Below are 223809 nucleotides of genomic sequence, written 5' to 3'. Positions count from 1 at the left end.
TTCTGCGCGATCGTCGCCAGCCGGTAGGGCTCCCGGGTGCCGGCGTCGATGCCCCACCGGACACCGGAGCGGGCGACCCAGTCCCGCACCCGTTCCAGCTCCTCGTCGGTGAACCCGAACCGGCGGCGCACCCCGGGGGTGGCGGCGAGGTCGAGCACCTGGCTGGCGGTGACCCGCCCCTGCGCCAGGTCGAGCAGCGCGGCGACCGTGTCGAGCAGCGGGTTCGTGCGGCGCAGGCTGCGGTCGGCCAGGCGCACCCGCAGCGCGCCGCCGGGGTGCGGCAGGCCGGGCCCGAGCCCGAACGCGGCCGAGATGAGCGGGGCGAAGGTCTCGACGTCGGGGCACATGACCAGCACGTCGCGCGGCTCGAGGGTCGGGTCGTCCTCGAAGAGGCGGAGCAGCAGCTCGCGCAGCACCTCGACCTGGCGCGCCGGACCGTGGCAGGCGTGCACCTGGACGCTGTCGTCGAGCGCGGCAGGCCCGGGGACGACGTCGTCGCGCAGGTCGGCCTGCAGCCGACCGAGCAGCGTCGCGGGCCGGGCGGCGTCCTGGAGGTGCTCGTCGGTGTGCGCCGGGAGCCGGAGCTGCAGCTCGCGCACGTCGCGCGCCAGGCTGCGCAGCAGCGGGTGGCGGGGCAGCGTCGCGGTGCCGTCGAGCCGGCGGCGGCCGGCGCTCCGCTCGGTCAGCCGGCCCCACAGCGCCGGGCTCGGGTGCGGCAGCCAGAGGTGGACGTCGCGGTGCGCGGCCAGCGCGTCGAGCACCGCCAGCGCGTCGGCGTGCAGCCGGGTCGGCCCGAAGACGCTGATCCGCTCCGGGAGCGCGGACAGCGCCGGATCGGCGCGCAGCGCCGCGCAGTCGGCCTCGAGCCGTTCGGCGGGGCTGGGGCCGAGCCGCTCGCGCAGCCGGCGCCACAGCTCGGCCTGCCACGCCAGGTCGGCCGGGAGCGGATCGCTGCCGTCGGTGTCCCGCCCCTGCGCCCAGTCGCGCAGCATCTGCGGGCGGTGCGCGCCGTAGGAGCGGTAGAGCCCGGCCAGCCGCGCGGCGGCCGCCCAGCGGCGACCGCGGCGGTGGTCGTCCGCGCCGGCGCCGAGGTGCCGGCCGAGGACCCCGCACCACGCCTCGCCGGCGCAGGCGTCGATGACCTCGAGCAGCGGCCAGACCGGCTCGGTCCAGGGGTCGTCGCGGAGCTCGGTGCCCCGCGCCGCGGACAGCGCCTCGGCCACCACCCGCCCGGCCGAGGGGAACACCACCCCGGAGCAGATGCCGTCGCCCGCGGCCGTGGCGCCCAGCGCCGTCGACAGCCGCTGGGCCAGCCAGCGCTCCACGCCCTTGGCCGGCACCGCGACCACCTCCGCGGCGAACGGATCGGCCAGCGGCGTGGCCAGCACGCCCGCCAGGCCCTCGGCCAGGCGCGCGGTCCGTTCGGCCCGGTGGACGTGCAGCATGCGGCCTGTCTACCGGACGGCCCCGACAGAACCGGTCAGCCGAGACCGCTGCGGCTCAGATCCAGCCGCGCCGCTTGAAGACCGCGTACAACGCCAGGCTCACCCCGACCATCGCCAGCAGCGCGAACGGGTAGCCGAGCGACCAGTGCAGCTCGGGCATGTCGTCGAAGTTCATCCCGTAGACGGTGCCGACGAGGGTGGGCGCGAAGAGGATGGCCGCCCACGCGGAGATCTTCTTGACCTCCTCGCCCTGCGCGATCGAGGCCTCGGTCAGCTCGCGGATCTCCTCGTTCTGCCGCTGCGCGACGAGGGTGGCGTTGACGGTGAGGATGTCGCGCAGCTGCTGGCGGAAGCCCTCGACCCGTTCGATCACCTGGGTCACGTGGTCGGCGACGTCCCGCAGGTAGCTGCGCAGCTCCTCGTCCACGCCGTACTTGTCGAAGCCGGCGGTGATCGCGGCGAGGATGCCGGTGAGCGGCTGCGCGGCGCGCTGGAACTCCAGCACCTCCTGCGACAGCTCGTAGATGCGCCGCGAGACGCCGGGGTCCCCGCGGAAGACCTCGGTCTCGATCTCGTCGATGTCGGTCGCCAGGCCGTCGACCACAGGCCGGTACCCGTCGACGACGGCGTCCAGCGTCGCGTACAGCACCGCCTCGCTGCCCTTGGCCAGCAGCGCCGGCTCGCTCTCCAGCCGGCGGCGCACCCGCGAGAGGTCGGGCGACTCGCTGTGCCGCACGGTGACGGCGAAGTCGGCGCCGAGGAACAGGTGCACCTCGCCGAACTCGACCTGCTCGGTGGAGTCCTCGTACCGCGCCGCCTTCAGGACGACGAACAGCGTGCCCCCGTACCGCTCGAACTTCGGCCGCTGGTGGGCCTTGATCGCGTCCTCGACGGCCAGCTCGGGCAGGTCGAACAGCTCCGCGAGCTCGCCGAGCTCCTGGGGCTCGGGCCGGTACAGGCCCAGCCAGGCCAGCCGCTCCTCGCCCAGGTCCAGCTCGGCGCGGCTGTCGGCGGCGGAGTCCGGCGTCGCGACCCGCCGACCGGCGGAGTAGACGGCGTTGTCCACGACCCGCGATCGGGCGGCGTCGGCCTCGGTCCCCGCCGGGACGGGCGGGACCGGCCGCAGCTCGGGCCGGGGACGGCGGGTCAGGGTGGTGAGCGCGCTCAGCGGCGCGCGGCGGCGGTCGGCCATGGGGGGCTCCCGGGACGGGGACGACGGTGGGCGCTCGGAGACCCGGCGCCGGCCCGCATCGCTCCCGGGGGAACGGCGTCAGCCGGCGATCCGGACCTCGCTGCCGGTACTGGGGGGCTCGCCGGGCATGCGTGCTCCTCCTCCCGCTCGGGCGCCCGTCCACCGCGGGGCCGTCGTCCATGGTCCCACGCCGCACCGGGCAGGGCAGCGCCGCTGCCCCCTCCTGGGGAGGGTCAGCCCACGCTGCCGAGGACCAGGTCGACCATCACCGGCAGCAGGATGACGATGAGGATCGCCCCGAGGACGTCGAAGGAGATGCCGCTGCGGATCATCTTGGTGATCGGCACGACGCCCGAGCCGTACGCGATGGCGTTCTGCGGCGTCGACACCGGCAGCATGAACCCGAACGAGGCGGCGAAGGTGGCCGCCAGCGCCGGCACGAACGGGTTGATCCCCGCCGCCATCGCCACCGGGATGATGATCGGGACGACGACCGCCGCCGACGCCGTGTTCGACGTCGTCTCGCTGATGATGATCGCCAGGATCACCGCGAAGACCGTGATGGCGAAGGTGCTGGTCAGCCCCAGCCGGTCCGCCGAGGCCTCGCCGATCGTCTCGGCCAGCCCGGTGCTGGCCAGCAGCGAGCCGAAGATGATCCCGGTGCCGAACAGCAGGATCGTGCCCCAGTCGATCTTGGCGGCGTCGCTCCAGTTGAGCGTGAACTCGCGCGCCTTCCAGTCGGTGGGCAGCAGGAACAGCAGCGAGGCGCCGAGGACGGCGATGATGCCCTCGTCCATCCGGTCGCTGATCGTCGTGTACAGGTCGGACTCGGTGCCGGCCGTCAGCGCGATGACGCCGGGGAAGATCCAGCACGCGACGGTCACCCCGAACGCGATGAGCGTGTTCCGCTCGGCCTGCGAGAACTTCCCGAGGCTGCTCCGCTCCTCCCGCACGTACTCGCTGACGCCTTCGATCCGCCGGATCTCGGGCTTGTTGAGCAGCAGCAGGACGACGGTCAGGGCGGCGAACATCAGCACGCAGATCGGCAGCGCCATGAGCATCCAGTCGAGGAAGCCGATCCGCTCCCCCGTCGCCTCCTCGATCAGCCCGCGGCCGATCAGGTTCGGCGGCGTGCCCACCGGGGTGAGCAGCCCGCCCACGCTCGCGCCGTACGCGAGCATCAGCATCAGCGCGGCGCCCACCCGCAGCCGCAGCGGGTCGAAGTCGGGCTTCACCAGCTCCTTGTCCTGGAGGAGCTTGGCGATGACCGAGAGGATGCCCAGCGCCGTCGGCAGCAGCATCGCGACGGTGGCGGTGTTGGAGACGAACGCCGAGAGCAGCGCGGTGATCGCGCCGAAGGCGATGACCACCCGGTAGGTCGACGTCCCGACCCACGACAGCGACAGCACCCACATGGCGAACCGCCGCGCGAGGCCGTGCTTGAGCATCGCCATCGCGAGGATGAACGCCCCGATGAAGGTGAACACCGTCGTCGAGCCGAACGGGGCCAGCGCGTCGTCGGCCGGGACCACCCCGAGGGTGACGATCGCGCCGATCCCGATGAGGCCGCCGACCGGGATCGGCACCGGCTCGGTGATCCACAGGACGATGACGCCCAGCAGGATCGCCGCGAGCAGGTGCTGGTCGCGGGGCAGGTCGACGGGCAGGAGCGCGAAGACGATCGTGACCACGGGGGCCAGGAACAGCCCGATCGTCCGGCGGCCCTTCTCGAACCGTTCCTCGGCCGGGCTGAGCTCCTGCTCGCCCAGGCTCCGGTAGGTCGCGCTGCCGCGGAACGCGGCGTCGACGTCGGTGCGCTTGCCCTGCTGCCGCTCCGTCGCGGTCATTCCGCCCCCCGGGTCAGATGAGTGATCAGACCCTAGGCAGCGCGGGGCCGGGCGGCGACCCGACGACGATCAGCTCCTGGCCAGGCCCGATGCGCTCAGCGCGCCATTGGTGACCAGCTGCCGCGAGAACCCCTTGGCGAGCTCGACGACGCGCGCGGTGCGCTCGGGCCCGAGGAGCAGCCACGGGTCGGCCGACAGCGCGTCCGTGTGCACCTCGAGGCGCGCCCGGAGCTCCACGCCCTCCTCGGTCAGGCCGGCGTCGTCGACCAGGCCGCGGTCGGCCAGCGCCTGCGCGGCGTCGGCCCACTCCTGCTCGCTCCAGCCGCGGGTGGCCTTGGCCGCCTCCGGGGTGAAGCCGCGGCCCATGGCGGTGTGCGTCACCAGCGCCTCGATGCCGGACAGCCCCGAGTGCAGCAGCGCGGCCACGTGGCCGTCGCCGCGGTGCTCGCGCAGCAGGGTGGCGCCGTGCCAGAGCACCAGGATCGGCTCCTCCGGCCACGGCAGGTCGGCGTGCCCGGCGTAGAGCGCGCGACCCTCGGGCGACAGCGCCGTGGTGGCCTCGCGCAGCAGCTCGCCCAGCTCGACGACCTCGTCGGAGCCGGCCAGGTCGCCCAGCAGGCGGGTGAGCGAGGCGCGGGCGGCGTCGAACCGCGCGGCGAGCACCTGCGCCGGCGTCGCCAGCTCCCAGGCCGCCGGGATCGTCCTCGCCACCAGGGCGGGCGAGAAGTTGTAGAAGGTGCCGACGACGGCGCCCGCGCCGACCGCCCCCATCGCCGCCGACCGCCCGGCGAAGTAGCACATCCGGCCCGGCTTCAGCCCGGCCGCGGTGAGGTGCTGCTCGGTCTCGGGCGCGAAGTACACGTGCGAGTGCAGCAGCTCGACGGCGCGGTGCGCGCGGGCGACCTGCCGGGGGTCGAGGACGGCGGGGGACGACGGATCGGCGCTAACCATGGCCGCACCCTAGTCATCCCCCGGGGCGGGCAGGCCCCGGCCGGGCCGCTTTCAGCGGCGCACGAACAGGCAGAACGGGTGACCGGCCGGGTCGCGGTAGACGCGGACGACCTCGTGAGGGTCCTCGTGGCCGCCGATCGGCTGCGCCCCCGCCTCCTCGGCGTGCGCGCCGGCCGCCTCCAGGTCGTCGACGAGGAAGTCCAGGTGCAGCTGCATCTGCTGGGTGCCCGGCGCCGGCGGCCACACCGGCGGCACGTGGTCGCGCTCGAGCTGGAAGGACAGCCCCGTGCCGCCGTCGGCCGGCCGGACGGTGGCCCAGTCGTCGGTGTCGTCGCGGATCGGCCAGCCGAGCAGCCGCTCGTAGAAGCGGGCCAGCCCGCGTGGGTCCGGCGTCCCCAGGACGGTCGCGGTGAACGTGAAGCTCGCCATCATGCCTCCAGCCCGAACATCCGTGCGCCGTTCCCCCACAGGACGGCGCGCAGCCACTCCTCCCCCAGGCCCAGCCGGTGCAGCGCCTCCAGCTGGTGGGCGTAGGCGTACGGGATCGAGGGGAAGTCGCTGCCGAGCAGCACCTTTCCCCGCAGGTCCGACAACCGGGGCAGCAGGGCCGGGTCGAAGGCGTTGCTGCCGCGCTGGGTGAAGTCGGTGGCGAACATCGTGGTGTCCAGGTGCACCCGCTCGTACCGCTCGGCGAGCTCGAGGAACTCGGCGTACTCCGGCATGCCGAGGTGGGCGATGACCAGCTGCAGCCGGGGGAAGCGCTCCAGCAGCCCGGCCATCGGCGCCGGGCCGGTGTGCTCGCCGCGCAGCGGGCCGGAGCCGCAGTGGATGACCACCGGCGTCCCGGTCTCCTCCAGGCGCGCCCACACCTCGTCGAGCAGCCGGTCCCGCGGGTCGAAGGCGCCGACCTGCACGTGCACCTTGAAGACCCGGGCACCCTCGTCCAGCGCGGCCGCGACGTAGGCCGCGGCCTCCGGCTCGGGGTAGAAGGTGGCCGACTGCAGCACCTGCGGCCGGCCCTCGGCGAACCCGGCCGACCACTCGTTCAGCCAGGCGGCCATGCCCGGCTTGTGCGGGTAGGGCAGCGTCGAGAAGGCCCGGACACCGAGCCCCTCGAGGACGGCGAGGCGCTCCTCCACCGGCAGCCGGTAGGTGATCGGCCACGACGCCGTGCCGTAGTTGTCCCGGGCCGCGCCGAAGAAGTCCCACACCTTCGCCTGCACCCGCTCGGGCAGGAAGTGCACGTGCACGTCGACCAGGCCCGGCAGGCCCAGCTCGCGCCAGAAGCGGGGGACGTCGGCGTCGTCGGCAGGGGGCGCGAGCGTCTCCATGGCCCGACCGTATCGGCCCGCGGGCGCGACGCATCGCCGTCTGCTGGCGGTCACCTCCACCGAGCCCCGCGAGCGGGCCCGCGCCTCCGGGTCAGAGGGTGACGACGACCTTGCCGCGCACGTGGCCCTCGCTGACCAGCCGGTGCGCGGCGACCAGGTCGGCCAGCGGGAACGCCTTCGCGATCGGCACCCGCAGCTGCCCGGCGTCGGCCATGCGGCCTAGCTCCTCGAGGTCGTGCTGCTCGGGCCGGACGAACACGTAGCGGCCGCCCAGGTCGTTCACCGACGGGTCGACCACCGAGGCGATGCGGGAGACGTCGCGCACCTGCTTCGGGGCGTCGGCCAGCGTGTCGCCGCCGACCAGGTCGAGGACGGCGTCCACCGGCTCGGACAGCTGCTCGCTGATCGGGCCGGCGTTGTAGTCGAGCACCTCGGCGGCGCCGGCGTCCTTCAGGAAGCCGTGGTTGCGCGGGCTCGCCGTCCCGATGACGTGCGCGCCCAGGGCGACGGCGATCTGGACGGCGTTGAACCCGACCCCGCCGGCCGCGCGGTGGACCAGCACCCGGTCGCCCTCGCCGACGTCGAGCGCCTCGGTCAGCGCCTGGTACGCGGTCAGGCCGGCAAGCGGCAGGGCCCCGGCCTCGGCGAAGGAGAGCGACTGCGGCTTGTGCGCGAGGCAGCGCTGCGGTGCGGGCACCAGCTCCGCCGCCGTCCCCCACTGGACGTCGTCCCGGCGGACGTAGCCGAACACCTCGTCTCCCGGTGCGAACGCGACCACCGCGGGGCCGACCGCCTCGACGACGCCCGCGACGTCCCAGCCCGGGACGATCGGGAAGTGGTGCGGGAAGAAGTTCGCCAGCCCGCCGGCGCGGATGCCCATGTCGACGGGGTTCACCCCCGAGGCCGTGACCCGCACGAGCACCACGTCCGGGCCGACCGGCGGCTCCGGGAGGTCGTCGCGCAACGTCAGGACGTCGTCGTCCCCGAACCGGTCGTAGGCCATTCCTCGCATGCGGTCCACCGTAGGCGGGCGCCGGCGGCCGGGCCCGGGCAGCACGGGTACCGCGGTGGCCGGCCCGGTACCGCGTTGTGCGGCGGTACCGGGGCCGGTGACGCGGTAGCGGTCAGCGGCGGCGCCCGGCGGCCCGCGGCGCGACCCACTCCACCACCCACCGCTCCCCCACCGGCAGCGCGGCCCACCGGCGGGCGGCGTCCCGCACGGCGTCCACGGCCGCGTCGATGCGCGGCTCCGGGATGCCGACGACGGCGCCGGGCGGCACCTGCTCGCCCCGGGCCCGCCGGGCGACGACGTCGGCGATGGCCTCGGCCCGCATCACCGCGTCCCGCCGCTCGCGCTTGAGCCGCTCGGACCGCTCCGCCGAGTGCGGCGGACGGCGGCCCGACACGTGCCGCATGCTGCCCCACACCACGCCGTCGGCGACGCAGCCCCAGATGCCGTCGGGCAGCGGCAGCGCGGTCTCGACGACGGCGTGCACGAGGTCGTGCGGCAGCTCCGCGCCCCCGCCGGCACCGCGCATCGCGAACACCACGCCGTCGTCCCGCTCGACCAGGGTCTCGACCGGACGGCGGTCGCCCATCCGCTGGAACGTCATGCGCACGGTGTCGATGATGAGCCGGGGCTCAACCCGATTTCGCGGTCAGCGCCGGCCCTTCACGTACCGCCCGAACGCCTTCTGGATCTCGCGGCGGGAGTCGCGCTCGGCCATGTCGTGCCGCTTGTCGTAGGACTTCTTGCCCTTCGCCAGCGCGAGGGTGGCCTTGACCTTGCCGTCCTTGAAGTACAGGTCCAGCGGGACGAGCGTCAGCCCGCCCTCCTTGATCTTGCCGATCAGCTTGTCGATCTCGCTGCGGTGCATGAGCACCTTGCGCTTGCGGCGCGGCGTGTGGTTGGTCCAGGTGCCGGCCACGTACTCGGGGATGTGGACGTGCTGGAGCCACACCTCGCCGTCGTCGATCGAGGCGAACCCGTCGACCAGCGAGGCGCGGCCGGCACGCAGGCTCTTGACCTCGGTGCCGGTGAGCACGAGGCCCACCTCGTACGTGTCGAAGATCGAGTAGTCGTGCCGCGCCTTCTTGTTCTGGGCGATGAGCTTGCGCCCCTGTTCCCGCGGCATGTCTCCACCCTACGTCGGTGGGTGATCCACCCCCGAACGCCCAGATCGGCGATCTGGGGCCATACGCGGCGCGTAGGCCACCAGATCGCCGATCTGGGGAGGGTGCGGTTGACGCGAGTGGGGCTACAGCCGGACGTACAGCCGCAGCGTCACGTACGCGGCGACGCCGGCCAGGCCCACGCCGGCGCCGGCGATGATCGGGCTGATCAGCGCGATCTGGCCCCAGTCGACCGGCGGGATGATGCCGGCCTTGATCGGCCCGGACAGGGTGCGGTCGACGAACAGCACCTTGGTGAGCACCAGCCCGCCGACGGCGAGCAGCGCACCGATGAGCCCGGCGAGCGCGGCCTCGAGGATGAACGGCAGCTGGGTGTACCAACGCGAGGCGCCGACCAGCCGCATGATGTTCGTCTCGTTGCGGCGGTTGAACGCGGCGAGCTGGATCGTGTTCGAGATCCAGCAGCAGCGCCGCCAGCGCCTGGACCACCGCCACGGCGATCGTCGCGTTGCGGGCGCCGTTGAGCAGGCTGAACAGGCGGTCGAGGAAGTCGCCCTCGTCGCGCACCTGGTCGACGCCGTCCTGCCCGTTCGGGAACTGCTCGGCGATGACCGGGTACCGCTCGGGGTTGACCAGCTCGACGCGGAAGCTCTCCGGCAGCGCGTCCGGCGGGGTGTTCTGGACCAGCTCGGGCTGCTGGCTGAACTGCTGCTGGAAGCGCTCGTACGCCTCGTCCTTGTTCTCGTAGATGAAGCTCTTCACCTCCGACGACTCGGAGAGCTTCGCCTCGATGGCGCCGCGCTGCTCCTCGGTCACGTCGTCGGCGAGGAAGATGGAGACCTGGACCTTGTCGTAGTAGATCTCCTTCATGTCGGAGATCATCCCGGCGATCAGCAGGCCGGTGCCCATGAGGCCGAGCGAGATGGCCGTCGTCAGGATCATCGCGACCGTCATGGTCAGGTTGCGACGGAGCCCGGTGGCCACCTCGGAGAGCACGAAGTTGACGCGCATGGAAGTCCTGTCGTGTTCGGAGGTAGTCGGTCAGCGGCGGGCGAGGCCGCTCAACGGCCCACGCCGTACACACCGCGCGACTGGTCGCGCGTGAGCACTCCCCCGTTGAGCTCGATCACGCGACGGCGCATCGAGTCCACGATGTGGTAGTCGTGCGTCGCCATGATCACCGTGGTGCCGGTCCGGTTGATCCGCTCGAGGAGCAGCATGATGCCCTCGCTGGTGTCCGGGTCGAGGTTGCCGGTGGGCTCGTCGGCCAGCAGCACCAGCGGCCGGTTGACGAACGCGCGGGCGATCGCGACCCGCTGCTGCTCACCACCGGAGAGCTCGCCGGGCAGCCGCTGGGCCTTGCCCTCCAGGCCGACCATCTCCAGCACCTCGGGCACCACCTTGCGGATGGTGCGGTGCGGCTTGTTGATGACCTCGAGCGCGAAGGCGACGTTCTGCGCCACGGTGCGGTCGCGCAGCAGGCGGAAGTCCTGGAAGACGCAGCCGATCGTGCGGCGCAGCTTCGGCACGTTCCACTTGCTCATGGTGTTGAGCGTCTTGCCGTTCACGACGATCGTGCCCGAGGTCGGGTCCTCCTCCTTCAGCAGCAGCCGCAGGAAGGTGGACTTGCCCGACCCGGAGGAGCCGATGAGGAAGACGAACTCGCCCTTGTCGATCTCCGTCGACACGTCGTCCAGGGCCGGCCGGCCGCTCGCCGGGTAGAGCTTGGTGACGTGTTGCATTTCGATCACGAGGCGCAACGGTACTAGCACCGAGGCCCTCGACCCGTCGTTCGCCACGGAACGCGCGGGGCTCGTTCGGGGCCCGCGGGGTGACCTCCCCGACAGGCCGGTCAGGCGGCGGGCGTGGTCTCCTGCTGGCGCCGCCAGCGGATGCCGGCCTCGATGAAGGCGTCGATCCCGCCGTCGAGCACGTCGCCGGGGTTGCCGCTCTCCTGCTCGGTGCGCAGGTCCTTGACCATCTGGTACGGGTGCAGCACGTAGGAGCGCATCTGGTTGCCCCAGCTGCTGCCGCCGTCGCCCTTCAGCGCGTCCATCTCCGCGCGCTGCTCGGCCTGCCGGACGACGAGCAACCGCGCCTGGAGCACGCGCAGCGCGGCGGCGCGGTTCTGGATCTGCGACTTCTCGTTCTGGCAGGACACCACGATGCCGGTGGGGATGTGGGTCATGCGGACGGCGGAGTCGGTCGTGTTGACGCTCTGCCCGCCGGGGCCCGAGGAGCGGAAGACGTCGACCCGGATCTCGTTCTCGGGGATGTCCACGTGGTCGGTCTGCTCGACGACGGGCAGCACCTCGACGCCGGCGAAGGAGGTCTGCCGGCGGCCCTGGTTGTCGAACGGCGAGATGCGGACCAGCCGGTGGGTGCCCTGCTCGACCGAGAGGGTGCCGTAGGCGTAGGGCACCTTGACCGCGAAGGTGGCCGACTTGATGCCGGCCTCCTCGGCGTAGCTGACGTCGTAGACCTCGGTGGGGTACTTGTGCCGCTCGGCCCAGCGCAGGTACATGCGCATGAGCATCTCGGCGAAGTCGGCGGCGTCCACGCCTCCGGCCTCCGAGCGGATGGTCACCAGCGCCTCGCGGGAGTCGTACTCGCCGTTGAGCAGGGTGCGGACCTCGAGCTCGTCGATGACCGCGCGGATGCTCTCCAGCTCCCGCTCGGTCTCGGCGAGGGTGGCCTCGTCGCCCTCGTCGGCGGCCATCTCGTGCATGAGGCCGACGTCGTCGAGCCGGCCGCGCAGCTCCTCGACCCGGCGCAGCGTGCCCTGGAGGTAGGACAGCCGGGAGGTGACCGCCTGAGCGGCCTCGACGTCGTTCCACAGGTCGGGTGCGGCGGCCTGCTGCTCGAGGTCGGCGACTTCCTGGCGCATGTCGTCGACGTCGAGCACGGCCTCGATCGACGCCAGGGTCGTGGTCAGTTCGTCGAGTACGACGGAGAAGTCAGCGGCCACGTCGACCCAGGGTAGTCAGCTCTCGGCCCGGGCAGGCAGCCGCGGCACGGGCGGGGCCGGGAAACCCGCTCAGTGCGCGACGGCGGCCGGGACGGCCGAGGCGTGCTGGGCCGCGATCCACCCGGGGACGGCGTCCGCGGGCAGCGGCCGGGAGATGTGGAAGCCCTGCGCGAAGCTGCAGCCGAGCTCGACCGCGAGCGCCAGCTGCCCCTCGGTCTCCACGCCTTCGGCCAGGCTGCGGATGCCGCAGGCCTGCCCGAGCGCGACGACGGCGGCGATCGCGGCGGCGGCCCGGTCGCGGTGGCCCTCGGTGTAGTTGACGAGGCTGCGGTCGATCTTGAGGATCCCGGCCGGCAGCGTGACCAGCTGGCCGAGCGAGGAGAAGCCGCTGCCGAAGTCGTCGATGGAGACCTCGACGCCGCGGCGGCGCAGCTCGGCCATCTGCCGGGCGGCGCCCTCGGGGTCCTCCGCGACGGAGGTCTCGGTGAGCTCGATGACCAGCTGTTCCGGGGGGACGCCGGCCGCCGCGAGCGCGGAGAGGACGTCGTCCACCAGGGTGCCGCCGGCGAACTGGTCGGCGCTGATGTTCACGCCGACCACCGTGTCCAGGCCCTGCCGCCGCCACGCGGCGATCTGCCGGGTGGCCGCGGTCAGCACCCAGCGGGACAGCGGGGTCATGAGGTCGTGGGTCTCGGCGATGGGCAGGAACTCCGCCGGGGCCAGCAGGCCGCGCTCGGGGTGCTGCCAGCGGACCAGCGCCTCCACGCCGGTGCAGCGGCCCGAGGCCAGGTGCAGCACCGGCTGGTAGTGCAGCACCAGCTCGTCGCGGACGAGGGCGTCGCGCAGCTCGCCGGCCAGCGTCGCGCGCCGCTCGGCCGCGGTGCGCAGGTCGGGGTGGAACACGTGCACCCGGTTCCGGCCGGCGGCCTTCGCCGCGTACATGGCGAGGTCGGCGTCGCGGACCAGGTCGGTGGAGCGCAGGTAGCGGTGACACCCGAGGTGCCGGCGATGCCGATGCTGGCCCCGAGCCGGACGACGCGGCCGCCGAGCTCGAAGGGCCGCGCGAGGGTGCGGCGCAGCCGCTCCGCCAGCGCCTCCGCCTCGTCGGGTGCGCAGTCCCGCGTGAGGACGACGAACTCGTCGCCGCCGAGCCGCCCCACGGTGTCGCCCTCGCGGACGGCGGCGGTCAGCCGGGCGGCGATCTCGCGGAGCAGGTCGTCGCCGGTGTCGTGCCCGAGCGAGTCGTTGACCTCCTTGAACCCGTCGACGTCCAGGAAGAGCGCGGCGACCGGACGGCGCGGCGCGGACAGGTCGGCGTCGATGAGCTCGTGCAGGTGGGAGCGGTTGGGCAGGCCGGTGAGCGCGTCGTGCCGCGCCTGCCAGGCCGAGGTCCGTTCGGCGCGCACCCGGGAGGTCACGTCGGTGTGGGTCAGCACGATGTTGCCCGCCTCGTCGACCCGCGAGGCCTGCATGTGGAACCACCGGGTGCCCGACGCGAGCCGCACCGGGAGGTCGGCGGTGGCGCTGTCGCGCAGGCCCATGGAGAGCTCGCGGACGCCGGCCAGCAGCGCGCGGCTGTGCTCGTCGTCGCGCACCCGGAGGGCGAAGGCGAAGTAGTCGCCGCCGACGGGGACGCGGAAGCGGTCGTCGTCGAGGTCCTCGGCGGCCTGGGTCCAGGCGGAGTTCGCCAGCAGGATCCGCCCGTGCGCGTCGATCAGCAGCGTCGGCGAGGGCAGCGCGTCGAGGACGGCCTCCACCAGCAGCGGTGCGCCGGGGCGGTCGCCGCCGCGGTGCCGCACGTCGGCGGGCAGGGCCCGGCCGGTCCGTCGTCGCACTGCTTCCCACCCCCGTCGTCGTGGACGCCGGTGACGTCCTCCGCTTCTCCATCGGCACACGCGCTCGGCGGAACACCTCCGGACGGAATGGCTCGCCCCAAGGGGTGAGCGCCGTCACCCCTCCCGCGTCTGGTCGGCGATCCAGCGCAGGTAGGCCGGGGTTGCCGCCCAGCACCGGCAGCGCCAGCACGCACGGGACGTCGTAGCCGTGCAGCTCGACCACGCGGGCGACGACGGCGTCGACCAGCGCCCGCCGGGTGTGCAGCGCGACCCGGGCCTCGGGCTCGTCGTGCACCTCGCCGGCCCAGCGGTACACCGACCGGACCGCGGTGACGTGCTGCCCGCAGGCGACCAGCCGCTCCTCGACCAGGGTGCGGGTCAGCGCGACCAGCCGCTCGGGGTCCGCGTCGGTGACGACGATCTCGCAGCACTCCACGTCCACGGAGCCGATCCTGGCGCACGGCGGCCGGAGCGCGACGTCGGCGGGTTGAGCACTCGCGGTCCGGGGGTAGGGGGCTCCCCATGACCGACGAGAAGACGATCGACATCGACGGCGAGACCTACGTGCTGCGTCACGACGGCGAGGGCCTGCAGGTGGGCCGCCGCATCGACGGCGACGTGACCTGGCTCGACACCGTCGCCGACAGCCTGCTGCCCGAGGCCGCCCGCTCGGCGCTGTCGTCCGGCGACACCTCGGACGAGGCCCTGCAGACCGCCGTGCGCGGCGTGCTCGAGGCCGAGGTCAAGCGCGGCGGCTGAGCCGACCGGCACGAGAGCACGGGGTGGTCGCGGGGAACCGCGACCACCCCGTGCTGCGTCTCAGCGGTGCCCGCGCCCGGGGCCGTGCCCGCTACCGGGACCGGCGCCGGGACCGTTGCCGCCGGCCGGGCCGGGGGCGGCGCGCTCGCGGTCCTGCTGGCGGGCCCGCTCCTCCGCGACGGCCCGCTCCCAGGCATCGGCCAGCTCGCGCAGCCGCTGCGCGGTGCGGTCCTGCAGCTCCTGCCAGGTCGGCAGCCGGGGCTGCCGGGGGGCGGGGGCCGCGGCCGGCGGCGGTGCGGGGGCGGGTGCTGCCGCCGGGGCGGGAACGGGCGCGGGAGCCGGGGCGGCCGCCGGCGGCGCGGCCGCGGCGGGCGCCCGGACGACCTGGGGCGCCGGCGCGGGGTCCGCGGCGGGGGCCGGCTCGACCTCCGGTGCCGGCTCGGCCGGGGGCGGGTCCGGCACCGGGGTGGTCCCGAGCTGGCCCAGGGTCACCGGGGCGCCGGCGGGCCAGGCCGCGTCGAGCGCCGACCACCGCGCCCACGACTCCGGATCGAGCAGCGAGGGCAGCAGCGCGGCGACGGCTCCCCGGTCGAGGTGGTCCGCCGCGGCCGCGGCGAGGGCGAGCGCGGCGTCGACGTCGCAGGCCGCCGTCGTCAGGAAGTTCTGCCCCTCGGCGCAGCCGGCCCGGTCGGCCAGCACCCCGCCCAGCTGAGCGACCAGCGCGGCCGCGCTGTCGGCGTCGTCAGCGGTCAGCTCACCCGGCAGCAGCTCGGCCAGCTCCGGAGCCGCGGGAACGGGCAGCGACTGCACGGTGAGGAAGGCCGGGCCGGCGCCGATCGGCCACCGGGCCACCTCGCCGGCGAGCAGCACCTCGCCGTCACCGGCCGACCCGGCGCGCCGGAGGACCGCCGCGACCTCGCTGTTCTCGCTGCGCACCCGCACCGGCGCGGCGACGTCGCCCATCGGAGTCACCAGCACCGGCCGGTCGCGGTCGTTGCGCAGGGTGATCGCGGTGCCGTCCACGCAGGCCTCGACCGGGAACCGCTCGGGCACGCCACCGCGGACCTCGTCGGAGCTGCACAGCGCCGGCGCGCGGTCGGCGGCGGGAGCCGCCGCGGCCGAGGGGGTGTGCAGCAGCGGCAGCACCAGCAGGAGCGCCAGTGCGCGGCGCCTCACGTCGGGAACCCGCAGATCGGCTGCGCCAGCGCGCCCACCTGCCGGAGCGCGGCGGAGACGTCGGCGCCGGCCGGCTCGTCCCGCGAGCCGTCGGCGACTCCGCCGAGCGCGCCGACCAGGTCGTCCAGCGCCGCATCCAGCTCGGCCGGTCCGTCCTGGTCCCGCACGTCGGCGAGCACATCGCGCAGGTCGCGGGCGACCTGGCTGACCTGGGTGCGGGCCTCGACGTCCGGGCCACCGAGCAGCGCGCCCAGCGAGACCGGCAACCGGTCCAGCCCTCCGACGCCGGCGAGCCGGGTGCAGAACTCCGGCGCGTCCTCGGGTGCCTCGTAGGACGGCAGCGCGGCGTCCGCGGGCCGCACGTCGTCGTCCGGTCCGCAGGCCACCGCGGCGGCGAGCACCAGCAGCGCCGCGCCGAGACGACGGGGACCGAGGAGCTGCACCCGGGCACGGTAGGTCGGCGCGAACGCTGCGTGGTCGCCGCCGGCCCGGCGTCACCCGGTCGGGCGACCGCCGATCGGGTCGCCGGCGCAGGGGTGGACCGGCAGGGCAGACATGGCCATTTCTGCCCCTGAGGGGTGCGGCCTCACCCCGAGGGGTGAGGCGCGTTCACCGGGCGGCTCCACGTCCCGATGGGACGACGTGACGATCCCTCCGCGCGCCCGCCGCCTCCGGGCTGCCGCCGTCGTCGCCTGCTCCGCGCTGCTGCTGCTCGCCGGCTGCGAGGCGGGCCCGCACGCGGCGACGCCGGTGGCCGGGAAGGCTCCGGCGACGTCGGAACCCGTCGCGACCCGGGTGGACTGGAAGACCGCCGCCTACGCCGCCCTGGACTGCGCTCCGCGCGACGCGTGGGTGGCCGGTGGGCTACCCGGCGAGCTGTGGGACGCCGAGACCGTGCGGCGCAGCGTCGCGGACGTGACCGGCGACGGCGCCGACGAGGTGCTCGTGCAGCTCGGCTGCCCGTCGGCGGTCTCGACCCCGGCCGAGCGCGTCGCCGTCTTCGACGTCCGCGGCTCCGCGCCGCGGCTGATCGGCGTCCTGGGTGAGGAGCTGTTCCTGACCCGGGCGGCCGTCACCGCCGACGGGACGACGGTGGAACTCACCGGGCCGACCGTCGCGGGCACGGACCCGTACTGCTGCCCCGGCCACACGGGCTCGGTGACCTACGCGTGGGACGGCGCCCTCTTCGTCGTCCGGTCGCTGACCGAGACCCCGGCGGCACCGGACGTGCGCGCCGCGTCCTGAGCGGCTCTCCGTCACTCTCTTTGTAGCAGTTCTGGTCAAGGCTCATGAGGCCGATTTTTTCGTTCTACGGTCGCGGGCCTCACGAACGGAGCTGACGCCGTGGACCCGCTGACCACCGCAACCTTCGCCCTGCCCGACACCCTGGCTGCCAAGGCCGATCCGGCGCTGATCGCCGCCGACGAGGCGCACCTCGCGGCCATCGCCGCGAGCCTCGCGCGGTCCGTCGCGGAGCTCACCGAGCGCCTCGACGCCGAGCGCCGCGCACCCGGCGGGGACGGCCAGGCCGCGCTCGACCGCGACCTGGAGATCCACCGGCTGACCGCCCGGCTGCGCACCCTGCGCCGGTTCGGCCTCGACCTCTGCCTCGGCCGGATCGTCGCTGCCGACGTCGAGCCGGTCTACGTGGGGCGGCTGGGGCTCACCGACACCACCGGCCGGCGGCTGCTGGTCGACTGGCGCTCCCCCGCCGCCGGGCCGTTCTTCGCCGCGACGCACGCCTCCCCGATGGGGCTGGTGAGCCGGCGCCGGTACCGGTGGACGCGCGGGCGGATCACCGACTACTGGGACGAGGTGTTCACCCCCGAGGGGCTCGAGGGGCACGCGGCGCTGGACGACCAGTCCGCGTTCATCGCCAGCCTCGGCAGCACGCGCTCGCCGCGGATGCGGGACGTGCTGGGCACGATCCAGGCCGACCAGGACGCGATCATCCGCGCGGGCTCGGCCGGTGCGCTCGTCGTCGACGGCGGTCCGGGCACCGGGAAGACCGTCGTCGCCCTGCACCGCACCGCCTACCTGCTGTACGCCGACGCGGCGGTCGGTCACGACCGGGGCGGGGTGCTGGTCGTCGGGCCGCACGAGCCGTACCTGGCCTACGTGTCCGACGTGCTGCCGAGCCTCGGCGAGGAGGGCGTGCGGACGGCGACGCTGCGCGACCTGGTGCCGGAGGGCGCCGCCGCGGTTCCCGAGCCCGACGACGAGGTGGCTCGGCTCAAGGCGACCGCGCGGGTGGGCGAGGCGATCGAGGCGGCCGTGCGCTTCTACGAGGAGCCGCCGTCGGCCGGGCTGACCGTGGAGACGCCGTGGTCGGACCTGCGGCTGAGCGCCGCCGACTGGGCCGAGGCGTTCGAGGTCGCCGATCCCGGCACCCCGCACAACGAGGCGCGCGAGCAGGTGTGGGCCGAGCTGCTGGACCTGCTGCTCGAGCGGGGCGAGGACGCCGACGTCTCCCCCGACGAGCTGCGCACCCTGCTGGAGCAGGACCGCGAGCTGCGGGCGGCGTTCGACCGGGCGTGGCCGCTGCTCGAGGCGACCGACGTCGTCGGGGACCTGTGGTCGGTGCCGGCCTACCTGCGGCGGTGCGCGCCGTGGCTGACGGCCGACGAGGTGCGGGTGCTGCAGCGGGCCGATGCCGGCGCGTGGACCCTGGCCGACCTGCCGTGGCTGGACGCGGCGCGCCGGCGGCTGGGCGATCCCGGCATCGAGCGGCGGCGGCGCGCGCAGGCGGCGGTCACCGCGCGGGAGCGGGAGCGGATGGCCGGGGTCATCGACGAGCTGATCGCCGCCGACGACTCCGAGCTGCTGCTGATGACCTCGCTGCGGCACGGCGACCTGCGGGACGCGCTGCTCGACGAGGCGGCACTGCCCACCGCCGAGCGCGATCCGCTGGCCGGGCCGTTCGCGCACGTCGTGGTGGACGAGGCGCAGGAGCTGACCGACGCGGAGTGGCAGATGCTCCTGCTCCGCTGCCCGTCCGGGAGCGTCACCATCGTCGGCGACCGGGCGCAGGCGCGGCACGGGTTCGCCGAGCCGTGGGAGGAGCGGCTGGCGCGCGTCGGGGTGCGCGACGTGCGCCTGGCCTCGCTGACCGTCAACTACCGGACGCCGGCCGAGGTGATGGCCGAGGCCGAGACGGTCATCCGGGCCGCGCTGCCGGACGCGAACGTGCCGACGTCGATCCGCAGCAGCGGGGTGCCGGTCCGGTACGGGTCGGTGGGGTCGCGGGACGCGGTGCTGGCGGACTGGCTGGCCGAGCACCCCGAGGGCATCGGCTGCGTCATCGGCGACCCGTCGTTCCCCGGCACCGAGCGGGTCCGCTCGCTCACGCCGGTGCTGGCGAAGGGGCTGGAGTTCGACCTCGTCGTCCTCGTCCGGCCCGAGTCGTGGGGTGGTGGCATCGAGGGCGCGGTGGACCGCTACGTCGCGATGACCCGCGCGACGCAGCGGCTCGTCGTCCTCAGCTGATCACTCGAAGTACCGCCGCGGCGCCTCGACCAGCATCAGCCGGACCTGCTCCTCGGTGACGCCTCGCTCCCGCAGCATCGGCAGCACGTCCTTGCTGATGTGGGTGAAGTTCCAGTTCGGCGCGATCTGCTCCTTGGCGGCCTGCGCCTCGACCCCGGGGAAGTAGTCGATGTAGCAGCTCGCGTCGTGCGCCAGCACCATCCGGTCGGCGTAGCCGCGCTCGGCCAGCGCGACGATCGTGTCCACCCGCGAGGACGTCGGGTTGTAGATGTCCAGGCCGAAGCGGTCCATCCCGAGCAGGCAGCCGGCCTCGGCGAGCTCGCTGAGGTAGTCCAGGTCGTTGGTGTCGCCGGCGTGCCCGATGACCACCTTGGTGAGGTCGACGCCCTCGTCGCGGAACACCTGCAGCGCCATCCGCCCGGCCTGGTTGGCGACCGAGGTGTGCACGGTGATCGGGGCGCCGGTGGCGCGGTGGGTAGCGGCGACGGCGCGCAGGTTCCGCTCGACCCCGGGGGTCAGCCCCTTGGCCTCGACCACGCACTTGAGGAACGCGGCCTTCACCCCGGTGCGGGCGATGCCGTTCGTGATGTCGGAGGTGAAGTCGTCCACCATCGGGTCGCGCGGCAGGTCGAGGAGCAGCCCGGGGCCGCGGTGCTCGTACTGGTGCGGCAGCTCGTCGTAGGTGTAGAGGCCGGTGGCCACGATGATGTTGAGGTCGGTCTGCTCGGCGACCCGCTGCACCCGCGGGATGTAGCGGCCCAGCCCCCACACCGTCGGGTCGAGGATCGTGTCGATGCCGAGCGCCTTGAGCTCGTTCAGCTGGGTGACCGCGTCGGCCACCCGCTCGTCCTCGTCCCACCAGTCGCCGTCGCCGTAGTTCTGCACGTGCTCGGTGGAGAGCACGAACACGTGCTCGTGCATGAGGGTCGCCCCCATGTCTGCGGTGTCGATGGGGCCACGGACGGTCTCGACGGTGGGCATGGCTTTCCCCTCGGGTGGTGGGCGTGCGGCTCAGCGCACCGGCTGCCAGTCGGTCGCTTCGCGCAGGGCGGGCTTGAGCACCTTGCCGCCGGGGTTGCGGGGCAGCGGCTCGGTGCGGACGTCGAGGAACTGCGGCACCTTGAAGTCGGCGAGGTGCTCGCGGGCGAAGGCGAGCAGCTCGGCCGGGTCGAGCGTGCGCCCGGGCAGCGGGACGACGACAGCGCCGACCTTCTCGCCCATCATCGAGTCGGTGACGCCGATGACGGCGACCTCGCCGACCGCCGGGTGCGCGGCCAGGGCGTTCTCCACCTCGACGCAGTACACGTTCTCGCCGCCGCGGTTGATCATGTCCTTCTTGCGGTCGACGACGTAGACGCGGCCGTCGTCGTCGATGCGGGCCAGGTCGCCGCTGTGCAGCCACCCGTCGACGAAGGTCTCCGCGGTCTGCTCGGGCTTGCGCCAGTAGCCGGCCACGACGTGCGGGCCGCGGATGAGCAGCTCCCCCACCCCGGTGTCCGGGTCGGGCCGGTCGAGCCGGACGTCGACCACCGGGGCCGGGTAGCCGACGGAGTCGGCGTGCTCGGCGGCGTCCTCGTGCGGCAGGTAGGTGGACACCGACGAGGTCTCGGTGAGCCCGAAGCCGTTGCCGACGCGGGCGGTCGGGAACGCCTGCTGGATGCGGTGCACCAGGTCGGGCGCGATCGGCGCGCCGCCGTAGCTCAGCGAGATGACCGAGGAGGTGTCGACGTCGGCGAAGCCGGGCTGCTGGAGCGCCAGCCAGTAGATGGCCGGCACGGTGGTGAGGACGTCGACCCGCTCGTCCTGGATCGCGCGGAGGAACGCACCCACCTCGAACGTCGGCATGACCACCGACGTCCCGGCGAGCGCGGTCACGACCAGCAGCTGGGAGTTGCAGCCGGTGACGTGGAACAGCGGCACCGAGATCAGCGTGGTGCGGGGCTCGCGGCCGAGGTCCAGGCAGCGCAGGCAGGTCTCGATGTTGGACAGGAAGTTCTCGTGGGTGGTCATCGCACCCTTGGGGAAGCCGGTCGTCCCGCTCGTGTAGAAGATCCCGGCCAGATCGGTGTGCTGCGGGTCGGCCGGCTCCACCGGCTCGCCGTCCGGGAGCGGGGCGCCGGGCTCGACGACGAAGGCGGCGCCGGAGTCCTCGACGACGTAGCGGACCTCGGGCTCGGCGAAGCGGGTGTTCACCGGGACGACGACGCCGCCGGCGAGCAGCGTGCCCCAGAACGCGTAGACCCAGTCGTTGCCGTTGGGCAGCCGGTTGGCGACCCGGTCCTCCGGCTGCACCCCGGCCGCGCGGAGGCCGCCGGCGACACGGGCGGCGCGGTCCCAGAGCTGCCGGTAGGTGACCCGCTCACCGCCGAGCTCGACCAGGGCCTCGCCGTCGGGATGGCGGTCGACGGCGGCGCGGAGCAGCCGGATCAGGTTCTGCGGCAGGTCGCGGTAGCGGCGGATGCCGTCGGGGCCCACGTCGGTGCCCTCGCGGTCGAACGGGTAGGCCATGCCGACCTCGAGACGTCGTCGTCCGGTGCTGGTGCCCGGAGTCTGTCCGGACCGGCGCCGCGCGTCCAGACGATCGCGTCGCGGGTCAGGCGTTCCCGCGGCGCCGCCGCACGGCCCGGACGCCGAGCACGACGGAGGCCACGATGAGGAAGCCGCCGATGCCCTGCAGCCCCGGGGAGTCGTCGGCGCCGCCGAGGACGACGGCCAGGACGCCGAGGACGAACAGCGCCTCGACCCCGACGGTGGTGAGCAGCGACCTCATGCCGCCATCGTGCACGCCCGCGGGAACGCCGTCCCCACCCGCATGCGCCTGCGCGTGGTCTCCCCGCCCCGGGAGACCACGCTCGTGCGCATCCGGGCGGTCAGCGGCGGCGCTTGCGGGTGCCGAACAGCCCGCGGGTGATCTCCCGCCCGAGCGACGACGCCGCCGAGCGGGCGAAGGACCGGAACGCCGAGGAGCCGAGGATCTGCGTGACGACGCTCTCCTCCTCCGGTTCCGGACGGCGGGGCCGGCGCGGCTCGGGGTCGGCGTCGGGGAGCCGCACCTCGGGCGCGGGCTCCGCGGGGGCCGGCGGCGGGGCGAGCCGGGCGGCCAGCCGCTCGTAGGCCGAGTCGCGGTCGACCGGCCGGCCGTAGCGGGCCTGCAGCGGCGAGGCGTCGACGGCCTGCTGCAGCGCGGCGGGGTCGGCCGGTGCCATGAGCGAGCGCGGGGAGCGCATCATCGTCCAGGCGACGGGGGTGGGCGTGCCCCGCTCGGAGAGCACGGTGACCGCGGCCTCGCCGGTGCCGAGCGAGGTGAGCATGCCCTCGACGTCGTAGTCGTCGGACTTGGGGAACGTCTTCACCGTCTTGCGCAGCGCGGTGGCGTCCTCGGGGGTGAAGACGCGCAGCGCGTGCTGCACCCGGTTGCCGAGCTGGCCGAGCACCGCCGAGGGCACGTCGCCGGGGTTCTGCGTCACGAAGAAGACGCCGACGCCCTTGGAGCGGATCAGCCGCACCGTCTGGGTCACGGACTCGAGGAACGCCTTGCTCGCCCCGGAGAACAGCAGGTGCGCCTCGTCGAAGAAGAAGACCAGCTTCGGCTTGTCCACGTCGCCGACCTCGGGCAGCTCCTCGAACAGCTCGGCGAGCAGCCACATGAGGAAGGTGGAGAACAGCGCCGGCCGGTCCTGCACCGCGGCCAGCTCGACGGCGCTGATGACGCCGCGCCCGTCGGCGGCGGTGCGGATCAGGTCGGCCGGTTCGAAGGCGGGCTCGCCGAAGAAGACGTCGCCGCCGAGCTGCTCCAGGCCGATCAGCTCGCGGAGCAGCACGCCGGCGGTGCTCGCCGACAGCCCGCCGAGCCGCTTGAGCTCGGGCTTGCCCTCGTCGCTGACCAACCAGCTGATGACGGAGCGGAGGTCCTTGAGGTCCAGCAGCGGCAGCCCGGCCTCGTCGGCGTAGTGGAAGACCAGCCCGAGCGAGCTCTCCTGCGTGGCGTTGAGGTCGAGCACCTTGGCGAGCAGCACGGGGCCGAAGTCGGTCATCGTCGCGCGCAGCGGCACGCCGGGGCCGATGCCGCCGAGCGACAGGTACTCGACGGGGAAGCCGGTGGCCGCCCAGTCGTCGCCGGTGACGGCGATGCGCTGGGTGACGCGGTCGCCGCCCTCGCCGGGGTGCGCGAGCCCGCTCAGGTCGCCCTTGATGTCGGCGACCACGACCGGCACCCCGGCGGCGGAGAGCTGCTCGGCCATCAGCTGCAGCGACTTGGTCTTGCCGGTGCCGGTCGCGCCGGCGACGAGGCCGTGCCGGTTGAGCATCGCCAGCGGCAGCCGCACCTGGGCGTCGGGGTGCGCCGTCCCCTCGTGGACCACCGAGCCCAGCGCGAGCGCCGGGCCGGGTGCTGCGTAACCGGTGGCGATCCGGGCGGCGACGTCGTCGCCGGGGGCCGGGGTCTGGTCGGGCGTCGTCACGGCTCGGACGCTAGCGGCCGGGAGGCCGTGGGGCAGGCCGAGCTGCGCGGTTGCCGGAACGGCAACGGCGGTGGCGGGCGCGGGCCCCGCCCGGCGAGAGTGGTCCGGTGACCGACGCCCGACCGCCCGCCCCCGAGACCTTCCCGACCGAGGGATACGCCGGCGACCCGGCCGTGGCCGCGGAGTGGGACGAGCGCTACGGCGCCGACCCCGACCGGTTGTGGAGCGGCCGTCCCAACGGTGCGCTCGTGGCGGAGGTCGCCGACCTGCCGCCGGGGCGGGTGCTCGACGTCGGCTGCGGCGAGGGGGCCGATGCCGTGTGGCTGGCCGGCCGCGGCTGGGACGTCACGGCGCTCGAGGTGTCCGGGGTCGCCCTGGAGCGCGCGGCCCGGCACGCGCGGGACGCCGGGGTCGCCGTCCGCTGGGTGCACGCCGGCCTGGTCGAGGCCGCGCTGCCGCCGGGGTCGTTCGAGCTCGTCTCGGCGATGTACCCGGCGCTGCTGCGCACCCCGGACGCCGCCGCCGAGCGGGCGCTGCTGGCAGCGGTCGCCCCCGGCGGGGTGCTGCTGCTGGTGCACCACGCGGGGATGGAGTCGCACGTGCCGGAGGAGGGCCGGCCCGACCCGGCCGACTACGTGTGGCCGTCGATGGTGGCCGCGCTGCTCGACGAGGACTGGCAGGTGGAGGTCGACGAGGTGCGGCCGCGGGTGGTGCCCGAGGGCGGCGCCGGCGCGCACCACGCGGACGACGTCGTGCTGCGGGCCCGCCGGCTGCGCTGAGCGCCGCTGCGGCCGGGGGCGGCCGAGCGCGGGACGTGATCGACTGCGCCTGTGGCTCTCGTGGACCGGCTGGACCGCCTGCAGCGCCGCCACCGGGCGGCCGGCTTCCCGATCGCCGTCGTCTACAAGTACGTCGACGACTCCGGCCCGTTCCTGGCCGCGCTGATCACCTACTACGCGTTCGTCTCGCTGTTCCCGCTGCTGCTGCTGTCGACGACCATCCTCGGGTTCGTCCTGGCCGGGAACCCGGAGCTGCAGGAGCGGCTCATCGACTCCGCGCTCAGCCAGCTGCCCGTGGTCGGCGAGCAGCTGGGCGAGCCGCAGAGCCTGAGCGGCGGCACCACCGCCGTCGTCATCGGTGTGCTGGGCGCGCTGTACGGCGGGCTCGGCGTCGCCCAGGCGCTGCAGCACGCCATGAACACCGCGTGGAACGTGCCGCGCAACGACCGGCCCAACCCGTTCCTGGCCCGCGGCAAGAGCCTGGTCCTGCTGGCCACGGCCGGCGTCGCGGTGATCGGGACGACGGCGCTGTCCACCATCGGTGCGGCGGACGCGGGATCGTTCGGCGGGGTCGTGCGGACCCTGGTGCTCATCGCCTCGGTGCTGATCAACGGGGTCATCTTCACGTTCGCGTTCCGGCTGGGGACGAGCCGCTCGGTGAGCGTGCGCGACGTGCTGCCGGGAGCGCTGCTCGCCGCGGTGGTGTGGCAGCTGCTGCAGACCTTCGGGGTCACCTACGTGAGCCGGGTGGTGGCCAACGCCAGTGCGGTCAACGGGGTGTTCGCCCTGGTGCTCGGGCTGCTGGCGTTCCTGTACCTGGCGGCGGTGTTCGCGGTGCTGTGCGTCGAGGTCAATGTGGTGCGCGTCGACAAGCTCTACCCGCGGGCGCTCCTCACGCCGTTCACCGACGCCGTCGACCTCACCCCCGGCGACCGGCGCAGCTACACCGGCAAGGCGAAGGCCGAGCGGCACAAGGGGTTCGAGACGGTGCACGTCACCTTCGACCCGCCGGACCGGCCGGGCGGCTGAGCGCGGCTCACCAGTGCCGCATGTCGACCGGCCAGCAGTCGACGACCTCCTCGCCGTCGACGACCCACATCCGCTCGTGCTGGGAGACCGTCGGGTCGATGTGCGCGGGCACCAGGCGCACCCGGTCGCCGAGCGCGGGCAGGGTGCCGCCGTCGGCCGCGGCGACGATGGTGTGCTCGTCGGAGCAGTAGAGGACGGCGGCGCCGGGCAGGGTCGGGTCGCCGTGGTCCATGCCGAAGGCCTTGAGCCCGGCGTCGGCGACCGCCCAGCCGCCGGCCGCGTTCACCGAGACGACGGTGGCGAGGACGGTGAGCGCCTGCTCGAAGGGGACGTCGTCCTGCGCGGCGTAGGCGGTGTCCATGAGCGCGTAGGAGCCGGCCTGGAGCTCGGTGACGACGGCGTTGGTGCGCCAGGTGCCGGTGCCGCCGCCGGAGAGGACGTCGCCGCCGACGTCGGCATGCGCCGTCGTCAGCAGGTCCATGGCCTTCGCCGTCTTGCGGACGCGGTCGTCGCGGTCGGGGACGAGCATCAGGTGGCCCTCGTAGCCCATGACGCCGCGGACCTCGAGGCCCGCGGCGCGCGCGGCGTCGGCGAGGCGGCCGGCGTCCTCGGGGGCGCAGCCGCAGCGGGGCAGGCCGACGTTGACGTCGATGAGCACCTCCCGGACGCCGCCGTCGACCGCTGCCCGCAGGACGGCGTCGGAGTCGACGGCGACGGTCACCCGGGCGCCGGCCTCGACCACGGCGCCGAGCCGGCGCATGTCGAGCACCTCGTTGGCCAGCAGCAGGTCCTCCCCCAGGCCGGCGGCGGCCATGACCTCGACCTCGCGGATGGTGGCGCAGGTGAAGCCGGTGTGCCCGAGCTCGGCCTGGCGGCGGGCCAGGCCGCTGGTCTTGTGCGCCTTGACGTGCGGCCGGAGCCGCCGCCCCGGCCAGACCTCGGCCATCGTGGCGAGGTTCCGCTCGAGCGCGCCCTGGTCGACGACGAGGGCGGGGGTGGGGAGTTCGTCGAGCCGCATGCCCGCGACCCTGTCAGAAGACGATCACGCTCGGCCAGCCCCGCCTCGATCCGGCGGCGGGCCGTTCCGACAGGCACGGGTACGGAGGAGCGCATGGGCGAGGAGCCGCAGCTGCGGTGGCGCACCGCTTCTGCGGTGGACCTGCCGCTCGTCGAGGCGGCGGAGCTCGACTACATCCGCCAGCGGGAGCCCGACCAGGAGGCGGCGTGGCTGGCCGCGCTCGACCGCAACCGGCGGCTGTGGGGCGAGAACCTGGAGCGGACCACCGTCGTCGAGCTGGACGGAGCGCCCGTCGGCTACGGGATGTGGACCGTGCTGGACGGCGTCGCCACGGTGGTCACCCTGCACGTCTCGCCGGCGCACCGGCGCCTCGGCCTGGGCCGCCGGCTGCTGGACGCCGTCGCCGACCATGTCCGGCGCGGCGGGCACGCCGCTCTGGCTCTGGGGGTGCACCGGGAGAACCCGGCCCGCCGGCTCTACGAGGCGGCCGGCTTCCGGTGCACCGGTGAGGACGGCGAGTACGTGCTGTTCCGCCGCGACCTGGCCGGCTGATCCGGGGCGCGACGCTCCCGCGGAAGCGCGCGACGTTCCCGCGGGAACGTGCATCAGGCGCGATCCGCCGTTCCGCGGAAGCGCAGAGCGGAGGGGTCAGCCGGCGTCGGCCACCCGCTGCGCGAGCCAGTCGGGCATCGCCGGGGACGGCCGCGGGAACCGCCGCAGCTCCTCGACGTAGGCCTCGACCGGCAGCGGATCCCCGGCCGGCTCGAGGTTGTAGTTGAACCCCGGGCTCAGCTGCCCGGCGGCGCGGTCGACGGTGAACTGCAGCTCCAGCCAGGTACCGCGGTCCGGCGTCCACATCAGCTGCTTGAGCTCCTCGACCGCCGCACGCACCTCGGCGGGCGCGCCCTGCAGGTCGACCGACCCCTCCTCCGTGGTGGCGGTGAGCCGGTCGCGACGCCGGTCGCCGATGAGCAGCGCGGCGTAGCTGAGGTGGGTCCACTCCTCCGGAGCGGCGTCGATCAGGCCCCCGGCGATCTCGCGGACGACGTCCGTCTGGTCCCGCTCCGGGGGGATGCTGTCGGCGAGCTGCCAGGCGACGGTCACGCCGTCCGCCGCGAGCAGATGCCCGGCCGCCTTGAGGACGTCGAGCACCACCTTCGGCGGCTCGTCGACCGTGTGGAGCAGGACGACGGCCGGCTCGTCGCCCTCGCGCTCGGCGATCTGGCGGGTCTTCACCGCGTAGATGTAGGCGTTGAGCTTGGCCCGCAGCTCCTCGGCCAGCGCCGTTGCGGTGTCGGGCGTGTAGGGCCGGTCCTCGGTGACGAGGAGGGTGAGCAGCCCGTCGGAGGCCCGGGCGATGGAGTCGATCGTCTGCGCGTCACGTACGGCCACGCAGCCATCCTCACACCGGCTCCCGCCGACCCCAAGGGCGGAGCGGGACGGCTAGCGGTCGGCGCGGCGCTGGTAGCGGGCGGCGCGCTTGGTGGCGGCGGCGCGCTTGCGCTCGCTCTCCAACCGCTGGCGCTCGATGCCGGCGCGGTCGCGCAGCGCCAGGGCGGTGCCCACGGGGTAGCCGGCCTTCTTCACCCGCGTCTCGGTCGACTCGGCGATGTAGGCGGTCGAGTAGATGAGCGCCAGGAAGATCCCGAGCAGGCACATGCCGACGCGCAGCCCGAAGCTGCCCGGCACGAAGACCATGATGAGCGCGATCGGGATGACGAGCTGGACCATGCTGCGCGTGGTGTGCCGCAGCCACCAGGTGCTCGTGGTGGTGTCGAACAGGACCCAGCCGCGGTGCTTGCGGGGCAGCCGACCACCCAGGGCGTACCAGAACCAGCGGTGCGGAGCGGGCCGGACGATCGGCTCCTCGGCGATGCTGTCGATCGGGCCGGTCATGACTGGTCACCCCGAGCACTGGCGGCGTCGCGGGACCGGGCGAGCGCGTCCTGGCGACGTCGTGATGACGCGAGTCAGCACCTCGTGCAGGTGGACGAGCTCCTCGACGGGCATGCCGAGCCGCTCGACGATACCGGCCGGGATCTTCTCCGCCTCCGCGCGCAGCGCCTTGCCCTCGTCGGTCAGCGCGAGCGCGAGGTTGCGCTGGTCCTCGGGGTCCCGCTCGCGGCGCAGCAGACCGGCCGCTTCGAGCCGCTTGAGCAGCGGCGAGAGCGTGCCCGGGTCGAGCTGGAGCAACTGCGAGAGCTTCTTGACCGACGACGTGCCGTACTGCCAGAGCGCCAGCATCACCAGGTACTGCGGGTGGGTGAGCCCCAGCGGCTCGAGCACCGGCCGGTAGATCGCCACCACGTTGCGGGCGGCCACGGACAGCGCGAAGCACACCTGGCGGTCGAGCGCGAGGACGTCCTCCGCCTCGAGGGCGGTCGGCACCTCGGCCACGTCGGACTTCATGGCTCCAGCGTAACACCGGGTGCACCAATGATTGGTGCACCATGCGTCACACCGGCGGTTCACCCGTCGACGTACCGCTCCCGCTCCACCACGAACTGGCCGGTGGCCGTGTTCGCGTCGACGAACTCCGGCAGCAGCGGGATCCGCACCGTCACCGTCACGCACACCGAGAACCGCTCCCCCGGCACCAGCACCGGCGTGTACGAGCCGGCGGCATCGCAGTCCGAGCCGGCCGGCGCGTAGGCAACCCGCACGTCGGTCGCGTCCACCGACTGGTCCTCCACCGCCAGCTCCGCTGCCCGCAGGGCCTGCGCCTGGCCGGTCACCGGGTCGGCGGCCGTCGCGAGTGCCCGGCCCGCCTCGCGCGCGGCAGCATTCGCGGCGAACACCCCGCGTTGCACCGCCGAGAACCCGGCCACGATGTAGACCAGCGGCACCAGGGCGACCAGAGCGATGAACACGAACTCCACCAGCGCCGATCCGCGCTCGCCCTCCAGCTGCCCGAGCCGGGCGCGCAGCCACCTCACGCGCCCTCCTTCACCGCGCGGCCGGTGACCTCCAGCGGCAGCAGGTCGCCCAGCGCCGACAGCAGCGAGGGCACCGCCCCCGAGCAGCGCACCACCACCAGCGTCATGCCGCTCGGGTCGGCCTCCTCCTCCGAGGTGCACACCAGCCCCGCCGCGGTCCGGTCGGTCGTCGCCCGCCCGACCACCTCGAGCGTGCGGGCGGCGCCCACCGCCGAGTCGACGTCGGCGTTCGCCGCGAACCGGGCGCCCTCCTGCGCGCTCGCCGTCACCACGTTCCGGACGTGCGCGTAGACCGCCACCTGCAGGATCGCCAGCAGCAGCCCGACGACGAGCAGCGAGACCAGCACGAAGTCGACGACGGCGCTCCCCCGCTCGCCGCCGTCGTCGGCAGGAGACGCGTCAGCCACTGCTCGTGACGGAGGTGAGCGCGTTGGTCACCGCGTCGACGATCGCCGTCCGGAACGGCACGAGGATGGCCAGCACGAGCGCCGCCGTCATCACCGTGATCATGACCCAGCCGGGCACGTCCCCCCGCTCCGGATCGTCGGCCTCGAGCCGGGCGGTCAGGGCGGCCAGAGCCGCCGTCAGGAATGCGAACGGGCGCATGGCGCGTCCTTTCTCCGTGTCCGCCGGCATCACTGCGCCAGCGAGACGATGCTGATCAGTCCCGGGAAGAGGGCGAAGAGGACAGTCACCGGCAGCACGAGGAAGACGACCGGCACCATCATGGCGATCTCCTTCCGGCCACCGGCCTCGAGCAGCCGCCGCTTGCCGGCCTCCCGGACGTCGGCCGCCTGGGCGCGCAGCACCTCGGCGAGCCGGGTGCCGCGCTCGATCGCCACCAGGAGCCCGTCGATGAAGCGGGCCAGCGGATCCAGCGAGGTCCGGTCGGCGACCTGCTGCAGCGCCTCGGTCAGCGGTACCCCGGCACGCGCCCGGCCCAGCGCACCGCCGAGCTCGCGGGCCAGCTCGCCACCGGAGAGGCGGGTGACCCGCGCGATCGCCGCGGCCGGGCTCTCCCCCGCCGTCACCGCCAGCGCGAGCAGCTCGGCGACCACCGGGAACTCCGCGAGCAGCAGCTCCTCGCGCCGGTTCACCTGCTGCGTCAGCCACCAGTCGCGGCCGAGCACGCCGCCGACCAGCCCGGCCACGCAGAGCAGGCCCGCGCTCAGCACGTTCAGGCTCCCGGCCGCCGCCGAGCCGACCCCGGCGACGACGACGCCGCCCAGCAGGCCGAGACCGCCCCACACCACCTGCTCGACGCGGAAGTCCTCGACGGTCATCTCGCCGCCCAGCGCCTCCAGCCGACGGCGCACCGCCGCTCGCCCACCGAGGAAGCGGTCCACCAGCCGGGCGCCGTCCCCGATGGCCGGACCGAACACCCGACGGACGGCGACCAGCAGCCCCGGCTCGGTCGGCGTGCCCAGCAGCCGGGACGGCGGCGGGGTGTCGTGCACGTACGGCGCCAGCCGGTCGACCAGCCGCACCGCGCGGAACGGCGGCGCGTACCGCACCGCGAGGATCAGCCCGCCCGCGGCGACCAGCCCGAGCAGCATCCCGGTGAGGGCCGGGCTCACTGGAGCACCCGCACGTCCTGGGGCAGCCGGCCGATCCGCAGCATGAGCCGGTAGGCGACGAGGCAGACCGCGCCGCCCCCGACCAGGATCACCGTGCCGAGCGGGGTGTCGTAGGCCGACAACGTCGTCGACTGGGTGGCCAGCAGGAGCAGCACCACCCACGGCGCGGCCACGGCCAGGCGCGCGGCGGAGACGACCCAGCCCTGCCGGGTCTCCAGCTCGGCGCGGGCGCGGGCGTCCTCGCGCAGGAACGTCGCGAGCGTGCGCAGCACCCGACCCAGATCGGTGCCGCCCACCTCGCGCGCGACGCGCAGCGTCTCGACGATCCGGTCGCCGACCGGGTCGGCGAGCTCGGCCTTGAGCCGGTCGAGCCCCGGCCCGAAGCGTCCGGTGGAGCGGTAGTCGGCGGCGAAGCGGGCGAACGGCGGCCGCAGCACCTCGGGTCCGCGAGTGCCCAGCGCGGCCAGAGCCTCGGGCAGCGACATGCCCGCCCGCACCGCCGAGGACAGGTTGTCGACGACCTCCGGCCACACCTCGCGCAGGTCGGCCTGCCGCTTGGCCGCGAGCCGGCGCACCTGCGCGTACGGCACCGCGAAGCCGAACAGCCCGAACGCCAGGCTCACCGTCACCGTTCCGGTGGTCACCAGGACGACGACGAGCACCAGCAGCCCGAGCCCGACCTGCAGCGCGAGCAGCTGGGCGGGGTTGATGCCGGTCAGCCCGGCCGCGCCGAGCAGCTGCTGCGTGCGACCCGGCCGCCGCGGGGTCGTCGGCCGCTGCGGCGCCCGCGGACCGCTGCGCCAGATGAGCAGCGCGCCCAGGCCGAACAGCAGGCCGAGCAGCGCCCCGGACTGCGTCATGCCGACAGCCCGGTCATGCCAGCAGCCCGGCGAGGTCGACGCCGCGGGCGGCGAACCGGTCGGCGTGCGGCGGGTAGCCGTCGGCCCGCACCAGCCGGCCGTCGCGGGTGGTGAAGACGTCGGCGGTCTCGATGACGCCGCCCTCGGCCCGCCCGGGCAGAGCCACGATCTCCCGCACCCGCCGCTGCCCCGACGGGTCGGTGCCCACGTGCACGACGAGGTCGACGCTGGAGGCCACGGTGGGGACGACGAACGCCGTCCCGATGTTCTCGCCGGCCAGCAGCGGCAGCGTGCACATCTTCACGACGGCCTCGCGGGCGCTGTTCGCGTGCAGCGTGCACATGCCGGGAAGTCCGCTGTTCAGAGCAATCAGCAGGTCGAGGCACTCCTCCTGCCGCACCTCGCCGACGACGATCCGCGAGGGCCGCATGCGCAGCGCCTCCTTGACCAGCCGGCGCAGCGGGATCTCCCCGGCGCCCTCGAGGTTGGGCTGGCGGGTCTGCATGGCGACGACGTCGGGCAGCGGCACCCGCAGCTCGAAGACCTCTTCACAGGTGATCACCCGCTCCTGCGCCGGGATCGCGGCCGCCAGGCAGTTCAGAAGCGTGGTCTTCCCGGCCTGCGTGCCGCCGGACACCAGCACGTTGAGCCCGGCCGCGACCGACGCCTCCAGGAACCGCGCCGCCTGCACCGTGATCGTGCCGAGCGCGATCAGCTCGTCCAGCGAGTGCGCCTGCAGCACGAACTTGCGGATGTTCACCGCCATGTGCCGGCGGGTGATGTCCGGGATGACGACGTGCAGCCGCGACCCGTCGGGCAGAGTCGCGTCGACGAACGGGGTCGACATGTCGATCCGTCGACCCGAGGTGCGCAGCATCCGCTCGACCAGGTCGGCCAGCTCGCCGGGCGCGAGGATCGTCGTCGTCAGCTCCGAACGGCCGCGGCGGGCGATGAACACCCGGCCCGGCTCGTTCACCCAGATCTCCTCCACCTCAGGGTCGTCGAGATAGCGCTGCAGCGGCCCGAACCCGGCCACCCGGTCCAGCACGTCGCGGACGACGGAGTCGGCGTCCCCGATCGGGGGAAGCGCTGAGGTGAGCGCCCGCTCCGAGTAGTCGGCGACGACGTCGCGCACCAGCAGCCGCACCGGCCCGGGGTCGGTGAACGGGTCCAGCCCGCGGCGGCGGATGAGCTCGCGGACCTCCCCGTCCACCACGTCCAGAGCGCTCGCCACGGCCGGACTGTAGGAGAACGGGAGGGTCCGCGACCGGCCGCGATCACGATCTGTGGACGACGGACGGGCAGCTCCACCCACCCGGGTGAACGGTGGACGGCGGCCCGCTCCGACAACCGAGACAGCGACGCCTCGTTTCGGGTTGAGGTCGCGGCGCCCGGGCCGATGTCAGAGCGTCGGCACTACCGGGGAGGGGTCAGCGTGGGTCTGGGCGTCGCCACGAACGTCGCCGCGATGGGCACCCACCGCGCGCTGGCCCGCAACGACGAGGCGATGACCGTCTCCCTGCGCCGGCTCTCCACCGGGCTGCGGATCAACTCCGCCGCCGACGACGCGGCAGGGCTCAGCATCGCCGAGGGCCTACGCGCCCAGATCCGCGGCGGCACGGTCGCCATGCGCAACATCCAGGACGGCATCAACTTGCTGCGCACCGCCGAGGGCGCGCTCGCCGAGACCTCGGCGCTCCTGCAGCGGCTGAGCGACCTGACCGTCCAGCGCCACAACGTCGGCGCCCTCGACAGCACCGCGCTCGCGGCCATCCAGACCGAGACGAGCGGAGTGCGTGCGGAGATCGACCGCATCGCCCGGAGCACCACCTTCAACGGCATCCCGCTGCTCGACGGCACCTTCGAGCGCGACTTCCAGGTGGGCGGGGCCGCCGGCGACACCGTGCGCGTGACCATCCCGGAGGACGGCCGGCCGCTGAATCTGGCCGGCATCCTGCTCTCCGTCGGCAGCGGCCTGGAGGCACCGGCCACCTCGGTCTGGGCGGAATCCGCCGCGCCGGGGCCGGCGCAAGCCGGCCGGCTCCGGCTGACCGGCGGCTTCGGTTCGCCCACCGACGCACCGGGCGAGTTCCGCACACTGGCCGGCACCCTCCACTACGGCGGGCAGGCCTTCGACTTCGGCTCGGTCGACTACACCGGCGCGGTCACCCCGCAGGACCACCTCGACCGGCTCAACGCCGCCGTCACGGGCGCCCTCGGCACCGGCTTCACCACGACGGCGACCGGCCTGCTCTTCACCGGCGCGGTCCCGGGCCCGGCGACGACCGCCGCCGACGAGGCCGCCCTCACCCCGCTCTACGCACCACCGGCCAAGGTCGCCACCACCGGCGAGCTCATCGACCGGATCTCCTCCGTGCGCGCCGCCCTGGGCGCGATGGAGAACCGGTTCGAGCACACCGCCGCAGGACTGTCGGTCTCGCTGGCGAACCTGACGGCGTCGGAGTCCCGCATCCGGGACGCCGACATGGCCCTGGAGATGGCGGCTTTCTCCCGCAACCAGGTGCTCAGCCAGGCCGGGACGGCGATGCTCAGCCAGGCGCAGTCGACGGCGAAGGGCGTGCTCGCGCTGCTCGGCTGACCCGGGGCGTTCAGTCCATCAGCGGGTCGGCGTCCTCGTCCGCGGTGAACGCCTCCCACAGCGCGGCGTACGCACCACCCGCGGCCAGCAGCTCGTCGTGCGTCCCGATCTCCACCAGCCGGCCGTGCACGAGCACCGCCACCCGGTCGGCGCGGGCCGCCGTCGTCAGCCGGTGCGCGACGACCAGCGTCGTCCGCCGCCGGGCCACCGCGTCCGCCGCCCGGGTGACCGCGGCCTCGGTGGCCAGGTCCAGCGAGGCGGTCGCCTCGTCGAACAGCAGCACGTCGGGGTCGACCAGCTCCGCGCGGGCCAGCGCCAGCAGCTGCCGCTGCCCGGCCGACAGCGAGCGCCCGCGCTCCCCCACCCGCGTCCGGTAGCCCTTCGGCAGCCCGGCCACCATGTCGTGCGCGCCGACGGCCCGGGCGGCGGCCTCCACCTCGGCGTCGGTCGCGTCGGGCCGGCCGTAGGCGATCGCGTCACGCACGGTGCCCTCGAACAGGTAGGCCTCCTGCGGCACGACGCCCAGCCGGTGCCGGTACTGCAGCAGGTCCAGCGAGCGCAGGTCCGCGCCGTCCACGCACACCGCCCCCGACGTCGGGTCGTAGAACCGCGCCACCAGCTTCACCACCGTCGACTTGCCCGCACCGGTCTCCCCGACCAGCGCCAGCGTCTCCCCCGGCGCGACGGTCATCGTCACGTTCCGCAGCGCCGCCTCCGGCGCGCCCGTGTAGGCGAACGTGACGTCGTCCAGGTGCACCTCGCCGCGCAGCGGGCCCACCGGGGCGGCGTCGGGCACGGCCGGCGTCGACGTCGGCGTCCGCAGCAGGTCGCGCAGCCGGCGCAGGCCGACCGAGGCCTGCTGGTAGCTGTCGAACACCTGCGAGAGCTGCTGCACCGGCGCGAAGAACGTGTCGACGTAGAGCACGAAGGCGATCAGCACGCCGGTCGTGATGCTGCCCGAGGTGAGCCGCGCGGCCCCGACCGCCAGCACCGCGGCCGCCGCCACCTCGGACAGGAACTCGACGAACGGGAAGTAGGTGGCGATGTACCGCTGTGCCCGCAGCCGCACGTCGCGGTAGCTGCGCGCGTAGCCCTCGAACACCGCGGTCGAGCGCTCGGTCCGGTTGAACGCCTGGGTGACCCGCAGCCCGGCGACGTCCTCCTGCAGCCGGGCGTTGACCGCGCTCACCCGCTCGCGCGCCTCGGTGTACGCCGGCACCGACCGCGACCGGAACCAGACGGTGGCGACCACCAGCACCGGCAGCACGGCCACCAGCACCAGCGCGAGCGCGGCGTCGAAGAGGAACAGCGCGACCAGCACCCCGGTCAGGGTGAGCAGGCTGACCAGCGCGGTCGTCAAGCCTGTCTGCAGGAACGTCGACAGCGCGTCGACGTCCGTCGTCATCCGCGTCATGATCCGGCCGCCGAGCTCGCGCTCGTAGAAGTCCAGCCCGAGCCGCTGCAGCTGGGCGAAGGTCTTCACCCGCAGCGTGTAGAGCAGCCGCTCGCCGGTGCGCCCGGTCAGCCAGGCCGCGCCCCGGGCCAGCGCCCAGTCCGCGACCACGACGCCCAGCGCGACCGCCGCGACGGTCAGCAGCAGCGGCAGCGACTGCGCGGCCACGCCGTCGTCCACGCCCTTCCGCACCAGGGCGGGGATCGCCAGCTGCGCGGCGGTGTCCCCGGCCACCAGCACGATCGCCGCGGCCAGCGGCCAGCGGAACGGCCGCAGCAGCCGCCGCAGCGTGAAGTCCGGATCGGCGGCGCGGGCGCGTTCGGCCGGCACGTCCGGGAGCGCGTCCGCGGGCGGCAGCCGGTCGACCAGCGCGCGGAGGGCAGCCGTGGGCGCGGCCGCCGCCGCCATGCCCGCGCCACCGCCACCGCCACCACCGGGCGCGCCGATGGACGCGGTCGCGGCCCGCGACGGGCCGCCGTCCTCCACCGGGGCCTCGGGCTCGGGCCACGCCTCCGGGGTGGTGCCCCCGGCCGGGGGCACCTCGGCCAGGGGCGGGACGTCGCCCTCGGCGCCCGACAGCAGCAGCCGGTACAGCGGCGAGCGCGCCTCGAGCTCCGCGGCGGTGCCGACATCGACCACCCGGCCCGCGTCCAGGACGGCGACCCGGTCGGCCAGCGCGAGCGTCGACCGCCGGTGCGCGACCAGCAGCACCGTCCGGCCGCGCATCTCCCCGCGCAGCGCCTCGTGGATGCGGGCCTCCACCGCGGCGTCGACGGCGGAGGTCGCGTCGTCCAGCACCAGCACACGCGGCGCGACCAGCAGCGCCCGGGCCAGGGCGACCCGCTGCCGCTGCCCACCGGACAGGGTCAGCCCCTGCTCGCCGACGACGGTGTCATAGCCGTGCGGCAGCTCGGAGATGAACCCGTCGGCCTGCGCGGCGCGGGCGGCGGCGCGCACCTCGTCGTCCGTCGCGTCCGGCCGCCCGAAGGCGATGTTCGACCGCACCGAGTCGGAGAACAGGAACAGCTGTCCTCGAAGACGACGCCCATCGCCGACCGCAGGTCGTCGGTGTCCAGGTCGCGGACGTCGACCCCGCCGATCCGCACGCTGCCCGAGGCGACGTCGTAGAAGCGCGGCAGCAGGTTGACCACGCTGGACTTGCCGGAGCCCGCGGTGCCGATCAGCGCGAGGGTCTCCCCCGGCTCGATCCGCAGCGAGACCCCCGAGAGCACCGGCCGGTCGTCGTCGTGGCCGAAGGTGACGTCGTCGAGCTGGACGGTCAGCGGCCCGTCCGGCAGCCGGCCGGTGCCGGGCAGCACCGTCGGCCGGCTGTCCACGATCTCCAGCACCCGCTCCACCCCGGCGCGGGCCTGCTGCCCGATGGTGAGCAGCGCGGCGAGCTGCCGGACCGGCGCGACCAGCGCGGCCAGGTAGGTGGCGAAGGCCAGGAAGGTGCCCAGGCTGATCGAGCCGCGCAGCGCCAGCCAGCCGCCCAGCGCCAGCACGCCGACCTGCCCGAGCGCCGGCACGGCCTGCAGCAGCGGGTTGTAGAGCGCCGTGAACCGGACCACCCGCAGCCGGGCGCCGTAGAGCCGGCGGGCGCCGGATTCGATCCGGTCGAGCTCGCGGTCCTCCTGGCCGAAGCCCTTGACCACGCGGACGCCGGTGACCGCGGCCTCGACGTCGCCGACGACGGCGCCGGCCTGCTGCTGCGCGGCCCAGTTCGCCGGGAAGAGGTCCCGCCGCGAGCGCAGCGCCAGGAACCACAGCGCCGGGCCGACGGCGAGCGCGACCAGCGTCAGCAGCGGCGAGAGCCACGCCATGACGCCCAGCGAGACGAGGAACAGCAGCGCGTTGCCGGTCAGGTTGGGCAGGAACGCCAGCAGCCCCTGGACCAGGGTCACGTCGCTGATCGCCCGGCTGACCGTCTGCCCGGTCTGCAGGTGGTCCTGGCCGGGGCCGTCGACCCGCGCCAGCGCCGCGTGGACGTCGTTGCGCAGGTCCATCTGGACGTCGAGCGAGAGCCGGCCGGCGAGGTACCGGCGGACGAACCCGGCCGCGAACCGCAGCGCCCCGGCCCCGATCAGCGCGACCACGAACGGGGTGATGTCGACCGACCGGCCCGTCTCCGTGCCCTCGACCACCCGGTCGACGACCTCCCGCACCAGCAGCGGCGCCAGCCCGGCCACCACCGAGGCGACCAGCGCCGCGGCGAACGCGCCGTACAGGTCGGCCCGGTGGCGGAGGCAGTAGCCGATGAGCCGCTTGAGCCAGCCGCCCTCCGGCGGCGGTGGTGCGGGCCGCCCACGGGTGCCGGGGAGCTGGAGCTCGGTGGCCGTCACTGGGGAGCCGCCGCCCGCGACGGGACGGCGGAGAGGTCCGACACGCCCCCAGTCTGCGACGGACCCGCGCGCCCCGCCCGGCCCGGGCCTGCGTGTCGCCCGCCCGGGTGCCGGCCCACCTTCCAGTGCGGCTCAGCCGGCGGGCTGCAGCTTCCCGCCGGGCGCGCGGGCCACCAGCTCCACGAGCGTCCGGACGACCCGGGGCTCGAGGCCCTCGGTGTGCCCCTTGTCCCGCCGCAGCACGTCGGCGACCACCCGGTCCCCCTCCAGCTCCGGGTAGACGTAGACCTCTGCTGTGCCCGGTGCCGGCGGCCCGCCCCACGCGCGCGTCGGCGTGCCGGGCCGCGTGTCGTGCACCCGCCCGGGCTGCTCGTCGACGACGTCGTCCAGCCGGACGCGGGTGCCGCCGCCGAACCGTTCCGCCCACGGCGAGGTCTCGGGCAGCGCGACGATCTCGTGCTCCCCGACCGCGTAGACGAAGGAGAACTCCCCCTCCGGCAGGCCCCGCGCGACGCCGAACATCCGGGCCCGCGCCTCCGGCGGGAGCGCCGCCAGCGAGGGCTGCCCCGGCTGCGCCGGCGGGCCGAAACCCTCGACGACGGTCACCTGCCCCAGGCGCACACCGGAAAGGCTCAGCCAGCCGTCGACCCGGTCGGCCCACCAGTCGGTGCGCAGCAGCCATGGTTCGACGTGATGCTGCCCTGCGAGTGCCCGGCCAGCCAGAACGACCGGACCCGCCCCGGATACCGGGCGAGGACGTCCTCGACGACGGCCTGCAGGTACGCGTCGTCGGCCTCGGCGACCCACCTGCGGAAGGGCGACGTCGTCCGCGCGGTCGGGGTGGCGACCACCAGCCCGAACTCGTCGACGTGGTCGTGCACCGGGAAGTACTCGCGCTGCCACGGGCCCAGCGATCCGGCGCCGTGCAGGTTGAGCACGAACACGACGCCGTCCTCCGGCGGGGAGTCGGGCCGGTCGAGGGTGAACGGGCGGCCGTCGAGGTCGACCTTCTCGGTGATCACGGCGCGACGCTAGAGGCGACGGCCCGCCGGCGGAAGGGTGCCGGCTCGACGCGGTAGGAGTCGGCGTCGTCCCGGATCCGGGTCGGTGCCGCCTCCCCTCCCAGCCGGAAGGGTCGACCGCACCGCGCGGGGACGGACAGGGCCGATCGGCCGGATCCGCCGACGGACGACGGACCCGGCACCCGGGACCTCCGGCCCCGTCCCCGAGCACGCGACAGCGCTAGCGTGGTCGTCGGGCGCCGGGCCGCCGGCGTCCGGACGCCGGTCTCCGCGGCCGGCTTCCCCCGGGAGTCGTCATGACCCGTCCCGTGAACCGGCCCCCCGCCGTGGCCGGGCAGCACCGCCCTCCCGACGAGCACCCGGCCCGCCCGGATCGGAAGAAGCCTCCCGAGAAGCCCGGCATCGAGGACCACATGCTGCTGCTGCTGGCCCTCGCGGCGGTGGTCGTCGTCCTCGCCTTCACCGCCATGATCGTCCTCACCGCGCTGGGCGGTGGGACCGACTACGTCCCCTGGAACGGCTGACCCCAGGGGCGTAGCCGGCGAAGGCCCCGCGCGGGCTACCGCAGGGTGGCGACGACGACGTGCGGGCCGGGCTCGGCCAGCGCGTGCCGGACCTGCTCGGCCAGCTCCTCGGCGGTGGTCGCCCGCGAGGCCGGCACCCCCATGCCCTGCGCGATGGAGACGAAGTCCAGCGCCGGGCCGCCCAGGTCGAGGAGCTGGCGCGCCCGCTTCCCGTCCGTCGCCGCGCCGACGTTGACCAGCTCGTGCTGCAGGATCGCGTAGGAGCTGTTGTCGCAGATGATCGTGGTGATGTCGGCCTGCTCGCGGGCGAAGCTCCACAGCGCCGAGATGGTGTACATCGCGCTGCCGTCGCCCTGGATGCCGATGACCGGCCGGTCGGGGCAGGCCACCGCGGCACCCAGCGACATGGGCAGCCCGTCGCCGATCGCACCGCCGGTGAGCGAGAGCCAGTCGTGCCGCGGCCCGGCCGAGGTCATCTCCGTCAGGCCGACGCCCGAGGTGAGCGCCTCGTCGACGATGATCGCGTCCTCCGGCAGCAGGGCGCCGATGACCGCTGACATAGCCCGCGGGTTCAGCGGGCCGCTGGGCAGCTCCGGGCGCTCCAGCTCCTGCCGCGCCGGCTCGGCCCCGGGGGCGGCCAGCTCGGCCAGCGCCTCGATCGCCGCGACGCCGTCCTCACCGGGCTGGCTGAGCACGTGCACCGTGCAGTCCTCGGGCACCGGGTGGCCGGGCAGCCCGGGGTAGCCGAAGAAGTGCACTGGCGCGGTGGCGCCGGCGAGCACCAGGTGCTTGGTCCCGGCCAGTGCCGGGATGGCCAGCTGCGGCGGGTACGGCAGCCGGTTCAGGTGCGGCAGGCCCCCGCCTCGCGCGGTGCGGGCGGTGAAGGTCTCGGCGAGCAGCCGCACGCCGGTGCCGGCGGCGACCCGCGCCGCGGCCAGCTGCCCCTCGGGCGAGGCCAGGACGTCGCCGCCGAGGAAGAGCACCGTCTCCTCGCCGGTGGCCACGACCTCGGCGATGCGCTCGATCAGCGCCGGCGCGGCGTGCGGCCGCGGCCGCACGTTCAGCGGCACGGCGGGCTCGGCGCCCTCCTCCCACGACACGTCGGCGGGGAGGATCAGCGTGGCGATGCCGGTCTTTCTTGGCCATCGCCACGGCCTCCGCGGCGTCACCGGCGACGTCGGCCGGCGACAGCGAGCGGCGGACCCAGCCCGAGACGGTGCCGGCGATCGCGTCGATGTCGGACTCGAGCGGGGCGTCCAAGCGCTTGTGCGAACGGGCGTGGTCACCGACGACGTTGACCAGCGGCGCCCTGCCGCGCCGGGCGTTGTGCAGGTTCGCCAGGCCGTTGCCGAGGCCCGGGCCCAGGTGCAGCAGCGTGGCCGCCGGGCCCCCGGTCATCCGCGCGTACCCGTCGGCGGCGCCGGTCGCGACGCCCTCGAAGAGGGTCAGCACCCCGCGCATCTCGGGCACGTCGTCCAGCGCCGCGACGAAGTGCATCTCGGAGGTGCCCGGGTTCGAGAAGCAGACGTCCACGCCCGCGTCGACCAGGGTCCGGATCAGTGCCTGTGCGCCGTTCACCCGGCGACCATGGCACGGCTCACACCCGGGGTCCACACCGGGGTTCAGGTGCCGGGCTCCTCCGCGGCGCGGCCGCGCACCCACAGCAGGCTGCCCACCGCCAGCGCGGCCAGCAGCACGCCGGCGACGACGAGGCTGGCCCGCGAGGTCTGCCCGATGCGGATCAGCAGGTGGATCATCAGCGGGACGACGACGGGCAGCAGCATCCGCGCCCGCTGCCGCAGGCCGGGCACCGATGGCGCGCCGGGCGTCGGGGAGTCGGGCACGGCGGTCATCCTCGCACCGGCAGACTGCCCGTGATCACCCCCGACCGAGGAGCACCACCATGGCCGACGCCACGACCACCGCCGCCCCCGCCCGCCGCGCCCACCCGGCGCACAGCGCGCTGGTCGGGCTGACCACCCTCGGCGTGCTCCTCCAGGGCCTCTGGGCAGGCCTCTTCCTCGGCGGGACCGATGACCCGGGCACCTGGTACGACGTGCACAAGCACGGCGCGGAGGCCACCGTCGCGCTCGCCGCCCTGGCCACGGTCGCGGCGTTCGTCTGGCTGCGGCACCGGACACCCGTCGTCGTCGCGACGGCCCTGCTGTTCGTGCTCCTGGTCGTCGAGATGCTGCTCGGGCTCGCGGACTCCTCCGCGGCCGTCGCCGTGCACGTGCCCCTGGCGATGCTGATCATGGGCCTGGCCGTCTGGCTCCCCGTCCAGGCCCGCCGCGGCTGACCCCCGCGGCTAGAAGGTCAGCACCAGCCGGCCGCGGACGCCACCGGCCTCGAGCATCCGGTGCGCGTCTGCGGCCCGCTCCGCCGGGAAGGTCTGCGCCACCCGCAGGGTGAGCACGCCCTCCTCCACCTGCTCGCGCAGCCGGTCCAGGGCCGCGCGGTCCTCGGCCACCTTGCGCACCAGCGTCGGGAAGAAGCGGAGGTCCTCGCGGCCGCCGCCGTCGCCCCGGTACCCGCGGACGGTCGCCACCGCGCCACCCTGCTTGACCGCCGGCAGCACGAGCGCGTCCTGCACCGAGCCGTCGGCCAGCCCGTCGACGCCCTCGGGGAAGTGCTCGCGGATGCGCTCGGCGACGTCGTCCCCACGCCGGACGACGACGTCGGCACCGAACCCGCGCACCAGCTCCTCGTCGGCCTCGGAGGCGTCGGCGACGACGGTGAGCCCGTCGGCCTTCGCCAGCTGGACGACGTAGCCGCCGTACGCGCCCGCCGCACCGGTCACCGCCAGCACCTGGCCCGGCTGCAGCCCCAAGAGGTCCAGCGACAGGCGGGCGGTCAGCCCGTTCATCGGCAGCGTGGACGCCTCCACGGCGGTCGCCCCCTTCGGTGCGCGCACCACCGAGTTCCCCGGCAGCACCTTGTCCTCCCGGTAGGCGCCGTACGGCCCGAAGGGGACGACGACGCCCATCGCGAGGTCACCGACCGCGAGGTGGTCGACGCCCTCGCCCAGCTCGGTGACCACGCCGGCGAGGTCCATGCCCGGCACGTACGGCGGGCTCTTCACCGGGTCGCGCCCGGCGTAGGCGCCGGAGCGGGCGTGGGTGTCGGTCGGGCTGACCGCCGCGGCCTCCACCTTCAGGCGGACCTGGCCGGGGCCGAGCGGCTCCGGCTCCACCTCGACGATGTGCAGGGCCTCGGGCCCGCCGAACTCGGTCACTCCAGCTGCGCGCATGCCTCCTGACTACACCACCGCCGGACGCAGCGCGGCCCCCGTCTGGGTGATCGGGACGGGGGCCGCGAGGCGGCTAGGTCAGCCCTTGAGCTTGTACTCCTTGAGCAGACCACGGCTGATGATTGTCTTCTGGATCTCGCTGGTGCCCTCGCCGATGAGCAGGAACGGCGCCTCGCGCATGAGCCGCTCGATCTCGTACTCCTTCGAGTAGCCGTAGCCGCCGTGGATGCGGAACGACTGCGTGGTCACCTCGGCGCAGTACTCGCTGGCCAGGGTCTTGGCCATGCCCGACTCGACGTCGCTGCGCTTGCCGGCGTCCTTGAGCCGGGCGGCGTTGACCATCATCAGGTGGGCGGCCTCGACCTTGATCGCCATCTCGGCGAGCTGGAAGGCGATCGCCTGGTGCTGGGCGATCGGCTTGCCGAAGGTCTCCCGCTGCTGGGCGTAGGCGATGGCGAGCTCGAAGGCGCGGATCGAGATGCCGCAGGCGCGGGCGGCGACGTTGACGCGGCCGACCTCGACGCCGTCCATCATGTGCGAGAAGCCCTTGCCGGGGACCCCGCCGAGGATGTCGGAGGCCTGGGCCTCGTAGCCGTCGAACACCAGCTCGGTGGTGTCGACGCCCTTGTAGCCCATCTTGTCGATCTTGCCGGGGATGGTGATCCCGGGCTTGACCTCGCCGAAGCCGGCCGGCTTCTCGACCAGGAAGGTCGTGAGGTTCTCGTGGGCGCGCTCGGCGCCCTCGTCGGTGCGGACCAGCGCGGCGACCAGGGTGGAGCTGCCACCGTTGGTCAGCCACATCTTCTGGCCGTTGATCGTGTAGTTGCCGTCGGCGTTCTTGGTCGCCTTGGTGCGGATGGCCGCGACGTCGGAGCCCAGGCCCGGCTCGGACATGGAGAACGCGCCGCGCACCTCGCCGGTGGCCATGCGCGGGAGGTAGTGGTCCTTCTGCTCCTGCGTGCCGTGCTGGCGCAGCAGGTAGGCCACGATGAAGTGGGTGTTGATGACGCCGGAGACGCTCATCCAGCCGCGGGCGATCTCCTCGACCACCAGCGCGTAGGTGAGCAGCGACTCGCCGAGGCCGCCGTACTCCTCGGGGATCATCAGGCCGAAGATCCCGAGCTCCTTGAGCCCGTCGACGATCTCCTGCGGGTAGGTGTCGCCGTGCTCGAGCTCCTGCGCGTTCGGGATGATCTCCCGGTCGACGAAGCTGCGCACCGTCGACAGGATCTCGCGCTGGATGTCGGTCAGGTCCGCGGTCTGGGCCAGGCGGGTCATCGGTCTCCTCCGGGGACTCCGGTGTCCATGGTCAGCGGAAAGTATGGGCTAGCCCGCCAGGCCCCCGCCCACGAGGGCAGAAATGGCCATGTCTGCCCTTCCGGGGGGCCGGCGCGTGGTGGAGTAGCCGCACCGGCCACCCCCGCCCGCACCGTGAGCAGGAGACGAACCGATGAGCACCCCCGACGACGGCCCGCGGACCGCGCCCGGCCCCCACCCGGGTCCGCCGCCGTACGGGCAGCAGCCGTTCGCGCAGCCCGGGTACGGGCAGCCGCCGCACGGGCAGCCGCAGTACGCACCGCCGCAGTACGGCCCGCCGGTGTACGGCTCGCCCTACCCGCCCGGCTACGGCTACGGCCGCCCGACGAACTCGCTGGCGATCCTGTCGCTGGTGCTGGCGTTCGTCTTCGCACCGGCCGGGCTGATCACCGGGATCATCGCCCGCCGGCAGATCCGCGAGACGCACGAGGGCGGCGACGGCCTGGCGCTGGCCGGGATCATCGTCGGCGGCATCGCGACCGCGCTGTTCGCGCTGGTGATCGTCTTCTGGGTCATCGCCTTCGCCTCGCTGACCAGCACCGGGTTCTCCTGATCCACCGACGAGTTCCCGGCGTCCCGCCGGTCTGACGGGGCGACGACCACGACGGGAGATCCGATGGACCAGCTGCTCAGGGTGCAGAACTTCACCGTCTCGCGGGACGGCTTCGGGGCGGGCGAGGGCCAGAGCCTGGAGCGGCCCTTCGGCTCCGCCGACCCGGGGCAGCTGATGTCCTGGCTCCTCGCCACGGCCGGCTTCCCGAACCGCAGCGAGCCCGGGGGGAGCCGCGGTCTCGACGACGTCCTCGCCCGGGACTTCGCGAACAACATCGGCGCCGAGATCATGGGCGCCCACAAGTTCAGCCCGCACCGCGGTCCGTGGCGGGACCTCGAGTGGCGGGGCTGGTGGGGCGACGAGCCGCCTTTCCACACGCCGGTCTTCGTGCTGACCCACCACCTGCGGCCGTCGTTCACCCTGTCGGATACGACGTTCCACTTCACCGACGAGGACCCGGCCACCGTCCTCGCCCGGGCCCGCGACGCGGCCGACGGCCGGGACGTCCGGCTCGGCGGCGGGGCGACGACGATCCGCGAGTTCCTCGACGCCGACCTGGTCGACACCCTGCACGTCGCGGTGGCACCGCTCGAGATCGGCGCGGGCGCCCGGCTCTGGACGTCGCCCGACGAGCTGCTCGACCGCTTCCACTGCGACGTCGTCCCGAGCCCGAGCGGCGTCACGCACCACCTGTTCTGGCGGCGGTAGGACGACGACGGCCGCCCGGGGAGGACCCCCCGGGCGGCCGTCGGCACAGCCGGTGTCAGCTCTCCGGCGGGGTGAACGTCGAGGTGCGGGACATGCCGGCGGCGCGGCCCTTGCCCGCGATGACCAGCGCCATCTTGCGGCTGGCCTCGTCGATCATCTCGTCGCCGAGCATCGCCGAGCCCTTCTTGCCACCGGCCTCCGAGGTGGACCAGTCGTAGGCGTCGAGGATCAGCTCGGCGTGGTCGTAGTCCTCCTGCGACGGCGCGTAGATCTCGTTGGCGGCGTCGATCTGGCCCGGGTGCAGGACCCACTTGCCGTCGAAGCCGAGCATCGCCGAGCGCTTGGCGACCTCCTCGAACGCGGGCACGTCGCGCACCTGCAGGAAGGGGCCGTCGATGGCCTGCACGCCGCGGGCGCGGGCGGCCATGAGGATCTGCATGAGGATGTAGTGGAACGGGTCGCCGGGGTAGTCCGGGTGCAGCGCACCGACGACCAGCGACTTCATGTTGATCGAGGCCATGAAGTCGGCGGGGCCGAAGATGATCGTCTCGATGCGGTCGCTGGCGAACGCGATGTCGTTGACGTTGATCAGGCCCTGCGCGGTCTCGATCTGCGCCTCGATGCCGATCTTGCCGATCTCCAGGCCGTTGGCCTTCTCGATCTGGGTGAGCAGCATGTCCAGCGCCTTGACCTGCGCGGCGTCCTGCACCTTCGGCAGCATGATCGCGTCGAGGTTCGCGCCGGCGCCGCCGACGACCTCGAGCACGTCCTGGAAGGTCCACTCCGTCGTCCAGTCGTTGACGCGGACGGTGCGGATCTTGTCGCCCCAGCCGCCCTCGTTCAGGGCCGCGACGATGTTCTTGCGGGCTCCGGGCTTGGCCAGCGGCGCGCACGCGTCCTCGAGGTCGAGGAACACCTGGTCCGCGGGGAGGCCCTTGGCCTTCTCGAGGAACCGGGGGTTGCTGCCGGGAACGGCCAGGTTGGAACGGCGGGATCGGAGCTCGGCCACAGTGCCTCCGCGGGTAGGAGTGGACAGGATTCGGTTGCACGGAGCGTAGCGACGGGCGTCGCCGCACGCGCTGGCGCGGTGATCACCCGGGGAGCGCGGCGAGCCACTGGTCGAAGGTCTGCGTGCCCAGATCGGCCCCGGGGCCCGCGGTGAGGCTGCCGTCGCGGAAGGCCCGTCCCTGCCGGCCGGGCAGCGGCACGGGGACGACGACGCCCCGCGCGCCGGTGGCCCGGGCGTAGCGCCGGACCATGTCGGGCACGCGCAGCACCTCCGGCCCGGCGAGGTCGGGGACCCGCCCCCGAGGGCCCCGCCTCGACCAGCGCGACCAGCCGCTCGGCCACCTCGCGGGCCGCGACCGGCTGCGAGCGCATGACCGGCACCGGGTGCAGGGGGCCGACCTGAAGCCGGGCGTGCATCTGCGCCGCGAACTCGTGGAACTGGGTGGCGCGCAGCAGGCTCCAGGGCACCGGACCCGCCGTCACCAGTTCCTCCTGGAGGGCCTTACCCGCGTAGTAGCCGTCGGGCGCGCGGTCCATGCCGACGATGGAGAGCGCGACGTGGTGCCCCACGCCGACCCGCGCCCCGGCGTCGAGCAGGTGGGTGGTGACCGCCCCGAAGAAGCGCCGCGACCCCCTGCCGGACTGGGTGGACACCGAGGTGACGTCGACGACGGCCTCGCTCCCCCGCAGCGCCTCGTCCAGGCCCGTGCCGTCGACGAGGTCCACGCCCCTGCTCCGCGCCAGGACGACGACGTCGTGCCCGCGCCCCCCGGCCACGTCCACGACGTGCCGCCCCACGACGCCGGTCCCGCCCGCGACTGCGATCTTCGATGTCATGCACCTGGGACGACGCAGCGCCGCGGGATGTGACATCCCGGTCAGGTGGCGGGCTCGACCAGCGTCGTCGGCCGGCTGCCACGCACCACGAGGCCGACACCCACGACGACGGCGACCATCCCCGGCAGCGCGAGCAGCGGCGGCGCCTGCTGCAGCAGCGCCAGCGCGACCAGCGTCGCCCCCGGCACCTCGAGCAGGATCACCAGGCTGACCATCGTCGGGCCGACCGTGGAGAGCACCAGGTTGAGCAGCGTGTGCCCGAGCAGCTGGGCGCAGACCGTGATGCCGGCGATGAGCAGCCAGTCCCGCCCGCTCATGCCGAGCAGGGGGACGTCGAACACCAGCGCCCCGACGGCGACGGCGGCCGCGCACACCGAGTACGCGACCACGGCGTAGGCCGAGGTGGACAGCCGCTCACGCGCGCGGGCGCCGGCCAGCACGTAGCCCCCGGCGAAGATCGCGCCGAGCAGCGCCAGCACGTCGCCGGCCAGCGCCTCCAGGCTCACCGAGACGTCCACGCCCGCGATCAGCGCGGCGCCCAGGACCGACAGCCACAGCCCCCACCAGACCGCGGCCGGCAGGCGCACCCCGGCGTACCGGGCGGCCAGCGCCGTCCAGATCGGGGTGGTCGTGACCAGCGCGGTGGACGCGGCGACCGTCGTCATCGTCAGGCTGGGCAGCCAGGCGGCGAAGTGCGCGGCGAGGAACAGCCCGGCGACGACGGAGCTGCGCAGGTCCCGCAGCGCCAGCCCCCGCAGCGAGGCGCGCTCGCGGGTGAGCAGCACCGGCAGCAGCAGCGCGGCGCCCGCGGCGTTGCGCCAGAAGGCCACGGCCAGCACCGGCGCGACGACCAGCGCGGTGAGCGGCCCGGACATCGAGACGCCCAGCACGGCCACGCCCATGAGCGCGACGTCCCGACCGCCGGGCCGCTGGACCGCCCACGAGGACGACGCGGTGGACGCGCGTCAGCGGCGCACCCGGATCCGGCCGCTCGCCACGGGCACGACCGCGCCGCGCACCGTGGCGGCCACCGCGCGGTCGGCCGCCGCGGTCACCGTGCACTCCAGCACCGACGGGCGGCCCATCGCCTCGCCCTGCCGCACCGTGTACGACGACGTCCCGTCGGCGGCGAGCAGGCCGGTCTCGACCAGCCACACCCCGGTGCCGAGCGCGGCGGAGCCGGTCGCCGGGTCCTCGCCCCAGGAGAGGTCGGCGGCGAACACGCGGGCGTAGGCGGTGGCGGTGGCGGCGTCCCAGGACAGCACCGAGACGCCTTCCCCCACGGAGAAGGCGCGCAGCGCGGCCGGGTCCGGAACGGCGCGGTCGACGGCGTCGGGGCGCACGGACAGGTAGGCGAACGGCAGCCCGCAGCCGGCCACCTCGACCGGGACGCCGGTGACGTCGCCGGCGGTCAGGCCCATCGCCCGCGCCAGCTCCTCGGCGGCCGGGCCGTCCTGCAGCGTCGGCGTCCCACCGGACAGCGTCGCGCCGTCCCCGTCGACGACGACGTCGAGCACGCCGGCGCCGCACTCCTGGCGCAGCGTGCCCGCGGGCAGCCGCCCGGCGCGGACCAGCGTGTGCGCCGCCCCGACGCTGGGGTGCCCGGCGAACGGCAGCTCGGCGTAGGGCGTGAAGATCCGCACCTTGTAGTCCGCGCCGGGCTCGGTGGGCGCGCTCAGGAACGAGGTCTCGGAGAGGTGGAACTCGTTGGCCAGCGCCTGGCACTGCTCGGTGCTCAGCGCGTCCGCGTCGAGGACGACGGCCAGCGGGTTGCCCGCGAAGGCCCGCGGCGCGAACACGTCGACGATCTCATAGTCCAGCAGCTCCGGGCCGTTCACGGCGCCGACGGTAGCCTCAGCCCCGTGACGACGGTGAGCAGGGCGTACGTCTCGCGGCTCGCCGGGTTGACGGTGTTCGACCCCAACGGCGACCGCGTGGGCAAGGTGCGCGACGTCGTCGTCGCCCTGCGGGTGGGGACGGCCTGCCCCCGGGTGCTCGGCCTGGTCGTGGAGGTCGTCGCACGCCGGCGGATCTTCGTGCCGATGGGCCGGGTGACCGGCATCGACCAGGGCGCGGTGCTGCTGGCCTCGGGCACGATCAACCTCAAGCGCTTCGAGCAGCGGGCCGGCGAGACGCTGGTCCTGGGCGAGCTGCTGGACCGGTCGGTGCAGATCGTGGAGAGCGGCCGGCCGGCGACCGTCGTCGACGCGGGCATCGAGCAGACCCGCACCGGCGACTGGCAGATGTCGCGGCTCGCGGTGCAGGAGCCGGGCCGGCTGGGCCGCCGCGGGCAGCTGCACACCCTCGCCTGGGACGAGGTCTCGGGGCTCGCGCTGGCGCAGACCGGGCAGGGCGCGGAGACGCTGATCGCGACCTACCGCGAGCTCAACGCCGCCGACATGGCGCACGCGCTGCAGGAGCTGCCGATCAAGCGGCGGCACGAGGTCGCCGAGGCCATGGACGACGAGCGCCTGGCCGACGTCCTGGGCGAGCTGCCCGAGGCCGACCAGGTGGTCATCCTCGGCACGCTCGAGGAGCGCCGCGCCGCCGACGTCCTCGAGGAGATGGACCCCGACGACGCCGCGGACCTGCTGGCGGAGCTGTCCAACGTCGACCGCAACCGGCTGCTGGAGCTCATGGAGCCCGACGAGGCCGAGCCGGTCCGCCAGCTGCTCAAGTACTCCGAGGACACCGCCGGCGGGATCATGACCAGCGAGCCGGTGATCCTGGCGCCGGACGCCACCGTCGCCGAGGCGCTGGCGCGGGTCCGGGAGCCGGAGCTGACCCCGGCGCTGGCCAGCCAGGTGTACGTCTGCCGCCCGCCGTCGGCCACGCCCACCGGCCGCTACCTGGGCCTGGCGCACATCCAGCGGCTGCTGCGCGAACCCCCCTCGAACCTGGTGAGCGGCGTCCTCGACGACCTCGACCCGCTGCGCCCCGAGGCGCCGCTGGCCGAGGTGACCCACTACTTCGCCACCTACAACCTGGTCGCCGCCCCCGTGGTCGACGCGCAGGGCCGGCTCGTGGGCGCGGTGAGCGTGGACGACGTCCTCGACCACCTGCTGCCCGAGGACTGGCGCGAGCGGGCCCGTCGTGGCTGAGACCCCGCGGCTCGACGTCCCCAGCGGCGGGCCCCGGCGGCTGGCCTCCTGGCTGCCCCGGCTCAACCCCGACGCGGTGGGCGCGGGCGCCGAGGCGGTCGCGCGCTTCCTGGGCACCGGCCGCTACCTGGCCTGGCAGACGATCTTCGTCATCGTCTGGATCGCGCTGAACGTCGTCGCGGTGGCCTGGCGGTGGGACCCCTACCCGTTCATCCTGCTCAACCTGGCGTTCTCCACCCAGGCCGCGTACGCCGCGCCGCTGATCCTGCTGGCCCAGAACCGGCAGGCCGACCGGGACCGCGTGCAGGCCGAGGAGGACCGCTCCCGCGCCGCGCAGACCCGCGCCGACACCGAGTACCTGGCCCGCGAGCTGGCCTCGCTGCGCGTGGCGGTCGGCGAGCTGGCCACCCGCGACTTCATCCGCGGCGAGCTGAGCCGGCTGCTCGAGGACAGCGCCGAGGAGCAGGAGAAGCGCGAGAAGAAGCGCCGCAAGCGGGAGCGCGAGCAGGCCGAGGCGGCCGGCGGCGCCCAGGCCTAGCGCGGCCCGTGTCCGGTCAGCCGGTCAGCACGTGCACGCCGGCGCCGGTGGCCCCGGCCAGCACGATCACCACGATGAACGGCGCGCGCAGCGCCAGCGCCAGCGCGGCGACCGCCAGCCCGGCCAGCCGGCCGTCGACCACGAGCCGGTCGTCGCTGGTCAGGCCCTGCACCGCGACCAGGGCGGCCAGCAGCGCAGCGGGCACGAAGTCCACGACGCGGGCCACCCAGGGCTGCTCCACCCACGCCGCGGGCACCGACATCCCGGCCAGCTTGAGCAGGTAGCAGCCGACCGAGGCGACGACGACGGCCAGCCAGAGCGTGTCGGGGCTCATGCCGGCAGCTCCGCCGTCCGGGGCCGGCCGGCCAGCGCGACGGCGACCACCGCCACGATCACCTGCACGCCCGCCGGCACGAACGGCGTCAGCGCCAGCGCCACCACCGCGCCCCCGAGCGCGACCCGCCGCTGCGCGCCCGGCTCGGCCGAGCCGCGCGCGGTCAGCCGCGGCCACAGCAGCGCCAGGAAGGCGGCCGGGACGACGGAGTCCAGGGCCGCCTCGGCGGTGCCGCCCAGGCCGGAGGCGCCGAGCGCGCCGACCAGGGTCATGGCGTTCCAGCCGAGGTAGACCGTGCCGCCGGTGACCCAGAACGCCAGCCGGCCGAGCTCGCGGTCCGGCGCGGCGACGGCCATCGCCGTCGACTCGTCGATGACCAGGTGCGCCGCAGCCGCCCGCCCGGCCGCGCCGCGCGGGGCCAGCAGCGGTGCCATCCGCACGCCGTAGACGGTGTTGCGGGTGCCCAGCAGCAGCGCGCTGCCCACCGCCGCCGGCGCGCTGCCCCCGGCGCCGAGCACGCCGACCAGCGCGAACTGCGAGGCACCGGTGAACATCAGCAGCGACAGGGTCATCGCCTGCCAGGCGTCCAGTCCCGCGGCGTCGGCGGCCGCGCCGAACGCGATGCCGTAGAGGCCGACGGCGACGCCGAGCCCGACGGCGTCGCGCAGGGTGCGGGAGCGGTCGGGCGGGGCCACGGGGCCCCAGGTTAGGCGGCGCGCGTCCGGCGCCGGCGCACCGTCCGGTCGAGGATGCCGAGGGTCCCCTTGAGCGCGCTCTCCGGGACGATCGGGAAGGTGAGCAGCGACCGGTAGTCCTCCCGCAGGTTCGACCAGTCGCAGTAGGAGACGACCCGGGTGCCGCCGTCGGCGGGCTCCAGCCGGTAGCCGTAGACGTGCTGCAGCGGCGGCCGGATCGTGCCGAGGATGGTCCAGGCGATCTCCCGGTCCGGCTCGTAGGCGGTGATGACCACCTCGACGTCGTACCGCCCCCATCGGCAGGTCGCCGAGGGCCTCCCGGTCCATGTGGACGACGAACCGGTCGCCGACTGCCGAGACCGGCTCGCCCTCGGCGTCCATGAGCATCCCGGAGGCGTCGATGTCGACGTGGCCCTGCGGATCGCGCAGCACCGCGAACACCTCCGCGGGCGTCGCCGGGATCAGGCGGGCCGCCTCGATCCGCTCCGCGGCGGGCTCGTCGGGGGCGGGGACTGCGCTCGCGCTGGTCATGCGCCGCAGCATGGCACCGACCTGAGCAGCAGATCACCCCCGCGCGCGACGGCGCGCCCTCCGGGCCGCCGTACAGTGGCGACGTCCCGAGTGCGCAGGCCCCGCTCCTGTCGCGGCAGGCCACCCTCGGGCCCCCGTCGAAGGAGACAGACGCACCGATGTCCGACACCCTGACCGGCAGCCCGGCGCTCGACGCCATCACCGCCGCTCTGGCCACCGTCCAGGACCCCGAGATCAACCGCCCGCTCACCGAGCTGGGCATGGTCAAGGATGTCCAGATCGCCGAGGACGGCGCGGTCCGCGTCGAGGTCTACCTGACCGTCGCCGGCTGCCCGATGCGCGAGACGATCACCAACCGGGTCACCACCGCCGTCGGCGCCGTCCCCGGCGTGACCTCGGTGCAGGTCGGCCTGGACGTCATGAACGACGAGCAGCGTGCCGAGCTGCGCAAGACCGTCCGCGGCACCGACGTCGCCGACCCGGTCATCCCCTTCGCCCAGCCCGGCTCGCTGACCCGCGTCTACGCGGTCGCCTCCGGCAAGGGCGGCGTCGGCAAGTCCTCGGTGACGGTGAACCTCGCCGCGGCCCTGGCCAAGCGCGGGTTGTCCGTGGGCGTCGTCGACGCCGACATCTACGGCCACTCCGTGCCCCGGATGCTCGGCACCGACGAGAAGCCGACCCAGGTCGACAGCATGATCATGCCGCCGCAGGCGATGGGCGTGAAGCTCATCTCGATCGGCATGTTCACCCCCGGGAACACCCCGGTCGTGTGGCGCGGGCCGATGCTGCACCGCGCGCTGCAGCAGTTCCTCGCCGACGTGTGGTGGGGCGACCTGGACGTCCTGCTGCTGGACCTCCCCCCGGGCACCGGCGACGTCGCGATCTCCATCGCGCAGCTGCTGCCGAACGCCGAGATCCTCATCGTGACCACCCCGCAGCTGGCCGCCGCCGAGGTGGCCGAGCGCGCCGGCGCGATCGCGACGCAGACCCACCAGCAGGTCGTCGGCGTCATCGAGAACATGTCGTGGCTGGACCTGCCCGACGGCTCCCGCATGGAGGTCTTCGGCGCCGGCGGCGGCGAGGCGGTCTCCGATGCGCTCACCAAGACCCTCGGTGCCCGCGTGCCGGTGCTCGGGCAGATCCCGCTCGACACCCGCCTGCGCGAGGCCGGCGACGCCGGTGCCCCGATCGTCCTCGCCGAGCCGGAGTCCCCGGCCGCGGTGGCGCTCCAGAAGATCGCCGACGGGCTGGCCAGCCGGCAGCGCGGCCTGCAGGGCATGTCGCTGGGGCTCACCCCCGTCCGGAAGTAGCCGGCACCGGGGTGACCGAGAAGCTGATCTCCGAGAGCACGACCGTCGACGCCCCGCCGGAGGTCGTCTTCGCGATCCTCGCCGACCCCCGCCAGCACTCACGGATCGACGGCTCCGGCTCGGTCGGCGCGGTCCTCAGCGCCCCGGAGCGGCTCACCGGCACCGGCCAGACGTTCACCGTGCGGATGAAGCTCTTCGGCGTCCCCTACGTCATCCCCAACCGGGTCGTCGAGTTCGAGGAGGGCCGGCTCATCGCCTGGCGGCACTTCACCGCCAACCGCTGGCGCTACGAGCTCGCCCCCACCTCCGACGGCGGGACGACGGTCACCGAGACCTTCGACGCCTCGCGGGCCGACGGCCTCACCGACGCGATCGTCCGCGCCGCGAAGTTCCCCGAGCGCAACCGCGCCGGCATCCTCGGCACGCTGCAGCGGCTCAAGCAGGCCGCGGAGACCGACGCCGCGGTCCGCTAGCCGGGTGGACGCCCGGCCCGCCCGTTCGCGCGGTGTCCTGCGCGGCTTCGCGAACTCCGCCGATCTCGGCGGTCTGCCCGCCCCCCGAGGCTCGGAGGTTCCGACGGGCCGCGTGATCCGCGCGAACACCCCCGCAAGGCTGAGCGAGGAGGACCTGGCCGCCGCACACGCGGTCCGGTTCGCTGTGGTCCTCGACCTCCGCTCGTCCGAGGAGCTGGTGGCCTGCCCGCACCCGTTGGCCAATTCACCGGCGTACCGCTGGCTTCCGCTCATCGACCCCGCCGCCGAGGCAGGGGAAGACTTCAGCCGGTATCGCACGCTCGGGGAGATCTACAGCAGCAGCCTGCAGCGCAACGCCGCACACATCGCGGCCATCTTCGGCGCAGTGGCCAGCGCGCCGCCCGGACCGGTCCTCATCTCGTGCCGGGCGGGCCGTGACCGCACCGGGATGATCGCAGCCCTGCTGCTCGACCTGGCCGGGGTCGACCGACAGGCGATCGCCGCCGACCACGCTCTCCCCCCGGCCGGCACCTGCGGGACGAACGCGGCAGATCCAGCCTCCGGGGACGACATCCTGGAAATGCTCGACCACGTGAGCGCTGCCTACGGCTCAACGGCGCAGTACCTCCGCTGGCTCGGCCTCGACGGCGGCACCGTCGACTCGCTGAGTCGACGGCTGGCAGCGTGACCTCTGACCGCGAGGTCGGAGATCACCGCGCACTCAGGGTTGTCGACGCCGGTCGGCGAGCAACCCTGGGTGTGAACTGATCACCGGGCGGCCGGGCTAGGTCGCGTCGGGGTCGAACGGGGGCGGCACGTTCCGGTCCCGCGGCCGGGCGGCGGCCGGCGCGGCGGCGGCCGCGGTCGCCGTGGCCCCCCGGCCGACCGCCTCGTCGTCCTCGAACAGCTGGCTGCGGATGAACGTCCGCGGGTGGTACTTGCGCAGGTCCAGGTCGCGCAGCTCGGGCAGGTCGTCGCCGAGGGTCTCGTTCACCTGGGCGCGCACGCCGCTGATCGCCGTCCGCAGCTTCTTGATCCCGGCCGCGGCGTCCTTGGCCAGGTGCGGCAGCCGCTCGGGACCGAAGATGAACAGCGCGGCGAGCGCCAGGACGATGAGCTCGCCCCAGCCGATCGAGTCGAACACCGCCGCTCCCGTTCCTCACCGGCCCGGACGGGCCGACTCCAGAGTAGGCGGCGTCAGGCCGCGTCCAGCGTGGCCCGCAGCTCCTGCGAGCTCCCGTCGCGCACGACCTCGACGGTGACCTCCTCGCCGGGGGCGTACCGGTCGACGGCGACGACGAGCTCCTCCGAGCTGCCCACCGGGTTCCCGGCGATCGCGATGATCACGTCCCGCTCGCGCAGGCCCGCGTCCGCCGCGGCGCTGCCCGGCTCGACGTTGAGCACCAGGGCGCCGTCGCGGGCGCCGTCGGTGACCGAGCGGGCGTTCACGCCCAGCGAGGAGTGCACCGCGCTACCGGTGGAGATGAGCTGCTCGGCGATGTCCTTCACGGTGTCGACCGGGATGGCGAAGCCCAGCCCGATCGAGCCGCCGGTGGTGCCGTTGCCCCCGAGCGAGGCGATCGCGGTGTTGATGCCCACCAGCGCGCCGGTCTCGTCGACCAGCGCGCCGCCGGAGTTGCCCGGGTTGATCGGGGCGTCGGTCTGCACCGCGCTGATGACGGCGTTGGTGTCGCTGCCCTCGCCGGCCAGCCGGACCGGGCGCTCCAGCGCGCTGACGATGCCGCTGGTGACCGTGCCGGCCAGCCCGAGCGGCGAGCCGATGGCGACCACGGGCTCGCCGACGACGACGCTCTCCGAGGTCCCCAGCGCGATCTCGACCAGGCCGGGCTTCTCGACCTTGATGACGGCGAGATCGCTGGCCGGGTCGCGGCCGACGATCCGCGCCGCCGAGCCGCTGCCGTCGGAGAAGACCGCGCGGATCTCGGCGCCGTCGACGTCCTGGGCACCGGAGACGACGTGGTTGTTGGTGACGATGTAGCCCTCGTCGCCGTCGATGACGACGCCGGAACCGGTCGCGCCGGACTCGCCGACGCGCACCTCGATGGACACCACCGCGGGGGTCACCGCGGCGGCGATCGCGGAGACCGACCCGGGCTCGCCAGGACTGCCCGGATCGACCTGGGCCAGCGTCGTGCCCGGCGAGAGCAGGGGCGACTCGGGGGTGGCGCGGGTGAGGAACCAGCCGACCCCGCCGCCCACGGCGCCCACCAGCAGGACGGCGAGCAGGACCAGCGCGGACAGCCGCACGGAGACGTCCCGCAGCCGGACCTTCTTCCGGCCCTTCGCGTCGACGACGATCGGGCCGGGCTGCTCCTCGGGCTCCGCCGGGAAGACCGCGGGCGCGCCGAGGCCGGCGGGCGCGTACGGATCGCGCCAGGGGTCGCTGCGGGCGTCGGACTTCCACCACGGCCCGGCCGCGGTGCGCCGGCGGCCGGGGCGGCCCGCCGGGGGGTCCTGCAGGCCGCGGCGGCCCGGCGCGGGCGGCCCGAACGCGCGGATCAGCGCCTCGGGGGGCGGCGGAGGGACGGGACGGGCCGGCGGCTGCGGGCGGTCCCCGGCGAAGCTGCCGGCCACGCTGCCGGGCCGGCCGAACGCCGCCTGCTGGTCGGGACCGGGCTCGGGCGCGGTCACCCGGCGCGGCGCGAGCCGGTCGGGTGCGGCGCCGAAGGAGCCGTCGGTGCCGGGCGGCCGCGCGAAGGCGGCCTCCTCCGGGGCGGCGTCCGGCGGGGTGCCGGAGTCGTCGGAACCGGTCAGGGGGTGCCGCCCGGCTCGACGAACGGGAGCGTCGCCCCGGTGTTCAACGTCCGCACCACCGGCGGGACGACGTCGGTGTGCTCGCGGACGGCGGAGTCGGCGCTGCCACCCGGGGCCACCGGGACGTCGGGCGGCAGGTTGAGGGCCAGCGCGGTGACGCCTGCCCCGAGGCCGGCGAGCGTGCCGACCAGCCCGCGGCGCAGCCAGCGGGCGTGGTCGGGGCGGTGCGGGCGCTCCTCGGGGGCGAGGTCGACCTCGAAGGCGCCGCCGTCGCGCACGGTGAACCGGCCGGCATCGCCGCCGAGGGACATCGGGCCGGGCCCGGAGCCGGGGACGTCGGCGGTGAACGGGATGGCGCACAGCCGCGACACCAGGTCACCGGGGACGGCGACCTCCTGCGAACCGTGCAGGGCGTCCTTGGCCTCGCGCTGCGCCTGGACGGCCATCCGGCACTGCAGGCACCCGGCGAGGTGCCGGGCGGCGCGGGCGGCCGGGCCGGCGGTCAGCTCGCCGTCCACGAGGGCGGCGATCGCCTCCTGCGCCAGGTGGCTCTCCGGCAGGCTCATCGGGCACCTCCCCCGAGGACGACGTCGTCGTCGCTGATCACGCGGCCGGGCGCCAGGTGGGCCAGGGCCTGCCGCAGCTGCACGCGGCCGCGGTGGATGCGGCTGCGCACGGTGCCGAGCTTGATGCCCAGGGTCGCCGTCGATCTCCTCGTAGGTCAGCCCCTCGATGTCGCAGAGGACGACGGCGACGCGGAACTCGGGCGACAGCGCGTCGAGCGCGGCCTGGATCTGCGGGTCGAGGTGGGTGTCGGCGTAGACCTGCTCGGGGCTGGGCGCCCGGCCGGGCAGCCGCTCGGTGTCCTCGGGCAGCGCGTCGAAGCGAATCCGCTGCCGGCGCCGGACCATGTCGAGGAAGAGGTTGGTGGTGATGCGGTGCAGCCAGCCCTCGAAGGTGCCGGGCGAGAAGTCGGCCAGGGAGCGGAAGACCCGGACGAACGTCTCCTGGGTGAGGTCCTCGGCGTCCTGCGGGTTGCCCGAGAGGCGGTAGGCCAGCCGGTACACGCGGGCCGAGTGCTCGCGCACGACCTGCTCCCAGGTGGGCGCGACCCAGACCTCGGCCTCGGGGCGGGTCGGCTCGGTCACGGCGCCAGTATCCCCGACGGCGGCCGGGGTCACCGGATCGGCGTCGGAGGGTCGTGCGGGGCACGGGTCGCGTCAGGGCCACGTCCGGTCCAACGGGGCGGCCCGCAGGCGGTGTTCCCCCGCCCCGTTGTTCCCAGCGAACTCACAGCCCCCGCCCTCCCCCGCGTCCCGGCGGCGGTCGCGCGACGCGCCGTCACCGGCAACTACCCTCGGCCGGTGATGAGCGCCCACCCACCGCCGCCGGGGAGCGGCTCGGAGGGCGCCGCCTGGGCCGACCGCTTCGCCACCGAGACGGCCGAGATGACCGACGCGCGCGACCGCGCCGCCCGCCTGACCGGCCCGCCCCCGGTGCAGCCCGCCGTCGGCGCGACCCTGGCGCTGCTCGCCTCCGGCGCCGAGGCCCGGTCGGTGGTGTCGATCGGCAGCGGCGGCGGGCTGGCCGGCCTGTGGCTGCTGCGCGGCATGCGGCCCGACGGCGTCCTCACCGCCCTGGACGGCGACCCCGAGCAGCTGCGCGCCGCCCGCGCCGCGTTCGCCGGCGCCGGCGTGCCGGCGGGCCGGACCCGGCTGATCTTCGGCACCCCCGCCGAGGTGCTGCCCCGGCTCTCCCCCGGCGCCTACGACCTGGTCGTCTGCGCGGGCCCGCCGCGGGAGTACGCCGCCCAGCTGCCCGGCCTGCTCGACCTGGTGCGGGTCGGGGGCACGCTCACCTGCCACGGCCTGCTCGCCGGCGGGCGGATCGCCGACCGCGCCGCCCGCGATCCGCAGACCGTCGCCTGGCGGGAGATCGCCCGCGCCGTGAAGGAGGACGAGCGGCTCCTGTCGGCCGTCCTCCCCATCGGCGAGGGCCTGCTGGTCGCGACCCGGCGCAGCTAGGGCGCACCCCCGCCGAGTGCGGAGTTGATGCCGCCCACGCCGGCGCGCCGTCCCGTGTCGGCGACCGCAACCCAGCACTCGGCGGCTCAGCCGAACCCGAACTCGGCGACCGGCTCCCACGGTCCGCCGAGGTAACGCCACAGCCCCAGGCCGCGGGCGCCGACGTCGTGCGGCGCGAACTCCCACGAGCAGCCGCTGGTGCAGCGCCCGGGCCACCTCGGGGGCGACCTTGTTCTGCACGGTGACGTGCGCGGCGTGCTCCTGCCGGTCCTGCGGCGTCAGCCAGGGCCGCCACGCCGCCGCCAGGCCGGCCCGCAGCGCGGTCAGCTCCGGCGCGGTCAGCGCGTAGGCGACGCCCCGGCCGAGGAAGCGCACCCCGGTCACCGCGACGTCGAACGGCGGGCGATCGGCGGCCGCCGCGAGGTCCTGCCGCACCGCGTCGAGCTGCTCGCCCGGCAGCGCGTGGAACAGCGTCACGTGCGCCGCGAGGTGGTTGCGCTCGGGCGGGAAGTGCTGCGCCCGCAGCCGGTCGAAACGCTGCTGCGCGGCGTCCTCCAGCAGCAGCGTGACGACCAGCGGCTCCCTCACAGCAGCTCCGTCACAGCAGCCCGGTCACAGCAGGGCGCGGGCGCCCTTGCCCAGCACCGTCACGCCGCCGGCGCTGACGTCGTAGCGCTCCCGGTCCACGTCGAGGTCGACGCCGATCCGCGCACCCGGCGGCACGATCACGTTCTTGTCGAGGATCGCGCGGCGCACGACCGCGCCCTCGCCGATGACGACGCCGTCCATGACGACGCTGCCCTCGACCCGCGCGCCCCGCTCCACGCGGACCCCCGGCGAGATCACCGACCCGTGCACCGCGCCGCCGCCGATGATCGCCCCGGCGCTGACCATCGACTCCTCGGCCCGGCCGCCCAGCACGAACTTGGCCGGCGGCAGCTGCGGCGGCAGGGTGTAGATCGGCCAGCGGTCGTTGTAGAGGTTGAAGACCGGGGTCACCGAGACCAGGTCCATGTGCGCGTCGTAGTAGGAGTCGATCGTCCCGACGTCGCGCCAGTAGCCGTGGTCGCGCTCGGTGGCACCGGGGACGACGTTGGTCGAGAAGTCGTAGACCCACGCCTCCCCGCGCTCGGCGAGCATCGGCATGATCGAGCCGCCCATGTCGTGCACGGAGCTCTCGTCGGTCGGCGTCGGTGCGCAGCGCCTCGAGCAGGGCGTCGGTGGTGAAGACGTAGTTGCCCATGGAGGCGAAGCTCTCCTCGGGCGAGTCCGGCAGCCCCGGCGGGTCCGCCGGCTTCTCCAGGAACCCGCGCACCTTGCCGTCGGCGTCCGCGTCGATGACGCCGAACTCGGTGGCCTCGCGGCGCGGCACGCGCAGCCCCGCGATCGTGACGCCGGCGCCGGTCTGCAGGTGCTGGTCGATCATCTGCCGCGGGTCCATGCGGTAGACGTGGTCGGCGCCGAAGACGACGACGATGTCGGGGCGCTCGTCGTAGATCAGGTTGAGGCTCTGGTAGATCGCGTCCGCGCTGCCGGTGTACCAGCGCGGCCCGAGCCGCTGCTGCGCCGGCATCGGGGCCACGAAGCCGCCCAGCAGCTGCGACATCCGCCAGGTGGTGGTGATGTGCCGGTCCAGGCTGTGGCTCTTGTACTGGGTCAGGACGGCGATCTGCCGGATGTCGCCGTTGACCAGGTTGGAGAGCACGAAGTCGATGAGGCGGTAGTTGCCGCCGAAGGGCACCGCCGGCTTCGCGCGGTCCCGGGTGAGCGGCGACAACCGCTTCCCCTCACCGCCCGCCAGGACGATGCCGAGAACCCGAGGACCGCCACGCATGCCCGCAACGTATCCGGCATCCGCCGCCGCCACTCCTCCACCGGCCCCGGCTCACCCCTCCGGGGGCCGGATCGCCCGCCGCCGGGAGCGCGGGGCCTGCTGCCCTTACGGTGACGGCGTGCGCATCGGCATCGTGACCCGCGAGTGGCCACCGGACGTCTACGGCGGGGCCGGGGTGCACGTCGAGCACCTGGTCGCCGCGCTGCGCGCCCTCCCGGCGGGGGCGGACGGCAGCACCGTCGACGTCGACGTGCACTGCTTCGGCGAGCCGCGCGACGACGCCACGGCCCACGCCGTCCCCGCGGGGCTGGCCGGGGCCAACGGCGCGCTGCAGGCCCTCGGCGTCGACGTCGAGATCGCCGCCGCGCTGGGCGGGGCCGACCTCGTGCACAGCCACACCTGGTACGCCAACACCGCCGGGCTGCTCGCGGCCCTGGTGCACGGCGCCCCGCACGTGGTCACCGCCCACTCGCTGGAGCCCCGCCGGCCGTGGAAGGCCGACCAGCTGGCCGGCGGCTACCGGCTCTCCTCCTGGGCCGAGCGCACGGCCTACCTGGCCGCCGACGCCGTCATCGCGGTCAGCGCCGGGATGCGCACCGACGTCCTCGACGTCTACCCCGACCTCGACCCCGCCCGCGTGCACGTCGTCGGCAACGGGGTGGACGCCGAGGCCTACCGCCCCGTCGACGCGCCGGACACGGTGCGCGCGCTCGGCGTCGACCCCGACCGGCCCTACGCGCTGTTCGTCGGCCGGATCACCCGCCAGAAGGGGCTGGTGCACCTGCTGGCCGCGGCCGAGCAGCTGCCGCCCGACGTGGGCCTGGTGCTGTGCGCCGGCGCCGCGGACACACCGGCCGAGCGCGAGCAGGTGGCCGACGCCGTCGCCGGGCTGCAGGCCCGCCGCGAGGGCGTGGTGTGGATCGAGCAGATGCTGCCGCGCGAGCAGCTGGTCCCGCTGGTCTCGGGCGCGACGGTGTTCGTCGTCCCGTCGGTCTACGAGCCGCTGGGCATCGTCAACCTGGAGGCCGCGGCCTGCGGCACCGCCGTCGTCGCCAGCGCCGTGGGCGGCATCCCCGAGGTCGTCGACGACGGCCGCACCGGGCTGCTGGTCCCCTACGACCCGGCGGACCCCGAGGCGTTCGCGAGCAAGCTGGCGGCCCGGATGACCGAGCTGCTGCGCGACCCCGACCGGGCGGCGCGCATGGGCGCGGCGGGCCGCGAGCGGGTGCTCGCCGAGTTCGGCTGGCCGGCGATCGCCCGGCAGACCGTCGAGGTCTACGCCGCCGTCCTGGCGGCGCGGCCCTAGCCGCGCCGCTGGTACCTTTCCCCCGCCGGCCCGTGCGCCGGTGACGCAGCAGCAGCGAAGTCCGGTGCGAACCCGGCGCTGTCCCGCAACTGTGAGCGGCCCCCTGCCCGACGCGGCGGAGCCCGAGCCAGATCGCCTGCTCTGCGCCGTGCATCCGACCCTCGCGGCAGGGGTCGCGCACCGGGCGTCGGGTCAGCTCGGAGGCGACCTCCGCCGCCTCTCCTGGAGGCCCTCCCCTTGTCCGGTTCCCTTCCCCGGGCTGCGCGGTCCGCAGCGCGCCTGCGCCTCGCGGCGGTGCCCGTCGCGCTGCTGCTGACCCTGACCGCCTGCGGCGACGACGCGTCCGACGACGCCGGTGACGCCGCCGCCTCCTCGTCTGAGGCCGCCGACTTCCCGGTGACCCTCACCGCCGACAACGGCGAGGTGACCCTCGAGGAGCAGCCCGAGGCCATCGTCTCGATGTCGCCCTCGGCCACCGAGATGCTCTTCGCCGTCGGTGCCGGGGACCAGGTCGAGGCCGTCGACAGCAACTCCAACTTCCCCGAGGGCGTGCCGACGACCGACCTGTCGTCGTTCACCCCCAACGCCGAGGCGATCGTCGGGTACTCGCCGGACCTGGTCGTGCTCAGCGACGACATCGGCGGCATCGTCGACGCGCTCGAGGGCCTCGACGTCCCGGTGCTGCTGCTCGGCGCGGCCGAGGACCTGGACGACACCTACGCGCAGATGGAGCTGCTCGGCGAGGCCACCGGCCACGCCGAGCAGGCGGCCGAGGCCGTGGCCGACGTGCAGGACCGCATCGACGCCGCGGTCGCCTCGGTCACCGCCGACGTCTCGGGCCAGCGGGTCTACCACGAGCTGGACCCGGGCCTGTACTCCGCGGACAGCTCCACCTTCATCGGCAGCATCTACACGCTGTTCGGCCTGGAGAACATCGCCGACGGCGCCCCCGACCCCAGCGGCGGCTACCCGCAGCTGTCGGCCGAGTACGTCGTCGAGCAGGCGCCGGACATCATCGTGCTGGCCGACACCAAGTGCTGCGGCGAGAGCGCGCAGACCGTCGCCGCGCGGCCCGCCTTCGGCACCGTGCCCGCCGTCGTCGACGGTCGCATCGTCGAGGCCGACGACGACGTCGTCTCCCGCTGGGGCCCGCGCGTCGCGGACTTCGCCGAGAGCGTGGCCGGGGTCCTGCAGGGCTGAGCGCCGCACCGTGAGCAGCACCGCCTCCCGCACCCGGTCCGGCCGCCCGACGGCCGGGCCGGGTGCGGCGCGTCCCCGCCGGCCGGCCGCCCTGGTCTACGGCGTGGCGGTGCCGGTGCTGCTCGTCGCCGTCCTGGCCGGCATCTGGGTGGGCGCGGTGCCCCTGGCCCCCGGCGGCGTCGTCGTCACGCTGCTCGACCGGGCGCTGGGCCCGCTCGGCGTCGACCTGCCCGGCGGGCTCGAGGGCACCCAGGCGGCCGTGCTGCTGCAGCTGCGGCTGCCCCGCGTGGTGCTCGCCGTCCTCGTCGGGGCTGCCCTGGCCATCGCCGGTGCCGGCTACCAGGGGGTGTTCCGCAACCCGCTGGCCGACCCCTACCTGCTCGGCGCGGCCGCCGGTGCGGGGCTCGGCGCGACCCTGACCATCGCCTACGCGCCGGTGCAGTCGCTCGGCCCGGTCGGGCTCGTCCCGCTGGCCGCCTTCGCCGGCGCGCTGCTGGGGGTCGGCTGCGCCCTGGCCCTGGGCACCGTCGCCGGCGGCTCGCACAGCCCGACGCTGCTCCTCGCCGGCATCGCGGTGGCCGCCTTCCTCTCCGCCGCGCAGACCCTGGTGCAGCAGCAGAACACCGACGACCTGCGCGAGATCTACGGCTGGATGATCGGCCAGCTGGGCAGCTCCCGGTGGTCGGACATCGCGCTGGTCCTGCCCTACCTCGGCGTCTCCTGCGCGGTCCTGCTCTTCTGCGGCCGGGCCCTCGACGTGCTGGCCGTCGGCGACGACGAGGCCGCCTCGCTGGGCGTGCACCCGGGCCGGCTGCGGCTGCTGGTCATCCTCGCCGCGTCGCTGGCCACCGCCTCGGCCGTGGCGGTCAGCGGCCTGATCGGCTTCGTGGGCCTGGTCGTGCCGCACATCGTGCGGCGGCTGGCCGGCGGTTCCTACACCCGCGTGCTGCCCCTGTCGCTGCTGGTCGGCGGCGCCTTCCTGGTGCTCGCCGACCTGGTCGCCCGGGTGGTGCTGGCGCCGGCGGAGCTGCCCATCGGCGTGGTGACCGCCTTCGTCGGCGCGCCGTTCTTCGCGGCCCTGCTCTGGGCGGGGGCGCGGCGACGGTGAGCGGGCAGCGCGTGCACGGCGCACGGGTCGAGGTGGTCGGGCTGGGCGCCGCCTACGGCCGCACCCGCGTGCTGGACTCGGTGCGCTTCACCGTCGAGCCCGGGGGGTGGCTGGCGGTCATCGGGCCCAACGGCTCGGGCAAGTCGACGCTGCTGCGCTCGGTGCTCGGCCTCCAGCCCCACGAGGGCCAGGTGCGCATCGACGGCGTCCCGACCACGGGGCTGCCGCGGCGCGAGCGCGCCCGCCTGCTGGCCTACGCCCCGCAGCTGCCGGTGCTGCCCGAAGGCATCAGCACCGCGGACTACGTGGCGCTGGGCCGCACCCCGCACCGCCCGCTGCTGGCCGCGCCGCGGCGCGTCGACCGGGACGTCGTCGCCGACGTCATGGCCCGGCTGGGCCTGGAACCGCTGGCCGACCGGCTGGTGGTCACGCTCTCCGGTGGCGAGCAGCAGCGCGCCGTCCTGGCGCGGGCGCTGGCCCAGCGCCCGCGGGTGCTCCTCCTCGACGAGCCGACCGCCGCCCTGGACCTCGGCCACGCGCAGCAGGTGCTCGACCTCCTCGACCGGCTGCGCCGGGAGGACGGGTTGACCGTCGTCAGCACGCTGCACGACCTCACCCTGGCCGGCCAGTACACCGACCGGCTCACCCTGCTGGCCGGCGGCCGGGTGGTCGCCGACGGCACCCCCGCCGAGGTGCTCACGCCCGACGCGCTGGCGCGGCACTACGGCGCGCGCGCCCAGGTCGTCACGGGCCCGGACGGTCTCGCCGTCCTCCCCGTGCGCTGACCCCGCCCGGTCCAGCCGCGCCGGGAGACGTCCAGCCGCGCCCTACCGCGGCCGGACCGTCGCCCGACCGGCTGCACCCCTCGTCAGGCCCGGAACCGCACCCCGTCACCCGGGCGCAGCTGCGCGGCCAGCGGCAGGTCCGCGGTGACGACGACGGCGAGCACCGGGTAGCCGCCGGTCACGGGGTGGTCGGCGAGGAAGAGCACCGGAGCGCCGTCCGGCGGCACCTGCACCGCGCCGGCCACCAGCCCCTCGCTGGGCAGCTCGCCCTCGCGAGCCCGCGCCAGCCGGGGCCCGGTCAGGCGCAGGCCCACGCGGTCGCTGTCCGCCGCGACCGCCCACTCCTGCGTGGTGAGCGCGGCCCAGGCGGCGTCGTCCAGCCAGTCGCGTCGCGGGCCGGGCAGGACCCGGAGCACCGGCCGGTCCGGTGGCGGCCCGACCGGGGCGACGTCCACGACCGGCTCGTCGGCGGCGAGGTCGCCGACCGGCAGCAGCGTGCCCGCGGTGAGCGGCGGCGGGCCGAGGCCGGAGAGCGTGTCGGTGCTGCGCGACCCCAGCACCGGGGGGACGTCGATGCCGCCGCGCACCGCGAGGTAGCTGCGCAACCCCGCCCACGGCGTCCCGAGCGACAGCACCGCTCCCGGCGGGAGCGTCATCGGCGCGGCGAACGGCGCGGGCCGGCCGTCGACCGCCACGGGCAGCGGCGCCCCGGTCACCGCCACCAGCACGGTGCGCCCGGCCCGCAGCCGCAGCCCGCCGGCGGTCACCTCCAGCAGCGCCGCCTCGGGCCGGTTGCCGACCAGCCGGTTGGCCAGCGCGGCGGAGGCGGCGTCGGCCGCGCCCGACCGGGTCACCCCGATCGCGGCGCGCCCCGGCCGGCCGAGGTCCTGCACCGTCGCGAGCGGCCCGGGGGCGAGCACCGTCAGCACCTCAGCCCACGTCCTGGAACCGCACCCGGGCGCCCGGGGCCAGCAGCGCCGGCGGCTCCCGGTCGACGTCGAACAGGACGGCGTCGGTCCGCCCGACCAGCTGCCACCCGCCGGGCGAGGCCCGCGGGTAGACGCCGGCGTAGGGCCCCGCCAGCGCGACCGACCCGGCCGGCACCCGCGTCCGCGGGGTCGCCCGGCGCGGCACGTGCAGATCGGCGGGCAGCCCGGTGAGGTATCCGAAGCCGGGCGCGAAGCCGCTGAAGGCGACGGTCAGCTCGACGGCGGTGAGCGCCGCGACGACGTCGGGCACCGAGCGGCCGGCCCGCTCCGCGACCTCGGCCAGGTCGGGCCCGTCGAAGACGACCGGCAGCACCACCGGCGCGCCCGCCTGCCCCGGCGCGGCCTCCCCGAGCGGCAGCCGGCGCAGGGCGGCGACGTCGAGCTCGGTGGGCGGGCGGTCCAGGACGACCAGCACGGTGCGCGCGGCGGGCACCAGCTCGCGCTGCCCGGGCAGCGGCGCGGCCGGTCAGCGCCCAGTGCACGGCCGGCACCCCGCCCGGCTCGTCGACCTCGACCAGCAGCGCCCGGTCCCCGTACGGCAGCACCCGCACGCCGGCCCCGGTCCGCTCCACCGGATCATGATGGCCGATCCCCCGCCCACCGCCCGCCCGCGGCCGGGCTCCCCCAGCAGCAGGAGGAACCCGCCGTGGCGCAGGCAGCTCCGCCGGTCGTCGTCGTCGGCCTGGTCGCCGCCCCCGGCGCCGCCGCCGACCTGGCGGCCGGCCTGTGCGACGACCTCGCCGCCGAGCTGTCCGCCCAGCACCCCGAGGTCGCCTGGCGGGTCCGCTCGGTGGCCGACGGCCTGGTCACACCACCCGCCGACGACGCCGAGCTGGTCGCCGCCACCCGCGCCCGGCTGCTGCGCGAGGACTGGGACCTCGCCGTCTGCCTGACCGACGTGCCGCTGGAGCGCGCCCGCCGGCCGGTCGTCGGGCACGCCAGCCCGGTGCACGGGGTCGCGGTGCTCTCGCTGCCGGCGCTGGGCGCGGTGAACTGGCGGCGCCGGGCGCTGCAGACCGCGGTCGGCCTGGTGCAGGCCCTGGCCGGGGACGGCGAGCCGGACGACGCCGAGGACCGCGCGCTGATCGGCCGCCGGCTGCGGCAGCTCGCCGTCGACCCGGCGGAGTCCACCGAGGGCGTGCGCTTCACCGCCCGGGTGCTCACGGGGAACCTGTCGATGCTGGTCGGGATGGTGCGGGCGAACCGGCCGTGGCGGCTGGCCGTCCGGCTCTCCCGGGCGCTGACCGCCGCGATCGCGGCCGGGGTGTTCGCGCTCATCACCCCCGATATCTGGCGGCTGGCCGACGTTTTCGGCTCGGTGCGGCTCTCCGTCGTCGCCGTCGGCTCGGTCGCGGCCACGGCGGTCACGCTGGTGGTCGGGGCGCAGCTGTGGGAGCGCGCCCGCTCCCGCCGGGGCCGCAAGCAGGTCGTCCTGTTCAACCTGGCGACGGCGGCGACCGTCGTCATCGGCGTCCTCTCGCTGTACGCCGCGCTCTTCGTGCTCGCGCTGCTCGGCGCGCTGCTGCTCGTCGTCGACCCGCTGTTCGCCGAGGCGCTCGGGCACCCCGCCGGGTTCGGCGACCGCCTCGAGCTCGCCTGGCTGATCAGCTCGCTGGCCACGGTGGGCGGCGCGCTGGGTGCCGGGCTGGAGACCGACGAGGCGGTGCGCGAGGCGGCCTACACCTACCGCCCCGGCGGGAACGACCCCGAACCGGTCGAGCCGGCGACCGCGACCTGAGCGCTCAGCCGGTGAACGGGGCCGGTGTCACGCCGGCGTCGGTCAGCGCCGCGCGCACCGCTCGGGCCAGCTCGACCGCACCCGGGGTGTCCCCGTGCAGGCAGATCGACCCGACCGCCGCGGGCACGGTGCTGCCGTCGACGGCGACGACGGTGCCCTCCACCGCCATGCGGACCGCACGGGCCGCGACCTCCGCGGGGTCGTGCACCAGGGCACCCGGTTCGCGGCGGGGCACCAGCCCGCCGTCGGGGGTGTAGCCGCGGTCGGCGAAGCCCTCGCGCACCGCGCGAAGGCCGGCCGCCTCCGCCACCCGGAGCAGCGCCGAACCGGGCAGACCCAGCACCGGCAGGGCCCGGTCGTGGGCGACGACCGCGTCGACGACGGCCCGCGCCTGCGCCTGGTGCGTGACCGTCGCGTTGTAGAGGGCGCCGTGCGGCTTGACGTAGCGGACCCGCGTGCCCTCGGCCCGGGCGATCCCGTCCAGGGCGGCCAGCTGGTAGAGCACGTCGTCGGCGAGCTCGCCGGGCTCGACGTCGATGAACCGCCGGCCGAAGCCGGCGAGGTCGCGGTAGGAGACCTGCGCCCCCACGGCGACGCCGGCCCGCGCGGCGCCGGCGCAGACGCGGCGCATCGTGCCCGGGTCGCCGGCGTGGAAGCCGCAGGCGACGTTGGCGCTGGTGACGACGCCCAGCAGCGCCTCGTCGTCGCCCAGCCGCCAGACGCCGAAGCCCTCGCCGAGGTCGGCGTTGAGGTCGACGGAACTGCTCACCGGCGCAGTCTCGCACTGCGCCGGTGAGCGCTGTCCCGGTGAGCGCTGGGGCTCAGAGCTCGGGCTTGAGCTGCACCTTGATCACACCGTCGGACTTCTCCTGGAACTTCCGGTACATCTCCGGGGCCTCCGACAGCGGCACGCGGTGCGTGGCGAAGTCGTCGACGCCCAGCGGGTCGGCGTCGGTGAGCAGCGGCATGATCTCCGGGATCCAGCGCTTGATGTTGCACTGGCCCATGCGCAGCTGGATCTGCTTGTCGAACATGGTCATCAGCGGCATCGGGTCCGCGGCGCCCCCGTAGACACCCGACAACGAGATGGTGCCGCCACGCCGGACGATGTCGATCGCCGAGTACAGCGCGTTGAGCCGGTCGACGCCGGCGTGCTCCATGAGCGGCGCGGAGACGGCCTTGGGCAGCAGCCCGGCCGCCTTCTGGACGAACCCCGTGCCCGGGGAGCCGTGCGCCTCCATGCCGACGGCGTCGAGCACCGAGTCGGGCCCGCGGCCACCGGTCATGTCGCGGATCGCGTCACCGATCTCCTCGACCTCGTTCAGGTCGACCACCTCCACGCCGCGGGCCTTCACCCGCGCCAGCCGCTCGGGGACGAGGTCGACGCCGATGACCCGGAAGCCCTTCTGCTGCGCGATCCGGCAGGCGAAGTCACCGATCGGCCCCAGGCCCAGGACGACGAGCGTCCCGCCCTCGGGCACCGCTGCGTACTCCACGCCCTGCCAGGCCGTGGGCAGGATGTCCGAGAGGTAGGCGAACCGGTCGTCGGCCGGGCCCTCGGGCAGCGGGATGTGCGTGAACTGCGCCTGCGGCACCCGCAGGTACTCCGCCTGGCCACCCGCGACCTGGCCGTAGAGCTTGGAGAAGCCGAACAGCGCCGCGCCCATGCCGTGCTCGCGCACCTGGGTCGTCTCGCACTGGGTGTAGAGCTGCTGCTGGCACATCCAGCAGTGCCCGCAGGAGATCTGGAAGGGGATCGAGACGCGGTCGCCCACCTTCAGGTTCGTGACCGCCGAGCCGACCTCCACGACCTGGCCCATGTTCTCGTGGCCGAGGATGTCGCCCACGCCCATGAACGGCGAGAGCGGCTCGTACAGGTGCAGGTCCGAGCCGCAGATGTTCGACGTCGTCACCCGGATGACCGCGTCGGTCGGCTCCTGCACGAACGGGTCGGGCACCTCCTCGACGCGTACGTCCCGCTGCCCGTGCCAGGTCACTGCCTTCATGGGGTCCACCGTTCGTCTCGTCGCGTGCGCGCCTCTGTCGGCGCACGACCGCTGTTCCCGGGGTGCCCGTGACCGTCGGGCCGAAACCGGGCCGCGCGCCACGCACCCGTTCGGAATGCCGCCCAGCGCCGGCACGCTGCACCAGACATGGCACCGGCCGAGCCGCTGACCCTCTTCGACCCCGAGCCGCCCCCGACGCCTGCGCCGCCCAACCGGCTGCTGCAGGTCCGCCGCATCTACGCCGAGCCCGCCGCCGCGGACAGCCCCCGCGGCCGCCAGGTGCTGGGCCGCTACCCCGACGCCGAGCTCGTCGAGGTGCCCTCCCACTGGCAGATCCCGGACCTCCACGGCAACGAGGGCAACGTCGAGCGCTGGGTGCGGGTGAAGACCGAGACGCTGGTGCTCGGCGTCAAGAAGTCGCTCTCGGCCCGCCCCAACGGGCGGTCGGCGAACTGGATCGCACCGTCCACCGCCAACGGCTGCGCGATGGCCTGCGCCTACTGCTACGTCCCCCGGCGCAAGGGCTTCGCCAACCCGATCACCGTGTTCACCAACATCGAGCAGATCACCGGGTACCTGCGCCGCCACGTCGTCCGGCAGGGCCCCAAGCCCGAGCCGGACCAGGCCGATCCCGAGAGCTGGGTCTACGACCTCGGCGAGAACAGCGACTGCTCGGTCGACGCGCTGGTCAGCGACAACGTCGCCGACCTCGTCGCCACCTTCCGCGAGCTGCCGACGGCCAAGGCCTCCTTCGCCACCAAGTACGTCAATCGGCAGCTGCTCGACCTCGACCCCGCCGGGCGCACCCGCATCCGCTTCTCCGTCGTGCCGGAGGACGACGCGCAGCTGCTCGACATCCGCACCAGCCGGGTGGCCGAGCGGATCGCCGCGGTGGACGACTTCGTCGCGGCCGGGTACGAGGTGCACCTCAACCTCTCGCCGGTCGTGCTGCGCGAGGGCTGGGAAGAGGCCTGGGCCGCTTTGTTGCAGCGACTGGACGACGAGCTCTCCCCGGCGGCCAAGGCGCAGGCCGCGGCCGAGGTCATCCTGCTCACCCACAACCGCGATCTGCACGAGGTCAACCTGGGCTGGCACCCCCGGGCCGAGGAGCTGCTGTGGCGCCCTGAGCTGCAGCAACCCAAGCGCAGCCAGAACGGCCAGGACAACGTCCGCTACCGGAACGACGTCAAACGCGAGGGAGTGCAGCGACTGCACCGACTGGTCGCCGAGCACGCGCCCTGGCTGCGGATCCGCTACTCCTTCTGAGGGCTCTTCCGGCGGACCGGATCCGGCTGGAAACTGTCCGCACGGGCTTCCGGAGGTCACGAATCGTGTGACAAGGTTGCACAGCTAGTGATCGGGCAGGGGCGAGGGGGCACGGTGCCGATGGATCTCGGGCACCTGTCGGCGGTTCCGCCGGAGACCCTCCTGGACGCCCTCCCCGACGCCGTCGTCGTCGCGGACGGCGAGGGCCGGATCAGCTACGCCAACCCCGCGATCCGCACCCTGCTCGGCCACGACCCCGACGCCCTCATCGGCCGCTCGCTGGTCCGGGCGCTGCCGCGGCGCTTCCAGCCCGACTCGAGCAGCGGCGCGCTCCGCCCGCTGTCCGTCGCGCAGGGCGAGCTGCTGGGCCGGACGACGCAGCTGCCCCTGCTGCACGCCGCCGGGCACGAGGTCGTCGTAGACCTCACCGTGGCGCGGATCGGCTCCCCGCACACCGAGCCGGCCCAGCGCTCGTTCGTCTGCGTGCTGCGCGACGCGAGCGCCACCGTCCTGCTCGAGCGCCAGCTGCAGGTGAGCCGGTACCTCGCCGCCACGCTGCGGGTGACCGCCGCGCTCACCGAGGCCACCGACGCCGACGTCGCCTTCCAGCGGCTGCTGCCCACGCTCTGCACCGAGCTGGACTGGGACGCCGCGGTGCTCTGGGAGAAGGACGACCACAGCGGCCGGCTGGTGCACGCCGGTACCTGGACCGCGCCCGACGTCGACGTGCCGGCGCTGCGCGGGGAGACCCGGCGGACCTTCGGCCGCGGCGAGGGGCTGCCCGGCCTGGTCCAGCAGGAGCGCGCGCCGGTGGTCGTGGAGGACCTGTGGCGGGATCCGCGCTTCCTGCGCCGGGAGGCGGCCCGGGCCGACGACGTCCGCACCGGCGTGGCGTTCCCCGTGCTGCGCGGCGACGCGGTGCTGGGCGTCTGCGAGCTGTTCTCCCGCGCCCGGCGCACCGTGCCGCCGGAGCTGATCGACGTGCTCGCGCACGCGGGGCGGCAGGTCGGCCAGTTCCTCGGCCGGCTGCGCGCCGAGTCCGAGATGCGTTCCCTGGCCGAGACGCTGCAGCGCAGCCTGCTGCCCTCGCACCTGCCGACCGTGCCGGGTGTGGAGCTCGCCGCGCGGTACCGCGCCGGCGGCGGCACCGCGCTGGTCGGCGGCGACACCTACGACGTGCTGCCGCTGCCCGACGGGCGGTGGATGGCCCTGGTCGCCGACGTGTGCGGCACCGGCGCCGAGGCCGCGGCGCTGACCGCGCTCACCCGGCACACCGCGCGCGCCGCCTCGGCCGCCGGCTGCCCGGCCGCGGTGCTGGCCGCCGTCAACGCCGCCCTGCTGCACGAGCAGGGCGGCGGCCCGCTGCGCTTCGTCACCGCGGCCTGCCTGGTGCTCGAACGCGGCCCCGACGGACACCGGGTCGGCATCAGCCTCGCCGGGCACCCGCCGCCGTTGCTGCGCACCGCCGACGGCGACGTCGTCGCCCTGGGGAGCCCGGCCGCGCCGCTCGGCGTCGATGCGGGCACCGTGTTCACCGACCACACCGTGGAGCTGCCGGCCGGCAGCACGCTGCTGCTCTACACCGACGGCGTCACCGAGGCGCGGGACGCGGCGGGCGAGCAGTTCGGCGAGGAGGGGCTGCAGCGGCTGCTCGGCGACGCCGCCTGCGCGGACGCCGAGGGCGCCGTCGCCGCGGTCGCGGCCGCCGTCGAGGCGCAGGTCGCGGGCTCCCGCCACGAGGCCGACGACATGGCGCTGCTCGCGCTGACCGTTCCGGCCTAGGTCACCCGGTCTGGCCGGTGTCGGCGTGCGCCACCCCGACCGGCTTGGACTCCGGTGATCCCCGCTGCCGGAGGTACACCGCGAAGATCGCCATCGAGCCCACCGCCAGCATCTCGGACTGCCAGTTCTGGAAGCTCCGGTTCCAGAAGTCGGCCTCCCCGAGGTAGCCGGCGAAGGTCACCGGGTCCTGCCGCTGACCCAGCTGCTCGCTGTTGAACGCGACCCAGCCGGTGGCCGCCGAGGCGGCCCAGGTGAGCAGGAACAGGCAGCCCATGAGCAACCCGAGCGACCGGGAGAACACCGTCGTCCGCCAGTCGCCGGTCCGCGCCCACGCCGGGGAGTCCTCGTCCGCGTGGCGGACGACCCGCTGCTCCTCGTCGCTCTCGGTGCCCTCCTCGCCCGGCTCCTTGGACTCGCTCGAGCCCTTCTGGACGAGCCAGACCGTCGCGAATATGTAGAGGAAGAACTGCAGGTACTCCGACTGCCAGTTCTCCATCACGTCGACCATGAACGACGACGAGGTCACGTAGTCGAGCAGGCTCATCGGCTCCAGGCCCTCGGCCAGCTGCTGCGCGTTGACGTCGGCGTTGCCGGAGACCGCCTGCCCGGCGAGCGTGACGAGGAACAGCCCGCCGAAGGCCAGGCTCAGCGCGTTGTTGCGCAGGAAGCCCGTAGCTCGGCTCCCGGGCGCTCATCGCCCGGCCGCCGCGACGGCGAACGCGTAGGCGATGCCCAGCGCGATGACCAGCAGGTAGACCACGAAGACCGCCCGGACACCCTTCACGGCCCCTCCACCTCGCAGTCGTAGGGCGCCTCGCCGCGCCGCTCGCAGGCCGCGGCGGTCACCCGCCAGCCGGCTCCCGTCTCGGTCAGGAAGACGACGTCGCCCCCGATGCGCACCTGGGCCTCACCGCCCCACACCTCGACCGACGTCACGTCGCCGCCGGGCAGCGGCAGCTCCCCGATCAACGCGGCGCACGACGCCGACCCGTCGGACTCCAGGGCCGCGCGCGAGGCCGGGGCCAGGAGCCCGCACCGCTGCGCCGGGTCCCCGGCGGGGTCCTCGAAGGCGGTGGCGACCGCCCGCGCGTCGTCGGCCCCGGCGGCGCACCCGCTCGCCAGCGCCAGGACGGCGACCACCCCCGACCACACCCCTGCTCCGCGCACGGCTCCTCCTCGACGCACTCGCGCAGCGGCGTCCCGCACGCTCCTCGCCCGGACAGCGGGCGGCTACCCGGTCCCGGCACCGGGCACGCGCCGGTCACCCGGACGGGCGGACGTCCCGGCCGGCCCGGCTACCGTGGCCGTCGTGGCGCGGGTGGCGGTGGTGGGCGCCGGGCTCGGCGGGCTCGCCGCGGCCGCCCGGCTGGCCACGCAGGGCCACGCGGTGACGGTGCTCGAGCAGTCGGCCCAGGTGGGCGGCAAGCTCGGGCTGCTCGAGGTCGACGGGCACGCGTTCGACACCGGCCCGAGCCTGGTCACGCTCCCCCACGTGTACCGCGACCTGTTCGCCGCGACCGGCGCGCCGCTGGAGGAGGTCCTCGACCTCGTCCGGCTGGACCCCGCGGTGCACTACCGCTTCGCCGACGGCACCCGACTCGCCTTCCCCGGGGAGCCGGCCGCCGTCCCGGCTGCCCTCGATGCCGCGCTGGGCGCCGGAGCGGGCGCGCAGTGGGCGGCGCTGATGGGCCGCGCCGAGCGGATGTGGCAGGTCAGCGAGCGCCCCTTCCTGCGGACGCCGCTGGCCGGCGCGACCACCCTCGCGCGACTGGCCCGCCGGCCGGCCGACGTCGCCACCGTGGCGCCGTGGCGCTCGCTGCGCGGCCTCGGCGCGCAGCACCTGCGCGACCCCCGGCTGCGGGTGCTGCTCGACCGCTACGCCACCTACTCCGGCTCCGATCCGCGCCGCGCGCCGGCGGTGCTGGCCACCACCGCGCACGCCGAGCAGGCGTACGGCTCCTGGTACGTGCGCGGCGGGCTGCACCGGCTCGCGCTCGCCGTGGCCGAGCGGGCCGCCGAGCGCGGTGCGGTGCTGCGCACCGGGTGCGCGGTGCGCCGGGTCATCGTCGCCGGCGGCCGGACGGAGGGCGTGGAGCTGGCCGGCGGGGAGATGGTGCCGGCCGACGTCGTCGTCTCCGACGTGGACGCCGCCGCCCTCTACGCCGACCTGCTCCCGCGGGAGCTGACCCGGGCTCCGCGCCGCGCGCTGACCCGTACGACGCCGTCCCTGTCCGGGTTCGTGCTGCTGCTCGGGCTGCGCGGCCGGACGCCGGGCCTCGCGCACCACACCGTGCTCTTCCCGGCCGACTACGACGCCGAGTTCGACGCGGTCTTCGGCTCCGGCCGGCACGCCGGTGCGCCGGAGCCGGTGGCCGACCCGACGGTCTACGTCAGCGCGCCCGACGACCCGGCGCTGCGCCCCGACGAGGACAGCGAGTCGTGGTTCGTGCTGGTCAACGCGCCGCGGCACGAGCCCGGGCGGGGCGTCGACTGGGACGCACCCGGCCTGGCCGAGCGCTATGCCGACCACGTGCTGCAGGTGATGGCCGACCGCGGGCTGGACGTGCGCGACCGGGTGCGCGTCCGCGTCGTGCGGACGCCGGCCGACCTGGAGCGCGACACCGGCAGCGTGGGCGGCTCGATCTACGGGACGTCGAGCAACGGCGCCCGGGCCGCGTTCCTGCGCCCGGCCAACGCCTCCCCCGTGCCCGGCCTGTTCCTCGTGGGCGGCTCCGCGCACCCCGGCGGCGGGCTGCCGTTGGTCACCCTGTCCGCCGAGATCGTCGCGGGCCTGGTCGGTCCCGCCTGAACGGTGTGCGCGGATCGGCAGCTCCGGGGCTCGGAACTGCCGATCCGCGCACAGCGTCGCGAGGCGTCAACCGCGGGCGGCGCCGTAGCCGAGCAGCGCGGCCAGCCCGAGCGCGCTGCGCGGCTGGTAGGCCGCCCGCCAGAGCCCGCCGTGCGCGGCCTCGTGCGCCTCGTCCTGCCACGGGTGCTCGTGCGCGGGCCCGCCGCCGGTGTGCAGGTCGTGCACGAGCAGCGCGGCCATGAGCACGTTGGAGGTCGCCGGCTCGAAGATCTCCACGCCGAACCGGTGCGCACCGGCGTAGGCGGCGGCCAGCGCCCGGTTCTTCACCACCGACCGGGTGCGGGTCGGCGGCGCGACGTTCATCGACACCGTGGTGCCGGCGGCGCGGGCGGTCGTCGCCCGCCAGCGCTGCAGCCGCTTGGCCAGGGCGTAGTTCGGCCCCTGCTGGGCGACCAGGCTGTCGGCGATGCCGGGGTCGGTGCCGGGCACATAGGCCCGCTGCAGCAGCCGTCCTCCCGACACCGTGCGCAGCGGCCGGCCCAGCAGCTTCGCGCCGCGCGAGCGGTCGGCGTAGGCCTGCACCGACTGCGCGACGGCGTCGGCCGGGACGGCGAAGACGTCGGTGGGCGTGGCCAGGAACGCCAGCGCGAGCTCCGGGCGGGCCGCGGTCAGCCGGACGGTCAGCGCGTCGACCGCCGTCGAGACCCGCACGTTGGTCGCGCCGTCGGCGTAGACGTAGTTCCCCAGCACCGGCCGGCCGGGCAGCGCGGCGGCCCAGTCGGCGACGGCGGGCACCTCGGCGATGAGGTCGGCGCCGGCGTGCGCGGGGTCGGCGTCCTCGGCCGGTCCGCCGACCGGGACCAGCAGGGTGCCGGCGCTGCCGCGGGCGGTGTCGAGCACCCGCTCCCACAGCGGCGCGCGCGGCAGGTCGACGCCGGCCACCCGGGCACCCCACCGCAGCAGCGCGGTCAGCGGGCCCATCTCGGCACCGGCGCCGAGGACGACGACGGTGCTGCCGGGCAGCGCCAGCCACTCCGGGTTCGCAGCGACCGTCCGCACCGCCTCGGCGCACGAGGGCTCGACGACGCCACCGGCGACCCAGGTGTCGAGCCGGCGCAGCAGCGCGTCGCCCCGCAGCCGCCCGCCGTGGAAGGGCAGCGAGAGCTCCCGCTCGGGCTCTGCGGTGCCGCGCACCTCCACGGCGTGCAGGGCCCGGTCGGCAGGTGCGGCGACCAGGCCGTCGAGGCCGGTCTCGCCGTCCGGGCCGGCCACGCGCATGCGCTCGTGCAGCGAGGCCAGCCCCGCCTCGGCGATGGCGCGCGCGGACGACGCGGCGGGCAGGCCGGCCTCCACCAGGCGGCGGAAGTGGGTCAGGTAGCCCCCGCGCCAGTTGGTCTCCCGCTCCGCGGCCAGCGCGCCGGCGGCGTCGACCGGGCGCAGCGCGTCGGCGACCACCCCCCGGCCCAGGGACGACGTGCTGCGCCGCCCGTCCGCCCCGGCCGGGAACACCACACCGCGCTCGTCCTGGCTCATCGTTTCCTCTCGTCGTCGTCGGCAGGGGCGCCGGCCTCGAGCCAGCGCAGCAGTGTGCGGGTGCCGAAGCCGGTCCCGCCCTTGACCGTCTCGGCGTCGTCGGAGCCGGCCCGCGCCGGCCCGGCGATGTCCAGGTGCGCCCAGGGCAGCGTGCCTGCGAAGGGCTGCAGGAACAGCGCCGCCGTCGTCCCGCCCGGGTTGCCCGGCTGGTTGTTGGCGTCGGCGACCGCGCTCTCCAGCAGGTCGCCGTACTCGGCCGCCAGGGGCAGCCGCCACAGCGGCTCGCCCGCGGCGTCGCCGGCTGCGCACAGCGCGTCGGCCAGCCGGTCGGTCGTCGCGTAGAGCCCGCCGGTGCGCGCGCCCAGCGCCTGCTTCATCGCGCCGGTCAGCGTGGCGACGTCGACCAGCGCGGTGGCGCCCAGCTCCAGCCGGGCGTGCGCGAGCGCGTCGGCCAGCACCAGCCGGCCCTCGGCGTCGGTGCTGCGCACCTCGGTGGTGCGGCCACCCACGTGCCGGACGACGTCGGCCGGCCGGTAGGCCGCACCCGAGACGGCGTTCTCCGCGGCCGGGACCACCGCGGTGACGGCGACCGGCAGCTCCAGCCGGGCGGCGGCGTCGACGGCGGCGAGCACGGCGGCGCCGCCCGCCATGTCGGTCGCCATGTGCCGCATGCCGGCATTGGTCTTGATCGAGATGCCACCGGTGTCGAAGGTGATGCCCTTGCCGACGAGCACCGGGTGCGTCGGCCCGGCCGACGGCGGCCGGTAGGCGGCGATCACCACCCGGGGCGGCGAGGCGGAGCCCCCGCCGACGGCGAGGACGCCGCCGAAGCCGCCGGCGCGCAGCTCGTCCGGGCCGAGCACGGTGACCGTCACGTGCGGCAGCCCGCCCAGCCGGGCGCACGCCTGCGCGGCCAGCCAGGCCGGGTCCTTGCGGTGCGGCGGGGTGTTCACCAGCGTCCGCGCCCAGGCGACCGAGCCGGCCGCCACCTCGCCGGCGGTCGCCGCGCGGCGCACCTCGGGGTCTGCGGCCGCGGCGGCGACCACGGCGATGGTGGCCAGCCGCCGCGGCGGGCGGGTGGAGGAGTCGCGGAAGCGGTAGCCGGCCAGCAGCGCGGCCTCGACCGCGGCGCGCACCTCGTCGGCGCCGGCGGCGCCGTCCAGCGGCAGCACCAGCCGGGTCGCGCCGTGCTCGGCCAGGGTCTGGGCGCGGCGCACGCAGATGCCGACGTACCGGCGCAGCTCGGGCACGGTGCCCGCCTCGGCGCCGACGGCGACCACGCTGCGCGGCCGGCGCCCGGCGATCGGCACGTTGGTGATCGTGCCCGCGGCTCCGGTGTTGCCGGTGTCGGCGAGCGCGCCGGCGAGCAGCTCGGGGCTGACCACCGGCTCCGGACCGGTCAACCAGGTGGGCAGCACGCCGCCCGTGCCGACCGGGACGGCGAGCACGTCGTCGGTCCCGAGGGCGGGCAGCTCGGCGAGCAGCTCGACGTGCGGCAACGGCGCGGCCCCGGTCGCCGGCTCGTCGCCGGCGGCCGGGGCCGTGTCGTCCTGCGCTGCGCTGCCCGGGGGCAGCTCGGCGGAGGTGGTCAGCTGGTCGCGCCCTTGAGCGCCTCCGACAGCGCCGCCGCCTCGTCGGGCGACAGCTCCACCACGAGGCGACCGCCTCCCTCGAGCGGCACGCGCATGACCAGGCCGCGGCCTTCCTTGGTCACCTCGAGGGGACCTTCACCCGTGCGCGGCTTCATGGCCGCCATGCGTGCCTCCTTCGCCGGCCACACCGCTCCCCGCCGGGGCGGGAGGTGGGGTGGCGTCCATCGCTGCTGGAACTCCGGGACCAATGATCCCGTATGAGGGGCCGTCGTCCAACACGAGGTCCCTTCAGGGTGATGCGCGGAAGCAGGAGGCGACGTGATCGTCGACCATCCCGGTCGCCTGCATGAGCGCGTAGGCCGTCGTCGGGCCGACGAAGACGAACCCGCGGCGCTTGAGCTCGCGGGCCATCGCGACCGACTCCGCGCTGGTCGCGGGCACGTCGTCGACGGTGGCGGGGCGGGTCCGCGGGCCGGTCGGGGCGAACGACCAGAGCAGCTCGGAGAGCCCCTCGGGCTGCTGCTGCGCGGTCCGGGCGTTGCGGATGGCGGCGGCGATCTTCGCCCGGTTCCGCACGATCCCCGCGTCGGCCATCAGCCGGGCCTCGTCGTCGGGCCCGAACTCCGCGACGGCGTCGATCGCGAAGCCGGCGAACGCGGACCGGAACGCCGGCCGCTTGCGCAGGATGGTGATCCAGGACAGGCCCGACTGGAACGCCTCGAGGCAGAGCCGCTCGAACAGGGCGTCGTCCCCGTGCAGCGGCGTCCCCCACTCCTCGTCGTGGTAGACGACGTACTCGGGGGCCGACCCGGCCCAGGCGCAGCGCTCCACGCCGGCGACCGTAGCCGCGGGTGCCGACGGTTCAGCGGGCTCCGGCACCGGAGGCCTCCGCGGGAAGGTCGGCGGTGGCCGGCACGGGGTGGTTGCGCCGGGTCGCCAGCACGCAGCCGGCCAGCACCAGCGGCAGGCCGAGCGCGATGCCGAGCGTGAACGGCTCCCGCAGCAGCAGCACGCCGAGCAGCACCGCGACCGCCGGATTGACGAAGGTGATCACCAGCGCCCGCTGCGGGCCGACCTCCCGGATGAGGGCGAAGAACAGCGCCAGCGCGACCGCGGTGCACAGCACGCCCAGCGCGGCCAGCGACAGCACCGCCTGCCCCGACGCGTCGACGGCGTCCCCCAGCCGCGGCAGCGCGAACGGCGCGTAGACGACCGTGGTCACCGCCAGCGCCAGGGCCGCGGCCGCCACGCCGGGCACCTCGGGCAGCCGCCGGCTCATCACCAGCGGCGCGGTCGCGTAGCCGACCGCCACCAGGGCGACGGCGCCGACGGGCAGCCACTGCGCGCCCTCCAGGTCCAGCCCGAGCAGCGCGGCGATGCCGACGACACCGAGCCCCATGCCCGCCATCCGCACCGGCGTGAGCCGCTCCTCCTCACCGGCGAGCCGGCCGGCCAGCGCGGCGACGAACGGCACCGCGGCCACCAGCAGCCCGGTCAGCGAGCTGGACAGCGACTGCTCGGCGTAGGCGAGCAGCAGCCACGGCGCGGTCATCTCCAGCACGGTGAAGACCAGCAGCCAGCGCCACTGGCGCAGCGCCGCCCCGAGCCCGCCGCGGTGCAGGGCCCACGGCAGCAGCAGGGCCGCCCCGATCGCGCAGCGCACGAAGACGACGACCACCGGCGGCACCTCGTCGACGGCCACCTTGATCAGCAGGTACGGCATGCCCCAGATGACCGACAGGGCCACGAACAGCGCCCACCCCCGGCGGCTCACCGGGCGGGCGCTCCCCCCGCCCGCGCGGCGACCGCGGCGAACCGGCGCAGCGACCGGCGCACGCCCCAGCGCACGAACGGCCGGACGGCGTACCAGCCGGGCGTCAGGACCACCCCGAACCAGCCCCACGGCAGGTAGAAGCGCTCGGTCCAGACGAAGGTGGCGTGCTCGCCGCGCGGCTCGATCTCGAAGATCCCCGGGCCGCGGATGACCCGGCCGGTGTGCTGCACCTCGACCAGGCGCGGCGGGTCCCACTTCGTGATCACCATGGTGTCCAGCAGCCCGAGGTGCCTACCGCCGGGCAGCGGCAGCCCCGTGCGGGCCGCGAGCCGCCCGCCGACGCCCTGCGCCGGGCCGCCGACGGTCTCGACGTCGGTGGCGACCATCCACTCGCCCTGCCCGACCCAGTCGGTGAGCACCGCCCACACCCGCTCCGGGGACGCCTCGACGTCGATCCGTTCCACCAGCTCAGGCATCGCGCTCCTCCTCGGGGGCCGCCGCAGCGGTCTGGCGCGCGGGCTGCTCGGCGAGCTGCGCGCGCAGGGCGGCGAGCTCGGCGTCGCGCTCGTCCAGCGTCCGGGCCAGCTGCTCGAGCAACCAGTCGACCTCGGTCATCCGGTAGCCGCGCACGGCCACGGTCATCCGCACCGCGCGCACGTCGTCACCGTCCACCGGCCGGCCGACCGGCAGCTCCACGGGCGAGCGGTCCGGCTCGGCGGGCGGCGCGCTCTCGCCCCGGCCCAGGAGCACCGAGGCGCCGAGGAACAGCAGCGCCGCCACCACGACCACCCCGACGCCGAAGACCACGAACTCCAGCACGTCAGGCGTCCGACGGGCCGAGCGGTGCCCGCATCCCGCCGCCGTTGTCGCCCGCGCTGCGGCCGGCCTCGGCGGCCCGGATCACCGCGACCACCTCGGCGACGTCGTCGGTCACCGTGAGCAGGTCGAGGTCCCGCGGGCCGATCGTGCCGGTGGCGGCCATGGTGTCCCGGATCCAGTCGACCAGCCCGGACCAGTAGGCCGAGCCGAAGAGGATCACCGGGAAGCGGGTGACCTTGCCGGTCTGCACGAGGGTCATCGCCTCGAAGAGCTCGTCGAGGGTGCCGAAGCCGCCGGGCAGGATCACGAAGGCCTGCGCGTACTTCACGAACATCGTCTTGCGCACGAAGAAGTAGCGGAACGTGATGCCGACGTCGACCCACTCGTTGAGCTCCTGCTCGAACGGCAGCTCGATGCCCAGACCCACCGACAGCCCGCCGGCCTCGCACGCCCCGCGGTTGGCCGCCTCCATCGCGCCCGGGCCGCCGCCGGTGATCACCGCGTAACCGGCCTGCGCCAGCGCGGACCCGATCGCGACGCCCGCCGCGTAGTGCGGGTGGTCGGCCGGCGTGCGGGCGCTGCCGAACACGCTCACCGCACGCGGCAGCTCGGAGAGCAGCCCGAAGCCCTCCACGAACTCGCTCATGGATGCGGAGCACGCGCCATGGATCCGTGTGCACCCAGTCAGTGGGGCCGCGGCGGTCGAGCAGCCGCTGGTCGGTCGTCGTCCCGACCGTGCGCGGGTCGGGCTCGCCACCGCGGAGCATGACCGGGCCGCGGTGACGGGGGCGCCGGCGTTCGCCGTCCGCGGCCGGGGGTCCGGCCTCCGGCGGGGTGGGCGGCACGGTCACGCGGCGCTCCCGGAGAGGTAGGCGACGAGCGCGTCCTCGGCCGGCTGCAGCCGGTCGATGACGACGTGCTCCTCGCGGGTGTGGGCCAACTGCGGATCGCCCGGGCCGTAGTTGATCGCGGGGATGCCGAAGGCGGCGAAGCGGGCGACGTCGGTCCAACCGAGCTTCGCCCGCGCCGGCCGGCCCACGGCCGCGATGAAGGCGGCCGCGGCGGGCTCGGTGAGGCCCGGCAGGGCACCACCGGAGTGGTCGACGAACTCCAGCGTGGCGCCGCCGGCCAGCGCCTCGGCGAACACCTCCCGGACGTGCGCCTCGGCGGCGTCCTCGTCCCGGTCGGGCGCGTAGCGGAAGTTGACCAGCAGGGCGGCCTGGTCGGGGATCACGTTGCCGGCGACCCCGCCGGAGATGCCGACGGCGTTGAGCCCCTCGCGGTAGGTGCAGCCGTCGATCTCGACCTCCCGGGCGGTGTACGCCGCGAGGGTCGCCAGCGGCCCGGCCAGGGCGTGGACGGCGTTCTCCCCCAGCCAGCTGCGGGCGCTGTGCGCGCGCCGGCCCTTCGCGGCGATCCGGGCGCGCAGCGTGCCCTGGCAGCCGGCCTCGATCTCGCCGTCGGTCGGCTCGAGCAGGATGGCGAGGTCGCCGTAGAGCCAGCCGCGGCGCTCGCGGGCCACCCGGCCGAGGCCGTTCTTGACCGCCTCGACCTCCTCGTTGTCGTAGAAGGCGAAGGTCAGGTCGTGCGCCGGCTCGGCACCGGGGACGCCGAACCGGCCGGCCAGCCGCAGCATCACCGCGTCACCGGACTTCATGTCGCTGGTGCCGCAGCCGTACAGCCGGTCGCCCTCGATCCGGCTGGGCACGTTGTCCGCGATCGGCACGGTGTCCAGGTGGCCGGCCAGCACCACCCGGGTCGGCCGGCCGAGGTTGGTGCGGGCCAGCACGTTGTTGCCGATCCGCTCCACCTCCAGCCCGCCGAGGCCGCGCAGGGCCGCCTCGACGAGGTCGGTCAGCGCCTGCTCGTCCCCCGAGACGGACGGGACGTCGACCAGCGCGCGGGTGAGGGTGAGGACGTCGGCGGAGAGGTCCAGCGGTGGGAGGTCGCTCACGCCGCCGAGCCTAGGGGGCGGCGCCGGCCTCCGGCTCGGTAGCGTCTCACCCGTGACCGCTGCGCCCGTCTCCGCTTCCGCTGCCGGCCTCGCCACCGTGACCCGCGAGGGCACGGTCCTGGACACCTGGTACCCGGAGCCCCGGCTCGGCGCGCCCGACGGGGCGGCCGCGGGCACCACCCGCATCGGCGCCCTCGACCTCTCCGGCGAGCTCGGCCCCGACTACGGCGGCCTGGTGCGCAGCGACGAGGCGCGCGGCGTGGAGGTCATCGCCGTCCGGACCGTCATCCCCGACCTGGCCGCCCCGCCGGTGGACACCCACGACGTGTGGCTGCGGCTGCACCTGCTCTCCCACCGCCTCATCCGGCCCAACAGCGCGAACATGACCGGCGTCTTCGGTCTGCTCACCAACGTGGCCTGGACCAGTGCCGGACCGGTCGAGGCGGCCGGGTTCAACGCGCACCGGCTGCGTGCGGCCGTGGGCCACGTGACCGTCTTCGGCGTGGACAAGTTCCCGCGGATGGTCGACTACGTCATCCCCTCCGGCGTCCGCATCGCCGACGCAGACCGGGTGCGCCTGGGCGCCCACCTGGCCGAGGGGACGACGGTCATGCACGAGGGCTTCGTCAACTTCAACGCCGGCACGCTGGGCCCGTCCATGGTCGAGGGCCGGATCAGCCAGGGCGTCGTCGTCGGTGCGGACAGCGACATCGGCGGCGGCGCCTCGATCATGGGCACGCTCTCCGGCGGCGGCACCGAGGTCATCTCGATCGGCACCGGGTGCCTGCTGGGGGCCAACGCCGGCATCGGCATCTCGCTCGGCGACGACTGCATCGTCGAGGCCGGTTGCTACGTGACCGGCGGCTCGCGCGTGACGCTGCCCGACGGCTCGGTGGTCAAGGCCCGCGAGGTCTCCGGCCGCGACGGGCTGCTGTTCCGCCGCAACAGCGTCAGCGGCGCGCTCGAGGTCGTCGACCGCAAGGACCGCGCGTGGGGCGCGCTCAACGCGGAGCTGCACCAGAACTAGTGCGGCCGCCGTCACCCCCGGTCGTCCAGGGAACGGTCAGGGAGCCGACCTAGAGTTCCTCCCGATGAGCTCCACCTCCACGCCGGCCCGCACGACCGCGGTCCGGGCCGGCGCGCCGGCCCGCCGGCGCCCCGCCCGCCGGAGTGCGAAGCGGCGCGGCCCGGCACGCCGGAAGCGGAGCGGCTCGGACAACTGGTGGCCGCTGGTCGTCGTCGCGGTGCTGGTGGTCGTCGGTGTCGCCTGGGTGCGCTCGGCGGACGACGTCCCGCCGGCGGTCACGTGCACCGTCGAGGGTCCGATCGGGACCGGGACCGTCCAGCTCTCCCCCGACCAGGCGCAGAACGCGGCGACGATCGCCCGCGTGGGCCGGGAGCGCGGCCTGCCCGACCGGGCGATCGTCATCGCCCTCGCGACGGCGATGCAGGAGTCGACCCTGCGCAACCTGGACTACGGCGACCGCGACTCCCTCGGCCTGTTCCAGCAGCGCCCCTCGCAGGGCTGGGGCACCCCCGAACAGGTTCAGGACCCGGTCTACGCCGCGGGGAAGTTCTACGACTGGCTGGTGACCGTCCCCGGCTGGGAGACCGGCCGGCTCACCGACGTGGCCCAGGCGGTGCAGCGCTCCGGCTTCCCGGAGGCCTACCAGAAGCACGAACCCCTGGGGCCCAGGAGCTGACCGCCGCGCTGAGCGCGGACGCCCTCGGCTGCGTCTGAGGCCTCAGGCCTCCGCGATCGGCCGGCCGACCGTCAGGCCCGCACGCAGTCCCGCGTCCATCGACCGGTACTGCGCGTCCGGCTCGGTGCCGGTGGCGTCCAGCACGCTGCTGAAGAAGCACCGCGCCGCCGCGGCGAGGACGACGTCGAGGATCTCGTCGTCGTCCAGGCCGAGGGTGCGCAGCTCGGCCAGGTCCTCCGGCGTCATCGCGGCGGCACCGGCGGCGACCTTCGCGGCCACCCGGACGACGGCGGCGTCGACCGGGCCGAGGGCGGCGAGCTCACCGCCGCTGATCGCGCGCACCTCGGGCTCCGCGCCGAACCGGTCGACCAGCACCCCGCCGTGGGCGAGCGAGCAGTAGCTCGACCGCAGCTGCCGGGCCGCGGCCAGGGTGGCCAGCTCGTAGCGGCGCGGGTCCATCGACGCCTTGACCGCGGCGTTCAGCGCGCGCCACGCCTCGTAGACGGCGGGGCGCCGGGCGAGCAGCCGGGTGTAGTTCGCGACGTACCCGAGGGTCGCCCGGTCCCGGTCGAAGGCCTCCGCCGCCTCGGTGGAGGCGGCCTCGTCGGCGTCCGCGATCCAGCTCATGGCGGGACGGTAGGGCCGCGCCGGGGCCCGCGGAAGGCCACCGGCCCGCCGCCCGGTCACCGGCCGACGTACGCCGCCAGGTGCTCGCCGGTCAGGGTGGAGCGGGCGGTGACCAGGTCGGCCGGCGTCCCCTCGAAGACCACCCGGCCGCCGTCGCGGCCCGCACCCGGACCGAGGTCGATGATCCAGTCGGCGTGCGCCATGACCGCCTGGTGGTGCTCGATGACGACCACCGACCGGCCGGCGTCGACGAGCCGGTCCAGCAGCCCGAGCAGGTTCTCCACGTCGGCCAGGTGCAGACCGGTGGTCGGCTCGTCCAGCACGTAGACGCTGCCCTTCTCCGCCATCTGGGTGGCCAGCTTCAGCCGCTGCCGCTCGCCGCCGGACAGCGTGGTGAGCGGCTGGCCGAGGGTGAGGTAGCCCAACCCGACGTCGGCCAGCCGGTCGAGGACCGCGTGCGCCGCGGGTACCTTCGCCTCGCCGGCGCCGAAGAACTCCTCGGCCTCGGCCACCGACATCGCGAGCACCTCGGCGATGTTCCGGCCGCCGAGGGTGTACTCGAGCACCGCCGCCTGGAACCGCCGGCCCTCGCACTCCTCGCAGGGCGACTCGACGGTGGCCATGACGCCCAGCTCGGTGAAGATGACGCCGGCGCCGTTGCAGGTCGGGCAGGCGCCCTCGGAGTTGGAGCTGAACAGCGCCGGCTTGACGCCGTTGGCCTTCGCGAACGCCTTGCGGATCGGCTCCAGCAGCCCGGTGTAGGTGGCCGGGTTGCTGCGCCGCGACCCCTTGATCGCGCCCTGGTCGACCACCACGACGCCCTCGCGGCCGGCGACCGAGCCGGTGACCAGCGAGCTCTTGCCCGAGCCGGCGACGCCGGTGAGCACGCACAGCACGCCCAGCGGGATGTCGACGTCGACGTCCCGGAGGTTGTGGGTCGACGCGCCCCGGACCTCGAGCGCGCCGCTCGCCGACCGCACGGCGTCCTTGACCGTCGCCCGGTAGTCGAAGTGCCGGCCGGTCGAGGTGTCGCTGCGCCGCAGCTCCTCGACGCTCCCCTCGAAGCAGACCGTGCCGCCCCCGGAGCCGGCGCCCGGCCCGAGGTCGACGACGTGGTCGGCGATCGCGATCGTCTCGGGCTTGTGCTCGACGACCAGCACGGTGTTGCCCTTGTCCCGCAGCTGCAGGAGCAGCCCGTTCATCCGCTCGATGTCGTGCGGGTGCAGGCCGACGGTGGGCTCGTCGAAGACGTAGGTGACGTCGGTGAGCGAGGAGCCGAGGTGGCGGATCATCTTGGTCCGCTGCGCCTCGCCGCCCGACAGCGTGCCGGCCGGCCGGTCCAGCGACAGGTAGCCCAGCCCGATCTCGGTGAACGAGTCGAGCAGGTGCTGCAGCCCCTTGAGCAGCGGCGCCACCGAGGGCTCGTCCAGGTCACGGACCCACTGGGCGAGGTCGCTGATCTGCATCGCGCAGACGTCGGCGATGTTCTTGCGGGCGATCCGCGACGAGCGGGCCTCCGGGGTGAGCCGCGTGCCGTCGCACTCCGGGCACTGCTGGAAGGTGATCACCCGCTCCACGAAACGGCGGACGTGCGGCTGCAACGCGTCGATGTCCTTGGACAGCATCGACTTCTGGACCTTGGGGATCACGCCCTCGTAGGTCAGGTTGATGCCCTCCACCTTGATCTTGGTGGGCTCCTTGTGGAGGAGGGTGTCGAGCTCCTTCTCCGAGTACTTCCCGATCGGCTTGTCCAGGTCGAGCCCGATGCCCTGGAACAGCCGGCCGTACCAGCCGTCCATGCTGTAGCCGGGCACCGTCAGCGCGCCCTCGCTGAGCGACTTGGTGTCGTCGTAGAGCGCGGTGAGGTCGAAGTCGGAGACCGCCCCCATGCCCTCGCACCGCGGGCACATGCCGCCGAGGTAGACCGCCTCCCGGACGACGCTCTTCTCGACCCGGCCGCCGGCCTTCTCGGTGCTCATGACGCCGCTGGCCTTGCGCGTCGGCACGTTGAACGAGAACGCCGTGGGCGGGCCGATCTGCGGCGTGCCCAGCCGGCTGAACAGGATGCGCAGCATGGCGTTGGCGTCGGTCGCGGTGCCGACGGTGGAGCGCGGGTTGGCCCCCATCCGCTCCTGGTCGACGATGATCGCCGTCGTCAGGCCCTCGAGCAGGTCGACCTCCGGGCGCGTCAGCGAGGGCATGAAGCCCTGGAGGAAGGCGCTGTAGGTCTCGTTGATCAGCCGCTGCGACTCGGCGGCGATCGTGGCGAACACCAGCGAGCTCTTGCCCGACCCCGAGACGCCGGTGAACACCGTCAGCCGCCGCTTGGGCAGCTCGACGCTGACGTCCTTGAGGTTGTTCACCCGCGCGCCGAGCACGCGGATCACGTCATGGCTGTCGGCGGCGTGCACGGGTCGATCGGTCACCCGCGGGATGCTGCCACGCCGCACCGACGTCGTCAGGCGACTTCGGGCCCCGGCCTCAGCCGGACAGGCGCTCCACGGCGGTGTCGATGCGCTCGTCGGTGGCGGTGAGCGCCATGCGCACGTGCCGCTCCCCCGAGGGTCCGTAGAACGCGCCCGGCGCGGCCACGATGCCCAGGCCCGCGAGCCAGTCGATGGTGGCCCAGCAGTCCTCGTCGCGGGTGACCCACAGGTACAGCCCGGCGGCGGAGTGGTCGATCCGCAGCCCGGCAGCCCGGACCGCGGCGGCGAGCCGGTCGCGGCGGCCGCGGTAGCGCTCGCGCTGGGCGTCGACGTGCGCGTCGTCGGCCAGGGCGGCGGTCATCGCGGCCTGGACCGGCGTCGGCACGAGCAGCCCCAGGTGCCGGCGGACCTCCCAGACGCGGCGGACCAGCGCCGGGTCGCCGGAGAGCAGGCCGCCGCGGTAGCCCGCCGCGCTGGACTGCTTGGACAAGGAGTGGACGGCGAGCAGGCCGCGGTGGTCCTCCCCCGCGACGGCGGGGTGCAGCAGCGAGCGCGGCTCGACGTCCCAGCCGAGGGTCACGTAGCACTCGTCCGAGGCGATCGGCACGCCGTGCGTCCGGCCCCAGTCGATCCAGGCGCGCAGCTCGTCGTCGTCCAGCACGCGGCCGTGCGGGTTGCCGGGGGAGTTCAGCCAGACCAGCACGACGCCGTCGGCGTCCGCGGGCGGGGTGTCGGCGCGCCGGACGTCGAGCCCGGCGACCACCGCGCCCACCTCGTAGGTCGGGTAGGCGACCGAGGGGATCAGCACCGTGCCGCGGCCGGAGAGGCCCAGCAGCGTCGGCAGCAGCGCGACGAGCTCCTTGGAGCCGACCGTCGGGATGACCGACGGGTCGGCACCCAGCGGGTCCGCGACCGTGACGCCGAGCCGGCGGCTCAGCCAGCCGGCCGCCGCGGTGCGCAGCGCGGCGGTGCCCAGCGCGGCCGGGTAGCCCGGGGCGTTCCCGGCCGCGGCCAGCGCCTGGCCGAGCAGCGCCGGGGTCGCGTCGACCGGCGTGCCGATCGAGAGGTCGACGACGCCGCCCGGGTGCTGCGCGGCCCGCGCACGGGCCGGCTCCAGCGCGTCCCACGGGAAGTCCGGGAGGACGCGCGGACCCCCGGGGGCGGTCAGTGCCCTTCGCCCTGGGGCGGGAGCGCCGCGACCAGCGGGTGGTCCTTGTGGATCTTCCCGGTCTTGGCGGCGCCGCCGGGGCTGCCCAGGTCGGAGAAGAACTCCACGTTGGCGTTGTAGAAGTCCTTCCACTTGTCCGGGACGTCGTCCTCGTAGTAGATGGCCTCGACCGGGCAGACCGGCTCGCACGCACCGCAGTCGACGCACTCGTCGGGGTGGATGTAGAGCATCCGTTCGCCCTCGTAGATGCAGTCCACCGGGCACTCGTCGATGCACGCCTTGTCGAGGACGTCGACGCAGGCCTGTGTGATGACGTAGGTCACGGTGGTTCCTCCCGGGGGCGGTGCGGGCTACGACCGCTGGACGGTCGATCGGCAGAATTAGTATCACCCTCTCGCACCCGGTTGGCCGGGAAGGGTGCCCTTGCCTGCGTGGTCACCCCGCAGAGGGAGTTCCCGGGCGCCGTCGCAGGATGTCGCGCGTGGTCGACGTGGCCGCTCTGGCCACCGCCGGGCGGGAGCGGGGCGCGCACTCCTGCCTGCTCCAGGTCGGCGACGGCAACGAGCCCGCGCTGGGGCTCTACGCGCGGCTGGGCGTCACGGAGCACCACCGGTACCACCACCGGTCGGCGCCACCGGCCTGACGCCCGCGGCCAGCACCCGCCCGGCGGCGAACGCGGCCGCGACGACGCCGAGCAGCAGGAACGCCATGCCGACCCACCCGGTGACCCCGCTGCCGATCAGCACCAGATCGCCCTCGGGCCGCCGGATCGTCGCGGCCAGCGCCACGACCAGCCAGACCAGCGCCGGCACGACCGCAACCAGCCGGGAGCCCGACAGCCGGTGGAACAGCTGCACCAGCAGCAGGTTCCCGACCACCGCGGCGAGCACCGAGACCGGCACCGGCACGGCGCCGGCCCGCAGCGGCAGCCAGAACACCTCGACCAGCGCCAGCCAGCCGCCGACGACGACGGCGAGCACCGCCCAGCCCAGCCTCGCGGCGATCCGGGCGATCACGGCTCCAGGCCGGCGAACAGGTCGTCCTCCCAGCCCTCGTCCCCGACCGCCGGGCCGCGCCGCCCGCGCACCAGCCGGTAGTGCTCGGTGGCCATGACCTCCAGGCCCAGGTTGTTCGACAGCGCGAAGAACGGCCCGTCGACGGTGATCTGGGTCGGGTGCGAGCGCATCGCGGCGTCCTTGCGGTCGGCGTGCGCGCGCGCGTCCACGGCGGTGGTGACGACGTCGTCCGGCACGACGAACGGCACGTCGTCCAGGTCGCCGAGGCCGTCGAACATCGACTTCTCGCCGAGCGCGGCCAGCGCGTCGATGCCCGCCTGCACGACCGAGCGCGGCATCGCGTTCCAGTAGACCTTCGCGATCTCCCACGCCGCCCCGAGGTCGGGCCGGAACGCGGGGTCCGCGGCGGCGTCGGCGGCGCGCATGGCGACCCGGTGCGCCTGGATGTGGTCGGGGTGGCCGTAGCCGCCGTTCTCGTCGTAGGTGACCAGCACCTGCGGGCGCACCTCGCGGATGACGGCCACGGCGTGCGCCGCCGCCTCGTCCAGGTCCGCGTTCCAGAAGGCGCGCGGGTGCCCGTTGGCCGGCGTCCCCATCATCCCGGAGTCCCGGTAGCGGCCCGGCCCCCCGAGGAACCGGGAGTCGGTGACGCCGAGGGCGGCCATCGCATCCCGCAGCTCGCCGATCCGGTAGCCGCCGAGCTGGTCGGCCTGGTCGGCGGCCAGCTGGGCGAGCTCCGGCACGAGGATCTCGCCCTCCTCCCCCAGCGTGCAGGTGAGCAGCGTGACCCCGGCGCCCTCGGCGACGTAGCGCGCCATGGTGGCGCCGTTGCCGATCGTCTCGTCGTCGGGGTGGGCGTGGACGAGCAGCATGCGTCGGGAGGGCGTCACGGCGCGATCCTGCCGGATCGGCCTCACTCCGCGTCGACGGGGACCACCGCTCGCGCCTCGGCGAAGTGGCACGCCGCCGGGTGGCCCTGGCCGCGGTCCACCAGCGCCGGCGCCTCGGTGGCGCAGATGTCCTGCGCCTTCCAGCAGCGCGTCCGGAACCGGCAGCCCGAGGGCGGGTCGGCCGGGCTGGGCACGTCGCCCTGCAGCAGGATGCGGTCCTTCTGGCCCCGCAGGTGCGGCTCGTGCAGCGGCACCGAGGACAGCAGCGCCTGCGTGTAGGGGTGCGACGGCGTCGTGTAGACCTGCTCGTCGGTGCCCTCCTCGACGATCGAGCCGAGGTACATGACCGACACCCGGTCGGAGATGTGCCGGACGACCGAGAGGTCGTGCGCGATGAACAGGTAGGACAGGCCGAAGTCGTCCTGCAGGTCCTCGAGCAGGTTGACCACCTGCGCCTGCACCGAGACGTCGAGGGCGGAGACCGGCTCGTCGCAGACGATGATCTCCGGCCGCAGCGCCAGCGCCCGGGCGATGCCGATGCGCTGCCGCTGGCCGCCGGAGAACTGGTGGGGGTAGCGGTTGACGTAGTCGGGGTTGAGCCCGACGCGGTCCAGCAGGTCCTGGGTGCGCTTGAGCCGGTCCTTGCGCGGCGCGATGTCGGAGTGCACCGACCAGCCCTCGGCGACGATGTCGCCGACGGTCATCCGCGGGTTCAGCGAGGAGTACGGGTCCTGGAAGATGATCTGGACCTCGCGGCGGTACTCCTTGAGCGCGCGCCCGGTCATCGTGGCGACGTCCCGGCCCTTGTAGACGATCGAGCCGCCGGTCGGCTTCTCCAGCGCGACCAGCAGCTTGGACAGCCGTCGACTTCCCGCAGCCGGACTCACCGACGAGGCCCACGGTCTCGCCGCGGCGCAGCGTCATGTTCACGCCGTCGACGGCGCGGACGTGGCCGATCGTGCGCTTGAACAGCACGCCCTGGGTGAGCGGGAAGTGCTTCTGCAGCCCCTTGATCTCCAGCAGCGTCTCGCCCAGGGGGCCCCGGGCGGTGGCGCCGGTGGTGGCGGACACGGCGGTGGCGGAGACGGCGGTGGCGCCGGTCGGCTCAGACACCGAGGACCTCCTCGCTGTAGTGGCACGCTGCCTCGCGGCCGGGGACGACCAGGCGCAGCGGCGGGACGTCGGTGGCGCAGTCGCGGCCGGGCGCGGCGTCCGCACCCAGGCGGCGGCGGGCGCACCGCGGGTGGAACGGGCAGCCGCTGGGGATGGCGGCGAGGTTCGGCGGCTGGCCCACGATGGGCTGCAGCCGGCCGCCCTTGGCCTCGACCTGCGGCACCGAGTTCATCAGGCCCTCGGTGTAGGGGTGCCCGGCGTCGGTGAAGACGTCGTCGACGGTGCCCCGCTCCACGATCCGGCCGGCGTACATGACCGCCACCCGGTCGGCGACCTCGTTGACGACGCCGAGGTCGTGGGTGATGAGGATCAGGCCCATGCCGGTCTCCCGCTGCAGGTCCTTGAGCAGGTCCATGACCTGCGCCTGCACGGTGACGTCGAGCGCGGTGGTCGGCTCGTCGGCGATGAGGATCCGCGGGTCCAGCGCGATGGCCATGGCGATCATGACGCGCTGGCGCATGCCGCCGGAGAACTGGTGCGGGTAGTCGTCGACCCGCTTGGCCGCGGCCGGGATGCGCACCCGGTCCATGAGCTCGATCGCCTTGGCCTTGGCCTCCTTGCGGGAGGCGCCCTGGTGCACCCGGAACATCTCGCCGATCTGCCACCCCACGCTGTAGACGGGGTTCAGCGACGACAGCGCGTCCTGGAAGATCATCGAGATGCCGGGGCCGCGGACCTGGCGCTGGTCCTCGTCGGACATCCGCAGCAGGTCCTCGCCCTGGAAGCGGATCGCGCCGCGGACCACCGCCGGCGGGGTGTCGAGGATGCCCATGATCGCCTGGGCGGAGACGGACTTGCCCGAGCCGGACTCGCCGAGGATCGCCAGGGTCTCCCGCTCGGCGAGGGTGTAGCTCACGCCGTTGACGGCGTTGACGACGCCGGAGCGCTGCTGGAACTCGACGTGCAGGTCGTCGACCTCGAGCAGCGTCGCGCCGGCGGTCGCGGGGTGCGGGGTGGGGTCGAGCTGGGACTGGGTCATGCACGCTGCCTCGGGTCGAGGGCGTCGCGCAGGGCGTCGCCCATCAGGATGAACGCCATCACGGTCAGGCTCAGCACGATGCTCGGGAACAGCACCAGGTGCGGGGCGGTGCGGATGAGGTCCTGACCGGCCTCGATCTGCAGGCCCCACGAGATGGCCGGCCGCTGGAGGCCGACGCCGAGGTAGGTCAGCGTCGCCTCGGCCGCGATGAGCACGCCGATGGTGATGGTCGTGTAGACCAGCACCGGCGCGACGGCGTTGGGGAGGATGTGCCGGACCAGGATCCGGCTGTTGGACGCGCCCATGGCGCGGGCGGCGGCGACGTAGTCCGAGCTCTTCACCGCGATGACCTGCGAGCGGACCAGCCGCATCGCCGTCATCCAGCCGAACAGCGCCAGCGCCAGCGCGACCGCGCCCGGGCCGCGGCTGTTGAGGATCGGGATGTCGGTCTGCGGGCCGACGCGCAGCAGCACCAGCGCGCCGAGGATCAGCGGCAGCGCGTAGAAGATGTCCGCGATGCGGGACAGCACGCCGTCGGTGACCCCGCCGAAGTAGCCGGCGATGGCGCCGACGACGACGCCGAGCAGCAGCACGACGACGACGGCGAAGACGCCGATGATCAGCGAGTTGCGCGCCCCGTAGACCACGTTGGCCAGGTAGTCGCAGCCCTGCTGGTCGAAGCCGAACCAGTGCTGGGACGACGGCAGCAGCTTGGAGTTGGCCAGGTCGCACGCGCGCGGGTCGGCGCCGCGGGCGAACAGCTGCGGGAAGGCCGCCATCACCACGAGCAGCACGGTGAGCAGCGAGCCGATCCAGAACAGCGGGTTGCGCTTGAGCGACGCCCACGCGTCGGACCACAGGCTGTTCTGGCGGGCGCTGAGCGGGTCCACCGACGGGCTGGCCAGCCCGGTCGTCGTCCCCGCCTCGATCTCGTCCTTGCGCAGGTCCACCTGCTGCTGGTCAGTCATAGCGGATCCTCGGGTCCAGGACGGCGTAGAGCACGTCGACGACCAGGTTGAAGAAGATGAAGAAGAAGACCATCAGCGTCACGATGCCGACGACGACGGCGCCTTCCTGCGCCTGGATCGAGTCGAACACCTCGCGGCCGATGCCGGGCAGGTTGAAGACGGTCTCGGTGACGATCGCGCCGCCCAGCAGCGCACCGATGTCGGCGCCGATGAACGTGACCACCGGGATCAGGCTGTTGCGCAGCGTGTGCCGCACGATGATGCGGCTGCGCGGCAGGCCCTTGGCCTTCGCCGTCCGCACGTAGTCCGCGCGCATGTTCTCGGCGATGCTCGTGCGGGTCAGCCGGGCCACGTAGGCCAGGGAGCCCGAGGCGAGCACCAGCCCCGGCAGCACGTAGCTGTACCAGCCCTCGCGGGTGCCGGCGATGGGGAACCAGCCGAGCTTCAGCCCGAAGGTGAGCTGGGCGAGGAACGCCAGCACCAGGATCGGGATCGACACGATGACGGTCGTCGAGACCAGCACCAGGTTGTCGAAGTAGCTGTTGCGGCGGATGCCGGCCAGCACGCCGGCGGTCAGGCCGATGATGATCTCGAAGATCACCGCGACGATGGTCAGCCGGATCGTGACCGGGAGCGTGCGCTCGATGGTGTCCAGCACCGGTCGGCCGCGGAAGTCCGTGCCCAGATCGCCCTGGACGAGGCCCTTCAGGTACTCCCAGTACTGGACCCAGAGCGGGTCGATCGAGGTGGAACCGCTCGGTGAGCACCTGGACGAAGGCCGGCGACACCGGCCGGTCGCCGGCCAGCGCGCGGATGGGGTCGCCCGGCAGGGCGTAGACCATCGAGAAGATGAGGACGGAGGCGCCCAGCAGGACCGGGATGGTGAGCAGCAGGCGGCGCGCTACGTAGCGGCCCATGTTCCCCCTCGGGTGCGGGCCCGCGCGGATGCGGCGGGCCGGTGTCCATCGTGCGCTTCCTGGCGCACGCGCGCCGCCGGGGGCGACCGTCCGTGGTGGACGGGCGCCCCCGGCGGGTGGTGCGGGTCCCTGCTAGCGAGCGGTCAGTTGACCGTGACCTCGGACCAGACGGGACGCTGGAACAGGTCGATCCGGACGTTGTCCACGTTGTCGGTGTGGACGGTCTGGATCTGGGTGAAGAACATCGGCGCGTAGGGCATGTCCGCGGCGATGAGGTCCTCGGCCTGCTGGTAGAACTCGATCGCCTCTTCCTCGCTGGTGGCCTGGTCACCCTGGGTGATCAGCGCGGAGACCTGGTCGTTCGTGTAGAAGCTGTAGTTCGAGCCGGTGGGCGGCAGCGAAGCCTCGGTGAACATCGGGGTCAGGTAGCTCTCCGCGGCCGGGTAGTCGAAGCTCCAGCCCATGCGGAACGGGCCGGTGAAGCCCTTCGACTCACCGAGCGGCAGGTACTGCGCGAAGTCGAGGTTGCCCTCGAGGCTGAACTCGACACCCAGGTTGGTGCGCAGCTGGTTGCCCACGGCCTCCATCCACGCGTCGTGGCCGCCGCCGGCGTTGAACCACAGCTGCACCGGCTGCGTCCGGTCGAACCCGGCCTCGTCGAGCAGCTGGTTGGCGGCGTCGACGTCGAAGGTGCAGAACTCGCAGGAGCCCTCGCGGTAGCCGTCGACGACCGGCGCGATGAACGAGTCGGCGGGGGTGCGGGTGCCGGAGAAGATCGCCTCGGAGATGGCCTCCCGGTCGATCGCCATGGAGATCGCCTGGCGGACCCGCGGGTCGGCGTAGCGGGCGTCGTAGGTCGGGAAGCCCATGTAGGTGATCTGGGAGACCTCGGTGTTGATGAAGTTGTCGCCGAACTCGCTCTCGGCGGACTCGATCACGTCCGGCGGGATGACGTCGACGATGTCGACGTTGCCGTCCTGGGCGTCGGTGTAGGCGGTGGCCTGGTCGGCGTAGACGACGAACTCCATGCCGGCGGCCTGGGCCTTGTCCTCACCGGCGTAGTCCTCGTACCGGGTCAGCGTGATGCCCTGGCCGGGCACGAACTCGCTGTCGGCCTGGAACGGGCCGTTGCCGATCGGGTTGGTGCCGAACTCCTCGGGGTCCTCGAAGAAGGCGTCCGGGAGCGGGTTGAAGGCGTCGTAGCCGACGACCGCCGGGAAGAGCGCGAACGGGCTGGTGAGCTCGACCGTGAAGGTGAGGTCGTCCACGACCGCGAGGCCGGAGAGGGTGTCGGCCGTGCCGGCCTCGAGCTCGGCCAGGCCGGCGATGCGGCCCAGGTACGAGCCGCCGTCCTGGGCGTTCTCCGGGTTGGCGGTGTAGTTCCACGCGTCGACGAACGACGCGGCGTCGACCGGCGTTCCGTCGTGGAACGTCCAGCCGTCCTTCAGCGTGATCGTCCAGTTCTGGTTGTCCTCGGACTCGATGGACTCGGCGACGCCGGTGTACTCGACCTCGCCCTCCTCCGAGTAGCCCACCAGGCCGGTCCAGAGGGCGGCGATGACCTTCGCGCCCTCGCTCTCGGTGGTGTTGCCGGGGACGAGCGGGCTCTTGGGCTCGCCGATGTAGGCGGTGAACGTGCCGCCCTCACCGCCGCCGGAGCCGGAACCGCTGTCGTCGCTGTCGCCGCCACAGGCGGAGAGCAGCATCGCGCCGGCCAGGGCCGTCGCGACGAGCGCACTGCGGCGCTGGGTGAACTTCACGTGGATGGCCTCTCTCGTTCCGCGGGTGCGGAGTCTCGGACTGCGACCGGCTCACCCCGGGACGGGCCCGGGTGCCGGCGATCGTGGTCGGACACGCACGCGTACGGGTGGGCCCACGCCGCGTGCACGGTGAGCAACGCTAGGCATTGCCCACGAGGCTTTGCCAGCCACGTTGTCCATTTGTGACCTGCTCACACGGTCTCACAACGACCCCCGCAAGCCCTCCAGGGGTTCTGGCCTGCGACGGGACCGCTTGCGGTGCCGGGCGGCCTCACCCGGACGGGTTGCGGCGCCCGGCGCGGGGTGGGGAACGGGGGGTCGAGGTGTCGGGCAGCGCCCCACCGGGTAGTGCCCGACCGGACCCCGCGGGGCCCGGACCTACGACGAGAGGACGACGCATGAGCGGCGAGGACAAGGCCAACAACAAGCTCGAGGAGCTGGGCGGCAAGGCCAAGGAAGCGCTGGGCAACGCGACGAACGATCGCGATCTCCAGGCTGCCGGCCAGAAGGACCAGACGAAGAGCAACCTCAAGCAGGCCGGCGAGAAGGTCAAGGACGCCTTCAAGTAGGCCCGCACCACTGCGCGGCGGAGGCCGCACCCCACCCAGGGGTGCGGCCTCCGCCGCGTCCGGGCCCGGGCAGCCGCCCCGCGGTGTGCGCTCGTCGGCAGTTCCGGAAGCGGGAACTGCCGATCAGCGCACGGTGTCGCTCGGGGCGAGCAGCGCGCGCACGGCGGGGAGGAGGGGGCGGTCCGCGGCGATCCAGTCCAGGCCGTCCAGCTCGTCGGCGCCGATCCAGCGCAGCGCGGCGTGCTCGTGCGCGACCGGCTCCCCCGACACGATCCGCGCCGACCACACCCGCATCGTCGAGGCGCCGCGCGGCCCGCCGGCGACGACGCCGTCCAGCGGCACCTCGCCGAGGAAGCCCTCCGGGGCGACGACGACGCCGAGCTCCTCGGCGCACTCGCGGACGAGCGCGGCCAGGTCGGACTCCCCCGGCTCCACCTTGCCGCCGGGGAACTCCCAGCAGCCGTCGTACGGGCCGCCGGAGCGCTGCGCGGCGAGCACGCGAACGCCGTCGACCAGCGCCGCGCCCACGACCTGGACGACGTCCTGCGCGCGGGCCTCCGCCGCGACGACGTAGGCGGCCAGGTGCGCGGTCATCGCACGCCGCAGCCGACGGCGGAGCAGCCGGCCGGTCAGCGGGCCGGAGCGCCGCCCCCGCAGCTCGATCCGCTCCTCGACCAGCGTGCCCTCCGCGGTCGGGGTGAACCGGCGCGAGTGGGTGACCCGGTGCCCGCCGGGCCACGAACCGGTGTGGACGTCGGAGAGCGGCCGGACCGACTCGAGCTCCTCCAGCGGCGCCGGCCAGGGCCGGCCGAGCACGCGGGCGACGTCGAACGCCACGGTCAGCGGCGCCTCCACCAACGTGGTGAATGACAGCAGCCGCACGCGGCCACTGTGGCAGACCACGGCAGGATGGGCTCCGTGCGCATCAACGCCCGGGTCGACTACGCCATCCGAGCCGTCGTCGAACTGGCCGCGGCGGCACCGAACTCGATGACCGCCGACGCCATCGCGACCGCCCAGGGCATCCCCAGCCGGTTCCTGCAGGCGATCCTCACCGACCTCCAGCGGGCCCGGGTGGTCACCAGCCAGCGCGGTCGGGACGGCGGCTACCGGCTGGCGCTCCCGGCGTCGGAAATCTCCATCGCGCGGATCATGCGGATCGAGCAGGGCTTCCTCGCCGAGGTGCACGGCCAGCGCCCCGAGGACGTCCGGTACTCCGGCGCGGCCACCGAGCTGGCGAAGGTCTGGGTCGCGGCGCGGGAGGCCTACCGCCGGGTGCTGGAGGGCGTGACCATCGCCGACGTCGTCGCCGGCACGCTGCCCCCGCACGCGGCCGAGCTCGTCGCCATCGACGAGGCCTGGCAGTCCTTCGGCGCCTCCTCCGGCGACTGACCCGCGGAGGCGGTGCGCGACACTGGCGCCCATGCCCGCAGCCCCGCGTCCCGGCGTCACCGTCTTCCTGACCGGCCTCTCCGGCGCCGGCAAGTCCACGATCGCCGACGCGCTGGTCGCCGACCTGGAGCGCGACGGCCGCCCGGTCACGGTGCTCGACGGCGACGTCGTCCGCACGCACCTGTCCAGCGAGCTGGGCTTCGCCCGCGAGCACCGCGACCTCAACATCCGCCGGATCGGCTGGGTCGCGGGCGAGGTGGTCAAGCACGGCGGCACCGTCGTCGTCGCGGCCATCGCCCCCTACGAGGAGGCCCGCGAGCAGGCCCGGGCGCTGGTCGAGGAGCACGGCCGCTTCGTGCTCGTGCACCTGTCCACGCCGCTGGAGGTCTGCGAGCAGCGGGACGTGAAGGGCCTCTACGCCAAGGCGCGCGCCGGCGAGATCCCCGAGTTCACCGGCGTCAGCGACCCCTACGAGCCGCCGGTCGCCCCCGAGCTGGTCATCGACACGTCGGTGACGCCCGTGGCCGAGTCGGTCGCCCGCATCCGCGGCGCCGTGGACGGGCCCGCCCCGCAGGTGTGAGCTGCTCCACGCCGGTGCGCGCGGTGAGCTGTGGCACCATCGACGCGTGACCGGACGCGGCGTACTCCTCGTTGCGCGCCTCCACATCGATCTCGCGCGCGTCTCCAGCGCTGCCTGTTCCGCCTCGCGCTGACCCAGGCTCTCCCCGCGCAGCACTCCCTGCGCATCGAACCGGCAGCGCCCTCCCGAACCGCGCGGTCTGCCGTGCCGGGAGCCGGCGCAGGAAGAAGTACGACACGTGACTGCTCCCACCCGCACGAGCAACCGCCCCAAGCGCGGCGAGGGCCAGTGGGCCCTCGGCTACCGGGAGCCGCTCAACCCCAACGAGCGGATGAAGAAGGACTCCGACGGCCTCGAGGTGCGCCAGCGGATCATCGACATCTACTCCAAGGGCGGCTTCGACAGCATCGACCCGGGTGACCTCCGCGGCCGGATGCGCTGGATGGGCCTCTACACCCAGCGCGCCCAGGGCATCCCCGGCGGCAAGACCGCCGTGCTGGAGCCCGAGGAGCTCGAGGACAAGTACTTCATGATGCGGGCCCGCATCGACGGCGGGCAGCTGACCAGCGACGCGCTGCGCGTCCTCGGCGGCATCAGCACCGAGTTCGGCCGCGACGTCGCCGACGTCACCGACCGGCAGAACGTGCAGTACCACTGGATCCGCATCGAGGACGTCCCCGAGATCTGGCGGCGCCTGGAGTCGGTCGGCCTGAGCACGATGGAGGCCTGCGGCGACGTCCCGCGCGTCATGCTCGGGTGCCCGCTGGCCGGCATCCTCGAGGACGAGGTCCTCGACGCCACCGACGTCATCGCCGCGACCGTCGAGAAGTACGTCGGCAGCCCCGAGTTCAGCAACCTGCCGCGCAAGTGGAAGACCTCGATGTCGGGCTGCGTCGACCACTGCACCGAGCCCGAGATCGACGACGTCTCGTTCGTCGGCGTCGTCAACGAGCAGGGCGAGGCCGGGTACGACCTGTGGGTCGGCGGCGGCCTGTCCACCAACCCGATGTTCGCCCAGCGGATCGGCGTCTTCGTCCGGCCCGACCAGGTGACCGAGGTCTGGGCCGCCTGCACGTCGGTGTTCCGCGACTACGGCTACCGCCGCCAGCGCAACCGCGCCCGCATCAAGTTCCTCATCGCCGACTGGGGCCCGGAGAAGTTCCGCCAGGTCCTGCAGGACGAGTACCTGCACGCCGCGCTGCCCGACGGCCCGGCGCCCGCCCCGGCCAAGCACGACCAGCGCGACCACGTCGGCGTCAGCCGGCAGAAGGACGGCCGCAACGCCGTCGGCTTCGCGCTGCGCACCGGCCGGATCAGCGGCTCGCTGCTCAGCACCATCGCCGACCTCGCCGACGAGTACGGCGAGGGCCGCATCCGGACGACGACGCAGCAGAAGCTGGTCATCCTCGACGTCCCGGACGACAAGGTCGAGGCCCTGGTCGACGCGCTCGCCGCGCACGACCTGCAGGTCCGCCCCAGCGCGTTCCGCCGCGGCACGATGGCCTGCACCGGCCTGGAGTACTGCAAGCTGGCGATCGTCGAGACCAAGCAGCACGCGCAGGACCTCTACGCGGAGCTGGAGAAGCGGCTGCCGGAGTTCGACGTCCCGATCGGGATCAACGTCAACGGCTGCCCGAACAGCTGCGCCCGGTTCCAGACCGCCGACATCGGCTTCAAGGGCTCGATGGTCCGCGACGACAACGGCGAGATGGTCGAGGGCTTCCAGGTGCACCTGGGCGGCCACCTCGGCGTCGAGGCGACGTTCGGCCGCAAGTTCCGCGGCCACAAGGTGACCAAGGCCGAGACCGCCGACTACTGCGAGCGCGTGCTGCGCGGCTTCGTGGAGCGGCGCACCGATGGCGAGTCCTTCGCCCGCTACGTCGCGCGGGCCGAGGAGGAGTGGCTGCTGTGACCGAGGACGCAGCCGGCGGAAGAACGCGGCAGCTGCCGGTGTTCCACTGCCCGTACTGCGGGGACGAGGAGCTGACCCCCTACGAGGGGGAGTCGGCCGACGGCTGGCGCTGCGGCGCGTGCCTGCGGGCCTTCTCGGTCCGCCTGATCGCAACGGGGGTGCAGCAGGGATGACGACCGCCATCGCAGCGACGCCGAAGCTGGCCGCCGAGGCCGACGCCCGGTTCGGGACCATCGCCGACCCGGTCGAGCAGGCGCTCGCCGCCCTCCGCTGGGCCGGTGAGACCTTCGGCGACGAGTTCGCCATCACCTCGTCCATGGCCGACGGGCTGCTCGCGCACCTGGCGAGCCGGGCGGTCCCCGGCGTCCACGTGATCTTCCTGGACACCGGGCTGCACTTCGCCGAGACGATCGGCACCCGCGACTGGATCACCGGCGTGCTGCCGGTGACGCTGGTCAACGTCACCCCGCCGCAGACCGTGGGCGAGCAGGCGCTGTCGTTCGGTCCGGAGCTGTGGGAGCGCGACCCCGACCTGTGCTGCGAGATGCGCAAGGTGAGGCCGTTGGCCGAGACGCTGTCGGGCTACGTCGCCTGGGGCTCGGGCGTGCGGCGCGACGAGTCCCCGACCCGCGCCGGCACGAAGCTGGTGGACTGGGACGCCAAGCGCGGCATGGTCAAGGTCAACCCGATCGCGGCCTGGACGCAGGCCGATGTGGACGCCTACATCGCCGAGCACCAGGTGCCGGTCAACCCCCTGTTCGAGCTGGGCTACGGCTCCATCGGGTGCGCGCCCTGCACCCGGCCGGTCGCTCCCGGCGAGGACCCCCGCTCGGGTCGCTGGGCCGGCTCGAGCAAGACCGAGTGCGGCCTGCACACCTGAGCCCGCCGGCGGGAGGATCGGCGCATGCCACGTCCACCGCGCCTCTCCCCTGACGACGTCACGACCGCGCTGACCGGGCTCCCGCTGTGGTCGGGGTCCGCCGACGGCCTGCGCCGGACGGTGGAGCTGCCGAGCTTCCGGGACGCCGTCGCCGCCATCGTCTCGATCGCCGACGTCGCCGAGGAGCTGGACCACCACCCCGACGTCGACCTGCGCTGGCGCACCCTGCACCTGGCGCTGGTCAGCCACTCCGAGGGCGGCGTCACCGAGCTCGACCTGGAGCTCGCCCGCCGCATCGACGGTCTGCTCCCCGCCTGAACCCGGCTGCTCAGCCCTGGACGGGGAGGACGAGCAGGCGGAAGAGGCGGTCGGCCTCGGCGTCGGGGTCGGCGGTCAGGCCGGTGTGCACCGGACCGGGCTGGATGACCGTGCTCCGCGGGGCGGTCAGCCAGCGGAACCGGGAGCCCAGCGCCTCGCGCCCGGCCGCCCCCGCGCCCGGGTCGGCGGCGCACACGTCCGCCGCCGCCTGGAGCGCCCGGCCGATGCCCGCGGCGTCGGCCGTCGGGTCGAGCGCGCGCAGCCGGTCGGGGTCCAGGTGCACGCGCGAGCCGAGGTAGTCCCGCTGGCGGCAGTAGACGAGGACGCCGGCGTTGAGGAACTCCCCGCGCTCGACGCGCGGCACGACCCGGAGGACGGCGTACTCGAACGTGTCCCGGCTCATCGCTGGGTGATCCCCTCGGGCGGCGGCGGCCCCAGCCACGACGGCCGGTTCTCCCCCCGCGGCGCGCGGCGGCGGCCCGCTCCCCCGGCCTCCGCGGCGGCGACCAGCCCGGGCAGCCAGGCGTCCCGGGCGGCGGCCCGCGCGAGGAGCTGCCCGACGTAGCGCTGCCGCAGCTCGTCGGCCGGCTCGCCCTCGAGCCACTCGTCGGGCACCAGCGCGAGGACGCCGTCCAGCAGCTCGCGGGTGACCAGGGGCGCCAGCGCGGCGTCGGCGGCGGGCACGTCGGGTGCGCACTCGACCAGCGCGTGCGTCGAGGCGTCGTAGGGGCGGCGGACCGCGGCCTCGGCGCCGGGCCAGTGGTGGTGGAAGGTCAGCGCGGCGCCGTGGTCGATCAGCTGCAGCCGGTCGTGCCAGAACAGCATGTTCGGGTTCCGCCAGGAGCGGTCGACGTTGCCGACGAGCGCGTCGAACCACAGCACCCGGCCGGCGAGCCCGCCGTCCACGCCGTCGGCGCCGGCCTCGAAGTCCAGCGCCCCGGGCAGGTAGTCCAGCCCCAGGTTGCGGCCGGCCGACCGCTGCAGCAGCTCCTGCACCTCGGGGTCCGGCTCGCCGACGGCGAGCTCCGGGGCGACGTCGACGGTCACGATCGTCGGCACCGGCAGGCCCAGCGCCCGCGCCAGCTCGCCGCAGACCACCTCGGCGACCAGCACGTTCACGCCCTGACCGGCGGCCCGCCACTTCACCACGTAGGTGCCGAGGTCGTCGGCCTCCATGAGCCCCGGCAGCGAGCCACCCTCGCGCAGCGGGGTGACGTAGCGGGTGGCGGTGACGGACGCGAGCACAGTGCCGGCGACCCTACCGGTCGGGCGACCGCCAGTACCCGGCCATCAGCTCGTGCGACCAGGCGGGCTGCCGGACCTCGCCGCGCGGTCCGAACTCCGCCAGGTAGGGCTTCACGTCGAGCACCGGTGAGCCGTCGATGGCGTCCAGCGCGTGCACCGTCAGGGTCAGCCCGTCGACGCCGAGCAGCCGGCAGACGCTCACCCCGATACGGTTCGGCCGGCCCTTCGCGCGCTGGGCGAAGATGCCGACCTGCGGCCAGTCCGGGTTGCCCCGCGGGTGCCGGGCGCGGGTCTGCACCCCGGCGGGGTCGACCCGGTCGAACACGTAGACCACCTCGACGTGCGAGAACTCCGCCAGCCCGTCGAGGGCGTCGGGGGTGAAGCGGCCGGCGTCGAGGGTGACGGTGGCGGTGACCGAGTCCCAGTCGTCGTCCAGCCGCTCGGTCCGGGGTGAGCGCACGGTGCCGATCGGGGTCATCTCCACGGCGGCAGCCTGCCAGCCGCGGCGATCCGGAGGGCGGTCCCGCGCAGCCCGGGGAAGACTCGACCGCGACGGCACGACGGCGGGAGGACCGGTGGGGCTGTTCCGCGCGACCGATCCCGCGGCGCTGGCCGACACGCCGTTCAACTACGCCGAGGTGGGCGCGACCGCCGCTGCCCGGCTCCCATCCGGGTACCGCACGGCCACGTACGCCACTGTCGTCGGCTCGGGCCGGGCGGACCTCGAGCGGGCGTCGGCCGCCGTCCTCGACTGGCGGGCGCAGCGCAGCGTCGGGTTCCGCGTGCGCGCCAGCGGCCCGGCCGGGACGCCGGGCACGGTGGTCGTGCTGACCGCCGGGCTGCCGCGGCTGGGTTACGAGCTGCCGTGCCGGGTGGTCTGGGCCGCGACGGACGGTGACGAGCGCGGGTTCTCCTACGGCACGCTGGCCGGCCACCCGGAGAGCGGCGAGGAGCGGTTCACCGTGCGCCTGCTGCCCGGCGGCGAGGTGGAGTTCGAGATCCGGGTGTTCTTCCGGCTGGCCACGCGCGCCGCCCGGCTGGCCGGCCCGCTGAGCCTGGGCCTGCAGCGGCTGGGCACGCAGCGCTACCTGTCGGCGATCCGCCGGGCCGCGCGCGGCTGACGGCCCGGCGGATCGCAGGCCGCCCCGGTCGGGCGGCTACTCGCACGCTGCGGACGTCCTCCCGCTCGCGCTCGATCAGCTCCTTGCTGCGCACCAGCCGCAGCGCGGTGACCACGAGCAGCCCGCCGGCCATGTTGAGCAGCGTGACGTACCAGAACCACGCAAGCCAGTCCCCGTAGCCGAACGGGCCGCCGGCGTGGATGCCGGCGAAGACGATCAGCGAGTCGAGGATCGAGTGGAAGAGCACCAGCCCGGCGAGCACGAAGGCCCCGGCGACGGCGGCGACGATCTTGCCGCCCTCGGACTCCGCGCCCTGCTGCATGCGGGTCATCAGCGTGATCGTGCTGCCGGCGAGGAAGGCCAGGCACACCGACTGCAGGTCCAGCGGCGCGTCGACGAAGGTGGTGGCGGACTCGATCGCCGTCGTCCCGAGCTCGGGGAGGGCGTGGACGGCGATCCACATGACCACCCACCCGCCGACCAGGTTGGCCACGAGCGTGCCGGCCCAGAGCTTGGCCAGCTGGCCGGGGCCCGCCCGCCCCGCGACGACGGCGGTGACCGGCACCAGGAAGCCCTCGGTGAACAGCTCGCTCCTGGCCAGCAGCAGCGCGATGAAGCCGACGGAGAAGGCGATCCCGGCGAGCAGGTGGCTGCCGGTCTCGGCGTAGACCGCCAGCAGGGCGAGCACGCCGACGCCGACCTCCAGGCCGCCGGCGAGGCCCGTGGTGAGCACCTCGCGCCAGGTCCGGTGCAGCCGCTGCGCCCCCTGGCTGACGATCCGGTCGAACGCCAGGGCGACCTCGTCCTCCTGCGGGGCGTCGGTCTCTCCGAGCTCGCTGCGTGCGTCGTCGCCGGCCACGGGTCCTCGTCTCTCCGCCGGGCACGGGAGGAGCCGCGGCGTCAGCGCGCTACCCCTCCCCCGGATGCCCACACCCGCGCTCACCCCGTCGGGTCGCCCTCGGCGGCCGCGGGCAGCAGGATCGGCGGTCGTGGACCGCGACCTGCTCGAGTACGCCGTGGAGCTGGTCGAGGAGGCGGGCGGGCTGGCCGCCCGGCGGTTCGCCGAGGCGACCCCGCGGGCCGGCCGCGACGGCGGCCCCATGCCGGTCGAGGTCGAGGTGGAGCAGCTGCTGCGCGCCCGCATCGCGGCGCGGTACCCGGACGACCCGGTGCTGGGGCACGCCGACCGCCCCGCACCCGGGACCACCGCGCGCCGGTGGGTGCTCGACCCGGTCAACGGCACGAGCCTGTTCGACCAGCGGGTGCCGACGTTCGACGTGCTGCTCGCCGTGGAGGACGCCGAGGGCCCGGCGGTGGCGGTCGCCGGCTACCCGATGAGCGACGAGCTGCTCTACGCCGGGCGCGGGCTCGGTTGCTGGCACGCACTCGCCGGCCGGCCGGTGCGGCAGGTGCACGTCAACGACCACGACCGGCTGCGCGGCGCCCTCGTGGAGATGCTCAACCCGCTGGCGTGGTCCGAGCAGCTGCTGGTCGCCCTGCACCGCGAGCTCTACCTGCAGCCGTGGACCAAGGGCGACGTGGACCTCGCGACCGGGCTGGCCGACGCGCTCGTCGTCGCCGGCCAGCCGCTGGGCTACGAGGACCTCGCCGTCCTCCCCCTGCTGATCGGGGAGGCCGGCGGGCGGGTCACCGACCTCTCCGGTCGCGACGTGCTCACCGGCGACGGGACGGTGCTGGCCAGCAACGGCCGGCTGCACGACGCGCTGCTGGCGCTCGTCGCCGGCATCCCGCACGCGCGGGACTTCGCCGCGCTGCGGCGCGATCCGGTCGGCTGACCTGCGCCGACGCGACGAGCGGGTGTGCCGGAGCAAGCCCCGGGTACCGGCCGGGAGTTCGCCGCCCCGCTCAGCAAGGAGTCCCATGCCCCCCGCGCGCACGCCCGACCAGTCCGCCCCGCGGACCGTCAGCCCGACCGGGGTCGGCTACGCCGGCCCGAAGGACGGCCGCGACCCCCGGGGTCAGGCCGGCGACAAGCTGACCACCCCGAACGGCGTCCGCCTGCCCGACACCGACCACTCGCTCAAGGCGGGCCCGCGCGGCCCGGTCCTCCTCGAGGACTTCCACCTGCGCGAGAAGATCATGCACTTCGACCACGAGCGCATCCCGGAGCGCGTGGTGCACGCCCGCGGGGCCGGCGCGCACGGCGTCTTCACGGCCAACGGCGCGGGCGCCTCGGTGACCCGGGCCGCTGTCCTGGCCGAGAAGGGCCTGGAGACGCCGGTGTTCGTGCGGTTCTCGACGGTGCTGGGCTCGCGCGGCTCGGCCGACACCGTGCGCGACACCCGCGGGTTCGCGACGAAGTTCTACACGAAGGAGGGGACCTGGGACCTGGTCGGCAACAACATGCCGGTCTTCTTCATCCAGGACGCGATCAAGTTCCCGGACATCATCCACGCGGGCAAGCCGCACCCCGACCGCGAGATCCCCCAGGCGCAGTCGGCGCACGACACCTTCTGGGACTTCGTCACCCTCCACACCGAGGCCACCCACCACACGATCTGGAACATGAGCGACCGGGGCATCCCCCGCAGCTACCGGACGATGGAGGGCTTCGGCGTCCACACCTTCCGGCTGGTGAACGAGAAGCGGGAGACCGTCCTCGTGAAGTTCCACTGGAAGCCCAAGCTGGGCGTGCACTCCCTCACCTGGGAGGAGGCGCAGATCGCCGCGGGCGTCGACCCCGACTTCCACCGCCGGGACCTGTACGACGCGATCGAGGCCGGCGCCTTCCCGGAGTGGGAGCTGGGCATCCAGGTCTTCCCGGACACACCGGAGGAGACCTTCCAGGGCATCGACCTGCTCGACCCCACCAAGATCGTGCCGGAGGAGCTGGCGCCGGTGCAGCCGATCGGCACGCTGGTGCTGAACGCCAACCCGACGAACTTCTTCGCCGAGACCGAGCAGGTGGCCTTCCACACCGGGCACCTCGTGCCGGGCATCGAGGGCACCAACGACCCCCTGCTCCAGGGCCGCAACTTCTCCTACCTGGACACCCAGCTCACCCGGCTGGCCGGGCCGAACTTCACCCAGATCCCGGTCAACCGGCCGCACGCCCCGGTGAACGACAACACCCGGGACGGCTTCCACCAGCAGGCGGTGCACACCGGGCAGGCGCCGTACACGCCCAACAGCGTCGACGCCGGCGTCCCGTTCCCGTCGGACTGGTCCGAGGGCGGCTACGTGCAGGTGCCGCGGCACGTCGAGGGCGAGGTGGGCCGCACGGCTCCGGCGTCGTTCGACGACCACTTCTCGCAGCCGGCGCTGTTCTACAAGAGCCTGACCAGCGTCGAGCAGCAGCACGTGATCGACGCGTACACCTTCGAGCTCGGCAAGTGCTACGAGCAGCCGATCAAGGAGCGCGCCCTGACCGTGCTGGCACGCATCGACGCGGACCTCTGCGCGCAGGTCGCGGGGGGCCTCGGCCTGCCGGTGCCGAAGAAGATCAAGGCCGAGAAGGCGCGGTCGGAGTCCCCGGCCCTGCGCCAGATCAAGCCCACCCCGTTCCCGATCGCGGGTCGGATCGTCGGCGTCGTGGCCGGCCCCGGCGCCGACCTCGAGGGCATCGCCACGCTGCGCAAGGCCCTCGAGGCCGAGGGCGCGCTGCTGCGGGTCATCGCGCCGCACGGCGGGCAGCTGGTGAAGGGCAAGACCGTCGAGATCGTCGAGCGCACCTTCGCCACCGGCCGCTCGATCGAGTTCGACGCGATCGTCGTCGCCGACGGCGCACCGAAGGACGGCGACTTCCGCGCGCTGGTCATGCTGCAGGAGGCGTTCCGCCACCTCAAGGCCGTCGGCGCGTGGGGCGACGGCGTCGAGGTGCTGAAGACCGCCGGCATCGACCCGACCGCGCCCGGCGTGCTCACCGGGAAGAAGGCCAACGCCAAGCTGGCCGCCGCCACCGTCGCGGCGCTCGGCCTGCACCGCGCCTGGGACCGCACCCCGCTGGTGCGCGCCTCGGTGGTGCCGCCGACGGTCTGATCATCCAGCGGTGACGGGGGCGGGACGGCAGCAGCCGTCCCGCCCCTGGTCGTCCTGCGGTCGGCTCAGCGCAGGAAGGGCAGCCGCTTCACCAGCTTCAGCGACGCCGTCATCGTGGCCGCGTACTTCTCCAGGGGCAGACCCGGGACCGGCCCGATGGCCCGGCCGCGCTGGACCGCGACGGTCTGGGCCTCGGTGTACTTGAGGATGCCCTCGCGCCCGTGCCGGCGGCCGACCCCGGAGTCCTTGATCCCGCCCATGGGTGCGTCGATCGACGCCCAGGCGGCGGCATAGCCCTCGTTGACGTTCACCGTGCCGGCCTGGATGCGGGTGGCGACCTCCGCGCCGTGCCGCGGGGTCGACCAGACGCTGGCGTTCAGCCCGTACGCGGTGTCGTTGGCCCGGCGCACCGCCTCCTCGGCGTCGGCCACGCGGGTGACCGCGACGACCGGCCCGAACGTCTCCGCTCGCGCCAGCTCCATCTCCTCGGTCACGCCCTCGAGCACGGTCGGCTCGTAGAACAGCGGGCCGAGATCCGGCCGCGGCTTCCCGCCGGCGAGCACGCGCGCGCCCTTCGCGACCGCGTCGTCCACGTGCCGGGTGACGACGTCGAGCTGCTTGCGGCTGATCAGCGATCCCATGTCGGCCTCCCAGTCCAGGCCGGCGCCCAGCCGCATCGCCCCCACCCGCGCGGCGAACGCGGCGACGAAGCGGTCGTAGACGCCGTCCTCCACGTAGAGCCGCTCGATGCTGATGCACAGCTGCCCGGAGTTGGAGAAGCACGCCCGGATCGCACCCTCGACCGCCTTGTCCACGTCGGCGTCGGCCAGCACGATCATGGGGTTCTTCCCGCCGAGCTCGGCGGAGAAGCCGATCAGCCGGCGCCCGCACTGCTCCGCGATGATCCGCCCGGTCGCGGTGGACCCGGTGAACATGAGGTACTCGACGCCCTCGATCAGCGGCGCCCCGAGGTCCGCGCCGACGCCGGTGACCACCTGGAACAGGTCGCGCGGCAACCCGGCCTCGAACAGCAGCTCCACCGCGATCAGCGCCGTGAACGGCGTCTGGGCGTCGGGCTTGAGCACGATGCCGTTGCCGGCGAGCAGCGCGGGGATCGCGTCGGAGACCGCGAGGGTGAACGGGTAGTTCCAGGGTGCGATGACGCCCACCAGACCCTTGGGGTGGTGGTGCTCGACGGTGCGGGTCAGCAGCGGCAGGGCGCCCCGCCGCCGCGCCGGCCTCAGGTGCCGCGCCGCGGCGTGGGCGTAGTAGCGCGCGGTCAGCGCGACATCGGCCAGCTCCTCGAAGGCGCTGACGCGGTTCTTGCCGGTCTCGACCTGGACGATGTCGAGCACCTGGTCCTGCCGCTCGAGGACCAGGTCGTGGTAGCGCAGCATCACCGCCCGCCGCTCCGCCAGCGGGCGGGCGGCCCACTCCGCCTGCGCCGCCCGCGCCCGGCGCTGCGCCTCGGCGACGTCCTCGGCGGTGCAGACGGGCACCTCGCCGATCAGCGCCCCGTCGAACGGCGCGGCGGAGGCCTGCCGGGCGCCGGCCGGGCGCCGCGGTGACCAGGGCGGCGAGCCGGGTGACCAGCGCCGGGTCCAGGGGCCGCGGTGCGGACACGTCCGTCGGGGTGCGTTCGGCGGTGGTCATGCGACCTTCCTACCCTGCGGCCGCCACGGCGCCTGCGGTCGTGACGCTCAGGCCGGTCCACCGCTGGGGCCGAAGCGCTCCACCCGGATGGTCGACGGCGGCCGCCCCGAGGCCACGAGCAGCTGGGTGGCCGCCTCCGCGAACCGCGTCGACCCGCACACGTAGGTGGTCTGGTCCGGTTCCCACAGCGGCAGCAGCTCGTCGGCCCGCAGCCGGCCCGGCGGCCGGATCCCGTGCTGCTCGCGGCTGAGGACGACGAGCGCCCCGGCCGCCACCAGCTCGTCGGCGTAGGGCAGCTGCGCCAGCGTCCGGGCCGAGACCGCGATGCGGAGCAGGTCCTCCCGGCCGATGGCGCGGGCGTGCCGCAGCATCGACACGAAGGGGACGACGCCCGGCTCCCCCGGCGACCAGCAGCGCGGGGGTCGCGCCGTCCCACACGAACCAGCCGCCGATCGGCCCGCGCACCTCCAGCTCGTCACCCGGCTCGACGACGTCGGCCAGGTAGGTCGACACCTCGCCGTCGTCGAGCCGCTCGACGAACAGCTCCACCAGCGGGTCCCCGGGCGCGGAGGCGACGGAGTAGGAGCGCTGGGCGGTGTAGCCGTCCTCGGCGGTCAGCCGGACGACGTAGTGCTGGCCGGGCAGGTGGTCGACCCGGTCGTGGACGTCGAGGCGCAGCTGCACCGAGCGCTGGATCGGCCGCCGCACCCCCGACACCGTCGCCGTCCGCCAGCCGCCGGCCGGTGCCCTCGCGACGCCTGCCCCGAGCAGGCCGTCGTCCTCAGTCACCCTGGTACCGCTGCTGGCGCCACGGGTCGCCGAGGTCGTGGTAGCCGTTCTGCTCCCAGAAGCCGGGCTGGTCGCGCTGGAGCAGCGACAGCCTGCTGATCCACTTGGCGCTCTTCCAGAAGTACAGGTGCGGCACGAGCAGCCGGACCGGCCCGCCGTGCTCGATCGGCAGCGGCCCGCCCTCGTACTCCCACACGATCCACGCCTGCCCGCCGGTGACGTGCTCGAGCGGCAGGTTGGTCGTGTAGCCGGTCTTCGACGTCGCCATGACGAAGTGCGCGTCGGCGGTGGGGCGGGCGGCCTCGAGCAGCGTGTCGACGCTGACACCGGCGAACCAGGTGCCGAACTTCGACCAGGTGGTCACGCAGTGGATGTCGCCGCGGTACTCCGACCGGGGCAGCGCGTGCGCCTCGTCCCAGGTCCAGGTCGTCGGCTGCTCCACCGCGCCGTCGACGGTGATCGACCAGTTCTCGGGAGCGATCCGCGGTGTGGGTTCCGCGGTGAGCACCGGCCAGTCCGAGCCGGCGTCGTACTGGCCGGGCGGCAGGCGGGGGTCGCGGTCGCGACGGCGGCCCAGGAAGCCGCGGGTGGGTCCAGGCATGCCGCCACTCTCCCCCATCGGGCCGACGCCCGACCTGACAGCGAACCTCCCCCGAGCCGGTTAGGCAACCCTTACGAGAGCTGTGTCACCGCGCGTTGACGTGGTGGCCGGACCGGGAACGTCCTAGTTTGGGCGCCGTGGTGACGGTGACGGACTCGACTCAGCGCAGGACACCCAAGGCGGCGAAGACCACCTCGGTCTTCAAGAAGGCCGTGATGGCGGTCAGCGGCATCATCCTCGTGCTCTACCTGATCGCGCACATGATCGGGAACCTCAAGGCGTTCTCGGGCGAAGAGGACTTCAACCACTACTCCGAGTGGCTGCGCACGATCGGCAACCCGGCCCTGCCGGGCGCGACCGCGCTGTGGATCATCCGGCTCGTCCTGCTGGCCGCCGTGTTCGCCCACATGTGGGCCGCGATCTCGCTGTGGCGGCAGGCCAAGCGGGCCCGCCCCCAGGGCTACGTCACGAAGAAGGCCGTCGCCCAGTCCTACGCCTCCCGCACCATGCGCTGGGGCGGGGTGATCATCGCCGCCTTCGTCATCTGGCACCTGCTCGACCTCACCTGGGGCACGGTGAACAGCGCGGGCGACTCCGGGCCCTACGACAAGCTGGTCGCCAGCTTCTCCAACCCCGTGTCCACCGCCTTCTACGCGATCGCGGTGATCCTAGTCGGCATGCACCTGCGGCACGGCATCTGGAGCGCCACCCAGACCCTCGGGCAGAGCAACCGCCGCCGCGAGGTCACGGTGAACTGGGCGGCCACCGGCATCGCGACGGTGCTCACGCTCGGCTTCCTGCTCGTGCCCTTCTCCGTCCTCTTCGGTCTGATCGACTAAGGATTCCCCCGTGCCTCTCGACCTCTTCACCGAAGGCGACCCGATCGCCGACACCAAGGCGCCGACGGACGTCGCGCTCCCCCAGCGCTGGAACGAGCGCAAGTTCCGCGGCAAGCTGGTCAACCCGGCCAACCGCCGGAAGATGACGGTCATCGTCGTCGGCACGGGCCTGGCCGGCGGTGCCGCCGCCGCGACGCTCGGCGAGGCCGGCTACAACGTCAAGTCCTTCTGGTACCAGGACAGCCCGCGCCGCGCGCACAGCGTCGCCGCGCAGGGCGGCATCAACGCCGCCAAGAACTACCGCAACGACGGCGACAGCGTGCACCGGTTGTTCTACGACACGGTGAAGGGCGGCGACTTCCGCTCGCGCGAGAGCAACTCGTACCGGCTGGCCGAGGTGAGCGTCAACATCATCGACCAGGCGGTCGCCCAGGGCGTGCCCTTCGCCCGCGAGTACGGCGGCCTGCTCGACAACCGCTCCTTCGGTGGCGCGCAGGTCTCGCGCACCTTCTACGCCCGCGGCCAGACGGGCCAGCAGCTGCTCTACGGCGCCTACCAGGCCCTCGAGCGGCAGATCGCGGCCGGCACGGTCGAGCAGAACGCGCGCACCGAGATGCTGGACCTGATCGTCGTCGACGGCCGCGCCCGCGGCATCGTCGCCCGCGACCTGGTCACCGGCGAGATCACCTCGCACTTCGCCGACGCCGTCGTCCTCGCCACCGGCGGGTACAGCAACGTCTTCTACCTGTCCACGAACGCCATGGGCTCCAACACCACGGCGATCTGGCGGGCGCACAAGCGGGGTGCCTACTTCGCCAACCCCTGCTACACCCAGATCCACCCGACCTGCATCCCGGTCAAGGGCGACTACCAGTCGAAGCTGACCCTGATGTCGGAGTCGCTGCGCAACGACGGCCGCGTCTGGGTGCCCAAGGAGCGCGGCGACACCCGCGACCCGCGGGACATCCCCGAGGCCGAGCGCGACTACTACCTCGAGCGGATCTACCCGGCGTTCGGCAACCTGGTGCCGCGCGACATCGCCTCGCGCCAGGCCAAGAACGTCTGCGACGAGGGTCGCGGCGTGGGCCCGGGTGGGCTCGGCGTCTACCTCGACTTCGCCGACGCCATGAAGCGCCTGGGCCGCCCGGCGATCGAGGCCAAGTACGGCAACCTCTTCGACATGTACGCCCAGATCACCGGCGAGAACCCGTACGAGACGCCGATGCGGGTCTACCCGGCCGTGCACTACACGATGGGCGGGCTGTGGGTCGACTACGACCTGCAGTCCTCGATCCCCGGGATGTTCGTGATCGGGGAGGCCAACTTCTCCGACCAGGGCGCCAACCGGCTGGGCGCCAGCGCGCTCATGCAGGGGCTCGCCGACGGCTACTTCGTGCTCCCGTCGACGATCAGCGACTACCTGGCCGCCGGCCCGTTCGAGAAGGTCGACGCGAACCACCCGGCCGCGGTCGAGGCGCTGCAGAACGTGCAGGAGCAGGTGCAGAAGCTGCTGTCCATCAACGGCACCCGCACCCCGTCGTCCTTCCACCGGGAGCTCGGCCAGCTGATGTGGGACCTGTGCGGCATGGAGCGCACGGACGAGGGCCTGCGCAAGGCCATCGACCGCATCCGGGAGATCCGCCAGGAGTTCTGGACCGACGTCAAGGTCTCCGGCGACTGGCACTCGTTCAACCAGACGCTGGAGATGGCCGGCCGGGTCGCCGACTTCATCGAGCTCGGTGAGCTCATGTGCGTCGACGCCCTGCACCGCGCCGAGAGCTGCGGCGGTCACTTCCGCGCCGAGAGCCAGACCCCCGAGGGGGAGGCGCTGCGCGACGACGAGAACTTCGCCTACGTCGCGGCGTGGGAGTGGACGCCGGAGGGCCAGCCCCCGGTGCTCCACAAGGAAGCCCTCGAGTACGAGTACGTCCACCTCGCCCAGCGGAGCTACAAGTGACCATCACCGACCAGGGCCAGCACTCGGCTCCCGCCGGCACGCAGGACAAGCGCGGCATGAACCTGACGCTGCGCGTCTGGCGTCAGCAGGGCCCCAGCGTCAAGGGCAAGATGGTGACCTACAAGGTCACCGACATCTCCCCTGACATGTCGTTCCTCGAGATGCTCGACGTCCTCAACGAGCAGCTGATCATGCAGGGCGACGACCCGGTCGCCTTCGACCACGACTGCCGCGAGGGCATCTGCGGCATGTGCGGTCTGATGATCAACGGCCAGGCGCACGGCCCGCAGCAGACCACCACCTGCCAGCTGCACATGCGCTCGTTCAAGGACGGCGACTCGATCGACGTCGAGCCGTGGCGCGCCTCGGCCTTCCCGGTCATCAAGGACCTCGCCGTCGACCGGCGGGCGTTCGACCGGATCATCCAGGCCGGCGGCTACATCAGCGTCCCGACCGGCACCGCCCCGGAGGCGCACGCCACCCCGGTGCCGAAGAAGGACGCCGACAACGCCTTCGACGCCGCGACCTGCATCGGCTGCGGCGCCTGCGTGGCCGCGTGCCCGAACGCCTCCTCGATGCTGTTCACCGCCGCCAAGGTCACCCACCTCGGCCTGCTCCCCCAGGGGCAGCCCGAGCGCGACGACCGCGTGGTCAACATGGTCGCCCAGCAGGACCGCGAGGGCTTCGGTGGCTGCACGAACATCGGCGAGTGCTCCGCGGCCTGCCCGAAGGGCATCTCGATGGAGACCATCTCCCGGCTGAACCACGACCTGCTCGGCGCCCTGCGCGCGGGGGCCCGCCCCAAGAGCTGATCGACCGGCACGAGCGAGAGGCCCCCTCCGAGTTCTCCGGAGGGGGCCTCGCGCGTGTGCGGCGCCGGGGTCAGGGGCGTCGCGGTCCGTGGGGTCAGCCGGCGTGCGCCACCGGGACCCGCTCCTCCAGCCAGGACCACAGCGCCTCGGGCGCCAGCGGCCGGCTCAGGTGGAAGCCCTGGACGACGTCGCAGCCCAGCGCGGCGAGGGCGTCGACGGTGTCCTGGTCCTCGGCGCCCTCGGCGACCAGCACCAGCCCGAGGGCGTGCGCCAGCTGCAGCGTCGAGGTCACGATCGACGCGGCGCGCGGGCTGCCGGTCATCGCCCCGACGAAGGTGCGGTCCAGCTTGAGCTCGGTGACCGGCAGGGCGGCGAGGTAGGCCAGGCTCGAGTAGCCGGTGCCGTAGTCGTCGATGGCCACGCCGACGCCGTCCTCGCGCAGCCGGCCCAGCACGCGGACGGCGCGCTCGCGGTCCTCCATGAGCAGGCTCTCGGTCACCTCGAGCACCAGCTGCCCGGCCGGCAGCCCGTAGCGGGCCAGCAGCCCCCGCACCTGGTCGGGGAAGACCTCGTCGACCAGGTTGGACGGGCTGACGTTGACCGCCACGGTGAGCGGGCGGCCGCGGTCGGCCCAGGCGCGGCACTGGGCCAGCGCCATCTCGATGACCCGGCTGGTCAGCGGGGCCATGAGGCCCGCGGACTCGGCGAGCTCGATGAAGGCGTCGGGCAGGAGCAGCCCGCGGGTGGGGTGCTGCCAGCGGACCAGCGCCTCCACGCCCTCGACCTCGCCGGTCCCGAGGGCGAGCTTGGGCTGGTAGTGCAGGACGAGCTCGTGCCGCTCGAGGGCGTTGCGCAGCTGGGCGACGTCCTCGAGCCGGTGCCGGCCCTCGCCGTCGCGCTCCTCGTCGTAGACCTCGACGCCGGTGCGGCCGGCCTTGGCGGCGTACATGGCGAGGTCGGCCAGCTGCAGCAGCTCGACGGCGCTGCGCGACTCGTCCGGGCCGATGGCGACGCCGACGCTGGCGTCCACGCTCAGGCCCATCCCGCTCAGGGAGAACGGCACCTGGAGACGCCCGCGCAGCCGCTCCCCCAGCAGCCGCGCGCGCTCGGCGTCCAGGTCCGAGGCGAGGACGACGAACTCGTCGCCGCCCAGCCGGGCCAGCACGTCGTCGGCACGCAGCTCGGACCGCAGCCGCGGCCCCACCTGGGCCAGCAGCGCGTCGCCGACGGCGTGCCCGAGGGAGTCGTTGATCTCCTTGAACCGGTCCAGGTCGAGCACCAGCACCGCGGTGCGGTGACCGGTGGCCAGCCGGCCGTCGGCGGCGGCGAGCGCCTCGAACACCGAGCGGCGGTTGGGCAGCCCGGTCAGCTCGTCGGTGCGCGCCTGGCGGCGGCTGTCGGCCAGCGCCCGGACGTCGCGGAAGGTCAGCCCGGTGCGGGCCAGTGCGGCGAGGACGGCGAGCAGCGCGAAGGCGCCGGCCACCGGGTCGCCGGTCGCGAGGTAGCCGAGGAACAGCAGCGCGAGCGCGGCGAGCGCGCTCAGGCCCGGGATGAGCAGCGCGCCCCGCCCGTCCGAGCGCGGGGCGACCCGGCGCGGGGTGCGCTGGGTGGCCGCCAGGCCGCAGCAGATGAACGCCAGGCTCCAGCCCAGGTCCAGCGGACCGCCGACGGTGTAGGTGCCGTGGCTCAGCTGGTAGGCGTAGAGGGTGTCGGTCACGACGAAGAGCGCCAGCGCGGCGCTGATCCACCACCAGCCCGGCCCGGCACCGCGGCCGATGAGCACGAGTCCGCCGGCGATGAGGCTGAGCAGCAGCAGGTCTCCGACCGGGTAGAGCATCGCGACGGTGGTGCCGAGCGCACCGCCGTCCAGCGCCTGCAGCTGCGCGCCGATGCCGGCGGCCGCGGCGACCGCGGCGGCGGTGCAGGCGGTGACCGCGACGTCCAGCCACATGCTGGTCGTGAGCGTGCGGACCCGGCCCCGCAGGAGCAGCAGGAACGCGACGAAGGCCAGCGGGTAGAAGCCGAGGAAGGCGGCGTCGGACCACGACGGCCGCGGGACGACGTCGAGGTGCCGGTAGTGGAACTCGTAGGCGGCCGCACCGCCCAGGTAGCAGAGCACGGCGGCGGCCAGGCTCCACCAGGAGGCGCGGTCGGCCCGGGTGCCGGCACCGCGCACGACGAGCACGCAGACCAGGCCGGCGAGGAAGAAGATCTTGCCCTGGGCGGCCAGCAGGTCGGCGACGACGGTCACGCCCAGCGCCGCGGCGGTCAGCGCGACGACCCAGATCCCGACCAGGCCCATCGCCAGCAGGCGGACGACGCGCAGGGATCGTTCGTCATCCCTCGCCTCGCCGGTGAGGTCCTCCAGGACCACCGCTCGCTCCCGCCGCATGCCCCTCCATCGGCGCGGGGGCCGGAGGTCTGGAGCACGCGGGCCGGGCCCACCCGGCCGCGTCCCCCGACGGGGGGACGTCCCCCGAGCAGCGGGTTACCGTGCGCCCCGTGGTGAGCTGGGACGATGTGGCGCGGGCCTGCCTGGCGCTGCCCGCGACGACGGAGGCCGTCTCGGCGTCCGGCCGGAGGCGGTGGCTGGTGCGCGGGAAGACCTTCGTCCGGGAGCGCCCGCTGCACCGGAAGGACCTCGACGAGCTCGGGGCGTCCGCACCGGAGGGCCCGGTGCTGGTCGCCTACGTCCCCGACGAGGGGGCCAAGGCCGCGCTGCTGGCCGCGGAGCCCGACGTCTGGTTCACGACGGCTCACTTCGACGGCCTTCCGGCGCTGATGTGCCGGCTGGACGCCGTGGACGGGGAGGCCCTGACCGAGCTGGTGGCCGAGGCCTGGGCGAGCCGGGCACCGCGCGGGCTGCTCGCCGAGCACCCGCTCCCGGCGTCCTGATCGCTCAGCCGCGGGAGGGCACGATCCGGGCGATGACGTCGGCCGGCATCAGCCCGGCCTTGCCGAACCGCCGGGCGGCCTCGAGGAACTGCGGCGCGCACGTGCCGAGCTCGGCGAGCATCTCGCGGGCGGCGTCCTCGCGGCCGGCCAGGGCGGCGACGACCGCCCGCCACATCAGCTGGTCGGGTTCGGTGACCGGGTCCATCGGCCGCAGGAGCTCGAGCTCGCGGTCGGCGGTCACCGGGTCGCCGTCGATGGCGAGCTGGAAGGCGCGGACCACGTCCTGGTAGCGGGCGCGGGTGACCGCGAGGTCGTGCAGCGCGGCGATCGGGTCCGGCGAGTCGTCCACCCGCAGGTCCACCACGGTGTCGTGCCAGGGCCGGCCGGTGGTTGTCGCGCGGATGACCATGATCGCGGCGGACCGCCGGCCGCGGAAGTCGCCGCCGGCCTCCTCCCCCGCCTGCAGGGCGGTGAGCAGGCGCTGCGCGAGCGGCCCGCCGGGAGCTCTCGAAGCGCTCGACCATCGCCTCCCACACCTGCGCGGAGGCGGCCATGTTGGCCAGCGCGACGCAGGTGTCGCCGACGAGGTGCCCGGCCGCGTCGACGCACTGCTCGCCCGTGTAGGCGGCGAGGTCGCCGTTGACGCCGAGGATGGCCAGCTGCCGGCGCTGCGGCTGCGGGTCCACGCTGCTCAGCGCGGTGAGCACCTCCTGCGCGGTGAACCCGCCCTGCAGCAGGTCGAGGCCGACCGAGCCGTACATCGGCTCGGCCATCGACTGGGTGGCGATGACCCCGTGGCCGGGCAGCGCGAACGGCACGCTGTTGCCGACGGCGAAGGCCTGGGACTGGGTGGCGACGCCCATCTCCCCGGTCTCGGGGTCGCGGGCGACGATCGAGTAGGTCACCGGCACGGGCTGCCCGCGGCGGCGGGCCGGGCAAACACCGGGCCGCCGGTCGGGGTCAGGCCATCGCCTGCGCGAGCAGCTCCACCGAGCGCAGCCGGCCCTCCACCGAGGAGGACTGGTGGGCGACGATCAGCTCGTCGGCGTCGGCCAGCTTGCGGAAGCCCTCGACCTGGTCGGCGAGCTGCCCGGGGCTGCCCATCGCGGTGTGCGTGAGCATCCCCTCGACGTGGTGCCCGGCGCCCTGGGCCAGCAGCTGGTCGGCCTGCTCGTCGGTGAGCGACTGCCCGCGGCCGAACAGCCCGATCGCCAGGTTCCGCTTGACCGCCTGCAGCTCCGCGCGGGCGGCGTCCTCGGTGTCGGCGGCGACGACGTTCAGCCCGGCGATGACGTACGGGGCGTCGAGCTGCTCGGAGGGCTTGAACTCGGCACGGTAGGCCGCGACGGCGGGCTCGAGCAGCTGCGGCGCGAAGTGCGAGGCGAAGGCGTAGGGCAACCCGAGGGCGGCGGCGAGGGTGGCGCCGAACATCGACGAGCCGAGGACGTACAGCGGCACGCGAGAGCCCTTGCCGGGGATGGCGTCGACGCCGGCGACGCGAGGTCTCGCCGGCCAGGTAGGCCTGCAGCTCCAGCACGTCCTGCGGAAAGCGGTCGGCCGAGTTCGGGTTCCGGCGCAGCGCGTACATCGTGTTCTGGTCGCTGCCGGGCGCGCGACCCAGGCCCAGGTCGATGCGCCCGGGGTACATCGCGTCGAGGGTGCCGAACTGCTCGGCGATGGTCAGCGGCGAGTGGTTGGGCAGCATGACGCCGCCGGCGCCGAGCCGGATCGTCGTCGTGTGCGCGCCGACGTGCGCGATGAGCACGCTGGTGGCCGACGAGGCGATCCGCGGCATGTTGTGGTGCTCGGCGTACCAGACCCGCTCGTAGCCGTGCTCCTCCGCGCGCTGGGCGAGGGCGACGCTGGCGGCGATGCTCGTGCTCGCGGTCTCCCCGCGGTTGATCGGCGCCAGGTCGAGGATGGACAGCGGGATGCGCATGGGGAGGTGCCTTTCACGTCGGTTGCCCTGAGCAACCGCGGCGCCCCCCGCAGGCTTCCCGCCGTCGGCACCCCGCCCTCAGCGGCTCTGCAGCGCGTCCAGCGCCACCGCCATCGCCGCGGCCACCCGGAAGTCGATCCGGGGGTCGGGGACGGAGACGTCGTACCGGTCGCGGATCGCCTTCCGCCGCTCGCTCACCAGGACCGGCGCACCGGTGGCGGTGTCGACGAAGTCGAAGTGGAAGACGAAGGGCACCCACACGTCCCCGAGGTACGGGATGAGCTCCCAGACCCGGCGCAGGACGGCGAGGACCGGCCGGCGCTCGCGGCCGACCGCCTCGAGCCCGGGGACCCGGAGCTCCCAGGTGGAGCGCAGCAGGCTGGCGCCGAACACCTTGCGGAAGCTGCCGAGCACCGCGCCGTGCTCGTCGAGCACGTCGTGCTGGGCGTGCACGTCGAGGCGCTGGCGGGCCCGGAAGGAGAACAGCGGCCGGCTGCGCGACTCGTCGGCGTAGAAGACCACCTCCTCCTTGAGCTTCATCCGCTTCTGCTGCGCGAACGCCAGGAGCGGGCCCTCACCGCCGTCGGGGGCGACGGCACGGACCTCGTACCGGTTCACCATCACCGTGATGCGCTGGTGGACGGTGAACCGGGGCACCACCTGCGCCGGGGTGGACGGGGGCTGGGTCACGGGTCGCTCCTCGCGGGTCGGTGGTCCGGCCGGGGGTCCGGCCGGGGTGGTTCTCCACCCGATGGTCGGGCGCTCGTCATCCGATCGACACGTCGGACGGCCATCCTCGTGCCATGACAGCCAGCCTCTTCGTGACCGGGACGCCCGTGGTGTGGACCGGGCACGACCCGCGGGGGGCCGTGGCCTCCGGCTCCGACGTCGTGCACGCCGTCGCCCGGCCCGCGGTGGACGGGTTGGAGTCCTCGGTCTGCGGTGAGCTGGTCGCCGCCACGGCGGGCCGGGACTGGTCGGTCGCGGCCGGTGCGGTCCGCTGCGCGGAGTGCGCGCGGATCGCCGATCACACCGGCGGCCGCGGCGCCCGGGAGCCGTTGACAGCGGCGTGGAGCCGCCGGGCCAGCCGCTCGAGCGGGCTGAGCGGCTCGTCGCCCGTGGGCGCCGGCGGCAGCAGCACCCACAGCAGCAGGTAGAGGAGGACGCCGCTGCCCCCGATGAGGGTCAGGGCCACGAACCCCACCCGCCAGAGGACGGCGTCGACCCCGCTGTAGTCGGCCAGCCCGCCGCAGACGCCGCCGGCCATCCGGTCGGTCGCGCTGCGGCGCGCCTCGGGGCGGAGCGGCGGTGCGGTCGGCTGGTCGGTGGACGGCGCGGTCGGCTGGCCGGCGGGCGCGGAGAAGGGTGCATCGGTCATGGGACGAGCCTGTCGACGGCGCGGTCCCGGCACCATCCGGTGATCCCCGGATCCGCCCCGGATCCGCTGGTCAGGGTCCACCCCCGCTCCGCGGGAGCCGACACGCACCGGCGTGCGGACGTACCGTCGACGGGGTGAGCGTCCACACCGGTCAGGCCCTCCGCCTCGACGACCGCTTCGCCCGCGCCCTCCCCGAGCTGGCCGTGCCGTGGCAGGCCGAGGAGGCCCCCGACCCGCGGCTGCTCGCGTTCAACGAGCCGCTGGCCGCCGAGCTCGGCCTCGACGCGGCCGCGCTGCGCACCCCCGAGGGGCTGCGGCTGCTCGTCGGCACCGCCGTCCCCGACGGCGCCCGGCCGGTCGCCCAGGCGTACTCGGGGCACCAATTCGGCGGCTACTCGCCCCGCCTCGGGGACGGCCGTGCGCTGCTGCTGGGCGAGCTGGTGGATGACGCGGGCACGGTGCGCGACCTGCACCTCAAGGGCTCGGGCCGCACCCCGTTCGCCCGCGGCGGCGACGGCCTGGCCGCCGTCGGCCCGATGCTGCGCGAGTACGTGGTCAGCGAGGCGATGCACGCGCTGGGCATCCCGACCACCCGCGCGCTCGCCGTCGTCGCCACCGGTCGGGCCGTCCGGCGCGAGACGGTGCTGCCGGGCGCCGTCCTGGCTCGGGTGGCGAGCAGCCACCTGCGGGTCGGCAGCTTCCAGTACGCCCGCGCCACCGACGACGTCGACCTGCTGCGCCGCCTGGCCGACGTCGCCATCGCCCGGCACCACCCCGCAGCGGCCGACGCAGCCAACCCCTACCTCGCGCTGTTCGAGGCGGTGCTGGCGGTGCAGGCATCGCTGGTGGCCCGCTGGATGCTCGTCGGGTTCGTGCACGGGGTGATGAACACCGACAACATGACGATCTCCGGCGAGACGATCGACTACGGCCCGTGCGCGTTCATGGAGGCCTACGACCCGGACACCTCCTTCAGCTCGATCGACGAGGGCGGCCGGTACCGCTACGGCTACCAGCCGCTGGCCGCCGAGTGGAACCTGGCGCGGCTGGCCGAGGCGCTGCTGCCGCTCATCGACGAGGACCCGGACCGGGCGGTCGCGCTGGCCGTCGAGTCGCTGAAGACGTTCCGGCCGCGGTACGACGCCGCCCTCGCCGATGGGATGCGGGCCAAGCTCGGCCTGCCCGCGGGGGCCGACGACGCCGTGGTGGCCGACCTCGTGACCGATCTGCTCGCCCTCCTCCAGGCCGGCCACGTCGACTGGACGTCGTTCTTCCGCCGGCTCGCCGACGCCGCCCGCGGCGACGCCGAGCCCGTGCGGCTGCTGGTCCTCGACCTGGCCGGGCTCGACGGTTGGCTCGAGCGCTGGCGGGCGCTCTCCCCGGACGGCGCGGCGATGGACCGGGTGAACCCGGTGTACATCCCCCGCAACCACCTCGTCGAGGAGGCGCTCGACGCCGCCACCGGCGGGGACCTCGCGCTGCTCGACGAGCTGCTCGACGTGCTGGGCTCACCCTTCGAGGAGCGCCCGGACCACGAGCGGTACGCCGAGCCCGCGCCCCGCGACTTCGGCGCCGCGTTCCGCACCTTCTGCGGCACCTGAGCCGACCGCGCCGCGGAATCGCGCGGCCCCCTGTCGACGGGAGCGGGGGCGAGGCAGACTGGCGCCCCGGGGACGACGGGCGCGTCGATCTGCCGATGGAAGAGGGGCCGACGCAGGTGCTGCGCTGCGGCACGCAGCCAGCACTCACACAGGAGGACGTCGATGGTGGGCGCGACCACCCTGACCGATGCCCGCCCCCCGGAGCCCCGAGCCGCCGCTCCGGCCGGTCCGGCCGGGAAGAGCCACCACCGGGCCGACATCCAGGGGCTGCGCGCCGTGGCCGTCGGCCTCGTCGTCGCAGCCCACGTCACGGGGTGGCCCGCGGGCGGCTTCGTCGGCGTCGACGTCTTCTTCGTCATCTCCGGCTTCCTCATCACCGGGCTGCTGGTGCGCGAGCGGGCGCGGACCGGGCGGATCTCCTTCCGCGGCTTCTACGCCCGGCGGGCGCGCCGGCTGCTGCCGGCCGCACTCACGACGCTGGCGGCCACCACGGCGGTGGCGTACGTCGTCTTCCTGCGGGGGCGCTTCGAGGAGACGGTCACCGACGTCGTCTGGGCGGCGCTGTTCGGCGCGAACATCAACTTCGCCCGCCAGGGCACCGACTACTTCGCGCTGACCGCGGCGCCCTCGACGGTGCAGCACTTCTGGTCGCTGGCGGTCGAGGAGCAGTTCTACCTCGTCTGGCCGGCGCTGGTCCTGCTCGCGTTCGCCGTCCCGCTGGCCGGTGCCGGCCGCCGTCGCGTCGTGCTGTGGGTGGTCCTCGGCGCGGTGACCGCGGCGTCGTTCGCCTGGTCGGTGCACGCGACGAGCGCGTCACCGACGACGGCCTACTTCTCCACCTTCACCCGGGCCTGGGAGCTCGGGCTGGGCGCGCTCGTCGCGGTCTCGGCGGCGCAGCTCTCCCGGCTGCCCGCCCCGCTGCGGGCGGCGCTGGCGTGGGCCGGGCTGGCCGTCGTGCTCGCCTCCGCGTTCGTCCTCGACGAGGGGACGCCGTTCCCGGGGACGGCGGCGGCGCTGCCCGTCGTCGGCACGGCCGCGCTGCTCGCCTGGGGCGCCGCTCCCGGCGGGCCGGGCGGCCGCTGGGCGCTGGGCAGCGCACCGGCCGGGTTCGTCGGCGCCATCTCCTACTCCCTCTACCTCTGGCACTGGCCGGTGGTGGTCGTCGCCGGGGTGCTCATGGCACCCGGCACGCCGCGCTTCTACGCGGCCGCGCTCGCCGTCTCCCTGGCGCTGGCCACGGTGTCCTACTACTGCATCGAGCAGCCGGTGCTGCACACGAACTGGCTGCTGCCGCACCGGCCGGTGGACCGCAGGCGGGCGCGCCCGGTGTTCCGCCGGGCCGGGCTGGTGGGTGTCGCCGCGGTCGTGGTCACGGCGGCCACCGCGGTGACCGTGGTTGTCCTGCCGCAGGGCGAGGCCGGGGCCGGGGAGGCCGAGGCCGCGCGGGCGGCGGCCGAGGCGGACGCCGCGGCCGCCGCCGGCGGGCTGCCCCCGCTCACCCCGCTCCAGCGCGACATCCAGGCCGCCACCTTCGCGACGGAGTGGCCCGCCGACCTCGACCCGAGCCTCGACGAGCTGCCCGGCTACCTCACGAAGCAGTGGGACGAGGGGTGCCTGCACATCAGCGAGGAGAACGTCGACACGTGCCGGTGGGGCGATGCCGACGCCACGCAGTCGATCGCCGTCCTCGGCGACTCCTTCGCCGCCGCGTGGGTGCCGGGGCTGCGCGAGGAGTTCGTCCCGGCGGGGTGGTCGGTGCAGAGCCTGACGTTCGGCCTGTGCCCCAACATCACCGCGCTCACCCTGTTCGAGGGCGAGCCGTTCGACGGCTGCGTCGAGCACCGCGAGTGGGCGCTGGAGCACATCCTGGAGAACCCGCCGACCGTCGTGGTGATGACCCACTCCTGGCGGGCCCAGCTGCAGCGCGGCGCGGACCGACCGTCGCTGTACACCGAGGGCCTCACGGAGATCGTGCGCCGGGTGCAGGCCTCGGGCGCCCGGGTGGTCGTCCTCGGCGCGCCCCCGGGCTCGGAGAGCCTGCAGACCTGCCCGACCAGCCTCAACGGGCCGCAGGACTGCCTCCGCGGTCCGGCCGAGACCTTCGCCCCGCAGATGGCGAGCGAGCGCGCGGTGGCCGCCGCGACCGGAGCGCGGGCGATCGACCCCGAGCCGTGGTTCTGCGTGGACGACCGTTGCCCCACGTTCGTGGGCAGCACGCCGGTGTACGGCGACGGTCAGCACCTGACCGCCGAGTACGCGCAGCGGATCGCCCCCGAGCTGGCGGCCGCGATCCTGCAGCCCTGACCGGCGCTCGCCGCGCGGGATCGGCCGCGAGTGGGCAGGCTCGCTGGGTGGACCGTTCCGAGGTGCTGATCGTCGGGGCCGGCAACGCCGGCATCTCCCTGGCCGCCAAGCTGCTGCGCGACGGGGTCCGCGGGGTGACGGTGGTGGCCGCCCAGCCGGTGCACCGCTACAAGCCGCTGCTCAACTACGTCGCGGGCGGCGAGGCGGAGATGGCCGACCTCGAGCTCCGCATGGCCGACGTCGTGCCCGAGGGCTGCACCTGGATCCGGGACACCGTCGAGGCGGTCGACCCGGCGGCGATGACCGTGCGGACCCGGTCGGGCCGGACGCTGTCGTGCGCCACGCTCGTGCTGTGCCCCGGCCTGGAGGAGGACTGGGCCGCCACGCCGGGGCTGCAGGCCGCCTACGCGGACGGGTGGGCGGCGTCCTCGTACGTCCCCGGCAGCACGCCGACGGTGTGGCCGCGGCTTCGGTCGCTGCGCAGCGGGACGGTCGTGTTCACCGTGCCGCCGGAGCCGGCGTCGTGCGCGCCGACGGCGCTCAAGCCGCTGTTCATGGCGTGCGACGCGTGGCGGCGGGCGGGGGTGCTGGGGAACCTTGACGTCCGCCTCGTCCTGCCCGGCGCGACCGCGACCGGTGTGCCGCGCGCCGACGAGGTGCTGGAGCGGGCGTTCGCCGACTTCGGCGTCGAGGTTCTGCGCGAGGCGCGGATCGAGACGGTGGACGCCGACGCGCACGCCGTGGTGGTCGGTTCGCGCAGCGGCCGGCACGTGCTGGGCGACGTCGCCTTCGCGCACGCGGTGCCGCACTACCGGGCGCCGTCGTGGATCGCCGACGCGGGGCTGGCCGGCCCGTCCGGGCAGGTGGACGTCGATCCGGAGACGCTGCGCTCGCGCCGGTCCGGCTCGATCTGGGCGATCGGCGACGCCGCCGACGTCGGGACCCGGCCCTCCGGTGGTGCGCTGCGCAAGCAGGTGGCGGTGCTGTCGCAGAACCTGGCCGCGGCCGCGCGCGGCCGGGAGCTCCAGCGCTACGACGGCTACACGGTCATGCCGATCACCGTCGCCCGGCGGACGCTGGTGCTCAACGAGGTGGACCGGGGCGGCCGGCCCAGCCCGTCGGTGCCCTTCCTCGACCCCTTCGTACCGCGGCGCTCCACCTGGTTCTTCGACCGCTACGTGCTGCCGCGGATCTACACCCGGCGGATCCTCCGCGGCCGGGTCTGAGCCCCGGCCCGTCGCGCGGGCTCCGGCGGGAGCGCCCGGCATACTGCCTCGACCGTGCCCGCCCTCATCTCACCCGATCGGCGGGCCCTGCTCCTGCTGGCGGCGGCCGGTCTCGCCGCGGCCTGCGCGCCGTCGGTCGCTGCGCCGTCCGGTCCGACGCGCGCGCCCGCGCCCAGCAGCACCCCGCATGCCGCAGCCCCGACCTCCGCCCCGTCGGGTGCTCCTGGCGGGACCGCTGGGCCGACGCGGGAGGACGTGGTGGCGCGGTACGCGGGGGTGCGCCCCACTGCGTTCGGTCTCGACGTGCCGGGGGTGGTGAACCGGCTGCCGACGGCGGAGCGGGTGGTCGCGCTGACCTTCGACGCCTGCGGCGGGACGCACGGCAGCGGGTACGACGCCGCGCTGATCGCCGCGCTGCGGGCGGCCGGGGCGCCGGCGACGCTGTTCCTGAACCAGCGGTGGATCACCGCGCACCCCGACCTGGCGGCGGAGCTGGCCGCCGATCCGCTGTTCGAGCTGGCGAACCACGGGACGGCGCACCAGCCGCTGTCGGTGACCGGCGCCGCCGCCTACGGGATCGCGGGGACCACGGGCCCGGGCGCGGCCTTCGACGAGGTCGACGGCAACACGCGGACCCTGACCGAGCTGACCGGCGCGCCGCCCCGGTTCTTCCGCTCCGGGACGGCGCACTACGACGACGTCGCCGTCCGGATCGCCGGGGAGCTGGGTCAGACGGTGGTCAACTTCGACGTCAACGGCGACGCCGGCGCCACGTTCTCGGCCGCGCAGGTGACCGCCTCGCTGCGCTCCGCGGGCCCGGGCTCGATCGTCATCGGCCACCTGAACCAGCCCACCGGCGGCACCGCCGCCGGTGTCGCCGCCGCCCTCCCCCGCCTCACCGCCGATGGCTTCCGCTTCGTGCAGCTGTCGGAGCACCTGCCCTGACCCCCGGGTCAGGAACCCACTCGCCGACCGCGGCTGGACCGGCGGGCGGGCTCGGACCTCACGGGGTCAGGAGACGACGGCCCTGACGATGTCGGCTATCCGTTGCTCCGCCGCTTCATCCACGGTCTCGAAGTACCAGGCCGCGGGCATCAGGGACCCGTCCGAGCCGCCGGCGGGCCGGAAGTCGGCCTTCTCGGTGAGCGCGAGATTTATGCGGTCGTCGCTGCGCAGGGTCACCAGTGCCGGCGTACCCGCCGAGAGGGCGTAGGCCGGCATCCCGTACCAGATCCGCGGCTTCAGGGCCGGAGCGCTGGTCATGATTACGTCGTGCACCCGCTGCATCAGCGACCGCCGCGGCTCGTCCAGCTTCGCGATGGTGTCGATCACCTGAGCGAGGTTCTTCTCGTCCTTCGACGACATGCTTGGTCCTCTCGTCGGCCGACGCCGAGCATCACCGTGAAGTCGGCGTATCGGTACGCCGCACCCCCACCGGACGTGCCCCGACCTGGTCGGGCCTCTCCGAGAAGATTCAGGCGAGTGGTCGCCTGGAAGTGCTGTCGGTGGCGCGAGCCACCGATCCGCAGCATAGCGGCGACCGCCGGCAACGGTGGCTGCGCGCACCTCGGCGACCCGGCTCCCGATCGCGGCCGTCGAGAGCTCCGTGCCGGCCGGACCCCGGGCGGGGGTCAGCTCGCCGCCACGAGCACGGGAACCCCCGGTCCGTCGAGGTCGGCCAGCGCCACCCGCCGCCCGGAGACGGCCAGGAGCAGCGAGAGCGCGGGGCCACTGACCTCCGAGCCGTCGCCGATCGACACGTCCGCGTCGGGTGCCGTGAGCCGGACGCGCCCCACGAGCTCCTTGGCTCCGCCGAAGGACGCCGGGGTGCGCGCCTGCAGGCGGAGCGCCCGGACGACGGCTTCCTCCGGGTAGGAGCGGGTGAGGCCCAGCGGACGACGGATGTCCTCCCCGTGGACGACCTCTTCGACGAGCCGGCTGTCCAGCGGCGCCGGAGGGGTCGACCTCCGCGACGCCACTCGTCGGAGCCGCGCGAGCGTCTCCTGCGGCGAGGCACCGCGATGGCGCAGCACGCCGCGGGCGTTCTGGCGGTCGAAGTCGAAGCCCGCGCGCGCGAGGCCGACCACGAAGCCGATCTTGGTCGTGCCGGCCGAGTCGACGAGGTGCGCGACCACGTCGTGCACGGTCCAGCCCCCGCAGAGCGACGGCTCCTCCCACCGCGCGGCGTCGAGGTCCTCGAGGTCGTCGATCAGCGCCGCCCGTTCCGCGTGCACCATCGACCAGACGTCTCCCACGCGCTTCTCCCGTCGTCCGTCAGGCGTCGCGCATGGGACCCGCGGTGCCACCGGAACTCATCGGCACGTCCCGCAGGCCCCTCAGACGTTGAAGCGGAACTCCACGACGTCGCCGTCGGCCATGACGTACTCCTTGCCCTCCATGCGGACCCAGCCCTTGGACTTGGCCTCGGCCATGGAGCCGGCCTCGACCAGCTGGTCGAAGGAGACGATCTCGGCCTTGATGAAGCCGCGCTGGAAGTCGGTGTGGATGACGCCCGCGGCCTGCGGGGCGGTGGCGCCGACCGGGATGGTCCAGGCGCGCGCCTCCTTGGGGCCGGCGGTCAGGTAGGTCTGCAGCCCGAGGGTGCGGAAGCCGACCTTCGCCAGCTGGTCCAGGCCCGGCTCGCTCTGACCGATCGACTCGAGCAGCTCGGCGGCCTCGTCGGCCGGCAGCTCGATCAGCTCGGACTCGGTCTGCGCGTCCAGGAAGATCGCCTCGGCGGGCGCCACCAGCGCGCGCAGCTCGTCCAGCTGCTCGGCGTTGCCCAGCTCGTCGGCGTCGACGTTGAACACGTACAGGAACGGCTTGGTCGTGAGCAGGCTCAGCTCGCGCAGCGGCTCGGGGTCGACGCCGGCGGCGAAGAGGGTCCGGCCCTCGTTCAGCACGGCCTGGGCGGCGACGGCGGCGTCGTGCAGGACCTTGCGGTCCTTGTCCTTGCGCGACTCCTTCTCCAGCCGCGGGATCGCCTTCTCCAGCGTCTGCATGTCGGCCAGCACGAGCTCGGTGTTGATCGTCTCGATGTCGTCGGCCGGGTCGACCTTGCCCTCGACGTGCACGACGTCGGGGTCGGTGAACACGCGGATGACCTGGCAGATCGCGTCGCTCTCGCGGATGTTCGCCAGGAACTTGTTGCCCAGGCCGGCACCCTCGCTGGCGCCGCGCACGATGCCGGCGATGTCCACGAACGACACCGTCGCCGGGATGATCTTCTGCGACCCGAAGATCTCCGCGAGCTTGTCCAGCCGCGGGTCGGGCACGCCCACCACGCCGACGTTGGGCTCGATCGTCGCGAACGGGTAGTTCGCCGCGAGCACGTCGTTCTTGGTCAGGGCGTTGAAGAGGGTCGACTTGCCGACGTTGGGCAGGCCGACGATCCCGATGGTGAGGCTCACGGGGGTCCAGGTTACGTGCCGGGCGCCGGTGCTCCGGACGACGACGTCCCCGCCGGCCCGACCCCTCCGGGGCAGCCGCCCTCCAGTTCGTGCCCCGATCGGCCGACGACTTCCGTGACGCAGCCGAGAGGAACCCACCGTGGGCACGAAGCGCACCGATGCCGAGCAGCAGATCGCCGAACTGCTCCGGACGGCGAAGAAGTCACTGCGCCTGTCCGTGGCGTTCCTGTCCCGGCTGGACGGCACCACCCAGCACCTGGAGGTCGTGGAGTCCTCGGTGCCCTTCCTCTTCCAGGAGGGCGTCACGCAGATGCAGGAGACCACGCTCTGCCAGGCGATCCTCGACAAGGAACTGCCGGCGGTGATCCCGGACCTGAAGCACTTCCCGGCGGCGATGCGGCTGCCGGCGGCCCGCATGCCGCGGATCCGCAGCTACGTCTCGGTGCCGGTGACGCTCTCCGACGGGACGCTGTACGGGACGTTCTGCGCCGCGGGGCTCACCTCCGACCGGGACCTCACCCAGCGCGACAAGGCGCTGATGGACGTCCTCGCCTCGGCCGCCTCGGTGATCATCGAGCCGCAGGTCAAGGAGGCGGAGCGGCGCAACGGCATCGAGCAGCGGCTCGACCCGATCACCGCCGGCGGCGGCCCCGTCGTCGCGCTGCAGCCGATCGTCGACCTCGCGACCGGCCTGCGCGTCGGGTCCGAGGCGCTGAGCCGCTTCCCCGCCGAGTGGGAGCAGACCCCGGACGTCGTCTTCGCGGAGGCGCACAGCGTCGGCCGCGGCGACCAACTGGAGCTCCTGGCCCTGGCGCGTGCGGCCGACCTGCTCGACCGGGTCGACGGGTACGTCGCCATGAACGTCTCCCCCGGCACGCTGCTGACGCCGGAGTGCGCCGCGCTGCTCTCCCGCCTCCCCGCCGACCGCGTGCTGCTCGAGCTCTCCGAGCACGACCCGGTGGACGACTACGACCAGCTCCTGGCGGCCCTCGCGCCGTTCCGCGCGGCCGGGCTGCGGCTGGCCATCGACGACGTCGGCGCCGGCTTCTCCTCGCTTCGCCACATCGTCGTCACCTCGCCGGACGTCATCAAGATCGACCGCAGCCTGGTCACCGCCGTGGACAGCGACTCGGTGCGCAGCATCCTCATCCGGTCGCTGGTCGACTTCGCCCGCGGGCTCGGGGCCCGCGTCGTGGCCGAGGGCATCGAGACCCCGGAGGAGGCGGCCACGCTCCGGGCGCTCGACGTCGACTACGGGCAGGGGTGGCACTTCGGCCGCCCGGCAGTGCCCCCGCCGCACCCCGCGCACGCCGCCGAGCCGGCCCTGCCGGGCGGCATACCGGTGCCACGGCAGGGTCGGCTCGCTGTCGAACTCGGGTAGCCGGGTCACGTCCCGGCGGGAGGTCAGGCGGAGATGAGGAACGGTTCGCCGAGGAGGATCTCGGTGCCGTCGGGGCGATAGGTGCGCCATCGGCCGTCGGGTTGGCGTTCTATCCGGAAGCCGTGGTGGACCTTGGTGTGGTGGCGTTCGCAGAGCAGCCCTGAGTTGTGCAGCGAGGTGTCGCCGCCGTCGATCCAGTGCACGAGGTGGTGCACGTCGCACCAGTAACTGGGCGCATCGCAGCCGGCGAAGACGCAGTGCTGGTCGCGCACCTCGACCGCCCTGCGGAGGTGCGGGGGCACCAGCCGCTGGGTGCGGCCCAGATCCAGTGGCTGGCCTTCGGGGCCGATGACGATGCGGGTGACGGTGCCGTCGCAGGCCAGCCAGCGGGCCTTCGCCGCGGAGATCAGCCCACCGAACCCGGTCCGCGCGGCACCGGCGCCCGCCCCGGCCGCTGAGCTGGTGTCCATCAGGTCTTCGTGGTCGATCAGCACCCCGATGTGCGGCTTGTGCCCGCGCAGCACCGGCAGGCTGCCGGAGGCCAGCGCGTTGTCGCACAGCTGCACCAGCGCATCCCCGGCCTGCTGGGCGCGGGTGCGGGTGTCCCCCGCGGGGCGGGAGGCCTGCAGGATCGATTCGATCGCGGCCTGGAACTTCTCTCCACCGACCGCGTCGAGCGTGCCGGAGAAGGACAGGGTGCCGTCGGTGTGCTTGGCGAAGGTCAGGGACCGCTGCTCGGTGGGATCGGGTTCGGCACCGTCGGGGTCCAGCCGGGCGAGGTAATGCCCGACCGCCTGCCGCAGCTCCGCGTGCGAAGCAGTCACCGCGACCTGGGTGAGCAGCCGGTCGATCTCGGCCACGTCCACGCCCTGGGCCTCGGCGCGGGCCAGGTTCACGTCGGACACGACCGGCGCGATCACCGACACTGCCTCCGCCGGCACGAGACCCGCCGCGGCCGCGGCCGCGAGCGCCGGCAGCCGCTCCGACGCCCGCCCGTTGCGCACCAGCTGGCTCGCCGCCCCGGCCGGCAGCCGGTGGTGCCCGCGCAGCCAGGAGGCCATCGTCGCCTTGCCGTCGTGCTCGGGCGCCTGGGTCAGCTCACCCTCGCGCACCGTGCGGGCCACCTCGGCGTCCAGCCGGTTGCGGGCCTGCACCAGCACCCCGGTCCGCTCGATCACCGCCGGCCCGAAGGAGGACTTCAGGTCCTGGTCGGCCAGGGCCGCCAGGGCACCGGTGAGGCACTCCAACGGTGACTGACAACTACTCGAACACATGTACGAATTGTACCGGTAGCAGCAACGCACCACCAGATGAATCCCCAGGTCAGCGACCTGTCCACAGATCGCCGACCGCCCTTGACAGGAGCCCGATGAGCTCCCCCAAGAAGGCGGATCAGCTCCCCGGAGACGGCAGCAGACCTCGCTCCACCGCCACCAGCACCGCGCGGGTCCGGTCGTCCACGCCGAGCTTCGCGAACACCCGCAGCAGGTGCGTCTTCACCGTCGCCTCGCCGATGAACAGCTGCCGCCCGATCTCCGCGTTGGTCAGCCCGCGGGCCACCCCGGCGAGCACCTCCAGCTCCCGCGCGGTGGGTGCGTCCACGGCCGGAGCGCGCATCCGCGACACCAGCCGCGCCGCCACCGGCGGCGCGAGCACCGTCTCCCCGCGGGCGGCCGCGCGGACGGCGTCGGCCAGCTGCGGCAGCGGGGTGTCCTTGAGCAGGTAACCGGTCGCGCCCGCCTCGACGGCCCGCACGATGTCGGCGTCCGTGTCGTACGTCGTCAGCACCAGCACCCGCACGCCCGGGTGGTCGGTGGCGAGCCGGCCGGTCGCGGTGGCCCCGTCCATGCGGGGCATCCGCAGGTCCATCAGGACGACGTCCGGTGTCAGGGCAGCCACCATCGCCAGCGCCTCGAGCCCGTCGCCCGCCTCGCCGACGACGTCGATGTCCGGTTGCGCCGCCAGCCAGCCGACCACGCCACCGCGCACCACCGGGTGGTCGTCCACGACCAGCACCCTGATGGCGCTCACCGGACCGGCACCCGCACCGTCACGCGGGTCCCCTCCCCCGGCGCCGAGCGGACGTCGACGGCGCCGCCGACCTCCTCCGCGCGGTCCCGCAGCCCGGCCAGCCCCACGCCGGCGGAGACGGCCGGGTCGAAGCCCACCCCGTCGTCCTCCACGTGCACCGACACGTGCGCTTCGTCCCCCGCGCCGATCCGGCTCACCCGCAGCACCACGGCGCTGGCCGACGCGTGCCGGCGCACGTTGGCCAGCGCCTCCTGCGCGCCGCGCAGCAGCACGATCTCCTCGGCGCGGCTCAGCACCGGCCCGCTCCCGCCGAGCGCCGCGGTGTCGAGCCGGGTGGCGAGGCCGGTCTCCCGGCCGAAGCGGTCGGTCAGCCGCTGCAACGCTTCGACCAGCGTGGCCGAGTCCAGCGCGACCGGCGCGAACGCGGCGACCATCGCGCGGGCCTCGGCGAGGTTCTCGCGGGCCACGTCCTCGATCACCGCCAGCCGCTCGGCGGCCGCGGGAGGATCGTCCGGCAGCGCGGCCGCCGCCGTCTGCGCCAGCACGACGATGCTCGTGTAGCCCTGCGCGAGGGTGTCGTGCACCTCCCGCGCCAGCCGCTCCCGCTCGGCGACCATGCCCTGCTGGTGGTGCAGCGCGGCGAGCTCGGCGCGGGTCGACTCCAGCTCCCGGATGAGGGACGCCCGCTGGTCGCTCTGCTCCAGCACGCGGTGCACCCAGATCCCCATGGCCAGGCTGAACGCCAGCCCGATCAGGGTGGAGCCCGGTCCGGCCAGCGGCTCCTCGCCCCGGGTCCAGTCGACGAGCGGGCCGGCCGTCGCCGCGGCGGCCAGCGCGAAGGTCCACGGCACCCCGTCGCGCCCCCGCTCGGCGAGGAACCACACCTGCGAGTACGCGACGAACAGCAGGAACAGCACCGAGGGCTCGTGCCAGGCGATCACCGCGACCGCGGCGACCATGACCGTCAGGTAGCCGACCCGCCGGCGAGGGTCGCGGGAGACGAGCGCGGGCCCACCCAGGAGGACGTAGGCCAGCGCCCAGGCTACGAGCGCCAGGACCGCGGCGGCCCGGGATCCCTCGACGTCCCCCACGAGGACGTCGACCACCGCTAGCGCCATCCCGACGGCGAAGGCGACGTGCAGGACGACCACGGTCAGGCGCCAGCCCCGCTCGGACAGCGGCGGTCCGCCGGGCTCCCCTGCCGCGGGGGGCCCGGCGGACCGCATCCCCAGGGCGAGGTCATCCCTCGCCCCGCCGCCAGCGGAACGTGCGCACGCAGACCACGACGCCGATGATCACCCATGCGCCCAGCACCAGGGCGGTCCTGCCGTGCTCCCACGACCCGGCGACCTCCCCGGCCGCGGCCTGGTCGGGCAGGAGCACAGACCGCATGCCCTGCGTCAGCCACTTCAGCGGGAAGACCGCGGCCACCTGCTGCATCCACGGCGGCAGCTCGGCGAAGACGAAGAAGACGCCGGAGAAGAACTGCAGGACGACGGAGAAGCCGGTGATCCCCGCGGACGCCGCCCGGGCGCTGCCGACGAACGGTGAGACCGCGATGCCGAGCACCGTGCCCGCGAGGACGCCGAGCAGGGCGACCCAGCCGAAGGTCAGCCAGCGCCCCGCGTCGGCCGGCAAGGGGACGTCGTAGGCCAGCCGCGCGACGGTCAGCAGCAGGGCGAGCTGCACCGCCGTCGTGAGCACGACCTGCCCGGCCTTGCCGATCACGTAGGCCGCGGGCGGCGCGCCGAGCAGCTGCAGCCGAGCGAGGTCGCCGCGCTCGCGCTCCTCGGCGATCGCGATGCCGACCGCCTGGAAGCTGGTCAGCATGATCCCGGTGGCCGCGATGCCGGCGAGGAAGTAGTCCTCGAACCGGACGTCGGGGCCGGTCGTCTCGCCGCCGAAGACCGAGCCGAAGATCAGCAGCATGATCACGGGATAGGCGAAGGAGAACACCACCTGCCCGGGGTCGCGGAGGTAGAGCCGCAGCTCCAGCCCGATCCGGGCCAGCCCGATCGGCAGCGCGCCGGGCGGCTTCGGCCGGGTGTCGGCGCGGACGTCGGCGGGTGGAGTGGTGAGCGTCATCGGAGGACTCCTTCGGGAGCGGGCTCGGCAGGAGCAGCCCCGACCAGCTGCAGGTAGACCTCTTCCAGGGTGGGCCGGGTGACGGTCAGGTCGGGCAGCGCGACCCGCGGCCCGGTGGTGAGCAGGTCGCGCAGCACGACGTCGGGCTCGGTGGTGACGACGGAACGGACGCCGCTGCCCTCCCGCCAGCGCACCGTCGCGCGACGGCGCAGCTCCCCGCCCATCTGCTCCGGCGGCGCGACGTCGGCGAGCCGGCCGGCGTCGATTACGCCCACCCGGTCGGCCAGGTGCGCGGCCTCGTCGAGGTAGTGGGTGGTCAGCAGGATCGTCGTGCCGCCCTCCCGCAGGCGCTGGAGCACCGCCCAGAACTGCCGCCGGGCGACCGGGTCGAGGCCGGTCGTCGGCTCGTCGAGGAAGAGCAGCTCCGGCCGGCCCTGCATGCTCAGGGCCACCTCCAGCCGGCGGCGCTGCCCGCCGGAGAGCCGCGCCGCCCGCGTGCCGGCCGCCTCGGTGAGGCCGACGGCGGCGATCAGCTCGTCGGCGCCCGCCGACCGGGAGTGGTAGACGGCGAAGTGGTCCAGCGTCTCCCGGACGGTCAGGGCGTTGCCGTCGCCGGTGGCCTGCCCCACCACCCCGATCCGGGCCCGCCAGGTCCGGTCGCCGGCGGCCGGGTCCACGCCCAGCACGCGGACCTCGCCGCCGTCGCGGCGGCGCAACCCCTCCAGGATCTCCACGGTCGTCGTCTTGCCGGCACCGTTCGGGCCCAGCAGCGCGAACACCTCGCCCGGGTGGACGTCGAGGTCGAGCCCGTCCACCACCGCCCGGTCGCCGTAGCGCTTGACCAGGCCGCGCACCCGCACGGCCGGTCCGTCCGCGCGCAGCCCGTGCGGCGAGGTCCCTGTCGTCGTCATGCACCGAGCCTGCCGACGACGGCGGCCGGCCCGGGACCGCCGAAGCGCTGGTCCCCCGTCCACCGACCGGTGGACGGGGCCCGCCGGCCGGCGGCGACGGCGGTGTCCGAAACCCGCCGGTCCTCCCCGTCGGCGGCTGTCATGCTCGAACCGTGACCACACCGACCGACCACGAGCACCGCTACCGCGCGGTGGCCGGCCGCGACGCGCGGTTCGACGGCTGGTTCGTCACGGGCGGTGCGCACGACCGGCATCTACTGCCGCCCGTCCTGCCCGGCCCGCACCCCGAAGTCCTCGAACGTCTCGTTCTTCAGCACCGCGGCCGGCGCGCAGGCGGCCGGCTACCGCGCCTGCCGCCGCTGCCGGCCCGACGCGGTGCCCGGCTCCCCCGAGTGGGACGTGCGCGCCGACGTCGTCGCCCGGGCGATGCGGCTGATCGCCGACGGCGAGGTGGAGCGCTCCGGCGTGCCCGGCGTCGCCCGGCGGCTGGGGTACTCGGAGCGCCAGCTGCACCGGCTCGTCGTCGGCGAGCTCGGCGTCGGCCCCCTCGCCCTGGCGCGGGCCCAGCGCGCGCAGACCGCCCGGCTGCTCATCGAGACCACCGACCTGCCGATGGCCGACGTCGCCTTCGCCGCCGGGTTCGCCAGCATCCGCCAGTTCAACGACACGGTCCGCGAGGTCTTCGCGAGCACCCCCACCGAGCTGCGCCGCCGCCCCGCCACCGCGCCGGGCGGCACCCCCGGGTGGCTGACCCTGCGGCTGGCCGCCCGCGCGCCCTACGACGCCGCCGAGGTGCTGCTCTTCCTGGGCGCGCACGCCGTCCCCGGGCTGGAGGAGTGGGACGGCGTCACCTTCTCCCGCGTGCTGGACCTCCCGCACGGGCCGGGCGTCGTCCGCCTCTCCCCCGCTCCCGACGGCGGAGCCGCGGTGGTCGCCCGGCTGCAGGTCGCCCAGCTGCGCGATCTCGGCACCGCGGTCAGCCGGTGCCGGCGGATGCTCGACCTGGACGCCGACCCGGTCGCCGTCGACGCCGTCCTCGGTGCCGATCCCGCGCTGGCCGGCCTGGTCGCCGGCGCCCCCGGCCGCCGGGTGCCCGGTTCGCCGGACGGGCCCGAGCTCGCCGTCCGCGCGGTGCTCGGGCAGCAGGTCTCGGTGGCCGGTGCGCGCACCCTCACCGCGCGGCTGCTGGCCGCGGCCGGCGCCCCGCTGCCGGCGCCGGTGGGCACGCTGACCCACGCCTTCCCCCGCCCCGAGGCACTGGCCGCGGCCGACCTGGGCGCGGTCGGGCTGACCGGCGCGCGCCGCGCCACGGTGCACGCGCTGGCCGCCGCCCTCGTCGGCGGCGACGTGGCGCTGGACCCGGGCGCCGACCGCGACGCGGCGGCGCGGGCGCTGCTCGCGGTCCGCGGCATCGGGCCCTGGACGGCGGCGCTGGTCGCCCTCCGCGGCCTGGCCGATCCCGACGTGTGGCTGCCCGGTGACCTGGCGTTGCGACGCTCGCTGGCCACCCTCGGCAGCACCGACATCGAGGCCGCAGGACGCTGGCGCCCGTGGCGTTCCTACGCGGTGATGCACCTGTGGGCGCTGGCCGCGCCGTCCTTCTTCACCCGCCCGGCCGCCGCGGCGGTCCCCCCGGAAAGGAGCGCCTCATGACTGCTCGTGCCGCGCGCTACGCGACCGTGCCCACGCCTCCCGGGCCGTTCACCGTCGTGGTCGCCGACGGGCCGGGCGACGACGACGTCGTCCTGGCCAGCGGCTGGACCGACGACGTCGCCGAGCTGCTCCCGGTGGTGCACCGCTCGCTGCGGCCCACCTGGGTCGAGCGCGCCGACGACCTGCCCGTGCTGGAGGCCGTCGAGGCGTTCTTCGCCGGCGACGTGGCCGCGATCGACGACGTGCCGGTCCGGCAGCGCTCGGGCCCCTTCCTCGAGGACGCCTGGACCGTGCTGCGCAGCGTCCCCCCGGGCGAGCCGGACACCTACACCTCCTTCGCCGCCCGGTGCGGACGGCCGACGGCCGTGCGCGCCGCGGCCAGCGCGTGCGCCCGCAACGCCGCCGCGTTGTTCGTCCCGTGCCACCGCGTGCTCGCCTCCAGCGGCGGCCTGGGCGGCTTCCGCTGGGGGACGGCGGTGAAGCGCGAGCTGCTCGACCACGAGGCGCGCCACGCGCCGCTCGCCGTCGCCTAGCCGGTTCTGTCGGACCCGTCGGGCAGCCTCGGGGGCATGGACGCCGCTTCCCTGCTCCTCGGGCTCCTCCTCGGTGCGCTGCTCGCCACGGCGGTCACGCTCGGCGTGGTCGCCCTGCTCGCCCGCCGCCGCCCCACCGACAGCGGGCTGGAGCCCGTGCACGAGTCGCTGGACCACCTGCACCGGCTGCTCGCCGGCATCGAGCGGGCGCGCGCCACCGCGCACGGCGAGCTCCGCGAGCAGATGGGCACCGTTGGCCTCACCTCGGCCCAGCTGCAGCAGGAGACGGCGGCGCTGGTGACGGCGCTGCGCACGCCGCACGTGCGCGGCCGGTGGGGCGAGGTGCAGCTGCGCCGGGTCGTGGAACTGGCCGGCCTGCTCGAGCACTGCGACTTCGTCGAGCAGCCCTCGAGCACCAACGACGAGGGCGCCGGCGTGCGCCCCGACCTGGTGGTCACCCTGGCCGACGGCCGCCAGGTGGTGGTCGACGCCAAGGTGCCGTTCACCGGGTACATCGAGGCGGTGCAGGCCACCGACCCGGCGGTCCGCCGACCAGCGGGTGGCGATGCACGCCCGGCAGCTGCGCGCGCACGTCGACGCGCTCGCCGCCCGGCGCTACCCGACCGCGTTCCGGCCGGCCGCGCCCTTCACCGTGCTCTTCGTGCCGTCGGACGGCTTCCTCATCACCGCGCTGGAGGCCGAGCCCGGGCTGCTGGAGCACGGCTTCTCGCGGGACGTCGTCCTGGCCACGCCGAGCACCCTGCTGGCCCTGCTGCGCACGGTGGCCTACTCCTGGCGGCAGGAGCGGCTGGCCCGGGACGCCGACCAGGTGCTCGAGGTGGGGCGGAAGCTGCACGCCCGGCTCAGCACGCTGTCGGGGCACATCACCCGGCTCGGCTCCGCGCTGGGCACGACCATGACCCGGTTCAACGAGACGGTCGGCTCCTACGAGCGCTCGGTGCTCACCGCGGCCCGCCGGTTCGACGACCTCGGCATCGCCGAGCAGCCGGTCCCGTCGCCCGCGCCGCTGGAGGCGACGGTGCGCACGCTGCGGCCCGAGCCCGGCGACGGCACCGACGCCGTCGTCCTGGACGGCGAGGACCGGTTCGACGCCGGCCGCCGGTACGACGACGGGGGGCGGGACGGCACCCACGGCTGACCCCGCCGGCCCTCCGGCGCACCGTCCGTCACACCCCTCACTCCGAGTCTCTTCGTCGACACGGTCGGGGTGGCGACGCGAGCCCCTCCTCCGCCGAACTTGCCTTGTCCCTCGCTACCGTGACGATCGAGGGACGGCCACCCGGGCCCGACCGCGGTGGAACGGAGGTGCGCCATGGCCACGGCACGTACGGCCGATTCATGGCGGCCCGGCGGGGGCTCTCCCGACCGGTCCTTCCCCGGGTCGCGCATGCCCCGTGAGGAACGTGCCATGAACCCCGACCGCAGCGCCCGGGCCGGTCGCCCGCCCGTGCCCCCGCGCGGAGGGCGCCCCGGCGACAGCCGCCCGCTCCCCCCGCGCCGCGACTCGATCCGTCCGGCCGACCGCGCATCCGGTGCCCGGCCGTCCGGCCGCCCCGCGCCGTCCCGCCCGGCCGAGGGCCGGGCCGCCGGAGGCCGCGCCGCCGAGAAGCGGGCCGCGGCACAGCGCGTCCGCGTGGACACCCGCTCGTCGACCGGCGGCAGCCAGGTCCGCGGCCTGGTCGCGGTGCTCGGCGTCTTCCTGGTGACCCTCGCGGGCGCGGCCGTCGACTCCTACACCGGCGTCGGCCTGGGCCGGATCACCCTGGCGGCCCTGCTCGGCTCGACCACGGTCGCCACCCTCGTGGTGCGCCGCCGCGACCTGGTCTCCGTCGTCGTCTCCCCGCCGCTGGTCTTCATCGCGGTCGCCGCGCTCAACATCGGGCTGGCCCCGTCGGCGACGTTCAGCGCCCCCACGGTCGCCACGCTGCTGATCCGCGGCTTCCCGACGATGGCCATGGCCACCGTCGTGGCGCTGGTCCTCGCCCTCTTCCGGGCGATCGCCCGCCGCTGACCTCCCGGATGCAGAAGAGCCCGTCCCCGCTGCCGCGGGGACGGGCTCTCGTGCATCCGGGGCGTCAGTCGCCGGTGGACTGCGCCTTCTCGGCGCGCCGCAGCTCGTGCGGCAGCGCGAAGACCAGCCGCTCCTCGGCGGCCTTGACCGTCGAGACGTCGGCGTAGCCGCGCGCGGCCAGCCAGTCGAGCACCTCGCTGACCAGGATCTCCGGGACGGAGGCGCCGCTGGTGACGCCGACGGTGCCCACGCCCTCGAGCCACGCCTCGTCGATCTCGGCGGCGTAGTCGACCAGGTAGGAGGCGCGGGAGCCGGCCTCGAGGGCCACCTCCACCAGCCGCACCGAGTTCGAGGAGTTCGTCGAACCGACGACCAGCACGAGGTCGCACTCGGCCGCCATCTGCTTGACCGCCTGCTGGCGGTTCTGCGTGGCGTAGCAGATGTCGTCGCTCGGCGGGGACTGCAGACCGGGGAAGCGGTTCTTCAGCTGGTCGACCGTCGCCAGGGTCTCGTCGACCGAGAGGGTGGTCTGGGACAGCCACACGACCTTCTCGGGATCGCGCACCTGGACGTTGGCGACGTCGTCGGCACCGTCGACGAGCTGGATGTGGGCGGGCGCCTCACCGGCGGTGCCCTCGACCTCCTCGTGCCCGCGGTGGCCGATGAGCAGGATGTCGTAGTCGTCGCGGGCGAAGCGCTTGGCCTCCTGGTGCACCTTGGTCACCAGCGGGCAGGTCGCGTCGATGGTGCGCAGCTGCCGGTCGGCCGCCTCCTGGTGCACCGCCGGGGAGACCCCGTGGGCGCTGAAGACGACGACGGAGCCCTCGGGCACCTCGGTCGTCTCGTCGACGAAGATCGCGCCCCGCCGCTCGAGCGTCGCCACGACGTGCTTGTTGTGCACGATCTGCTTCCGGACGTAGACGGGGGCGCCGTGGATCTCCAGGGCGCGTTCGACCGCCACCACCGCCCGGTCCACACCGGCGCAGTAACCCCGGGGATCGGCCAGCAGGACACGTCCGCGCTGATCTGCCATGCACCCAGCGTACGTGGGTGCGGACGCCTGCCGGGACTCCCGAGGGTGGCCCAGAACACCCTCCGGACGGGCACATCACCGGCGACGGGGGTGTCGGGGCGCGGTTGCTGGGGCAAGGTGGCCCCATGGCCCGTGAGATCCCTGAGGTTGTCCGCGCCGCTGCCGGCCTGGCCGCGACCGTCGTCGACGAAGCCCGCAAGCTCCCCGAGACCCTGCCGGGGCTCCCCGTGCGGGTCGTCGGCATGGCGATGCAGCACGCGATGAAGGTGCAGCAGCAGTACGCCGGCCTCGTCGCCCGCGGCGACGAGCTGTTCACCGGCATCCGCGGCGAGGCCGAACCGGGCCTGGCCACCTTCGACGACGACGGCGACGCCGCCCCCGCGCAGGGCTTCCGAGGCTCGGCGTTCGACCGCGCCGACGTCGTCCCCGACGAGGTGCCCGACGTCGTCGGTGCGCAGGACTCGGTGGAGACCTTCCTCGAGGAGGCGCCGGAGACCGAGGAGATCCTCGACGAGCTGGCCGTCGACGAGGCGATCGAGGCCGCCCCCACCCTCGAGGAGACCGCGCCGACCACGGGCGACGCCCCGGACGCCCCCGACGAGGACGAGCTCGCCATCGAGCTGCCCGTCGCCGGCGCGGCCGACACCGAGTCGGTCCCGACCTCGGTCGACGTCCTGGACGCCGACGGCAGCGGCATCGCCACCGTCGAGGCCACCGTCACCGACGAGGGCATCGCCGCCCCGGCGCCCGAGGACTACGCCGGCAGCGCCGACGACGGCACCGAGATCGCCCGGGGGGACGGCCCGATCGCCGCCGCCACCGGCCTGGCCGCCGGCGTCGACACCGGGGACGAGGCGCCGATCGCGGCCGGCGCCACCGTGGAGGCCCCGGCCGACGCGGACTCCTCCGGTGCGCCCACCGAGGCGCCCGTCGACGGGTACGACAGCTTCTCCGTCGCCCAGCTCCGCGGTCGGCTGCGCGGCTACGCGCTGAGCACCGTCTCCGACCTCGTCGCCTACGAGGAGGCCCACCAGGGCCGCGAGCCCTACCTGCGGATGCTGCGCAACCGGCTCGAGAAGCTCGAGGAGCAGGCGGTCGAGGCCAGCCCGCTGGCCCCCCGCGGCGCCTGACCCGCGCTCCCGGTCCGGGGGTGTCGGCAGCGTCTGACACCCTCGGACCGTGACCGCACCCTCCTCCCCCGAGGCGCCGTGGCCGGTGCGCACGGTCGCCCGCAAGGTCGCCGACTGGATCGGCCGGCTGGGCGAGGTCTGGGTCGAGGGCCAGGTGGCGCAGCTGTCCCGCCGCGGCAACGCCGCCACCGTCTTCCTGACCCTGCGCGACCCGGTGGCCGACCTCTCGGTGCCGGTCACCTGCCACCGCGACATCGCCGACCGGCCGGGCCTGGAGCTGACCGAGGGCGCGCGCGTCGTCGTCCGGGCGCGCCCCGACTACTACGTCGCCCGCGGCTCCTTCTCGCTGCGCGCCACCGAGATCCGCGCCGTCGGCCTCGGTGAGCTGCTCGCCCGCATCGAGCGGATCCGGCAGCTGCTTGCTGCCGAGGGGCTCTTCGACGTCGTCCGCAAGCGCCCGCTGCCCTTCGCGCCGGCTGTCGTCGGCGTCATCACCGGCCGGGACAGCGCCGCCGAGCGCGACGTCCTCGTCACCGCGCGCCGCCGCTGGCCCGCGGTCCGTTTCGCGGTGCACAACTGCGCGGTGCAGGGCCCGCAGGCCGCGGCCAACGTCATCGAGGGGCTGCGCGTGCTCGACGCCGACCCCGCGGTCGAGGTCATCGTCGTCGCCCGCGGCGGCGGCTCGGTCGAGGACCTGCTGCCCTTCTCCGACGAGGGCCTGGTGCGCGCCATCGCCGCGTGCCGGACGCCGGTGGTCACCGCGGTCGGCCACGAGACCGACACGACGCTGGTCGACCACGTCGCCGACGTGCGCGCCGCCACCCCCACCGACGCGGCGCACCGCGTCGTCCCCGAGATCGGCGAGCAGCGGCGGCTGGTCGAGGGCCTCCGCGCCCGCGCCCGCCACCTGCTCACCACCCGCGTCGAGCAGCAGGAGCGCTGGCTGGAGTCCCTGCGCAGCCGGCCCGTGCTCGCCAGCCCCGAGCGGCTGCTGCACGGCCGGGCCGACGACGTCGCCGCGCTGCGCACCCGTGCCCGCCGCACCGTGGTGCACCGGGTGGAGGCCGCCGAGCGCGACCTCGAGCACGCCCGCGCGCGGGTCGCGGCGCTGTCGCCGGCGGCGACCCTGGACCGCGGCTACGCGGTGGTGCAGCGCGCCGACGGGGCCCTCGTCCGGGATCCCGCCGAGGTGGCCGACGGCGAGCGGCTGCGGGTCCGGGTGAGCGGGGGCCGGCTGGACGTGCGGGTCGACCGGGAGGATGGGGAGCCATGAGCAGCACCGAGCAGACCACCGGGCCGGCCGAGGAGCCGACGACGACCTACGAGCAGGCCCGCGAGGAGCTCGCCGACGTCGGTCCGCCGACTGGAGGCCGGCGGGCTGACGCTCGAGGAGTCGCTGGCCCTGTGGGAGCGCGGCGAGGAGCTGGCCACGCTGTGCCAGCACTGGCTGGACCGGGCCCGCGAGCGCCTCGCGGCCGCCGCCCCGGCCGACGGCGAGGACTGAGCTCAGGCCGAGCGCCGCTCCCCCGCGCGGTCCGCGGCCGGCCGGTGGGCGATCTCCAGGCCCGCGTGCGCGAGCGCACCGAGGACGCGGTCGGCCCGCTGCCGGAGTCCCGCCAGGTCGGCGACGCCACCGCGCTCGACGAGGCACCGGGCGATCAGGTCCCGCACCGCGTCGTCGGCCGACGCCGGCGGGGTGCGGGCCGGGATGCGGGTGACCATGCCGCACGGGCACGACCCGCCCCGGGCCGGTGGCCGGTGGTCCCCGTGCGCGCAGACGTCGTCGTCCATGTCGGCTCCTCGTCCGGCCGGCTGCCGCGGTGGCGCCGGGCGTGCGGGGAGCCTGCTGCGTCCCCGCCCCGGCCGCCGCGCGACCGGCCGCGCGTCGGGCAGTCGTCGGGCACCCGACACGGAACCGCAATCAACGCCGGCGCTCAGCCCTCCGCGGGCGTGACGGCGGCCGCCACGGTGCGCAGCTCGTCGTCGGAGGCGGAGCCGCTGACGACGACGACCACGCCGTCGGCCTCGCGGGTCAGCGCGGTCTCCCCGCGCTCGGTGGTGAGCCGCTGCCACGGCTGCCCGCCGATGTCGACGGCCGCCTCGTCGGTGGCGCCGTCGAGCACGTCGCGGACCGGCTCGGCGCCCGGGTCGTCGCTGACGGCGAAGCCGGCGTACTCCCCCGACGGCGTCAGGTAGCCGATCTGCAGGGTGACCGCATCGCCCTCGCGGGCGTTCCCGGCGTCGGTGCGGGCGCTGGTCGGGCGGTACCCCTCCGGCAGCCCGGCCGGAGCCGGCACCGGGTACCCGGCCCGCTCCACGGCCAGCCGCACCGTGCTCGCCGGGTCGACCTCGCGCGGACGGTCTCCTCGCCGCTGGTGCGGAAGGCCTGCCAGGCGACGAGCAGCAGGCAGATCACGACCAGCGGCGCCAGCGAGCGGATCATGTTCGCCGCGCTCATCCGGTTCGCGCGCTCCACCGCCGGCGACGGCGCGGGAACCGCCACCGGCCCACCCGGGGACGCCGGGGCGTCCGGGGGGTCAGCGGGTCGCGGGCTCGTCGGGCCGACTTCGGTCATGCACATAGGATCGCAGGAGAGCTCACCCAGCCTGCCGCCCATGGCCTGCCTCCCGGGTTCGCCCTGCTCGCGGCGGGACGACGGATCGCAGGTCCCTCTCCAGGAGGTCCCGTGTCGCTGCCCGTTCCCGAAGGCCCCGTCTCCTCGAGCGGGAGCGCGTTCTCCACCGACCGCCCCGCCCCCGACCGGAACCTGGCCCTCGAGCTGGTGCGGGTCACCGAGGCGGCCGCGATGGCCGCCGGGCGCTGGGTCGGGCGCGGCGACAAGAACGGCGGCGACGGCGCGGCGGTCGACGCCATGCGCGCGCTCATCGGCACGGTGAGCATGAAGGGCGTCGTCGTCATCGGGGAGGGCGAGAAGGACGAGGCCCCGATGCTCTTCAACGGCGAGCAGGTGGGTGACGGGAACGGCCCCGAGTGCGACGTCGCCGTCGACCCGATCGACGGCACCACGCTCATGGCCAAGGGCATGCCGAACGCGATCGCCGTCATGGCGGTGGCCGAGCGCGGCGCCATGTACGACCCGTCGGCGGTCTTCTACATGGAGAAGCTGGCCACCGGCCCGGCCGCGGCCGACGTCGTCGACATCACCGTGCCGGTCGCGGAGAACATCCGCCGGGTCGCGAAGGCCAAGAAGAGCTCGGTCGGCGACGTCACCGTCTGCATCCTCGACCGGCCGCGGCACGCCGGGCTGGTGCAGGAGGTCCGGGAGGCCGGCGCCCGCATCAAGTTCATCACCGACGGCGACGTCGCCAGCGCGATCGCCGCGGCCCGCGAGGGCACCGGCGTCGACCTGATCCTCGGCATCGGCGGCACGCCGGAGGGGATCATCGCCGCGTGCGCGCTCAAGTGCATGGGCGGGACCTTCCAGGGCCGGCTCTGGCCCAAGGACGACGAGGAGCGGCAGAAGGCGCTCGACGCCGGCCACGACCTCGACCGCGTGCTGCACATCGACGACCTGGTGCGCGGCGACGTCTTCTTCGTCGCCACCGGCATCACCGACGGCGAGCTGCTGCGCGGCGTGCAGTACGGCGCCGGGGGCTGCACGACCCAGTCGCTGGTGATGCGCTCGAAGTCCGGCACGATCCGGTCGATCGAGAGCCTGCACTCGCTGGAGAAGCTGCGCGCCTACTCGGCCGTGCCCTTCGATTCCTGACGCGATCCTCCGGATCGCACCGCGGCCAGGAGCCGTCCCCGGGTAGGTGGAGCCCCCTCGTCCCACCTGCCGGGGACCCTCCGGGCCCCACTCGGCGCGACAGGGCCCCCTGCGGATCAGCCGGGTTCGGCCCGTCGTGCCAGCCGCTCCATCACCTGACGCCAGCGGCTGGCCGACTCCCCCGGGGCCAGGCTGCGCAGCTTCAGGTCGCCGAACACGGTGCGCCCGTGGACGACGACCCGCGGCGTGCCGGCCACCCGCGGCACCGCGGCCAGGTCGATCTTCCGGTCGCCGAGGACGGTGCGGCCGTGCAGCTGCGCGTCCACGCCCTCGGCGACGATCACCTCGACGTCGCCGAAGACGGTGGACAGGTGCAGCTCGAGCCGCTCGGCGTCGGTGCGCAGCCCGCGCAGGTCCACCCGGACGTCGCCGAAGACCGTGCTCGCGCGCAGCGGGACGCTCGGCCCGGAGAGCTTGATGTCCCCGAACACGCTGGTCTGGACCTCCGGGGCCCGGCTGCCGACGATCTCCACCGGCGGCTCGGCCGGGAGGTCCGCGACCAGGGCGGCCAGCTCCGCGGTGGTCACCGCCGCCCAGGCCGCGCCGGCCCGCTGACCGAACTCGTCGAGGTCCAGCCGGCCCTCGGCCAGCGCCTGCTGGAGCCGGGCGACCAGCGCCTCCCGGTCACCGTCGGAGGCGCGCACCCCCGGGGCGGCGGCGGGATCGGGCTCGGGGACGGCGGGCAGCGCGGCGTCGTCGGACACGGCTGCCGACGGTAGCCCAGCCGGTGCCCGGCGCGGCCGCCCCGGCGGGCGGTGGGCCCGCGGGCGCTCAGCTCGCGGGCGGGAAGGCGTCGACGCAGTAGACCTGACGGGCGTCGGTGTTGGACTGCCGGCCGGCGCAGCTGCCGCCGTACAGCTCGTAGGCCGACCCCACCGGCGACTGGTTGAACAGGTCGTCGCAGGCCTGCATGTCGCCGTCGTGGCACTCCTCGGCGTAGTCGTCGAGCTCCGGGTCGTCGCCCAGGCCCTCGGGTTCCGAGGTCGCGGCCGGGATCGACGACCCGCCGTCGGACCCCTCGTCGTCGGAGCGCAGCCCGACGACCAGCGCCACCGCCAGCGCGACGATCGCCACGGCGACGACGGAGAGCACGGTCACGAGGACCTTCCGGTTGCCCGACGGCGGCTGCGGGGCCTGGCCCCACGGCGGCACGGCGCCCGGCCCGCCCTGCTGCGGCTGCCCGTACGCGGCCTGGCCGTAGGGCGGCTGGCCATACGGCTGCTGGCCGTAGGGCGCCTGGCCGTACGGCGCCTGCCCGTAGGGCGGCTGGCCGTGGGGCTGCTGCCCGTACGGCTGCTGACCGTAGGGCTGCTGCGCCTCGGGAACGCCACCACCGCCGGCAGCGGGCTCACCGCCGGGAGCGGGCTCACCCGGGGGCGGGTACGGCGGCTGTGTCATCGGGCGCTCCTCGGTGCTCGGATCCGTCCGACGATGCTAGGGGGCGGCATCCCGGCGTCTGCCCACCTCCCGCGGACGGGGAGGCGTCGCGCGGCCGTGCCGGTGTCTAGGGTTCCCCGGAGCACTGTCACCATCCAGACACCCCGGGAGCACAGCGTGGCCACCCAGCAGGACGGCACCGACTACCGCATCGAGCACGACTCCATGGGGGAGGTCCGCGTTCCCGCCTGGGCCAAGTGGCGGGCCCAGACCCAGCGCGCCGTCGAGAACTTCCCGATCTCCGGCACCCCGATCGAGCGCGAGCTGATCGGCGCCCTCGCCGCCATCAAGGGCGCGGCGGCCGCCGTCAACGCCGACCTCGGCGTCCTCGACGCCGCCGTCGCCGGCGCCATCGGCGAGGCCGCGGCCTCGGTCGCCCGCGGCGAGTGGGACGAGCACTTCCCCATCGACGTCTTCCAGACCGGCTCGGGCACGTCGAGCAACATGAACACCAACGAGGTCATCGCCAGCCTCGCCACGGAGGCGCTCGGCAGCCCGGTGCACCCGAACGACCACGTGAACGCCTCGCAGTCGTCCAACGACGTCTTCCCGTCGGCGATCCACGTGGCCGCCACCAGCGCGATCGTCCGCGACCTGGTGCCGGCGCTGCGCCACCTCGAGCTGTCGCTGTCGCGCAAGGCCGACGAGTTCGCCACCGTGGTCAAGAGCGGCCGCACCCACCTCATGGACGCCACGCCGGTCACCCTCGGCCAGGAGTTCGGCGGCTACGCGGCCGCCGTCCGCTACGGCGTGGAGCGGCTCGAGGCCTCGCTCCCCCGCATCGCCGAGCTGCCGCTGGGCGGCACCGCCGTCGGCACCGGCATCAACACCCCGCCCGGCTTCGCCGCCGCCATCATCGAGCGGCTCTCGGGCGAGCTGGACCTGCCGCTCACCGAGGCGCGCGACCACTTCGAGGCGCAGAGCTCCCGCGACGGCCTGGTCGAGGCGTCGGGCCAGCTCAAGACGATCGCCGTCGGCCTGATCAAGATCGTCAACGACCTGCGCTGGATGGGTTCCGGCCCGCGCACCGGCCTGGGCGAGATCCAGCTCCCCGACCTCCAGCCCGGCAGCTCGATCATGCCCGGCAAGGTGAACCCGGTGATCCCCGAGGCGGTCATCCAGGTGGGCGCCCAGGTCATCGGCAACGACGCCGCGGTCACCTACGCCGGCACCACCGGCGTCTTCGAGCTCAACGTGACGCTGCCGCTCATGGCGCGCAACGTGCTCGAGTCGATCCGGCTGCTGGCCAACGTCAGCCGGCTGCTCGCCGACCGCTGCGTCGACGGCATCGTCGCCAACGTCGAGCAGTGCCGCGAGTACGCCGAGTCCTCTCCCTCGATCGTGACCCCGCTGAACAAGTACATCGGGTACGAGGAGGCCGCGATCGTGGCCAAGCAGTCGCTCAAGGAGCAGAAGACGATCCGCCAGGTCGTGCTCGAGCGCGGCTACGTCGAGCAGGGCAAGCTCACCGAGCAGCAGCTGGACGAGGCCCTCGACGTCCTCTCCATGACCCACCCCTGAGCTGCTCGTCGCGCCGGGCCTGCGGGCCCGGCGCGACGGCTCAGCCCAGGTCGACCGTGAACACCTTGCGCGTCCCCGGGACCGCGCCCACCGCGCGCTTGAACTCGGCCAGCCCGGGGTTGAGCCGGCCCTGGTCGTCCGAGGCAGGACCGAGGTCGATCAACCGGGCGCCGTGCCGCAGGCAGTCCGCGTAGACGAGGTAGGCCAGCAGGTCCATCGGGGAGCGCTCCTCCCCCGGGGCGTCGGCCCAGTGCACGACCTGGTCGATGCCGTCGAGCACCCGGTAGACCACCGCGGCCGCGACGGCGCGGCCCTCCACCCGCAGCAGCCGCATGCGGATGCGGTCGGGGAAGGCTTCCTGCGCGCGCCGGAGGTAGTCCAGGGCCAGCGGCTCGGGCCTGCCCTTCGCCCGCCGGTTCCCGGCGATGATGGCGTGCAGGGTCGCGAGGTCCTCCCCGCCGTCCACCGGGGTGAGCTCGACCGACCCGCGCAGCGATGCGCGGACGTACCGGCGCTTGCGCGGCTTGAGCAGGTCCAGCACGTCGTCGTCGGGGGTGAACCGCGACAGGTCCACGTGCATGTTCAGGTCGCAGTGCTCGACGGCGAAGCCCCGGTCGAGCAGCGCGAACTCCACCAGCGGCTCGGCGGCGGAGTAGACCAGCGGCCGCGCCCTGATCCGCGCCGTCCGCACACCGTCCTCGCGCAGCGCCGCCAGGGCGCCCGTCACCAGGGCGACGACGTCCTCGACCGACGGGTCCGGAGCCACCAGGTCGGGCCCGCCGAACGGGGCGCTGTGCCCGGACAGCAGCACACCGTCGGTGACGACGCCTTCCAGCACGCCGACCAGCCGGTCCTCGCGGCGGTGCTCGTACCGCCAGCGGCGACCGGCCGGGATGCCGTTCAGGTCGTGGAACCCCGGGTCGCAGAACAGCAGGCCGTCCCCGGGGAAGGGCTCGACGTCGAGGAGCACCGGCACGACCGGCTCAGCCCACCCGTCGGGCGCGGACGGCGATGTTCGCGCCGAAGTCCGCGGGCAGCTCGTCACCCAGGTCGTTGAGCGCCTGGATGAGCTCCGGGGAGTGGTCCAGCATCATCCCGTTGGGCAGCACCTTGAGGAAGAAGCCCTTGCGCTCGAACGGCTCGAACCCGCCCTGGCGCAGGTCGGCCTCCAGCCCGTCGAGGTCGTAGACCCGCTGGTGGCCGACCAGGTGGTCCCGTGCGCTCAGGGTGTCCAGCTCCGGCTGCAGCCCCATGAGGACGGCGAGCCGGCGGTGCAGCGACCGCTTGTTGGGGACGACGACGACGATCTCCCCGCCCGGCTTCACCCACGAGCGCAGGTGCGCGGCCAGCGGCACCGGGTCGTCGACGTGCTCGAAGACGTGCAGGGCCAGCAGCTTGTCGCACGGGGTGGCGGGCTCGTGGTCCTCGAAGAGCGCCTCCACGACCTCGACGCCCGGGAAGTCGGTCCGGACGCGGGCGGCGAGGCTGGGCGCGCCCTCGACCACCACGTACCGGCGCGGCAGCGGGGCCAGCCGGGCGAGCGTGACGCCCTCGCCGGCGCCGAGCTCGACGACGTGGTCCTCCGGCGAGACGAGGGAGGCCAGCCAGTCGCAGCAGTGCTCCTGGCAGGCGTCCTCGATGAACTTGTCGGGCACCTCGTCGTTGAGGTGGTAGCTGTGGGCGATCCGCTCCAGTTCCTGGGTGCGGGCGGCGGTCATCGGTCCTCCGGGAGTTCGGGGTGGTGCCGGTGGTGGCGGGCGGTCACGGGAGCTGCGCGGCGACCGCGAGCCCCTGGACCACCTGGTCGTTCATGGAGGTGGCTCCCCCACCCAGCAGGGCGCCGGTGAGCAGGGCGCCGGGGCAGGCGGCGGTCAGCGCGTCGGACGCCGTCGCCTCCGCGGCCACCGAGGCCGCGGTGGGTGCGGGGACCGCGCCGGGCGCGGCGACCGCCTTCACCACCCGCACGTCGGCGGACGGATCGGTGATGCCCAGCAGCCGGCCGAGCTCGGCGACCAGCTCGCCCGGGACGTCGGCGCCGTCCTTCAGCCGGGCGGCGGTGGCCGGTCCGGCCTCCACCACGACGCGGTGCTCGGCGGGGTCGAGGCCGGCGAGGGCGTCCTGGTCGGTGACCCGGTAGGTGGCGTACTCCCGGTCGACCACCGAGAGGCAGCCGACGGGCTCGGTGATCGCTGCGCCGCGGACGAGGCAGCAGACGAGAGCCACCGAGGCACCGGGCGCGCGCTCCTGCACCGGCAGCCCCAGCAGGGTCTGCAGGCGGTCGGCGCCCACGCCCAGGACGGGGCGCTCGGAGGACCACGACCCGTCCGCGGTGGCCGCGGTCCACCGGCTGCCCTCGAGAGCGAGCGAGGTGACCGCGCCGTCGTGCACCTGCACGGTCGGCATGGCCGCCAGGCGCGTCTCCAGCGTGCGGACGACGTCGCCGACGAAGCCCGTCGGCGTCGTCCAGAACGGGTACTCGGCCAGGCCGGTCGGCTGCCCCGCGCACGCGGCCGCCAGGGTCTCGGGCCAGTACAGCGGCAGCCAGCCGGCGCGGTGGTAGCGCGCCAACAGCGTGCCGGCGGCGGGTCCCAGCAGCTTCTCGGCGAACGGCTCGACCAGCCGGGCGTGGATGTCCTCGCCGTGGTTGGCGGCGGCGGCCTCGCGGTAGGGCAGCGCGTCGTAGGCAGCCCCGGCGACCTTGGCCGAGGCGTGCCGGGGGTCCTCCCGCGGCAGCGGCGCCGGCGGGCGGAAGCCGCCCTCGGCCAGCACGTCGAGGCGGTCGGCGACGAGGTGGTCGGGTCGGCGCCGGCCCTCCACGAGCGCCTCGGGGGTCGGCGTGCGGACGGGCCGGACGAGCTCGGCCTGCCAGCGGTCGACGCGGGCGCCGAACCGCGTCCAGTCGTAGCGGACCCGCGGGCGGTAGGTGGCCAGGTCGTCGTCGGCCGTGCTGCCCGCCGACTCCAGCAGCACCATGCCGAGGTCGAAGTCGGCCTCGGGCGTGCGCAGGCCCCGGAAGTGGCCACCCGGGCCGCGCCCGTCGGTCACCAGGACGACGTCGTGCCCCGCGGCGCCGAGCTCGACCGCCGCCACCAGGACGGCGAGGTTGTTGCCGACGAGGAGCGCCTCAGGCATCGGCCGGCTCCGCCCCGACGGGCACCGCGTCGACCGGCACCGTGTCGACCGGCACCGCGTCGACCCACAGCTCGGAGCCGAGGTCGGGCAGCAGCGCGGCGAGGGCGTCCAGGCCGTCGAGCAGCTCGGGGGTGAGGAAGCCGTCGTCGAGCAGGCGCTGCATCTGGCCGTGGGTGAACGGCTTGACGAAGAGGCTGCCGCGCTCGGCGACGGCGAACCCCGCCGCGCGCAGCTCCGCCTCGAGCCCCGCGGCGTCGTAGATCCCGCGCTGCTGCATCCGCAGCTGGGTGTCCGACGTCGTCGCCGGGTCCGGGATCAGCCCCATGGCGACCGCCAGCATCCGGTGCAGCGACCGGGCACTGGGCACGTTGACGTGCAGCCGGCCGCCGGGGGCGCAGAACCCGCGCGCGGCGGCCAGCAGCGCCTGCGGGTCGGGGACCTCGTGGAGCAGGCAGCTGAGCACCACCAGGTCGAACCCGCCACCCACGGACGCCGGGTCGACCCGTTCGGCGAAGTCCTCGACCACGACGACGTCGGGCCGGCCGGCGGCCAGGGCGCGGGCTCCGGCGGCGAACGCCGCGGTGGGCTCGATCACCACCGACCCGGTGCCGGGGAGGTCGGGGAACAGGGGCGCCTCGCCGCAGCCGATCTCGAGCACCCGGCGCGGGGCGTGGGCGGCGACGCGGGCGAGCACCAGCTTCCGCCGGTAGGCGATCTGCACGGGCTCGAACGGCAGGGCGCGGTACTGCTCCGCGTAGTCGACGAGGTCTCGCTGGACTACGGACACGGTGTTGTTCCTCCCCCCGGTGCGCGGCGGACCGGCCGGGGTGCCGGGTCCGCGGGCGGCTCCCGGGATGCCGGCCAGGGTAGGCACGGACCGGCCCCCGATCCGGGCACGTGCGGGGTGTCGGGGGCACCTGCGGGCACGAGGAACGGATGTGACGGAAGGGTCGCCCCGGTCCCCCGCCGGCCCCCGTCGGCGACAGCGGGGAGAGGCCGTCACGGCGTCGTCCGCGGCTGCCGATGACCAGGGGCGTGACTCTCCTCGAACGGCGTTCCCTGGGTCCCGGCCGGCGGACGACGGACTGGAATCCGCGGCCGGCCGACGGTGGCGCGGGCTGCCGGGTCGTCGACCTGCCGCGCATCACCGACCCGCGCGGCAACCTCACCATGATCGAGGGCGGCGACCACGTCCCCTTCGACATCGCCCGCGTCTACTACCTGTACGACGTCCCGGGTGGCGAGTCCCGCGGCGGGCACGCCCACCGCGACCTCCAGCAGCTGATCGTGGCCGCGTCCGGCAGCTTCGACGTCGTGGTGGACGACGGCACCAGCACCGCCCGCTTCCACCTGAACCGCTCGTACCACGGGCTGTACGTGCCCCGGCTGACCTGGCGCGAGCTCGGGAACTTCTCCTCCGGCAGCGTCTGCCTGGTGATGGCGTCGCTGCCCTACTCCGAGGACGACTACTACCGCGAGTACGACGACTTCACCGCGGCCCGGCAGGCCGCCGAGGCGGCCGGCGAGGTCACCCCCGCCCCCCTGCCGGCATGACCGCGGCGCCGGAGGCGGTCCGGGTCCCGTTCCTCGACCTCGCGGGGCTGCACGCGGAGCTGCGCACCGAGCTGGACGCGGCCGCGCTGCGCGTCCTGCGCAGCGACCGGGTCCTCCTGGGCCCGGAGCTCGAGGGCTTCGAGCAGGCCTGGGCCGCGGCGGTCGGCGCCCGGCACGCCGTGGGGGTGGGCAGCGGCCTGGACGCGCTGTCCCTGGGCCTGCGGGCGCTCGGCGTCGGCCCCGGCGACGAGGTCCTGGTCCCCTCGCACACCTTCGTCGCGACCTGGCTGGCCGTGCTGCACGTCGGCGCCGTCCCGGTCCCGGTCGACGTCAGCTCCGCGGCCGGGGCATGGGAGCCCGCGGCGCTCGAGGCCGCCGTCACCCCCCGGACGCGGGCCGTCGTCCCGGTGCACCTGTACCGGGCACCCGGTGGACCTCGACGCGGTGGCCGACGTCGCCCGCCGGCACGACCTCGTCGTCCTCGACGACGCCGCGCAGGCGCACGGCGCCCGGCGCGACGGCCGGCCGGTGGGCGGCGGCCCCGCGCACGCGACCGCCTGGAGCTTCTACCCGGGCAAGAACCTCGGTGCGATCGGCGACGGCGGCGCGGTGACGACCTCCGATCCGGAGACCGCGCGCCGGCTGCGGTCGCTGCGCAACTACGGGTCTTCCGAGAAGTACCGGCACGACGAGGTGGGGTGGAACAGCCGGCTCGACGAGATCCAGGCGGCGCTCCTGACCGTCAAGCTGGGCCGGCTCGACGAGCACAACGGCCGCCGCGAGGCAGCCGCCCGCAGGTACGACGATGGCCTGGCCGGCCTCGGGGAGGAGCTCGAGCTCCCCACCCGGGTGCCCGGGACGACCCCCGCCTGGCACCTGTACGTCGTCCGCACCCCGCACCGCGACCGGCTGCGCGAGCACCTCTCCCGCTGCGGCGTCGAGACGCTCGTGCACTACCCCGTGCCGCCGCACCGCCAGCCCGCCTTCGCCGGCACCGGCCTGGCCGAGGCGCACCTGCCGGTGGCCGACCGGCTCGCCCGCGAGGTGCTCAGCCTGCCGATGGGCCCCACCCTGCGCCCGGAGCAGCAGGACGCGGTCATCGACGCGGTGCGCGGCTTCCGCCCGTGAGCGACCCGCTCGTCAGCATCCTGATCCCGACCTGCAACGGCGAGGCGCACCTGCGGGCGGCGCTGCGCTCCGCGCGCGAGCAGAGCTACCGGGACGTCGAGATCATCATCGGCGACGACGCGTCCACCGACCGCACCCCGGAGATCATCGCCGCCGCCGCGGCCGAGGACGACCGCATCCGCGTCATCCGGCACGAGACGAACGGCGGCGGCTACGACAACCTGCAGTCGATCCTCGAGGCGGCCCGCGGCGAGTACGTGAAGTACCTGCTCCACGACGACGTGCTGGCCACCCGACTGCGTCCGCGAGCTCGTGCGCGGCCTGGAGGCGACCCCGGGCGCGGCCCTCGCCTTCTCCCGCCGGTCGCTCATCGACCAGGACGGCCGGCCGGTGGCCGGGCACGAGTTCCCGGCGCTGCGCGACCGCCCCGGCGCGATCGCCGGGCCGGAGCTCGGGACCAGCATGCTCGAGACCTGCACGAACGTCGTCGGGGAGCTCTCCACGGCGCTGTTCCGCAGGGACGCCCTGCCGGTCGCCACGATGTGGGAGCCGGACGGGCGGCGCATCGACTCCCTCACCGACGTGAAGATCTGGCTGGAGCTGCTGGCCCAGGGCCCCGCCTTCTACACCCCGCGCGTGCTGAGCCGCTTCCGCGTGCACCCGGGCCAGAACTCGATGAACCCCTGGATGACCGCGCGCGCCGAGCGGGACTGGGTCCGCCTGATCGACTCGGGGATCCGGCAGGGGTTCCTGCCCGAACAGGCGCAGCGTCGTCGCGCGTACGCGCGGGTCCTGCAGCACGCCACCGCGCGCCTCGCCTCGCTCGTCGACGGTCCCGACTACGGGCCGGCGCTCGAGGCCCTCTACCTCAGCACCGCGGCGCTCGTCGAGTTGCGTCCCGGAGCCGCCGACGACGTCGCCGACCCCGCCGTCGAGCCGCTCTGGGTCCGGGCGCACCGGCCCGAGCTCCGGGGCCGCCTCGACCAGCAGCTGGAGGTGTGGACCCGGCTCTTCCCGATCGCCCTCGCGGCACCGGCGCTGGACCGCGCCGAGATGAGAGCGACGGTGCAGGCGTTCCGTGACGTGACCTCGGCCGTGGTGGCCGAGAAGCTCGTGATCGCGGTGCCGTCGGCATCTCTCGAGGCAGCCGTGCCGCTGATCGAGGAGGCGCTGGCCGAGGGGTCCGACGTCGACGTCGAGCTCGTGCCGTCGGACGACCCCGCCGGGCTGCTGGTCCACCCGTGGCTGGCGGTCGCACCCCGCGGGGCCCGCTGGCACCTCGACCGGTGCGCCGGGGTGTGGACCTTCGACGTGAGCGCATCCGCCGCTCGGCGGTGACGACGGCGGGTCACCCGGCCACGACGGGGGTAGCGTCCCGGGGGATGAGCGAGACAGATGTAGCCCTGCGCTACCCCGGTGGAGAACTGCCCCTTCCCGTCAAGCAGGCGACGGAGGGGGCCGACGGCATCGACACGAGCAAGCTGCTGGCCACGACCGGCACGGTCGCGCTGGACATCGGCTTCGTGAACACCGCCGCGTGCACCTCGGCGATCACCTACATCGACGGTGACGCCGGGATCCTGCGCTACCGCGGCTACCCGATCGACCAGCTGGCCGGCAAGGCGAGCTTCCTCGAGGTCAGCCACCTGCTGATCTACGGGGAGCTGCCGACCGCCGACCAGCTCGCCGAGTTCGACCAGCGGATCCGGCGGCACACCCTGCTGCACGAGGACCTCAAGCAGTTCTTCAAGGGCTTCCCGCTGGACGCGCACCCGATGCCGGTGCTCTCCTCGGCGGTCAGCGCCCTGTCGACCTTCTACCAGGACTCGCTGGACCCGTTCGACCAGGACCAGGTCGAGATGTCCACGACCCGCCTGCTGGCCAAGCTGCCCACCATCGCGGCCTACGCCTACAAGAAGAGCGTCGGCCAGCCGTTCCTCTACCCGGACAACTCCCTCGGCCTGGTCGAGAACTTCCTGCGCATGACGTTCGGCTTCCCGGCCGAGCCCTACGACGCCGACCCGGAGCTGGTCAAGGCGCTGGACATGCTGTTCGTGCTGCACGCCGACCACGAGCAGAACTGCTCGACGTCGACCGTCCGGCTGGTCGGCTCCTCGCACGCCAACCTGTTCGCCTCCGTCTCGGCCGGCATCAACGCGCTGTTCGGCCCGCTGCACGGCGGCGCCAACCAGTCGGTGCTGGAGATGCTCGAGGCGATCAAGGCCGACGGCGGCGACATCCCCCGGTTCGTCGAGCGGGTCAAGAACAAGGAGCCCGGCGTCAAGCTGATGGGCTTCGGCCACCGGGTCTACAAGAACTACGACCCGCGCGCGGCCATCGTGAAGGCCACCGCCGACACCGTCCTGGACAAGCTCGGCGGCAGCAACGAGCTGCTCGACCTCGCCCGCCAGCTCGAGGACATCGCGCTGAAGGACGACTACTTCGTGGAGCGCAAGCTCTACCCGAACGTCGACTTCTACACGGGCCTGATCTACCAGGCGATGGGCTTCCCGACCCGGATGTTCACCGTGCTGTTCGCGCTCGGCCGGCTGCCCGGCTGGATCGCCCAGTGGCGCGAGATGATCGCCGACCCGACCACCAAGATCGGCCGCCCCCGGCAGCTCTACGTCGGAGAGACCGAGCGCACCTTCGTGCCGCTCGACCAGCGCTGACAGGGCCCTGACAGGGCTCTGACAGGGCGCTGAGCAGGGCACTCGGACACCGGGCCGGGTCGATTCCCCCAGGGGGAGCCGACCCGGCCCGCGCTGCGTCCGGGGAGCCGCCCCCTACGGTGAGGGCCCCGCACCCGCGCAGCCGACGACCTGGAGGTCCGCCCATGGCCGAGCCGCCCGGCGACGACGTCCTCGTCGTGCCGCCGATCCCGCTGGCCAGCGGCAGCGTGCTGGAGCCCGAGGGCGACGGGCCGCCGGTCCGCATCAGCACCGTCGAGCTCGTGGTCTCCACCGAGGACGGCGAGGAGCTGCGCATCCCCCTCGTGCACCGGCACGGCGCCTGGTGGGCACCGTGAGGAACCGCCGGTAACCGGCCCGACGGGGGCTCACCCGTCCGAGCACCACCCGCGAGTTCACCCTCCCCCGCAGGGGTGAGACCGCCTCCCCCTCCCTCAGGCGCCCGATCCGGGCCGTCGATACGAGGTCAGAGCCCGACTGCACTCCGCAGCCGGGCCGGCCATCGCAACGACGACACCGCCGGGGGACGCCGCAGTGCCCGCACCACGCACGCCCGTCCGCTCCGCGCCCCGGGGCCGCACCCCGGCCGCGCGGCCGGCGATGAGCGCCCGCGAGGCCCAGGCGCTGCGCGAGGCGATGGCCCTGCGCGAGGCGATGGCCCTGCGCGAGGCGATGGCCCTGCGCGAGGCGATGGCCCTGCGCCAACTGGCCGCGGCCCGCCCCGACCTCACCCCCGCCCAGCTCGCCGCCGCCCGCGCCGCGCTCGCTGCGCAGGCCTCCCCCCGGGGCACCCGGCCCGCGGCGAAGCGGCCCGCCACCCAGCGCCCGGCGGGGAAGCGACCCACGCCCAAGGGCCCCACGAGGAAGCGCCCCGCGGCACCGGAGGAGCGCACCGGTTCGCGCTGGTCCACCCGCCTCGGCGTCGTGGCGCTGGGTGCGCTGATGGTCCCCGCGCTCGTCGCCGTGGTGCTGCCCGGCGTCACCACCCCCGCCGGCGGGCCGCTGGACGTCACCGCCCTGGCGCTGACCGCCCGCAGCTCGATGCTGGAGGCGGCCGACGGCTACCGCTCGCTGGAGCAGACGGCGGCGCAGCTGCGCGCCGAGCTCCAGGCGGCCCGGGACGCCGAGCAGGCCGCCCGTGAGGCCGTGGACGCCGACCGGCGCGTCGTCGGCAGCCACGCCGCCGACCTCTACCGTGCCTCCCCCACCGCCCGCTACCCCGGGCTGGCCCTGGACGCCGGCGACGCCGCCGCCACCTCCGGCGTGCTGCACCAGCAGGCCGCCAGCGAGCTCGGCGAGCGCGCGCTGGAGACCGCCGTGGTGCGCGCCGAGCGCACCGGCGCGGCGCTGGCCGCGGCGGAGGTCCGCGTCGAGCGGGCCGAGGCCGCGGTGGATGCCGCCGAGGCCGAGGTCGCCGCCGCCCTCGGCGCGATGCGCGACCGGGTGGACGAGCTGAGCACCGAGGTCACCGGCCGGCTGGCCGGGCTCGGGACCGTGCCGGCCGCCGGGCAGCAGCAGGAGCGCAACCAGCAGGCGGTCGCCCGCTGGCAGACCTACCTCGCCCAGCTCACCGCGGCCGAGGTCGTCCCGCCGCCCGCCGCCGCGCTGACCGGCCCGGGAGAGCTGCCCGCCGGCCTCTCCCCCGCGCTCGACGCCGCGGGACAGCCCGTGCCGGGAGTCGCCTGGGCGATCGTGGGCAGCAGCCCGGTGACCGTGCTGCCGTCGGAGACGGTCGCGGCGGTCAGCAACGCGCTCTCCCAGCTGGGCCGGCCCTTCGTGCCCGGCACCGCCGGCCCGGAGACCTACGACTGCGGCGGTTTCACCGCCGCCTCCTGGCTGCTCGGCGGGTACGCGCTGCCCGCGACCCCGCAGGGGCAGTGGGCCGCCGCGGCCGCGGTGCCGCTGGACGGCCTGCAGGTCGGCGACCTGGTCTTCGCCCCCGGCGGCGAGGACGTCGGCATCTACCTCGGGGACGGCGACGTCGTCGGCGCCTCCGCGGCGACCTACCAGGTGGGCGTCCGCTCGCTGGCCGCCGGATCCACCGCCGTCCGCGTGCCGGTGCTGGCCGCCGAGCCCAACGCCCCCCTGCCCGGGGGCGGCCCGACCGGCCCCTGCGGTGCCCCCCTCCCCACCCCCGGGGTGAGCAGCCCGCAGTGGGGTGGCTGGGACAACGGCGAGATCCCGACCAGCGCCCTGTGCCAGCTCGGCGTGTACCGCCACGCGCTGCGCTGCGACGCCGCGGCCGGCTACGCGCAGATGAGCACGGCCTTCCGCGCCCAGTTCGGCCGGGACCTGTGCATCACCGACTCCTACCGGTCGCTGGGCAGCCAGATGGCGGCGTTCCGCGCCAAGCCGGCCCTCGCGGCGGTGCCCGGCACCTCGAACCACGGCTGGGCCCTGGCCGTCGACCTGTGCGGCGGCATCAACATCGCCGGCAGCACCGAGTGGCGCTGGATGACCGCCAACGCCGGGCGCTTCGGGTTCGTGCAGCCCGACTGGGCCGCGCCCCGCGGCGAGAAGCCCGAACCCTGGCACTGGGAGTACGGCTACATCTCCTAGCCGCTACGCCGCCGGGCGCCGGCTCAGAGCCAGCGGAGGTCGGCCAGCCGCGCCCACGGCAGGGTCACGCTCACCTCGGGGGTCTCCCCCGCCAGGCGCGCGGCCACGCTGCCGCCGGCGCAGGCCAGCGGACGGTGCGGGGTGACCACGGCGTGCAGGTCGTCGACGGGCAGGCCGGTGGCCGCGATGCGCGCGCGCAACCGGTCGGGCGCGGCGAGCACGGTGGTGGCCAGCGAGGGCACCACCGGGTGCGACCAGATCGCCACCGGGCCCTCGACCCGCTCCACCAGCTCCACCGAGCCCGAGCGCAGCGCCGCCGCGGCCCGGGTGGCGCGCACCCGGTCGGCACCGGTGCCGGCTCCGGGGCTCCACGGCAGGGCGACGTCGCCGCGGCGGACCACGACCCGCCAGCCGACCGCGGAGCGCACCGCGTCGGCCCAGTCCAGGACGGCGACCCCGGCCGCGGCCGCAGCCGCGTCGGTCACCGGGCGCCGCTCCACCCAGGCGCCCAGGGCGGCGGCCATCGCCTCGGGGGTGGCCGCGACGCCCGCCCGGGTCATGTCGTCGGCGAGCTCCTCGAGGTCGACGCGCAGGGTCCGCTCGTCCTCCTCGACGACGACGACCGAGCCCGCGGCGGTCCGGCGCACCAGCTCCACCCGCAGGTCGGGGCCGGTCATCGACGGCAGCACGGCGGTGGCGACCTCGAGCAGGTCGGCCACCCCGATCCGGGTGGGGCGCAGCCGCTGCAGGAGGCTGGCGGCCCCGCGGCTCCCGAAGCCGGTCATCACGAGTCCCCCGACAGGCGGGCCCGGAGCTCCCCGGGCAGCGCGCACAACGCCAGGACGGCGGTCACCTCGGGCAGGCTGAGGCGGACGGGCAGCACGTCGGCGTCCCAGCCGGTGGCCAGCCGCACGCGGGCGGCGGGGGCCGGCCACACGGCGTCCCGCGCGGCGGCCACGTGCAGCTCGGTGAGGACGTCCTCGAGGTGGATGAGGGCGACCGGGTGCACCCCGGGGGCGCCCAGCGCGGCCCGGACGGCGGCGGCCAGTTCGACGCGGTGCGCGGCGCCGAGCCAGTGCGGCACGAGGACGCCGGAGCCGGTCCCGCCGGCGGGGGCGGCGCTCACCGGGCGCCGTCCCGGACCGGGCGCCGGCCGACCGCACCCCGCGCGACCGCGGGCGCGGTCCGGCGGGTCGGGCTGCACGACGTCACGAGGTGGATATCGGCAGGGCAGCGCCCGGATGGACCCGTTCCAGGCAACCAATCGTCGCGCTGCGGCGGGAGGGCCGGGACGGTCAGTCGACCAGCTCGGCCAGCCGGCCCTTGAGAGCCTTCTCGACCCGGTCGGCGTAGACGTTCATGTTGCGCACCGACGTGTTGAGGTCGGCCGAGAGCTGCGTCTTGGTCTGCCCGCCCCACGTGGTGAGGTACCAGGTCGCCCAGCCGAGCACGTTCGGCTGGCCGGCCCGCTGGTCGGGCCGGGCGTCCGGGTCGGGCGCGCAGGCCGCGGTCAGCGCGTGCGAGAGCAGCGTCTGCTCGGCCTCGCCCATGATCTCGTCGGGCGCCTCGCCCGAGTCGGGCAGCAGGATCTCGGTGCCGTCGGGACCGCCGTCGAGGGACTGCAGGTTGCGCAGCCCGTTGAGGGTCGCCACCGTCTGCGAGTTGCGCCGGAGGGTCGCCACGCTCTGCCCCATGTAGGCGGCGAGCTCCTTCTCGCTGGGCCGGCGCTGGTGCTCGGCGATGAAGGCGGCGATCGCCTTCTGCTGCTTGTGCTCGGTGTCGGCGGCGGTCCGCCCGTGGGCGTTGCGCCCCAGGTCGTGCACCCACTTGGACAGCTGGGTGGCCAGGAAGGCGCCGAAGGGGACCGACTTGGTCTCGTCGAACTGGCTGACCGCCTTGAGGATCCACTCGTACACCTGCTGGCCCAGGTCGTCCGGGTCGGGCAGGTGCAGCCGGATCGTGCTCATGTTGCGCTGCAGCCGCTTGAGGCTGACCGGGCCGTAGTGCCGGCACAGGTCGGCGAGGAACTCCGGTGGCAGGTCGCGGGGGGCGCGGCGCCGCACGTCGGTCTCCGCGCGCAGCCCGACCGTCGTGCAGCCGCGCCCGGCGCACCAGGCGCGCACCCAGTCGGCGAGCACCGAGGCCGAGCCGCATGCGCCGTCCACGCGGTAGAGCCCGTCGCCTTGGTCGTAGCTGACGGTGACGCCGTCGGGCAGGTCGGCGCGGAACTCGTCGAGGGGCAGCTCGCGGTCGACGCGGAAGTGCACGCGGTCGCGGGGCGTGATGGGCGCGAGCGCCCATCCCTCGGCCTCGGGGAGGCCGCCGAAGACGAGCGGCTGGCGGGTGCGGGCGGGGGCGGAGATGTCGGACACCGGAACTCCTGGGCACTGCGGGGAAGGACAGACCTCGGGGAGAAGGCCTGCGAAGACGCTCGGGAGGCCGGCCGTCAGGCCGGGATGCGCTCCCCCGGGCCGGCGGTCCGCGGGCTCGGGATCGGGGCGGGGTCGGCCGACACCGGCAGGGCCTCGACGACGTCGGCGGCGGTGGCACCGGCGGCGGCCCGCTCCAGCAGGACGGCGGCGGCGGCGCGCTCGGCCGGGCTGGGCTCGGCGACGTAGACGGGCATGTGGTCGTAGAGCGAGGTGAAGACGGCGCTCACGAAGGCGTACGCCGCCTGGGCCTGCGGGGAGAACTTGGCGACAGCGGTCCGGGGGCCGAGGTCGACACCCACGGTCACGCGGACGACGCGGTCGTCCTTGCTCAGCCCGGAGACGGCGAAGGCGACCTCGTCGTGCTCGGCGGCCAGCGTCGCCAGCGCCGCGAGGCACTTGCGGATCGCGCCGCGGCGGGGCCGCAGCTGCACGTGGACCACCACGGACTCCGGCTCGGCGCCGAGATCGACGTCGGCCTGCGCGTTGGATGCAGTGTGTTGCACGGTGATCGCCCCCTGTCACTTGCTTGGGGGCAAATCTGCCGCATCCCCTCGGCAGCGAAGGGCACAACACTCGCCGTGTCATACGCACGTATGCATCAACACTTCGGCAGAAGTTGCCCGTGTCGCACGCACGAAGGCCCGCTGGGCGGCTCCCTTGGCAGGGTCTGCCGAAGGAACCGCGGCAGACCTGGTCGGTCAGCCCTGCGCGTCCCCAGCCTCCGGCACCGCGTCGGCCGGGGTGGGGACGGGGGCATCCCCTGCTGCGCCGGCTGCGGCCGCCGAGGGGGCGAAGGCGGCCAGCGCGCCGAGCGTGTCGGCGGTGACCTGGGCGGCGAGGAGGTTGGCCTCCGCGATCTGCCGGTAGACCTCCTCGCGGTGGATGGTGACCTCGCGCGGCGCCTTGAAGCCGAGCCGGACGGTGCCACCGCGCACCTCGACGACGTGGACCTCGATGTCGTCGCCGATGCGGATGGTCTCGCCGACGCTGCGGGTGAGTGTGAGCACGTGTACCCCTCCATGGGTGCTGTGTGTGTGGCCGTCCGTGGCGGCCCGGCGGCAGCCGGGCGGCGGCGCGCTGCGCCGCTGGGAGTGTTATCGGCGCATCGGGCGCCGGACCGGATGCGCGGGATCGAGCAGGACGACCTGCCGGGCGCGGGCGGTGAGGGGGCTCACGACCAGCGGTGCCCGGAGGTTGGCGGTGGCCGCGGAGACGTCCCCCGCGGGCACCGTCACCAGGCAGTGCACCTGCGCCTCCGAGACCTCCCCGATGCCGAGTTCGACGCAGGCCGCCCAGGGCAGCTGCGGTGCGTACTCCGGGAAGTATGCGTCCGCCCGGGCGACGAGGAACCGCGGGCCGTCGGGGGCGACCGACTGCAGCCACGACAGGTTCCCCGTGCCGTCGGCCGGGACCAGCACGTAGTCCCGGTGCTCCGGGAAGCCGAGCAGGGGCTCGGTCAGTGTGAGCACCTGCACCGCGGGGACCGGCAGGGCCGGCGCGGCCGCGGGGGCGTGCGGGCGCGCGGCCAGGGCGGCCGGGGTCGGGGCCATCAGCGCAGGTAGTCCATGAGCGTGGGCGAGATCGACTTCGCGGTCGCGGCGAGCGCGGCCTCGTAGCCCATCTGGCGCATCTGCACGTCCATGATCGTCTTGGGCAGGTCGATGTCCTCGGCCGCGCCCAGCTGGGCCCGGAGGGTCAGCTGCCGGTCCAGGTTGACCTGCTCGGCCTGCTCCAGCCGCGACGCGCGGGCGCCGATGTCGGCGATCGCTCCCTGCATCGTCCCGAAGACGGCGTCCAGGTCCTCCAGGTGGCCCTGGAGCGCCGAGGGGTCGGCCACCAGGTCGGTGGCGATCCGGCCGACGACGGCGAACAGGTCGTCGCTGCCGGCGCCGAAGGCCTCGGGGCCGGTCAGGTCGACCCGCAGCAGCTCGCTGTCGGAGACCCGGCGGAGCACCTCGGCGCCGCCGTTGCCGATGTAGGCACCGGTCGGGTCGTAGGCGTTCTGGCCGGCGGTCACGCCCCCGAAGAGCGGGCGGCCCATGACCTTGGTGTTGGCCATGCTGAGCAGCCCGTCGCGCAGCGACGCGACCTCGATGGCCAGCGCCTCCTGTGCTCGCGGGCGAGCTCGCCGCGTTGGAGCCCTGGACGGTGAGGTTCCGGACGCGCTTGACCACGTCCATCATCTCCATGAGCGTGGAGCCGCCCTGCTCCAGCCACGCCTTTGCGTCGGTGACGTTGCGCGACTGCTGGTTGACCGAGGCCTGCTGGGCGCGCGTCTGCATCGCCGTGTTGGTCCCGGTGGGCGAGTCCGAGGGACGGCTGATCGCCTTGCCCGAGGTGAGCTGCTGCTGCAGCTTGCCCAAGGCCTCGAGGTTGCTGTTGAGGCCCTGCAGGCTGGTGAGCGTGACGGCACGCTGGGTGATGCGCACTCAGATCACAGCCCCACGCGGCCGGTGCGGTTGATCAGCACGTCGAGCATCTCGTCGATCGTGCTGACCAGCCGGCCGGCGGCGGAGTACGCGTGCTGGTACGAGAGCATGTTGGTCATCTCCTCGTCGAGGTTGACGCCGGCGACCGAGTCGCGGGAGGCGTCCACCTGGGTCGTGATGACCCGCTGGATCTCCAGTCCGCGGTTGGCCACCGCGGCCTCGACCCCGAGCTGCACCACGAGCTTGCGGTAGGTGGCGTCCGGGCCGCCGGCCTTGTTGCGCAGCTGCGCGATCTCGTCGGCCTTGCTGCTGTCGGTGTTCGGGCCACCCGCCAGTCCGGAGGCGGCGATCAGCGCCGGGTCGGTGAACGCCAGCTCGATGGTCGCCGCCGTGATCGGCCCGCCGTCGGAGGACCGGAACACGTCGCCGCCGGGGTTCCCGAGCTTGTCGTAGGCGTTGTCGGTGTGCACCCCGTTGACGGCGGCGGCGATCGCCCCCGCCAGCTGGTCGAGGTCGGTCTGGTAGTTCGGGAAGACGCCGTTGAGCGCGGTCAGCTGACCACCGGCGGTCCCGTCCGGGTTCACCGTGTGACCACCGACGGCGGTGACCACGCGCACCTTGTCCGTGGCGGTGCCGGCCATGTCGAGGCTGCCGGCGACGGCGAGCTTCGAGGCGCTCGGACCCACCGACGAGCGTCACGCCGCCGACGATGACGTCGAGCATGCCGTCCTTGGCCTGGCGGACGGTCGCGCCCGCCTGGTCGGCGAGCTTCATCACCAGGACGTCGCGCTGGTCCACGAGGGCGTTGACCGGCAGGCCGGTCTGGTTGCCGCGCTGGATCGCCTGGTTCAGGTCGGCGATCGAGGCCGCGGCGGCGTTGACGTCGTCCACCAGGACGGTCAGGTTCCCCCGCGTCTGCGTCCACTGCGCGTCCAGCGAGGCCGACGCGAAGTGCAGGCCGCCGACCAGCGCCGTCATCTGCTGGATGACCTGGACGCGGGCGGCGTCGGTCTCCGGGCTGTTGGCCACGGCCTCCCAGCCGTCCCACACGTCGGCGAGCAGGGCCTGGATGCCGTTGCTTCCGGGCTCCCGGAACGCCGTCTCCACCTGCTCCAGCGACGCGGCCTCGGCGCTGAGGCGGGCGAAGTTGGCGTGCTCGGTGTGCCCGCGGCCCTCGAGGAAGGACGTCGCGGATGCGGGTGACCTGGTCGACGGACACGCCGCCGCCGATGCCGTCGCCGACCGAGTAGAACGCGGGGACCGCGCTGCCGCCGATGGCCTGCATCTCGGCCCGCTGGCGGCTGTAGCCGTCGGTGTTGACGTTCGCGATGTTCTGGCCGACGACGTCGAGCGCGCGGCGCTGCGCCCAGAGCGCCGTGGTGGCCGAGTTGAGCGCGGCGAAGCTCCCGCTCACAGCGCGCCGTCCAGGGTGACCGCGCGGTGGCTGCCGTCGTCGTGCCGGCCGCTGGCGCCGTACGTGCCGGCCGCCGCGCGGGTCTGCACCAGGGCGTCCCCGATGGCGGCCAGGCCGCCCTCGATGAGCTCGCGGTTGGCGTCGGACAGGCTGCGCAGGTCGGTGATGAGCACCAGCAGCGCCTCGTGGTGCTTGCCGAACAGGTCGTTCCAGGGGGCGGGCGCGGCTTCCGCGACCTGCTTCAGCGACGGGTTGGCCCCCAGGCCCAGCCGGCCGGCGATGGTCTCGGTGGCCGCGGCGCGCTCCACCTCCAGGGTGCGCAGCTGGTCCAGCACGACCTCGATCTCGTGCGCGATGCGCGCCAGCCAGCGGGTCTTACCCGTGACGATCAGGTACTGCTTCTCCTCGGCCTTGAACAGCAGCAGGTCCAGGAGCTCCTGCTCCCGCCACAGCAACGTCGACAGGTGCTGGTAGTCCACGCGTCCACCGCCTCTCCGTCACTCGCCCGGGCGCCGTCCACCCGGTCGACGCGTCCTCGTTGCAGGAGGCTTCGGCACCCCCGGGAGCCCCCTCAAGCCGAAGCGCGGAGCGAAGTGCTCAAGTCGAGACCGAAAGTTGCCGATGGGCGGTGCCACAGCGGCCCCGGTCCGCCGAGAAGGAGGACGTGAGCCCAGCCCGTGCCCTTGCGTCCGAGCGCCCTCTGCGCGAGCGGGTCCCGCGTGAGCGGCCCGCGGCCGGGCGGATCCCGCACCCGTCCCGGAACCCCGGCGCCCAGCGCAGCCAGGCCGACGTCGACGCCCTGGTCACCGAGCACCTGCCGCTGGCCGCGTTCGCCGTCAACGCCGTCGCGGCCCGCATCTCGCTGCCCGCGCACGTGAGCCGGGACGACCTGGTCTCCTGCGCGCACGTCGCGCTCGTCGAGGTCGCCAGGCGCTTCGACCCGGCCGCCGGCGCCTCGTTCGCGACCTACGCCCTGGCCCGCCTGCAGGGCGCCGTCCTCGACGAGCTGCGCTCGGGCGACTGGGCGAGCCGCTCGGTGCGCGCGGCCGCCCGTCGCACCGAGGCGGCCGCCGACGCGCTGGCCGTCTCGCTCGGCCGGCCCCCGACACGGGAGGAGCTCGCCGCCGCGCTCGGTGTCCCGCGCAGCGAGCTGGACAGCCTCCAGGTGGACGTCCACCGCGCCGTGATGGTGAGCATCGACGCCGAGACCGGTCAGGACGGCGGATCGCTGGACCTGCCCGACACCGGCGAGTCCCCCGAACGCGCCCTGCTGCGCGGGGAGCGCGCCCGCTACCTCCACGAGGCGATCCGCGCGCTGCCCGATCGGCTGGACGAGGTCATCGAGCGGAACTTCTTCGGTGACGAATCCCTGACCGACATCGCCGAGGACCTCGGGGTCACCCTCTCCCGCGTCTCGCAGATGCGGGCCCGTGCCCTCACGCTCCTGCACGCCGCGATGAGCGAGGTCTGGGACGGCCGCGCGGTCCAGGCCGACGGCGGCGTGCGCGCCCGCAACCAGCAGCGCAGCTACGTCGACCGGGTCGCCGGCCGGCAGCCGGCGGCCGTGCCCGGCCCCCGGAACCCCTGGGCCGGGGTGGCCCGACCGGCCTGACCCCGCCCGACCCACCCGGCCCGACCCGGCCACGATCAGGGAACCTGATCGTGGCGCTACCTCCCTCACGGTGGACGGTGAGGGAGGTAGCTGCGCGGTGAGGGAGGACGGCCCCGCGGGGCGCTAGCTGTACTGACCAGAGACGTTGGTCGAGGAGCTGTGACGACGGGATCTGAGTAGAGGTCTTGTTCGGGGAGGACCTCCGGGCGTGGAGTGGAGCTGCTGAAGGCACCCATTCCACGAGTCACCGGAGGTCCTCGTGCTCCACGCTAATGCCGCCTTGACCCCGCGCCAGCGTCTGCGGATGGCCCAGCTGATCGTCGAGGACAACTGGCCCAAGGTTCGGGCCGCGGAGTTGTTCGGAGTGGCGTGGACGACCGCGGATCGGTGGGCCGAGCGGTATCGAACGCTGGGTGCCGCCGGCATGGTCGATCGCTCCAGCCGTCCGCGCACCAGCCCCACCAAGACCGCCCCGGAGACGACGAAGCGGATCGTGTCGCTGCGGCTGCGCAAGCGGTGGGGCGCGGTCCGGATCGCCGCGGAAACCGGCGTGGCGGCCTCGACCACCGGGGCGGTGCTGCGCCGCTGCGGCCTCAGTCGGCTGTCTCGTATCGAGCGTCGCGAGCACCAGGTGGTGCGCTACGAGCACGCCGCTCCCGGCGATCTACTGCACGCCGACGTGAAGAAGCTGGGCAACATCCCCGCCGGCGGCGGCTGGCGCTTCCTCGGCCGCGAACAAGGCAAGGCCAACCGCACCGCCGATGGCGGCCGCGCCCGCAGCCGCCACGGGCAGCCGCTGATGCGCCACGGCTTCATCCACGTCGTGCTCGACGACCACACCCGGCTGGCCTACGCCGAGATCCACAACGACGAACTCGGGGCCACCGCCACCGCGGTGCTGCGCCGCGCGGTGAACTGGTTCGCCGACCGGGGCGTGACCGCCCGCAGGGTGCTCACCGACAACGGAGGCTGCTACCGCAGCCGCGACTGGGCGGCCGCCTGCGCCCAGCTCAACATCACCCCAAAACGGACCGGCCCTACCGCCCGCAGACCAACGGAAAGGTCGAACGCTTCAACCGCACCATGACCAGCGAATGGGCCTTCGCTCAGCTCTTCACCAGCGAAGCCGACCGCCGCGCCGCCTTTCCTGCTTGGCTACACGGCTACAACCACCATCGGCCCCACACCGGCATCGGCGGCCACCCACCCATCAGCCGCTTGACCAACCTGCCCGGTCAGTACAGCTAGCGCGCGAGGAGCGCCCGGTCGCCGTCGGACCACAGCGCGGAGGCGAGGAACTCCTCCACCACGGCCAGCGAGTCGGGCGTGAAGGTGAGCTCCTCGCCGATCGCGAGCCCGGCCACGTCGGGGGCCTCGGCCTCCAGGCACAGGTCCCCGCAGGTCTCGGTGTCCTGGCCGACCGAGGCGAGGACCGACCGGAGCCGGTCGATGCTGGCGGCCCCGGTGCCGTCGTCCCCCTGCACCGGCGGCAGGCTGACGCGCAGCCGGGGGTGCGCCACGGCGAGCTCGGCCAGCCGCGCCGTCCACGCCTCGTGCCGCTCCCACTCGGCGGCGACCCGCACCGAGAGGGTGGGCCGGTGCGCGGCCGCGACCGAGAGGTCGTAGCGCATCCGCCGGTCGAACCGGTCGGCGATCGGCCCGCTGAACATCTCCGGCGCCAGCGTGCCGTCGGCCGGCAGCATGGGGGCGGTCAGGGGCAGCAGCCGTGCTCCGTACTCCGGGCTCTCGATCCGCACCGGGTACTCGTCCAGGTCGGCCGGGGCGGTGGCGCGGGCGCGGGCGTACAGGTCCTCGAGCGCGGCGTCCCACCCCGGACCGGCGTTGGTGCCGCGCACCTGCTGCTGGGCGTGCGCCGCCCGGCTGCGCCGGAGCTCGGGATCGCCGACCAGCTCGCCGAGGGCGCCCAGGTACTCCTCGTCGGTGCGCCCGACGTGACCGGGGCCGGCCGCGCCGGGGATCTGGGCGTAGTAGACGTCCCCGTACGGCACGTCCCGGTGCAGGCTCAGCGGGGGCAGCCCGGCCATCGCCGCCTCGAGCAGCGACGTCCCACCGCTCACCGGGAAGGAGTCCAGGTAGACGTCCATCGCGGGGAACAGCGACTCCGGGTCGGGGATGACACCCAGGGCGAACACGCGCCCAGGGAACCGCCCGGCCAGCAGCTCCCACGGTCCGGCCGGCGAGGGCCCGACCAGGTAGACGACCAGCTCCGGGAACCGCTCCAGCGCGCGGGCGAGGACCTCGTCGAAGCCCTCCCCCCAGATGGCCGACATCTTGTACGCGCTGCCCACGGTGAGCGCGGCCACCTGGTCCTCCAGGCCCAGCGCCTCCCGCATCTGCGCGCGGGACGTCGGGGGCGCCACGTCCGGGATCGGCAGCGGCAGCCGGGCGCGGCGCCCGACCGGGACGCCGCGGAGGTCGCCGGTCACCCGCAGGGCGCCGGCGCGGTTGTCCACGACCAGGTCGGCGCAGCCGAGACCGAGCCAGAAGGTGTGGTCGGCGTGGTTCTCCAGGAGGACCGGCGGTCGCCGGCCCGGCAGGTTCGCCGCGGCGAGCGCGATCGGGTCCGACGGGTGGGTGTGCAGCACGACCAGGTCGGCGTCGTCCATCTGCCGGCGGAGCGCGTGCGCCCGCCCGGTGAACGCGTGGTGGACCTCGGCCAGGTCGAGGACCCGTCCCCCGGTGCCCTCGACGGCTGCCCGCAGGGTGTCGGGCACCGGCCCCGCCTGGTTGGTCAGGACGACGTCGGAGCGACGGGGGTCCCGCGCGATCCAGCGCGCCGCCAGCCGGGTGTGCCCGCCCACGCCGTAGCCCTCGGTGAGGACGTGCAGCACCCGGCGGCGGTCACGCTGCCCGTCGACCTCCGGCGCGGGCGCTCCGGCGCGGGCGGTCGACACCACCAGGCGCTCCAGGACCGGGTCGCCCAGCAGCCCGACCGGGGCGTGCCAGGGCAGGTTGCCGGCCATCGTCGCGGTCAGGAGCACCCGCTCGAGGTCGCCCTGCCCGGCGTACGCGGCGGCCACCTCGACGAGGCGGTCGTAGTGCTCCCGGTGAATGGCGATCCGCTGCTGCCCGGTGCCGGGGAGCCCGCTCGGCGTGCGCATCGCGGCCTCAGGCACCGATCCGGGCACTGCCGACGCGGTTGTCCAGCGCCTGCCGCCACGCCTGCGCCCACAGCGGCGCGGTGTGCTCGGTGAGGTGCTCGGCGAGCACGACCTCGCGGTTGCGCACGGCCATCTCCCGCCGGCGGTCCGGGTCGTCGATCGCCTTGGCGATCTGGTCGGCCCAGTCCCGGGGCCGCTTGGCCCGGATGCCGAGGCCGAAGCGCTCGTAGTCCGGCGTGTTCGCGCGGATCGGGAAGACCCCGCGGGCGGCGTACTCGAGCGGCTTGAGCCAGCTCTTGGCCTCGTTGAAGCGGTCGTGGCGCAGCGGGGCGATCCCGACGTCGAACAGCTCCCCCATGGCCGTGAGGTACTCGTCGACGTCGTCCTTCCAGGGCACCTCCACCGGGTCCTCGCGCAGGTACAGCCGCTGGCGGGCGTCCATCGCCTGCCCGAGGATCATGAACCGGCTGGCTCCGCGGGCGCGGTCGAGCCCCTGCTGGAGCCCTGACTCCATGGTCTGCAGGTCGTAGGGGTGGCCACCGACCGAGCCGGTCCAGCCGACGGTCACCGTCTCCGGGTCCCGGTCGTAGGCGGGCGGGAGCTCGGCGATCCGGCGCGGCACGGCGTTGGGCACGACGGCACCGCGACCGTGCCGGGCGTACTCCGCCAGCAGGGCAGGGGTGGTGACGGTGACGAGGTCGGCCTCCCGGGCGCAGGCCGAGGCCCACTGGGCGACGTTGAAGTGCTGGATGGTCGCGTACGAGAGGTGACCGAAGGCCAGCCCGCTCATCAGGTCGTCCATCTCGACCACGACGGCGACGCCCTGCGCCTGGAGCAGGCGGATCATCTCCAGCGCCGCCTTGGTCTTGGGCAGCTGGAACACGACGACGTCGGCGCCCTTGGCGTCCACGGAGGTGACGGAGGACGACTCGTCGTCGGCGGGCCCGTCCATGGTGGTGGCCAGCCCGTAGGTCACCTCGACCTCGATCCCGAGGCCCCCCTCGGCGACGGCGCGGGCCGGCTCGGCCGCGCGGTAGTAGAGCGACCCCGGGAAACGGGTCGTGGACAGCAGAACCTTCATGGCCGGCGGGAGTCCTTCCGGGTCCGGGGATGCGGCGCCCCGCCGGCCCGGGTGCGGCACACCCCGGCGGGTCGGGCGACGACCCCCTCAGGAGCCGCCGCCTCCCCCATCGGCAGTCCGCGCGGGAGGAGGCACCGCGCCGGCCCGCTGCGCCGCCGCCGTCCTGCTGTGGTCCGGAACACGGTCGGGTGAAACGGCCGGAAAATTTCCGGGTTCGGGTCAAGGAACCGCCCGCACCCGCCGTAGACCCTCATGCAACACACCGCCAGCACGGATGCCAGCGGAGTCACGGCAAGACCCCAGTCCAAGGAGGAACATCATGGGTCTCAGCGTCAACACCAACATCGCGGCGATGAACGCGTACCGCAATCTGTCCAACACGGACAACTCGCTCAACAAGTCGCTGGAGAAGCTCTCCTCGGGCTACCGGATCAACCGCGCCGCCGACGACGCGGCCGGTCTGGCCATCTCCGAGGGCCTGCGCTCGCAGATCGGTGGCCTCAAGGTCGCCATCCGCAACACGCAGGACGGCGTCTCCGTCGTGCAGACCGCTGAAGGTGCGCTCACCGAGACGCACGCCATCCTGCAGCGCATGCGCGACCTGGCGGTCCAGTCGTCGAACGGCAGCAACGACGCCGACTCGCGGTCGGCCCTCAACTCCGAGGCCACCGCGCTCAAGGCCGAGCTGACCCGCATCGCCGACAAGACCACCTTCAACAACGTGAAGCTGCTCGACGGCAGCTTCTCGGCCAAGGACTTCCAGGTCGGCTACGCCGCTGGTGACACCATCGCGGTGGCCATCAAGGGCGCTTCCGCCGGCTCGGGCTTCTCGTCGGCCCACCTGGGTGTCTCCGGTGTGGACCTGAGCAGCGCGTCGGGTGCCTCGGCCGCGATCGGCCTGCTGGACACCGCCATCAAGACGGTCAGCACCTCGCGTGCCGACCTGGGTGCCCTGCAGAACCGCTTCGAGCACACCATCAAGAACCTCAGCGTGACCCAGGAGAACCTGTCGGCGTCGGAGTCCCGCATCCGCGACACCGACATGGCCCAGGAGATGACCAACTTCTCCCGGAACCAGATCCTGAGCCAGGCCGGCACCTCGATGCTCGCGCAGGCCAACTCGGCCTCGCAGAACATCCTGAAGCTGCTGGGCTGATCCTCGGGGATCTCCTGAGCAACACCTCGCACCACCGGTGAGGGGGGAGGCCCGCGGTCTCCCCCCTCACCGCGTTCGACCCGCACCCGACCGAAGGAGGCGCCGTGGCAGGCATGAGCATCGGTGGACTGGCCTCCGGTCTGGACACCGCGGGCATCGTCGACCAGCTGATCGCGGTCGAGGGCAACCAGCAGACGCTGCTCAAGCAGCGCCTCTCGGCCACGCAGTCGCAGGCGGCCGCGTTCCGCGCGATCAACACCCGCTTCGACGGCCTGCGCGCCGCGGCGGAGGCCCTCACCAAGCCTGCTGCCTGGACGTCGGTGAAGGCCGCCAGCTCGTCGACCTCGGTGACCGCGACCACGCTCAGCGGGGCCGTCGCCGGCTCGATCAGCTTCTCCGTGGACCAGGTGGCCCGCGCCCACTCGCTGGTCAGCGCCACGACGTGGACGGCGACCGGCACCCAGACCGCGACCGACCTCGACTTCGGCGCCACCTCCCTCGACCTCGTCGTCGGCGGCGTGACCACGTCGGTCGCCCTCGACCGCGACGGCAGCGGGACGGCCACGCTGGCCGAGGCCGCCGCCGCCATCAACGCCGCCGGCCTGGGCGTCACCGCGACCGCCGTGAAGGTCTCCGACACCGGCTACCGGCTGGCGATCACGTCCACGACGACGGGTGACGCCTCCGCGTTCACCGCGACCGGCTTCACCACCGCGACGCAGGGCCGCAACGCCCAGATCACCGTCGGCGACGCCGCCACCGGCTACAGCATGACGTCGGCGACCAACACCTTCAGCGACCTCGTCCCGGGCACGACGATCACCGTCACCAAGCCCGAGACCGCCGTGACCGTCGACGTCACCCCCGACCCGGCCGCCGTCGCCGCGAAGGTCGAATCCCTGGTCTCCGCGGTCAACGGCCTGCTGGACAGCATCAAGTCCTACACCGACGCCGGCAGCAGCGCGGCCGCGCTCAAGGGCAACGCCACGCTGCGGCAGCTGGGCACCCAGGTCCTCGACGTCCTCGCGTTCGCCGTCGGCGGGGACGGCTCCGCGTCCCAGATCGGCCTCCAGCTCTCCAAGGACGGCCGCTACGTCTTCGACAAGACCGTCTTCACCGACAAGCTGACCTCGGACCCCGCGCTGGCCCAGCGGATGTTCAGCGCCACCACCCCGACGGCCGGCCCGGACGGCGACCTCGCCACCACCGCGGACAACGGGACCAGCCCGGTCGGGATCGCGGCCAAGCTGCTGAGCCTGGCCAAGTCCGCCAACGACTCCACGATCGGCTCGCTGACCGTCCTGGCCCAGGGGGCCGACTCGCGAGCCAAGGACCTGCAGGACAGCATCGATGCCTGGGACCGCCGCCTCGAGCTGCGCCGGGCCACGCTGACCCGGCAGTTCACCGCCATGGAGACCGCCCTGAGCACGATGCAGAACCAGGCGAACTGGCTCACCGCGCAGCTCGGCTCGCTCGCGGGCAACACCAAGAAGGACTAGGCCCCGCTCCACCCCTCGGGCCGCGGCCGCGAGCGCCCGGCCCCTCCCACCCCTCCCTCGTACTAGGAGTCGATCCCGATGAGCCACGCAGCCCTGCGTGCCCGCTATCTCGGTGACTCGGTCGCCACCGCCTCCCCGCAGCAGCTGCTGGTCATGCTGTACGACCGGCTGGCCCTCGACCTCCAGCGCGCCCAGGAGGCGGTCGCCGCCGGGAACCGCACCGAGGCCGTCGAGCAGCTGCAGCACGCGCAGGAGATCGTGCTGGAGCTCCTGGCCAGCCTCCGCGTCGACGTCTGGGAGGGCGGCCCCCGGCTGGCCGCGCTCTACGACTGGCTGATCCGCGAGCTGTCCCAGGCGGCGATCCGGCTGGACACGAACCGGATCGCCTCCTGCCGCCAGGTCGTCGAGCCGCTGCGCGACGCGTGGTCCCAGGCCGCGGCGTCCCTGGCCGGCACCCCGGCATGACCGGCGTGAGCCCGGTCGGCGGCTCGGCCACCGCCGGCAACGGGTTCGCCCACCACCCCTCCGCCGAGACCCGCCACCCCGGCACGCGGGGCCGCGAGCAGCGCCGCACCCCGCGGGACTGGCAGGAGGCCCTCGACGAGATCGAGGGCGACGTGCTCGACAGCGAGGAGCTCCTGGCCCGCGGCCGCGCCGCGGAGATCGCCACCTGGGGCCGCCGCGCCGAGGACTGGATCCCGCCGACCCACCTCGGTCCCCTGCCCGACGACCTGCGCGAGCGGGCCGCCCGGCTGCTGCAGCACCAGCTCGCCGTCGCCGAGCAGCTGGCCGAGCGGGTCACCCAGTCGCAGAAGCAGCGCGACGTCGCCGCCCGCATGTCCTACGGCCCGGCCCGGCCCGTCGCGTCCTACATCGACCGCGGGGTCTAGCCCACCTCCGCCACCCCGCTCTCCCCAGCCCCGTCCCCGGCACCGCCGGCGGCGGGGTTCTCTGCTCTTCCACGGAAGAGCAGCGCGCTCTTCCGCCGAAGAGCCGGTCCCGGGGCGCAGGACACGAGGAGGTCACCGCCCGCCCCATCCGCCTCCGGTCCCCCACCCGGCCTCCGTCGCCCCACGAGGACCACACCCACGGTCACCCGGCAGTCACGCCCTGCCGATGACCGGAAGGCACGGAGAGCAAGCCCTTTCGCCACGGATCGGCGGACCACGCACTCGTTCGCGAGTGCTCCTTCCGCGTACCCCGGAGGTCGAACGTGTCCTGCTGTCTCCGTCGGCGATCCCAGCCGTGATCGGCGGAATCACCCCCGCCGCGCTGCACGCCACCCTGTCGGGCCTGGCTCCAGCGCCAGCGGGTGACCGCCGACAACATCGCCAACATCAACACGCCGGGATTCCTCGCCGGCCGCGTCGACTTCGAGTCGGCGCTCGGTGGCGCCCTGCGCAACGGCGAGACGCCCGCCATCAACGGCGGCACGACGGCGCGCTCGCTGGAGCCGACGAACACCAACGGCAACAACGTGAACCTGGATGCGGAGACGCTCATCGCCACCGAGACAGGCCTGCGGTACCAGCTGGCGCTCAACGCCCTGGACGGCAAGTACAACACCATCCGCGTCGCCCTCAGGACCTCGTGATGTCCCTCTTCGGCACGTTCGGCATCTCCGGCTCCGGCCTGATGGCGCACCGCAAGTGGCTCGACGCCGTCTCGGACAACATCGCCAACGTCAACACCGTGCGGCGCACGGACGAGGACGCGTTCCAGCAGCGGATGGTCGTCGCCGAGGCGGTCGGCTACGGCACCGGCGAGGGCGGTGTCCGCGTCGCGCGCGCGGAGTTCGGCAACGCCGAGGGCCGCCTCGTCTACTCGCCGGACCACCCGCTGGCCGACGCCGAGGGCTACGTGAAGTACCCGGACATCGACCTCGGCGACCAGATGTCGCAGATGATCATGGCGCAGCGCGGCTACCAGGCGAACCTCGCCGTGGTCGAGCGCGCGACCGCCGCCTACCAGGCCGCTCTCCAGCTCGGGAAGGGCTGATCATGACCTTCCCCATCGGGGCCCTCACCGGCCTCGGCGCGCCCGCAGGTGTCGGCGGCGTCGCCGGCCTCGACTCGACGGCCGCGGTCCAGAGCGCGAACGGCGACGCCTTCGCGTCGGTCCTGGCCTCGTCCTTCGACCAGCTGCAGGCCGTCCAGGCGAACGCCGACGGCCTGGCCGCCCAGGCCGCCACCGGCGAGCTCAAGGACGTGCACGACTACATGATCGCCCGCAACGAGGCCTCGCTGGCCGTCGAGATGGTCGTGGGCATCAAGAACGCCGCCGTCAGCGCCTTCAACGACATCATGAGGATGCCCATCTGATGAAGTCGGCCCTCGCCGGCACGCTGGAGCGTGCCCGCTCCGCGTTCGCCTCGGTCAGCCTGGGGCAGAAGGTCGTCATCGGCCTCCTGCTCGCCGGGCTGCTCCTCGGCGGCTTCTTCTTCTCGACCTGGATCACCGCGCCCACCAAGGCGCCGCTGTTCTCCAACCTGGCCACCAGCGACGCCGCGGCGATCGTCGAGGAGCTCAACGCCGCCGGCGTCACCTACGAGCTCACCGACGGCGGGCAGACGATCCTGGTCGCCAAGGACGCGGTGTACGACCTGCGCCTGCAGATGAGCGGCAAGGGGCTGCCCTCGGGGTCGGACACCGGCTACGCGCTGCTCGACGAGCAGGGCATCACCAGCAGCGAGTTCCAGCAGCAGGTCACGTACAAGCGGGCGATCGAGGGCGAGCTCTCGCGGACGCTGGAGGCCCTGGACGGCGTCAACCAGGCCATCGTGAGCGTCGCCCTGCCCAAGGACGAGGTCTTCGTGACCGAGCAGGCCGAGCCCACCGCGGCGGTGCTGCTCGACCTGGCCCCCGGGACCACCCTCTCCGGCGAGCAGATCCAGGCCGTCACCAACCTGGTCTCCGCGAGCGTCGAGAGCATGGCGCCGGACCAGGTGACGGTCACCGACACGACCGGCCAGGTGCTCTCCTCCCCCGGCACGGGCATCACCGCGGCCGCCGGCGACGCCCGCTCGCAGGTGGAGCTGGAGTACCAGAACCGCCTGGCCGCCAACGCGCAGCGGATCCTGGACACCGTCCTCGGCCCGAACCGGTCGGTCGTCTCCGTCCGCGCCGACGTGGACCTGGACAAGCGCGACACCACCTCGAAGACCTTCACCTACGACGAGGGCACGCCGCCGGTGTCCGAGCGGCGCGACGTCGAGGAGTACAGCGGCTCCGGCGGCGCGATCGTGGGCGGCGTCCTCGGCCCGGAGAACATGCCCGACGCCGCGGACAACACCGGCGGCGGGGACTCCAGCTACACCAAGGAGTCCACGACCTCGAACAACGCCGTCGGCGAGACCACCGAGGTCGTCCAGGGCGCCCCCGGCGGCCTGAACCGGCTCACCGTGTCGGTGGTCATGGACCAGGCGGTCGCCGGCAACCTGCCGCAGGCCCAGCTCCAGGCGCTGGTCGGCAACGCGGTCGGGCTCGACGAGGCCCGCGGTGACGCGATCACCGTCGCCGCGATGCCCTTCGACACCGCCGCCGCGGACGCGGCCGCCGCCGACATGGAGGCCGCCCGCGAGGCCGAGGCCGCCGCGGCGATGTGGTCGATGATCCGCACCGGGGGCATCGCCGCCGGCATCGCGCTGCTCGTGCTCGTGGTCTGGCTCCGCTCGCGCAAGCGCGGCGACGTCGAGGAGGACTACGAGCCCCTCGAGCTCAGCGACGACATGCTCGCCGAGCTCGACCGCATCCGGATCGAGAGCACCCGCGAGGCGCCGGTGATCGACAACCGGGCCGCCGAGCTCGAGGCCGCCGAGCGCCAGCGGGTCCGCAGCGACATCTCCACCATGATCACCGAACGTCCCGACGAGGTCGCGGCGATGCTGCGCGGCTGGTTGACGGAGAACAAGGCATGACGCTCGCCGGGATGGACCAGCTCCTGAACGCCGGCACGGCGGCCAACCTGCCGGCCGTGCCCTCCGCTCCGCCGCGCCCGGAGCTGCCCGGCCTGCGCAAGGCCGCGGTCTTCCTCGCCCAGATGAGCAAGGAGGAGGCCGGCGTCCTGCTGTCCAAGCTGCGGCCGCGCGAGGTCGAGTCGCTGACCCGCGAGCTGATGCGGCTGGGCTCGGTGGAGGTCGAGGACGTCGACGGCGTCCTGAACGAGTTCCACAGCCTGATGAGCGCGCAGCACTTCATCGGCCGCGGCGGCGTCGACTTCGCCCGCGAGATCCTCGCCGCCGGCCTGGGCGAGGACAAGGCGGAGGGCATCCTCTCCCGCCTCAACGTCGTCTACACCGAGGTGCCCTTCGCCTCGCTGCGGAACGCCGACGTGCGCCAGCTCGTCACCTTCCTCAAGGACGAGCACGCGCAGATCATCGCCCTGGTGCTCGCGCACCTGCCCGCCGCACAGTCGGCGGAGGTGCTGTCGGGGTTCGCCCCCGAGCAGCAGGCGGAGGTCGCGCACCGCATCGCCACGATGGACCGCACCTCGCCGGAGATGGTCCGCCTCGTCGAGGAGGAGCTCGGCCGCCGGATGGGCTCGATCCTGGCCCACCAGGACATGTCCACCGCCGGTGGTGTCGAGGCCCTGGTCGAGATCATCAACCGCTCGCCGCGGCCCACCGAGCGCTCGATCCTCGAGTGGCTGGACAACACCGACCCGGAGCTCGCCGACGAGGTCCGCTCGCAGATGTTCGTCTTCGAGGACATCGTCACGATCGACGACCGCTCCATGCAGCTGGTGCTGCGCGAGGTGGAGGCCAACGACCTGGCCACCGCGCTCAAGGGCGTGCGGCCCGACGTCCGCGACAAGATCCAGCGCAACCTCTCCGAGCGCGCCGCCGAGAACCTCTCCGAGGAGATCGAGATGCTCGGCCCGGTCCGCACCCGCACCGTCGAGGAGGCCCAGGCCAAGGTCGTCGGCGTCATCCGGACGCTCGAGGAGCAGGGCGTGCTCACCATCTCGCGCGGCGGCGACGACGAGTTCGTCTCGTGAGCCAGGCCCCCGTGGACTCCCTGCCCGTCGTCCTCCGCTCGGCGGAGGCGGCGGGCCCGCCCGCTCCGCGGGTCCCGCGCGAGGGCGCGGTGCTGCGCGGCGGTGCCGCCGCCACCGCCCGGCCCTACCGGCAGCCGTCCGGCGACGAGACCCCCGCGATCCCCCCGCAGCCCTCCCCGCTCGAGCGGCGCCGGACGGTCCGCCGCGCGGAGGACCAGCCCGTCGTCGCCGGCGGCCGGCCGACGGTCCGGCTCGGCGAGGTCTACGCCGACGAGCTCGAGCGGCTGCGCCGGCAGGCGCACGCCGAGGGCTTCGCGGCCGGCCACGCCGAGGGGCTGACCGCCGCGGCGGACGTCGTCGCCCAGGCCGAGCGCGACGCCGAGCAGCGGCTGGCCGCGACCCAGGAGCGCTGGGAGCGGCGGATGGCCTCGGCCACCGCGGCGCTCGGCGCCGCCGCCGCCCGGCTGGACGAGGCCGGCGTCCCGACCGCCGACGACGTGCGGGAGACCGTGCTGGCCACCGTGCTCACGCTGGTCGAGGACCTGCTGGGCCGGGAGCTCGCGATCGCCGACTCCCCCGCCCTGGACGCCGTCCGCCGGGCGCTCACGCTCTGCCCCGCCGACGCGCCGGCGGTCGTCCGGGTGCACCCCGACGACCTCGCCGAGCTGCCCGACGACGCCCTGGCCGACCTCCCCGCCAGCGTGCGCGTCGTCGGCGACCCGGCCGTCGAGCGCGCCGGCGCCGTCGCCGAGAGCGGGTCCCGCCGCATCGACGCCCAGCTCGCGGCCGCGCTCGAGCGCGTCCAGGCGGTGCTGTCCTCGTGACCTCGGTCCTCCCCACCACGCTGCTCACCCGCGCCCGCGCCGCCGCCCGCCCCCAGGTGACCGGCGTGGTCACCGGCGCGATGGGCCTGACGCTCACCGTCGAGGGCGTCGTCGCCGCCGTCGGCGACCTGGTCGAGATCGACCCGGGCACCCGCCCGCTGCTGGCCGAGGTGGTCGCCGTGGGCAACGGGCGGCTCACCTGCATGCCGCTGGGCACGCTGTCCGGCGTCGTCGCGGGCGCCCCCGTCCGTGCCACCGGCCTGCCCCTGCAGGTGCCGGTCGGCGAGGCGCTGCTCGGCCGCGTCCTCGACGGCCTCGGCCGGCCGGTCGACGGCGGCCCGCCCCTGGCGGCGCGCGTCTCCTGGGTCGACCTGGCCAGCGAGACGCCGCACGCGCTGGCCCGCACCCGCGTGCAGGAGCCGCTCACCTTCGGCGTCCGGGCGCTGGACACCCTCGTCCCCTGCGGCAAGGGGCAGCGCCTGGGCATCTTCGCCGGCTCCGGCGTCGGCAAGTCCAGCCTCCTCGCCCAGATCACCCGCGGCACCGACGCCGACGTGCGCGTCATCGGCCTCATCGGCGAGCGCGGGCGCGAGGTCCGCGAGTTCATCGAGGAGAACCTCGGCCCCGAGGGCATGGCGCGCACCGTCGTCGTCGTCGCCACCTCGGACGAACCGCCGCTGGTGCGGCTCAAGGCCGCCTTCGTCGCGACCCGCATCGCCGAGGCCTTCCGCGACCAGGGCCGCGACGTCCTGCTGCTCATGGACTCGATCACCCGCACCGCCATGGCGCAGCGCGAAGTGGGGCTGTCGGCGGGCGAGCCGCCGGCCACCCGCGGCTACCCGCCGAGCGTCTTCGCGATGATGCCGCAGCTGCTGGAGAAGGCCGGCACCGGCGCGACCGGCTCGATCACCGGTCTCTACACCGTGCTGGTGGAGGGCGACGACCACAACGAGCCGATCGCCGACACCGCGCGCTCCATCCTCGACGGGCACGTCGTGCTCACCCGCAAGCTGGCGACCGTCGGGCACTTCCCGGCGATCGACGTGCTGGAGTCGATCTCCCGCGTCGCGAGCGCGGTCGTGCCGCCGGCCCTGATGACCGACGCGCGGGAGATCCGCCGGCTCATGGGCGCGCTGCGGGACGTCCGGGAGCTGATCGAGATCGGCGCCTACCAGGCGGGCAGCGACCCGCTGGTGGACCGCGCCCGCGCACTCGCGCCCCAGATCGAGGCGTTCCTCCAGCAGCCGATGGGCGAGTCGACGCCGACGCCCGAGGCGTGGGCCTGGCTGCAGCGGATCGTCCGGTCGTGAAGCAGGCACCCTTCCGCCTCCAGCCGGTGCTCGAGCTGCGCCGCACCGAGGAGCGCGCCGCCGCGGTGGCCTCGGCCCGCGCGGCGCAGTCCGCCCTCGAGGCCGCGGAGCGCGCGGAGCTCCACGAGACGACGCTGGCCGCGGCCGTCCTGCCCCGCTCCCTCCCGGCCGGTGACTTCACGGCCGCGATGACGCTGCTGCGGATCGCCGCCACGGACGCCTCCGACGCCCGGGCCGCGGCGATCGCGTCGGCCCAGCAGGCCGAGGCCGTCCGCGCCGAGTGGACGGCGGCCGCGCAGCGCACCAAGGCGCTCGAACGGCTGCGGGAGCGGCACAGGGAGGCCCAGGCCCGCGCCGCGGCGGCCGCCGAGGAGCGCGCCGTCGACGACCTGGTGACCGGACGGGCCGGCCGGCCCACGACCGAGGAGCTGCCGTGGACGGGCTGAGCGCGGTGCAGGCGCGGATCAGCGAGATCCAGACGCGCTTCGCCCCGCAGATCCGCCCCACCACGACCGGCTGGGCGTCGGCGGCCGCGTCCGCCGGCCTCACCGGCACGGCGGCGACCTCCGGCAGCTCCGCCCCGGCCGCCGCCGGCACCGCCTCCGAGACCGCGGTCGTCACCGAGGCCGGCAAGTACCTCGGCGTCCCCTACCTGTGGGGCGGCACCGACCCGGCGAAGGGGCTGGACTGCTCCGGCCTGGTGCAGCTGGTCTACGGCAACCTCGGCATCGACCTGCCCCGCACCGCCTCGCAGCAGGCCACCAGCGGCACCGCGGTCGCCTCGCTCGCCGCCGCGCGGCCGGGCGACCTGGTCTTCTTCGACCACTCGTCCGCGCGCGCCGGGATCGACCACGTCGGCATCTACGTCGGCAACGGCAAGATGATCGCCGCCCCGCAGGCCGGCGAGGTGGTGAAGCTGCAGGACGTCGGCACCCCGACGTCCATCCGGCGGGTCCTGCCCTCGGCCGCGACGGGCACCGCGGCCACCGGCTCGGCGGCGGGCGTCGCCGGTGTCCCGTACGCCAACCTCTTCTCCGCCGCCGCGGGCCGCCACGGCGTCGACGCCGCGCTGCTGGCCGCGATGGCCTCGACCGAGTCGGGCTTCGACCCGACCGCGGTCTCCCCCGCCGGCGCGCAGGGGCTCATGCAGTTCATGCCCGCCACCGCGGCCGGCCTCGGGGTCAACGCGCTCGACCCGGCCTCCGCCGTCGACGGCGCGGCCCGGTACCTGAAGAGCCTCACCGGTCAGTTCGGCTCCACCGAGCTGGCGCTGGCGGCCTACAACGCGGGCCCGGGGACGGTCAGCCGCTACGGCGGCATCCCGCCCTACCCCGAGACCCAGAACTACGTCCGCACGGTGATGAGCAAGGCGGAGGCCTACCGATGAGTGCTCCAGTCCTGCCCGCGGCTCCGGCCGCCCGGGCCCCGTCGACCGGCGCCACGACCGAGGCCGGGGCGGCCGGCAGCGCGACGCCCTTCGCCTCCGCGCTGGACGGTGCGCTGGCCGAGGGCCGCGCCGCGGTAGGCGACGGCACCACCGGCGAGGACGAGTCGCAGGACCCCGGGACGACGGCCGGGCCTGCGATCCCGGGCGCCGTCGCCGCCGAGGTGACCGCTGCCGCAGGCCTCCCGGCCGCGCTCTGGGCCCTCGCCCTCCCCACCCCGCAGACCGCCGGCCAGCCCGGGGTCGCCCCCGGCCCGGACGCGGCTGCCGCCGCCGTCGGGGAGGTCGTCGGCACCGCGGCCGCCGCCGGCGCCCCGGGCCTCCCGGCCGGTGCGGGCGTCACTCCTGCCGGCGTCCCGACCGGGTCCGTCCCCGTCCCCGCCCTGCCCGTCGACCTCGTCGTCGCCCCGGGGCAGGGCGACGTCGACCCGACGACGCCGGGCACCGCCGCGGGCCCGACCGCTGCACCCGCCGCCGCGACCGCCGTCGGCGCCGCCGCGCTCGTGGGCGCTGCGGGCGCCGCCCCGACGCCGACGACCACCGCCCCCGTCGCGCCCACCGGCGCCACCGTTCCCGCCCCGGCGGGGATGCCGGTTCCCGCGGCCTCCTCGCCCGCCGGCGCGGGCACCGGCGGACCCGGCGGTCAGGACGCCGGTGGCTCCGCTCCCCCGGCCGGTGCCGCCGAGCCGGTCCCCTCCGGCGTGCCCCTGACGGGACCGGCGTCGCCGGCGGCCGCCCTCGCGGCTCCCGGCGCCGCCGCCACCGGGGACGCGGCGAGCCTGCCGGTCGCCGGCCAGGTCGCCCGGCACGTGGCGGTGCTCCGCGGCGCACCGGACGGCTCGCACACGATGACCCTGGTCCTCACCCCGGAGACGCTGGGCCCGGTCGAGGTCTCGGTCACCGTCTCGAAGGGGACGGTCGACCTGGTGCTCCGCGGGGCGCACGAGCACGGCCGGGTCGCGCTGCTCGACGCCCTGCCCGACCTCCGGCGCGACCTCGAGTCCGCCGGGCTCACCACCTCCCGGCTCGAGGTCGCCAAGGACAACGGCGGGGCCTGGCTGGACCGGCACGCCGCCGGCCAGCAGGCCCAGCAGGGCTCCGGGGACCGCGCGGGGCAGCAGGGTCCTGCCGACGGACGGTCACGACCCTGGCTGCGGGCTGCCGATAGCGGAGAGACCAGGACCGTCCCGACCACCGGATCGCCGTCGTCGGGCGTCGACGTCCGCGTCTGAACAGGAGAGACCCCCATGCCTGACGCAGTCAGCGACACCCCGAGCATCCCCACCACGTACGCGACCACCCAGGTCGACCGCGGCGACCAGATGGGCAAGGACACCTTCCTCAAGCTCCTCGTCGCCCAGATGCGCTACCAGGACCCGTCCAAGCCGGTCGACTCCTCGCAGATGATCGCCCAGACCGCGACCTTCACCCAGGTGGAGAAGCTGGAGCAGATCGCCGCGACCAGCGCCACGGCGCTGATCCTCCAGGAGCACGCCGCCGCGGGCGCCATGGTCGGCCGCCAGGTGACCTACACCGACAGCACCGGCGTCGCGGTCACCGGGCTGGTCAGCTCCGTCCGGCTCGCCTCCGGCGACTCGGAGGCCATCGCGGTCGTCGACGGCCAGCAGGTCCAGGTCGGCCGCATCACCACGATCTCCACCCCCACGCCGAGCTCAGGGACGAGCTCCTCCGCGGCGTCCTGACCCACTTCCCGCACGACTCCCGAGGAGACCCCCCGCATGCTCCGCTCCATGTTCTCCGCCATCTCCGGCCTCAAGGCCCACCAGGCGAAGATGGACGTCACCGGCAACAACATCGCCAACGTCAACACCGTCGGCTTCAAGAGCAGCAGCGCCGTCTTCCAGGACACGCTGTCGCAGGTCGTCCGCGCCGGCGGCGCGCCCGCCGCCGAGCGCGGTGGTACCAACCCGGCGCAGATCGGCCTGGGCGTCAAGCTCGCCGCGATCACCACGAACTGGACCAACGGCGCGGCCCAGTCCACCGGGCGCTCCACCGACTTCATGATCGAGGGCGACGGGTTCTTCGTCACCCAGGGCGCCGGCGGCGAGCAGCTCTACACCCGCGCCGGCTCGCTCTCCTTCGACGCCACCGGCCGGCTGGTCACCCCGGACGGCGGCATCCTGCAGGGCTGGATCGCGGGGGCCGACGGCACGATCAACCCCAACGGCCCGATCGAGGACCTGTCGGTGCCCTACGGCGCGGCCGTGCCGCCCACCGCCACCAGCGCCTCGGTGGTCGAGGGCAACCTCGACTCCGCGGCGGCGACGGGCGCGTTCGTCCAGACCCCGGTGCGCATGTTCGACCAGATGGGCGTCCGGCAGGAGGTCACCTACACCTTCACCAAGACCGCCACGCCGAACACCTGGACCCTGTCGGTGGCCAACGGCGGCACCGCGCTGCCGCTCACCAACGCCGACGGCACCGCCTTCGACGGCACCATCACCTTCGACGTCGACGGCCGGATGTCCGCCCCCGCGGCCGGCATCCGCTTCGAGCCGGGCACCGCCAGCTGGCCCGGCCTGGTCGACGTCGACCTGTCCGGCATCGACCAGTTCGGCGGCAAGAGCGAGGTCGTTCCCACCGACGTCGACGGCTACGCCATGGGCACGCTCCAGGGCTTCTCGCTGTCCAACGACGGCACGATCACGGGCACGTACTCCAACGGGCTGCGGCAGAACCTCGGCCAGCTGGCCATGGCGTCGTTCAACAACCCGAGCGGCCTGGAGAAGGCCGGCAGCTCCTCGTTCCGGGTGGCCCAGAACTCCGGCGAGCCGATGGTCGGCGTCGCCGGGGCCGGTGGCCGCGGCGTGCTCTCCTCCGGCGCGCTGGAGATGTCCAACGTGGACCTCTCCGAGGAGTTCACCAGCCTGATCGTCGCCCAGCGCGGCTTCCAGGCGAACAGCCGCGTGATCACCGCCTCCGACGAGCTCCTCCAGGACCTGGTCAACCTCAAGCGCTGATCCTCGGCGAGATCGCCGGTCTCGCACGCCCTCCGCCCCCGGAGCGTGCGACACCGGCGATCTCGCCGGACACCGGGGCAGGGACCCCCCTCCCGCATCCGGGGCGGGCCGCGCCGGGCGGCTTCGGCTCAAGGAGTCCGCGCGCCGCGCCGATGAACCCCGTGACGATTCCCGCCCCACCGACGAACCAGCACCACCGAGCCAGAGGACCGACCGTGATCCGTGTGAGCCGCCTGAACGGGGACCAGTTCGCGCTGAACCCCGACCTGATCGAGCGGGTCGAGGCGCACCCGGACACCGTCGTGTTCCTGACCGACGGCACCCGCTACGTCGTCACCGAGACCGTGGACGACGTCGTGCGCGACATCCGCGAGTACCGCGCGGAGATCCTCGCCACGAGCTACGAGATGGACCGCGGCGAGTACCGCCCGAGCCGGCCCGAGCTCGCCTCGGGCAACACGGTCGTGCCGTTCCCGGGCACCGAGGAGCGCTGACCCGTGGATCCCGTCACCCTCATCGGCTTCGGCATCTCCATCGTCGCCCTCTTCGTCTTCATGACCCTCGAGGGCGTCGCGCCGATGACGCTGCTCTTCCTGCCCGCGATCGTGCTGGTCATCGTGGCCACCCTCGGCGCGGCCCTGGCCAGCCAGACCATGGCCGACCTCAAGAAGCTGCCGTCCTGGTTCAAGATGGCCGTCCTCCCGGCCAAGGTGCCGGCGCCGACCGAGCAGATCCAGACCCTGGTCACCCTCGCCGAGAAGGCCCGCAAGGAGGGTCTGCTCGCGCTCGAGGCGCAGGTCAAGGCGATCGAGGACCCGTTCCTCCGGCGCGGCCTCCAGATGGGCATCGACGGCACCGACCCGGAGGAGCTGCGCACCGTCCTGGAGAGCGAGATCTCGGCGAAGAAGGCCGAGGACAAGGTCGCCGCGAAGTTCATGAACGCGATGGGCGGCTACGCGCCGACCATCGGCATCCTCGGCTGCATCGTCGGCCTGATGAACGTCATGGGGAACCTGAACAACCCCGAGACGCTGGGCCCGATGGTGTCGGCGGCGTTCATCGCCACCCTGTGGGGCGTCATGGCGGCCAACTTCTGGTTCCTGCCGATGGGCGCCAAGATCATGCGGGTCAGCGAGCTGCAGGCCGCCCAGATGGAGCTGCTCGTCGAGGGCATCGCCGAGATCCAGGCCGGCACCAGCCCGCGCGCGGTCCGCCAGAAGCTCAACGCCCTCATCCCGCCGAGCGAGCTGGCCAAGGCCGCAGCGTGAGTGCCGGGCACGGCGGCCGGCGCCGCACGAAGCACGAGGAGCACGAGGAGCACGAGAACCACGAGCGGTGGCTCGTCTCGGCGTTCGACATGATGACGCTGCTGTTCGTGCTGTTCGTCGTCCTCTTCGCGATGAGCAAGGTGGACGAGGAGAAGTTCGCCGCCCTGGCCAAGGGTCTGGCCGAGTCCTTCGGGCAGCCGGTGAGCGTGATGACCAGCCCCACCCCGGACGGCGCCGTCCTCGACGGGCTGCCGGGCGTCGTCGACATCGCCTCGGCCATCCCGCCGGACACGACCGTGCAGCAGGCGGAGATCGACGCGGCGGCCGCGGCGGCCGCCCTGGAGCGCGCGGCCCGCGTGGCCGCCGAGGCGCAGACCGCCTACGACGAGCTGGCCGCCGCGCGCGAGCAGCTCGAGGCCGCCCTGGCCGAGGCCGGCTACTCCGGCGCGGCGCGGTTCGAGATCGACGAGCGCGGGCTGGTGGTGCACATCGTCGCCGACGCCGTCCTCTTCGACGCCGAGGACGCCGCTCTCCGCCCGGAGGGCGACGCCATCCTGGCCGCCGTCGCCCCCACCCTCACCGGCCTGCCCAACGTGCTGCGCATCGAGGGCCACGCCAACCACCTGCCGGTCACCCGCGGCGGCCCCTGGCCGTCGAACTGGGAGCTGTCGGGCTGGCGGGCCAGCACCGTGCTGCGCGCCCTGGTCGGGGACGGCGTCCCCGAGGACCGCATGTCCGCGGCCGGCTACTCGTCGACGAAGCCGCTCGTGCCCATCTCCGACCCCACGGCGATCAGCGTGAACCGTCGCGTCGACGTCGTCGTCCTGTCCACCGCCTCGGCCGAGGCCAACGCACTGCTGCCGGGCATCGACGCATCCCAGGAGGGGACCCCATGAGCAAGGAACCGAAGCCCGAGACCGACGAGGACGCCCCCAAGGGCAAGAAGAAGCTGTTCCTCATGATCGGCGCAGCCGTGCTGGTCCTGGCCGGCGCCGCCTACTTCTTCCTGTTCTCCGGCGGCAGCGCCGAGGCCGCCGCACCCGAGCACGGCGGGTACACCGCGCTGGAGCCCATCGCGGTGAACCTCTCCGGCGGCGGCTACCTGAAGATCGGGATCACGCTGGACTACACGGCGGCCGCCGCGGGCGGCGGTCACGGAGGCGGCGGCGTCGACGGCGCCAAGGCCTACGACGCGATCATCTCCACGTTCTCCCAGGCCAACCCGGCCGACGTGACCGGTGCCCGCGACGCGCTCAAGGAAGCGCTCGAGCAGAAGATCATCGCGGCGTACACCGAGCACGACGTCCCGATGGTGATGGGCATCTACTACACGGAGTACGTCACCCAGTAGCCCGTCGCGGGCGCCAGGGCAGAAATGGCCATTTCTGCCCTGGCGCGCCCGGCGCGCGCTCCCCCTCGGGGACGACGACGGCCCGGCACCCGCACCCCGGCGCCCCCTCGCGCACCACCCGCCCCACCGCTCCCGTCCGATCGGGAGCGCCCCCGCAGGCCGGTCAGGGTCCCCCCGGTCCCCGCCGATGAGTTCCTGCGTGACCACCCCCGAGACCGGCCCGGCCCCCCGCGCGGGCGGCGCGCAGGCACCGGCTGCGGTCCCGGTCAGCGGCGCCCGCAGCCGCCGGGGCGAGCCCCGCACCTACGACTTCCGCCGCCCCACGAAGCTCTCCCGCGAGCACGTGCGGGTCATGCAGATCGCGCAGGAGGGGTTCGCCCGCCAGGCGACGACGATCCTCACCACGTTCCTGCGCACCGGCGCCCGCTTCGAGCTGGCCGGCGTCGAGCAGTTCTCCTACGACGACTACGTCAAGACGCTGCCCGACCCGGTGTTCATCACGACGTTCACCATCGAGCCGATGGCCGGCAAGGGCATGATCGCCTTCCCGCTGGACATCGCGATGGCGATGGTGGACCACCTGCTCGGCGGCTCCGGTGCCGCCGCCCAGCCGAACCGGCCGATGACGGCGATGGAGACCACCATCACCACGCACCTGCTGGAGCGGCTGCTGGCGGAGTTCGCCACCTCGTTCGGCACCATCACCGAGCTCCAGCCGGCGATGCTGGGATTCGAGTACAACCCGCAGCTGGCGCAGGCCGCCGCCGGGTCCGACACGGTCATGGTCGCCACGTTCGCCATGGCCGTGGGCGCCCGGGAGGGCGAGGCCACCCTGGTGCTGCCGTTCTCCTCGTTCGCGCAGTCGCTGAACAACGCCGCCTCCCCGCAGCTGTCGGAGTCGGCGCTGCGCAAGCGCAAGAAGGCCGCCGAGGCCCTCACCGCCCGCCTCAACCTCGTGCCGGTGGACGTCAGCGTGCGGTTCGCGCCGCTGTCGGTCTCCTCGGCCGACCTGCTCTCCCTCGCCGTCGGCGACGTCGTCCTGCTGCGCCACCCGCGGGACAGCCCGCTCGAGGTCACCACGAACGACACCACGTTCGCCTACGCCATCGCCAGCAACCACCGGAGACGCCGGCTGGCCGCCTCGATCGTCCCCACCCCGCACGCTGCCGTGAAGGACACCGCATGAGCACCGACACCACCCAGGACTCCCAGACCGTCACCGCCGTGGTGGCGGCCGCGGCCCGCGCCGCCGCGTCCCTGGTCCCGGCCAGGACGCAGCTCGTCACGGGCACCCCCGCCAGCGATCCCGACGGCGTGCCGCTCCCCCCGGGTGCGGCGCAGGCGGTCGCTGCCGGCCTCTCGGGCGAGGTCACCGGTGACGTCGTGCTGGTCGTGTCCGCCGACGTCGTCGAGGCGCTGAGCAACTCCCCCGTCGGCCGGATGGACGTCGCCGCCGCGCTGCGCCCGGCCCTCGAGGCGGCCGCGGCCACCCTCGGCCGCGTCCGGGTCGCCTCCGAGCGGCTTGTCGAGCCGGTCGCCGCGCTGGACGGGCTGCGGGACAAGGGCATGTTCGTCGCCGTCCCCCTCCTGGCCGACGGCGAGCACCAGGCGACGTTCGCGCTCCAGGTGGACCTGCCCGCCGCCCGCACGCCGAGCGGCAGCCTGGACCTGCTGCGGCACGTGGCCATGGAGGTCACCGTCGAGATCGGCCGCACCCGGATGACCGTCCAGGAGCTGCTCTCGCTGCACCCGGGCGAGGTCGTCGAGCTCGACCGCGCGGCCAGCGCCCCCGCGGACCTGCTGGTCAACGGCACCCTCATCGCCCGCGGCGAGGTCGTCGTCGTCGACGAGGACTTCGGCCTGCGGATCAGCGAGATCGTGAGCGACGCCGCCGAGCTCGGGGTCAACGCATGACCTGGATGATCCTGCGGCTGATCCTGTCGCTGGGGTTCGTCGCCGCGGTGCTGGTGTTCGCCGCCCGGCTGGCGAAGAAGCGCGGCCTGGGCCAGTCCAGCGGCCTCATCGACGTCGTGGCCCGCCAGCGGATGGGCCGCACGAGCTCGCTCAACGTCGTCCGCATCGCCGACGTCGTCCTGGTCGTCGGCGCGACCGAGGAGCAGGTCACCCCTGCTCGCCGAGCTCGACCCCGAGACCGTGGACGCCGCGCTGCGCGAGCGGAACCCGGTGCGCCTGGCTCCCGCCGGCGAGCCGGCCGCGGACTCCCCCACCGCCACCTCCACCCTGGTCGCCCGGTCCTCGACCGGCCCGCTCGCCGGCTCGGTCCTCGACCGCGACGGCTGGGGCAACCTGGTCCACCAGCTCCGCGAGCGGACGGTCCGCCGGTCATGACCGCCCCGCTCCAGCGGCGGCCCGCAGCACGGTGGCGGGCGACGCTCGTCCTGCTGCTGACGCTGCTGGCCGGGTTCGCGGCGGTGCTCGCCGCCGGGCCCGCCGCCGCGGCGCCCACCGACCCCACCGCTCCGACCGACCCGACCGTGCCCGCCGTCGGCGGGGCCGACGGCGGCGTGGACATCTCGATCGGCGGCGGCTCGGCGAGCACCTCGATCACGCTCATCCTGGCGATCACCGTGCTGTCGGTGGCGCCGTCGGTGCTGCTGCTGGCGACCATCGTTCACGAAGATCATCGTCGTCCTGGGCATCACCCGGAACGCGCTGGGGCTGCCGACCTCGCCGCCCAACCAGGTGCTCACCGGCCTGGCGCTGTTCCTGACCCTGTTCGTGATGGGGCCGGTGCTCGGCGACATCAACGAGGTGGCGATCCAGCCCTACATGGACGGCACCGTGACGGTCTCGCAGGCCTACGAGGCCGGCGTCGTCCCGCTGCGCGAGTTCCTGCTGAGCAACACCCGCGAGGACGAGCTCAAGCTGATGATCGGCCTCTCCGGCGAGGAGGCGCCCGCCGACGCGAGCGCGGTCAGCATGACGACGCTCGTCCCGGCGTTCGTCCTCTCGGAGCTCAAGAGCGCCTTCATCATCGGGCTGGTCGTCTTCATCCCGTTCCTGGTGCTCGACATGCTGGTCAGCGCCTCGCTCATGTCGATGGGCATGATGATGGTGCCGCCCACGATCGTCTCGCTGCCGTTCAAGCTGCTGCTGTTCGTGGTGGTCGACGGCTGGTCGCTGATCACCACGGCCCTCGTCGGCTCGTACGGGGGTGGCTGACCCGTGAGCGACACCGATGTCACCGAGATCGCGCTGGAGACGATGGTGCTGGCGGCCAAGATCGCCGCGCCCATCCTGCTCACGGCGCTGGCCGTCGGCTTCCTGATCTCGCTGTTCCAGGCGGCCACGCAGATCCAGGAAGCGACCCTGTCGTTCGTCCCCAAGATGATCGCCGTGGCCATCGCGCTGCTGCTGACCGGCAACTGGGTCCTCTCCTCGCTGGTGGACTTCACCGAGCACCTGTTCGACCAGCTGCCACGACTGCTCGACCGGACCTGAGCCATGGACCTCTCGGTCCCCGCGGTCACCCTGGTGGCGCTGCTGCTCGGCACCGCCCGGGCAGCCGGCTTCGTGCTGCTGGCGCCGCCGTTCAACTCGCGCACGATCCCCGGGCCGGTCAAGGGCGCGCTGGCGCTGGCGCTGTCGATGCTGCTGTCGACGCAGACTCGCACCGACCCTGCCCGAGCCGACCGCCGGGTTTGTCGTCGTCGCCGCCGTCACCGAGGTGGTCATCGGTGCGGCGCTGGGCTTCGTCGTGCAGCTGCTGTTCACCGCCGTCCAGATGGCCGGCGACCTCATCGACGTGACCGGCGGCTTCTCGCTGCAGCCGGCGTACGACCCGCTGGCGATGACGCAGAACGCCACCATCGGCCGGCTGCACTACCTGCTGGCCACCACGCTGCTGTTCACCAGCGGCGGCCACCTGCTGCTGGTGAAGGGGTTCGCGACCTCCTACGAGGGGATGCCGGTCGGGGGCGAGGTGCCGGTCGACCAGCTCGGCGCGGTGCTCATCCAGGCCGTGTCGATGATGTTCCTGGCCGCGCTGCAGATCGCCGGGCCGATGGTGGCCGTGCTCCTGCTGGCCGACGTCGCGCTCGCCCTGCTCAGCCGCGCCGCCCCCGCGCTCAACATCTTCGCCTTCGGCTTCCCGGTGAAGATCATGCTGACGCTGCTGATGCTGGGCCTCACCTTCCCGCTGCTCCCGCCGGCGCTGGACGCGCTGCTCGAGCACGGCGTGCAGGCCATGACCTCGCTGCGGAGCGGGTGACCCGTGGCGGTGTCCCGTGGCTAAGGACGGTCCCGGCGGTGAGAAGACCGAGAAGCCCACTCCCCAGCGCCTGAAGAAGGCGCGCAAGGAGGGGCAGATCCCGCGCACCCAGGAGCTGGGCACCTGGGCGGGCATGGCGGCGGCCAGCGTGCTGCTGCCGATCATCGCCGGCACCGGCTTCCAGGAGGTCCAGCAGCTGTTCGTGCAGATCAGGCGGGTGGCCGAGCACCCGGAGACGGCGATGATCCCGCCCCTGCTCGGGCACTCCCTGACGGCCTTCATGACGACGGTGCTGCCGCTGGCCCTCGCGCTGATGGTCGTCGGCATCGTCTCCTCGGCGACCCAGGGCGGCATCACCTTCGCCACGAAGGGGATGAAGCCGACGCTGAAGAAGTTCAACCCGATGACCGGCCTGAAGCGCATGTTCGGCACCCAGGGGCTCTGGGAGGTGACCAAGGCGCTGATCAAGACCGTCGCGCTCGCGGTGGTCGTCGTGGTGACCAGCGACCGCGCGCAGACCCTGGTCTCGTCGGCCGGCTCCCTGCCGCTCTCGGCGGTGGTGGACGTGTTCGTCGACTCGGCGATCCTCATGTTCCGCGTGGTCGCGATGACCGGCCTGGTGCTGGCGATCGCCGACTACCTCGTCGTCCGCAAGAAGATGATGAAGCAGCTCAAGATGAGCAAGTACGAGATCACCCAGGAGAACAAGCAGGCCGAGGGCGACCCGCACATGAAGGCCCACCGCCGCGGCGTGCAGATGTCGATGTCGCGGAACCGGATGATGGCCGAGGTCGCCGAGGCCGACGTCCTGCTGGTCAACCCCACCCACGTCGCCGTGGCGCTGAAGTACGAGGCCGCCAAGGGCGCGCCGCGGGTCGTGGCCAAGGGCGCGGGCGAGGTCGCGGCGAAGCTCCGCGAGGTCGCGGCCGAGGCGCGGGTGCCGATGGTGCAGGACATCCCGCTGGCCCGGGCGCTGCACGCCTCCTGCGACCTCGGCCAGGAGGTGCCGCCGCAGCTGTTCACCGCCGTCGCCCGCGTGCTCGCCTTCGTCATGCACCTGGGAGCCCGCGGGGTGCGCGGCGGGCTGCACCGTCCCGGCTTCGAGCCGCCGGACACCACCGACCTGCCCAAGGCCGGCCGCCGCCGCGCCGTCGCGCCCGCCGCCTGACCGCGCGGTACCGGGTGCGCCCGGACCTGCCGATGAAGGGGGCGTGAGCCAGCCCCTGCCGTCCGCGCCCCCGGTGGAGCGCGCGTGAAGGGCATCAGCAAGGCCGCGGTGCCCGTCGGCGTCGTCGCGATCGTGCTCATGCTGGTCGTGCCGATGCCGGCCGCCCTCATGGACCTGCTGATCGGCCTGAACCTGGCGATCGCGCTGCTGGTCCTGCTGGTGGCCATGCAGATCCGGAAGCCGCTGGACTTCGCGGTCTTCCCGTCGCTGCTGCTCATCGCCACGCTGTTCCGGCTGGCCCTCAACGTCTCCTCGACGCGGCTGGTCCTCACCGACGGCTACGCCGGCAAGGTGATCGAGGCCTTCGGGCACATCGTCATCTCCGGCTCGTTGGTCGTCGGCCTGGTGATCTTCGTGATCCTCACCGTGGTCCAGTTCGTGGTCATCACCAACGGCGCCGGCCGCGTGGCCGAGGTCGGCGCCCGCTTCACCCTCGACGCCATGCCGGGCAAGCAGATGGCGATCGACGCCGACCTGAACGCCGGGCTGATCAACGAGTCGCAGGCGCGCAAGCGCCGCCACGAGGTCACCGCCGAGGCCGACTTCTACGGCTCCATGGACGGTGCGTCCAAGTTCGTCAAGGGCGACGCCATCGCCGGCATCATCATCACGCTGGTCAACCTGATCGGCGGGTTCGCGATCGGCATGATGCAGCGGGGCATGGCCCCCGGCGAGGCGGTCTCGACCTACTCGCTGCTGACCGTCGGCGACGGCCTGGTCTCGATGATCCCGGCACTGCTGATGTCGACGGCGACCGGCATCATCGTCACCCGGTCGGCCACCGAGGGCGACATGGGCACCGACCTGATCGCCCAGCTCGGCCGGTTCAAGCAGCCGGTCCGCATCGCCGGCGGCGCCGCTCTCGCGCTGTGCCTCATCCCCGGCCTGCCCAAGCTGCCGTTCCTGCTCGTCGGCGGGCTGTTCCTCCTCGCCGCCGCCCGCATGACCGAGACCCCCGTCGTCGACGAGGACGCCGAGGCCGCGGCGGCCGCCGCCGACGCCGAGCCGCAGCCGGACTCCCCCGAGGCGATCGTCGAGAAGATGCGGGTCGACCCGCTGGAGCTCGAGGTCGCCTACGACCTGGTGGAGCTGGTCGACACCTCCCGCGGCGGCGACCTGCTCGACCGGGTCAAGGCGCTGCGCCGGAAGGTCGCCATGGAGACCGGCCTGGTCATCCCCCTGGTCCGCACCCGCGACAACCTCGACCTGCAGGGCTCGCAGTACGTCATCTGGCTCAACGGCGTCCCGGCTGCCAAGGGCATCTCCCCCGCCGGCACCGTGCTCGCCATCGGCGACAACCTCGACGGGCTGCCCGGCAAGGCGACCCGCGAGCCGGTCTTCGGGCTGGCCGCCAAGTGGGTCCCCCTCGAGCTGCAGCGCGCCGCGGAGATGGCCGGCGCCACCGTCGTCGACCGCTCCTCGGTGATCACCACGCACCTGGCCGAGGTCGTCCGCCAGAACGCCGCGGACCTGCTCGGCCGGGAGGACGTGCGGCTGCTCGTCGAGATGATCCGCCGCACGCACCCCGTCGTCGTCGAGGAACTGACCCCCGCCCTGCTCACCCTGGGAGAGGTGCAACGGGTGTTGCACGCGTTGCTCGAAGAGGGTGTGTCGATCCGGGACCTGGTGCGCATCTTCGAGGCACTCTCGGTGCGTGCGAAGCAGTCGACCGACCTGGACGGGCTGGTCGAGGCCGCGCGCGGCGCACTCGGCTCGGCGATCAGCCACCCGTACGTGACGCCGGACGAGCGCCTGCACGTCTTCACCCTGGATCCGGGCTTCGAGCAGCGGCTCCTCGAGTCGCTGCGGCAGAGCGAGGCCGGCGCCGTCCTCGCCCTCGACGCCGGCGCGGTCGACGCGCTCGTCGTGGGCTGCAGCGGGTTGCTCGAGGAGGCCGAGCGCCAGGGTCTCTCCCCGGTCCTCGTGTGCTCGCCGCAGGTCCGTTCCGCCCTGGCGCGGCTCATGCGCCAGGTCCTGCCCCGCCTCCCGGTCATCTCCTACGCCGAGGTGTCCCGGACGGCTCAGATCGAATCGCTGGGAGTGGTGAGCGGTGCCGTTGCGATCCGTTGAGGCAGCGACGCGGGACGACGCGATCGCGGCCGCGCACGAGCAGTTCGGCCCGGCGGCGCGGGTCGTCGGCGTCCGCCGCATCCGCTCCGGCGGCGTGCTCGGGTTCTTCGCGACCGAGCGCTACGTCGCCGAGGTGGCGCCCGAGCCGGCCGGCCTGCCCGGCCTCCCCGGACTGCCCGTCGCCGCGCCCGCCCGCCCCGCCGGCGCCCTGACCGAGGACCCCGACACCGGCTCGCTGGCCGCCTACGGGTCGCCGCTGGCCGCCGCCGCCCTCGCCACCGCCGCTCCCCCGCGCGCCCGCACCGCCCCGCCGCGCAACGGCGCCGCCGCGTGGGCCGCCGAGGCCGCGCGCACCGGCAACCCCGCACCGCTCGCGCCGGCTCCGCGCGCCACCCCGGCGCCGGTCGGTGCCGGCCGGGTGCCCGGGCTCGCCGACGACCTCCGCGTCGACGAGCTGGCCGGCCTGCTCGGCCTGCCGTCGCAGCCCTCGGCCCCGCGCCCGGCCTGGTCGCCCGCCGACGAGGACGACGAACCGGTGTCCCGGTTCGGCGTGGCCCCCGCCAGCTTCCCGCGCACCACCCGCACCCGCGTGGCCCCGGCCTCGCCGGCCGAGGACGAGCACGACGACGTCGCACCGTCCGTCGTCCCGGCGGCACCGGTGGCCGGTGCGCCCTCGCCGTTCACCGCCGCGCTGGCGCGGATGGTCGCCGGCGACCGGGACGTGCAGCACGCCGTCCGGGAGGCGCTGGAGACCTCGGACGGCGTCCGGTCCGACGCGGAGCGGGACGTCCCGGCGCCCGCGAGCACGAGCACGTCTGCAGAGCTGCCGGTCGCGACCGGCCAGGAGGAGGAAACGGTGGGAGACCAGGTCATCGCGCCGCCCTCTCCGTCGGTCGTCGAGCGGGTCGAGGTCGGTTCCTGGGCGGACGAGCCGTTCGAGCTGCCGTCGTTCGAGACCCCGTCGTTCGAGGCGCCGTCGTTCGAGAGCCCGTCGTTCGAGGTGGAGCCCGTCCTGCCGTCGTTCCTGACCGAGCCGGTCGCCACCGAGTCCGCTGCCGCCGAGCCGGTGTCCCGCGAGGACGCCATCGCCGAGGTGCTGCGCGCCGCGCTGGCCGAGGGGCACTCCGACGACGCCCTCGCCGGCATCCTGCGCAAGGTCGTCGCCGGCGACGCGCCGCAGGACGTGCTGCCCGAGCCGATTGCACCGGTCGAGCAGCCCGTGGTGGAGGAGCCCGTCGCCGAGGCCGAGGAGCCCACCGTCGAGCAGCCCGCGGTCGAGGCCGAAGCCGAGACCGAGGTCGAGGTGCCCGTCGCCGAGCCCGCCGCCGTCCCCGCGTTCCACCTGTTCGGCCCCGCCACCCCCGCCGCGCCGGTGGCCCCGGCCGCTCCGGTGACGTCGCCCCCCGTGCAGCTGTGGGGCGAGGTCGCCGCTCCGGCCACCGCGACCCCCGCACCCGTCGACGCCCTCATGTGGGCCGATGCGCCGCGGACCGCCTCCCCGGCGGCGTCGCTGCCCGGCACGCCGCTCGACGCCCCGCTGCCCGCAACCGAGGCCGTCGAGGTGCCCGCGCTGTTCGGTGCCGCCGAGGAGGTCGCGCCCGCCGTCGAGGAGCTCGCCACCGGGCAGGCCGTCGCCGAGGACTCGGTCGCCGACGAGGCCGTCGCCGAGGACCCCGCCACCTCCCTCGACGTCGAGGTCGCCCCCGTGCTCGCCCGCACCGCCAGCGACCCGGCGCCGCTGACCCCGCCGGCGGCCATGGACGCCACCACCGTCCTGCCGCCCCTGTCGCTCCTGCCCGGGTCGTCGTCGCGTGGCCGGGGCCTCCCGCCGGTGCCGCCGCGCGGTGGCCGCCCGCCGGTGCCGCCGACGCAGGCCCGCGGCGCCGGCGGTCCGTCCGCGACCGCCGCTCCCCCGCGCCCGTCGTCCTCCGCCGGCACGAGCGAGTCGCTCGCCACCGTGACCCGGCTCCCCGTGGCGCCGCTCATGGCGACGCCCGAGACGCCGGAGCTCTCCGAGCTGACCGGCCTGGCCGGCCTCGCCGCCCTCCTCGAGGCCGACGCGCCGGGTCTGCTGGACACCCCGGTGCTGCCGGCCGCCGTGCCGGCCCGCCCGGCCCGGGTCCGCATCGCCCCGCCGCGCACGCCGGCCGAGGTGGTCTCCCGGCTCTCCGCCCTCGGTGTCCCCGACGACCTGCTCGACGCCGCGTTCCTCGCCGATGTCGAGGCCGACGGCACCTACGCCGCGCTCACCCGCGCCCTCGGGAACCGGCTGCCGGAGGCGCCGGAGCTGCCCACCGGTGCCGGGGACGTGCTGTTCGTCGTCGGCCCCGGCATCGAGACGCTGCGCACCGCCCGCTCGCTGGCCGCCACCCTGCGGCTGGACCCCGACCGCGTGCAGTGGGCCAGCCGCGGCGACCTCGCGGGCCTGGCCCCCGAGGCCGCCCGGATGGCCACGATCGACGCCGCGCTGCGCCGCCGGCAGGACGCCGCGACGTCCGGCACGGTGACCGTCGTGGCCGTGGACGCGCCGCTGCGCACCGACGCCTACTGGATGACCCAGATGCTGGCCATCTGGTCGCCGGTCGCGGTGTGGGCGGTCGTCGAGGCCACCCGCAAGCCCGAGGACCTCGAGCACTGGCTCGGCGGCCTGGCCCGCGTGGACGCGCTGGTCGTCCAGGACACCGATCTCTCCGCCGATCCGGCCGCCGTGCTGGACCGCGTGGCCGTGCCGGTCGCCGTCGTCGACGGCGTGCGGGCCACCCCGCACCGCTGGGCCTCGGTCCTCTGCGAGCGCCTGGAGAGCGCGCCGGCATGAGCCCGCTCCGGTGGGACGTGCTGCTGGTCGGCTTCCTGCTGGCCCTGCCGGTGCTCGCGCTGGGCGTGCGCGGGGACTTCACCGCCGAGGAGGTGGCCCTCCGGGTGCCGTGGTGCCTGGCCGCCGGCTGGGCGGCGGTGGCGCTGCTGCGCTGGGCGAGCGCGCCCCCCGCGCCCGCGCGGACGCCCGCCCGCACGTCCGCCCGCACCCCGGCCGACCCCGCGGCTGCGGAGCCGGCCGAGGGCGGACCCGCGGCCTGAGCCCGCGGCCCGCCCGGCTCAGAGCGGCAGGTCCTCCAGCATCTCGGTGACCAGCGCGGCGATCGGCGAGCGCTCCGAGCGGGTCAGCGTGAGGTGCGCGAACAGCGGGTGCCCCTTGAGGTTCTCCACCACCGCGGCGATGCCGTCGTGCCGGCCGACCCGCAGGTTGTCCCGCTGCGCGACGTCGTGGGTGAGGACCACCCGTGAGCCGGCACCCAGCCGGGAGAGCACGGTGAGCAGCACGCCGCGCTCCAGCGACTGCGCCTCGTCGACGATGACGAACGAGTCGTGCAGCGAGCGGCCGCGGATGTGGGTGAGCGGCAGCACCTCGATCAGGCCGCGGTCGGCGATCTCGTCCAGCACCGCGGTGGAGACCAGCGCGCCGAGGGTGTCGTAGACCGCCTGCGCCCAGGGCGACATCTTGTCCCCCTCGGTGCCCGGCAGGTAGCCGAGCTCCTGCCCGCCGACGGCGTAGAGCGGCCGGAAGACGACGACCTTCTTGTGCGCCCGCCGCTCCATCACCGACTCCAGGCCCGCGCACAGCGCCAGCGCCGACTTGCCGGTGCCCGCCCGGCCGCCGAGGGAGACGATGCCGATGTCCGGGTCCAGCAGCAGGTCCAGGGCGACCCGCTGCTCCGCCGAGCGGCCGTGCAGGCCGAACGCCTCGCGGTCGCCGCGCACCAGGCGGACGTGCTTGTCCGGCAGCACCCGGCCCAGCGCCGAGCCGCGGGCGGAGGCCAGCACCAGCCCGGTGTGCGTGGGCAGCTCCGCGGCCGCCGGCACGAACAGCTCGCCGGCCTCGTAGAGCTCCGCCAGTGCGTCGTCCTCGAGGTGGACCTCCGCCATGCCGGTCCACCCCGTGTCGACGGCGTCGTGCACGCGGTACTCGTCGGTGGCCAGCCCGACCGCGGCCGCCTTGACCCGCAGCGGCACGTCCTTGGTGATCAGCCGGACGTCGCGGCCCTCGGCCCGCAGGTTGAGCGCCACGACCATGATCCGGCTGTCGTTGGAGTCGTGCCGGAACCCGGCCGGCAGCACCGCGGGGTCGCTGTGGTTGAGCTCGACGTGCAGCGTGCCGCCCGCATCCCCCACCGGCACCGGGGCGTCGAGCCGCCCGTGCCGCACGCGGAGGTCGTCGAGCATGCGCAGCGACTGGCGGGCGAACCAGCCCAGCTCCGGGTGGTCGCGCTTGTCCTCCAGCTCACCGATGACCACGAGCGGGAGCACCACGTCGGAGTTCCCGAAGCGCAGCAGCGCACCCGGGTCGGATAGCAGGACGGAGGTGTCGAGGACGTACGTGCGGCGAGGATTCACGTGTCGGCTCCCGGAGGGCGCTGCGCGCGCCCCTGCTCGAAGGTGGCCGGGCCCCGGCTCGGAGGCCGGGTGCCGGCCTCCCTGGTCGACGAGTTCGTCAGCACCATCCGGGCCTCCCGTGAGCGGCACGGGCAGTTCCGGGCCGCTCACCGCGGACGCTAGGACCTGCCACCGACAGGAAGGCGGCGCACCACGCCGCGAAACCTGACGTCTTCACCCGACGGAGCACAACCGCCTCAGCCGTCCCAGCGATGCCCCGGCTCCCACGGCGGCCGGACGGCGGGGCGCTCGACGGTGTCGGTGCGGTACCCGGCGGGCGGGTGGGGAGGGTGGCCGTCGTCCCAGTTCCCGTCGCCGTCGTCCCAGGCGTCGTCGTCCCAGTCGTCGTCCCAGTCGTCGTCCCAGCCGTCCTCGTCGTCCGTGACCCCGTTCCGCGCCGCCCGGCGCGGGCGGAGCGCCACCAGCGCCCAGAGCAGCGGGACGGCGAGCACCGGCCACTGCACCGACGGCTCCCCCAGCCGCACCATGCCGACGACCAGGAAGACGGCGAGCCAGCCCGCCGTCCACAGCCCGAGGACCCGGGCCTGCGTGGCGGAGCGGCGGCGCACGGCGCTCAGGCGGCCGCGAGCTCGCCGGCGACGGCGGCCGGCGTCAGCGGCTCGTCGAGCAACCGGAGGAAGCGGTCAGCGGCGGGCTGATCCGCCGGCCGCGCCGTCCAGCCAGCGCGCGAGCAGCCCGAAGCCCTCGACGTACGTGGAGATGTAGGCCCGCCACAGCGGATCGGTGAGGAAGCGGATCTGCTGCCGGGCCCGGTCGCCGGCCACGAGCGACCACCGCTGCAGGTAGGCCGCCACCTCGTCGGCGTCCGCTCCGCGGTCGTGCAGCAGGATCGCGGCGTCCTGGCGCACCCGGTTCAGCGGCGCGGCGGCCGCGGCGATCCGCTCGGCCAGGTGCCCGTCGAAGCGCAGCCCGAGGTCGCCGAGGATCTCCGCCGACCACGGCCCCCACCCGTCGCCGATCGCCGCCTCCACGCCGAGGTCGGCCAGCCCCTCGGCCATGAGGCACTCGGGGGTGTTGACCAGGAACACCGTGTGCTCCACCCGGCCGGCGCGCTCGACCAGTCCGCGCTCCTTGCGGCAGTGCTCGGTGTGGTGCCCGGGGTAGGACTCGTGGGCGACCAGGTGGACGAGCTGGGAGAGCCGGTGCGGCAGGTCGGCGTTGATCGCGACCCGCGACCGGAAGTCGCCCTCGTAGTAGTTGAAGCCCGACCACGGCTTGTCGGTGACCACCTCGTACCGCACGGTCTCCGATTCCGGCAGGCCGTACTGCCCCCGGACGCGGTCGCGCAGGGCGCTGGACAGGGCGTGCACCGCGGCCTCGAGGCGGTCCGGCGGGCACTCCTCCCGGCGGCGGTGGGCCGCGTACCGCTCCGTCAGCGACCCGGTGCCGGGCAGCAGCGCGTCGAGCTCGGCGTGCGCGGCCGCGTAGGTGGCCTCGTCGCCGAGGGTGACGTCGACCTGGAAGTAGCGGGACACCTCCTCGACGAAGGGGACCGGCTCGCCGCTGAGCTTGCGGGCGCTGCACTCCAGGCCGGTCAGCTGGCCGCGCAGGAACGCCGTCCGGTCGGCCGGCAGCTCGGCCGCGTCCAGCTCGCGGAGCAGCTCCCGCGCCCGGTCGCGCAGCTGCTGCGGCGTCGGGGCGGGCTCGTCGCGCACCTGCGCCCGGGTGCGCGGATCACCGGTGAAGGCGTCGACGAAACCGGGCTCGAGTCGGTCGAACCGCAGCCCCAGCCGCACGTACTCGGCGGGCAGGTCGAGGGCTCCGGCGCTCATGCGCAGCAGTCTGGCAGCCCGCGGCTACTCGCCGAAGCGGCGGTGCCGGGCCGAGTAGTCGCGCAGCGCACGCAGGAAGTCCACCCGGCGGAAGTCCGGCCAGTAGACGTCGGTGAAGTGGAACTCGGCGTTCGCCGTCTGCCAGAGCAGGAACCCCGACATCCGCTGCTCGCCGCTGGTCCGGATCACCAGGTCGCAGTCGGGCTGGCCGCGGGTGTAGAGGTGCTCGGCGATGTGCTCGACCTCGAGGGCCTCGACCAGGTCGTCCAGCGACGTGCCGCGGGCCGCGTGCTCGGCCAGCAGCGAGCGCACCGCGTCGGCGATCTCCCGCCGCCCGCCGTAGCCGACGGCGAGGTTCACCACGGCGCCCGGCCGGTCCCGGGTGTCCTCCTCCGCCTGCTTGAGGACGGCGACGGTCTCCGGCGGCAGCACCTCCGAGGCGCCCATCGAGTTGATCCGCCACCGGCGGCCCGGGCCGGCGAGATCCGCGGCGACGTCCTCGATGATCCGCAGCAGCGCGCTGAGCTCCGGCTCGGGGCGGCGCAGGTTGTCGGTGGAGAGCATGAACAGCGTGACCACCTGCACGCCGGCGTCGTCGCACCAGCCCAGCAGGTCCACGATCTTGCTGGCGCCGCGGCGGTGCCCGTGGGCGACGTCCTCCAGGCCGATCGAGCGGGCCCAGCGCCGGTTGCCGTCCATGATCACGCCGACGTGCCGCGGGAGCTCCGCGCCGACGAGGGCACGGGCCAGCCGGTACTCGTAGACACGGGTCAGCGCGTCCCGGACGCTGCGCCGCACACCCACGACCGCTCACCCTAGGCCCCGGCCGGCGTCCCCGTGGGGGCGGCACGGCTCCCCTGGCAGCAAGCTCACATGCGGTGCGGATGACGCCGGACCTACGGCTCCGTAACCTCGGCCCATGACCACCCCGTCACCCCCCGATCGCGAACCCGTCCGGGTGGAGGCCGACAGCGCCGAGCTCGAGGCGCCGCGCGGCCAGGCGGTCGCCGCCGTCCTCGAGGAGGGTGCGCAGGTCGAGCGCGCGTGGACCGCCGAGGACTTCGCCGACCCGGACTGGAACCACCCCGACACCCGGCCCCGGATGCGCGGCTGGCTGCACCTTTTCTCGTTCTTCGGCGCGATCGTCGCGGGCGCGGTGCTGATCCCGCTGGCCTACGTCGAGAGCGCCCGCGCCGGCCTCTCGGTCACCCTCTACTGCCTCGCCATCTGCGGGCTGTTCGGCGTCAGCGCCCTGTACCACCGCCGCCGCTGGTCACCGCGCGGCTGGCGGATCATGAAGCGGCTCGACCACTCGATGATCTTCCTGTTCATCGCCGGCACCTACACGCCGTTCGCGCTGCTCGCCGTCGACCAGGTGACCGGGTTCTGGGTGCTGGCCGTGGTGTGGATCGGGGCGCTCTGCGGCGTGACGCTGAAGATGACCTGGCCGACCGCGCCGCGCTGGGTGGGGGTGCCGCTCTACATCGCCCTGGGCTGGGTCGCGGTGTTCGTCCTGACCGACATCCTGCACTTCGCGGGCGTCGCCTCGCTGGTGCTGCTGGCGGTCGGCGGGGTGCTCTACACCCTCGGCGGCATCGCCTACGGCGTGAAGAAGCCCAACCCCTGGCCGGGGACGTTCGGCTACCACGAGGTGTTCCACGCGATGACCGTCGTCGCCGCGATCTGCCACTACATCGCCGTCTACTTCGCGATGTACAACTCGCCGCTGACCTGAGCCAGGGCTAGGGCGTCGGCTCCGCCGGGGGCGCAGGCACCGGCTGCACAGGCGTGGGCACCACCGGCTCCGGCTCCACGGGGGCGGGGTCCACGGGGGCCGGCTCCACGGGTGCGGGGTCCACGGGTGCGGGACCCTGCTCGACCCAGGTCTCGCGGCCGAACTCGTCCCAGGTCAGCACCCGCTGCCGCTGCGGGAAGGCGTTGGCCGGCGCGGGCGGGTCGGCGTCGATGCGCTGCACCTCGTCGCCGTCCTCGGTGTACTCCGCCAGGTTGTCGATCGGCCGGCCGTCCTGGTCGTAGAGCAGCACGCCCTCGAGCGGCTCGCCGGTCGACGAGTACGGGTGGATGTTGGTGATCGGCGTGCCGTCCTCGTGCGCCAGCTCCGCGTCTCCGGGCTCGGGCCCGGGGTAGGAGGCCATGGCCGGCTCCGGCTGGCCGCCCGCGCCGAAGACCGCCACCAGCGCGAGCAGCGCCAGGGCCGCGTTCCCGGCCACCGCGAGCCGGGCCCGGCCCAGGGAGGGGTCCTCCCGCACGCGCAGGCCGCGCCGCACCGACCACGTGACGGCGGCGCCCGTCAGCAGCAGACCGATCAGCGGGCTGGTGCCGAACGTCGGCACCGGGAACGACGTGCTGCCGAGCAGCAGCGCGTCGAGGGCCACCAGGGCCGCCCAGGCGCGCACCACCCACCAGGCGGGCCGCAGTTCGGGCAGGAACTCCTGCACCGCGAGCCAGGGCCGGGAGCGCTGCGCCCGGGCGAGGCCGGCGGTCAGCTCGGCGTGCCAGGGGGTGCGCGCCGGCCCGGCCGGGGCACCGGCCGCGGGCGGCTCACCCAGACCGGCGGAGCGGCGCAGCTCGGCCGCGTACCCGGACGCGGGTCCGAGCCGGTCGGCCAGCGGTTCGCCACCCTCGGCGGCGACCTCGACGAGGTGCTCCTCCAGGTCCTCCAGCAGCTCGGCCACGCGCGCGGCCGGCAGGTCCGCCAGCGCGGCGCGCACCTGGCGGGCGTAGGCACGCACCTCGACGTCGGGCCCGGCGTGCGGGTCGGCGGTCATGCCGCCACCTCCTTCCGGGCGGCCAGCAGGGCCGCCATCGTGTCGGCGAACCCCGACCAGGTCTTCGCCGCGGCGTCCAGCTCGGCGCGGCCCGAGGCGTTCAGGCCGTAGTACTTGCGGTGCGGCCCCTCGACGGAGGGGACGACGTAGGACGTGAGGTGCCCGGCGGCGAACAGCCGGCGCAGCGTCCCGTACACGGAGGCGTCCGCGACGTCGTCCAGCCCGGCGGCGCGCAGCCGCCGGACGACGTCGTAGCCGTAGCCGTCCTCGTCGTCGAGGACGGCGAGGACGGCGAGGTCCAGCACGCCCTTGAGCAGCTGTGTCGTGTCCACCTATACCTCCGGTCCGGTGGCACGGACGGTACTGCGCACTGCGCACTAGTGGGCGCACCGGGGCCCGCCCCGGCGTGGCGCAGGGGGATCAGCTGAACGGCGGCCGGTCGTCCAGCCGCACCGACAGCCGGCCCGCGGCCCGCCACAGGCGCGCGGTGAGGTCGCGGTCGGCGTCGGTGACGAGGTTGCCCATGACCCGCAGCGCGACGGTCATCAGCGGGCGCGACCGCATGCCCACCGGCCCGGCTGCGGGCAGGAAGCGCGGGATGGTGAGCAGCCCGGCCAGCCGCCGCGCGATGGAGAAGGCCTCGCCGTAGTGCCGGCGCAGCGTCTCGGGCCACGCCGCCGACCAGTCGGGCTCGTCGAGCAGCTCCACGACCGTCCGGCCGGTCTCCAGGCCGTAGTCGATGCCCTCGCCGTTGAGCGGGTTCACGCAGCCCGCGGCGTCGCCGACCAGCGCCCAGTTGCGCCCGGCCACGCCCGAGACCGCTCCGCCCATCGGCAGGAGCGCCGAGGCCGGGAGCCGGACGTCGCCGTCGATGCCCCACTCCTCCCGGCGGGCGTCGGTGTAGCTCTCCAGCAGGGCCTTGAGCTGCACCCCGGCGGGCCGACGCGAGGTGGCCAGGGTGCCGACGCCGATGTTGACCTCGCCCGCCTCCGCGCCGAGCGGGAACACCCACCCGTAGCCCGACAGCAGCTCGCCCTCGACCCCGCGCAGCTCGAGGTGGGAGGAGATCCACTCGTCGTCGCTGCGGGACGAGCGCACGTAGCCGCGCGCGGCCACGCCGTAGGCGGTGTCCCGGTGCCACTCGCGGCCGAGCACCCGGCCCAGCGGGGAGCGCACCCCGTCGGCGACGACGAGCCTCCGGCACGCCACCGTGCTGCGCGTCCCGTCGGCCAGCTCGAACACGACGCCGCGGACCTCCTCGCCGTCGCGCTCGACGTCGACCGCTCGGGCGCCGTCCACCGCCGTGACGCCGTCGTCCAGGGCCACCTGCCGGATCCGCGCGTCGAGCTCGGTGCGCGGGACGGCGCTGCCGTGGTCGGGCAGGTCGCCGCCGGGCCAGGGCAGCTGCCACTCGCGGCCGAAGCCGGCGGCCCGCAGCCCGCGGTTGCGCGCCCTGCCGCGCGCCCAGTCGCCGAGATCGAGCCGGTCCAGCTCGGCGACCGCGCGCGGGGTCAGGCCGTCGCCGCAGGTCTTGTCGCGCGGGAAGACGGCAGCATCGGCGAGGACGACCTCGCGTCCCGCGCGGGCGGCCCAGGCAGCGGCGGCGGAGCCGGCCGGGCCCGCTCCCACCACGAGGACGTCGGTCGCGGCGGGGACGGGACTGGCGAGCACGTCGCCCAGTGTCCCTGGTCGGCCGACCGACGCCGCACGCGCTCAGCCGAACAGGGGGAACGCACCCGCCCGCACTCCGAGCTCCGCCCGGTCCTCGTCGGTCAGCGGCTCACGCCCCGTGCCGCGGCGGGCGGCGGTGACGTCGTCCCACCGCGACGGGAGCGACCCGTCCAGCAGCCCTTCGAGGACGCGGCGGACCTCGGCCAGCGGGCCGGGTCCCGGCCCCGGCCGGTCCAGGTGGGCGACCAGGTCGAGGTGGTGCACGGCCGCCTCCACCACGAGCGTGGCCAGCAGGTCCTCGACCTCCATCACCCAGCCCTGGGTGCGGACCAGCTCTCCCGCGGGCACCCGCCCGGCCGCCACCAGCACCGCCGCGGCGACCTCGGCGTAGTCCTCGACCAGGTCGGGGAAGTCCACGGCGGTGCTCGCGACCGCCCGGGTCCGGCGCAGCGCCTCGTCGTCGCCGGGCTCCGGCGGCGACCAGGCGCCCCAGTAGGTGACCGCGTCGCGGTCGGCGGGCCCGGGCGCGGGGGTGGCCAGGCCGACCAGCGCCCGCCGCGCGTCCCCGAGGAGGTGGAAGGCGAGGTCGTGCACGGCCCACCCGCGGCAGCCGGTGGGTGCCCACGCCTCGCCGTCCGCGGCCAGGTCGTGCAGCAGCCCGGCGAGATCCGCGTACGCGGTGCGCAGCAGGTCCAGACGGTCGGTCATCCGCGCAGCCTCGCAGACCTCCCCGCCTGCGGCGCCTCGCCCATCACCCCGCCTGCGGCCTCGCGTCCATCACCCCGCCTGAGGCCCCCGCGCCCGGACCTCCTCGACCGAGGCCATGGCCGCCCGCAGCTCGGCCAGCCACTCCTCGGCGTTGCTGCCGACCAGGCGGACCGCCCAGACCAGCGCCTCCGAGCGGGACCGGGCGACGCCGGCGTCCACGAGGGTGTCGAGGACGAGCCGCTCGGGCTGGCGCAGCCGGGTCATCACCGGAACCGAGAGGGTGGTGAAGACCTCACGGGTGCCGCCGCAGGCGGCGCCCCACGCCACGGAGCGGCCGTACCGCTCCTGCGCTGCGTCGGCGATCGCCATCCGCTCGCGGCGGGTGTCCTCGCGGAAGCGGGCGATCCGGCCGGCCTGCGCGGCGGCGGGGTCCCCCTCACCCGCGGCGGGCTCGGGCAGCGTGCCGATGACGGCGATCTCGTCCCGGTCGATGACCAGCTCGACCGGCCCGGTGAACCAGGCATCGGGCAGCCGGCCGGCGAACCAGCCGGCCACCTCGGCGCGCTCCACCGGGGGTGCGTCCTGCCCACGGCCACCCTGCCCACGGCCACCCGGCCCGCGGCCGCGTCCGCGGCGGAAGGCGGCGGCGAGGTCCGGGCCGACATCGGCGAATCGGGATGCGTGCATGGCGGCCTCCTCGGCAGCGGTGATTACACGCTTACGCGCGTAGGCCGATCAGCCGGGGAGGGCAGCCCCCTCGTTCCGCCTGCGGCGAACGGCGCCGGGGCCCCTGCTGTGGTACCGGGGCCGCTCCCGCCGGCGCGACGTCACCCTGACCGGCCCGCATCAGCCCTGGGCCGAGGGGTTCTCCGGCCGGGTGTCGCCGTCGCGCGGCGGCTCGATCGCCAGCGGCGCCCGGCGCAGCGTGTCCAGCAGCTCCTGACCCGGCTCGTCGCGTGCATCGAGGCCGGAGAGGTCGTCGGGGACGAGCACCTCGTCCTCCGGGTCGAAGCTGCGCGGCAGCTTCTTGAGGTGCCCGGACATCGACTTCACCAGCAGCGCCGTGGCGATCAGGAGCACGACGATCAGCAGCAGCCCGAGCGGGCCGGCCTTGCCGACGTCCTCGGGCAGCTGGTCGGCGGCCAGGACGGTCTGGACGGCGGTGCTCATCGGACTCCCACCTCGCTGCGCAGGCCGGCGAACAGGTCGTCCTCCGGCGAGGGTGCGTCGACCAGGGACCGGGCCAGCTCGTAGTCCTCGGTCGGCCAGATCTGCTGCTGGGTCTCGATCGGGCAGGCGAACCAGCGGCCCAGCGGGTCGATCTGGGTGGCGTGCGCGATGAGCGCGGCGTCGCGGACGGCGAAGTACTCCCCGCACGGCACCCGGGTCGTGACCCGGTGCGACATGTCGCGGGCCGGGTCCCAGTTCGCCAGCCACTCCGTGTACGGCGACTCCGCCCCCGTGGCGAGGATCGCCTCGTGCAGCGCCTTCGTCCGGGGCAGCGTGAAGCTCATGTGGTAGTAGAGCTTGCTCGGCTGCCAGGGCTCGCCGAGCTCCGGGTACCGGTCCGGATCGCCGGCCGCCTCGAAGGCGTGCATCGAGATCTCGTGCGTCTTGATGTGGTCGGGGTGCGGGTAGCCGCCGCGCTCGTCGTAGGTGGTGACGACCTGCGGCTTGAACCGGCGGATCAGCGCCACGAGCGGCGCGGCGGCCTCCTCGACCGGCACGAGCGCGAAGCAGCCCTCCGGCAGCGGGGGCAGCGGGTCGCCCTCGGGCAGGCCGGAGTCGACGAAGCCGAGGAACTCCTGCTCGATGCCGAGGATGTCGCGGGCCTTGGCCATCTCCTCGGCGCGGATCTGCGGCAGCCGCTCCCACACCTCGGGACGGTCCATCGCCGGGTTGAGCACGGAGCCGCGCTCGCCACCGGTGCAGGTGGCGACCATGACGCGCACCCCCTCGGCGACGTACTTGGCCATGGTGGCGGCGCCCTTGCTCGACTCGTCGTCCGGATGGGCGTGGACGGCGAGCAGGCGCAGCTGGTCGGGTCGGGTCACCGGTGCATCATCCCCCGTCCCGGCGGAATGCCGGTGGGTGCTCCCGGCGCGCGGTCCGAGACCGCGCTGGTCGGTCCCCCGGACGGGGGAGATGTGCTCTCGGTCACGCCCGATCCGGTAGCGTTCCGCATCTCCGGGGGCCGCCCCGGATCCGTGCATGCGGCCCGAGCCCGGTGTTAGCTTGGCCGTTCGTCCACCGGCCGTCCCCGCACGGGGGCGGCCTCCCGATTCTCAGGAGTCCGTCGTGTCCACCCCCACTGACGAGCAGGACCAGGGCGTCTGGCTGACGCAGGACGCCTACGACCGCCTCAAGGCCGAGCTCGACCAGCTGGTGGCGAACCGTCCGGCCATGGCCGCCGAGATCAACGCGCGCCGCGAAGAGGGCGACCTCAAGGAGAACGGCGGCTACCACGCCGCCAAGGACGAGCAGGGCAAGCAGGAGGGCCGCATCCGGCAGCTCACCGACCTGCTGCGCAAGGCACGTGTCGGCGAGCCGCCCTCGACGGCGACGAACGCCGCCCTCGGCACCGTCATCACCATCCGCTTCGCCGGCGACGACGACACCGAGAAGTTCCTGCTCGGCTCGCGCGAGATCGCCGGCACCACCGACCTGACCGTCTACTCCCCTGAGTCGGCGCTGGGTGCGGCGATCATGGGTGCCGCGCCGGGCGCGACGGTGACCTACCAGGCGCCCAACGGCCGCGACATGACCGTCGAGGTCGTCGGCGTCGAGCCCTTCGTCCCCTGACCCGCACCGTGACCCGCTCGCGTCGGGCAGAGAACACCGGCTTCGCGTGCGTGCACTGCGCGATCCCGGTGCCCGCCAACACCGACGGGCACTACCGCAACCACTGCCCGTACTGCCTGTGGTCGCTGCACGTCGACGAACTGCCCGGCGACCGCGCCAGCGAGTGCCGGCAGCCGATGGAGCCGATCGGGCTGGTCGAGAAGTCGGGCAAGGGCTGGCAGGTGGTCCACCGCTGCACGACGTGCGGCCACCGCCAGCCCAACCGGCTGGTCCGCGAGGGCTCGGCGCCCGACGACCTGGACCTGGTGCTCGCGCTCCCCTGGCTGTGACACCGCGCTCGTGACACCGCGCTCGTGACACCGCGCTTCTCCGGACCGCACCGCGGCCACGACCCGTCCCCGGGCGACCGTCCTCCCTCAGCGCAGCGCGTCCTCCCTCACCGCACACCACGAGGGAGGACGCGCGACGATCAGGTCACCTGATCCCAGCGCGGGGAGTCAGCGCAGCCCGCGGCGCTCGAGCAGCGGGGTCGGGTCGGCGTCGCGGCCGCGGACGGCGCGGAAGGCGTCCATCGGGTCGATCGAGCCGCCTACGGCCAGCAGCTTCTCGCGGAACGCGTCCCCGTTCGCGCGGGTCAGCCCACCGTTCTCCTTGAACCACTCCACGGTGTCGGCGTCGAGGACCTCCGACCAGATGTAGGAGTAGTAGCCGGCCGAGTAGCCCCCGGCGAAGACGTGGTTGAAGTACGTCGTCCGGTAGCGCGGCGGCACGAGATCGGAGGCGACGCCGGCCTGCTCCAGCGCGGCCCGCTCGAACGCGACCGGGTCGTCGATCTCGGCGTCGGGCGCGACGCGGTGCCACGCCTGGTCCAGCAGCGTGGCGGCCAGGTACTCCAGCGTCGCGAAGCCCTGCGCCCCACAGGCGGGCCGCCTCGACGGCCTCCACCGCCGAGGCGGGGATCGGCTCCCCGGTCTCGACGTGGCGGGCGTAGTGCGCGAGCACCTCGGGCCAGGTCGCCCACATCTCGTTGACCTGGCTGGGGAACTCGACGAAGTCGCGCGGGACGCTGGTGCCCGCGAACCGCGGGTAGGTCACCGCGGAGCTCAACCCGTGCAGCGCGTGCCCGAACTCGTGGAACAGCGTGTCCACCTCGTCCAGCGTGAGCAGCGCCGGTGTGCCCTCCGGCGGGCGGGACACGTTGAGGTTGTTCACCACGACCGGTGAGGTGCCGAGCAGCCGGGACTGGGTGACGAAGGAGTTCATCCACGCGCCGCCGCGCTTGCCCTCGCGGGCGAAGTAGTCGCCCAGGTAGAGCCCGACCGCGCTCCCGTCGGCGTCGGTGACCTCCCACACCCGGACGTCCGGGTGGTAGCCGGGCAGGTCGGGGCGCGGGGTGAAGCGGAAGCCGTAGAGCAGCCCGGCGGCGTGGAAGACACCGTCGACCAGCACGCGGTCCAGCTCGAAGTAGGGCCGCAGCGCACCGGTGTCGACGGCGTAGCGCTCGGCACGCACCTGCTCGCTGTAGAACGCCCAGTCCCACGGGGCGAGCTCCACGCCGTCGCGGGCGGCGACCTCGGTGAGCACCGCGGCCTCCGCCTCGGCGTTGGCCACCGACGCCGGCACCATCGAGGCGAGCATCGCGTCCACCGCCTCGGTGGTGCGGGCGGTCTGGTCGGCGAGCACGAGGTCGGCGTGGGTGTCGAAGCCGAGCAACCGGGCGCGCTCGGCCCGCAGCAGCGCGATGCGGACCGCGACCGGACCGTTGTCGTGCTCGCCCGAGGAGGCACGGCCCACCGACGCCTCGTGCACCCGGCGGCGCAGCTCCCGGTCGCGCAGCTTGGCCAGCAGCGGCTGGCGGGTCGGCAGGAGCAGCGGCAACAGCCAGCCCTCCAGGTCGCGGTCGGCCGCGGCGGTGCGGGCCGCGGCCACCTCCTCGCCGCTGAGCCCGGCCAGCTCCTCGACGTCGGTCACGTGCACCGCCGCCGCCTCCATGGCCAGCTGCACGTTCTGGCCGAAGGTGGTCGTCAGGCCGGAGAGCTCCTGGTTCAGCTCGGTCAGGCGGGCCCGGCCCGCCTCGTCCAGCTGCGCGCCGGAGAGCCGGAAGTCCAGGTGGTAGCGCTCCACCAAGCGGACCTGCTCCGCGTCCAGCCCCAGCTCGTGCCGCGCCTCGTGCACCGCGTCGATGCGCGCGAAGAGCGCCGGGTCCAGCCGCAGGGCGTCCGAGTGGGCCGCCGACAGCGGCGCGATCTCCCGCTCGATCTCCCGCAGCCGCGGCGAGGACACCGACGAGGTCAGGTTGCCGAACACGCTCCAGGCCCGGACGAGCAACCGGCCCGAGCGCTCCATCGCCGCGACGGTGTTCTCGAAGCCCGGCGGCTCCTCGGACCCGACGATCGCCGCCACCTCGGCCCAGCTGCTCGGCCATCCCGGCCAGCAGCGCCTCCCGGCAGTGCTCGGGGGTGATCTCGCCGAACGACGGCAGCCCGAAGGGCAGCGGCGAGGGGCGGAACAGCGGGTTGTCGGCGGTCACCGGGGCAGCGTCTGCGGCGTTCATCGGGAGCACTACATCGCGATCCCCCGCATCCCACCCGCTCCGGGAGCGACCACCCGGTCGATCATCGTCATCCGGTCGCCCGCCACGCCGGAGAGGCCGACCGGATGACGATGATCAACAACTGGGGAGGAGTGCGGACCTCAGCGCGCGGCGGTCCGGCGGTAGACGCGCACCGACAGCGGCACGAACACCGCGAGGATCACGGCGGTCCACAGCAGCGTGTAGAGCACCGGGTTCTGCAGCGGCCAGGCGTCGGGCACCGGCGCCCCAGGGACGGTGTTGCCGAACAGCTCGCGCGCCCCCTGCACGACCGTGGACACCGGGTTCCACTCCGCGAAGGTCCGGAGCACCGACGGGAAGGACTCCAGCGGCACGAACGCGTTCGACGCGAACGTCAGCGGGAAGATGACCATGAAGCTGGCGTTGTTCACGACCTCCGGCGTGCGGACCAGCAGCCCGACCAGCGCCATCAGCCAGCTGATCGCGTACGCGAAGACCAGCAGCAGGAGGAACCCGCCGAGCGCCTCGACGACCGAGGAGTTGATCCGCCAGCCGACGGCGAGGCCGGTCAGCGCCATGACGGTGATCGAGATGACGTTCAGCCCGGCGTCCGCGACCGTCCGCCCGATGAGCACCGCCGCACGGGACATCGGCAGCGACCGGAACCGGTCGATGAGCCCTTTCTGCAGGTCCTCGGCGATCGAGGCACCGGTGACCGTGGACCCGAAGACGACGGTCTGGGCGAAGATCCCCGGCAGCAGGAACTCGGCGTAGTTGATGCCCGGGGGCAGGTTGATCGCGCCGCCGAAGACGTACCGGAACAGCAGCACGAACATGATCGGCGACAGGGTCGCGAAGACGATCAGGTCGGGCACCCGCTTGACCTTGATCAGGTTGCGCTTGGTGATGACGGCGCTGTCGGACAGCGTCGCGGCGAGGCTGCTCATCGGACTCCTCCGGTGACGGCCGGCTCGGCCGGCTGCTCGTGGTCGGTGCCGACCTCTTCGGCCGCGTGCCCGGTCAGGGCCAGGAAGACGTCGTCGAGGTCGGGCCGGCGCAGGCCGATGTCGAAGATCTGCGCGGTCGCGCCGTCGAGCCGGCGCAGCGCCTCGGCCAGCACGTCGGCGCCGCCGCTGACCGGCATCGAGAAGCGCCGGCTCGCGACGTCGACGTTCGGCTCGTCGACGCCGAGCGGGCGCAGCGCCTCGACCATCCCGGGCAGCGCCGCGGCGTCGGTGACGGTGAACTCGAGCCGCTCCCCGCCCACCTGGGCCTTCAGCTCGTCGGCGGTGCCGCGGGCGATGACCTGGCCGCGGTCGATGACGACCATGCGGTCGGCCAGCCGGTCGGCCTCCTCCAGGTACTGGGTGGTGAGCAGGATCGTGGTGCCGCCGTCGGCCAGCTCGGCGATGAACTCCCACATCGCCAACCGGCTGCGCGGGTCGAGCCCCGTGGTCGGCTCGTCCAGGAACAGCACCCGGGGCCGGTTGATCAGCGACGCGGCGATGTCCAGCCGCCGCCGCATGCCCCCGGAGTAGGTCTTCGCCGGGCGGTTGGCGGCGTCCACGAGGTCGAAGCGCTCCAGCAGCTCGCCCGCCCGCGTGCGCGCCTCCGCCTTGGGCAGGCGGTAGAGCCGGCCCACCATCTCCAGGTTCTCGAACCCGGTCAGGTACTCGTCCACCGCGGCGTACTGGCCGGTGAGCCCGATCGCGGCGCGGACGGCGTCGGCGTCACGGACCACGTCGAGCCCGGCCACCTCCGCCCGGCCCTCGTCGGCCGCCAGCAGCGTGGTCAGGATCCGCACCACGGTGGTCTTGCCGGCACCGTTCGGGCCGAGCAGCCCGAGCACGGACCCCTCGGCGACGGTCAGGTCGACCCCGTCGAGCGCGGTGGTGGCACCGAAGCGCTTGACGAGGCCCTCGACAACGATCGCGTCGTTCATGCCGGCCACGCTAGGGCCGGGTACCGACAGTTCCCGAGAGCTTTTCGCGGACGGCGGTCGAGTTGCAGCGGTGGCATGCCGATGACGACCGCGCCGGAGCCGGGAACTCATCGGCCGACGAACGGGAACCCGCCGACGAGCGCCCCGTTCCCGGCGTCGGCGTCGTACCGTTCCTGGGGTGACGGACACCGCCGGAGTCGCTACCGGACCGACCACCCCTTCCCCCGCTGCCACGACCCTGGGCGAGCTGCGCGCGAGCGGCGCCGTCCCGCGCCCGGTCAAGGCCGAGATCCGCGCCAACCTGCTCGCCCGCCTCGGCCGCGGCGAGCCCAGCCTGCCGGGCATGGTGGGCTTCGAGGACACCGTGCTGCCCGAGGTCGAGCGGGCGCTCATCGCCGGCCACGACCTGGTGCTCCTGGGCGAGCGCGGCCAGGGCAAGACCCGGCTGATCCGGACCCTCGTCGGCCTGCTCGACGAGTGGACGCCCGTCCTGGTCGGCAGCGAGCTCAACGAGCACCCGCTGGCCCCGATCAGCGTCTGGGCCCACCGGCAGATCGCCGAGCACGGCGACGCCACGCCGGTCGGCTGGCTGCACCGCAGCGAGCGGTTCGGGGAGAAGCTCGCGACCCCCGACACCAGCGTCGGCGACCTCATCGGCGACGTCGACCCGATCAAGGTCGCCGAGGGCCGCACGCTCGGCGACCCGGAGACGGTGCACTACGGGCTGGTCCCGCGCACCAACCGCGGCATCTTCAGCGTCAACGAGCTGCCCGACCTCGCCGAGCGGATCCAGGTCGCCCTGCTCAACGTCCTGGAGGAGCGGGACATCCAGATCCGCGGCTACCGGGTGCGGCTGCCGCTGGACCTGCTGCTGGTCGCCAGCGCCAACCCCGAGGACTACACGAACCGCGGGCGGATCATCACCCCGCTCAAGGACCGGTTCGGCGCCGAGGTGCGCACCCACTACCCGATCGAGCTCGCCGACGAGATCCGGCTGCTGCAGCAGGAGGCGCAGACCTCCGCGCTGGGCGGCGACGGGCACTCCGCACCCCTCGTGCCCGAGCACCTGGTGGAGATCGTCGCCCGCTTCACCCGGCTGGTCCGCGAGTCCAGCCACGTCGACCAGCGCTCCGGCGTCAGCGCCCGGTTCGCCATCGCCGGGCTGGAGACCGTCGCCGCCTCCGCCGTCCGCCGGGCCGCGATCGCCGGGGAGACCCGGCCGGTGGCCCGCGTGGTCGACCTGCCCAGCGTCGTCCCGGCCAGCCGCGGCAAGGTGGAGTTCGCCGACTCCGGCAGCGACAACGACGACGACCGCGAGCTGGAGATCCTGGACCACCTGCTCCGCCAGGCGACCGCCCAGACGTTCCGGGCGCGCTGCGCGGGCCTGGACCTCACCGGGCTCCAGGAGCACTTCACCGGCGGCGAGACGGTCGAGTCCGGGGAGCTGGTCAGCGCACCGGCGCTGCTCGGGCAGCTCGGCACGATCCCGAAGCTGGCCGAGCTGCTGGGCCGCCTCGGCGTCCCGGAGGGCGAGCAGTCGGCCGAGCAGGCGGCGGCCGCGGTCGAGTTCGCGCTCGAGGGCCTGTACCTGACCCGGCGGCTGGCGAAGGACACCGACGGCGGCCGCACGATCTACGGGGCCTGAGGTGACCACCCGCCGCGGGCCCAAGGGGTACCGCTACGGACGCTGGCGCGGCGGGCCCGACCCGCTCGCCCCGCCCTACGACCTCGGCAACGCCGTCGACGAGATCGGCGACTCCGTCCTGGCCGGCAGCGGGGTGCGCGAGGCGCTGCGCGAGCTGCTGCGCCGCGGCGCCGAGGGCCGGCGCGGCCTCGACGACCTGCGCCGCTCGGTGCGCGAGCGGCTGCGCAAGGCGCGCACCGCCGGCCGGATGGACGGCACCCTGCAGGAGGTCCGCGAGCTGCTGGACCGCGCCGTCGAGGCCGAGCGCCGGGAGCTCTTCCCCGATCCCGACGACGCCGCCCGGCTGGCCGAGGGCGAGCTCGACGCACTGCCCGAGGACACGGCGGGCGCGGTGCGCGCGCTCAAGGACTGGCAGTGGCGGTCGGAGGAGGCGCGCCAGGCCTACGAGCAGATCCAGGACCTGCTCCGCAAGGAGGTGCTCGACAGCTCCTTCGCCTCGATGAAGCAGGCGCTGGAGAACGCCGGCGAGCAGGACATGCAGGCGATCAAGGACATGGTCGCCGACCTCTCCCAGCTGGTCGACGCGCACAACCGCGGCGAGGACACCGACGAGCGGTTCGCCGACTTCATGGAGAAGCACGGCCAGTTCTTCCCCGACGACCCGCAGTCGGTCGAGGAGCTCATCGACTCCCTCGCCCGGCGCGCCGCCGCGCAGGAACGCATGATGGCCGGGCTCTCCCCCGAGCAGCGGGCCGAGCTCGCCGACCTCATGGCCCAGACCATGGAGGACATGGGGCTGGCCAGCGAGATGGCCCACCTCGGCGACGCGCTGCGCCAGGCCCGCCCCGACCTGCCGTGGGGACGACGGGGCCAGGTGCCCGACGGCGAGCAGGCGCTCGGCATGGGCGACGCCACCTCCGCCGTCGCCGAGCTCGCCGACCTGGAGGCGTTGTCCAACCAGCTCTCCCAGGGCTACGCCGGCGCCTCGCTGGCCGACATCGACGAGGAGCTGCTCGAGCGGGCGCTCGGCCGGCCCGCCGTCGACGACCTCGCCGCGCTGCGCCAGATGGAGACCGAGCTGGAGCGGCAGGGCTACCTCAACCGCTCCGGCGGCAAGCTGGAGCTCTCCCCCAAGGCGGTGCGCCGGCTCGGGGCGACGGCGCTGCGCCGGGTGTTCGCCCAGCTCGACGCGGCGGGCCGCGGGGACCACGACGTCGCCGACGCGGGTGCGGCGGGCGAGCTCACCGGCAGCTCCCGGGAGTGGCGGTTCGGGCGACGAGCAGCCGCTGGACGTCGTCCGCACGGTGAAGAACGCCGTGCTGCGGACGGCGCACGAGCCCACGCGGGAGCACGACCGCCGGGTGCGCATCGCCGTGGAGGACTTCGAGGTCGTCGAGACCGAGCGGCGCACCGGTGCGGCCGTCGCGCTGCTGGTCGACCTCTCGTACTCCATGGCGCTGCGCGGCACCTGGGGTGCGGCGAAGTCCACCGCCATGGCGCTGCACTCGCTGGTCACCACCCGCTTCCCCCAGGACGCGATCGAGATCATCGGGTTCGCCTCGACCGCCCAGGTGCTCAAGCCCTCGACGCTGGCCGAGCTCTCGGTGGACACGCTGCAGGGCACCAACCTGCAGCACGGCCTCATGCTCGCCCGGCGGTTCCTGGCCCGGCACCACGACGCGGAGCCGGTGGTCCTGGTGGTCACCGACGGCGAGCCGACCGCGCACCTGGAGGACGACGGGACGCCGTTCTTCTGCTGGCCGCCGATGCCCGAGACGATCGCCCGCACGGTGGCCGAGGTCGAGCGGGTGGCCCGGTCCGGCGCCACGGTCAACGTGTTCGCCCTCGACCCCGACCCGGGTCTCGTGCACTTCGTCCACGACCTCACCGAGCGGGCCGGCGGCCGGGTGTTCACGCCCGACAGCGACCGGCTGGGCGAGTTCGTCGTCGCCGACTACCTGCGGTCCCGGCGCGGCCGCAGGAGCCGCTGACGGCACCCGCACGGCGGGCTCCTCCTCCCGGGGGACACCGGTCCGACCTGCGGGTCCGGTCCGGATAGCCTCGGGACGGGAGACCGACGGGGGGAGGCACCGTGACCCGAGCGACCGTGGCCCGGCGGCTGGCGACCGGGGCCGCCTACGGCGGTGGCGGGGTCGGCCTGGCCGGTGCCGCCCTGTTCGCGCTCATCCGCGAGGAGGCCCGCGCCGCGCGGCGCCGCGTCGACGCCCGCCGTGAGCCCGATCCGCCCTCCGGCAACGGGATCTACGGCGGCGCGGCCGCGGGAAGCCGATCCGCTTCACCGTGCTCGGCGACTCCAGCGCCGTCGGTCTCGGCGTGGAGCGGGCCGCGCAGACCCCGGGCGTGCTCATCGCCTCGGCGCTGGCCGAGCTCGCCGAGCGGCCGGTGCGGCTCACCCGGCTGGCCGTGTCCGGCGCGAAATCCCCGCAGCTGGACGCCCAGGTGGACGCCGCGCTCGAGGAGCGGCCCGACGTCGCGCTGATCATGATCGGCGCCAACGACGTCACCAGCCGGACCCGGCCGGCGGTCTCGGTCCGCCACCTCGGGGACGCCGTCCGCCGGCTCACCGCGGCCGGCGCGGAGGTCGTCGTCGGCACCTGCCCGGACCTCGGCACCATCCGGCCCATCCGCCAGCCGCTGCGCACGCTCGCGCGGCGCTGGAGCCGGCAGATGGCCGCGGCGCAGACGATCGCCGTCGTCGAGGCCGGCGGGCGCACCGTCTCGCTGGGCTCGGTGCTCGGGCCCTCGTTCGCCACCGACCGCTCGCTGTTCAGCCGGGACGAGTTCCACCCGAGCGCCTACGGCTACGCGCACGCCGCCGCGGTGATCCTGCCGTCGGTGGCCGACGCGCTCGGCGTGTGGCCGGAGTCGGCCGACCGCCGTCGCGGCCCCCGCCGCCGCGACACCGTGCGGCCGGTCGCCAGCGCGGCCGCCCGCGCCGCCAGCCGGCCCGGCAGCGAGGTGCAGCCCGCCGAGGTCCCCGGCACCGACACCGGCCCCTGGGGCGGCTGGGCGCTGCTGCGCCGCCGTCGTCCCCCGGAGCTGCCGGCGCCGGACGAGTCCGACCGGGAGCCGGTCGCCCCCTGACCGCGCGCGTGACGCGGGCCACAGACGGTCCCGCGGTGTGCCGGGGCTCATAACCCGGAAAGCGGCCGGGGTAGTTTCAGAGGCGACCCGACGTCCGGCGACCGTGGCCGGACCCCCTCATCGTGGAGGACCCATGCCCGAAGCAGTCATCGTCTCGACCGCGCGCTCGCCCATCGGCCGTGCCTTCAAGGGCTCCCTGAAGGACATGCGCCCCGACGACCTCGCCGCGACCATCGTCAAGGCCGCCCTCGACAAGGTCCCGGCTCTCGACCCGCGCGACGTCGACGACCTCATGCTGGGCGTCGGCCTCCCCGGCGGCGAGCAGGGCTACAACATGGGCCGCGTCGTCAGCGTCCTCATGGGCATGGACCACCTGCCCGGGACGACGATCACCCGCTACTGCTCCTCGTCGCTGCAGACCACCCGCATGGCGCTGCACGCCATCAAGGCCGGCGAGGGTGACGTGTTCATCTCCGCGGGCGTGGAGATGGTCTCCCGCTTCGTGAAGGGCAACAGCGACGGCCTGCCGGACACGAAGAACCCCGTCTTCGAGCAGGCGCAGGCCAAGGCCGCCAAGGACGCCGAGAGCGGCGCCGAGACGTGGGAGGACCCGCGCGAGAACGGCGAGCTCCCCGACGTCTACATCGGCATGGGCCAGACCGCCGAGAACCTCGCGCTGATCAAGGGCGTCACCCGCCAGGAGATGGACGAGTACGCCGCGCGCAGCCAGAACCTGGCCGTCGAGTCGATCGACAACGGCTTCTGGGCCCGCGAGATCACCCCGGTCACCACGCCCGACGGCACCGTCGTCAGCCAGGACGACGGCCCGCGTCGCGGCACCACCGTCGAGGGCCTGTCCGGCCTCAAGCCGGCCTTCCGCCCCAACGGCCGGGCCACCGCCGGCAACGCCTGCCCGCTGAACGACGGCGCGGCCGCCGTGGTCGTCATGAGCGACACCAAGGCCGCCGAGCTGGGCCTGACCCCGCTGGCCCGCATCGTCTCCACCGCCGTCACCGGCCTCTCGCCGGAGATCATGGGCTACGGCCCGGTCGACGCCTCGAAGCTCGCCCTCAAGCGGGCCGGCATGACCATCGACGACATCGACCTCGTCGAGATCAACGAGGCGTTCGCCGCTCAGGTCATCCCGAGCTACCGGGACCTGAACATCGACATCGACAAGCTGAACGTCAACGGTGGCGCCATCGCCGTCGGCCACCCGTTCGGCATGACCGGTGCCCGCATCACCGGCACGCTCATCAACGGCCTGCAGACCCGGGACAAGACCTTCGGGCTGGAGACCATGTGCGTCGGTGGCGGCATGGGCATGGCGATGGTGCTCGAGCGCCTCTCCTGATCCAGCGCTGACCGCAGCGGCCCGGCTCCCTCTGGGAGCCGGGCCGCTGTGCGTTCCGGGCCGTGCCGGCCCGGAGACGACCGTGGCCCGGCCCCTCGCGGGGACCGGGCCACGGTCGGTTCGTGCCGGGGTGCGACTACTCGCGCAGGTAGCTGAGCAGTCGCAGGATCTCGACGTACAGCCAGACGACCGTGACGAGCAGGCCGAAGGCGACGTACCAGGCGAACTTCGCCGGGGCCCCGCGGCGGATGGCCTCGTCGGCCAGGTCGAAGTCCATGAGCAGCAGGAACGCCGCGATGCCGATCATGACCAGGCTGAACAGGATGCCCAGCGGGCCGTCGCTGCGGATGCCCAGGCCGTCGTCCAGCCAGAAGTAGGACACGAAGTTGGCGAGCATGAGCACCAGGGCGCCGATGAGCGCACCGAACACCCAGCGGGTCAGCTTCGGGGTCACCCGGACGGCACCGGTCTTGTAGACCACGAGCATGCCGCCGAAGACACCGAAGGTGCCGATCAGCGCCTGGATCACGATGCCGGGGTAGACGGTGTTGAAGGCCTCGCTGATCGCGCCGAGCGCGACACCGTAGAGGGCGCCGTAGCTGAGGGTCGCGATCGGGTTGGCGATCTGCTTGAACGAGATCACCAGGCCGAGCACGAGCGCGACGAGGATGGCCGGGATGGCCAGGCCCCACGCCGCGTCACCGGGGGCGGCCCACACGGCCGCCGCGGCGAGCACCGTCACCAGGAACGACAGGCCGGTCTTGGTGACGACGTCGTCCATCGTCATGTACCGCGTCGTCGTCGCCGCATAGGGCGAGGGGGCGGCGTACGGGTCCGCCGTCGGGGCGCCGTACTGGGGCTGGGCACCCCAGGCGGTGGCCTGCTGGCCGTTGCCGGCGCCGAGGCCCCGGAACGCCGGGTTGCTGCTGGGCATCGTCATCTCCTCGAGGTGACCGCTGGATCGTGGGGTACACGGTGGTGCACTCCACTCGGTCAGGTCAACGCACCGAGGGCCTGCGTAGTTCCGGCGTGTCGCGGGTTTCCCGCGGGGGTTGCCGCGGCGGCGGGGGCCGGGTGCATCCGGCCCCCGCCGCCGTCGTGCGCGCGGCTCAGGCGACGGCCGCCATCCCGCCGCCGTGCCCGGTCCCGCCGGCGTTCCCCGTGCCGCCGCCGTTGCCGTTGCCGCCGGAGTTGCCCGGGCCGGCCAGGGTCAGCGTGGCGTAGGCGATCGCGTCGGCGTTCTCGTCGAGCAC

Annotated in this window: 230 protein-coding genes and 22 pseudogenes (2 of these 252 running past the window's edge); 109 read left to right on the top strand and 143 right to left on the bottom strand. The window is 74.4% G+C overall.

Annotation, left to right across the window (positions count from 1 at the left end; all coding sequences use genetic code 11):
* The 16 genes and pseudogenes from recC to cutA all read right to left on the bottom strand — a co-directional run.
* A protein-coding gene (gene recC, locus JKP75_RS03860) for an exodeoxyribonuclease V subunit gamma (RefSeq protein WP_200489110.1) crosses the window boundary here: on the bottom strand, nucleotides 1-1445 show its start. It extends 1777 nt beyond the left edge of the window; the window shows 1445 of its 3222 coding nt (coding positions 1-1445); it begins with the start codon at nucleotides 1443-1445; its stop codon lies beyond the left edge, outside the window.
* A 55-nt stretch (nucleotides 1446-1500) separates the two neighbouring features.
* Nucleotides 1501-2637, bottom strand: coding sequence for a magnesium and cobalt transport protein CorA (locus tag JKP75_RS03855; RefSeq protein WP_200489111.1), 1137 nt, complete (start codon nucleotides 2635-2637; stop codon nucleotides 1501-1503).
* 233 nt (nucleotides 2638-2870) lie between these two features.
* Entirely contained in the window at nucleotides 2871-4484 is a 1614-nt protein-coding gene (locus JKP75_RS03850; protein WP_200489112.1) for a DASS family sodium-coupled anion symporter, read from the bottom strand.
* Nucleotides 4485-4553: 69 nt separating this feature from the next.
* Nucleotides 4554-5435: a hypothetical protein gene (locus tag JKP75_RS03845; RefSeq protein WP_200489113.1), complete on the bottom strand. Its 882-nt coding sequence runs from the start codon at nucleotides 5433-5435 to the stop codon at nucleotides 4554-4556.
* 51 nt (nucleotides 5436-5486) lie between these two features.
* A complete protein-coding gene (locus tag JKP75_RS03840; RefSeq protein WP_242471131.1) occupies nucleotides 5487-5864 on the bottom strand; it encodes a VOC family protein in 378 nt (125 codons plus the stop codon).
* The gene (locus tag JKP75_RS03835; RefSeq protein ID WP_200489115.1) at nucleotides 5864-6766 is read right to left on the bottom strand and encodes an amidohydrolase family protein; all 903 of its coding nucleotides are present in this window, start codon (nucleotides 6764-6766) and stop codon (nucleotides 5864-5866) included. The genes JKP75_RS03840 and JKP75_RS03835 overlap by 1 nt, the downstream gene beginning before the upstream one ends.
* A 91-nt stretch (nucleotides 6767-6857) precedes the next feature.
* Nucleotides 6858-7778 (bottom strand): NADP-dependent oxidoreductase, encoded by a 921-nt coding sequence (locus JKP75_RS03830; protein ID WP_200489116.1) that lies wholly within the window; start codon nucleotides 7776-7778, stop codon nucleotides 6858-6860.
* Nucleotides 7779-7890: 112 nt separating this feature from the next.
* Nucleotides 7891-8385: a hypothetical protein gene (locus tag JKP75_RS03825; RefSeq protein WP_200489117.1), complete on the bottom strand. Its 495-nt coding sequence runs from the start codon at nucleotides 8383-8385 to the stop codon at nucleotides 7891-7893.
* 39 nt (nucleotides 8386-8424) lie between these two features.
* The gene (smpB, locus tag JKP75_RS03820; protein WP_200489118.1) at nucleotides 8425-8901 is read right to left on the bottom strand and encodes an SsrA-binding protein SmpB; all 477 of its coding nucleotides are present in this window, start codon (nucleotides 8899-8901) and stop codon (nucleotides 8425-8427) included.
* A 123-nt stretch (nucleotides 8902-9024) separates the two neighbouring features.
* Complete coding sequence (locus JKP75_RS20435; protein ID WP_242472761.1) at nucleotides 9025-9303, bottom strand: FtsX-like permease family protein; 279 nt, start codon at nucleotides 9301-9303, stop codon at nucleotides 9025-9027.
* A gap of 220 nt (nucleotides 9304-9523) precedes the next feature.
* Nucleotides 9524-9769, bottom strand: a pseudogene (locus tag JKP75_RS20430) (cell division protein FtsX); the annotation flags it as partial.
* Nucleotides 9770-9960: 191 nt separating this feature from the next.
* A complete protein-coding gene (gene ftsE, locus JKP75_RS03810; protein WP_200491196.1) occupies nucleotides 9961-10641 on the bottom strand; it encodes a cell division ATP-binding protein FtsE in 681 nt (226 codons plus the stop codon).
* Between the two features lie 110 nt (nucleotides 10642-10751).
* Complete coding sequence (gene prfB / locus JKP75_RS03805; RefSeq protein ID WP_200489120.1) at nucleotides 10752-11867, bottom strand: peptide chain release factor 2; 1116 nt, start codon at nucleotides 11865-11867, stop codon at nucleotides 10752-10754.
* A 69-nt stretch (nucleotides 11868-11936) separates the two neighbouring features.
* Nucleotides 11937-12656: pseudogene (locus JKP75_RS20425) on the bottom strand (EAL domain-containing protein); the annotation flags it as partial.
* Nucleotides 12542-13339: a GGDEF domain-containing protein gene (locus tag JKP75_RS20420; RefSeq protein ID WP_242473020.1), complete on the bottom strand. Its 798-nt coding sequence runs from the start codon at nucleotides 13337-13339 to the stop codon at nucleotides 12542-12544. The pseudogene JKP75_RS20425 and the gene JKP75_RS20420, both read right to left, overlap by 115 nt.
* 580 nt (nucleotides 13340-13919) lie before the next feature.
* A pseudogene (gene cutA / locus JKP75_RS24335) lies at nucleotides 13920-14138 on the bottom strand (divalent cation tolerance protein CutA); the annotation flags it as partial.
* 86 nt (nucleotides 14139-14224) lie between these two features.
* On the opposite strand from cutA, the gene JKP75_RS03790 reads away from it, so the two are divergent.
* The gene (locus tag JKP75_RS03790; protein WP_200489122.1) at nucleotides 14225-14461 is read left to right on the top strand and encodes a hypothetical protein; all 237 of its coding nucleotides are present in this window, start codon (nucleotides 14225-14227) and stop codon (nucleotides 14459-14461) included.
* A gap of 60 nt (nucleotides 14462-14521) precedes the next feature.
* Here JKP75_RS03790 and JKP75_RS03785 read toward each other — a convergent pair whose 3' ends face one another.
* The gene (locus JKP75_RS03785) at nucleotides 14522-15637 is read right to left on the bottom strand and encodes a hypothetical protein (RefSeq protein ID WP_200489123.1); all 1116 of its coding nucleotides are present in this window, start codon (nucleotides 15635-15637) and stop codon (nucleotides 14522-14524) included.
* Nucleotides 15634-16080: a hypothetical protein gene (locus JKP75_RS03780; RefSeq protein WP_200489124.1), complete on the bottom strand. Its 447-nt coding sequence runs from the start codon at nucleotides 16078-16080 to the stop codon at nucleotides 15634-15636. Before JKP75_RS03780 ends, JKP75_RS03785 begins: the two co-directional genes overlap by 4 nt.
* Before the next feature lie 199 nt (nucleotides 16081-16279).
* Here JKP75_RS03780 and JKP75_RS03775 point away from each other — a divergent pair, with 199 nt between their 5' ends.
* Both JKP75_RS03775 and helR read left to right on the top strand, forming a co-directional pair.
* Nucleotides 16280-16882, top strand: a complete 603-nt coding sequence (locus JKP75_RS03775) for an LppP/LprE family lipoprotein (RefSeq protein ID WP_200489125.1) — start codon at nucleotides 16280-16282, stop codon at nucleotides 16880-16882.
* 99 nt (nucleotides 16883-16981) lie between these two features.
* On the top strand, nucleotides 16982-19123 hold the full coding sequence (gene helR, locus JKP75_RS03770) for an RNA polymerase recycling motor ATPase HelR (protein ID WP_200489126.1): 2142 nt from the start codon (nucleotides 16982-16984) through the stop codon (nucleotides 19121-19123).
* Here the strand turns inward: helR and JKP75_RS03765 are convergent, their stop codons facing one another.
* From JKP75_RS03765 to JKP75_RS03750, 4 genes are all read right to left on the bottom strand, one after another.
* A complete protein-coding gene (locus JKP75_RS03765; protein WP_200489127.1) occupies nucleotides 19124-20104 on the bottom strand; it encodes a phosphotriesterase in 981 nt (326 codons plus the stop codon). It lies immediately after the preceding gene.
* Between the two features lie 30 nt (nucleotides 20105-20134).
* Nucleotides 20135-21631, bottom strand: a complete 1497-nt coding sequence (locus tag JKP75_RS03760) for a class I adenylate-forming enzyme family protein (RefSeq protein WP_200489128.1) — start codon at nucleotides 21629-21631, stop codon at nucleotides 20135-20137.
* Nucleotides 21632-21716: 85 nt separating this feature from the next.
* On the bottom strand, nucleotides 21717-21893 hold the full coding sequence (locus JKP75_RS03755) for a hypothetical protein (RefSeq protein ID WP_200489129.1): 177 nt from the start codon (nucleotides 21891-21893) through the stop codon (nucleotides 21717-21719).
* Between the two features lie 100 nt (nucleotides 21894-21993).
* Complete coding sequence (locus tag JKP75_RS03750; RefSeq protein ID WP_200489130.1) at nucleotides 21994-23583, bottom strand: helicase HerA-like domain-containing protein; 1590 nt, start codon at nucleotides 23581-23583, stop codon at nucleotides 21994-21996.
* Between the two features lie 107 nt (nucleotides 23584-23690).
* On the opposite strand from JKP75_RS03750, the gene JKP75_RS03745 reads away from it, so the two are divergent.
* Both JKP75_RS03745 and JKP75_RS03740 read left to right on the top strand, forming a co-directional pair.
* Nucleotides 23691-24362, top strand: a complete 672-nt coding sequence (locus tag JKP75_RS03745) for a class I SAM-dependent methyltransferase (protein ID WP_309229491.1) — start codon at nucleotides 23691-23693, stop codon at nucleotides 24360-24362.
* 51 nt (nucleotides 24363-24413) lie between these two features.
* On the top strand, nucleotides 24414-25391 hold the full coding sequence (locus JKP75_RS03740; protein WP_200492778.1) for a YihY/virulence factor BrkB family protein: 978 nt from the start codon (nucleotides 24414-24416) through the stop codon (nucleotides 25389-25391).
* A 7-nt stretch (nucleotides 25392-25398) separates the two neighbouring features.
* Here the strand turns inward: JKP75_RS03740 and JKP75_RS03735 are convergent, their stop codons facing one another.
* Nucleotides 25399-26409, bottom strand: a complete 1011-nt coding sequence (locus JKP75_RS03735; protein WP_200492777.1) for an alanine racemase — start codon at nucleotides 26407-26409, stop codon at nucleotides 25399-25401.
* Nucleotides 26410-26502: 93 nt separating this feature from the next.
* Here JKP75_RS03735 and JKP75_RS03730 point away from each other — a divergent pair, with 93 nt between their 5' ends.
* Nucleotides 26503-26961 carry a GNAT family N-acetyltransferase gene (locus JKP75_RS03730; RefSeq protein ID WP_200489132.1) on the top strand — a complete coding sequence of 153 codons (459 nt, stop codon included), beginning with the start codon at nucleotides 26503-26505 and terminating at the stop codon, nucleotides 26959-26961.
* A 96-nt stretch (nucleotides 26962-27057) separates the two neighbouring features.
* Here the strand turns inward: JKP75_RS03730 and JKP75_RS03725 are convergent, their stop codons facing one another.
* Genes JKP75_RS03725 through JKP75_RS03685 form a run of 9 tightly spaced genes read right to left on the bottom strand, consistent with a single transcriptional unit; the run spans nucleotide 27058 to nucleotide 33016 of the window.
* The gene (locus tag JKP75_RS03725; protein WP_200489133.1) at nucleotides 27058-27801 is read right to left on the bottom strand and encodes a hypothetical protein; all 744 of its coding nucleotides are present in this window, start codon (nucleotides 27799-27801) and stop codon (nucleotides 27058-27060) included.
* A gap of 51 nt (nucleotides 27802-27852) precedes the next feature.
* Nucleotides 27853-28305: a DUF5313 family protein gene (locus JKP75_RS03720; protein ID WP_200489134.1), complete on the bottom strand. Its 453-nt coding sequence runs from the start codon at nucleotides 28303-28305 to the stop codon at nucleotides 27853-27855.
* Nucleotides 28306-28311: 6 nt separating this feature from the next.
* Nucleotides 28312-28818: a MarR family winged helix-turn-helix transcriptional regulator gene (locus JKP75_RS03715; protein ID WP_200492776.1), complete on the bottom strand. Its 507-nt coding sequence runs from the start codon at nucleotides 28816-28818 to the stop codon at nucleotides 28312-28314.
* 59 nt (nucleotides 28819-28877) lie between these two features.
* Complete coding sequence (locus tag JKP75_RS03710; protein WP_200489136.1) at nucleotides 28878-29345, bottom strand: hypothetical protein; 468 nt, start codon at nucleotides 29343-29345, stop codon at nucleotides 28878-28880.
* A complete protein-coding gene (locus tag JKP75_RS03705; protein WP_200489137.1) occupies nucleotides 29342-29752 on the bottom strand; it encodes a TadE/TadG family type IV pilus assembly protein in 411 nt (136 codons plus the stop codon). Before JKP75_RS03705 ends, JKP75_RS03710 begins: the two co-directional genes overlap by 4 nt.
* Nucleotides 29745-29951 carry a hypothetical protein gene (locus JKP75_RS03700; protein ID WP_200489138.1) on the bottom strand — a complete coding sequence of 69 codons (207 nt, stop codon included), beginning with the start codon at nucleotides 29949-29951 and terminating at the stop codon, nucleotides 29745-29747. Before JKP75_RS03700 ends, JKP75_RS03705 begins: the two co-directional genes overlap by 8 nt.
* Nucleotides 29952-29980: 29 nt before the next feature.
* Nucleotides 29981-30922, bottom strand: a complete 942-nt coding sequence (locus JKP75_RS03695; RefSeq protein ID WP_200489139.1) for a type II secretion system F family protein — start codon at nucleotides 30920-30922, stop codon at nucleotides 29981-29983.
* Nucleotides 30919-31782, bottom strand: a complete 864-nt coding sequence (locus JKP75_RS03690) for a type II secretion system F family protein (RefSeq protein WP_200489140.1) — start codon at nucleotides 31780-31782, stop codon at nucleotides 30919-30921. Before JKP75_RS03690 ends, JKP75_RS03695 begins: the two co-directional genes overlap by 4 nt.
* Nucleotides 31783-31795: 13 nt before the next feature.
* Entirely contained in the window at nucleotides 31796-33016 is a 1221-nt protein-coding gene (locus tag JKP75_RS03685) for an ATPase, T2SS/T4P/T4SS family (RefSeq protein ID WP_309229490.1), read from the bottom strand.
* Nucleotides 33017-33217: 201 nt separating this feature from the next.
* Between JKP75_RS03685 and JKP75_RS23310 the strand changes: the two genes are divergently transcribed.
* Entirely contained in the window at nucleotides 33218-34381 is a 1164-nt protein-coding gene (locus JKP75_RS23310) for a flagellin (RefSeq protein ID WP_207146577.1), read from the top strand.
* Between the two features lie 10 nt (nucleotides 34382-34391).
* Here the strand turns inward: JKP75_RS23310 and JKP75_RS24330 are convergent, their stop codons facing one another.
* From JKP75_RS24330 to JKP75_RS03660, 4 genes are all read right to left on the bottom strand, one after another.
* A complete protein-coding gene (locus JKP75_RS24330; RefSeq protein ID WP_200492775.1) occupies nucleotides 34392-36791 on the bottom strand; it encodes an ATP-binding cassette domain-containing protein in 2400 nt (799 codons plus the stop codon).
* On the bottom strand, nucleotides 36701-38176 hold the full coding sequence (locus JKP75_RS22445; protein ID WP_200492774.1) for an ABC transporter ATP-binding protein: 1476 nt from the start codon (nucleotides 38174-38176) through the stop codon (nucleotides 36701-36703). The genes JKP75_RS24330 and JKP75_RS22445 overlap by 91 nt, the downstream gene beginning before the upstream one ends.
* Before the next feature lie 132 nt (nucleotides 38177-38308).
* A complete protein-coding gene (locus JKP75_RS03665) occupies nucleotides 38309-38797 on the bottom strand; it encodes a hypothetical protein (protein WP_200492773.1) in 489 nt (162 codons plus the stop codon).
* A gap of 11 nt (nucleotides 38798-38808) precedes the next feature.
* Nucleotides 38809-39198 carry a hypothetical protein gene (locus JKP75_RS03660; RefSeq protein ID WP_200492772.1) on the bottom strand — a complete coding sequence of 130 codons (390 nt, stop codon included), beginning with the start codon at nucleotides 39196-39198 and terminating at the stop codon, nucleotides 38809-38811.
* A 296-nt stretch (nucleotides 39199-39494) separates the two neighbouring features.
* On the opposite strand from JKP75_RS03660, the gene JKP75_RS03655 reads away from it, so the two are divergent.
* Nucleotides 39495-39722 carry a hypothetical protein gene (locus JKP75_RS03655; RefSeq protein ID WP_200489143.1) on the top strand — a complete coding sequence of 76 codons (228 nt, stop codon included), beginning with the start codon at nucleotides 39495-39497 and terminating at the stop codon, nucleotides 39720-39722.
* 35 nt (nucleotides 39723-39757) lie between these two features.
* Here JKP75_RS03655 and JKP75_RS03650 read toward each other — a convergent pair whose 3' ends face one another.
* The 3 genes and pseudogenes from JKP75_RS03650 to JKP75_RS03645 all read right to left on the bottom strand — a co-directional run bounded on the left by JKP75_RS03650 (nucleotide 39758) and on the right by JKP75_RS03645 (nucleotide 41566).
* Nucleotides 39758-40891: an acetolactate synthase large subunit gene (locus tag JKP75_RS03650; protein ID WP_309229489.1), complete on the bottom strand. Its 1134-nt coding sequence runs from the start codon at nucleotides 40889-40891 to the stop codon at nucleotides 39758-39760.
* A 151-nt stretch (nucleotides 40892-41042) separates the two neighbouring features.
* Nucleotides 41043-41255, bottom strand: a pseudogene (locus JKP75_RS24325) (thiamine pyrophosphate-binding protein); the annotation flags it as partial.
* An 89-nt stretch (nucleotides 41256-41344) separates the two neighbouring features.
* Nucleotides 41345-41566 carry a hypothetical protein gene (locus tag JKP75_RS03645; RefSeq protein WP_200489145.1) on the bottom strand — a complete coding sequence of 74 codons (222 nt, stop codon included), beginning with the start codon at nucleotides 41564-41566 and terminating at the stop codon, nucleotides 41345-41347.
* Between the two features lie 59 nt (nucleotides 41567-41625).
* Here JKP75_RS03645 and JKP75_RS03640 point away from each other — a divergent pair, with 59 nt between their 5' ends.
* Nucleotides 41626-42021, top strand: a complete 396-nt coding sequence (locus tag JKP75_RS03640; RefSeq protein ID WP_200489146.1) for a hypothetical protein — start codon at nucleotides 41626-41628, stop codon at nucleotides 42019-42021.
* A 9-nt stretch (nucleotides 42022-42030) separates the two neighbouring features.
* On the opposite strand, the gene JKP75_RS03635 is transcribed toward JKP75_RS03640, so the two are convergent.
* Together JKP75_RS03635 and JKP75_RS03630 are read right to left on the bottom strand one after the other, a co-directional pair.
* On the bottom strand, nucleotides 42031-42972 hold the full coding sequence (locus tag JKP75_RS03635) for an NADP-dependent oxidoreductase (protein ID WP_200489147.1): 942 nt from the start codon (nucleotides 42970-42972) through the stop codon (nucleotides 42031-42033).
* A 78-nt stretch (nucleotides 42973-43050) separates the two neighbouring features.
* Nucleotides 43051-44250, bottom strand: a complete 1200-nt coding sequence (locus tag JKP75_RS03630; protein WP_200492771.1) for an acyl-CoA dehydrogenase family protein — start codon at nucleotides 44248-44250, stop codon at nucleotides 43051-43053.
* Nucleotides 44251-44422: 172 nt separating this feature from the next.
* Here JKP75_RS03630 and JKP75_RS03625 point away from each other — a divergent pair, with 172 nt between their 5' ends.
* Nucleotides 44423-44842, top strand: coding sequence for a DUF4190 domain-containing protein (locus tag JKP75_RS03625; RefSeq protein ID WP_200489148.1), 420 nt, complete (start codon nucleotides 44423-44425; stop codon nucleotides 44840-44842).
* Between the two features lie 63 nt (nucleotides 44843-44905).
* Entirely contained in the window at nucleotides 44906-45550 is a 645-nt protein-coding gene (locus tag JKP75_RS03620; RefSeq protein ID WP_200489149.1) for a dihydrofolate reductase family protein, read from the top strand.
* Nucleotides 45551-45605: 55 nt separating this feature from the next.
* Here JKP75_RS03620 and JKP75_RS03615 read toward each other — a convergent pair whose 3' ends face one another.
* The gene (locus tag JKP75_RS03615; RefSeq protein ID WP_200489150.1) at nucleotides 45606-46559 is read right to left on the bottom strand and encodes a CoA ester lyase; all 954 of its coding nucleotides are present in this window, start codon (nucleotides 46557-46559) and stop codon (nucleotides 45606-45608) included.
* 82 nt (nucleotides 46560-46641) lie between these two features.
* Nucleotides 46642-46818, bottom strand: coding sequence for a hypothetical protein (locus tag JKP75_RS03610; protein WP_200492770.1), 177 nt, complete (start codon nucleotides 46816-46818; stop codon nucleotides 46642-46644).
* Between the two features lie 301 nt (nucleotides 46819-47119).
* Here JKP75_RS03610 and JKP75_RS03605 point away from each other — a divergent pair, with 301 nt between their 5' ends.
* Entirely contained in the window at nucleotides 47120-47428 is a 309-nt protein-coding gene (locus JKP75_RS03605) for a hypothetical protein (RefSeq protein ID WP_200492769.1), read from the top strand.
* 8 nt (nucleotides 47429-47436) lie between these two features.
* Here JKP75_RS03605 and JKP75_RS03600 read toward each other — a convergent pair whose 3' ends face one another.
* Nucleotides 47437-48297 (bottom strand): DMT family transporter, encoded by an 861-nt coding sequence (locus JKP75_RS03600; RefSeq protein WP_200489152.1) that lies wholly within the window; start codon nucleotides 48295-48297, stop codon nucleotides 47437-47439.
* Between the two features lie 63 nt (nucleotides 48298-48360).
* Nucleotides 48361-49233 (bottom strand): PhzF family phenazine biosynthesis protein, encoded by an 873-nt coding sequence (locus JKP75_RS03595; protein WP_200489153.1) that lies wholly within the window; start codon nucleotides 49231-49233, stop codon nucleotides 48361-48363.
* 24 nt (nucleotides 49234-49257) lie between these two features.
* On the opposite strand from JKP75_RS03595, the gene JKP75_RS03590 reads away from it, so the two are divergent.
* A complete protein-coding gene (locus JKP75_RS03590; RefSeq protein ID WP_200489154.1) occupies nucleotides 49258-50496 on the top strand; it encodes a magnesium transporter MgtE N-terminal domain-containing protein in 1239 nt (412 codons plus the stop codon).
* Nucleotides 50489-51034, top strand: a complete 546-nt coding sequence (locus JKP75_RS03585; protein WP_200489155.1) for a DUF1003 domain-containing protein — start codon at nucleotides 50489-50491, stop codon at nucleotides 51032-51034. Before JKP75_RS03590 ends, JKP75_RS03585 begins: the two co-directional genes overlap by 8 nt.
* 16 nt (nucleotides 51035-51050) lie before the next feature.
* Here JKP75_RS03585 and JKP75_RS03580 read toward each other — a convergent pair whose 3' ends face one another.
* Genes JKP75_RS03580 through JKP75_RS03570 form a run of 3 tightly spaced genes read right to left on the bottom strand, consistent with a single transcriptional unit; the run spans nucleotide 51051 to nucleotide 52338 of the window.
* Complete coding sequence (locus JKP75_RS03580; RefSeq protein ID WP_200489156.1) at nucleotides 51051-51368, bottom strand: AzlD domain-containing protein; 318 nt, start codon at nucleotides 51366-51368, stop codon at nucleotides 51051-51053.
* Nucleotides 51365-52063 carry an AzlC family ABC transporter permease gene (locus JKP75_RS03575; RefSeq protein WP_200489157.1) on the bottom strand — a complete coding sequence of 233 codons (699 nt, stop codon included), beginning with the start codon at nucleotides 52061-52063 and terminating at the stop codon, nucleotides 51365-51367. The genes JKP75_RS03580 and JKP75_RS03575 overlap by 4 nt, the downstream gene beginning before the upstream one ends.
* A gap of 11 nt (nucleotides 52064-52074) precedes the next feature.
* The gene (locus JKP75_RS03570; protein WP_242472759.1) at nucleotides 52075-52338 is read right to left on the bottom strand and encodes a hypothetical protein; all 264 of its coding nucleotides are present in this window, start codon (nucleotides 52336-52338) and stop codon (nucleotides 52075-52077) included.
* Nucleotides 52339-52442: 104 nt separating this feature from the next.
* Here JKP75_RS03570 and JKP75_RS03565 point away from each other — a divergent pair, with 104 nt between their 5' ends.
* From JKP75_RS03565 to JKP75_RS03550, 4 genes are all read left to right on the top strand, one after another.
* Nucleotides 52443-52619: a hypothetical protein gene (locus JKP75_RS03565; protein ID WP_200489158.1), complete on the top strand. Its 177-nt coding sequence runs from the start codon at nucleotides 52443-52445 to the stop codon at nucleotides 52617-52619.
* 133 nt (nucleotides 52620-52752) lie between these two features.
* A complete protein-coding gene (locus JKP75_RS03560; protein ID WP_200489159.1) occupies nucleotides 52753-53904 on the top strand; it encodes an Mrp/NBP35 family ATP-binding protein in 1152 nt (383 codons plus the stop codon).
* Between the two features lie 11 nt (nucleotides 53905-53915).
* The gene (locus JKP75_RS03555) at nucleotides 53916-54377 is read left to right on the top strand and encodes an SRPBCC family protein (RefSeq protein ID WP_200492768.1); all 462 of its coding nucleotides are present in this window, start codon (nucleotides 53916-53918) and stop codon (nucleotides 54375-54377) included.
* Nucleotides 54378-54381: 4 nt separating this feature from the next.
* Nucleotides 54382-55065 (top strand): tyrosine-protein phosphatase, encoded by a 684-nt coding sequence (locus JKP75_RS03550; protein ID WP_200489161.1) that lies wholly within the window; start codon nucleotides 54382-54384, stop codon nucleotides 55063-55065.
* Nucleotides 55066-55161: 96 nt separating this feature from the next.
* On the opposite strand, the gene JKP75_RS03545 is transcribed toward JKP75_RS03550, so the two are convergent.
* The 3 genes from JKP75_RS03545 to sigE form a co-directional block, all read right to left on the bottom strand.
* On the bottom strand, nucleotides 55162-55521 hold the full coding sequence (locus tag JKP75_RS03545) for a twin-arginine translocase TatA/TatE family subunit (protein ID WP_200489162.1): 360 nt from the start codon (nucleotides 55519-55521) through the stop codon (nucleotides 55162-55164).
* Between the two features lie 53 nt (nucleotides 55522-55574).
* Nucleotides 55575-57029: a trypsin-like peptidase domain-containing protein gene (locus JKP75_RS03540; protein WP_309229487.1), complete on the bottom strand. Its 1455-nt coding sequence runs from the start codon at nucleotides 57027-57029 to the stop codon at nucleotides 55575-55577.
* 119 nt (nucleotides 57030-57148) lie between these two features.
* Nucleotides 57149-58300, bottom strand: coding sequence for an RNA polymerase sigma factor SigE (gene sigE / locus JKP75_RS23655; RefSeq protein ID WP_309229486.1), 1152 nt, complete (start codon nucleotides 58298-58300; stop codon nucleotides 57149-57151).
* A gap of 219 nt (nucleotides 58301-58519) precedes the next feature.
* Between sigE and JKP75_RS03525 the strand changes: the two genes are divergently transcribed.
* Nucleotides 58520-59176, top strand: a complete 657-nt coding sequence (locus JKP75_RS03525) for an O-methyltransferase (RefSeq protein ID WP_200491201.1) — start codon at nucleotides 58520-58522, stop codon at nucleotides 59174-59176.
* Nucleotides 59177-59410: 234 nt separating this feature from the next.
* Here JKP75_RS03525 and JKP75_RS20380 read toward each other — a convergent pair.
* From JKP75_RS20380 to JKP75_RS22435, 3 genes and pseudogenes are all read right to left on the bottom strand, one after another.
* Nucleotides 59411-59764 (bottom strand): annotated as a pseudogene (locus JKP75_RS20380) (2'-5' RNA ligase family protein); the annotation flags it as partial.
* A gap of 24 nt (nucleotides 59765-59788) precedes the next feature.
* Entirely contained in the window at nucleotides 59789-60337 is a 549-nt protein-coding gene (locus JKP75_RS22440; protein WP_255523272.1) for a hypothetical protein, read from the bottom strand.
* A gap of 85 nt (nucleotides 60338-60422) precedes the next feature.
* A pseudogene (locus JKP75_RS22435) lies at nucleotides 60423-61010 on the bottom strand (sugar phosphate nucleotidyltransferase); the annotation flags it as partial.
* A gap of 118 nt (nucleotides 61011-61128) precedes the next feature.
* Here JKP75_RS22435 and glgA point away from each other — a divergent pair.
* The 4 genes from glgA to JKP75_RS03495 all read left to right on the top strand — a co-directional run bounded on the left by glgA (nucleotide 61129) and on the right by JKP75_RS03495 (nucleotide 65409).
* Entirely contained in the window at nucleotides 61129-62316 is a 1188-nt protein-coding gene (glgA, locus tag JKP75_RS03510) for a glycogen synthase (protein WP_200489167.1), read from the top strand.
* Between the two features lie 294 nt (nucleotides 62317-62610).
* Nucleotides 62611-63516: an ABC transporter substrate-binding protein gene (locus JKP75_RS03505; protein WP_309229485.1), complete on the top strand. Its 906-nt coding sequence runs from the start codon at nucleotides 62611-62613 to the stop codon at nucleotides 63514-63516.
* 10 nt (nucleotides 63517-63526) lie between these two features.
* On the top strand, nucleotides 63527-64624 hold the full coding sequence (locus JKP75_RS03500) for an iron ABC transporter permease (RefSeq protein WP_309229484.1): 1098 nt from the start codon (nucleotides 63527-63529) through the stop codon (nucleotides 64622-64624).
* A gap of 11 nt (nucleotides 64625-64635) precedes the next feature.
* Nucleotides 64636-65409, top strand: coding sequence for an ABC transporter ATP-binding protein (locus JKP75_RS03495; RefSeq protein WP_309229483.1), 774 nt, complete (start codon nucleotides 64636-64638; stop codon nucleotides 65407-65409).
* Nucleotides 65410-65492: 83 nt separating this feature from the next.
* On the opposite strand, the gene JKP75_RS03490 is transcribed toward JKP75_RS03495, so the two are convergent.
* Both JKP75_RS03490 and JKP75_RS03485 read right to left on the bottom strand, forming a co-directional pair.
* Complete coding sequence (locus tag JKP75_RS03490; RefSeq protein ID WP_309229482.1) at nucleotides 65493-66329, bottom strand: biotin-dependent carboxyltransferase family protein; 837 nt, start codon at nucleotides 66327-66329, stop codon at nucleotides 65493-65495.
* 10 nt (nucleotides 66330-66339) lie between these two features.
* A complete protein-coding gene (locus tag JKP75_RS03485; protein WP_309229481.1) occupies nucleotides 66340-66831 on the bottom strand; it encodes an allophanate hydrolase subunit 1 in 492 nt (163 codons plus the stop codon).
* A 213-nt stretch (nucleotides 66832-67044) separates the two neighbouring features.
* Here JKP75_RS03485 and JKP75_RS03480 point away from each other — a divergent pair, with 213 nt between their 5' ends.
* Entirely contained in the window at nucleotides 67045-68136 is a 1092-nt protein-coding gene (locus tag JKP75_RS03480) for a hypothetical protein (protein ID WP_200489170.1), read from the top strand.
* Between the two features lie 4 nt (nucleotides 68137-68140).
* Here the strand turns inward: JKP75_RS03480 and JKP75_RS03475 are convergent, their stop codons facing one another.
* Nucleotides 68141-68905, bottom strand: coding sequence for a LamB/YcsF family protein (locus tag JKP75_RS03475; RefSeq protein WP_200492767.1), 765 nt, complete (start codon nucleotides 68903-68905; stop codon nucleotides 68141-68143).
* Nucleotides 68906-68957: 52 nt separating this feature from the next.
* On the bottom strand, nucleotides 68958-70142 hold the full coding sequence (locus tag JKP75_RS03470; protein ID WP_200489171.1) for a zinc-dependent alcohol dehydrogenase: 1185 nt from the start codon (nucleotides 70140-70142) through the stop codon (nucleotides 68958-68960).
* Between the two features lie 147 nt (nucleotides 70143-70289).
* Here JKP75_RS03470 and JKP75_RS03465 point away from each other — a divergent pair, with 147 nt between their 5' ends.
* Together JKP75_RS03465 and JKP75_RS03460 are read left to right on the top strand one after the other, a co-directional pair.
* Complete coding sequence (locus JKP75_RS03465; protein ID WP_200492766.1) at nucleotides 70290-71408, top strand: spore photoproduct lyase family protein; 1119 nt, start codon at nucleotides 70290-70292, stop codon at nucleotides 71406-71408.
* 120 nt (nucleotides 71409-71528) lie between these two features.
* The gene (locus JKP75_RS03460) at nucleotides 71529-73190 is read left to right on the top strand and encodes a SpoIIE family protein phosphatase (RefSeq protein ID WP_200489172.1); all 1662 of its coding nucleotides are present in this window, start codon (nucleotides 71529-71531) and stop codon (nucleotides 73188-73190) included.
* A gap of 1 nt (nucleotide 73191) precedes the next feature.
* Here the strand turns inward: JKP75_RS03460 and JKP75_RS03455 are convergent, their stop codons facing one another.
* Entirely contained in the window at nucleotides 73192-73854 is a 663-nt protein-coding gene (locus JKP75_RS03455) for a DUF6766 family protein (RefSeq protein WP_200492954.1), read from the bottom strand.
* A 116-nt stretch (nucleotides 73855-73970) separates the two neighbouring features.
* On the bottom strand, nucleotides 73971-74357 hold the full coding sequence (locus JKP75_RS23650; protein ID WP_200489174.1) for a hypothetical protein: 387 nt from the start codon (nucleotides 74355-74357) through the stop codon (nucleotides 73971-73973).
* Nucleotides 74358-74499: 142 nt separating this feature from the next.
* Here JKP75_RS23650 and JKP75_RS03445 point away from each other — a divergent pair, with 142 nt between their 5' ends.
* A complete protein-coding gene (locus JKP75_RS03445; RefSeq protein WP_200489175.1) occupies nucleotides 74500-75999 on the top strand; it encodes an NAD(P)/FAD-dependent oxidoreductase in 1500 nt (499 codons plus the stop codon).
* 66 nt (nucleotides 76000-76065) lie between these two features.
* Here the strand turns inward: JKP75_RS03445 and JKP75_RS03440 are convergent, their stop codons facing one another.
* From JKP75_RS03440 to dapE, 9 genes are all read right to left on the bottom strand, one after another.
* A complete protein-coding gene (locus tag JKP75_RS03440; RefSeq protein WP_200489176.1) occupies nucleotides 76066-77532 on the bottom strand; it encodes a hypothetical protein in 1467 nt (488 codons plus the stop codon).
* On the bottom strand, nucleotides 77529-79031 hold the full coding sequence (locus JKP75_RS03435; RefSeq protein ID WP_200489177.1) for a M17 family metallopeptidase: 1503 nt from the start codon (nucleotides 79029-79031) through the stop codon (nucleotides 77529-77531). The genes JKP75_RS03440 and JKP75_RS03435 overlap by 4 nt, the downstream gene beginning before the upstream one ends.
* An 89-nt stretch (nucleotides 79032-79120) precedes the next feature.
* Nucleotides 79121-79288: a DUF3117 domain-containing protein gene (locus tag JKP75_RS03430; RefSeq protein WP_012947303.1), complete on the bottom strand. Its 168-nt coding sequence runs from the start codon at nucleotides 79286-79288 to the stop codon at nucleotides 79121-79123.
* Between the two features lie 124 nt (nucleotides 79289-79412).
* Complete coding sequence (locus JKP75_RS03425; RefSeq protein ID WP_200492765.1) at nucleotides 79413-79955, bottom strand: DNA-3-methyladenine glycosylase I; 543 nt, start codon at nucleotides 79953-79955, stop codon at nucleotides 79413-79415.
* A 31-nt stretch (nucleotides 79956-79986) separates the two neighbouring features.
* Complete coding sequence (locus tag JKP75_RS03420) at nucleotides 79987-80898, bottom strand: DMT family transporter (RefSeq protein WP_200489178.1); 912 nt, start codon at nucleotides 80896-80898, stop codon at nucleotides 79987-79989.
* The gene (locus tag JKP75_RS03415) at nucleotides 80895-81374 is read right to left on the bottom strand and encodes an SRPBCC family protein (protein ID WP_200489179.1); all 480 of its coding nucleotides are present in this window, start codon (nucleotides 81372-81374) and stop codon (nucleotides 80895-80897) included. Before JKP75_RS03415 ends, JKP75_RS03420 begins: the two co-directional genes overlap by 4 nt.
* Entirely contained in the window at nucleotides 81367-81717 is a 351-nt protein-coding gene (locus tag JKP75_RS03410) for a DivIVA domain-containing protein (RefSeq protein WP_200489180.1), read from the bottom strand. Before JKP75_RS03410 ends, JKP75_RS03415 begins: the two co-directional genes overlap by 8 nt.
* Nucleotide 81718: 1 nt before the next feature.
* Nucleotides 81719-82363 (bottom strand): TIGR00730 family Rossman fold protein, encoded by a 645-nt coding sequence (locus JKP75_RS03405; RefSeq protein WP_242472757.1) that lies wholly within the window; start codon nucleotides 82361-82363, stop codon nucleotides 81719-81721.
* Between the two features lie 201 nt (nucleotides 82364-82564).
* Complete coding sequence (gene dapE, locus JKP75_RS03400) at nucleotides 82565-83671, bottom strand: succinyl-diaminopimelate desuccinylase (RefSeq protein ID WP_200489181.1); 1107 nt, start codon at nucleotides 83669-83671, stop codon at nucleotides 82565-82567.
* Between the two features lie 52 nt (nucleotides 83672-83723).
* Between dapE and dapD the strand changes: the two genes are divergently transcribed.
* On the top strand, nucleotides 83724-84698 hold the full coding sequence (dapD, locus tag JKP75_RS03395; RefSeq protein ID WP_200489182.1) for a 2,3,4,5-tetrahydropyridine-2,6-dicarboxylate N-succinyltransferase: 975 nt from the start codon (nucleotides 83724-83726) through the stop codon (nucleotides 84696-84698).
* A 64-nt stretch (nucleotides 84699-84762) separates the two neighbouring features.
* Complete coding sequence (locus JKP75_RS22430) at nucleotides 84763-85374, top strand: hypothetical protein (protein ID WP_200492764.1); 612 nt, start codon at nucleotides 84763-84765, stop codon at nucleotides 85372-85374.
* Between the two features lie 42 nt (nucleotides 85375-85416).
* Here the strand turns inward: JKP75_RS22430 and JKP75_RS03385 are convergent, their stop codons facing one another.
* From JKP75_RS03385 to fdxA, 4 genes are read right to left on the bottom strand one after another with little or no spacing between them, the layout of a single operon-like run.
* The gene (locus tag JKP75_RS03385; RefSeq protein WP_200489184.1) at nucleotides 85417-86001 is read right to left on the bottom strand and encodes a carboxymuconolactone decarboxylase family protein; all 585 of its coding nucleotides are present in this window, start codon (nucleotides 85999-86001) and stop codon (nucleotides 85417-85419) included.
* Nucleotides 86002-86057: 56 nt separating this feature from the next.
* Entirely contained in the window at nucleotides 86058-88427 is a 2370-nt protein-coding gene (locus tag JKP75_RS23645) for an excinuclease ABC subunit UvrA (RefSeq protein ID WP_309229479.1), read from the bottom strand.
* Between the two features lie 55 nt (nucleotides 88428-88482).
* Nucleotides 88483-89595 carry a succinyldiaminopimelate transaminase gene (dapC, locus tag JKP75_RS03375; RefSeq protein ID WP_200492953.1) on the bottom strand — a complete coding sequence of 371 codons (1113 nt, stop codon included), beginning with the start codon at nucleotides 89593-89595 and terminating at the stop codon, nucleotides 88483-88485.
* Nucleotides 89592-89918, bottom strand: a complete 327-nt coding sequence (gene fdxA / locus JKP75_RS03370; protein WP_200489185.1) for a ferredoxin — start codon at nucleotides 89916-89918, stop codon at nucleotides 89592-89594. The genes dapC and fdxA overlap by 4 nt, the downstream gene beginning before the upstream one ends.
* Before the next feature lie 158 nt (nucleotides 89919-90076).
* On the opposite strand from fdxA, the gene JKP75_RS03365 reads away from it, so the two are divergent.
* Nucleotides 90077-90238, top strand: a complete 162-nt coding sequence (locus JKP75_RS03365) for a GNAT family N-acetyltransferase (RefSeq protein ID WP_200489186.1) — start codon at nucleotides 90077-90079, stop codon at nucleotides 90236-90238.
* Here the strand turns inward: JKP75_RS03365 and JKP75_RS03360 are convergent.
* The 7 genes and pseudogenes from JKP75_RS03360 to JKP75_RS03330 form a co-directional block, all read right to left on the bottom strand.
* On the bottom strand, nucleotides 90192-90611 hold the full coding sequence (locus tag JKP75_RS03360; protein ID WP_309229478.1) for a hypothetical protein: 420 nt from the start codon (nucleotides 90609-90611) through the stop codon (nucleotides 90192-90194). The genes JKP75_RS03365 and JKP75_RS03360 overlap by 47 nt on opposite strands.
* On the bottom strand, nucleotides 90608-91501 hold the full coding sequence (mshB, locus tag JKP75_RS03355; RefSeq protein WP_200489187.1) for an N-acetyl-1-D-myo-inositol-2-amino-2-deoxy-alpha-D-glucopyranoside deacetylase: 894 nt from the start codon (nucleotides 91499-91501) through the stop codon (nucleotides 90608-90610). The genes JKP75_RS03360 and mshB overlap by 4 nt, the downstream gene beginning before the upstream one ends.
* Before the next feature lie 23 nt (nucleotides 91502-91524).
* Nucleotides 91525-92536: pseudogene (locus JKP75_RS22425) on the bottom strand (ABC transporter ATP-binding protein).
* 70 nt (nucleotides 92537-92606) lie between these two features.
* Nucleotides 92607-93653, bottom strand: coding sequence for an ABC transporter ATP-binding protein (locus tag JKP75_RS03345; RefSeq protein WP_200489188.1), 1047 nt, complete (start codon nucleotides 93651-93653; stop codon nucleotides 92607-92609).
* Nucleotides 93650-94621, bottom strand: a complete 972-nt coding sequence (locus JKP75_RS03340; RefSeq protein WP_200489189.1) for an ABC transporter permease — start codon at nucleotides 94619-94621, stop codon at nucleotides 93650-93652. Before JKP75_RS03340 ends, JKP75_RS03345 begins: the two co-directional genes overlap by 4 nt.
* Nucleotides 94614-95279, bottom strand: a complete 666-nt coding sequence (locus JKP75_RS03335) for an ABC transporter permease (RefSeq protein ID WP_309229476.1) — start codon at nucleotides 95277-95279, stop codon at nucleotides 94614-94616. The genes JKP75_RS03340 and JKP75_RS03335 overlap by 8 nt, the downstream gene beginning before the upstream one ends.
* A gap of 402 nt (nucleotides 95280-95681) precedes the next feature.
* Nucleotides 95682-97298 (bottom strand): ABC transporter substrate-binding protein, encoded by a 1617-nt coding sequence (locus tag JKP75_RS03330; RefSeq protein WP_200489191.1) that lies wholly within the window; start codon nucleotides 97296-97298, stop codon nucleotides 95682-95684.
* A gap of 398 nt (nucleotides 97299-97696) precedes the next feature.
* Between JKP75_RS03330 and JKP75_RS03325 the strand changes: the two genes are divergently transcribed.
* Nucleotides 97697-97867 (top strand): CsbD family protein, encoded by a 171-nt coding sequence (locus JKP75_RS03325; RefSeq protein ID WP_200489192.1) that lies wholly within the window; start codon nucleotides 97697-97699, stop codon nucleotides 97865-97867.
* A 123-nt stretch (nucleotides 97868-97990) separates the two neighbouring features.
* On the opposite strand, the gene JKP75_RS03320 is transcribed toward JKP75_RS03325, so the two are convergent.
* Nucleotides 97991-98749 carry a (deoxy)nucleoside triphosphate pyrophosphohydrolase gene (locus JKP75_RS03320; protein ID WP_200489193.1) on the bottom strand — a complete coding sequence of 253 codons (759 nt, stop codon included), beginning with the start codon at nucleotides 98747-98749 and terminating at the stop codon, nucleotides 97991-97993.
* A gap of 27 nt (nucleotides 98750-98776) precedes the next feature.
* Here JKP75_RS03320 and JKP75_RS03315 point away from each other — a divergent pair, with 27 nt between their 5' ends.
* The 7 genes from JKP75_RS03315 (at nucleotide 98777) to JKP75_RS03290 (ending at nucleotide 102949) form a co-directional block, all read left to right on the top strand.
* Nucleotides 98777-99259 carry an Rrf2 family transcriptional regulator gene (locus JKP75_RS03315; RefSeq protein WP_207146575.1) on the top strand — a complete coding sequence of 161 codons (483 nt, stop codon included), beginning with the start codon at nucleotides 98777-98779 and terminating at the stop codon, nucleotides 99257-99259.
* Between the two features lie 31 nt (nucleotides 99260-99290).
* Nucleotides 99291-99839 (top strand): adenylyl-sulfate kinase, encoded by a 549-nt coding sequence (gene cysC, locus JKP75_RS03310; protein WP_200489195.1) that lies wholly within the window; start codon nucleotides 99291-99293, stop codon nucleotides 99837-99839.
* A 46-nt stretch (nucleotides 99840-99885) separates the two neighbouring features.
* On the top strand, nucleotides 99886-99972 hold the full coding sequence (locus JKP75_RS24320; protein ID WP_375335634.1) for a putative leader peptide: 87 nt from the start codon (nucleotides 99886-99888) through the stop codon (nucleotides 99970-99972).
* Nucleotides 99973-100077: 105 nt separating this feature from the next.
* Nucleotides 100078-101751 carry a nitrite/sulfite reductase gene (locus JKP75_RS03305; RefSeq protein ID WP_200489196.1) on the top strand — a complete coding sequence of 558 codons (1674 nt, stop codon included), beginning with the start codon at nucleotides 100078-100080 and terminating at the stop codon, nucleotides 101749-101751.
* Nucleotides 101748-101924 (top strand): hypothetical protein, encoded by a 177-nt coding sequence (locus tag JKP75_RS03300; RefSeq protein WP_200491430.1) that lies wholly within the window; start codon nucleotides 101748-101750, stop codon nucleotides 101922-101924. The genes JKP75_RS03305 and JKP75_RS03300 overlap by 4 nt, the downstream gene beginning before the upstream one ends.
* Nucleotides 101921-102631, top strand: coding sequence for a phosphoadenylyl-sulfate reductase (locus tag JKP75_RS03295; protein ID WP_200489197.1), 711 nt, complete (start codon nucleotides 101921-101923; stop codon nucleotides 102629-102631). The genes JKP75_RS03300 and JKP75_RS03295 overlap by 4 nt, the downstream gene beginning before the upstream one ends.
* Before the next feature lie 24 nt (nucleotides 102632-102655).
* On the top strand, nucleotides 102656-102949 hold the full coding sequence (locus JKP75_RS03290) for a 4a-hydroxytetrahydrobiopterin dehydratase (RefSeq protein WP_200489198.1): 294 nt from the start codon (nucleotides 102656-102658) through the stop codon (nucleotides 102947-102949).
* Between the two features lie 10 nt (nucleotides 102950-102959).
* Here JKP75_RS03290 and JKP75_RS03285 read toward each other — a convergent pair whose 3' ends face one another.
* From JKP75_RS03285 to JKP75_RS03275, 3 genes are read right to left on the bottom strand one after another with little or no spacing between them, the layout of a single operon-like run.
* Nucleotides 102960-103352 (bottom strand): DUF3037 domain-containing protein, encoded by a 393-nt coding sequence (locus JKP75_RS03285; RefSeq protein ID WP_200489199.1) that lies wholly within the window; start codon nucleotides 103350-103352, stop codon nucleotides 102960-102962.
* Entirely contained in the window at nucleotides 103349-104194 is an 846-nt protein-coding gene (locus JKP75_RS03280) for a HipA family kinase (protein ID WP_200489200.1), read from the bottom strand. The genes JKP75_RS03285 and JKP75_RS03280 overlap by 4 nt, the downstream gene beginning before the upstream one ends.
* Before the next feature lie 13 nt (nucleotides 104195-104207).
* A complete protein-coding gene (locus tag JKP75_RS03275) occupies nucleotides 104208-104672 on the bottom strand; it encodes an SAM-dependent methyltransferase (protein ID WP_242471330.1) in 465 nt (154 codons plus the stop codon).
* 97 nt (nucleotides 104673-104769) lie between these two features.
* On the opposite strand from JKP75_RS03275, the gene JKP75_RS03270 reads away from it, so the two are divergent.
* Nucleotides 104770-105315, top strand: a complete 546-nt coding sequence (locus JKP75_RS03270) for a DUF1990 domain-containing protein (protein ID WP_309229475.1) — start codon at nucleotides 104770-104772, stop codon at nucleotides 105313-105315.
* A 112-nt stretch (nucleotides 105316-105427) separates the two neighbouring features.
* On the opposite strand, the pseudogene JKP75_RS03265 reads toward JKP75_RS03270, so the two are convergent.
* Nucleotides 105428-106417, bottom strand: a pseudogene (locus tag JKP75_RS03265) (formate/nitrite transporter family protein); the annotation flags it as partial.
* On the opposite strand from JKP75_RS03265, the gene JKP75_RS03260 reads away from it, so the two are divergent.
* Nucleotides 106305-107111, top strand: a complete 807-nt coding sequence (locus tag JKP75_RS03260; RefSeq protein ID WP_200489204.1) for an inositol monophosphatase family protein — start codon at nucleotides 106305-106307, stop codon at nucleotides 107109-107111. The pseudogene JKP75_RS03265 and the gene JKP75_RS03260 sit on opposite strands and share 113 nt — an antisense overlap.
* An 85-nt stretch (nucleotides 107112-107196) precedes the next feature.
* Nucleotides 107197-109314, top strand: coding sequence for a catalase (locus tag JKP75_RS03255; RefSeq protein WP_200489205.1), 2118 nt, complete (start codon nucleotides 107197-107199; stop codon nucleotides 109312-109314).
* Between the two features lie 65 nt (nucleotides 109315-109379).
* Here the strand turns inward: JKP75_RS03255 and JKP75_RS03250 are convergent, their stop codons facing one another.
* The 4 genes and pseudogenes from JKP75_RS03250 to JKP75_RS03240 form a co-directional block, all read right to left on the bottom strand.
* Nucleotides 109380-110813 (bottom strand): succinic semialdehyde dehydrogenase, encoded by a 1434-nt coding sequence (locus tag JKP75_RS03250; protein ID WP_309229474.1) that lies wholly within the window; start codon nucleotides 110811-110813, stop codon nucleotides 109380-109382.
* Nucleotides 110814-111014: 201 nt separating this feature from the next.
* Nucleotides 111015-111344 (bottom strand): hypothetical protein, encoded by a 330-nt coding sequence (locus JKP75_RS20355; protein ID WP_242473244.1) that lies wholly within the window; start codon nucleotides 111342-111344, stop codon nucleotides 111015-111017.
* A gap of 124 nt (nucleotides 111345-111468) precedes the next feature.
* Nucleotides 111469-111651 (bottom strand): annotated as a pseudogene (locus tag JKP75_RS20350) (FAD-binding oxidoreductase); the annotation flags it as partial.
* 97 nt (nucleotides 111652-111748) lie between these two features.
* Nucleotides 111749-112357 carry a molybdopterin-dependent oxidoreductase gene (locus JKP75_RS03240; RefSeq protein WP_200489206.1) on the bottom strand — a complete coding sequence of 203 codons (609 nt, stop codon included), beginning with the start codon at nucleotides 112355-112357 and terminating at the stop codon, nucleotides 111749-111751.
* A 146-nt stretch (nucleotides 112358-112503) separates the two neighbouring features.
* Between JKP75_RS03240 and JKP75_RS03235 the strand changes: the two genes are divergently transcribed.
* From JKP75_RS03235 to JKP75_RS03225, 3 genes are read left to right on the top strand one after another with little or no spacing between them, the layout of a single operon-like run.
* Nucleotides 112504-113196 (top strand): succinate dehydrogenase cytochrome b subunit, encoded by a 693-nt coding sequence (locus JKP75_RS03235; protein ID WP_309229473.1) that lies wholly within the window; start codon nucleotides 112504-112506, stop codon nucleotides 113194-113196.
* Between the two features lie 10 nt (nucleotides 113197-113206).
* The gene (locus JKP75_RS03230; protein WP_200492763.1) at nucleotides 113207-115153 is read left to right on the top strand and encodes a fumarate reductase/succinate dehydrogenase flavoprotein subunit; all 1947 of its coding nucleotides are present in this window, start codon (nucleotides 113207-113209) and stop codon (nucleotides 115151-115153) included.
* Nucleotides 115150-115965 (top strand): succinate dehydrogenase/fumarate reductase iron-sulfur subunit, encoded by an 816-nt coding sequence (locus JKP75_RS03225; protein WP_309229472.1) that lies wholly within the window; start codon nucleotides 115150-115152, stop codon nucleotides 115963-115965. Before JKP75_RS03230 ends, JKP75_RS03225 begins: the two co-directional genes overlap by 4 nt.
* Nucleotides 115966-116059: 94 nt before the next feature.
* Here JKP75_RS03225 and JKP75_RS03220 read toward each other — a convergent pair whose 3' ends face one another.
* Nucleotides 116060-118357: a bifunctional diguanylate cyclase/phosphodiesterase gene (locus tag JKP75_RS03220; protein WP_200492762.1), complete on the bottom strand. Its 2298-nt coding sequence runs from the start codon at nucleotides 118355-118357 to the stop codon at nucleotides 116060-116062.
* 113 nt (nucleotides 118358-118470) lie between these two features.
* On the opposite strand from JKP75_RS03220, the gene JKP75_RS03215 reads away from it, so the two are divergent.
* Nucleotides 118471-118860 carry an MmcQ/YjbR family DNA-binding protein gene (locus tag JKP75_RS03215; RefSeq protein ID WP_309229471.1) on the top strand — a complete coding sequence of 130 codons (390 nt, stop codon included), beginning with the start codon at nucleotides 118471-118473 and terminating at the stop codon, nucleotides 118858-118860.
* A gap of 4 nt (nucleotides 118861-118864) precedes the next feature.
* Here JKP75_RS03215 and JKP75_RS03210 read toward each other — a convergent pair.
* The 4 genes and pseudogenes from JKP75_RS03210 to JKP75_RS03195 all read right to left on the bottom strand — a co-directional run bounded on the left by JKP75_RS03210 (nucleotide 118865) and on the right by JKP75_RS03195 (nucleotide 122177).
* Nucleotides 118865-119723 (bottom strand): annotated as a pseudogene (locus JKP75_RS03210) (DUF1028 domain-containing protein).
* Nucleotides 119724-119820: 97 nt separating this feature from the next.
* Nucleotides 119821-120799 (bottom strand): annotated as a pseudogene (locus JKP75_RS24315) (LLM class flavin-dependent oxidoreductase).
* Between the two features lie 78 nt (nucleotides 120800-120877).
* Nucleotides 120878-121489, bottom strand: a complete 612-nt coding sequence (locus tag JKP75_RS03200; protein WP_200492761.1) for a hypothetical protein — start codon at nucleotides 121487-121489, stop codon at nucleotides 120878-120880.
* A 337-nt stretch (nucleotides 121490-121826) separates the two neighbouring features.
* Nucleotides 121827-122177 (bottom strand): PspC domain-containing protein, encoded by a 351-nt coding sequence (locus JKP75_RS03195; RefSeq protein ID WP_200489214.1) that lies wholly within the window; start codon nucleotides 122175-122177, stop codon nucleotides 121827-121829.
* A gap of 134 nt (nucleotides 122178-122311) precedes the next feature.
* On the opposite strand from JKP75_RS03195, the gene JKP75_RS03190 reads away from it, so the two are divergent.
* The 4 genes from JKP75_RS03190 to JKP75_RS03175 all read left to right on the top strand — a co-directional run bounded on the left by JKP75_RS03190 (nucleotide 122312) and on the right by JKP75_RS03175 (nucleotide 128253).
* Nucleotides 122312-123778, top strand: coding sequence for a YdiU family protein (locus JKP75_RS03190; RefSeq protein ID WP_200492760.1), 1467 nt, complete (start codon nucleotides 122312-122314; stop codon nucleotides 123776-123778).
* A 165-nt stretch (nucleotides 123779-123943) separates the two neighbouring features.
* Nucleotides 123944-126082 (top strand): acyltransferase family protein, encoded by a 2139-nt coding sequence (locus JKP75_RS03185; RefSeq protein ID WP_200492759.1) that lies wholly within the window; start codon nucleotides 123944-123946, stop codon nucleotides 126080-126082.
* A 47-nt stretch (nucleotides 126083-126129) separates the two neighbouring features.
* Nucleotides 126130-127308: an FAD-dependent oxidoreductase gene (locus JKP75_RS03180; protein ID WP_200492758.1), complete on the top strand. Its 1179-nt coding sequence runs from the start codon at nucleotides 126130-126132 to the stop codon at nucleotides 127306-127308.
* Between the two features lie 258 nt (nucleotides 127309-127566).
* Nucleotides 127567-128253, top strand: a complete 687-nt coding sequence (locus JKP75_RS03175) for a polysaccharide deacetylase family protein (protein ID WP_200489216.1) — start codon at nucleotides 127567-127569, stop codon at nucleotides 128251-128253.
* Nucleotides 128254-128319: 66 nt separating this feature from the next.
* Here the strand turns inward: JKP75_RS03175 and JKP75_RS03170 are convergent, their stop codons facing one another.
* From JKP75_RS03170 to ychF, 3 genes are all read right to left on the bottom strand, one after another.
* Nucleotides 128320-128673 carry a DUF1801 domain-containing protein gene (locus tag JKP75_RS03170; protein WP_200489217.1) on the bottom strand — a complete coding sequence of 118 codons (354 nt, stop codon included), beginning with the start codon at nucleotides 128671-128673 and terminating at the stop codon, nucleotides 128320-128322.
* Nucleotides 128674-128939: 266 nt separating this feature from the next.
* Entirely contained in the window at nucleotides 128940-129563 is a 624-nt protein-coding gene (locus tag JKP75_RS03165) for a maleylpyruvate isomerase family mycothiol-dependent enzyme (protein ID WP_200489218.1), read from the bottom strand.
* A gap of 81 nt (nucleotides 129564-129644) precedes the next feature.
* Entirely contained in the window at nucleotides 129645-130718 is a 1074-nt protein-coding gene (gene ychF / locus JKP75_RS03160; RefSeq protein WP_200489219.1) for a redox-regulated ATPase YchF, read from the bottom strand.
* A gap of 139 nt (nucleotides 130719-130857) precedes the next feature.
* On the opposite strand from ychF, the gene JKP75_RS03155 reads away from it, so the two are divergent.
* The gene (locus tag JKP75_RS03155; protein ID WP_200492757.1) at nucleotides 130858-132099 is read left to right on the top strand and encodes an EAL domain-containing protein; all 1242 of its coding nucleotides are present in this window, start codon (nucleotides 130858-130860) and stop codon (nucleotides 132097-132099) included.
* Between the two features lie 23 nt (nucleotides 132100-132122).
* Here JKP75_RS03155 and JKP75_RS03150 read toward each other — a convergent pair whose 3' ends face one another.
* The 5 genes from JKP75_RS03150 to JKP75_RS03130 all read right to left on the bottom strand — a co-directional run bounded on the left by JKP75_RS03150 (nucleotide 132123) and on the right by JKP75_RS03130 (nucleotide 137126).
* Nucleotides 132123-133346 (bottom strand): HNH endonuclease signature motif containing protein, encoded by a 1224-nt coding sequence (locus tag JKP75_RS03150; RefSeq protein WP_242471139.1) that lies wholly within the window; start codon nucleotides 133344-133346, stop codon nucleotides 132123-132125.
* A 145-nt stretch (nucleotides 133347-133491) separates the two neighbouring features.
* Nucleotides 133492-134130 (bottom strand): response regulator transcription factor, encoded by a 639-nt coding sequence (locus JKP75_RS03145; protein ID WP_309229470.1) that lies wholly within the window; start codon nucleotides 134128-134130, stop codon nucleotides 133492-133494.
* On the bottom strand, nucleotides 134127-135281 hold the full coding sequence (locus tag JKP75_RS03140) for a sensor histidine kinase (protein WP_309229469.1): 1155 nt from the start codon (nucleotides 135279-135281) through the stop codon (nucleotides 134127-134129). The genes JKP75_RS03145 and JKP75_RS03140 overlap by 4 nt, the downstream gene beginning before the upstream one ends.
* A gap of 88 nt (nucleotides 135282-135369) precedes the next feature.
* Nucleotides 135370-136215, bottom strand: a complete 846-nt coding sequence (locus tag JKP75_RS03135) for an ABC transporter permease (RefSeq protein ID WP_200489222.1) — start codon at nucleotides 136213-136215, stop codon at nucleotides 135370-135372.
* Nucleotides 136212-137126: an ABC transporter ATP-binding protein gene (locus tag JKP75_RS03130; RefSeq protein WP_200489223.1), complete on the bottom strand. Its 915-nt coding sequence runs from the start codon at nucleotides 137124-137126 to the stop codon at nucleotides 136212-136214. Before JKP75_RS03130 ends, JKP75_RS03135 begins: the two co-directional genes overlap by 4 nt.
* 237 nt (nucleotides 137127-137363) lie before the next feature.
* Here JKP75_RS03130 and JKP75_RS03125 point away from each other — a divergent pair, with 237 nt between their 5' ends.
* The 5 genes and pseudogenes from JKP75_RS03125 (at nucleotide 137364) to JKP75_RS03110 (ending at nucleotide 141344) form a co-directional block, all read left to right on the top strand.
* Complete coding sequence (locus JKP75_RS03125) at nucleotides 137364-138779, top strand: AlkA N-terminal domain-containing protein (RefSeq protein WP_309229468.1); 1416 nt, start codon at nucleotides 137364-137366, stop codon at nucleotides 138777-138779.
* Nucleotides 138776-139312, top strand: coding sequence for a methylated-DNA--[protein]-cysteine S-methyltransferase (locus JKP75_RS03120; protein ID WP_200489225.1), 537 nt, complete (start codon nucleotides 138776-138778; stop codon nucleotides 139310-139312). The genes JKP75_RS03125 and JKP75_RS03120 overlap by 4 nt, the downstream gene beginning before the upstream one ends.
* Nucleotides 139313-139348: 36 nt before the next feature.
* Nucleotides 139349-139804 (top strand): annotated as a pseudogene (locus JKP75_RS20345) (DNA recombination protein RmuC); the annotation flags it as partial.
* 73 nt (nucleotides 139805-139877) lie between these two features.
* On the top strand, nucleotides 139878-140471 hold the full coding sequence (locus tag JKP75_RS20340; RefSeq protein WP_242472754.1) for a DNA recombination protein RmuC: 594 nt from the start codon (nucleotides 139878-139880) through the stop codon (nucleotides 140469-140471).
* 270 nt (nucleotides 140472-140741) lie between these two features.
* Complete coding sequence (locus tag JKP75_RS03110) at nucleotides 140742-141344, top strand: DUF6542 domain-containing protein (RefSeq protein ID WP_200489226.1); 603 nt, start codon at nucleotides 140742-140744, stop codon at nucleotides 141342-141344.
* 64 nt (nucleotides 141345-141408) lie between these two features.
* Here JKP75_RS03110 and JKP75_RS03105 read toward each other — a convergent pair whose 3' ends face one another.
* Nucleotides 141409-142377 (bottom strand): 4-hydroxy-3-methylbut-2-enyl diphosphate reductase, encoded by a 969-nt coding sequence (locus JKP75_RS03105; RefSeq protein WP_200489227.1) that lies wholly within the window; start codon nucleotides 142375-142377, stop codon nucleotides 141409-141411.
* A 125-nt stretch (nucleotides 142378-142502) separates the two neighbouring features.
* Here JKP75_RS03105 and JKP75_RS03100 point away from each other — a divergent pair, with 125 nt between their 5' ends.
* The 3 genes from JKP75_RS03100 (at nucleotide 142503) to xseB (ending at nucleotide 145011) form a co-directional block, all read left to right on the top strand.
* Entirely contained in the window at nucleotides 142503-143507 is a 1005-nt protein-coding gene (locus tag JKP75_RS03100; RefSeq protein ID WP_200489228.1) for a lipid droplet-associated protein, read from the top strand.
* A 49-nt stretch (nucleotides 143508-143556) separates the two neighbouring features.
* Nucleotides 143557-144780, top strand: coding sequence for an exodeoxyribonuclease VII large subunit (gene xseA / locus JKP75_RS03095; RefSeq protein ID WP_200489229.1), 1224 nt, complete (start codon nucleotides 143557-143559; stop codon nucleotides 144778-144780).
* A gap of 90 nt (nucleotides 144781-144870) precedes the next feature.
* Complete coding sequence (gene xseB / locus JKP75_RS20335; RefSeq protein ID WP_309229676.1) at nucleotides 144871-145011, top strand: exodeoxyribonuclease VII small subunit; 141 nt, start codon at nucleotides 144871-144873, stop codon at nucleotides 145009-145011.
* Between the two features lie 2 nt (nucleotides 145012-145013).
* Here the strand turns inward: xseB and JKP75_RS03085 are convergent, their stop codons facing one another.
* Both JKP75_RS03085 and JKP75_RS20330 read right to left on the bottom strand, forming a co-directional pair.
* Nucleotides 145014-145298: a hypothetical protein gene (locus JKP75_RS03085; protein WP_200489231.1), complete on the bottom strand. Its 285-nt coding sequence runs from the start codon at nucleotides 145296-145298 to the stop codon at nucleotides 145014-145016.
* A 143-nt stretch (nucleotides 145299-145441) separates the two neighbouring features.
* Nucleotides 145442-145900 carry a DUF4245 domain-containing protein gene (locus JKP75_RS20330; RefSeq protein ID WP_375539231.1) on the bottom strand — a complete coding sequence of 153 codons (459 nt, stop codon included), beginning with the start codon at nucleotides 145898-145900 and terminating at the stop codon, nucleotides 145442-145444.
* A gap of 293 nt (nucleotides 145901-146193) precedes the next feature.
* Between JKP75_RS20330 and glpX the strand changes: the two genes are divergently transcribed.
* A complete protein-coding gene (gene glpX, locus JKP75_RS03075) occupies nucleotides 146194-147237 on the top strand; it encodes a class II fructose-bisphosphatase (RefSeq protein ID WP_200489233.1) in 1044 nt (347 codons plus the stop codon).
* A gap of 116 nt (nucleotides 147238-147353) precedes the next feature.
* Here glpX and JKP75_RS03070 read toward each other — a convergent pair whose 3' ends face one another.
* Both JKP75_RS03070 and JKP75_RS03065 read right to left on the bottom strand, forming a co-directional pair.
* Nucleotides 147354-148001 carry a DUF1707 domain-containing protein gene (locus JKP75_RS03070; protein ID WP_200489234.1) on the bottom strand — a complete coding sequence of 216 codons (648 nt, stop codon included), beginning with the start codon at nucleotides 147999-148001 and terminating at the stop codon, nucleotides 147354-147356.
* A 67-nt stretch (nucleotides 148002-148068) separates the two neighbouring features.
* A complete protein-coding gene (locus JKP75_RS03065) occupies nucleotides 148069-148695 on the bottom strand; it encodes a hypothetical protein (RefSeq protein ID WP_200489235.1) in 627 nt (208 codons plus the stop codon).
* A gap of 156 nt (nucleotides 148696-148851) precedes the next feature.
* Between JKP75_RS03065 and JKP75_RS03060 the strand changes: the two genes are divergently transcribed.
* A complete protein-coding gene (locus tag JKP75_RS03060; RefSeq protein ID WP_200489236.1) occupies nucleotides 148852-150255 on the top strand; it encodes an aspartate ammonia-lyase in 1404 nt (467 codons plus the stop codon).
* 40 nt (nucleotides 150256-150295) lie between these two features.
* Here JKP75_RS03060 and JKP75_RS23640 read toward each other — a convergent pair whose 3' ends face one another.
* From JKP75_RS23640 to JKP75_RS03040, 4 genes are read right to left on the bottom strand one after another with little or no spacing between them, the layout of a single operon-like run.
* Nucleotides 150296-151231, bottom strand: coding sequence for a GNAT family N-acetyltransferase (locus tag JKP75_RS23640; RefSeq protein WP_200489237.1), 936 nt, complete (start codon nucleotides 151229-151231; stop codon nucleotides 150296-150298).
* A 7-nt stretch (nucleotides 151232-151238) separates the two neighbouring features.
* Complete coding sequence (locus tag JKP75_RS03050; RefSeq protein WP_200489238.1) at nucleotides 151239-151973, bottom strand: class I SAM-dependent methyltransferase; 735 nt, start codon at nucleotides 151971-151973, stop codon at nucleotides 151239-151241.
* A gap of 43 nt (nucleotides 151974-152016) precedes the next feature.
* Nucleotides 152017-153387: a hypothetical protein gene (locus JKP75_RS03045; protein WP_200489239.1), complete on the bottom strand. Its 1371-nt coding sequence runs from the start codon at nucleotides 153385-153387 to the stop codon at nucleotides 152017-152019.
* Nucleotides 153380-154174: a methyltransferase domain-containing protein gene (locus tag JKP75_RS03040; RefSeq protein WP_200489240.1), complete on the bottom strand. Its 795-nt coding sequence runs from the start codon at nucleotides 154172-154174 to the stop codon at nucleotides 153380-153382. Before JKP75_RS03040 ends, JKP75_RS03045 begins: the two co-directional genes overlap by 8 nt.
* 248 nt (nucleotides 154175-154422) lie before the next feature.
* Here JKP75_RS03040 and JKP75_RS03035 point away from each other — a divergent pair, with 248 nt between their 5' ends.
* The 8 genes and pseudogenes from JKP75_RS03035 to JKP75_RS22405 all read left to right on the top strand — a co-directional run bounded on the left by JKP75_RS03035 (nucleotide 154423) and on the right by JKP75_RS22405 (nucleotide 161318).
* Complete coding sequence (locus JKP75_RS03035; protein ID WP_309229466.1) at nucleotides 154423-154941, top strand: FdtA/QdtA family cupin domain-containing protein; 519 nt, start codon at nucleotides 154423-154425, stop codon at nucleotides 154939-154941.
* Nucleotides 154938-155348: pseudogene (locus JKP75_RS24310) on the top strand (DegT/DnrJ/EryC1/StrS family aminotransferase); the annotation flags it as partial. The gene JKP75_RS03035 and the pseudogene JKP75_RS24310, both read left to right, overlap by 4 nt.
* A gap of 22 nt (nucleotides 155349-155370) precedes the next feature.
* Nucleotides 155371-156069, top strand: coding sequence for a DegT/DnrJ/EryC1/StrS family aminotransferase (locus tag JKP75_RS23300; protein ID WP_309229465.1), 699 nt, complete (start codon nucleotides 155371-155373; stop codon nucleotides 156067-156069).
* A pseudogene (locus tag JKP75_RS24305) lies at nucleotides 156066-156344 on the top strand (glycosyltransferase family 2 protein); the annotation flags it as partial. The gene JKP75_RS23300 and the pseudogene JKP75_RS24305, both read left to right, overlap by 4 nt.
* 37 nt (nucleotides 156345-156381) lie before the next feature.
* Nucleotides 156382-157407 (top strand): hypothetical protein, encoded by a 1026-nt coding sequence (locus JKP75_RS03025; RefSeq protein WP_242471141.1) that lies wholly within the window; start codon nucleotides 156382-156384, stop codon nucleotides 157405-157407.
* A gap of 44 nt (nucleotides 157408-157451) precedes the next feature.
* Nucleotides 157452-158741, top strand: coding sequence for a citrate synthase (locus JKP75_RS03020; RefSeq protein ID WP_200492755.1), 1290 nt, complete (start codon nucleotides 157452-157454; stop codon nucleotides 158739-158741).
* 164 nt (nucleotides 158742-158905) lie between these two features.
* Nucleotides 158906-159097, top strand: a complete 192-nt coding sequence (locus tag JKP75_RS03015) for a hypothetical protein (protein WP_200489242.1) — start codon at nucleotides 158906-158908, stop codon at nucleotides 159095-159097.
* Between the two features lie 196 nt (nucleotides 159098-159293).
* Nucleotides 159294-161318, top strand: coding sequence for an NlpC/P60 family protein (locus JKP75_RS22405; protein WP_309229464.1), 2025 nt, complete (start codon nucleotides 159294-159296; stop codon nucleotides 161316-161318).
* 23 nt (nucleotides 161319-161341) lie between these two features.
* Here the strand turns inward: JKP75_RS22405 and JKP75_RS03005 are convergent, their stop codons facing one another.
* The 12 genes and pseudogenes from JKP75_RS03005 to JKP75_RS02965 form a co-directional block, all read right to left on the bottom strand.
* Complete coding sequence (locus tag JKP75_RS03005; protein WP_200489243.1) at nucleotides 161342-162103, bottom strand: hypothetical protein; 762 nt, start codon at nucleotides 162101-162103, stop codon at nucleotides 161342-161344.
* Nucleotides 162103-162444, bottom strand: a complete 342-nt coding sequence (locus JKP75_RS03000; RefSeq protein WP_200489244.1) for a hypothetical protein — start codon at nucleotides 162442-162444, stop codon at nucleotides 162103-162105. The genes JKP75_RS03005 and JKP75_RS03000 overlap by 1 nt, the downstream gene beginning before the upstream one ends.
* A 169-nt stretch (nucleotides 162445-162613) precedes the next feature.
* Nucleotides 162614-163690 (bottom strand): flagellar biosynthesis protein FliA, encoded by a 1077-nt coding sequence (locus JKP75_RS02995; RefSeq protein ID WP_200492754.1) that lies wholly within the window; start codon nucleotides 163688-163690, stop codon nucleotides 162614-162616.
* A 74-nt stretch (nucleotides 163691-163764) separates the two neighbouring features.
* Nucleotides 163765-164253 carry a hypothetical protein gene (locus tag JKP75_RS02990; RefSeq protein WP_200492753.1) on the bottom strand — a complete coding sequence of 163 codons (489 nt, stop codon included), beginning with the start codon at nucleotides 164251-164253 and terminating at the stop codon, nucleotides 163765-163767.
* 351 nt (nucleotides 164254-164604) lie between these two features.
* Nucleotides 164605-164757 (bottom strand): annotated as a pseudogene (gene csrA / locus JKP75_RS24300) (carbon storage regulator CsrA); the annotation flags it as partial.
* Nucleotides 164758-164844: 87 nt separating this feature from the next.
* Nucleotides 164845-165300, bottom strand: coding sequence for a flagellar assembly protein FliW (fliW, locus tag JKP75_RS02980; RefSeq protein ID WP_200489246.1), 456 nt, complete (start codon nucleotides 165298-165300; stop codon nucleotides 164845-164847).
* The gene (locus JKP75_RS20305) at nucleotides 165300-165809 is read right to left on the bottom strand and encodes a hypothetical protein (RefSeq protein WP_242472753.1); all 510 of its coding nucleotides are present in this window, start codon (nucleotides 165807-165809) and stop codon (nucleotides 165300-165302) included. Before JKP75_RS20305 ends, fliW begins: the two co-directional genes overlap by 1 nt.
* A gap of 121 nt (nucleotides 165810-165930) precedes the next feature.
* Nucleotides 165931-166179: pseudogene (locus tag JKP75_RS20300) on the bottom strand (flagellar hook protein); the annotation flags it as partial.
* A gap of 5 nt (nucleotides 166180-166184) precedes the next feature.
* Complete coding sequence (locus JKP75_RS20295; protein WP_242472752.1) at nucleotides 166185-166820, bottom strand: flagellar basal body rod C-terminal domain-containing protein; 636 nt, start codon at nucleotides 166818-166820, stop codon at nucleotides 166185-166187.
* Between the two features lie 85 nt (nucleotides 166821-166905).
* A pseudogene (locus tag JKP75_RS24295) lies at nucleotides 166906-167286 on the bottom strand (flagellar hook-associated protein FlgK); the annotation flags it as partial.
* A gap of 238 nt (nucleotides 167287-167524) precedes the next feature.
* Nucleotides 167525-167593 (bottom strand): annotated as a pseudogene (locus tag JKP75_RS23630) (hypothetical protein); the annotation flags it as partial.
* A complete protein-coding gene (locus tag JKP75_RS02965; RefSeq protein WP_200489249.1) occupies nucleotides 167590-168072 on the bottom strand; it encodes a flagellar protein FlgN in 483 nt (160 codons plus the stop codon). The gene JKP75_RS02965 and the pseudogene JKP75_RS23630, both read right to left, overlap by 4 nt.
* A 185-nt stretch (nucleotides 168073-168257) precedes the next feature.
* Here JKP75_RS02965 and JKP75_RS02960 point away from each other — a divergent pair, with 185 nt between their 5' ends.
* Nucleotides 168258-169205 carry a sigma-70 family RNA polymerase sigma factor gene (locus JKP75_RS02960; protein ID WP_200489250.1) on the top strand — a complete coding sequence of 316 codons (948 nt, stop codon included), beginning with the start codon at nucleotides 168258-168260 and terminating at the stop codon, nucleotides 169203-169205.
* A gap of 259 nt (nucleotides 169206-169464) precedes the next feature.
* Nucleotides 169465-170453: pseudogene (locus tag JKP75_RS02955) on the top strand (IS481 family transposase).
* Here the strand turns inward: JKP75_RS02955 and JKP75_RS02950 are convergent.
* Both JKP75_RS02950 and JKP75_RS02945 read right to left on the bottom strand, forming a co-directional pair.
* Entirely contained in the window at nucleotides 170450-172327 is a 1878-nt protein-coding gene (locus tag JKP75_RS02950) for a hypothetical protein (protein ID WP_200492752.1), read from the bottom strand. The pseudogene JKP75_RS02955 and the gene JKP75_RS02950 overlap by 4 nt on opposite strands.
* A gap of 7 nt (nucleotides 172328-172334) precedes the next feature.
* Nucleotides 172335-173408: a glycosyltransferase gene (locus JKP75_RS02945; RefSeq protein ID WP_200489252.1), complete on the bottom strand. Its 1074-nt coding sequence runs from the start codon at nucleotides 173406-173408 to the stop codon at nucleotides 172335-172337.
* A gap of 319 nt (nucleotides 173409-173727) precedes the next feature.
* On the opposite strand from JKP75_RS02945, the gene JKP75_RS02940 reads away from it, so the two are divergent.
* The 32 genes and pseudogenes from JKP75_RS02940 (at nucleotide 173728) to JKP75_RS02795 (ending at nucleotide 200840) form a co-directional block, all read left to right on the top strand.
* Nucleotides 173728-174564: a flagellin gene (locus JKP75_RS02940; protein WP_200489253.1), complete on the top strand. Its 837-nt coding sequence runs from the start codon at nucleotides 173728-173730 to the stop codon at nucleotides 174562-174564.
* A 113-nt stretch (nucleotides 174565-174677) separates the two neighbouring features.
* Nucleotides 174678-176063 carry a flagellar filament capping protein FliD gene (gene fliD / locus JKP75_RS02935; RefSeq protein WP_242472983.1) on the top strand — a complete coding sequence of 462 codons (1386 nt, stop codon included), beginning with the start codon at nucleotides 174678-174680 and terminating at the stop codon, nucleotides 176061-176063.
* A gap of 78 nt (nucleotides 176064-176141) precedes the next feature.
* Nucleotides 176142-176528, top strand: a complete 387-nt coding sequence (gene fliS / locus JKP75_RS02930; protein ID WP_200489255.1) for a flagellar export chaperone FliS — start codon at nucleotides 176142-176144, stop codon at nucleotides 176526-176528.
* Complete coding sequence (locus JKP75_RS02925) at nucleotides 176525-176953, top strand: hypothetical protein (protein WP_200489256.1); 429 nt, start codon at nucleotides 176525-176527, stop codon at nucleotides 176951-176953. The genes fliS and JKP75_RS02925 overlap by 4 nt, the downstream gene beginning before the upstream one ends.
* Before the next feature lie 422 nt (nucleotides 176954-177375).
* Nucleotides 177376-177657: a flagellar basal body protein gene (locus JKP75_RS20285; protein WP_309229463.1), complete on the top strand. Its 282-nt coding sequence runs from the start codon at nucleotides 177376-177378 to the stop codon at nucleotides 177655-177657.
* Nucleotides 177657-178061, top strand: a complete 405-nt coding sequence (gene flgC / locus JKP75_RS02915; protein WP_200489258.1) for a flagellar basal body rod protein FlgC — start codon at nucleotides 177657-177659, stop codon at nucleotides 178059-178061. The genes JKP75_RS20285 and flgC overlap by 1 nt, the downstream gene beginning before the upstream one ends.
* Before the next feature lie 2 nt (nucleotides 178062-178063).
* Nucleotides 178064-178384 carry a flagellar hook-basal body complex protein FliE gene (gene fliE / locus JKP75_RS02910; protein ID WP_200489259.1) on the top strand — a complete coding sequence of 107 codons (321 nt, stop codon included), beginning with the start codon at nucleotides 178064-178066 and terminating at the stop codon, nucleotides 178382-178384.
* Entirely contained in the window at nucleotides 178384-179979 is a 1596-nt protein-coding gene (gene fliF / locus JKP75_RS02905; protein ID WP_200489260.1) for a flagellar basal-body MS-ring/collar protein FliF, read from the top strand. The genes fliE and fliF overlap by 1 nt, the downstream gene beginning before the upstream one ends.
* Nucleotides 179976-181058: a flagellar motor switch protein FliG gene (fliG, locus tag JKP75_RS02900; RefSeq protein ID WP_200489261.1), complete on the top strand. Its 1083-nt coding sequence runs from the start codon at nucleotides 179976-179978 to the stop codon at nucleotides 181056-181058. The genes fliF and fliG overlap by 4 nt, the downstream gene beginning before the upstream one ends.
* A complete protein-coding gene (locus tag JKP75_RS02895) occupies nucleotides 181055-181882 on the top strand; it encodes a FliH/SctL family protein (RefSeq protein ID WP_309229462.1) in 828 nt (275 codons plus the stop codon). The genes fliG and JKP75_RS02895 overlap by 4 nt, the downstream gene beginning before the upstream one ends.
* The gene (locus JKP75_RS02890) at nucleotides 181879-183192 is read left to right on the top strand and encodes a FliI/YscN family ATPase (RefSeq protein ID WP_200489262.1); all 1314 of its coding nucleotides are present in this window, start codon (nucleotides 181879-181881) and stop codon (nucleotides 183190-183192) included. The genes JKP75_RS02895 and JKP75_RS02890 overlap by 4 nt, the downstream gene beginning before the upstream one ends.
* Nucleotides 183189-183638, top strand: coding sequence for a flagellar export protein FliJ (locus JKP75_RS02885; RefSeq protein WP_200489263.1), 450 nt, complete (start codon nucleotides 183189-183191; stop codon nucleotides 183636-183638). Before JKP75_RS02890 ends, JKP75_RS02885 begins: the two co-directional genes overlap by 4 nt.
* Nucleotides 183626-184579: a transglycosylase SLT domain-containing protein gene (locus JKP75_RS02880; RefSeq protein WP_200489264.1), complete on the top strand. Its 954-nt coding sequence runs from the start codon at nucleotides 183626-183628 to the stop codon at nucleotides 184577-184579. Before JKP75_RS02885 ends, JKP75_RS02880 begins: the two co-directional genes overlap by 13 nt.
* The gene (locus tag JKP75_RS02875) at nucleotides 184576-185868 is read left to right on the top strand and encodes a flagellar hook-length control protein FliK (protein ID WP_200489265.1); all 1293 of its coding nucleotides are present in this window, start codon (nucleotides 184576-184578) and stop codon (nucleotides 185866-185868) included. The genes JKP75_RS02880 and JKP75_RS02875 overlap by 4 nt, the downstream gene beginning before the upstream one ends.
* 15 nt (nucleotides 185869-185883) lie before the next feature.
* Nucleotides 185884-186339 carry a flagellar hook assembly protein FlgD gene (locus JKP75_RS02870; RefSeq protein ID WP_200489266.1) on the top strand — a complete coding sequence of 152 codons (456 nt, stop codon included), beginning with the start codon at nucleotides 185884-185886 and terminating at the stop codon, nucleotides 186337-186339.
* A gap of 36 nt (nucleotides 186340-186375) precedes the next feature.
* The gene (locus tag JKP75_RS02865) at nucleotides 186376-187617 is read left to right on the top strand and encodes a flagellar hook protein FlgE (RefSeq protein ID WP_200489267.1); all 1242 of its coding nucleotides are present in this window, start codon (nucleotides 186376-186378) and stop codon (nucleotides 187615-187617) included.
* 224 nt (nucleotides 187618-187841) lie between these two features.
* Nucleotides 187842-188111, top strand: coding sequence for a flagellar FlbD family protein (locus tag JKP75_RS02860; protein WP_309229461.1), 270 nt, complete (start codon nucleotides 187842-187844; stop codon nucleotides 188109-188111).
* 3 nt (nucleotides 188112-188114) lie between these two features.
* The gene (locus tag JKP75_RS02855) at nucleotides 188115-188885 is read left to right on the top strand and encodes a motility protein A (RefSeq protein ID WP_200489269.1); all 771 of its coding nucleotides are present in this window, start codon (nucleotides 188115-188117) and stop codon (nucleotides 188883-188885) included.
* Complete coding sequence (locus tag JKP75_RS02850; protein ID WP_200489270.1) at nucleotides 188882-189781, top strand: flagellar motor protein MotB; 900 nt, start codon at nucleotides 188882-188884, stop codon at nucleotides 189779-189781. The genes JKP75_RS02855 and JKP75_RS02850 overlap by 4 nt, the downstream gene beginning before the upstream one ends.
* Complete coding sequence (fliL, locus tag JKP75_RS02845) at nucleotides 189778-190236, top strand: flagellar basal body-associated protein FliL (protein WP_200489271.1); 459 nt, start codon at nucleotides 189778-189780, stop codon at nucleotides 190234-190236. The genes JKP75_RS02850 and fliL overlap by 4 nt, the downstream gene beginning before the upstream one ends.
* Before the next feature lie 199 nt (nucleotides 190237-190435).
* A complete protein-coding gene (locus tag JKP75_RS02840) occupies nucleotides 190436-191422 on the top strand; it encodes a flagellar motor switch protein FliM (protein ID WP_309229460.1) in 987 nt (328 codons plus the stop codon).
* Complete coding sequence (gene fliN / locus JKP75_RS02835) at nucleotides 191419-192150, top strand: flagellar motor switch protein FliN (RefSeq protein ID WP_200489273.1); 732 nt, start codon at nucleotides 191419-191421, stop codon at nucleotides 192148-192150. Before JKP75_RS02840 ends, fliN begins: the two co-directional genes overlap by 4 nt.
* A pseudogene (locus tag JKP75_RS24290) lies at nucleotides 192147-192305 on the top strand (flagellar protein flio); the annotation flags it as partial. The gene fliN and the pseudogene JKP75_RS24290, both read left to right, overlap by 4 nt.
* A gap of 85 nt (nucleotides 192306-192390) precedes the next feature.
* The gene (locus JKP75_RS20270; protein ID WP_242472749.1) at nucleotides 192391-192585 is read left to right on the top strand and encodes a hypothetical protein; all 195 of its coding nucleotides are present in this window, start codon (nucleotides 192391-192393) and stop codon (nucleotides 192583-192585) included.
* 291 nt (nucleotides 192586-192876) lie between these two features.
* Nucleotides 192877-193419, top strand: a complete 543-nt coding sequence (gene fliP, locus JKP75_RS20265) for a flagellar type III secretion system pore protein FliP (RefSeq protein WP_309229675.1) — start codon at nucleotides 192877-192879, stop codon at nucleotides 193417-193419.
* A 3-nt stretch (nucleotides 193420-193422) separates the two neighbouring features.
* Nucleotides 193423-193698 carry a flagellar biosynthesis protein FliQ gene (fliQ, locus tag JKP75_RS02820; protein WP_200489276.1) on the top strand — a complete coding sequence of 92 codons (276 nt, stop codon included), beginning with the start codon at nucleotides 193423-193425 and terminating at the stop codon, nucleotides 193696-193698.
* 3 nt (nucleotides 193699-193701) lie between these two features.
* Nucleotides 193702-193803 (top strand): annotated as a pseudogene (locus JKP75_RS22390) (flagellar biosynthetic protein FliR); the annotation flags it as partial.
* 121 nt (nucleotides 193804-193924) lie between these two features.
* The gene (locus JKP75_RS02815; protein ID WP_309229459.1) at nucleotides 193925-194467 is read left to right on the top strand and encodes a flagellar biosynthetic protein FliR; all 543 of its coding nucleotides are present in this window, start codon (nucleotides 193925-193927) and stop codon (nucleotides 194465-194467) included.
* A 16-nt stretch (nucleotides 194468-194483) separates the two neighbouring features.
* Complete coding sequence (locus tag JKP75_RS02810) at nucleotides 194484-195635, top strand: flagellar biosynthesis protein FlhB (RefSeq protein WP_200489278.1); 1152 nt, start codon at nucleotides 194484-194486, stop codon at nucleotides 195633-195635.
* An 84-nt stretch (nucleotides 195636-195719) separates the two neighbouring features.
* Nucleotides 195720-197765 carry a flagellar biosynthesis protein FlhA gene (gene flhA / locus JKP75_RS02805; protein ID WP_200489279.1) on the top strand — a complete coding sequence of 682 codons (2046 nt, stop codon included), beginning with the start codon at nucleotides 195720-195722 and terminating at the stop codon, nucleotides 197763-197765.
* Nucleotides 197746-200580, top strand: coding sequence for a hypothetical protein (locus tag JKP75_RS02800; protein ID WP_200489280.1), 2835 nt, complete (start codon nucleotides 197746-197748; stop codon nucleotides 200578-200580). Before flhA ends, JKP75_RS02800 begins: the two co-directional genes overlap by 20 nt.
* Complete coding sequence (locus JKP75_RS02795) at nucleotides 200577-200840, top strand: hypothetical protein (protein WP_200489281.1); 264 nt, start codon at nucleotides 200577-200579, stop codon at nucleotides 200838-200840. Before JKP75_RS02800 ends, JKP75_RS02795 begins: the two co-directional genes overlap by 4 nt.
* An 18-nt stretch (nucleotides 200841-200858) precedes the next feature.
* Here the strand turns inward: JKP75_RS02795 and JKP75_RS02790 are convergent, their stop codons facing one another.
* The 4 genes from JKP75_RS02790 to JKP75_RS02775 form a co-directional block, all read right to left on the bottom strand.
* Nucleotides 200859-202154, bottom strand: a complete 1296-nt coding sequence (locus tag JKP75_RS02790; protein ID WP_200492749.1) for a PhoH family protein — start codon at nucleotides 202152-202154, stop codon at nucleotides 200859-200861.
* Nucleotides 202155-202390: 236 nt separating this feature from the next.
* Entirely contained in the window at nucleotides 202391-202762 is a 372-nt protein-coding gene (locus tag JKP75_RS02785) for a hypothetical protein (protein WP_200489282.1), read from the bottom strand.
* Nucleotides 202763-202837: 75 nt separating this feature from the next.
* On the bottom strand, nucleotides 202838-203986 hold the full coding sequence (locus tag JKP75_RS02780; protein WP_242472748.1) for a DUF885 domain-containing protein: 1149 nt from the start codon (nucleotides 203984-203986) through the stop codon (nucleotides 202838-202840).
* Between the two features lie 24 nt (nucleotides 203987-204010).
* Complete coding sequence (locus JKP75_RS02775) at nucleotides 204011-204790, bottom strand: isoprenyl transferase (RefSeq protein ID WP_200489284.1); 780 nt, start codon at nucleotides 204788-204790, stop codon at nucleotides 204011-204013.
* 115 nt (nucleotides 204791-204905) lie between these two features.
* On the opposite strand from JKP75_RS02775, the gene JKP75_RS02770 reads away from it, so the two are divergent.
* Nucleotides 204906-205721, top strand: coding sequence for a hemolysin III family protein (locus tag JKP75_RS02770; RefSeq protein WP_200489285.1), 816 nt, complete (start codon nucleotides 204906-204908; stop codon nucleotides 205719-205721).
* Nucleotides 205722-205728: 7 nt separating this feature from the next.
* Here JKP75_RS02770 and JKP75_RS02765 read toward each other — a convergent pair whose 3' ends face one another.
* The 7 genes from JKP75_RS02765 to mca all read right to left on the bottom strand — a co-directional run bounded on the left by JKP75_RS02765 (nucleotide 205729) and on the right by mca (nucleotide 211208).
* Nucleotides 205729-206775, bottom strand: coding sequence for a hypothetical protein (locus JKP75_RS02765; RefSeq protein WP_200489286.1), 1047 nt, complete (start codon nucleotides 206773-206775; stop codon nucleotides 205729-205731).
* Nucleotides 206772-207107, bottom strand: coding sequence for a PadR family transcriptional regulator (locus tag JKP75_RS02760; protein ID WP_200489287.1), 336 nt, complete (start codon nucleotides 207105-207107; stop codon nucleotides 206772-206774). Before JKP75_RS02760 ends, JKP75_RS02765 begins: the two co-directional genes overlap by 4 nt.
* Before the next feature lie 88 nt (nucleotides 207108-207195).
* Nucleotides 207196-208446: a geranylgeranyl reductase family protein gene (locus JKP75_RS02755; protein WP_200489288.1), complete on the bottom strand. Its 1251-nt coding sequence runs from the start codon at nucleotides 208444-208446 to the stop codon at nucleotides 207196-207198.
* A 42-nt stretch (nucleotides 208447-208488) separates the two neighbouring features.
* Nucleotides 208489-209154, bottom strand: a complete 666-nt coding sequence (locus JKP75_RS02750) for a maleylpyruvate isomerase N-terminal domain-containing protein (RefSeq protein ID WP_200489289.1) — start codon at nucleotides 209152-209154, stop codon at nucleotides 208489-208491.
* A 69-nt stretch (nucleotides 209155-209223) separates the two neighbouring features.
* Entirely contained in the window at nucleotides 209224-209841 is a 618-nt protein-coding gene (locus JKP75_RS02745; RefSeq protein WP_200489290.1) for a hypothetical protein, read from the bottom strand.
* Between the two features lie 159 nt (nucleotides 209842-210000).
* Entirely contained in the window at nucleotides 210001-210324 is a 324-nt protein-coding gene (locus JKP75_RS02740) for a hypothetical protein (RefSeq protein WP_200489291.1), read from the bottom strand.
* Nucleotides 210321-211208 carry a mycothiol conjugate amidase Mca gene (gene mca, locus JKP75_RS02735; protein ID WP_200489292.1) on the bottom strand — a complete coding sequence of 296 codons (888 nt, stop codon included), beginning with the start codon at nucleotides 211206-211208 and terminating at the stop codon, nucleotides 210321-210323. Before mca ends, JKP75_RS02740 begins: the two co-directional genes overlap by 4 nt.
* Nucleotides 211209-211452: 244 nt before the next feature.
* On the opposite strand from mca, the gene greA reads away from it, so the two are divergent.
* Both greA and JKP75_RS02725 read left to right on the top strand, forming a co-directional pair.
* Nucleotides 211453-211956, top strand: a complete 504-nt coding sequence (gene greA, locus JKP75_RS02730) for a transcription elongation factor GreA (RefSeq protein WP_200489293.1) — start codon at nucleotides 211453-211455, stop codon at nucleotides 211954-211956.
* Between the two features lie 8 nt (nucleotides 211957-211964).
* Entirely contained in the window at nucleotides 211965-212285 is a 321-nt protein-coding gene (locus JKP75_RS02725; protein WP_200489294.1) for an RNHCP domain-containing protein, read from the top strand.
* Nucleotides 212286-212453: 168 nt separating this feature from the next.
* Here JKP75_RS02725 and JKP75_RS22385 read toward each other — a convergent pair whose 3' ends face one another.
* The 4 genes and pseudogenes from JKP75_RS22385 to JKP75_RS02710 form a co-directional block, all read right to left on the bottom strand.
* Complete coding sequence (locus tag JKP75_RS22385) at nucleotides 212454-212828, bottom strand: M3 family metallopeptidase (protein ID WP_255523265.1); 375 nt, start codon at nucleotides 212826-212828, stop codon at nucleotides 212454-212456.
* Nucleotides 212829-212928: 100 nt separating this feature from the next.
* Nucleotides 212929-213948 (bottom strand): annotated as a pseudogene (locus JKP75_RS02720) (M3 family metallopeptidase); the annotation flags it as partial.
* Nucleotides 213949-214650: 702 nt separating this feature from the next.
* Nucleotides 214651-215457 (bottom strand): ABC transporter permease, encoded by an 807-nt coding sequence (locus tag JKP75_RS02715; protein WP_200489296.1) that lies wholly within the window; start codon nucleotides 215455-215457, stop codon nucleotides 214651-214653.
* The gene (locus tag JKP75_RS02710) at nucleotides 215454-216452 is read right to left on the bottom strand and encodes an ATP-binding cassette domain-containing protein (protein ID WP_200489297.1); all 999 of its coding nucleotides are present in this window, start codon (nucleotides 216450-216452) and stop codon (nucleotides 215454-215456) included. The genes JKP75_RS02715 and JKP75_RS02710 overlap by 4 nt, the downstream gene beginning before the upstream one ends.
* A gap of 178 nt (nucleotides 216453-216630) precedes the next feature.
* On the opposite strand from JKP75_RS02710, the gene JKP75_RS02705 reads away from it, so the two are divergent.
* A complete protein-coding gene (locus tag JKP75_RS02705; protein WP_200489298.1) occupies nucleotides 216631-218097 on the top strand; it encodes a sigma 54-interacting transcriptional regulator in 1467 nt (488 codons plus the stop codon).
* Between the two features lie 441 nt (nucleotides 218098-218538).
* Here JKP75_RS02705 and JKP75_RS20260 read toward each other — a convergent pair whose 3' ends face one another.
* Nucleotides 218539-218781, bottom strand: a complete 243-nt coding sequence (locus JKP75_RS20260) for a hypothetical protein (RefSeq protein WP_242471144.1) — start codon at nucleotides 218779-218781, stop codon at nucleotides 218539-218541.
* A gap of 767 nt (nucleotides 218782-219548) precedes the next feature.
* Here JKP75_RS20260 and JKP75_RS20255 point away from each other — a divergent pair.
* The 3 genes from JKP75_RS20255 (at nucleotide 219549) to JKP75_RS02690 (ending at nucleotide 222556) form a co-directional block, all read left to right on the top strand.
* Nucleotides 219549-220088, top strand: a complete 540-nt coding sequence (locus JKP75_RS20255) for a hypothetical protein (protein ID WP_242472978.1) — start codon at nucleotides 219549-219551, stop codon at nucleotides 220086-220088.
* A gap of 310 nt (nucleotides 220089-220398) precedes the next feature.
* A complete protein-coding gene (locus JKP75_RS02695) occupies nucleotides 220399-221202 on the top strand; it encodes an SGNH/GDSL hydrolase family protein (RefSeq protein ID WP_309229458.1) in 804 nt (267 codons plus the stop codon).
* 133 nt (nucleotides 221203-221335) lie between these two features.
* Nucleotides 221336-222556 (top strand): acetyl-CoA C-acetyltransferase, encoded by a 1221-nt coding sequence (locus JKP75_RS02690; RefSeq protein ID WP_200492748.1) that lies wholly within the window; start codon nucleotides 221336-221338, stop codon nucleotides 222554-222556.
* 136 nt (nucleotides 222557-222692) lie between these two features.
* Here the strand turns inward: JKP75_RS02690 and JKP75_RS02685 are convergent, their stop codons facing one another.
* Both JKP75_RS02685 and JKP75_RS23295 read right to left on the bottom strand, forming a co-directional pair.
* Nucleotides 222693-223490 (bottom strand): Bax inhibitor-1/YccA family protein, encoded by a 798-nt coding sequence (locus JKP75_RS02685; RefSeq protein WP_200489300.1) that lies wholly within the window; start codon nucleotides 223488-223490, stop codon nucleotides 222693-222695.
* A 59-nt stretch (nucleotides 223491-223549) separates the two neighbouring features.
* Nucleotides 223550-223809, bottom strand: the end of a protein-coding gene (locus JKP75_RS23295) for a M20/M25/M40 family metallo-hydrolase (RefSeq protein ID WP_200492747.1). It continues 1396 nt past the right edge of the window; only the last 260 of its 1656 coding nucleotides appear in the window; its start codon lies off the right edge, out of view; its stop codon occupies nucleotides 223550-223552.

Source organism: Blastococcus sp. TML/M2B, from assembly GCF_016612865.1.
GTDB lineage: Bacteria > Actinomycetota > Actinomycetes > Mycobacteriales > Geodermatophilaceae > Blastococcus.
This window is presented reverse-complemented; position numbering and strand designations above follow the sequence as displayed.

Bases quoted from the DNA above. Each gene is read 5' to 3' on its own strand.
- JKP75_RS03105 (WP_200489227.1), bottom strand. From the start codon at position 142,377: ATGGCAGATCAGCGCGGACGTGTCCTGCTGGCCGATCCCCGGGGTTAC.
- JKP75_RS20340 (WP_242472754.1), top strand. From the start codon at position 139,878: ATGCACGCCCGGCAGCTGCGCGCGCACGTCGACGCGCTCGCCGCCCGG.
- JKP75_RS03600 (WP_200489152.1), bottom strand. From the start codon at position 48,297: ATGGGCGTGGCCGTGCTGGGCGTCTCGATGTCCGGGCCGCTCACCGCG.
- JKP75_RS03015 (WP_200489242.1), top strand. From the start codon at position 158,906: ATGGCCGAGCCGCCCGGCGACGACGTCCTCGTCGTGCCGCCGATCCCG.
- JKP75_RS03565 (WP_200489158.1), top strand. From the start codon at position 52,443: ATGAGCATCCCGGAGGCGTCGATGTCGACGTGGCCCTGCGGATCGCGC.
- fliL (WP_200489271.1), top strand. From the start codon at position 189,778: ATGAGCAAGGAACCGAAGCCCGAGACCGACGAGGACGCCCCCAAGGGC.
- fliG (WP_200489261.1), top strand. From the start codon at position 179,976: ATGACGCTCGCCGGGATGGACCAGCTCCTGAACGCCGGCACGGCGGCC.
- JKP75_RS03470 (WP_200489171.1), bottom strand. From the start codon at position 70,142: ATGAAGGCAGTGACCTGGCACGGGCAGCGGGACGTACGCGTCGAGGAG.
- JKP75_RS03020 (WP_200492755.1), top strand. From the start codon at position 157,452: ATGAGCGAGACAGATGTAGCCCTGCGCTACCCCGGTGGAGAACTGCCC.
- JKP75_RS03730 (WP_200489132.1), top strand. From the start codon at position 26,503: ATGGGCGAGGAGCCGCAGCTGCGGTGGCGCACCGCTTCTGCGGTGGAC.
- ftsE (WP_200491196.1), bottom strand. From the start codon at position 10,641: ATGCAACACGTCACCAAGCTCTACCCGGCGAGCGGCCGGCCGGCCCTG.
- JKP75_RS03440 (WP_200489176.1), bottom strand. From the start codon at position 77,532: ATGAGCCAGGACGAGCGCGGTGTGGTGTTCCCGGCCGGGGCGGACGGG.
- JKP75_RS03525 (WP_200491201.1), top strand. From the start codon at position 58,520: ATGAGCGCCCACCCACCGCCGCCGGGGAGCGGCTCGGAGGGCGCCGCC.
- JKP75_RS03325 (WP_200489192.1), top strand. From the start codon at position 97,697: ATGAGCGGCGAGGACAAGGCCAACAACAAGCTCGAGGAGCTGGGCGGC.
- JKP75_RS03620 (WP_200489149.1), top strand. From the start codon at position 44,906: ATGGACCAGCTGCTCAGGGTGCAGAACTTCACCGTCTCGCGGGACGGC.
- JKP75_RS02690 (WP_200492748.1), top strand. From the start codon at position 221,336: ATGCCCGAAGCAGTCATCGTCTCGACCGCGCGCTCGCCCATCGGCCGT.
- JKP75_RS03315 (WP_207146575.1), top strand. From the start codon at position 98,777: ATGGGCTCCGTGCGCATCAACGCCCGGGTCGACTACGCCATCCGAGCC.
- JKP75_RS03720 (WP_200489134.1), bottom strand. From the start codon at position 28,305: ATGACCGGCCCGATCGACAGCATCGCCGAGGAGCCGATCGTCCGGCCC.
- JKP75_RS02715 (WP_200489296.1), bottom strand. From the start codon at position 215,457: ATGAGCAGCCTCGCCGCGACGCTGTCCGACAGCGCCGTCATCACCAAG.
- JKP75_RS03415 (WP_200489179.1), bottom strand. From the start codon at position 81,374: ATGCCTGAGCTGGTGGAACGGATCGACGTCGAGGCGTCCCCGGAGCGG.
- JKP75_RS03635 (WP_200489147.1), bottom strand. From the start codon at position 42,972: ATGCGCGCAGCTGGAGTGACCGAGTTCGGCGGGCCCGAGGCCCTGCAC.
- JKP75_RS02870 (WP_200489266.1), top strand. From the start codon at position 185,884: ATGCCTGACGCAGTCAGCGACACCCCGAGCATCCCCACCACGTACGCG.
- JKP75_RS03255 (WP_200489205.1), top strand. From the start codon at position 107,197: ATGCCCCCCGCGCGCACGCCCGACCAGTCCGCCCCGCGGACCGTCAGC.
- fliE (WP_200489259.1), top strand. From the start codon at position 178,064: ATGACCTTCCCCATCGGGGCCCTCACCGGCCTCGGCGCGCCCGCAGGT.
- JKP75_RS03715 (WP_200492776.1), bottom strand. From the start codon at position 28,818: ATGAAGTCCGACGTGGCCGAGGTGCCGACCGCCCTCGAGGCGGAGGAC.
- JKP75_RS03845 (WP_200489113.1), bottom strand. From the start codon at position 5,435: ATGGTTAGCGCCGATCCGTCGTCCCCCGCCGTCCTCGACCCCCGGCAG.
- JKP75_RS03835 (WP_200489115.1), bottom strand. From the start codon at position 6,766: ATGGAGACGCTCGCGCCCCCTGCCGACGACGCCGACGTCCCCCGCTTC.
- JKP75_RS20420 (WP_242473020.1), bottom strand. From the start codon at position 13,339: ATGCAGGCCTCGCGGGTCGACGAGGCGGGCAACATCGTGCTGACCCAC.
- JKP75_RS03170 (WP_200489217.1), bottom strand. From the start codon at position 128,673: ATGTCGTCGAAGGACGAGAAGAACCTCGCTCAGGTGATCGACACCATC.
- fliD (WP_242472983.1), top strand. From the start codon at position 174,678: ATGAGCATCGGTGGACTGGCCTCCGGTCTGGACACCGCGGGCATCGTC.
- JKP75_RS03050 (WP_200489238.1), bottom strand. From the start codon at position 151,973: ATGACCGCCGCCCGCACCCAGGAACTGGAGCGGATCGCCCACAGCTAC.
- JKP75_RS03065 (WP_200489235.1), bottom strand. From the start codon at position 148,695: ATGACACAGCCGCCGTACCCGCCCCCGGGTGAGCCCGCTCCCGGCGGT.
- JKP75_RS03130 (WP_200489223.1), bottom strand. From the start codon at position 137,126: ATGACGACGACAGGGACCTCGCCGCACGGGCTGCGCGCGGACGGACCG.
- JKP75_RS02740 (WP_200489291.1), bottom strand. From the start codon at position 210,324: ATGAGCACCGCCGTCCAGACCGTCCTGGCCGCCGACCAGCTGCCCGAG.
- JKP75_RS03285 (WP_200489199.1), bottom strand. From the start codon at position 103,352: ATGAGCCGGGACACGTTCGAGTACGCCGTCCTCCGGGTCGTGCCGCGC.
- JKP75_RS03120 (WP_200489225.1), top strand. From the start codon at position 138,776: ATGACTGCTCGTGCCGCGCGCTACGCGACCGTGCCCACGCCTCCCGGG.
- JKP75_RS03135 (WP_200489222.1), bottom strand. From the start codon at position 136,215: ATGACGCTCACCACTCCACCCGCCGACGTCCGCGCCGACACCCGGCCG.
- JKP75_RS03290 (WP_200489198.1), top strand. From the start codon at position 102,656: ATGCCACGTCCACCGCGCCTCTCCCCTGACGACGTCACGACCGCGCTG.
- cysC (WP_200489195.1), top strand. From the start codon at position 99,291: ATGCCCGCAGCCCCGCGTCCCGGCGTCACCGTCTTCCTGACCGGCCTC.
- JKP75_RS03830 (WP_200489116.1), bottom strand. From the start codon at position 7,778: ATGCGAGGAATGGCCTACGACCGGTTCGGGGACGACGACGTCCTGACG.
- JKP75_RS02770 (WP_200489285.1), top strand. From the start codon at position 204,906: ATGACCACCCCGTCACCCCCCGATCGCGAACCCGTCCGGGTGGAGGCC.
- fliN (WP_200489273.1), top strand. From the start codon at position 191,419: ATGAGCACCGACACCACCCAGGACTCCCAGACCGTCACCGCCGTGGTG.
- JKP75_RS20435 (WP_242472761.1), bottom strand. From the start codon at position 9,303: ATGCGGCTGGTCGGCGCCTCGCGTTGGTACACCCAGCTGCCGTTCATC.
- JKP75_RS20255 (WP_242472978.1), top strand. From the start codon at position 219,549: ATGGCGCTGCGCGGCACCTGGGGTGCGGCGAAGTCCACCGCCATGGCG.
- JKP75_RS03690 (WP_200489140.1), bottom strand. From the start codon at position 31,782: ATGACGCAGTCCGGGGCGCTGCTCGGCCTGCTGTTCGGCCTGGGCGCG.
- JKP75_RS03655 (WP_200489143.1), top strand. From the start codon at position 39,495: ATGACCCGTCCCGTGAACCGGCCCCCCGCCGTGGCCGGGCAGCACCGC.
- JKP75_RS02940 (WP_200489253.1), top strand. From the start codon at position 173,728: ATGGGTCTCAGCGTCAACACCAACATCGCGGCGATGAACGCGTACCGC.
- JKP75_RS03735 (WP_200492777.1), bottom strand. From the start codon at position 26,409: ATGCGGCTCGACGAACTCCCCACCCCCGCCCTCGTCGTCGACCAGGGC.
- flgC (WP_200489258.1), top strand. From the start codon at position 177,657: ATGTCCCTCTTCGGCACGTTCGGCATCTCCGGCTCCGGCCTGATGGCG.
- JKP75_RS03275 (WP_242471330.1), bottom strand. From the start codon at position 104,672: ATGACCCCGATCGGCACCGTGCGCTCACCCCGGACCGAGCGGCTGGAC.
- JKP75_RS03045 (WP_200489239.1), bottom strand. From the start codon at position 153,387: ATGCCTGAGGCGCTCCTCGTCGGCAACAACCTCGCCGTCCTGGTGGCG.
- JKP75_RS03430 (WP_012947303.1), bottom strand. From the start codon at position 79,288: ATGGCGGCCATGAAGCCGCGCACGGGTGAAGGTCCCCTCGAGGTGACC.
- JKP75_RS03560 (WP_200489159.1), top strand. From the start codon at position 52,753: ATGTCCGACACCCTGACCGGCAGCCCGGCGCTCGACGCCATCACCGCC.
- JKP75_RS03005 (WP_200489243.1), bottom strand. From the start codon at position 162,103: ATGACCGGCTTCGGGAGCCGCGGGGCCGCCAGCCTCCTGCAGCGGCTG.
- JKP75_RS02950 (WP_200492752.1), bottom strand. From the start codon at position 172,327: ATGCGCACGCCGAGCGGGCTCCCCGGCACCGGGCAGCAGCGGATCGCC.
- JKP75_RS20295 (WP_242472752.1), bottom strand. From the start codon at position 166,820: ATGGCCGGCACCGCCACGGACAAGGTGCGCGTGGTCACCGCCGTCGGT.
- JKP75_RS03850 (WP_200489112.1), bottom strand. From the start codon at position 4,484: ATGACCGCGACGGAGCGGCAGCAGGGCAAGCGCACCGACGTCGACGCC.
- JKP75_RS02685 (WP_200489300.1), bottom strand. From the start codon at position 223,490: ATGCCCAGCAGCAACCCGGCGTTCCGGGGCCTCGGCGCCGGCAACGGC.
- JKP75_RS22440 (WP_255523272.1), bottom strand. From the start codon at position 60,337: ATGGGCGGCTCGATCATGCCGATGCTCGCCGAGCGCGGGGAGGCGTGG.
- JKP75_RS03385 (WP_200489184.1), bottom strand. From the start codon at position 86,001: ATGAGCTGGATCGCGGACGCCGACGAGGCCGCCTCCACCGAGGCGGCG.
- JKP75_RS02710 (WP_200489297.1), bottom strand. From the start codon at position 216,452: ATGAACGACGCGATCGTTGTCGAGGGCCTCGTCAAGCGCTTCGGTGCC.
- JKP75_RS02925 (WP_200489256.1), top strand. From the start codon at position 176,525: ATGACCGGCGTGAGCCCGGTCGGCGGCTCGGCCACCGCCGGCAACGGG.
- fliW (WP_200489246.1), bottom strand. From the start codon at position 165,300: ATGGCCCCGACCCCGGCCGCCCTGGCCGCGCGCCCGCACGCCCCCGCG.
- JKP75_RS03630 (WP_200492771.1), bottom strand. From the start codon at position 44,250: ATGACCCGCCTGGCCCAGACCGCGGACCTGACCGACATCCAGCGCGAG.
- smpB (WP_200489118.1), bottom strand. From the start codon at position 8,901: ATGCCGCGGGAACAGGGGCGCAAGCTCATCGCCCAGAACAAGAAGGCG.
- JKP75_RS03460 (WP_200489172.1), top strand. From the start codon at position 71,529: ATGGATCTCGGGCACCTGTCGGCGGTTCCGCCGGAGACCCTCCTGGAC.
- JKP75_RS03085 (WP_200489231.1), bottom strand. From the start codon at position 145,298: ATGGACGACGACGTCTGCGCGCACGGGGACCACCGGCCACCGGCCCGG.
- fliS (WP_200489255.1), top strand. From the start codon at position 176,142: ATGAGCCACGCAGCCCTGCGTGCCCGCTATCTCGGTGACTCGGTCGCC.
- JKP75_RS03840 (WP_242471131.1), bottom strand. From the start codon at position 5,864: ATGGCGAGCTTCACGTTCACCGCGACCGTCCTGGGGACGCCGGACCCA.
- JKP75_RS02750 (WP_200489289.1), bottom strand. From the start codon at position 209,154: ATGACCGACCGTCTGGACCTGCTGCGCACCGCGTACGCGGATCTCGCC.
- JKP75_RS03625 (WP_200489148.1), top strand. From the start codon at position 44,423: ATGAGCACCCCCGACGACGGCCCGCGGACCGCGCCCGGCCCCCACCCG.
- JKP75_RS03295 (WP_200489197.1), top strand. From the start codon at position 101,921: ATGACGACCGCCATCGCAGCGACGCCGAAGCTGGCCGCCGAGGCCGAC.
- JKP75_RS02765 (WP_200489286.1), bottom strand. From the start codon at position 206,775: ATGACCGCCGACCCGCACGCCGGGCCCGACGTCGAGGTGCGTGCCTAC.
- JKP75_RS03340 (WP_200489189.1), bottom strand. From the start codon at position 94,621: ATGACTGACCAGCAGCAGGTGGACCTGCGCAAGGACGAGATCGAGGCG.
- JKP75_RS03855 (WP_200489111.1), bottom strand. From the start codon at position 2,637: ATGGCCGACCGCCGCCGCGCGCCGCTGAGCGCGCTCACCACCCTGACC.
- JKP75_RS22430 (WP_200492764.1), top strand. From the start codon at position 84,763: ATGAGCTCCACCTCCACGCCGGCCCGCACGACCGCGGTCCGGGCCGGC.
- JKP75_RS02795 (WP_200489281.1), top strand. From the start codon at position 200,577: ATGAGCCCGCTCCGGTGGGACGTGCTGCTGGTCGGCTTCCTGCTGGCC.
- JKP75_RS03760 (WP_200489128.1), bottom strand. From the start codon at position 21,631: ATGGCCTACCCGTTCGACCGCGAGGGCACCGACGTGGGCCCCGACGGC.
- JKP75_RS03220 (WP_200492762.1), bottom strand. From the start codon at position 118,357: ATGCGGCGGGAGCGAGCGGTGGTCCTGGAGGACCTCACCGGCGAGGCG.
- JKP75_RS02745 (WP_200489290.1), bottom strand. From the start codon at position 209,841: ATGCACGCATCCCGATTCGCCGATGTCGGCCCGGACCTCGCCGCCGCC.
- JKP75_RS03240 (WP_200489206.1), bottom strand. From the start codon at position 112,357: ATGCCTGGACCCACCCGCGGCTTCCTGGGCCGCCGTCGCGACCGCGAC.
- JKP75_RS02875 (WP_200489265.1), top strand. From the start codon at position 184,576: ATGAGTGCTCCAGTCCTGCCCGCGGCTCCGGCCGCCCGGGCCCCGTCG.
- JKP75_RS03640 (WP_200489146.1), top strand. From the start codon at position 41,626: ATGGCCGACGCCACGACCACCGCCGCCCCCGCCCGCCGCGCCCACCCG.
- JKP75_RS02865 (WP_200489267.1), top strand. From the start codon at position 186,376: ATGCTCCGCTCCATGTTCTCCGCCATCTCCGGCCTCAAGGCCCACCAG.
- JKP75_RS03195 (WP_200489214.1), bottom strand. From the start codon at position 122,177: ATGACCGATGCACCCTTCTCCGCGCCCGCCGGCCAGCCGACCGCGCCG.
- JKP75_RS20305 (WP_242472753.1), bottom strand. From the start codon at position 165,809: ATGGCCAACACCAAGGTCATGGGCCGCCCGCTCTTCGGGGGCGTGACC.
- JKP75_RS03405 (WP_242472757.1), bottom strand. From the start codon at position 82,363: ATGAGCGAGTTCGTGGAGGGCTTCGGGCTGCTCTCCGAGCTGCCGCGT.
- JKP75_RS20260 (WP_242471144.1), bottom strand. From the start codon at position 218,781: ATGAGCTCCTCGACCGACTGCGGGTCGTCGGGGAAGAACTGGCCGTGC.
- JKP75_RS03700 (WP_200489138.1), bottom strand. From the start codon at position 29,951: ATGCGCCCGTTCGCATTCCTGACGGCGGCTCTGGCCGCCCTGACCGCC.
- JKP75_RS03580 (WP_200489156.1), bottom strand. From the start codon at position 51,368: ATGAGCCCCGACACGCTCTGGCTGGCCGTCGTCGTCGCCTCGGTCGGC.
- JKP75_RS03765 (WP_200489127.1), bottom strand. From the start codon at position 20,104: ATGCCCACCGTCGAGACCGTCCGTGGCCCCATCGACACCGCAGACATG.
- JKP75_RS03465 (WP_200492766.1), top strand. From the start codon at position 70,290: ATGGCACCGGCCGAGCCGCTGACCCTCTTCGACCCCGAGCCGCCCCCG.
- JKP75_RS03345 (WP_200489188.1), bottom strand. From the start codon at position 93,653: ATGACCCAGTCCCAGCTCGACCCCACCCCGCACCCCGCGACCGCCGGC.
- JKP75_RS03755 (WP_200489129.1), bottom strand. From the start codon at position 21,893: ATGAGGTCGCTGCTCACCACCGTCGGGGTCGAGGCGCTGTTCGTCCTC.
- JKP75_RS03100 (WP_200489228.1), top strand. From the start codon at position 142,503: ATGGCCCGTGAGATCCCTGAGGTTGTCCGCGCCGCTGCCGGCCTGGCC.
- JKP75_RS02945 (WP_200489252.1), bottom strand. From the start codon at position 173,408: ATGAAGGTTCTGCTGTCCACGACCCGTTTCCCGGGGTCGCTCTACTAC.
- JKP75_RS03110 (WP_200489226.1), top strand. From the start codon at position 140,742: ATGAACCCCGACCGCAGCGCCCGGGCCGGTCGCCCGCCCGTGCCCCCG.
- JKP75_RS02780 (WP_242472748.1), bottom strand. From the start codon at position 203,986: ATGAGCGCCGGAGCCCTCGACCTGCCCGCCGAGTACGTGCGGCTGGGG.
- fliF (WP_200489260.1), top strand. From the start codon at position 178,384: ATGAAGTCGGCCCTCGCCGGCACGCTGGAGCGTGCCCGCTCCGCGTTC.
- JKP75_RS03790 (WP_200489122.1), top strand. From the start codon at position 14,225: ATGACCGACGAGAAGACGATCGACATCGACGGCGAGACCTACGTGCTG.